Annotated in this window: 215 protein-coding genes and 3 tRNA genes (1 of these 218 cut by a window edge); 123 read left to right on the forward strand and 95 right to left on the reverse strand. The window is 61.8% G+C overall.

Annotated features, from left to right (window positions below):
- The first annotated feature begins 138 nt into the window (after positions 1-138).
- From C443_RS03665 to C443_RS03685, 5 genes are read left to right on the forward strand one after another with little or no spacing between them, the layout of a single operon-like run.
- Positions 139-381 carry a 4Fe-4S ferredoxin N-terminal domain-containing protein gene (locus C443_RS03665; protein WP_005533977.1) on the forward strand — a complete coding sequence of 81 codons (243 nt, stop codon included), beginning with the start codon at positions 139-141 and terminating at the stop codon, positions 379-381.
- A complete protein-coding gene (locus C443_RS03670; protein ID WP_005533980.1) occupies positions 374-2,869 on the forward strand; it encodes a molybdopterin-dependent oxidoreductase in 2,496 nt (831 codons plus the stop codon). The genes C443_RS03665 and C443_RS03670 overlap by 8 nt, the downstream gene beginning before the upstream one ends.
- Before the next feature lie 2 nt (positions 2,870-2,871).
- Positions 2,872-3,702, forward strand: a complete 831-nt coding sequence (locus C443_RS03675) for a 4Fe-4S dicluster domain-containing protein (RefSeq protein ID WP_005533983.1) — start codon at positions 2,872-2,874, stop codon at positions 3,700-3,702.
- Positions 3,702-4,997 (forward strand): NrfD/PsrC family molybdoenzyme membrane anchor subunit, encoded by a 1,296-nt coding sequence (gene nrfD / locus C443_RS03680; protein ID WP_005533985.1) that lies wholly within the window; start codon positions 3,702-3,704, stop codon positions 4,995-4,997. The genes C443_RS03675 and nrfD overlap by 1 nt, the downstream gene beginning before the upstream one ends.
- Entirely contained in the window at positions 4,994-5,581 is a 588-nt protein-coding gene (locus tag C443_RS03685; protein WP_005533986.1) for a TorD/DmsD family molecular chaperone, read from the forward strand. The genes nrfD and C443_RS03685 overlap by 4 nt, the downstream gene beginning before the upstream one ends.
- A gap of 209 nt (positions 5,582-5,790) precedes the next feature.
- On the opposite strand, the gene C443_RS03690 is transcribed toward C443_RS03685, so the two are convergent.
- The 12 genes from C443_RS03690 to C443_RS03745 form a co-directional block, all read right to left on the reverse strand.
- The gene (locus C443_RS03690) at positions 5,791-6,423 is read right to left on the reverse strand and encodes a trimeric intracellular cation channel family protein (protein ID WP_311241297.1); all 633 of its coding nucleotides are present in this window, start codon (positions 6,421-6,423) and stop codon (positions 5,791-5,793) included.
- A gap of 172 nt (positions 6,424-6,595) precedes the next feature.
- Positions 6,596-7,834, reverse strand: a complete 1,239-nt coding sequence (locus C443_RS03695) for a P-loop NTPase (protein ID WP_005533988.1) — start codon at positions 7,832-7,834, stop codon at positions 6,596-6,598.
- A 2-nt stretch (positions 7,835-7,836) separates the two neighbouring features.
- Entirely contained in the window at positions 7,837-8,688 is an 852-nt protein-coding gene (locus C443_RS03700) for a HEAT repeat domain-containing protein (protein WP_005533989.1), read from the reverse strand.
- A complete protein-coding gene (locus tag C443_RS03705) occupies positions 8,685-9,539 on the reverse strand; it encodes a hypothetical protein (protein ID WP_005533990.1) in 855 nt (284 codons plus the stop codon). The genes C443_RS03700 and C443_RS03705 overlap by 4 nt, the downstream gene beginning before the upstream one ends.
- Positions 9,536-10,216 (reverse strand): molecular chaperone TorD family protein, encoded by a 681-nt coding sequence (locus tag C443_RS03710; RefSeq protein ID WP_005533991.1) that lies wholly within the window; start codon positions 10,214-10,216, stop codon positions 9,536-9,538. The genes C443_RS03705 and C443_RS03710 overlap by 4 nt, the downstream gene beginning before the upstream one ends.
- Positions 10,216-11,049 (reverse strand): ethylbenzene dehydrogenase-related protein, encoded by an 834-nt coding sequence (locus C443_RS03715; protein WP_005533993.1) that lies wholly within the window; start codon positions 11,047-11,049, stop codon positions 10,216-10,218. The genes C443_RS03710 and C443_RS03715 overlap by 1 nt, the downstream gene beginning before the upstream one ends.
- The gene (narH, locus tag C443_RS03720) at positions 11,042-12,118 is read right to left on the reverse strand and encodes a nitrate reductase subunit beta (protein ID WP_005533995.1); all 1,077 of its coding nucleotides are present in this window, start codon (positions 12,116-12,118) and stop codon (positions 11,042-11,044) included. Before narH ends, C443_RS03715 begins: the two co-directional genes overlap by 8 nt.
- Positions 12,115-14,973 carry a nitrate reductase subunit alpha gene (locus C443_RS03725; RefSeq protein ID WP_005533997.1) on the reverse strand — a complete coding sequence of 953 codons (2,859 nt, stop codon included), beginning with the start codon at positions 14,971-14,973 and terminating at the stop codon, positions 12,115-12,117. The genes narH and C443_RS03725 overlap by 4 nt, the downstream gene beginning before the upstream one ends.
- A complete protein-coding gene (locus C443_RS03730; protein ID WP_005533998.1) occupies positions 14,966-15,148 on the reverse strand; it encodes a hypothetical protein in 183 nt (60 codons plus the stop codon). The genes C443_RS03725 and C443_RS03730 overlap by 8 nt, the downstream gene beginning before the upstream one ends.
- Positions 15,145-16,539 carry a cytochrome b gene (locus C443_RS03735; RefSeq protein WP_005533999.1) on the reverse strand — a complete coding sequence of 465 codons (1,395 nt, stop codon included), beginning with the start codon at positions 16,537-16,539 and terminating at the stop codon, positions 15,145-15,147. Before C443_RS03735 ends, C443_RS03730 begins: the two co-directional genes overlap by 4 nt.
- Positions 16,539-17,192, reverse strand: a complete 654-nt coding sequence (locus C443_RS03740; protein WP_005534000.1) for a QcrA and Rieske domain-containing protein — start codon at positions 17,190-17,192, stop codon at positions 16,539-16,541. Before C443_RS03740 ends, C443_RS03735 begins: the two co-directional genes overlap by 1 nt.
- Entirely contained in the window at positions 17,189-17,764 is a 576-nt protein-coding gene (locus tag C443_RS03745) for a hypothetical protein (protein WP_005534001.1), read from the reverse strand. The genes C443_RS03740 and C443_RS03745 overlap by 4 nt, the downstream gene beginning before the upstream one ends.
- 179 nt (positions 17,765-17,943) lie before the next feature.
- On the opposite strand from C443_RS03745, the gene C443_RS03750 reads away from it, so the two are divergent.
- The 7 genes from C443_RS03750 to C443_RS03780 all read left to right on the forward strand — a co-directional run bounded on the left by C443_RS03750 (position 17,944) and on the right by C443_RS03780 (position 22,553).
- Positions 17,944-18,603, forward strand: coding sequence for a helix-turn-helix domain-containing protein (locus tag C443_RS03750; RefSeq protein ID WP_049943932.1), 660 nt, complete (start codon positions 17,944-17,946; stop codon positions 18,601-18,603).
- 95 nt (positions 18,604-18,698) lie between these two features.
- Positions 18,699-19,364 (forward strand): HD domain-containing protein, encoded by a 666-nt coding sequence (locus C443_RS03755; RefSeq protein ID WP_005534003.1) that lies wholly within the window; start codon positions 18,699-18,701, stop codon positions 19,362-19,364.
- A gap of 55 nt (positions 19,365-19,419) precedes the next feature.
- Positions 19,420-19,737: a DUF5783 family protein gene (locus tag C443_RS03760; RefSeq protein WP_005534004.1), complete on the forward strand. Its 318-nt coding sequence runs from the start codon at positions 19,420-19,422 to the stop codon at positions 19,735-19,737.
- Between the two features lie 138 nt (positions 19,738-19,875).
- Positions 19,876-20,388 (forward strand): TRAM domain-containing protein, encoded by a 513-nt coding sequence (locus C443_RS03765; RefSeq protein ID WP_005534005.1) that lies wholly within the window; start codon positions 19,876-19,878, stop codon positions 20,386-20,388.
- A gap of 107 nt (positions 20,389-20,495) precedes the next feature.
- Entirely contained in the window at positions 20,496-21,134 is a 639-nt protein-coding gene (locus C443_RS03770; protein ID WP_005534007.1) for a MogA/MoaB family molybdenum cofactor biosynthesis protein, read from the forward strand.
- 44 nt (positions 21,135-21,178) lie between these two features.
- Complete coding sequence (gene moaC, locus C443_RS03775) at positions 21,179-21,652, forward strand: cyclic pyranopterin monophosphate synthase MoaC (protein WP_005534008.1); 474 nt, start codon at positions 21,179-21,181, stop codon at positions 21,650-21,652.
- Positions 21,653-21,725: 73 nt separating this feature from the next.
- A complete protein-coding gene (locus C443_RS03780; RefSeq protein ID WP_005534009.1) occupies positions 21,726-22,553 on the forward strand; it encodes a molybdopterin synthase in 828 nt (275 codons plus the stop codon).
- Positions 22,554-22,581: 28 nt separating this feature from the next.
- Here the strand turns inward: C443_RS03780 and C443_RS03785 are convergent, their stop codons facing one another.
- Both C443_RS03785 and C443_RS03790 read right to left on the reverse strand, forming a co-directional pair.
- Positions 22,582-23,382, reverse strand: coding sequence for an ABC transporter permease (locus C443_RS03785; RefSeq protein ID WP_005534011.1), 801 nt, complete (start codon positions 23,380-23,382; stop codon positions 22,582-22,584).
- On the reverse strand, positions 23,357-24,238 hold the full coding sequence (locus C443_RS03790; protein ID WP_005534016.1) for an extracellular solute-binding protein: 882 nt from the start codon (positions 24,236-24,238) through the stop codon (positions 23,357-23,359). Before C443_RS03790 ends, C443_RS03785 begins: the two co-directional genes overlap by 26 nt.
- Before the next feature lie 118 nt (positions 24,239-24,356).
- Here C443_RS03790 and thiC point away from each other — a divergent pair, with 118 nt between their 5' ends.
- Together thiC and C443_RS03800 are read left to right on the forward strand one after the other, a co-directional pair.
- Positions 24,357-25,799: a phosphomethylpyrimidine synthase ThiC gene (gene thiC / locus C443_RS03795; protein WP_005534019.1), complete on the forward strand. Its 1,443-nt coding sequence runs from the start codon at positions 24,357-24,359 to the stop codon at positions 25,797-25,799.
- A gap of 297 nt (positions 25,800-26,096) precedes the next feature.
- Positions 26,097-26,921: a hypothetical protein gene (locus C443_RS03800; RefSeq protein ID WP_005534020.1), complete on the forward strand. Its 825-nt coding sequence runs from the start codon at positions 26,097-26,099 to the stop codon at positions 26,919-26,921.
- 19 nt (positions 26,922-26,940) lie between these two features.
- On the opposite strand, the gene C443_RS03805 is transcribed toward C443_RS03800, so the two are convergent.
- Positions 26,941-27,507, reverse strand: coding sequence for an NUDIX hydrolase (locus tag C443_RS03805; protein WP_005534022.1), 567 nt, complete (start codon positions 27,505-27,507; stop codon positions 26,941-26,943).
- 630 nt (positions 27,508-28,137) lie between these two features.
- Between C443_RS03805 and C443_RS03810 the strand changes: the two genes are divergently transcribed.
- From C443_RS03810 to C443_RS03840, 7 genes are all read left to right on the forward strand, one after another.
- Complete coding sequence (locus tag C443_RS03810; protein WP_004515500.1) at positions 28,138-28,323, forward strand: hypothetical protein; 186 nt, start codon at positions 28,138-28,140, stop codon at positions 28,321-28,323.
- A gap of 7 nt (positions 28,324-28,330) precedes the next feature.
- Positions 28,331-28,756, forward strand: coding sequence for an RNA-binding protein (locus C443_RS03815; RefSeq protein WP_005534034.1), 426 nt, complete (start codon positions 28,331-28,333; stop codon positions 28,754-28,756).
- The gene (locus C443_RS03820) at positions 28,756-29,463 is read left to right on the forward strand and encodes an RNase P subunit p30 family protein (RefSeq protein WP_005534035.1); all 708 of its coding nucleotides are present in this window, start codon (positions 28,756-28,758) and stop codon (positions 29,461-29,463) included. Before C443_RS03815 ends, C443_RS03820 begins: the two co-directional genes overlap by 1 nt.
- A gap of 144 nt (positions 29,464-29,607) precedes the next feature.
- Positions 29,608-30,030: a hypothetical protein gene (locus C443_RS03825; RefSeq protein WP_005534036.1), complete on the forward strand. Its 423-nt coding sequence runs from the start codon at positions 29,608-29,610 to the stop codon at positions 30,028-30,030.
- 136 nt (positions 30,031-30,166) lie between these two features.
- Positions 30,167-30,652: an Rpp14/Pop5 family protein gene (locus tag C443_RS03830; RefSeq protein ID WP_005534037.1), complete on the forward strand. Its 486-nt coding sequence runs from the start codon at positions 30,167-30,169 to the stop codon at positions 30,650-30,652.
- A 2-nt stretch (positions 30,653-30,654) separates the two neighbouring features.
- Positions 30,655-31,431, forward strand: a complete 777-nt coding sequence (gene psmA / locus C443_RS03835; RefSeq protein WP_005534038.1) for an archaeal proteasome endopeptidase complex subunit alpha — start codon at positions 30,655-30,657, stop codon at positions 31,429-31,431.
- Between the two features lie 88 nt (positions 31,432-31,519).
- Positions 31,520-32,248 carry a ribosome assembly factor SBDS gene (locus C443_RS03840; RefSeq protein WP_005534040.1) on the forward strand — a complete coding sequence of 243 codons (729 nt, stop codon included), beginning with the start codon at positions 31,520-31,522 and terminating at the stop codon, positions 32,246-32,248.
- 15 nt (positions 32,249-32,263) lie between these two features.
- Here the strand turns inward: C443_RS03840 and C443_RS03845 are convergent, their stop codons facing one another.
- On the reverse strand, positions 32,264-32,611 hold the full coding sequence (locus C443_RS03845; protein WP_005534042.1) for an FUN14 domain-containing protein: 348 nt from the start codon (positions 32,609-32,611) through the stop codon (positions 32,264-32,266).
- 206 nt (positions 32,612-32,817) lie between these two features.
- Here C443_RS03845 and katG point away from each other — a divergent pair, with 206 nt between their 5' ends.
- Together katG and hflX are read left to right on the forward strand one after the other, a co-directional pair.
- Entirely contained in the window at positions 32,818-35,013 is a 2,196-nt protein-coding gene (gene katG, locus C443_RS03850) for a catalase/peroxidase HPI (RefSeq protein ID WP_005534043.1), read from the forward strand.
- Between the two features lie 176 nt (positions 35,014-35,189).
- Positions 35,190-36,500 (forward strand): GTPase HflX, encoded by a 1,311-nt coding sequence (hflX, locus tag C443_RS03855; RefSeq protein WP_005534045.1) that lies wholly within the window; start codon positions 35,190-35,192, stop codon positions 36,498-36,500.
- A gap of 9 nt (positions 36,501-36,509) precedes the next feature.
- Here the strand turns inward: hflX and C443_RS03860 are convergent, their stop codons facing one another.
- The 3 genes from C443_RS03860 to C443_RS03870 are packed head-to-tail and all read right to left on the reverse strand — an operon-like array spanning position 36,510 to position 39,236.
- Positions 36,510-37,952 (reverse strand): bifunctional ADP-dependent NAD(P)H-hydrate dehydratase/NAD(P)H-hydrate epimerase, encoded by a 1,443-nt coding sequence (locus tag C443_RS03860; RefSeq protein ID WP_005534047.1) that lies wholly within the window; start codon positions 37,950-37,952, stop codon positions 36,510-36,512.
- 46 nt (positions 37,953-37,998) lie between these two features.
- Positions 37,999-38,322 carry an acylphosphatase gene (locus C443_RS03865; protein WP_005534048.1) on the reverse strand — a complete coding sequence of 108 codons (324 nt, stop codon included), beginning with the start codon at positions 38,320-38,322 and terminating at the stop codon, positions 37,999-38,001.
- A 5-nt stretch (positions 38,323-38,327) separates the two neighbouring features.
- Positions 38,328-39,236, reverse strand: a complete 909-nt coding sequence (locus tag C443_RS03870; protein ID WP_005534050.1) for a DNA-3-methyladenine glycosylase family protein — start codon at positions 39,234-39,236, stop codon at positions 38,328-38,330.
- Positions 39,237-39,475: 239 nt separating this feature from the next.
- On the opposite strand from C443_RS03870, the gene C443_RS03875 reads away from it, so the two are divergent.
- Positions 39,476-39,949, forward strand: a complete 474-nt coding sequence (locus C443_RS03875; RefSeq protein ID WP_005534052.1) for a DUF555 domain-containing protein — start codon at positions 39,476-39,478, stop codon at positions 39,947-39,949.
- Between the two features lie 138 nt (positions 39,950-40,087).
- Here the strand turns inward: C443_RS03875 and C443_RS03880 are convergent, their stop codons facing one another.
- Positions 40,088-40,324 (reverse strand): UPF0058 family protein, encoded by a 237-nt coding sequence (locus C443_RS03880; protein ID WP_004592453.1) that lies wholly within the window; start codon positions 40,322-40,324, stop codon positions 40,088-40,090.
- Positions 40,325-40,609: 285 nt separating this feature from the next.
- Here C443_RS03880 and C443_RS03885 point away from each other — a divergent pair, with 285 nt between their 5' ends.
- The 9 genes from C443_RS03885 to C443_RS03925 all read left to right on the forward strand — a co-directional run bounded on the left by C443_RS03885 (position 40,610) and on the right by C443_RS03925 (position 50,388).
- Positions 40,610-41,443 (forward strand): VOC family protein, encoded by an 834-nt coding sequence (locus C443_RS03885; protein ID WP_005534056.1) that lies wholly within the window; start codon positions 40,610-40,612, stop codon positions 41,441-41,443.
- A gap of 166 nt (positions 41,444-41,609) precedes the next feature.
- Positions 41,610-42,248 carry an alpha/beta hydrolase gene (locus tag C443_RS03890; RefSeq protein ID WP_005534058.1) on the forward strand — a complete coding sequence of 213 codons (639 nt, stop codon included), beginning with the start codon at positions 41,610-41,612 and terminating at the stop codon, positions 42,246-42,248.
- A gap of 107 nt (positions 42,249-42,355) precedes the next feature.
- On the forward strand, positions 42,356-43,471 hold the full coding sequence (locus C443_RS03895) for a DUF3179 domain-containing protein (protein ID WP_049943890.1): 1,116 nt from the start codon (positions 42,356-42,358) through the stop codon (positions 43,469-43,471).
- Positions 43,461-44,075 (forward strand): hypothetical protein, encoded by a 615-nt coding sequence (locus C443_RS03900; protein ID WP_005534062.1) that lies wholly within the window; start codon positions 43,461-43,463, stop codon positions 44,073-44,075. The genes C443_RS03895 and C443_RS03900 overlap by 11 nt, the downstream gene beginning before the upstream one ends.
- A gap of 122 nt (positions 44,076-44,197) precedes the next feature.
- Positions 44,198-45,382, forward strand: coding sequence for a vWA domain-containing protein (locus C443_RS03905; protein WP_005534064.1), 1,185 nt, complete (start codon positions 44,198-44,200; stop codon positions 45,380-45,382).
- A 56-nt stretch (positions 45,383-45,438) separates the two neighbouring features.
- Positions 45,439-46,677 carry a serine/threonine protein kinase gene (locus C443_RS03910; protein WP_005534066.1) on the forward strand — a complete coding sequence of 413 codons (1,239 nt, stop codon included), beginning with the start codon at positions 45,439-45,441 and terminating at the stop codon, positions 46,675-46,677.
- The gene (locus tag C443_RS03915) at positions 46,674-47,882 is read left to right on the forward strand and encodes a PP2C family protein-serine/threonine phosphatase (RefSeq protein WP_005534068.1); all 1,209 of its coding nucleotides are present in this window, start codon (positions 46,674-46,676) and stop codon (positions 47,880-47,882) included. Before C443_RS03910 ends, C443_RS03915 begins: the two co-directional genes overlap by 4 nt.
- A 60-nt stretch (positions 47,883-47,942) precedes the next feature.
- Positions 47,943-49,076 carry a double zinc ribbon domain-containing protein gene (locus C443_RS03920; protein WP_005534070.1) on the forward strand — a complete coding sequence of 378 codons (1,134 nt, stop codon included), beginning with the start codon at positions 47,943-47,945 and terminating at the stop codon, positions 49,074-49,076.
- A gap of 40 nt (positions 49,077-49,116) precedes the next feature.
- On the forward strand, positions 49,117-50,388 hold the full coding sequence (locus C443_RS03925) for a zinc ribbon domain-containing protein (RefSeq protein WP_005534071.1): 1,272 nt from the start codon (positions 49,117-49,119) through the stop codon (positions 50,386-50,388).
- A gap of 5 nt (positions 50,389-50,393) precedes the next feature.
- Here the strand turns inward: C443_RS03925 and C443_RS03930 are convergent, their stop codons facing one another.
- From C443_RS03930 to C443_RS03945, 4 genes are read right to left on the reverse strand one after another with little or no spacing between them, the layout of a single operon-like run.
- A complete protein-coding gene (locus C443_RS03930) occupies positions 50,394-50,942 on the reverse strand; it encodes a hypothetical protein (protein ID WP_005534073.1) in 549 nt (182 codons plus the stop codon).
- Between the two features lie 23 nt (positions 50,943-50,965).
- Entirely contained in the window at positions 50,966-52,654 is a 1,689-nt protein-coding gene (locus C443_RS03935; protein ID WP_005534075.1) for a b(o/a)3-type cytochrome-c oxidase subunit 1, read from the reverse strand.
- Complete coding sequence (locus tag C443_RS03940; RefSeq protein WP_005534077.1) at positions 52,654-53,226, reverse strand: cytochrome c oxidase subunit II; 573 nt, start codon at positions 53,224-53,226, stop codon at positions 52,654-52,656. The genes C443_RS03935 and C443_RS03940 overlap by 1 nt, the downstream gene beginning before the upstream one ends.
- 4 nt (positions 53,227-53,230) lie before the next feature.
- Positions 53,231-54,466: a halocyanin domain-containing protein gene (locus C443_RS03945; RefSeq protein ID WP_005534079.1), complete on the reverse strand. Its 1,236-nt coding sequence runs from the start codon at positions 54,464-54,466 to the stop codon at positions 53,231-53,233.
- A gap of 167 nt (positions 54,467-54,633) precedes the next feature.
- On the opposite strand from C443_RS03945, the gene C443_RS21425 reads away from it, so the two are divergent.
- The 6 genes from C443_RS21425 (at position 54,634) to C443_RS03965 (ending at position 59,678) form a co-directional block, all read left to right on the forward strand.
- Positions 54,634-54,810: a hypothetical protein gene (locus C443_RS21425; protein ID WP_005534081.1), complete on the forward strand. Its 177-nt coding sequence runs from the start codon at positions 54,634-54,636 to the stop codon at positions 54,808-54,810.
- Position 54,811: 1 nt separating this feature from the next.
- A complete protein-coding gene (locus tag C443_RS03950; protein ID WP_005534082.1) occupies positions 54,812-55,585 on the forward strand; it encodes a sulfite exporter TauE/SafE family protein in 774 nt (257 codons plus the stop codon).
- Positions 55,582-57,963, forward strand: coding sequence for a heavy metal translocating P-type ATPase (locus tag C443_RS03955; protein ID WP_005534084.1), 2,382 nt, complete (start codon positions 55,582-55,584; stop codon positions 57,961-57,963). Before C443_RS03950 ends, C443_RS03955 begins: the two co-directional genes overlap by 4 nt.
- Positions 57,964-58,092: 129 nt before the next feature.
- A complete protein-coding gene (locus C443_RS21590; protein WP_005534086.1) occupies positions 58,093-58,263 on the forward strand; it encodes a hypothetical protein in 171 nt (56 codons plus the stop codon).
- Between the two features lie 354 nt (positions 58,264-58,617).
- Positions 58,618-58,929: a hypothetical protein gene (locus C443_RS03960; RefSeq protein ID WP_005534087.1), complete on the forward strand. Its 312-nt coding sequence runs from the start codon at positions 58,618-58,620 to the stop codon at positions 58,927-58,929.
- A 284-nt stretch (positions 58,930-59,213) separates the two neighbouring features.
- The gene (locus tag C443_RS03965) at positions 59,214-59,678 is read left to right on the forward strand and encodes an SRPBCC family protein (protein ID WP_005534089.1); all 465 of its coding nucleotides are present in this window, start codon (positions 59,214-59,216) and stop codon (positions 59,676-59,678) included.
- A 10-nt stretch (positions 59,679-59,688) separates the two neighbouring features.
- Here the strand turns inward: C443_RS03965 and C443_RS03970 are convergent, their stop codons facing one another.
- Together C443_RS03970 and C443_RS03975 are read right to left on the reverse strand one after the other, a co-directional pair.
- Positions 59,689-61,446, reverse strand: coding sequence for a MutS-related protein (locus tag C443_RS03970; RefSeq protein WP_005534090.1), 1,758 nt, complete (start codon positions 61,444-61,446; stop codon positions 59,689-59,691).
- A 35-nt stretch (positions 61,447-61,481) separates the two neighbouring features.
- Entirely contained in the window at positions 61,482-62,090 is a 609-nt protein-coding gene (locus C443_RS03975) for a zinc ribbon domain-containing protein (RefSeq protein WP_049943891.1), read from the reverse strand.
- 200 nt (positions 62,091-62,290) lie between these two features.
- On the opposite strand from C443_RS03975, the gene C443_RS03980 reads away from it, so the two are divergent.
- Both C443_RS03980 and C443_RS03985 read left to right on the forward strand, forming a co-directional pair.
- A complete protein-coding gene (locus C443_RS03980) occupies positions 62,291-63,427 on the forward strand; it encodes a PAS domain-containing response regulator (protein WP_005534094.1) in 1,137 nt (378 codons plus the stop codon).
- Positions 63,428-63,595: 168 nt separating this feature from the next.
- The gene (locus C443_RS03985) at positions 63,596-64,333 is read left to right on the forward strand and encodes a sporulation protein (RefSeq protein WP_005534095.1); all 738 of its coding nucleotides are present in this window, start codon (positions 63,596-63,598) and stop codon (positions 64,331-64,333) included.
- A 23-nt stretch (positions 64,334-64,356) separates the two neighbouring features.
- Here the strand turns inward: C443_RS03985 and C443_RS03990 are convergent, their stop codons facing one another.
- Complete coding sequence (locus tag C443_RS03990) at positions 64,357-67,191, reverse strand: DEAD/DEAH box helicase (RefSeq protein ID WP_005534096.1); 2,835 nt, start codon at positions 67,189-67,191, stop codon at positions 64,357-64,359.
- A 175-nt stretch (positions 67,192-67,366) separates the two neighbouring features.
- Between C443_RS03990 and C443_RS03995 the strand changes: the two genes are divergently transcribed.
- Positions 67,367-68,215, forward strand: a complete 849-nt coding sequence (locus C443_RS03995) for a class 1 fructose-bisphosphatase (protein ID WP_005534097.1) — start codon at positions 67,367-67,369, stop codon at positions 68,213-68,215.
- 19 nt (positions 68,216-68,234) lie between these two features.
- Here the strand turns inward: C443_RS03995 and C443_RS04000 are convergent, their stop codons facing one another.
- From C443_RS04000 to C443_RS04010, 3 genes are all read right to left on the reverse strand, one after another.
- Positions 68,235-68,984, reverse strand: a complete 750-nt coding sequence (locus tag C443_RS04000) for a metallophosphoesterase (protein WP_005534098.1) — start codon at positions 68,982-68,984, stop codon at positions 68,235-68,237.
- Between the two features lie 85 nt (positions 68,985-69,069).
- Complete coding sequence (locus C443_RS04005; protein ID WP_005534099.1) at positions 69,070-70,809, reverse strand: hypothetical protein; 1,740 nt, start codon at positions 70,807-70,809, stop codon at positions 69,070-69,072.
- On the reverse strand, positions 70,806-72,086 hold the full coding sequence (locus tag C443_RS04010; RefSeq protein WP_005534101.1) for a Single-stranded DNA binding protein: 1,281 nt from the start codon (positions 72,084-72,086) through the stop codon (positions 70,806-70,808). Before C443_RS04010 ends, C443_RS04005 begins: the two co-directional genes overlap by 4 nt.
- 243 nt (positions 72,087-72,329) lie before the next feature.
- On the opposite strand from C443_RS04010, the gene C443_RS04015 reads away from it, so the two are divergent.
- Both C443_RS04015 and C443_RS04020 read left to right on the forward strand, forming a co-directional pair.
- A complete protein-coding gene (locus C443_RS04015; protein WP_005534103.1) occupies positions 72,330-72,788 on the forward strand; it encodes a hypothetical protein in 459 nt (152 codons plus the stop codon).
- 44 nt (positions 72,789-72,832) lie between these two features.
- Positions 72,833-73,492 (forward strand): 2,5-diamino-6-(ribosylamino)-4(3H)-pyrimidinone 5'-phosphate reductase, encoded by a 660-nt coding sequence (locus C443_RS04020; RefSeq protein WP_005534104.1) that lies wholly within the window; start codon positions 72,833-72,835, stop codon positions 73,490-73,492.
- 16 nt (positions 73,493-73,508) lie between these two features.
- Here C443_RS04020 and C443_RS04025 read toward each other — a convergent pair whose 3' ends face one another.
- The gene (locus C443_RS04025; RefSeq protein ID WP_004592488.1) at positions 73,509-73,796 is read right to left on the reverse strand and encodes a DUF7545 family protein; all 288 of its coding nucleotides are present in this window, start codon (positions 73,794-73,796) and stop codon (positions 73,509-73,511) included.
- 62 nt (positions 73,797-73,858) lie between these two features.
- Positions 73,859-74,908 carry an NAD(P)/FAD-dependent oxidoreductase gene (locus C443_RS04030; RefSeq protein WP_005534107.1) on the reverse strand — a complete coding sequence of 350 codons (1,050 nt, stop codon included), beginning with the start codon at positions 74,906-74,908 and terminating at the stop codon, positions 73,859-73,861.
- A gap of 101 nt (positions 74,909-75,009) precedes the next feature.
- Between C443_RS04030 and C443_RS04035 the strand changes: the two genes are divergently transcribed.
- From C443_RS04035 to C443_RS04060, 6 genes are all read left to right on the forward strand, one after another.
- Entirely contained in the window at positions 75,010-75,294 is a 285-nt protein-coding gene (locus C443_RS04035; RefSeq protein WP_004592490.1) for a DUF357 domain-containing protein, read from the forward strand.
- A 74-nt stretch (positions 75,295-75,368) separates the two neighbouring features.
- Positions 75,369-75,884, forward strand: coding sequence for a fasciclin domain-containing protein (locus C443_RS04040; RefSeq protein WP_005534109.1), 516 nt, complete (start codon positions 75,369-75,371; stop codon positions 75,882-75,884).
- A gap of 200 nt (positions 75,885-76,084) precedes the next feature.
- Positions 76,085-76,360, forward strand: a complete 276-nt coding sequence (locus C443_RS04045; protein ID WP_005534111.1) for a winged helix-turn-helix domain-containing protein — start codon at positions 76,085-76,087, stop codon at positions 76,358-76,360.
- A 55-nt stretch (positions 76,361-76,415) separates the two neighbouring features.
- Entirely contained in the window at positions 76,416-76,718 is a 303-nt protein-coding gene (locus C443_RS04050) for a hypothetical protein (protein WP_005534112.1), read from the forward strand.
- A gap of 471 nt (positions 76,719-77,189) precedes the next feature.
- Complete coding sequence (locus tag C443_RS04055) at positions 77,190-78,158, forward strand: transcription initiation factor IIB (protein ID WP_004592494.1); 969 nt, start codon at positions 77,190-77,192, stop codon at positions 78,156-78,158.
- 73 nt (positions 78,159-78,231) lie between these two features.
- Positions 78,232-78,411, forward strand: a complete 180-nt coding sequence (locus C443_RS04060) for a DUF7836 family putative zinc-binding protein (RefSeq protein ID WP_004515550.1) — start codon at positions 78,232-78,234, stop codon at positions 78,409-78,411.
- On the opposite strand, the gene C443_RS04065 is transcribed toward C443_RS04060, so the two are convergent.
- The 5 genes from C443_RS04065 to C443_RS04080 all read right to left on the reverse strand — a co-directional run bounded on the left by C443_RS04065 (position 78,412) and on the right by C443_RS04080 (position 81,403).
- Positions 78,412-78,816, reverse strand: a complete 405-nt coding sequence (locus tag C443_RS04065) for a translation initiation factor IF-2 subunit beta (protein ID WP_005534118.1) — start codon at positions 78,814-78,816, stop codon at positions 78,412-78,414.
- A 134-nt stretch (positions 78,817-78,950) separates the two neighbouring features.
- Positions 78,951-79,124 carry a DUF7556 family protein gene (locus C443_RS21430; protein ID WP_154021034.1) on the reverse strand — a complete coding sequence of 58 codons (174 nt, stop codon included), beginning with the start codon at positions 79,122-79,124 and terminating at the stop codon, positions 78,951-78,953.
- Between the two features lie 198 nt (positions 79,125-79,322).
- Complete coding sequence (thyX, locus tag C443_RS04070) at positions 79,323-80,066, reverse strand: FAD-dependent thymidylate synthase (RefSeq protein WP_005534120.1); 744 nt, start codon at positions 80,064-80,066, stop codon at positions 79,323-79,325.
- 82 nt (positions 80,067-80,148) lie between these two features.
- On the reverse strand, positions 80,149-80,808 hold the full coding sequence (locus C443_RS04075) for an RAD55 family ATPase (RefSeq protein ID WP_005534121.1): 660 nt from the start codon (positions 80,806-80,808) through the stop codon (positions 80,149-80,151).
- A 10-nt stretch (positions 80,809-80,818) separates the two neighbouring features.
- Positions 80,819-81,403 carry a response regulator transcription factor gene (locus tag C443_RS04080; RefSeq protein WP_005534123.1) on the reverse strand — a complete coding sequence of 195 codons (585 nt, stop codon included), beginning with the start codon at positions 81,401-81,403 and terminating at the stop codon, positions 80,819-80,821.
- A gap of 122 nt (positions 81,404-81,525) precedes the next feature.
- Between C443_RS04080 and C443_RS04085 the strand changes: the two genes are divergently transcribed.
- Positions 81,526-82,101, forward strand: a complete 576-nt coding sequence (locus tag C443_RS04085) for an MBL fold metallo-hydrolase (protein ID WP_005534125.1) — start codon at positions 81,526-81,528, stop codon at positions 82,099-82,101.
- A gap of 23 nt (positions 82,102-82,124) precedes the next feature.
- On the opposite strand, the gene C443_RS04090 is transcribed toward C443_RS04085, so the two are convergent.
- Both C443_RS04090 and C443_RS04095 read right to left on the reverse strand, forming a co-directional pair.
- A complete protein-coding gene (locus C443_RS04090; RefSeq protein WP_005534127.1) occupies positions 82,125-82,949 on the reverse strand; it encodes a hypothetical protein in 825 nt (274 codons plus the stop codon).
- Complete coding sequence (locus tag C443_RS04095; RefSeq protein ID WP_005534128.1) at positions 82,946-83,269, reverse strand: DUF5827 family protein; 324 nt, start codon at positions 83,267-83,269, stop codon at positions 82,946-82,948. The genes C443_RS04090 and C443_RS04095 overlap by 4 nt, the downstream gene beginning before the upstream one ends.
- 27 nt (positions 83,270-83,296) lie before the next feature.
- On the opposite strand from C443_RS04095, the gene C443_RS04100 reads away from it, so the two are divergent.
- The 3 genes from C443_RS04100 to C443_RS04110 all read left to right on the forward strand — a co-directional run bounded on the left by C443_RS04100 (position 83,297) and on the right by C443_RS04110 (position 87,741).
- Positions 83,297-85,042 (forward strand): histidine kinase N-terminal 7TM domain-containing protein, encoded by a 1,746-nt coding sequence (locus tag C443_RS04100; protein WP_005534130.1) that lies wholly within the window; start codon positions 83,297-83,299, stop codon positions 85,040-85,042.
- Positions 85,043-85,083: 41 nt separating this feature from the next.
- Entirely contained in the window at positions 85,084-87,243 is a 2,160-nt protein-coding gene (locus tag C443_RS04105; RefSeq protein WP_005534131.1) for a beta-glucosidase, read from the forward strand.
- Positions 87,244-87,351: 108 nt separating this feature from the next.
- Positions 87,352-87,741 carry a thioredoxin family protein gene (locus tag C443_RS04110; protein WP_005534132.1) on the forward strand — a complete coding sequence of 130 codons (390 nt, stop codon included), beginning with the start codon at positions 87,352-87,354 and terminating at the stop codon, positions 87,739-87,741.
- Positions 87,742-87,743: 2 nt separating this feature from the next.
- Here C443_RS04110 and C443_RS04115 read toward each other — a convergent pair whose 3' ends face one another.
- Together C443_RS04115 and C443_RS04120 are read right to left on the reverse strand one after the other, a co-directional pair.
- Positions 87,744-89,897: a thioredoxin domain-containing protein gene (locus C443_RS04115; RefSeq protein WP_005534133.1), complete on the reverse strand. Its 2,154-nt coding sequence runs from the start codon at positions 89,895-89,897 to the stop codon at positions 87,744-87,746.
- A 54-nt stretch (positions 89,898-89,951) separates the two neighbouring features.
- A complete protein-coding gene (locus tag C443_RS04120) occupies positions 89,952-90,215 on the reverse strand; it encodes a hypothetical protein (protein ID WP_005534134.1) in 264 nt (87 codons plus the stop codon).
- Between the two features lie 145 nt (positions 90,216-90,360).
- On the opposite strand from C443_RS04120, the gene purD reads away from it, so the two are divergent.
- The gene (gene purD / locus C443_RS04125) at positions 90,361-91,713 is read left to right on the forward strand and encodes a phosphoribosylamine--glycine ligase (RefSeq protein WP_005534135.1); all 1,353 of its coding nucleotides are present in this window, start codon (positions 90,361-90,363) and stop codon (positions 91,711-91,713) included.
- Positions 91,714-91,738: 25 nt separating this feature from the next.
- On the forward strand, positions 91,739-92,287 hold the full coding sequence (locus tag C443_RS04130) for an acyltransferase (protein WP_005534136.1): 549 nt from the start codon (positions 91,739-91,741) through the stop codon (positions 92,285-92,287).
- A gap of 6 nt (positions 92,288-92,293) precedes the next feature.
- On the opposite strand, the gene C443_RS04135 is transcribed toward C443_RS04130, so the two are convergent.
- The 4 genes from C443_RS04135 to C443_RS04150 all read right to left on the reverse strand — a co-directional run bounded on the left by C443_RS04135 (position 92,294) and on the right by C443_RS04150 (position 96,335).
- On the reverse strand, positions 92,294-93,088 hold the full coding sequence (locus C443_RS04135; protein ID WP_005534137.1) for a mechanosensitive ion channel domain-containing protein: 795 nt from the start codon (positions 93,086-93,088) through the stop codon (positions 92,294-92,296).
- 2 nt (positions 93,089-93,090) lie between these two features.
- Entirely contained in the window at positions 93,091-93,900 is an 810-nt protein-coding gene (dacZ, locus tag C443_RS04140) for a diadenylate cyclase DacZ (RefSeq protein WP_005534138.1), read from the reverse strand.
- 72 nt (positions 93,901-93,972) lie between these two features.
- Positions 93,973-95,292 (reverse strand): cobyrinic acid a,c-diamide synthase, encoded by a 1,320-nt coding sequence (locus C443_RS04145; RefSeq protein WP_005534139.1) that lies wholly within the window; start codon positions 95,290-95,292, stop codon positions 93,973-93,975.
- 2 nt (positions 95,293-95,294) lie between these two features.
- Positions 95,295-96,335 (reverse strand): nicotinate-nucleotide--dimethylbenzimidazole phosphoribosyltransferase, encoded by a 1,041-nt coding sequence (locus C443_RS04150; protein ID WP_005534140.1) that lies wholly within the window; start codon positions 96,333-96,335, stop codon positions 95,295-95,297.
- A gap of 86 nt (positions 96,336-96,421) precedes the next feature.
- Between C443_RS04150 and C443_RS04155 the strand changes: the two genes are divergently transcribed.
- Positions 96,422-96,646: a DUF7385 family protein gene (locus C443_RS04155; RefSeq protein WP_005534142.1), complete on the forward strand. Its 225-nt coding sequence runs from the start codon at positions 96,422-96,424 to the stop codon at positions 96,644-96,646.
- A gap of 366 nt (positions 96,647-97,012) precedes the next feature.
- Here the strand turns inward: C443_RS04155 and C443_RS04160 are convergent.
- Positions 97,013-97,114 (reverse strand) — tRNA-OTHER (locus C443_RS04160).
- A gap of 213 nt (positions 97,115-97,327) precedes the next feature.
- Between C443_RS04160 and C443_RS04165 the strand changes: the two genes are divergently transcribed.
- A complete protein-coding gene (locus tag C443_RS04165; protein WP_049943935.1) occupies positions 97,328-97,648 on the forward strand; it encodes a cupin domain-containing protein in 321 nt (106 codons plus the stop codon).
- Positions 97,649-97,686: 38 nt separating this feature from the next.
- Here C443_RS04165 and C443_RS04170 read toward each other — a convergent pair whose 3' ends face one another.
- Positions 97,687-99,513 carry an FAD-binding protein gene (locus tag C443_RS04170; RefSeq protein WP_005534147.1) on the reverse strand — a complete coding sequence of 609 codons (1,827 nt, stop codon included), beginning with the start codon at positions 99,511-99,513 and terminating at the stop codon, positions 97,687-97,689.
- Positions 99,514-99,760: 247 nt separating this feature from the next.
- On the opposite strand from C443_RS04170, the gene C443_RS04175 reads away from it, so the two are divergent.
- Together C443_RS04175 and C443_RS20725 are read left to right on the forward strand one after the other, a co-directional pair.
- A complete protein-coding gene (locus tag C443_RS04175) occupies positions 99,761-101,110 on the forward strand; it encodes a sensor histidine kinase (RefSeq protein ID WP_049943893.1) in 1,350 nt (449 codons plus the stop codon).
- A gap of 79 nt (positions 101,111-101,189) precedes the next feature.
- Positions 101,190-101,390: a ketopantoate reductase family protein gene (locus C443_RS20725; RefSeq protein WP_005534151.1), complete on the forward strand. Its 201-nt coding sequence runs from the start codon at positions 101,190-101,192 to the stop codon at positions 101,388-101,390.
- Between the two features lie 137 nt (positions 101,391-101,527).
- On the opposite strand, the gene C443_RS04185 is transcribed toward C443_RS20725, so the two are convergent.
- The 5 genes from C443_RS04185 to C443_RS04205 all read right to left on the reverse strand — a co-directional run bounded on the left by C443_RS04185 (position 101,528) and on the right by C443_RS04205 (position 105,410).
- Positions 101,528-102,367 (reverse strand): ABC transporter permease, encoded by an 840-nt coding sequence (locus C443_RS04185; protein WP_005534152.1) that lies wholly within the window; start codon positions 102,365-102,367, stop codon positions 101,528-101,530.
- 245 nt (positions 102,368-102,612) lie between these two features.
- Entirely contained in the window at positions 102,613-103,500 is an 888-nt protein-coding gene (locus C443_RS04190; protein ID WP_004961005.1) for a succinate dehydrogenase/fumarate reductase iron-sulfur subunit, read from the reverse strand.
- Between the two features lie 3 nt (positions 103,501-103,503).
- Positions 103,504-103,869: a succinate dehydrogenase hydrophobic membrane anchor subunit gene (locus C443_RS04195; protein ID WP_004592521.1), complete on the reverse strand. Its 366-nt coding sequence runs from the start codon at positions 103,867-103,869 to the stop codon at positions 103,504-103,506.
- Entirely contained in the window at positions 103,869-104,288 is a 420-nt protein-coding gene (gene sdhC / locus C443_RS04200) for a succinate dehydrogenase, cytochrome b556 subunit (RefSeq protein ID WP_005534156.1), read from the reverse strand. The genes C443_RS04195 and sdhC overlap by 1 nt, the downstream gene beginning before the upstream one ends.
- A 99-nt stretch (positions 104,289-104,387) precedes the next feature.
- The gene (locus C443_RS04205; RefSeq protein ID WP_005534157.1) at positions 104,388-105,410 is read right to left on the reverse strand and encodes a succinylglutamate desuccinylase/aspartoacylase family protein; all 1,023 of its coding nucleotides are present in this window, start codon (positions 105,408-105,410) and stop codon (positions 104,388-104,390) included.
- 113 nt (positions 105,411-105,523) lie between these two features.
- Here C443_RS04205 and C443_RS04210 point away from each other — a divergent pair, with 113 nt between their 5' ends.
- Positions 105,524-106,876 (forward strand): RimK family alpha-L-glutamate ligase, encoded by a 1,353-nt coding sequence (locus C443_RS04210; protein ID WP_005534159.1) that lies wholly within the window; start codon positions 105,524-105,526, stop codon positions 106,874-106,876.
- 30 nt (positions 106,877-106,906) lie between these two features.
- On the opposite strand, the gene C443_RS04215 is transcribed toward C443_RS04210, so the two are convergent.
- The 3 genes from C443_RS04215 to C443_RS04225 all read right to left on the reverse strand — a co-directional run bounded on the left by C443_RS04215 (position 106,907) and on the right by C443_RS04225 (position 109,544).
- Positions 106,907-107,518, reverse strand: coding sequence for a DNA-3-methyladenine glycosylase family protein (locus tag C443_RS04215; RefSeq protein ID WP_005534161.1), 612 nt, complete (start codon positions 107,516-107,518; stop codon positions 106,907-106,909).
- 45 nt (positions 107,519-107,563) lie between these two features.
- Positions 107,564-108,121 (reverse strand): serine O-acetyltransferase, encoded by a 558-nt coding sequence (gene cysE / locus C443_RS04220; RefSeq protein ID WP_005534162.1) that lies wholly within the window; start codon positions 108,119-108,121, stop codon positions 107,564-107,566.
- 265 nt (positions 108,122-108,386) lie between these two features.
- Entirely contained in the window at positions 108,387-109,544 is a 1,158-nt protein-coding gene (locus tag C443_RS04225; RefSeq protein ID WP_005534164.1) for an acyl-CoA dehydrogenase family protein, read from the reverse strand.
- A 113-nt stretch (positions 109,545-109,657) separates the two neighbouring features.
- Here C443_RS04225 and C443_RS04230 point away from each other — a divergent pair, with 113 nt between their 5' ends.
- Positions 109,658-111,622, forward strand: coding sequence for a 3-hydroxyacyl-CoA dehydrogenase/enoyl-CoA hydratase family protein (locus C443_RS04230; RefSeq protein WP_005534165.1), 1,965 nt, complete (start codon positions 109,658-109,660; stop codon positions 111,620-111,622).
- A gap of 155 nt (positions 111,623-111,777) precedes the next feature.
- Positions 111,778-111,852 (forward strand) — tRNA-Glu (locus tag C443_RS04235).
- 88 nt (positions 111,853-111,940) lie between these two features.
- Here C443_RS04235 and C443_RS04240 read toward each other — a convergent pair.
- A complete protein-coding gene (locus C443_RS04240) occupies positions 111,941-113,329 on the reverse strand; it encodes an outer membrane protein assembly factor BamB family protein (RefSeq protein ID WP_005534167.1) in 1,389 nt (462 codons plus the stop codon).
- 314 nt (positions 113,330-113,643) lie between these two features.
- Between C443_RS04240 and C443_RS04245 the strand changes: the two genes are divergently transcribed.
- The 3 genes from C443_RS04245 to C443_RS04255 all read left to right on the forward strand — a co-directional run bounded on the left by C443_RS04245 (position 113,644) and on the right by C443_RS04255 (position 116,482).
- Complete coding sequence (locus C443_RS04245) at positions 113,644-114,882, forward strand: DUF4352 domain-containing protein (protein WP_005534168.1); 1,239 nt, start codon at positions 113,644-113,646, stop codon at positions 114,880-114,882.
- A 100-nt stretch (positions 114,883-114,982) separates the two neighbouring features.
- Positions 114,983-116,164, forward strand: coding sequence for a bifunctional sugar-1-phosphate nucleotidylyltransferase/acetyltransferase (glmU, locus tag C443_RS04250; protein WP_005534171.1), 1,182 nt, complete (start codon positions 114,983-114,985; stop codon positions 116,162-116,164).
- A gap of 138 nt (positions 116,165-116,302) precedes the next feature.
- Positions 116,303-116,482, forward strand: coding sequence for a DUF7576 family protein (locus tag C443_RS04255; protein WP_005534173.1), 180 nt, complete (start codon positions 116,303-116,305; stop codon positions 116,480-116,482).
- A 104-nt stretch (positions 116,483-116,586) separates the two neighbouring features.
- Here the strand turns inward: C443_RS04255 and C443_RS04260 are convergent, their stop codons facing one another.
- Positions 116,587-116,796, reverse strand: a complete 210-nt coding sequence (locus C443_RS04260) for a hypothetical protein (RefSeq protein WP_005534174.1) — start codon at positions 116,794-116,796, stop codon at positions 116,587-116,589.
- A 163-nt stretch (positions 116,797-116,959) separates the two neighbouring features.
- Between C443_RS04260 and C443_RS04265 the strand changes: the two genes are divergently transcribed.
- Positions 116,960-118,942, forward strand: coding sequence for an AMP-dependent synthetase/ligase (locus tag C443_RS04265; RefSeq protein WP_005534176.1), 1,983 nt, complete (start codon positions 116,960-116,962; stop codon positions 118,940-118,942).
- A gap of 23 nt (positions 118,943-118,965) precedes the next feature.
- Here C443_RS04265 and C443_RS04270 read toward each other — a convergent pair whose 3' ends face one another.
- From C443_RS04270 to C443_RS04290, 5 genes are all read right to left on the reverse strand, one after another.
- The gene (locus C443_RS04270) at positions 118,966-119,358 is read right to left on the reverse strand and encodes a secondary thiamine-phosphate synthase enzyme YjbQ (protein WP_005534178.1); all 393 of its coding nucleotides are present in this window, start codon (positions 119,356-119,358) and stop codon (positions 118,966-118,968) included.
- A gap of 131 nt (positions 119,359-119,489) precedes the next feature.
- Complete coding sequence (locus C443_RS04275) at positions 119,490-121,529, reverse strand: SpoVR family protein (RefSeq protein ID WP_005534180.1); 2,040 nt, start codon at positions 121,527-121,529, stop codon at positions 119,490-119,492.
- Positions 121,526-122,842 carry a YeaH/YhbH family protein gene (locus C443_RS04280; protein WP_005534181.1) on the reverse strand — a complete coding sequence of 439 codons (1,317 nt, stop codon included), beginning with the start codon at positions 122,840-122,842 and terminating at the stop codon, positions 121,526-121,528. The genes C443_RS04275 and C443_RS04280 overlap by 4 nt, the downstream gene beginning before the upstream one ends.
- A complete protein-coding gene (locus C443_RS04285) occupies positions 122,833-125,115 on the reverse strand; it encodes a PrkA family serine protein kinase (RefSeq protein ID WP_005534183.1) in 2,283 nt (760 codons plus the stop codon). The genes C443_RS04280 and C443_RS04285 overlap by 10 nt, the downstream gene beginning before the upstream one ends.
- Complete coding sequence (locus C443_RS04290) at positions 125,115-127,187, reverse strand: PrkA family serine protein kinase (RefSeq protein ID WP_005534184.1); 2,073 nt, start codon at positions 127,185-127,187, stop codon at positions 125,115-125,117. The genes C443_RS04285 and C443_RS04290 overlap by 1 nt, the downstream gene beginning before the upstream one ends.
- 610 nt (positions 127,188-127,797) lie before the next feature.
- Between C443_RS04290 and C443_RS04295 the strand changes: the two genes are divergently transcribed.
- Positions 127,798-128,175, forward strand: a complete 378-nt coding sequence (locus C443_RS04295; protein ID WP_049943895.1) for a DUF5820 family protein — start codon at positions 127,798-127,800, stop codon at positions 128,173-128,175.
- A 32-nt stretch (positions 128,176-128,207) separates the two neighbouring features.
- Positions 128,208-128,660 carry a UPF0179 family protein gene (locus C443_RS04300; RefSeq protein WP_005534186.1) on the forward strand — a complete coding sequence of 151 codons (453 nt, stop codon included), beginning with the start codon at positions 128,208-128,210 and terminating at the stop codon, positions 128,658-128,660.
- A 191-nt stretch (positions 128,661-128,851) separates the two neighbouring features.
- On the opposite strand, the gene C443_RS20730 is transcribed toward C443_RS04300, so the two are convergent.
- Positions 128,852-130,015, reverse strand: coding sequence for a glycosyltransferase family 4 protein (locus tag C443_RS20730; RefSeq protein ID WP_080505450.1), 1,164 nt, complete (start codon positions 130,013-130,015; stop codon positions 128,852-128,854).
- A 522-nt stretch (positions 130,016-130,537) separates the two neighbouring features.
- Here C443_RS20730 and C443_RS21145 point away from each other — a divergent pair.
- A complete protein-coding gene (locus tag C443_RS21145) occupies positions 130,538-132,193 on the forward strand; it encodes a hypothetical protein (protein ID WP_152423018.1) in 1,656 nt (551 codons plus the stop codon).
- 123 nt (positions 132,194-132,316) lie between these two features.
- Here the strand turns inward: C443_RS21145 and C443_RS20735 are convergent, their stop codons facing one another.
- Complete coding sequence (locus tag C443_RS20735; RefSeq protein WP_080505451.1) at positions 132,317-133,393, reverse strand: sulfatase-like hydrolase/transferase; 1,077 nt, start codon at positions 133,391-133,393, stop codon at positions 132,317-132,319.
- Positions 133,390-133,719, reverse strand: coding sequence for a sulfatase-like hydrolase/transferase (locus C443_RS22380; RefSeq protein ID WP_080505452.1), 330 nt, complete (start codon positions 133,717-133,719; stop codon positions 133,390-133,392). The genes C443_RS20735 and C443_RS22380 overlap by 4 nt, the downstream gene beginning before the upstream one ends.
- A 533-nt stretch (positions 133,720-134,252) precedes the next feature.
- Here C443_RS22380 and C443_RS20745 point away from each other — a divergent pair.
- Positions 134,253-135,710, forward strand: a complete 1,458-nt coding sequence (locus C443_RS20745) for a sulfatase-like hydrolase/transferase (RefSeq protein WP_005534188.1) — start codon at positions 134,253-134,255, stop codon at positions 135,708-135,710.
- Positions 135,711-135,832: 122 nt separating this feature from the next.
- Complete coding sequence (locus C443_RS04320) at positions 135,833-137,362, forward strand: flippase (RefSeq protein WP_152423019.1); 1,530 nt, start codon at positions 135,833-135,835, stop codon at positions 137,360-137,362.
- A 10-nt stretch (positions 137,363-137,372) separates the two neighbouring features.
- Here C443_RS04320 and C443_RS20750 read toward each other — a convergent pair whose 3' ends face one another.
- Entirely contained in the window at positions 137,373-138,809 is a 1,437-nt protein-coding gene (locus tag C443_RS20750; protein WP_080505455.1) for a sulfatase-like hydrolase/transferase, read from the reverse strand.
- Positions 138,810-138,927: 118 nt separating this feature from the next.
- The gene (locus C443_RS04330) at positions 138,928-140,103 is read right to left on the reverse strand and encodes a glycosyltransferase family 4 protein (RefSeq protein ID WP_005534191.1); all 1,176 of its coding nucleotides are present in this window, start codon (positions 140,101-140,103) and stop codon (positions 138,928-138,930) included.
- A gap of 498 nt (positions 140,104-140,601) precedes the next feature.
- Here C443_RS04330 and C443_RS04335 point away from each other — a divergent pair, with 498 nt between their 5' ends.
- Complete coding sequence (locus tag C443_RS04335; RefSeq protein ID WP_005534192.1) at positions 140,602-141,741, forward strand: glycosyltransferase family 4 protein; 1,140 nt, start codon at positions 140,602-140,604, stop codon at positions 141,739-141,741.
- A gap of 669 nt (positions 141,742-142,410) precedes the next feature.
- On the opposite strand, the gene C443_RS04340 is transcribed toward C443_RS04335, so the two are convergent.
- Positions 142,411-143,628, reverse strand: a complete 1,218-nt coding sequence (locus tag C443_RS04340; protein ID WP_005534193.1) for a Cdc6/Cdc18 family protein — start codon at positions 143,626-143,628, stop codon at positions 142,411-142,413.
- Positions 143,629-144,600: 972 nt separating this feature from the next.
- Here C443_RS04340 and C443_RS04345 point away from each other — a divergent pair.
- A complete protein-coding gene (locus tag C443_RS04345; RefSeq protein WP_005534194.1) occupies positions 144,601-145,116 on the forward strand; it encodes a metal-dependent hydrolase in 516 nt (171 codons plus the stop codon).
- A gap of 364 nt (positions 145,117-145,480) precedes the next feature.
- Complete coding sequence (locus tag C443_RS04350) at positions 145,481-146,188, forward strand: hypothetical protein (protein ID WP_005534195.1); 708 nt, start codon at positions 145,481-145,483, stop codon at positions 146,186-146,188.
- Between the two features lie 53 nt (positions 146,189-146,241).
- On the opposite strand, the gene C443_RS04355 is transcribed toward C443_RS04350, so the two are convergent.
- Complete coding sequence (locus C443_RS04355; protein ID WP_005534197.1) at positions 146,242-146,808, reverse strand: hypothetical protein; 567 nt, start codon at positions 146,806-146,808, stop codon at positions 146,242-146,244.
- A gap of 235 nt (positions 146,809-147,043) precedes the next feature.
- Here C443_RS04355 and C443_RS04360 point away from each other — a divergent pair, with 235 nt between their 5' ends.
- On the forward strand, positions 147,044-147,304 hold the full coding sequence (locus C443_RS04360) for a ubiquitin-like small modifier protein 1 (RefSeq protein WP_005534199.1): 261 nt from the start codon (positions 147,044-147,046) through the stop codon (positions 147,302-147,304).
- Positions 147,305-147,325: 21 nt separating this feature from the next.
- Here the strand turns inward: C443_RS04360 and C443_RS04365 are convergent, their stop codons facing one another.
- Entirely contained in the window at positions 147,326-148,630 is a 1,305-nt protein-coding gene (locus C443_RS04365) for an acetamidase/formamidase family protein (RefSeq protein WP_005534201.1), read from the reverse strand.
- Between the two features lie 231 nt (positions 148,631-148,861).
- Between C443_RS04365 and C443_RS04370 the strand changes: the two genes are divergently transcribed.
- Complete coding sequence (locus C443_RS04370; protein WP_005534203.1) at positions 148,862-149,221, forward strand: hypothetical protein; 360 nt, start codon at positions 148,862-148,864, stop codon at positions 149,219-149,221.
- 47 nt (positions 149,222-149,268) lie between these two features.
- Here C443_RS04370 and C443_RS04375 read toward each other — a convergent pair whose 3' ends face one another.
- Both C443_RS04375 and C443_RS04380 read right to left on the reverse strand, forming a co-directional pair.
- Positions 149,269-150,057 carry a succinylglutamate desuccinylase/aspartoacylase domain-containing protein gene (locus C443_RS04375; protein WP_005534204.1) on the reverse strand — a complete coding sequence of 263 codons (789 nt, stop codon included), beginning with the start codon at positions 150,055-150,057 and terminating at the stop codon, positions 149,269-149,271.
- Positions 150,058-150,102: 45 nt separating this feature from the next.
- Complete coding sequence (locus C443_RS04380; RefSeq protein ID WP_005534207.1) at positions 150,103-150,585, reverse strand: DUF309 domain-containing protein; 483 nt, start codon at positions 150,583-150,585, stop codon at positions 150,103-150,105.
- Between the two features lie 198 nt (positions 150,586-150,783).
- Here C443_RS04380 and C443_RS04385 point away from each other — a divergent pair.
- The 4 genes from C443_RS04385 to C443_RS21150 all read left to right on the forward strand — a co-directional run bounded on the left by C443_RS04385 (position 150,784) and on the right by C443_RS21150 (position 155,129).
- Positions 150,784-150,867: transfer RNA gene (locus C443_RS04385), tRNA-Leu, on the forward strand.
- A gap of 769 nt (positions 150,868-151,636) precedes the next feature.
- Positions 151,637-152,911 (forward strand): hypothetical protein, encoded by a 1,275-nt coding sequence (locus tag C443_RS04390; RefSeq protein WP_005534208.1) that lies wholly within the window; start codon positions 151,637-151,639, stop codon positions 152,909-152,911.
- A gap of 328 nt (positions 152,912-153,239) precedes the next feature.
- Positions 153,240-154,796 carry a PGF-CTERM sorting domain-containing protein gene (locus C443_RS04395; protein WP_229727236.1) on the forward strand — a complete coding sequence of 519 codons (1,557 nt, stop codon included), beginning with the start codon at positions 153,240-153,242 and terminating at the stop codon, positions 154,794-154,796.
- Positions 154,797-154,988: 192 nt separating this feature from the next.
- On the forward strand, positions 154,989-155,129 hold the full coding sequence (locus C443_RS21150) for a hypothetical protein (protein ID WP_005534211.1): 141 nt from the start codon (positions 154,989-154,991) through the stop codon (positions 155,127-155,129).
- Positions 155,130-155,285: 156 nt separating this feature from the next.
- Here C443_RS21150 and C443_RS04400 read toward each other — a convergent pair whose 3' ends face one another.
- A complete protein-coding gene (locus C443_RS04400; RefSeq protein ID WP_152423020.1) occupies positions 155,286-155,792 on the reverse strand; it encodes a metal-dependent hydrolase in 507 nt (168 codons plus the stop codon).
- A gap of 117 nt (positions 155,793-155,909) precedes the next feature.
- A complete protein-coding gene (locus tag C443_RS04405) occupies positions 155,910-156,923 on the reverse strand; it encodes a DUF1616 domain-containing protein (RefSeq protein WP_005534214.1) in 1,014 nt (337 codons plus the stop codon).
- A 209-nt stretch (positions 156,924-157,132) separates the two neighbouring features.
- On the opposite strand from C443_RS04405, the gene C443_RS04410 reads away from it, so the two are divergent.
- The 7 genes from C443_RS04410 to C443_RS04440 all read left to right on the forward strand — a co-directional run bounded on the left by C443_RS04410 (position 157,133) and on the right by C443_RS04440 (position 167,433).
- Positions 157,133-159,211 (forward strand): hypothetical protein, encoded by a 2,079-nt coding sequence (locus C443_RS04410; RefSeq protein ID WP_005534216.1) that lies wholly within the window; start codon positions 157,133-157,135, stop codon positions 159,209-159,211.
- 193 nt (positions 159,212-159,404) lie between these two features.
- Positions 159,405-161,099: a hypothetical protein gene (locus C443_RS04415; protein ID WP_005534218.1), complete on the forward strand. Its 1,695-nt coding sequence runs from the start codon at positions 159,405-159,407 to the stop codon at positions 161,097-161,099.
- A 97-nt stretch (positions 161,100-161,196) separates the two neighbouring features.
- Positions 161,197-161,898, forward strand: a complete 702-nt coding sequence (locus tag C443_RS04420) for an ABC transporter ATP-binding protein (RefSeq protein ID WP_005534220.1) — start codon at positions 161,197-161,199, stop codon at positions 161,896-161,898.
- A gap of 7 nt (positions 161,899-161,905) precedes the next feature.
- Positions 161,906-164,971, forward strand: coding sequence for an FtsX-like permease family protein (locus C443_RS04425; protein ID WP_005534222.1), 3,066 nt, complete (start codon positions 161,906-161,908; stop codon positions 164,969-164,971).
- Positions 164,972-165,060: 89 nt separating this feature from the next.
- A complete protein-coding gene (locus C443_RS04430) occupies positions 165,061-165,336 on the forward strand; it encodes a hypothetical protein (RefSeq protein WP_005534224.1) in 276 nt (91 codons plus the stop codon).
- Positions 165,336-166,430 carry a DUF4350 domain-containing protein gene (locus C443_RS04435; protein ID WP_005534225.1) on the forward strand — a complete coding sequence of 365 codons (1,095 nt, stop codon included), beginning with the start codon at positions 165,336-165,338 and terminating at the stop codon, positions 166,428-166,430. Before C443_RS04430 ends, C443_RS04435 begins: the two co-directional genes overlap by 1 nt.
- Positions 166,423-167,433 (forward strand): AAA family ATPase, encoded by a 1,011-nt coding sequence (locus C443_RS04440; protein ID WP_005534226.1) that lies wholly within the window; start codon positions 166,423-166,425, stop codon positions 167,431-167,433. The genes C443_RS04435 and C443_RS04440 overlap by 8 nt, the downstream gene beginning before the upstream one ends.
- A gap of 14 nt (positions 167,434-167,447) precedes the next feature.
- Here C443_RS04440 and C443_RS04445 read toward each other — a convergent pair whose 3' ends face one another.
- The 3 genes from C443_RS04445 to C443_RS04455 are packed head-to-tail and all read right to left on the reverse strand — an operon-like array spanning position 167,448 to position 170,346.
- A complete protein-coding gene (locus tag C443_RS04445) occupies positions 167,448-168,404 on the reverse strand; it encodes a hypothetical protein (protein ID WP_005534227.1) in 957 nt (318 codons plus the stop codon).
- Entirely contained in the window at positions 168,401-168,904 is a 504-nt protein-coding gene (locus tag C443_RS04450; RefSeq protein WP_005534228.1) for a hypothetical protein, read from the reverse strand. The genes C443_RS04445 and C443_RS04450 overlap by 4 nt, the downstream gene beginning before the upstream one ends.
- On the reverse strand, positions 168,901-170,346 hold the full coding sequence (locus tag C443_RS04455) for a DUF58 domain-containing protein (RefSeq protein ID WP_005534229.1): 1,446 nt from the start codon (positions 170,344-170,346) through the stop codon (positions 168,901-168,903). The genes C443_RS04450 and C443_RS04455 overlap by 4 nt, the downstream gene beginning before the upstream one ends.
- A gap of 290 nt (positions 170,347-170,636) precedes the next feature.
- On the opposite strand from C443_RS04455, the gene C443_RS04460 reads away from it, so the two are divergent.
- Positions 170,637-171,560, forward strand: coding sequence for a thrombospondin type 3 repeat-containing protein (locus C443_RS04460; protein ID WP_005534231.1), 924 nt, complete (start codon positions 170,637-170,639; stop codon positions 171,558-171,560).
- A gap of 28 nt (positions 171,561-171,588) precedes the next feature.
- Here C443_RS04460 and C443_RS04465 read toward each other — a convergent pair whose 3' ends face one another.
- Positions 171,589-172,803: a glycosyltransferase family 2 protein gene (locus tag C443_RS04465; RefSeq protein WP_005534232.1), complete on the reverse strand. Its 1,215-nt coding sequence runs from the start codon at positions 172,801-172,803 to the stop codon at positions 171,589-171,591.
- Positions 172,804-173,700: 897 nt separating this feature from the next.
- Between C443_RS04465 and C443_RS04470 the strand changes: the two genes are divergently transcribed.
- The 3 genes from C443_RS04470 to C443_RS04480 all read left to right on the forward strand — a co-directional run bounded on the left by C443_RS04470 (position 173,701) and on the right by C443_RS04480 (position 176,064).
- Entirely contained in the window at positions 173,701-173,901 is a 201-nt protein-coding gene (locus tag C443_RS04470; RefSeq protein WP_004518094.1) for a hypothetical protein, read from the forward strand.
- 72 nt (positions 173,902-173,973) lie between these two features.
- Positions 173,974-174,813 carry an inositol monophosphatase family protein gene (locus tag C443_RS04475; protein ID WP_005534234.1) on the forward strand — a complete coding sequence of 280 codons (840 nt, stop codon included), beginning with the start codon at positions 173,974-173,976 and terminating at the stop codon, positions 174,811-174,813.
- A gap of 102 nt (positions 174,814-174,915) precedes the next feature.
- Positions 174,916-176,064: a DUF63 family protein gene (locus C443_RS04480; protein WP_005534235.1), complete on the forward strand. Its 1,149-nt coding sequence runs from the start codon at positions 174,916-174,918 to the stop codon at positions 176,062-176,064.
- Positions 176,065-176,112: 48 nt separating this feature from the next.
- Here the strand turns inward: C443_RS04480 and C443_RS04485 are convergent, their stop codons facing one another.
- The 3 genes from C443_RS04485 to C443_RS04495 all read right to left on the reverse strand — a co-directional run bounded on the left by C443_RS04485 (position 176,113) and on the right by C443_RS04495 (position 181,136).
- Positions 176,113-177,822, reverse strand: a complete 1,710-nt coding sequence (locus C443_RS04485) for a YcaO-like family protein (RefSeq protein ID WP_005534236.1) — start codon at positions 177,820-177,822, stop codon at positions 176,113-176,115.
- A gap of 31 nt (positions 177,823-177,853) precedes the next feature.
- Positions 177,854-178,672, reverse strand: a complete 819-nt coding sequence (gene tbsP, locus C443_RS04490) for a transcriptional regulator TbsP (RefSeq protein WP_005534237.1) — start codon at positions 178,670-178,672, stop codon at positions 177,854-177,856.
- A gap of 376 nt (positions 178,673-179,048) precedes the next feature.
- Entirely contained in the window at positions 179,049-181,136 is a 2,088-nt protein-coding gene (locus C443_RS04495) for a hypothetical protein (protein ID WP_005534238.1), read from the reverse strand.
- A 154-nt stretch (positions 181,137-181,290) separates the two neighbouring features.
- Between C443_RS04495 and glyA the strand changes: the two genes are divergently transcribed.
- The 4 genes from glyA (at position 181,291) to C443_RS04515 (ending at position 184,656) form a co-directional block, all read left to right on the forward strand.
- Positions 181,291-182,538 (forward strand): serine hydroxymethyltransferase, encoded by a 1,248-nt coding sequence (gene glyA / locus C443_RS04500; RefSeq protein ID WP_005534239.1) that lies wholly within the window; start codon positions 181,291-181,293, stop codon positions 182,536-182,538.
- Between the two features lie 75 nt (positions 182,539-182,613).
- Positions 182,614-183,204 (forward strand): hypothetical protein, encoded by a 591-nt coding sequence (locus C443_RS04505; RefSeq protein WP_049943899.1) that lies wholly within the window; start codon positions 182,614-182,616, stop codon positions 183,202-183,204.
- A gap of 75 nt (positions 183,205-183,279) precedes the next feature.
- Positions 183,280-184,173, forward strand: a complete 894-nt coding sequence (locus C443_RS04510) for a bifunctional methylenetetrahydrofolate dehydrogenase/methenyltetrahydrofolate cyclohydrolase (protein ID WP_005534241.1) — start codon at positions 183,280-183,282, stop codon at positions 184,171-184,173.
- Positions 184,174-184,656 carry an NUDIX hydrolase gene (locus tag C443_RS04515; RefSeq protein WP_005534242.1) on the forward strand — a complete coding sequence of 161 codons (483 nt, stop codon included), beginning with the start codon at positions 184,174-184,176 and terminating at the stop codon, positions 184,654-184,656.
- Between the two features lie 4 nt (positions 184,657-184,660).
- Here C443_RS04515 and C443_RS04520 read toward each other — a convergent pair whose 3' ends face one another.
- A complete protein-coding gene (locus C443_RS04520) occupies positions 184,661-185,380 on the reverse strand; it encodes a DUF7117 family protein (RefSeq protein WP_005534244.1) in 720 nt (239 codons plus the stop codon).
- Positions 185,381-185,439: 59 nt separating this feature from the next.
- Between C443_RS04520 and C443_RS21595 the strand changes: the two genes are divergently transcribed.
- Positions 185,440-185,586: a hypothetical protein gene (locus C443_RS21595; protein WP_004961170.1), complete on the forward strand. Its 147-nt coding sequence runs from the start codon at positions 185,440-185,442 to the stop codon at positions 185,584-185,586.
- A 248-nt stretch (positions 185,587-185,834) separates the two neighbouring features.
- On the opposite strand, the gene C443_RS04525 is transcribed toward C443_RS21595, so the two are convergent.
- Positions 185,835-186,086, reverse strand: coding sequence for an amphi-Trp domain-containing protein (locus C443_RS04525; protein ID WP_085944909.1), 252 nt, complete (start codon positions 186,084-186,086; stop codon positions 185,835-185,837).
- A gap of 219 nt (positions 186,087-186,305) precedes the next feature.
- On the opposite strand from C443_RS04525, the gene C443_RS04530 reads away from it, so the two are divergent.
- Both C443_RS04530 and C443_RS04535 read left to right on the forward strand, forming a co-directional pair.
- A complete protein-coding gene (locus C443_RS04530) occupies positions 186,306-186,581 on the forward strand; it encodes a PadR family transcriptional regulator (protein ID WP_004518082.1) in 276 nt (91 codons plus the stop codon).
- A gap of 123 nt (positions 186,582-186,704) precedes the next feature.
- Positions 186,705-187,979: an MgtC/SapB family protein gene (locus tag C443_RS04535; protein ID WP_005534253.1), complete on the forward strand. Its 1,275-nt coding sequence runs from the start codon at positions 186,705-186,707 to the stop codon at positions 187,977-187,979.
- On the opposite strand, the gene C443_RS04540 is transcribed toward C443_RS04535, so the two are convergent.
- Positions 187,976-188,302, reverse strand: coding sequence for a hypothetical protein (locus C443_RS04540; protein ID WP_005534254.1), 327 nt, complete (start codon positions 188,300-188,302; stop codon positions 187,976-187,978). The genes C443_RS04535 and C443_RS04540 overlap by 4 nt on opposite strands.
- 158 nt (positions 188,303-188,460) lie before the next feature.
- Between C443_RS04540 and C443_RS04545 the strand changes: the two genes are divergently transcribed.
- The 3 genes from C443_RS04545 to C443_RS04555 all read left to right on the forward strand — a co-directional run bounded on the left by C443_RS04545 (position 188,461) and on the right by C443_RS04555 (position 192,436).
- Positions 188,461-190,326 carry a sensor histidine kinase gene (locus C443_RS04545; RefSeq protein ID WP_005534256.1) on the forward strand — a complete coding sequence of 622 codons (1,866 nt, stop codon included), beginning with the start codon at positions 188,461-188,463 and terminating at the stop codon, positions 190,324-190,326.
- 119 nt (positions 190,327-190,445) lie between these two features.
- On the forward strand, positions 190,446-191,381 hold the full coding sequence (locus C443_RS04550; protein WP_005534258.1) for an A/G-specific adenine glycosylase: 936 nt from the start codon (positions 190,446-190,448) through the stop codon (positions 191,379-191,381).
- 47 nt (positions 191,382-191,428) lie between these two features.
- Positions 191,429-192,436 (forward strand): sodium:calcium antiporter, encoded by a 1,008-nt coding sequence (locus C443_RS04555; protein ID WP_005534260.1) that lies wholly within the window; start codon positions 191,429-191,431, stop codon positions 192,434-192,436.
- A gap of 68 nt (positions 192,437-192,504) precedes the next feature.
- Here C443_RS04555 and C443_RS04560 read toward each other — a convergent pair whose 3' ends face one another.
- Positions 192,505-193,044, reverse strand: coding sequence for a GNAT family N-acetyltransferase (locus C443_RS04560; RefSeq protein WP_005534262.1), 540 nt, complete (start codon positions 193,042-193,044; stop codon positions 192,505-192,507).
- Between the two features lie 248 nt (positions 193,045-193,292).
- Between C443_RS04560 and glmS the strand changes: the two genes are divergently transcribed.
- From glmS to C443_RS04590, 7 genes are all read left to right on the forward strand, one after another.
- Positions 193,293-193,739 (forward strand): methylaspartate mutase subunit S, encoded by a 447-nt coding sequence (glmS, locus tag C443_RS04565; RefSeq protein WP_005534263.1) that lies wholly within the window; start codon positions 193,293-193,295, stop codon positions 193,737-193,739.
- Positions 193,740-193,866: 127 nt separating this feature from the next.
- On the forward strand, positions 193,867-194,037 hold the full coding sequence (locus C443_RS21600; protein ID WP_011223357.1) for a hypothetical protein: 171 nt from the start codon (positions 193,867-193,869) through the stop codon (positions 194,035-194,037).
- A gap of 109 nt (positions 194,038-194,146) precedes the next feature.
- A complete protein-coding gene (locus tag C443_RS04570) occupies positions 194,147-194,725 on the forward strand; it encodes an NADPH-dependent FMN reductase (protein WP_005534265.1) in 579 nt (192 codons plus the stop codon).
- Positions 194,726-194,877: 152 nt separating this feature from the next.
- A complete protein-coding gene (locus C443_RS04575; RefSeq protein WP_049943937.1) occupies positions 194,878-195,510 on the forward strand; it encodes a YIP1 family protein in 633 nt (210 codons plus the stop codon).
- Positions 195,511-195,536: 26 nt separating this feature from the next.
- Positions 195,537-195,800 carry a hypothetical protein gene (locus tag C443_RS04580; RefSeq protein WP_004592637.1) on the forward strand — a complete coding sequence of 88 codons (264 nt, stop codon included), beginning with the start codon at positions 195,537-195,539 and terminating at the stop codon, positions 195,798-195,800.
- Between the two features lie 64 nt (positions 195,801-195,864).
- Positions 195,865-198,045: a DHH family phosphoesterase gene (locus tag C443_RS04585; RefSeq protein ID WP_005534269.1), complete on the forward strand. Its 2,181-nt coding sequence runs from the start codon at positions 195,865-195,867 to the stop codon at positions 198,043-198,045.
- 40 nt (positions 198,046-198,085) lie between these two features.
- Positions 198,086-198,574 carry a cupin domain-containing protein gene (locus C443_RS04590; RefSeq protein ID WP_005534270.1) on the forward strand — a complete coding sequence of 163 codons (489 nt, stop codon included), beginning with the start codon at positions 198,086-198,088 and terminating at the stop codon, positions 198,572-198,574.
- A gap of 3 nt (positions 198,575-198,577) precedes the next feature.
- Here C443_RS04590 and C443_RS04595 read toward each other — a convergent pair whose 3' ends face one another.
- Together C443_RS04595 and C443_RS22085 are read right to left on the reverse strand one after the other, a co-directional pair.
- Entirely contained in the window at positions 198,578-200,470 is a 1,893-nt protein-coding gene (locus tag C443_RS04595; RefSeq protein ID WP_005534271.1) for a methyl-accepting chemotaxis protein, read from the reverse strand.
- Between the two features lie 148 nt (positions 200,471-200,618).
- The gene (locus C443_RS22085) at positions 200,619-200,753 is read right to left on the reverse strand and encodes a hypothetical protein (protein ID WP_005534272.1); all 135 of its coding nucleotides are present in this window, start codon (positions 200,751-200,753) and stop codon (positions 200,619-200,621) included.
- Positions 200,754-200,860: 107 nt separating this feature from the next.
- Between C443_RS22085 and C443_RS04600 the strand changes: the two genes are divergently transcribed.
- From C443_RS04600 to C443_RS04640, 9 genes are all read left to right on the forward strand, one after another.
- Entirely contained in the window at positions 200,861-202,516 is a 1,656-nt protein-coding gene (locus tag C443_RS04600) for a tRNA uridine(34) 5-carboxymethylaminomethyl modification radical SAM/GNAT enzyme Elp3 (RefSeq protein WP_005534273.1), read from the forward strand.
- 390 nt (positions 202,517-202,906) lie between these two features.
- Positions 202,907-205,921 (forward strand): CARDB domain-containing protein, encoded by a 3,015-nt coding sequence (locus C443_RS04605; protein ID WP_005534274.1) that lies wholly within the window; start codon positions 202,907-202,909, stop codon positions 205,919-205,921.
- 109 nt (positions 205,922-206,030) lie between these two features.
- Positions 206,031-207,185 (forward strand): hypothetical protein, encoded by a 1,155-nt coding sequence (locus C443_RS04610; protein WP_005534275.1) that lies wholly within the window; start codon positions 206,031-206,033, stop codon positions 207,183-207,185.
- Between the two features lie 71 nt (positions 207,186-207,256).
- On the forward strand, positions 207,257-208,291 hold the full coding sequence (locus C443_RS04615; RefSeq protein ID WP_005534276.1) for an NAD(P)/FAD-dependent oxidoreductase: 1,035 nt from the start codon (positions 207,257-207,259) through the stop codon (positions 208,289-208,291).
- A gap of 36 nt (positions 208,292-208,327) precedes the next feature.
- A complete protein-coding gene (gene rqcH / locus C443_RS04620) occupies positions 208,328-210,481 on the forward strand; it encodes a ribosome rescue protein RqcH (RefSeq protein ID WP_005534277.1) in 2,154 nt (717 codons plus the stop codon).
- Between the two features lie 45 nt (positions 210,482-210,526).
- Entirely contained in the window at positions 210,527-211,555 is a 1,029-nt protein-coding gene (locus C443_RS04625) for an AIR synthase family protein (RefSeq protein WP_005534278.1), read from the forward strand.
- A 150-nt stretch (positions 211,556-211,705) separates the two neighbouring features.
- The gene (locus C443_RS04630) at positions 211,706-212,407 is read left to right on the forward strand and encodes a DUF4013 domain-containing protein (RefSeq protein ID WP_005534279.1); all 702 of its coding nucleotides are present in this window, start codon (positions 211,706-211,708) and stop codon (positions 212,405-212,407) included.
- An 85-nt stretch (positions 212,408-212,492) separates the two neighbouring features.
- Positions 212,493-213,560 (forward strand): mRNA surveillance protein pelota, encoded by a 1,068-nt coding sequence (locus tag C443_RS04635; RefSeq protein WP_005534280.1) that lies wholly within the window; start codon positions 212,493-212,495, stop codon positions 213,558-213,560.
- Between the two features lie 119 nt (positions 213,561-213,679).
- A complete protein-coding gene (locus C443_RS04640) occupies positions 213,680-214,837 on the forward strand; it encodes a sensor histidine kinase (protein ID WP_005534281.1) in 1,158 nt (385 codons plus the stop codon).
- Here the strand turns inward: C443_RS04640 and C443_RS04645 are convergent.
- Positions 214,834-215,586, reverse strand: coding sequence for an MBL fold metallo-hydrolase (locus C443_RS04645; protein ID WP_005534283.1), 753 nt, complete (start codon positions 215,584-215,586; stop codon positions 214,834-214,836). The genes C443_RS04640 and C443_RS04645 overlap by 4 nt on opposite strands.
- 283 nt (positions 215,587-215,869) lie before the next feature.
- On the opposite strand from C443_RS04645, the gene C443_RS04650 reads away from it, so the two are divergent.
- Positions 215,870-216,484 (forward strand): class I SAM-dependent methyltransferase, encoded by a 615-nt coding sequence (locus C443_RS04650; protein WP_005534285.1) that lies wholly within the window; start codon positions 215,870-215,872, stop codon positions 216,482-216,484.
- A gap of 23 nt (positions 216,485-216,507) precedes the next feature.
- On the opposite strand, the gene C443_RS04655 is transcribed toward C443_RS04650, so the two are convergent.
- Both C443_RS04655 and C443_RS04660 read right to left on the reverse strand, forming a co-directional pair.
- The gene (locus tag C443_RS04655) at positions 216,508-217,323 is read right to left on the reverse strand and encodes an ArsR/SmtB family transcription factor (protein ID WP_005534287.1); all 816 of its coding nucleotides are present in this window, start codon (positions 217,321-217,323) and stop codon (positions 216,508-216,510) included.
- Between the two features lie 70 nt (positions 217,324-217,393).
- Complete coding sequence (locus C443_RS04660) at positions 217,394-218,269, reverse strand: dihydrodipicolinate synthase family protein (RefSeq protein WP_005534288.1); 876 nt, start codon at positions 218,267-218,269, stop codon at positions 217,394-217,396.
- Positions 218,270-218,366: 97 nt separating this feature from the next.
- Between C443_RS04660 and C443_RS04665 the strand changes: the two genes are divergently transcribed.
- Together C443_RS04665 and C443_RS04670 are read left to right on the forward strand one after the other, a co-directional pair.
- Positions 218,367-221,117: an ATP-dependent helicase gene (locus C443_RS04665; protein ID WP_049943902.1), complete on the forward strand. Its 2,751-nt coding sequence runs from the start codon at positions 218,367-218,369 to the stop codon at positions 221,115-221,117.
- A 92-nt stretch (positions 221,118-221,209) separates the two neighbouring features.
- Positions 221,210-221,848, forward strand: coding sequence for a beta-class carbonic anhydrase (locus tag C443_RS04670; RefSeq protein ID WP_005534291.1), 639 nt, complete (start codon positions 221,210-221,212; stop codon positions 221,846-221,848).
- 73 nt (positions 221,849-221,921) lie between these two features.
- Here C443_RS04670 and C443_RS04675 read toward each other — a convergent pair whose 3' ends face one another.
- Positions 221,922-222,989, reverse strand: coding sequence for a hypothetical protein (locus C443_RS04675; RefSeq protein ID WP_005534293.1), 1,068 nt, complete (start codon positions 222,987-222,989; stop codon positions 221,922-221,924).
- A gap of 141 nt (positions 222,990-223,130) precedes the next feature.
- Between C443_RS04675 and C443_RS04680 the strand changes: the two genes are divergently transcribed.
- Together C443_RS04680 and C443_RS04685 are read left to right on the forward strand one after the other, a co-directional pair.
- On the forward strand, positions 223,131-223,592 hold the full coding sequence (locus C443_RS04680; protein ID WP_005534295.1) for a PH domain-containing protein: 462 nt from the start codon (positions 223,131-223,133) through the stop codon (positions 223,590-223,592).
- Entirely contained in the window at positions 223,589-225,274 is a 1,686-nt protein-coding gene (locus tag C443_RS04685; protein WP_005534297.1) for a PH domain-containing protein, read from the forward strand. The genes C443_RS04680 and C443_RS04685 overlap by 4 nt, the downstream gene beginning before the upstream one ends.
- Here the strand turns inward: C443_RS04685 and C443_RS04690 are convergent, their stop codons facing one another.
- The 4 genes from C443_RS04690 to C443_RS04705 all read right to left on the reverse strand — a co-directional run.
- Positions 225,275-228,010: an AAA domain-containing protein gene (locus tag C443_RS04690; protein WP_005534299.1), complete on the reverse strand. Its 2,736-nt coding sequence runs from the start codon at positions 228,008-228,010 to the stop codon at positions 225,275-225,277.
- A gap of 69 nt (positions 228,011-228,079) precedes the next feature.
- A complete protein-coding gene (locus tag C443_RS04695; RefSeq protein ID WP_005534301.1) occupies positions 228,080-228,475 on the reverse strand; it encodes a DUF2237 family protein in 396 nt (131 codons plus the stop codon).
- Positions 228,476-228,526: 51 nt separating this feature from the next.
- Positions 228,527-229,738: an AAA family ATPase gene (locus C443_RS04700; protein ID WP_005534303.1), complete on the reverse strand. Its 1,212-nt coding sequence runs from the start codon at positions 229,736-229,738 to the stop codon at positions 228,527-228,529.
- Between the two features lie 107 nt (positions 229,739-229,845).
- Positions 229,846-230,026: the final stretch of a DUF7519 family protein gene (locus tag C443_RS04705; RefSeq protein WP_005534305.1), read on the reverse strand. 1,247 nt of this gene lie beyond the right edge of the window; the window shows 181 of its 1,428 coding nt (coding positions 1,248-1,428); its start codon lies beyond the right edge, outside the window; its stop codon occupies positions 229,846-229,848.

Raw genomic sequence — 230,026 nt, forward strand, 5'->3', positions numbered from 1 at the left:
GCTCAGAGATGTGTATAAGAGACAGGTCGGCGACACCGTGAGTGCGAACGGACTGGCGCGGCCCGCAGCCGTACTTAAACCGCTTCATAATACAGCGCGTTTCCTACCAAGTTCCGAGAGGAATCGACAACTAGAGCCATGAATAACCCACAGGAGCCGAGATTGACGCCGATTGATGAGTGGGAAGATGAAGCAACAGCGATGCTTGACGGCGTCGACTACGACACTGACTTGGGACTACGGATGGCTCGTGACGCGATTCGTGTCTCGAACGGGGAACTGAGCGACGCCGAATTCCACGAAAAGTACCACGAGGCGGTACTGGCGGAGTTCGGTGAAGACGAGCGGCCGACCAAACCCGAGGGATTCGACGATGACTGACAACGATGGCCTGTATCGGCGCGACGTACTGAAAGCCGGAGGCGCGGCTGCTGCACTCGGTCTCGGCGGCGGCGAGTTCCTCCAAGGACTGGCCGAACGCGGAGACGAAACGGCAGCGGCAAAGCGCGACCCGGGTATCGAGAGCTACGTCGGGCAGAACGACGTCATCCAGACCGTCTGCTCGCCGAACTGCCGCGGGAAGTGTCCCATCGACGTCCACGTCCGCGACGGACAGGTGAAGAAGGTCGAGCCACATCCGCCGGAAGACGAGCAGTACAAGCGGGCCTGCGTACTCGGGCTCTCGCACACCCAGCGTGTGTACGATCCGACGAGGCTGAAATACCCGATGAGGCGGACAGACTGGTCGCCCGACGAGCCAAACCCCGATGGACGCGGTCCAGACGCCGAATTCGAGCGCGTCTCCTGGGACGAGGCGCTCGATCTGGTCGCCGACAAAATGCAGTCGTTGAAAGCAGATTTCGGCCCGGAAAGTGTTCTCTTCCATGTGGGATTCGGGAATTACGGACAGTCCGGACAGGCGTTCAGTCGCCTGGCCTCCCTGTTCGGCTCAACCCAGCCTGCGTCCACAATTGATACCAACGTTGGCCGCGGATTCAACCGGGTCACTGGGACCGGCTTCTACTTACCCTCGACGAACGAATCCGAGGACTGGGAGAACGCAAACACCATCATCGTCTGGGGGTCGGATATCTTCTCCAGCCAGTTCCAGATGGACGCCTCGAAGGTGCTCGATGCTGTTGAGAACGGAGCGAAGCTCGTCGTGGTCGACCCGGTGTACACGACGACAGCGTCGAAAGCCGACCTGTGGCTCCCGGTCAAGCCCGGGAAAGACGTGCATCTCGCGCTTGCGATGATGCACACCGTCTTCGAGGACGGGACGTACGACGAACAGTTCCTCCGGAAGCGTACAACGGGCCCGGCACTGGTTCGGAAAGACACCGGCACCCTGCTCAAGTCGAGCACCGTCTTTGAGGACGGCAGCGACGACAAGGTGGTCGCTGTCGAACAGGGCAGCAACACGCCGGTCGAACTCGAACCTGAGACCGACGGCCCGTATGCGCTGTTCGGTGAGTTCACCGTCGACGGCATCGAATGTGAGACAGCACTGACCCGACTCCGAGACCACGTCGCTGACTACGCCCCATCGAAAGTCGCGGAGCAGACCGGTGTCGATGCGGAGAACATCCGCACTGCAGTTCGGTGGCTGGCGACTCGTGGTCCCGGTGGCATCGCTCCAAGTTACGCTCTCGGGCGATACAAACACGGGCACATCTTCGGACAGACCTACGCGATGCTGATGGGGCTGACCGGAGACTACGGTCAGCATGGAAACATCCACGCGCACCATTCCGGCGGTGCGACGCTCAGTACCGGCGGCTGGAGTACTCCCGAAGACGCCGACCCTGGACCATCGGTGCGCTTCTCCGACTACCCGGACGCGATGATCGACGGTGACCCGCACAAGATCAGGGCCGCCTACTCGATCGAGTCGAACATGATGGGCAACCAGTTCCCGGACCGGCAACGGTTCAGAGAGGCTATCAACAGCCTCGAGATGTATGTCGTCGCAGATATGCACCACACGGATACGGTCCAGCATGCGGATATCATCTTCCCGGTCCCACACTGGTTTGAACAGGAGGACATCGTTTCCAGCTGGGGGTCACACCCACACATCAGCTATCGACACAAGGTTCAGGAGCCAATGTGGGAGGCCAGAGACGACTACTACGCGATTCGCGGGCTCGCAAAGCGACTCGGATTCGGAGATTATTTTCCGGAGACAAAACGCGAACTGCTCCGGGAACTCGCCAGCCGGGACGACGCCATCGACTTCGAAACGCTGTCCGAGCAGGGGACACAGAAGAAGCAGAACATTCCCATCGTCAAGTTCACCGATGCGTTCCCCACTGACACGGGGCGAATCAAGATGTACGATGATGACGCCCCGAGCGAGGAAGGCGTGACGTTCGACCTCCCGCGGCCACTCGAAGACCGGACGGCCGACGACTACGAGAAGGCCGACGAGTACCCGCTGATGTTCATGCAGAAGCACAGTCGGTTCCGCATCCACTCACAGTACGAGATGCTGAACTGGGTGCGTGAGGTCAACCCCGAACCGCAGCTGGACATCCATCCGTCGGATGCGAAGGCTCGCGGTATCGAGGACGGCGAGTACGTCCGCGTGTACAACGACCGCGGCGAGATGATTGTGAAGGCGAAGTACAACGAGGCGTTCCAGCCGGGGCTGGTAAACACTGACCAGGGATGGTGGTCACGTGACTACCTCAAGGGTCACCACAACGACCTCACGCACAACGAGGTCAGTGAAATCGGCCAGACGATGTCGTTCTACGATGTCCGCGTCGCCGTCGAGCCGGCTCCCGACGACCTGGACACGGAGAAGTACGAAACGGACAACCCGCGTGGGACTGGCGCTGAAACATCACGTGCAGGAGGTGACTAACGATGACGAACTATGGCCTCGTAATCGACCAGGAGCGGTGTATCGGCTGTCAGGCATGCGCAGTGTCGTGTAAACAGGAGAACAACGTCCCGATGGGGCAGTTCTGGAACCGCGTCCTGACGGAGGGCGGCGACAAGATCGACACTCCGTCCGGTGGCTACCCAGATGACGGCGGCAGTGGCTCGCTGGACATGCAGTACCAGCCGACGGCGTGCCAGCACTGCGAAAACGCGCCCTGCGTGAAGGTCTGTCCGGTCAACGCGACGTACACACGGGACGACGGAATCGTCGAAATAGACTACGACAAGTGCATCGGCTGTCGCTACTGCATGGCCGCCTGTCCGTACAACGCGCGGGTGTTCAACTGGGACGAACCCGAACATATGCCCGAGGCGGGAACGGGCGACGTTGCCGCCCGGCCACAGGGCGTCGTCGAGAAGTGTACGTTCTGTAGCCATCGCGTCGACGAGGGACTCGATCCGGCTTGCGTCGTCAACTGCCCCGCCGACGCACGCATCTTCGGCGACCTCGACGACGAGGGGAGTACTGTCTCGAAATACATCAACGAGTACGAGACGGACCAGCTCCTCGAAGACCGCGGGACGAACCCGAAGACGCACTACATCAGCGGCGAGATGAGTCCCGGTCGGCCACAGACGTCGGATAAAATGGAGAGCGAACTTGACGATGTCTCTCCGTGGTCCGACGGGGCCGAGGACGTACCAGCTGAGGCCAGTGAAAGCGACAGCAGTGGCTCGGGTGGAAGCCACCACTCCATCGAGGGTGATGCAGCTCCACACGTCCCAGCAGTGGGGTCCGGAGGTGATGACTGATGGCCGCTGACACATCCCGAATCGCGATTCCGGCCTTCGGGACGAAAGGAAAGCTGTGGCTCGGGCTCCTCGCGACCGTCATAGTCGCTGGACTGGCAGCCTGGGGCTACCAGCTCACGACGGGCCTTGTGGCCACGGGGATGCGCAACGTCTTCTCGTGGGGGCTGTACATCATGATGTTCGTCCTGTTCGTCGGGTTATCTGCTGGGGGACTCATTATCTCCAGCGCACCGAAGTTCTTCCACTCACACCGCTACGAAGGATTCGCACGACTCGGGGTGCTGGTCAGTCTCGCGTGCATCACCGTCGCAGGGCTGCTCATCCTCCCAGACATCGGGCGGCCCGAGCGGCTCTACCAGTTCTTCACCTCGCCGGACTTCCGCTCGCCGATGGTGTGGGACTTCGGCATCGTCATTCTCTACGGCGTGCTAAACCTCTGGTATCTGTGGCTCCTGACGCGCCGTGACCTTGCTGCACGGGGGTCGCCACTCGCACTGGGTGTCGATGACACCGACGCCGGACGTGAGCGTGACCGCACGCTCATGTTCTGGACCGCGGCACTCGCACTCCCGACTGCGGTCGCCCTCCACTCCGTGACCGGGTGGATCTTCGCGACGCAGATCGGGCGTGGCGACTGGTTCAGCCCCCTCGTCGCACCGGTGTTCATCGCCAAGGCGCTCGTCTCCGGCCTCGGATTGTTGCTGGTCGTGTCGGTCCTCGCAGACCGGCTCACGAACTACGAGGTCGACCGCGAGGAACTCACAAGTCTCGGCAAGATACTCGGTGTCTTCCTCGCGCTGCACGTGGTGTATCTGCTCGCGGCGGAACGACTGCCCCACGCCTGGGCGAACCACTTCGAGTTCTGGGCCATCACCAGTGGCTTCCTCATCGGTGAGTCCGTCTACTTCTGGCTCTGGACCGTTGTCGGCGGCGCAGTCCCGCTTGTCATGCTGATGATTCCATCGCTCCGGAAGCGCGTGTCGGTCATCTTTACCGCGAGCCTTCTCGCGGTCTTCGGCACGATGTTCGAAGGGGTCCGGCTGGTGTTTACAGGATACGAGGTCGCTAACATCGACCTCCCACCGGGCATCTCGCTCGGTGGCGAGTACGCCGGCATCACGACAGACATCTGGGCGACTGCGGGGGCCTACACCCCGACGCTAGTCGAGGTTGTTGTCACCCTCGGTATCGTCGCCTTCGGTGCGCTCATCGTCACGCTCGGCCTGAAGTACGTCCCGATCCAGCGAGTCGACGGACAGTACGCGACTGATGGCGGCACAAAGGAACGACAATGACTGGACAGACTGATACCCCCACCACACGCGAGCAGTCACCCGAGCGCGACACTGGAAGCGATGGGTTTCGGTCGGACGCCGCGGCAACGTACGCTGTCCTCGCCGAATGTTGGCGAGAACCGACCGAACAACTGACCGAAGCCATTGAGGCCGGTGAGTTGGCCCCGGTGGTCGGTGACATCGGCTCGGCCGATCGCCATCGTCTCAGGACCGAGTACACCCGACTGTTCATCGGTCCAGCGGGACCGCCGTGTCCGCCCTACGAGAGTGTCTATCGTGACGGTGAGGACCCGGATGCACTCGGCCCGGTCAAGGGTCCAGCCACGACGGCCGTCGTGCGCTGGTACAGGGAGTTCGGCGTCCAGCCCGCGGCTGCCCATTCGGACCTCCCGGACCACATCGCCACGGAACTGGAGTTCGCCGCCTACCTCGCAGAAGCGGGCTTCGACGAACAGCTCAACCAGTTCTTCGAGGAACACCTCGCTGTCTGGGCTGACGAGTTCCTCAGGCAAGTCGAGACAGAGACACGGGAACCGTTCTACGCGTCGCTGGCAACGACGACCCGAGAGATACTCTGTCAGTAGCGGCTCACCGGGGCGTTCCCGGGTTTGTCGCGGCGGTCGACTGTCTCTTCACCCCCAATACGCGCTCAAAAGTGCCTACGCACCGATCACCATCGCGACGAGCACGGGATACAGCTCCCGCAGGCGGTCGCACAGTGGTCACAGCGATGGAGCCCAGCGGATGCAGGAATGGGGCATGACAGACGAGAAGCCGGAACTGCGGTGCCGCCCTACTGTGCGTCGCGTCGCTCCCACGCCTGTACCGTCGGGAGCGACCACCCGCGGCCGATGCCCAGCCCCCGGGCCAACAGCACCGCGAGTGCGCACCCGGCCGATGCCACGCTGACGCTGACGCCAATCTGTGCCAGCGCCCAGAAGGCGAAGCCGCCGATAACAGCACAGGACGCGTAGAAGTCCTCGCGGAGAATAAAGGGCGTCCGGCCCAACAGCAGGTCCGAGATTGCGCCGCCGCCCGCCGCGTTGACTGTCGCCAGCGCGACGACGGCGAACACCGGGAGGCCAGCCTGCTGGCCCAGCAGCGCCCCAGTGGTCGAGAACGCGGCCAGCCCGATGGCGTCGGCTGTCAGGACCACCGGGTGCTGGTGGCCGTCGTCGAGGAAATGCACGAATAGCACAGCGGCGGTGACACCAAGCAGCGACAGGGCGACTTCGCCGGGGGACTGCAGGGAGTTCGGAACGCTGTTCAACAGCAGGTCCCGCGTCGTCCCGCCACCCAGCGCCGTCATCACGCCGACGACCGTGACACCGAACACATCGTAGCGCTCTTCGATGGCTTTCGCCGCGCCGACGAATGCGAACCCGACCAGCCCGATAGCGTTCATCACCGCAAACGGATCGGTCACGCTATCCTCCTGGTCCGCCCGGACCTGTCACGTACCCGACCGTGCGCGAGTCGGATCGCCGCCACGAGTATAGCGGTCATTACCGTACTACTACGGGTGCGGACAATTATGCCTTTAGACCTGCTCTGCCGGCGCGTTATTCGTTAGCACGCCTTGGTACCAGCGATCACACCTACGGCTTGACTGTCTCCAGCACCCAGGCCTCGGGTGTTTCCCGGCGGACCTCGAACGGGTCGAAGGCCTCGCGTGGGGCTTCCGCGAGCTGGCCTAGGAATTGTCCGACCGGCGTCGGATCGCGGTCGCTGACGAGGACGAACGGTTCACCGCTGTCCAGCGCGGTGAACTGGTCTCGAACCAGATCCTTGCGTTCCTGTGGCGGCAGGCCCCGGATATCGGCGGTCGGGCCGACGCCCACCTCGCCTGCGGTGTCGAGGGCGGACTCGACGGCGTCCCCGAGGTCGCTAACAGTATCTGGCACGTCGCCGGGTGCTGGCGTCCCCTGCAGGTCGTGCGAGAACGGGAGTTCGGCCAGCACCGCCGCATCGAGATCTCCTAGCGCGTCGCCGGTAAACAGGTCGTTCGGTTCGCCACAGCAGTCACAGACGTATTCGGCCATATTGACGATGGTCCCGAGCACCGGCACGTCGTTGTCGCGGAACAGTTCGACGGTTCGGCTGGTGTCGCTGACGCTCGCGTGAAACGGCGTCGTGACGACGACGACGCCATCGACGGGGACTTCCTGCAGCGTCGTCAGTACCACGTCGCCCGTCCCTGGCGGCAGGTCGAGCACCAGTACTTCGTCGTTACGCCAGGCGGTGTTCTCGAATAAGTCATCGAGCGCGTCGTGGGCCATCGCGCCGCGCCAGGCCAGCGGCGCGCCGCTTTCCATCAGGCCGACGCTCATCACGTCCATATCACCTGCGCGAACCGGCAGCGGGTCGCCCTCCTCGCTGGAGTGGACCGGCCCGCTCACCTCCAGCAGTTCGGGCACGTTCGGCCCGTGGATGTCGGCGTCGAACAGGGCCACGTCGTTGTCAGCGGCCAGCGCACAGGCCAGATGCGTGGCGACCGTCGACTTGCCGACGCCGCCTTTCGCGCTGGCGACGGCCACGACGTGGTCGAAAGACTCGACGCCGCTTTGCCCCTCACTCGTCGGTGTCGTCCGCTCGACGTGGACGCTCCCGACGCCGTCCACGTCGTCGACCGCGTGGAGCATCGCCTGAACGACCTGCGTGCTCGTCTGGCCGTCCAGTGCGGTCAGGTCAGCTTCGATTGTTACCTCGCCGTCGGCTGCGTCGATGTTCTCGACGAAGCCTGCGTCGAACACGGAGAGGTCGGCGTTCGGGTCGCGCACGTCTCGCAGTGCGGTTTCGATGCGGTCGGTCAGTGTGGTGGGCGTTCCGTCAGTCATCGTCAGAGGTCGGGCATCCGATTGAGTCTGTCTTCGCCGGGCAGCAGTCGGGCGTCGTTCTCCAGCGCGCCGCCGAACTGCCGTCGGAACCGTCCGGGATCCACGTCGAGCGACCGTTCGGCGGTCTGTCGGACCACGGTGGCCGGATCGTCGGTGAGTTCGCGCAGTCGCTCGCGGGCGCGGTCCTCGTCGACGCCACCGAGCATGTGAGCGGCCCACTCGCGGACCCGCTCGCTGTCGTCGCGGCTCTGTTCTAACAGCAGGTTGGCCATCGCCTCTCCGCGGAGTTTGAACAGCGAGATGGCCGCGTTGCGCCGAACCGCGTGGTGGTCGTCGTCGATGGCGGCCGCGATATCGTCCTCGTGGGCCTCGCGGTCGACGTTGTCGAGCGTGACGACGGCTTCCGCTCGGACCCACGGATCGGGGTCGTTGAGCAGTTCCACTGCTACCGCTGCGGCCCGCTCGCCGCCGTGGGCGGTCAACGCCTCGACGGCGAACTGGCGCACGTCGCTGTCGTCGTCGGTCGTCGCAGCACGGGCCAGCGCCGCTACGATTTCGTCCGTCGTCGCCCGGTCTTTGAGTTCGAGGGCGGCACGCCGGCGGTCGGTCTTCTCGCCGTGTTCGATATCGGACAGCAGCGACGCCACCGCGTCGTCATCGACGGGTTCGGTGTCGCTAGCGGCCAGTTCTTCGGGCGTGGCCTCGCCAATAGTCACGTCTTCGCGGGACACTTCGATGTCTTCCAGTGCTTCGATATCGGTGTGTAGGCCCGGGCTGCGTTCGGGGTCCAGTTGCGGGTCCGGGTCCTCTTCGAGGTGCTTCTCAAACTCATCGTCGTCGTGACAGCCCGTCATTGCGTTCCCTCCTGTGCAGTGAGCACGGCGATGCCGAGCGCGAACGGGAGTGCCCGCGGGAGCGACGCCGGGACACCCGCAAACGCGACCAGCGCGACGCCGGCGAGCAGCGGCCACCGCCGCGTTCGGCTGGCCGCGCTGGCCGTCGTCACCGCACCGGCAGCGGCCAGTGCGATGACCGGCAGACTCGTCCCGACGACGCCGGTGCCCGTGAGCGTGACCGCGCCCGTGACAAACGGGACGGCTCGACCGACGGCAAGGACGACGGCGAAGGCGGCGAGGCCGCCGAGTACTGCGCCCCAGTCCGCTGTCGACAGCGAGCGCCAGTCCGTCGCGGCGAACGCCGGCGTCGACGCGATGCCAAGCAGCGCCACGGTGGAGGCCACCGATCGGAGATCAGTCCAGCCGCCGACACCGCTCGCCAGCCCGATGCTCAGCGCCGCGACGAGCAGGGCGGCCGCGCCGGCCGAAACGAAGTCCAGCTGCCGTCCCGCGACGGCGGCGACGGTCGCCGTCCCGAGGACGATTGCGGCGGCCGCCGGCAGCGCCGCGGCGCTACTGAGGAGCGACAACAGGCCGAACACGCCGACGAACAGCAGTCCGATGCCGGTGAGCGGGTCGGCGTCGGTGACGGCCACAGCGATCGCCGCGGCGGCGACGACGACCGTTGGCACCCCTGTCGCCAGGCCGGGCGAAATCGGGACGCCGCCGTACCCCGGTGCGTTGACGAACAGAACGGCGAGGTAACGGGCGGCGACCGCGACGGCCGCAGCGCCGACCGCCAGGTCCGCGACCGAATGGCTTCCGCCGTGTAGCAGCGGTCTGACCCGTCGCTGTAGCGCCGCCGTCATCGCTGATCCTCCAACCGTGTTGCGAGGTCGTTGCGGTCGGCCCGGACGAACGCCTCCAGCAGTTCGCCGAAGCCGCCGTAGATGTCGGTTCCCGGTTCGTCGGCCAGTCGGTCGGCCACGCCCGCGGCTGCGTGGCCGAGGTGGCGGTCATGGAAGTCAAGCCGAGCGAGTGCGGCGTCCTCGCCGACGGCGGCTTCCCGCCGGGCCAGGTAGCCCGCGAACTCCAGTTCGTAGGTCAGCGCGTCGTGGTTATCCCGCTGGTCTTGGTCGATTTCCAGGCCGTAGTGGCTGTAGGCTCGCGAGAGGTCGAGGTTCACGTCGTTCCAGGAGTGGTCCGGCCGGTATTTCGACTCGTACAGCGGGACCGGCGGCCCCTCCGCCTCCAGCGAACCGTCTGTCCGGTCCGTGTACTCGCTGTAGCCGAGTTCGAAGATATCGTTGTAGCGGGCCGCGAGCGTCTCGTAATCGTCGTCGGTGGTTAGCGACGGAACGGATACGTCGAGACCCGAGCGGTCGATACAGGCTCTCAAACCGGCTTCAAGACTTCCGTCGGTCGCCGCGCGATGGAACGATTCCTCGGGGTACTCGAACGCTTTGGCGAGTGTCGCGTACACCGCGCCGCGAGCGGCGGCGTCCTCATCGATATCGTCCATCTGGTCAGTTGGCGTGGTCGCCATTACTCGGCCCCCTGCGTGCGGTAGATGCCGAAGCTGGTGACGCCGACGACAGCGACGATGGCGATGCCGGCGAGGGTCCACAGTAGCGTCTCGTAGGGCGGACCTTGCGGGCCGCCGCTGAACGGATAGTAGTGCCACTCGCTGACTGCCTTCTGCCCGGACCGCTCGCCGTTGGAGCCGTTCCAGACGGCGAAGGCCACGTCGAGGTCGCCGTCGGTCCGCAGGTCGGTCCGGTTCTCGCTCGGCGCGTCAAGCTGGCGCGAGTACACCACCGTCCAGGTGGCGTTGCTGCCGGTGCCGCTGTGACTCGCGTTCGCCTGCACGGTCGGGTTCTCGAACGGCGTGGTCGAGCCAGCGCCGCCGGCCAGCAGTTCCTGCGTCCCGGTCGACCCGCTCCAGTACCAGACGTTGACGCGGTTGTCGGGGCCGCCCATCGCTATCGGCGGCCGGGAACTCGTGTTGACCGGGAACTGGACCGCGACCGCATCGGCGAACTCCCGCGTGGCGCTGGCGTTCATGTCCCGGGTCGCGTCCTGCCACTCCAGGCGGACGTACAGCCGCTGGTCAGTGCGAGCCGCCTGTACGTCGACCGTCTCGATGGACGTGTCGTCGGCGTTCGGAACGCTACTCGGGGCGCTCGAAAGCGGCACGTCCGAGGCCGGGACCGCCTCCCAGCCGTCGGCGTTCGGTTCGGCGAGGTCGGCCGTCGATACCTCCGAAACCGGGATCTCGTGTGCTGGCCGGGCGCTCACCATCGGCGCAGCCACCGTCGAAACGACGATGAGCGCCGAAAGCACCGCCGTGAGTGTGAGTGTGCGTCGGTGGTCAGTCATCGTCGAAGACCTCCAGGCGGTACTGTTTCGCCGGGTTCTTGTCCTGAAGCAGTTCCATCAGTTCGCTGTCACCACCCTGTCGGACGCGCTGCCGGTGGGCGTCGATAGTGTCGAGCGCTTCGTCGACGCCGTCGCCGAACAGTTCCCGGAGGTATTGCCGCGGGATACGGTCGATGTCAACAGTCTCACCGTCCTCCGTGTGCTGGCCGGGGGCGAAGGGCGGGATGTAGTAGACGTTGGGCTGCGTGCGGAATTCCGGATGGAGCGGCAGGGCCACTTCGTACTCATTCACGAGCTTGTGGATCGGTCCCTCCTCGTCGTCGAGGAAGCCGACCAGTCGGAGCTGTGGCGGGCACTCCTCGGCACAGGCCGGGGCGAACGTCTCTCCGTCGGGGCCCTCCCCTTCGATGCGGGGGTAACAGAAGATGCACTTCTCGGATTTCTTCGAGACGGTGTTGTAGTACACCTTCTTATAGGGGCACCCTTCCACGCAGTAGCGGTAGCCCCGGCAGCGGTCCTGATCGACGAGGACGATTCCGTCCTCCTGACGCTTGTACAGCGCCGAGCGCGGGCAGGCCTCGACACAGGAGGGGTGGGTGCAGTGGTTACAGATGCGCGGCAGATAGAAGTAGTAGCTGTTGGGGTACTCGCCGGCTCCCTGGTCCTCGTCCCAGTTGGGCCCCCACTCTGCGCCGTCGCGAGGCCGGAGCGGTTCGTCGCTGCCCTCGTACATGATCTCCTCGTGGTTGAACTCCCAGGCGCGGCCGTAGTCCTCATCGTCGGGGATCTCCCCGGGCGAGCGGTCCGAGTGCTCGCTTGACTCCCAGCCGCCGCCGGAGTCCTCCCAGCCGCGAGGGTAGCCCTCGCCGGGCTTTGTCTCGACGTTGTTCCAGTACATGTACTCGCTGCCGCCGTCCTCCGTCCAGAGGTTCTTGCAGGCGATCGTACACGTCTGGCAGCCGATGCACTTGTTCAGGTCCATCACCATCGCGACCTGGTGGTCGACGCCGTCGGCGACGTTGACCAGCGTGTCCTCTTCTCCTTGGTCGTCCTGTTGATCGGTACTCATTCGGTGTCACCTCCGCTCGGTCGGATATCGACACGCACGTCGCTGTTGACCCCGGTCGGCCCCCAGTAGTTCGGGAAGAAGTGCAGGTGTTCCCCGGTGTCTTCCGGGTACTGGACCAACTGGGTCGGCTTCATGTACATCGGGACGAGCGTGTTGAAGTTGTCTCGGTCGGGGTACTGGAACTTCTCCCAGGAGAAGAAGTGCCGGACAGTCCCCGGTTCGCTGGAGGGGTAAATCTTCGCCTGCACCTCGACGCTTCCGAGGTCGTTGTACACCTCCACGGTGTCGCCGTCCTCGATGCCCCGCTCCTCGGCGTCCTCGGGGTTCAGATACACTACGGGTTCGCCGCGCTGGAGCCTGAGCATCTTCGTGCTGTCACGCCACGTCGAGTGGATGGACCAGCGACCGTGGGGCGTGTTGTACGACAGCGGGTAGTCACCGCCGGTGTTCTCGGGCCCTTCCTTGTGGGTCGGGAGTTCCTCGCCGAGTTCGAGGTACCAGTCGTGGTCGATGTAGTACTGCTGCCGGCCGGTGAAGGTCGGCCAGGGGTTCTTGTCGTGGACGTAGTCTTGCCACGGGACGTACGCCTCGCCGTCTTTGATGTCGGAACTCCAGTGGTCGCCAGCTTCGAGGAACCGCTGTGGTTGCTCGTCGATGTCGTCGAAGGTTATCTGCTCGTCGCTGCCCTCGGGGTTGGTCTCCTCCGAGTGTTCGAGGATGAACTCCGCCGCGGCTTTGTCCTCAACGAGCCCTTCTTCCTCACCGGTTTCCCAGTCCCGGACGTAGTCGTCGTGTATCGTCGTCAGGTCGATGGTCCGGTCGAACTTGCGGTCCTCGACCGGCTCGACGCCGCGTTCCCGGGCGCGCTCCTGAATCTTTTCGGCGAGCAGGCGGAAGATCTCCCAGTCGGTCTTGGCCTCGCCGAGTGGCTCGACGGCCGGCGTGAACGGGTGCACGTACGTGTGCATGTCCGTCTCCGAGAGATCGTATTTCTCGTAGTGGCTGGCCGCCGGCAGAACGATGTCGGAGTACATCGCCGTCGAGTCCATCCGGAAGTTGATGTTGACGACGAGGTCGAGCTTGGGCCAGAGCTGCTCTTCGACGGCGACGTTGCCCTTGGCCTGGTTGAAGTAGTTCCCGCGCCAGACGAACATCGTTGACGGGTCCGGTCGTCTCCCGTCGCCCCGCTCCTCGGGATAGACCGGCATCCATCCCTTGTCGATGGACTCGCGTATCTTCTCTGCGGTGTCCGGGTCCGTGTTGTCGAGGATACCCGCGTGGAAGTACGTCCACAGCGTCGTCGGTACGCCGCGGACATTCCCCGTCGGGAACGAGAGCACCTTCCAGCCGTGGAACGACCAGATTTTCTCCTGTCCCACGTAGTGGTCCAGCCCGGTGCCGGGATCGCCGAGGTTCCCCGTCAGCGTCACGAGCAACTGGATCGCGCGGTTGCCTAGGTCGTTGTGGTACCAGTCGTTGACGCCCTTGCCGTGGATGATTTTGGCGGCGTCGGCCTCGGCGAACTCACGTGCGACTCGCTGGTAGGTGTTCTCGCCGACGCCGGTTTCCTCGTGGACGACCTCGGGCGTGTACTGGCTGAGTTCGTCGGTGAGGTTCTCCCAGACCGAGCGGACTGCGACGCTACCCTCGTCGGTGTCGACGCTCCGCTCGACCGCTAGCTGCGGGTCGAAGTCGAGTTCGATGCTCTTCGAGTGGTCGTGCTGGCCGTCCCGCTCACCTAGCGACCCGGGCGCCCGGTGGAGGGTCCCGTCTGCGTCGACCATGACGAACACCTTGTCGGGGTCGTCGGCGTCCTCGGCGAGACCGACCTCACTCGCCCGGAGGAACTTGCCGGTATCCTCCCGGACGAGCAGCGGCATGTCGGTCTGTTCTTTGAGGTGGGCCTCGTCGTGCAGTCCCTCGTCGACGATTGTCTGGGCCATGCCCAGCGCGAGTGCGGTGTCGCTGCCGCCGTGGGGCGAGAGCCACTCGTCGGTGTGGATGGCCGTCTGGGAGTAGTCGGTGAAGATACCGACGCGCTTTGCACCCTCGTAGCCGGCATCGAGGAAGTACTTCGCGTCAGGGATGCGCGTGACGTTGATGTTCGACCCCCAGGCGATGATGTAATCGGCGTTGTGCCAGTCGGCGGACTCGGCGTTGTCCGTCTGGGTGCCCCACGTAATCGGCTGGCCCGGCGGTAGGTCCGAGTACCAGTCGTAGAAGCTGTGTGAAACGCCGCCGAGCAGATTCACGAGCCGGCTCCCGCTGGCGAAGGATACCGGGGACATCGCCGGAATGGGTGTAAAGCCAGAAATCGCGTCGTACCGGCCCGCCTGCACCTCGTCGATGACGTGGTCGGCGATCTCGGTTAACGCTTCGTCCCAGCTAATCCGCTCCCACTGTCCTTCGCCACGCTCGCCCGTGCGGCGGAGCGGGTGGAGCACGCGCTGGTCTGCGTTGACGTAGTCCGTGTAACAGGCCCCCTTCTGGCAGCCCCGCGGGTTCGGATCCGGGAGGCTCTCGTCGAACGTCGGGTAGTCGCCGGCTTGCTCCTCGCGCCAGACCTGGCCGTCCTTGACGTAGACATTCCACGAACAGGAGCCAGTGCAGTTGACGCTGTGGGTCGAGCGGGCGACGGAGTCCCAGTCCCACTCGTCGCGGTAGAGGTCCTCCCAGTCCCGATACGGGTACGACCCGATGGGGTCGTCGACCGCTTCGAGGCCGTCCATACCGTCGTTGGCGAAGGACAGCCCCGTCGCGCCCAGTAGTGACGCGGCACCGAGGCCACGCACGAAGTCGCGGCGACTGATTCCCGCACTGTTCGTTTCGTCGTCGGTCAGGTCGTTTCTACTCATTGGTGATGAACACTGTCGCAGTCGCGCAGGCAGTGCCGGCCACGGCCAGCGCGATGCCGGTGAGCGTGCTACCCCCGACTTCGAGGCCGGCAGCGACCAGCACGAGGCCGACCAGCTTACTCGTCGTATCCAGCAGGCGATACTGCCGCTCAGTCAGTTGGACGCTTGCAGTCATCCGTCTCCCTCCGGTTCGGTGCTGTCCGGTTCGTCCCCGACGGAGCCGCCGTCCGCGGCCACGTCGCCCTCCTGTGACGGCGTGGGCTCGCCGTCGCGCAACAGTAGGTACGTGATACCGCCGAAGATGGGTGGGACGATGAGCAACGCGGCCGTCAGGATGGGGTTGACCACGTTCGTCGTCGTTCCCAGCACTTGGTCCGCGAGGATGTTGTTCATCCCCGCAATCGAGGCGATCATGATGAACGCAACGGCGGCCACGCCCACACCGGTCTGCCAGGCCCGGTCCAGCGGGTCCGCGGTGAAGTGGGTCGGCTCGGTCCGGTCGATGAACGGCCAGACGGCGACCGCGGCAAACACCAGCCCCGGAAGGACGATGCCGCCGACGAACTCCCCGTTGATGTGAGCCGGTCCGATGCTGAAGCTGATCTGTGGCAGGAGCTTCAGGAAGCCGTACACCCACATCAGGAACCAGTCCGGCATGATGAGCTCCGGCGTAGCCGCGGGGTTGTTCGGCCCGTACTCGGCGACGTTGTGGACCGGAAGCAGGCCAGCAAGCGCCGACAGCGTCGCCGCGGTGACAAAGAACACCACTGCGGAGACGGCGGCTTGGTTCGGGAACGCAGGCAGGCCGATAATGATGTCATCGTTCTCCTCGTCGACAGACTGACGGCCGGCTGTCACATCGCCGTCCCGCGGCGCTTCGGTGTGTTTCTGCCGGATGAGAATCGCCATGTGGACGGCCAGTCCCACGGCGATGGCCGCTGGTATCACGAGGATATGCAGGAAGTACAGCCGCGGGATGGTGGCACTGGAGGGGAACTCACCCCCGAACACCACCTGGCCGAGGAAATCACCCAACAGGGGGATGGATATCGTGAGGTTGTAGCCGATGCCCGTCGCTGTGGCAGCGAACTCGTCGAACGGTAACGCGTAGCCGGTGTAGGCCGCACCCATCGAGAGGGCCGCTAGGCCAGTACCGACGATCCAGTTGGGCTCCCGCGGATTGCGGTATGCGCCGGTGAAAAATACCCGTAACATATGCAACCCTATTGAGGCGACAAAGAGGTGGGCCGCCCAGTGGTGGAGCCGGCGGATGAACATCCCGAAGGGCACGTCGTAGGTGATGTGCAACACTGAGACGAACGCTTCGGGCATCTCCTGGCCCTGGAACTTCTGGACGCTGCCGTCGTACTCCACGTCGGAGGTCGAGGGTTCGAAGAAGAACCCGAGGAAGACCCCCGACAGAATCAGGAGGAGGAAACAGAACAGCGCCACCTCGCCCAGCAGGAACGAGTCTTCGGCCGGGAACGCCTTGCCGAGGAACTTCTGGCCGTTCTCAAGATCGAGGCGCGTGTCGAACCAGTCGTAGACGGCTTTGGCGCGGGACATCACTCACCCCCCGGGCCGACTGGCCCCTCGAAGTCACCGGTGGCGACGAGGAATCCGTCGCTGGTCATCGTAATCGGAAGCTGTGGGAGCGGTCGCCCCGGCGGGCCGCCGCTGACCGCCGCTCCTTCCAGAACGTTGAATTTCCCGAAGTGGCAGGGACAGACGACCAGATCCTCCTCCCGATCCGAGACCATACAGCCGGCGTGAGTACACACCTTCGAGAAGGCGGCGTAGCCGTTGACTGTGAACCCCTCCGAGACGTCGCCGCCGTAGTCAGACTCGGCGTAGCGCACCAGTAACGTCGGTGCGTCCTCAATGCCGGGCCGAGGCTCGGGGAAGACGGTTATGTGCTCGCCTTCGGAGAGCCGGCTTTCGGTGATGCGCTCGCCTTCGCCGTCGACGAGGTGGATGCCGTCGGAGTACACCGGCCCCTTGTACCCTCGCTCGAACACCTGTGTAGTGCTGGCAAGCGGTGCGGTGAGGCTGGCGACGGCGGTCAGACCGCCGACGGTCGCGAGGAACTTCGCGAAGTCACGGCGGCGGAGTTCTGCGCGGGCGTCCCCATACAGCGTGGGAGACGTCCCGCTGGCCCCGTCACACGAGCAGTCGTCGCCCTGTTCCTCGCCGTCATCGGGTTTCGGATACTCTATCATTCGTGCCCCCTGAGTTCGGCGACTTCGACGTGTGGCATGAACCAGGCGTAGTACGCGACCGTCGAGAGCGCGAGCGAGAGGAACATCCCGGTCGCGTATAGCCCGAAGTACTGGGTGCGAGCGAGCGTGAGGTACTCGCCGGTGAACAACGCCGCGAAGACGATAGACAGGACTGTCAGCCCGCTCATGGCGACGAGTCCCTCTATGGCGTCCGAGGCGTCGTGGTACTCGACAACCCAGCGATGGTCCGTGTTGAGCCACGGCAGCGAAACGGTCCCGCCGTCGGTGACCGGCTCGGCCTCGTCAGGCGGCCGGACAGCTCTGTTCATGAACTGATGGGCGGCCGTCAGCACGCCCACGAGAACGAACAGGGCGACCCAGACGACGACACCGACCTGGCTCGGTGACAGTTTGTTCGGCGTCTCTACTGGGCTATCGAGCGGCCGGATGTCGCTGACGCTCTCGTCGATAGCTATCTCCTCCGACGGTGGTTCGCCGTGCAAGGCGACGTACCACATCGGCAGCAACACCGCTGTTATCAACAGACCGATGAGTATCGTGTTGCGTCTCATAATCTTGTAGTATCTCGGTTCGCCAGCGATTCGAACGGCTATCTGTGTCGCTGTATTCGGGGTTTGTCCCAGCACCCCGATGAACTGCCAGCCCGACATCTTAGGCCCATTATATGGCGGTTTTTTATACGAACATGTTCGCACAGACCTTCTTATGTCAGCCGGGGCAACTCTCAGACATGTCGGGCCGAATGCTCGCCGAGGTCGAAGTGTTCGGCCCCCGGTCCTGCCACGTACAGCCACACGCCGACGAGGAGTGGTCAGTGTCGTCGGTCTCCCGGAGCGTAACGAGTGTTGATGCTGACCCCGTCATCGAAGAGTTCACCCTCAAAGGCGGCGACGAGCCGCCATCAGTGCTACAGACCGATGAGTTGAACGTCGATCACGTGTTTGCCTACGAGCAGCGACACGTTTTCCAACTGTCCAGAGCGGCCGGGCAGGGCTGTGTGTGTGAACGCATCGAAGCAGCCGGCTGCGTCGTTCAGGAGTTCTCGGCAGACACCGAATCCATCGTCGTCACGTTTCTCGTCGACGACGTTCCAACCCTGCGAGAAATTGTCGACGACCTCCAGTCGGAAGGCGAGACTGTCAAACTCCGGCGGCTACTGGAAGACACGTCCGCGGAGACGGACCGGCCGGTCGTGCTCGACCGCGCGAAACTGACCAGCCGCCAGCGCGAGGTGCTGACCCGGGCCCACGAGATGGGGTACTTCGAGCATCCGCGCGATGCGACTGCCGGTGACGTGGCTGACGCGCTGGATATCTCCACTTCGACGTTTACCGAGCACCTCGCTGCGGCCCAGCGGAAACTGCTCGATGACCTGCTTGACTCCCGCTGATACGGACATTGCCGCGACCCACTGGCATGTGTCAGCGAGATTGATACATTCCACAGCAGTTATTCCAGCCGGAACGCGAGGTGCCACCGCCGTCAATGACACAGGAACTAGGTCCCCTTGCTCGAACACTGTCGCTGCCGTACTACGAAGATGCCCTCCCGGCGCACGACCAGTTTCATGCCAAGCGAGTCCGAGACATCGCGCTTCGGCTCGCGAGCGACTGCGACGACTCGGTCAACCGAGATATTATTGCCGCGTCAGCGTGGCTCCACGACATTGGCCGGCCTCGGGAGCGGGCCGGTGACGTTGATGACCACGACGAATGGGCCACGGCTGAAGCCGCGCAGCTACTCGCGGCCGAGGGTGTGGAACCCGACCGAATTAGCCGTATCAAACACTGTATCCGAACGCACAGCATCCGCGCAAGTTCTCCGGAGCCGAGAACGCTGGAGGCGAAATTCCTCTTCGATGCGGACAAACTAGACGCCGCTGGGGCGCGCGGCCTCGTCCGACTGGCCTGTATCGTCGGCGAACGGTCCGGACGGACCGGCGAGAAGTATGCCGTCATCGATGACACGTCAGCTACCGACCTTGGAACGTCGGATTCTCCGGATATCGAACTGCTTCGAAACTGGGCGGAGGAACGCCTAGATACGCTGTACACTCAACCGGGCCGGCGTCTCGGTCGGACGCGCCGGGAATTCATGGACGAGTTTTTCACTCAGTTCGCCGGTGAAATCGGAGTTACGGGGGAGTTGTAAACGGCGTCCACGGAGTCTCAGAACCCTTTACTCTCGCCCCGACGACACTGCATCCATGACCGAGTTCGACGCCGAGAAGTTCGACGAGAAATACGTCCACTACTTCGAGGAGCTCGAAACGGCGTACTCGAACGCGTATCAGGAGCTTCACGGACAGTACGACTCCGAGGTCCTTCGCGGGATCGATCGGCAGATTCTCAGCGAGAGCGAGCCGGTGTACGAGGGCGACGGGACGTTCAGCGTCCGGCTGCCTGACGACACTGCGGCGCGAGCGCAGTCTTTGCCGGGCGACGAAGAGACGTTCGACACAGTGCTGTCGGCGTTTACCGACGCTATCGAACGCGAACTCCGTCGGCTGTTCGAATTCGAGTAATCGCCGCACGCTGCTCGACGGCTCGCCCGATAGCAGGCGTGTACAGCCTGTTTGCTACCCCTTCAGCAGCGTTCGGCCCGGCGGATCGAAAACACCAGAATCAATGCAGTTCCGGTACTAGCCCAACCAATTATACTAATGGCGACCGATTCAGATCTTCACTGTCTCTTTACTGCACCCGTCGAGGAGCAACAGGACTCGTACGTGATCGAGATTCCGAAACAGGAAGTCGAACTGGGAACGCTGGCCCCCGAGACGCTGTACCGGATCGCACTGTTCCAGTCCGCGGCTGAGGCTCCTACGCCCCAGTCACAGTCCGGTTCCCAATCCGATCCGCAGTCCAGTTCCCACTCAAAGGCAGAGTCCCAGTCCAGTTCCCAATCCGGGCCACAGTCCGATTCGCGGTCCGGCGAGCCAAGCAGGGAACCGGAGTTCGGACCGTCGTCCCCGCCCGTTGCCGAGGGTGAGACGCGCGTGGTCGAAATCGAAAACATCGGCGACAAAGGCGACGGCGTCGCGCGTATCGACGGCGGGTACGTCGTCATCGTCTCTGACGCAGATGTCGGGGAGCGCCTCCGCGTCGAGATGGATCAGGTCCGTGAGAACGTGGCCTTCGCGGAGATCGTCGAGCGCCTGCCGTACTACGAGTAAGCCACCGACTCTCTCGGCTGGTTCCTACTTTCGCACCCCGTCCGAGTTGGCCCGACCACCGGCCAGACAGGCGAGGGTATATTTTGCCACCGACTGTCATCTCCGGTATGGGGCACGACCACGACGAAACGACCAGCCACGACGAGGCGGGTCATAGCCACGGCGAGCATGAACACGGAGAGCACGACCACGACCATGGCGAGCATGAGCACGACAGTGGCCACGATGACCACAGTCACGGAGAACACACAAACGATGACCATCACGCCCACGACGCCGAAGGGGTTAAAATAGGGGTCCTCACCGTCTCGACCTCGCGAACGCTGGACGACGACCCGGCGGGCGACATCATCGCAACAGCCTGTGAAGACGCGGGCCACGAAATCGCCGAGCGTCGCCTCGTCGCGGACGAGGTGGACGCTATCGAGGACGCCGTCGCCGCCCTGCTGGACGATGGCGTCGATGTGGTTCTGACGACAGGTGGGACCGGCCTCACGCCTGACGACGTGACTGTCGACGCTATCCAACCGCTGTTCGACCGGCCGGTTCCCGGCTTCGGCGAGCTGTTCCGCTGGCTCTCCTACGAGGAAGTCGGGCCGATGGCGATGGCCTCGCGCGCGACCGCTGGTGTCGTCGACGACCGCCTGGTGTTCTGTCTCCCCGGCAGCGAGAACGCCGCCCGGACGGGCGCGGAGAAACTCGTCGCGCCAGCTGTGGGCCACCTGCTGGGGCTCGTCCGCCGGTAGCACGGACCCGCACGGTTTTGGGCTGGCATCGGTTACAGAGAAGCATGTCCGAAGATTTCACACACGTCGACGAGGACGGCGACGCACAGATGGTCGATGTCGGCGACAAGGCCGAGAGCCAGCGTCGCGCGGTCGCGCGCGGACAGATTCGGCTCACCGAGTCCACGCTGGCGGCCATCGACGCCGACGAGGTGGAGAAAGGCGACGTGCTGGCAACAGCCCGCATCGGCGCGATTCAGGCGGTGAAACACACCTGGGAGACAGTGCCGATGTGCCACCAGATCCCAATCACCAACGTCGAAGTCGAGTTCAATGTCGACGACGATGCCGTCGAAATCACGGTCGCCGTCGAGACGGTCGGCAAGACCGGTTGCGAGATGGAAGCGCTGGAGGGTGTGACGACCGGCCTCAACGTCGTCTGGGACATGGTGAAGGCCAACGAGAAAGACGATAACGGCGAGTACGCCACGACGGCAATCCAGAACGTCCGCGTCGTGGAGAAAACTGTCGACCGCTGAGACGGGACGACTGACTATAGCCGGGCCGCTGCTATGAAAAAGGTCTATCTACGTCGCCCTGCTACTGGCGTACATGCAAGTCCTCGGTATCGTCGGCCACTCCGAGTCGGGGAAGACTACGCTGGTCGAGCGGTTGACACAGCGGCTCTCCGGGACCGGACGTGTCGCGACAGTGAAACACTGCACGCATCCGCCGGACGTCGACACGGACGGGAAAGACACGGCTCGACACCGTGACGCCGGCGCGGGCGAGACGGTCGCGCTTACCGACGACGGCGAGTGGTACGCGACGGGACAGTCGCGGACGCTCGATGAGACGCTGGACGCGCTTGCGCCCGACTACGATTACGCGCTCGTCGAGGGGTATTCGGACGCGAGCATCCCGAAAGTCGTCCTCGGCGACCTCGAGGTCGCCGACCCGGTCGTGCATCGCGCGCCCCACGGCGCAGGCGCTGACCTTGATGACATCGTCACTGCGATGGAGGAGCGAGACCCGTACATCACGCTGGAAACACTCGTCGCCGACGTAAAGCGGGACCCGGACGAAGTCTACTCCGGCGCAATAGCGACGTTCACCGGGCGAGTCCGCGCACAGGAGGGTCCCGACGACCCACCGACGGAACTGCTGGAGTTCGAGCGCTACGACGAAGTCGCCGCCGAGAAGATGGCCACGCTCCGGCGGGACCTCGAAGCACGGGACGGCGTCCACGCGGTCCGACTGCACCACAAGACTGGCGTGGTCGACGCTGGCGAGGACATCGTTTTCGTCGTCATCCTGGCCGGCCACCGGGGTGAGGCGTTCCGTGCTGTCGAAGACGGTATCAACCGTCTAAAGGAGGAGGTGCCGCTGTTCAAGAAGGAAGTCACCGTCGACGAGGAGTTCTGGGCACACGAGCGGTGAGTTGGTGGCGCTGTTTTCACGACACCGGCTATCGCCACGGCGTCGCCCGGAGTGCATGGACTATCAGCAGCGTCCCGAGCGCGACGCCGAGCAGGACCACCGCCACGGGCAGCGCTGCGTCCAGCCCGTCCGAGATGAACGAGGCCCAGATCTGGACCGGCAGCGTCCGCGGGTAGTACGCCAGCATCATCGTCGCGCCGAACTCGCCCATCGCGCGGGCGAAGGTCAGCACGAGGCCGGCGAGCAGGCCGGGCTTTGCGAGCGGAACCGTCACCGAGCACATCGTCCCGACCCAGTCACGGCCCAGCGACCGCGAAGCCTCTTCGAGGTGGTCGTCGATGCCGTCGAAGGCGGCCTTGGCGGTGACGACGAAGAACGGCGACGCGACGAAGGTCTGGGCGGCGACGACCCCCAGCAGCGACCGCGTCAGCGCCAGGTCGGTGAGGCCGCCCAGCCCGTTCGGGCCGACGACGGTCAACAGCAACATCCCGCTGACGACCGGTGGGAGGACGAGCGGCAGGACGACGGCCCCCATCGCAGCGGTCGCCAGCGCGCCGTTGTTCTTGGACAGCCAGTAGGCCAGCGGCAGGCCGAACACGATGGCGATTGTGGTACTGCCGAGCGCGGCGACGAGGGACGTGATCGCGGCGTTGATGACGTACGTCTCGGTCAGACTCGTCAGTAGCGCTGTCGGGGAGTACGTGAGTACGAGTACCATCACCGGGACGACGAAATACAGGAGCAGCACCGCTCCCAGGACGGGAACGAGTTCGCGCACGCCGACCGTGTGGCCGGTCTGAGTCTCACTGCGTGACAGTACTCGGGACATCTCCCACTAGTCGAGGATACGCCTGGCGGACGGTAAATCCGTGTGGTGCGAGCCAGTCGCCGGACAGGACTGCCTCGAAGGCTGTACGCGTCGCTTCTTGTTCGTCACGGCGGACGGCCCCGTACTCGATTGGGTTGCCGGCAATTGCCGTGCCGTTTGGCAGTTCGTAGCTGGTGGTCTGATACTGCTCCGCGTATGTGGGGTCACCGAGGTGTATCTCCGGCTGGAACTCCCGGAACGGGTAGTCTCGTTCGACCGCCATACTCCGGTAGACGAACGCAGCGTTGACGGCTCCCGTCTCGAACTGCGCGAGCAGTTGCGTCTCCGGATAGGTCTGATCCGGCGAGAGAACCGCAGCAGCCAGGCCGGGTTCGTCGTAGTAGTCGGCTGCGAGGGCCAGCACGAACAGCGTCCGGTAGCCAAGCGGGTCGAGCGTCGGATCGGTGCGGCCCAGTGAGACGCTGTCCCCTCGGAGCGGGGCGTACCACGGGTCCGCGTCCGCGACGCGCGCCCCACCGCCCGTCTCTGGGTTGTACGCCAGCACCATCTCGTTACTGGCGACCACAGCGTGCCAGGGGGTGTTCATCACCCGGTCGAACAGGGTCGGGTCCGCCAGCGCGACGATAGCCGGGTCGCGCTTCCCGTCGGCGACCAATCGCGCGGCCTGAACAGAGCCGCGGGCTTCGACAGCGATCTCAGCGTCTGTTTGCGCTTGCAGCGTCTCACTGGCCGCTTTCTGCAAACTCCCCGCGACCAGTACGTCCACCCGCTCCCGACCGAATGCCCCACAGCCTGCAGTTGCGGCGATACCACTCCCCAGCGCCGTGAGTACTGCGCGGCGGGTCCGGCGGGCCATTGTTCGTCTATTTCACGTTCGCGTACATCGGTGTTGGGGTCAATCCCAGTATTGACAGGGTCTCTTTACCGCGACCGATCACCACAAATTTATAACCGAGTAGTATTACCTAGTGATTATGACGCAGCTAGCAGCGGCCCGGAACGGGACCGTCACCGAGGAGATGGAGCGAATCGCAGAGCGCGAAGGTGTCGAACCGGGGTTCGTCCGGCAGCAAGTCGCCGACGGACAGGCGGTGATTCCTGCAAACGTCGGTCACGACTCACTGGACCCGATGATCATCGGCCGGGAGTTTGCGACGAAGGTCAACGCAAACATCGGCAACAGCGAGGAGACGAGCGATATCGAGGGCGAACTGGAGAAGCTCCACACTGCCGTCCACTACGGCGCGGACACGGTGATGGACCTCTCGACTGGGAGTAACCTCGACGAGATACGGTCGGCCAACGTCGAGCATTCGCCGGTTCCAATCGGGACGGTCCCCATCTACGAGGCGGTCAAGCGCGCTGGTGACGCGAGCGAGATTACCCACGAGCTGCTGCTCGACGTCATCGAGAAGCAGGCGAAGCAGGGCGTCGACTACATGACCATTCACGCCGGCGTCCGGATGGAACACCTACCGCTGACCGACGGCCGAAAAACGGGTATCGTCTCCCGTGGCGGATCTATCCTCGCCCAATGGATCGAGGAGAACGGGATGGAGAACCCGCTGTACACGAAATTCGAGGACATCTGCGAGATATTCCGTGAGTACGACGTGACCTTCAGCCTCGGCGACGGCCTTCGACCGGGCTGTCTCGCCGACGCCGGCGACGACGCCCAGTTCGCAGAACTGGATACGCTCGGCGAACTCACGCGGACCGCCTGGGACCACGACGTACAGGTGATGGTCGAGGGGCCGGGTCACGTTCCAATGGACCAAGTCGCCGAGCAGGTCGAGCGCCAACAGGAGGTCTGTGGCGGCGCGCCGTTCTACGTGCTCGGGCCGCTCGTGACCGACGTTGCGCCGGGTTACGACCACATTACGAGCGCTATCGGTGCGACGGAGGCAGGCCGTGCTGGTGCGGCGATGCTCTGCTACGTGACTCCCAAAGAGCACCTCGGTCTCCCGGAGAAATCCGACGTGCGGGACGGACTTGCGGCCTATCGCATCGCTGCCCACGCCGCTGACGTGGCAAACGGCCGGGAGGGAGCGCGGGACTGGGACGACGCCCTCTCGGAAGCCCGGTACGCCTTCGACTGGCGCGAGCAGTTCGACCTGGCGCTGGACCCCGACCGCGCCCGCGAGTACCACGACCAGACGCTCCCCGGTGACAACTACAAAGAGGCGCGCTTTTGCTCGATGTGCGGCGTGGAGTTCTGTTCGATGCGTATCGACCAGGACGCGCGGGAAGCCGGTGAGATGGAGACGATCGAGGCTGACGTTGACGACCGGACTGCCCTCGAAGACTCGTCAGCAGCGGAGGTAAACCGGCCGCCCGTCGGTACCCACGACGAGGCCGATATTCCTGGCCCTGACGCCGATACCGCCTCTGATACAGGCGGGCGTGCTGACGATTAGCACAGCGGTAGTTCTTTATAATCGGTGTTCGTTTATTGAAACGATGTCAAAGAAAGTCATCGCCCTCGTCGCGGTCATGGCGCTCGCCCTCGTGTACGTCGTCAAGCGGTAAGGCCGCGCGAATCGACTGTATCGCCCTCTGAATCTACTGTCGGCCGCCCTGCCCACTGGTCCTCTTCGGCGTCGTATGGGGTGGGGTACCCCGATGGCCGGCAGTATTCTCTTGGCTTCTGCGCTGTCAGCGACAGTGCCGTCGCTTTCCGAACCCTTACCCGGCGAACGGCCGTACCAGCGTGCATGTACGGCGTCGTCACCCGTAACGAGGAGGAGACGGAGTGGTCCGAGTTCGACCGGGCGTTCTACGAGGTCAAGGACGTGACCGGCCGCGCTGTCGAACCGATTGCCGGCGCGGTGAACATGGTGTCTTGTTTCGGCGACAACGCAGTCGAGAGCGAGGAAGACCTGCTCGCGTTCGACGACGAGGGAACGCCGGCGACCCGGAACCAGCCGTACTTCGACTGGACGTACGTCTGCCCGACCCATGACCGCTACCGCGAGGGCCTGCTCGACATCATCGAGGAGGCGGCAGCTGTCAACGAGGACGTCCGCCTCGACGATGTGGGCTTCCCCCGGGACGAGTACTGCCACTGTGACCGCTGCGAGCAGCGCTTCGCCGACAGCGAGTTCGAGGACTGGTCAGCCTGGCGCAGCAAGGTCATCACGGAGTTCGTCGCCGAGGCCCGCGAGCGCGTACCCGGTGACATGTACCTCACGCTGTATCCGGACCCTTACCCCGGCCACCTCGAAGCCCGCTCGGGCGTCGCGGTTGACGACATCGCCGAGTACGTCGACGAGTTCGTCGTCCCGATCTACGACATGGCGTACTCAACGACCTACTGGCTTGAGATTCTCGCGAAAGGCTGGCAGGACCGACTCTCGACACCCTTCAGCATCGAACTGTATGCCGTCGACGTGGACGTCGATGATCTTTCGAAGGCTGTCGAGGTGGCTGGTGAGTACGCCGAGACTGTGCTGTTCGGCTACGACGCTAGCAATGCCCGTGCAACCATCCGGCGGATGAACGCCGACGCTCGCCAGGGCCAGTCGTTCGGGCCGGAGTAACGCACTCAATGTCGGTGGATTACGCGCCGCCGAACCGCTGTCCGCGCCACTCTAAAATCTCCTCGCGGTCGCGCGTGTCGGCCGGCAGTTCGTCGAACCACCGGGCCTCACTGATTTCATGATCCGGGTCGTCGACGGCGATATCGATCGTCTCCGCCCGGGCCTCGTACACCGGCAGCACGCCCCAGGCCATATTGCCGTCGCAGTAGAACTCGATCCGTCCGAGCATTCCCAGCCCTTCGATAGTCGCCTCGATGCCGCTCTCCTCTCCTAATTCCCGTAGCGCGGCTTCCTGAAGGGATTCACCTTCGTCGATCTCACCGCCGGGTAGAACCCACATATCGACCCCCTCATGACGGACGAGCAGGAGTTCACCGGTAGATCGGTAGGCAAGCGTGTGCGCTCCGTACGGTGCCCCGTGATTCTGGGCCACGGTGGCTACGTCCCGGAATCGATTTCGCGGGACGTTGCGGTGACGCGTGAACTCGACAAAATCCGTGTAGCGACTCCGGAGGTCGTGATACGTCTGCTCGGCGGTTTGACAGGCACCGTCGGAGAGGTACCACAGGTCGTCGACGCTCGTCATCTGTGTCCTAGCTGTGTCTGACACCTCGACGAAACAACCGTCTCGATGGGGGAAAGCGGTGGGCTGATCATGTCGATTGTTAGTTTAGAGAGTCCCATAACAGTTGCTGTGACAGATCGGCTGTCGTGACGGATCTCGTGGGTTTCGCCACCGAATCCGTTGTGCTGCTGACGCTGGCGGGGCAGTTGCAGACGCGGATACACGTCTGGCCTGGACCATTTGTAGCGAAACACGGGAAGGGCCCGAACAAGGACAGCCACGCTCCCGTGTAGCAGGAACTCTTTAGCTGTTGCGACGACCTGACGGTACGTCCTATTCACTCGATCTGTACGACTTCGCGTTCCGTGGGTGACGGAACGCACGTGGATGTGGAAGCCCCCGACACTTAATTCTACTTGTCTAACTAAATACTTAGACTAATCTAATACACGTCGTACCTTCCGTAACGGAAGCGATAGAGACCAATCGGAGCGGTCGGCACACTGCCCGGTCTACTCTGATCGAGGTTTATATCCGTCCCGAATGCTCCAGACAGGACGTGTCACAGGTGCACGTTCTGACCGCTCCCGCGGTTGGGCTGAGCAAACCTGAATCAGTCCCTTTTTGACGAGCCACCGAGTACCGCACGGTATGGCATTCGAAGAGGACGACAGCGTTATTCTCCACGACGAGCACAGCGACTACGACGGCGAGGAAGGCACCATCACGCAGGTCGTCGAAACGATGTTCGGCGACGCCAACTACACGGTTTCCTTCGAGGACGGACAGGAGCAGGGCGTCCCCGAGGATAACCTCGAAGCCGCCGAGGACGAGTAGGGCCTCGATGTCGTCGGTTCCGTTCCACTACGTCGACCTCCGGACCTTCTGCTACGCGACAGAGGACGACAAGCGCGTCGAGGGAGCGCTCCGGACGTTTCTCCCGGAGGACTACCCTATCGAGCGCGCACAGAGCGAAGGGCACTACGGCGACCGCATCGTCGTCCTCTCGGCTCGCGTCGAGAACGCCGACGACATCCGGCACGTTCTCACACAGGTCGCATCAGCGCCGGATATCGACGCGGTGCGTGCAGAACTGGACGACCGGGTCGACGACAACTGCTCGTTTTTCCTCACCTTCGACAAACAGGCCGCGTTCGGCGGCGATGTCGAACGCGGCGACGGCATCACGCTCCGGGCGAAAGTCGAGGCCTACCCCGCAAAGCGGGAGAAGGCCGTCGAAAACGCCCGCGAACTCCTAGAGGAGTTGTGATGTACGAGGCCGTCTACGCTCACCCTGACGGCAACAGCACCGTCGCCCGGCACGCGCTGACGGCCGCCGACTCGGACTACAACGGCATCGTCGTCAGGAACCACGGCAACGAGCCCGCCGAATACGACGCCGACGCCATCAGCGACGCGTACGACATCGACGTTGCCGCCGGCGTCGAGGTCCGGGCCGACGACCCGTCGCGGGCGAGCGGCTTTGTCGGGAACTACCGAAGTGATCGGACGGTCGTCGTCGTCCATGGCGGCGACCGCCGCATCAATCGGTTCGCGGTCGAGCAACCGACCGTCGACGTGCTCGCCCACCCGATGCGCGAGGACGGCGATTTCAACCACGTGCTAGCGAACGCGGCGGCCGACAACGGCGTCCGCGTCGAGTTCGACTTCGGCCCGGTGCTCCGGTCCTCCGGCGGCAGTCGCGTCCGGGCCATCAAGGAACTCCGGAAGCTCCGGGAACTGGTCGCGGACGCCGGCGCACCGTTCGTCGTCTCGGCGTCGCCGAGCACCCATCTCCAGATTCGGGCACCGCGAGATATCATCGCGGTCGGTGAGACCATCGGTTTCGACGCCGACACCGTCCGCGAGGGCCTGACAGAGTGGGGCCGCGTCGTGGAGCGCAACCGCGAGCGCCAGAGCGATGCCGTCATCGAACCCGGCGTCCGACTCGAACGCGATGCGGATGACATCGAGTAACCGGCGCTGATACCACTCTCACTGGAGGTATCGGTTCTGTGCAGGGATGTAGCGAGTACAGCTCGCTTCCGCTTTTTGCCACGGCACGTCAGCGCACTGACCTGACCCGAATGCGTTTGCATCCGACCGGAGTACACGAGACGTATGAAAGAACGGCAAAAGCACAAACTCGCGGACACGGCCCAACAGATCGTCGGCGGATTTCTGTTGTCCGGCCCGTTCGTCGTGACTCAAGAGGTGTGGGCGCTCGCGCTGAACATGACCGTCTTCCACAACGTATTCCTCGTCTGTATTGTCGCCGCCATCGGATACGGCGGGCTGTACGGCGCTGACAACGACCGTGACCCCAGCCGCGAAGCCGCGGTCGCCGGCGTCCCGGTCCGATTCATCTCTGTCCTGCTTGTCGCGTTCGGCTCCGTCGGAACGCTTGCAATTGCGGTCACCGCTCCCGACCAGTTCCTTGGTGAGCTTCCTCTGGCCGACCAGATGGTCGTTACGTTCCGCGCCATCAGCGTCGGGGCTGTATTCAGCGTCGTCGGCGCGGTAACGACTGACAGCCTGTTCTGACGCGACGCTGGACCGACTCGCTTTTGGGGTACTGTGCTGTGTGTCGCTTCTCGGGGCACTGTACCGTGTGACCGATGCCGACTACGGCCGACTCTCACACCGCACCGCTCATTGTCCTCCGCGCCAACGCTGGCGTATGAAACACCTCCCGAAACACCTCCGGCCGCGGTGGCGTTATCTTGCCGTCGGCATCGAGACGTGGCCGAACGCCTCCTTTGGCCGCCGGGCGTTCCAGCGCGAGGTGTGGTACGCCGCCCAGAACCTGCTTGGCGACACCGGCAGCGCCGAGACGGACATGACTGTCCTCCAGTTCCACGACTACGACGGTACGGCCGAGGCTATCGTCCGGACCAGACGCGGCCAGATGGGCCCGGCGCGGGCCGCATTGACCTGTCTGGACAGCGTCGACGACGCCGAGGTTCGGGTCCGTGTCCGGGGGATTAGCGGCACCGTGCGTGCCTGTGAAGAAAAGTATATACGCGGGCCGCCGGAATCCACTGAACAGAGACACGTCGTGTTCGAGAACGCAGATCGGAGCGCTACTGTTCGGCCTCCGCGCTACGATGTCGAAACGGCCTCCGGCGGTGCGTTCGTCGGCGCGACAGCACTCGATTTCCGATAACTATGCAGGGACAAAACCAACAGCAGGCTTACGACCGCGGGATCACTATCTTCTCGCCGGACGGACGCCTCTACCAGGTCGAGTACGCCCGCGAAGCGGTCAAACGCGGCACAGCAAGCATCGGCGTCAGAACGAGCGACGGCGTCGTTCTCGCCGTGGACAAGCGCATCCGGTCGCCACTGATGGAGCGCTCCTCGGTCGAGAAGATCCACAAGGCCGACGACCACATCGGTATCGCCTCGGCCGGCCACGTCGCTGACGCTCGACAGCTCATCGACTTCGCCCGCCGACAGGCGCAGGTGAACCAGCTCCGCTACGGCGAGCCGGTCGGCGTCGAGACCCTCACCAAGGAAATCACCGACTACATCCAGCAGTACACGCAGGTCGGCGGCGCGCGCCCGTTCGGTGTCGCGCTCATCATCGGCGGTATCGTCAACGGCGAGCCGCGCCTGTTCGAGACCGACCCCTCCGGGACGCCCTACGAGTGGAAGGCCCTCGCTGTCGGGGCTGACCGCGGCGATATCCGGGATTACCTCGAAGAACACTACGACGAGGGGATGGACCTCGACGAGGGCGTCGACCTCGCGCTGGCCGCCCTCGCGTCGGTCAACGACGACGAACTCTCTCCAGAAGGCATCGGCGTCGCCACGGTCGACGTGGAGACGGAGACGTTCGGTCAGCTGACCGACGAGGAGAAGGAAACCCACCTCGCGGAGGCCGACCTCCTCGACACCGGCGACGACGAGGACGACGAAGCCGAAGACGCCACCGAAGAGTAACCCTTCCGACGGCCCTCGCGGGCGACTGGACTTTTTACTGTCCGACCACGCAGTAAGGCCTTTAACTGGCCCACTGCTACCGACGGGTATGATATCGCTTGACGAGGCGGTGACGGCGCGCCTCGAATCCCACGGCCAGCGGTTCGAGGTACTGGTGGATCCAGACGCTGCACTAGCGATAAAACGTGATGACTTCGACGGCGAGCTCGAGGACGTTATCGCCGCGGAGGACGTGTTCGAGGACGCCTCGCGAGGGGATCGACCACCCGAGAACATGCTCGAAGAGGTGTTTGATACCACCGATCCGATGGCCATCATTCCCGAGGTCATCAAGCGGGGGGAGATTCAGATCACGGCCGACCAGCGCCGCGAGATGCAGGAACAAAAACACAAACAGCTCATCCAGCGGATCACGCGCAACGCGGTCAATCCGCAGATGGACGACGCGCCACACCCGCCAGAGCGCATCGAATCCGCCCTCGAAGAAACGGACTTCAGAGTCGACCCGATGGAGCCCGTCGAAGCGCAGGTCGATGACGCCCTCGATGCGCTCCGGCCGGTCATCCCGATACGGTTCGACGAGGTCACCGTCGCTGTGCAGGTCCCTGCGGACTACGCCGGAAGCGCACAGGCGCAGATCAGACAGTTCGGCGACCTCGAACGCGAAGAGTGGCAGTCCGATGGCTCGTGGGTTGGCGTCATGACGTTCCCGGCCGGCCTGCAGAACGACTTCTACGACGTGGTGAACGAACACACGAGCGGCGAGGCGGAAACCCAAATCATCAAAGACGAAGACGACATCAGTACGCGCGGCTGACGACGCGGCGTCGCGTTACCCTTTCTTGAATCCGACGAGAAAGCCGGCGGTGAAACCGGCACTGACCGGCAGGGCCGAGAGCAGCGACGTGATCCAGGACGGCGGTTGCGTTGCCGCCGTATCCCCGGCGGTGCCGGTCGCGTTCTGTGCGGCTCCGCCAATTGCGTCCCAGTTTACTTCCAGAATACCGCGCGTCTCGAGGAACTTGAACAGTGCCAGCTCGATGCCGATGATGACGGCGATGAGCTTTGCGATCTTCTTTGCGGCGAACCCGATGATTCCGCCAATAAGGCCACCGCCGCCGAATTCGAGGCCCATCTGCTGGAGGCCCAACCCATCTAGTTGGAGTACAAAATCACCCATATCGCGTACCTGACCGCCTACTTTTAAATCCTTTGTGCTCCCTCTGTCGATTTCCGTTTTGTACACTGTTTCTGCCACGGGAAGTGGGTGTCGTTGCTACCCGGGTAGCCCAAAGAATTCAGGGGGAATTATTTTCGACACTCTGCTATTTCTTTACTCATATCCAAAGATTTGTATCCGAGGAACGAATCCTTCTTACTGTTAAGATGGCAGAAACACCGAATTCCGATATGAGCGGTGCCTCAAGCGGACAGTCGCGGCGACCAAAATCTAACCAGGACTGGTGGCCAAACAAGCTGAACCTGGAAATTCTCGACCAGAACGCCCGGGATGTCGGTCCGATGGAGGACGATTTCGATTACGCGGAGGAGTTTCAGAAACTTGATCTCGAAGCGGTGAAGTCGGATCTCGAAGAGCTGATGACATCGTCCCAGGACTGGTGGCCGGCCGACTACGGCCACTATGGTCCGCTGTTCATCCGGATGGCCTGGCACAGCGCCGGGACGTACCGGACCGCCGACGGGCGCGGCGGTGCGGCTGGCGGTCGGCAGCGCTTTGCACCGATCAACAGCTGGCCGGACAACGCAAACCTCGACAAGGCGCGGCGACTGCTCCTGCCGATCAAGCAGAAGTACGGCCGTAAGATCTCCTGGGCCGACCTGATGATCCTCGCAGGGAACGTCGCCATCGAGTCGATGGGATTCAAGACGTTCGGCTACGCCGGCGGCCGCGAGGACGCCTTCGAGGAGGACAAGGCTGTCAACTGGGGCCCGGAAGACGAGATGGAAACGCAGGAGCGTTTCGACGAGCCCGGCGAACTCCAGGAAGGGCTCGGCGCCTCCGTGATGGGTCTCATCTACGTGAATCCGGAAGGGCCAAACGGCAACCCGGACCCCGAGGCGTCGGCGAAGAACATCCGACAGACGTTCGACCGGATGGCGATGAACGACAAAGAGACGGCTGCACTCATCGCCGGCGGACACACGTTCGGGAAGGTCCACGGCGCTGACGACCCCGAAGAGAACCTCGGTCCCGAGCCGGAAGCGGCCCCAATCGAGCAACAGGGCCTCGGGTGGCAGAACAAGAACGGGAACAGCAAGGGCGGCGAGATGATCACGAGCGGTATCGAAGGGCCGTGGACCCAGTCGCCGACCGAGTGGGACATGGGCTATATCAACAACCTGCTCGACTACGAGTGGGAGCCGGAGAAGGGTCCCGGCGGCGCGTGGCAGTGGGCCCCCAAGAGCGAGGAGCTGAAAAACAGCGTGCCGGACGCCCACGACCCGTCGGAGAAGCAGACGCCGATGATGCTCACGACGGACATCGCGCTGAAGCGAGACCCGGACTACCGAGAGGTCATGGAGACCTTCCAGGAGAACCCGATGGAGTTCGGGATGAACTTCGCGAAGGCCTGGTACAAGCTGACCCACCGCGACATGGGGCCGCCAGAGCGGTTCCTCGGCCCGGAGGTTCCTGACGAGGAGATGATCTGGCAGGACCCGCTCCCGGACGCTGACTACGACCTCATCGGAGACGCGGAGATTGCCGAACTCAAAGAGGAGATCCTCGACTCGGACCTCTCTATCTCCCAACTCGTCAAGACCGCGTGGGCGTCGGCATCGACCTACCGCGACAGCGACAAGCGCGGCGGCGCCAACGGCGCTCGCCTCCGGCTCGAACCCCAGAAGAACTGGGAGGTCAACGAGCCGGAGCAGCTAGAGACGGTTCTGGGGACGCTCGAAAACATCCAGGCGGAGTTCAACGACTCGCGCTCCGACGGGACGCAGGTCTCGCTTGCGGACCTGATCGTGCTTGGCGGCAACGCCGCCGTCGAGCAGGCGGCAGCGAACGCCGGCTACGACGTCGAGATCCCGTTCGAACCCGGCCGAGTGGATGCCGAGCCGGAACACACCGACGCTGCCTCCTTCGACGCGCTCAAGCCGAAGGTCGACGGGGCCCGGAACTACATTCAGGACGACATCGTGCGACCGGCGGAGGAAGTGCTGGTCGACAACGCGGACCTGCTGAACCTGACGGCCTCGGAACTGACGGCGCTGATCGGCGGCATGCGCTCGATCGGTGCGAACTACCAAGACACCGACCTCGGCGTCTTGACCGACGAGCCGGAGACGCTGACCAACGACTTCTTCGTGAACCTGCTCGACATGGGCACGGAGTGGGAGCCGGCAGCGGACTCGGAACACCGATATAAGGGTCTCGACCGCGACACCGGCGAGGTCAAGTGGGAAGCCACACGCATCGACCTAATCTTCGGTTCGAACGACCGACTCCGAGCGATCTCGGAAGTCTACGGCTCTGCTGACGCGGAGGAGAAGCTCGTCCACGACTTCGTGGACACGTGGAGCAAGGTCATGAAGCTCGACCGCTTCGACCTCGAATAGAGCAGAGTAAACGTCACCGCAGTGGTGGCTATCGCGAAACAGGGCGGTCCCACGTCAGCAACCGACCGCCGCTATCCCGCCGAATCTGTCGTTTTATTACCGAACCACCGGCTCACTGGCCGTTACTGTGAACCGCCCGGGGGGTTAAATAATCGGACACCGTATCTTCACAACGAGTGACGGCGACACACACCACCGAACGAGCGGTCATCGCGAAGCGCGTCGACAGTGGCACCGCCGACACCGAAGAGATCCGGGACCTTGCCCGGGCGGCCGGGTACGATGTCGTCGGCGAGGTGACACAGACCAGAACGGAGGACCCGGCGTACCACCTCGGCGAGGGGAAGGTAACGCGACTGAGCAACGCGGTCGCCCGCGAAGGGGCCGTTGTCGTGATCTTCGACAACCAGCTCGGCCCGTATCAGACGTACAACATCGGGAACGAACTCCCCGAGCGGGTGCGTGTCATCGACCGCTTCCGGCTCATCCTTGAAATCTTCGGCCAGCGGGCCCAGACACGGAAAGCCCAGCTGCAGGTCGAACTCGCGGAGCTCCGCTACGAACTCCCGCGAGCTGAGGCCAAGGCGAGCCTAGCCAAACGCGACGAACGCCCGGGGTTCATGGGCCTCGGCGAGTACGACGAGTCCCGCGAAGAGGACATCAAAAAGCAGATCGCCAACATCCGGGACGAACTGGAATCCATCGAGGAGACCGAGCGCCATCGCCGGGAACAGCGCCGCGAGTCCGGTTTCGACCTCGTCGCGCTGGCCGGTTACACTAACGCCGGGAAGTCGACGCTGCTGCGCCGCCTCGCAGATGACCTCGACGTGGACGAGAACGACGACCTCCACCCCGACCTCGACACCACGGCCGAGAGCGAGGACCGCCTGTTCACGACACTCGGCACGACCACACGGCGTGCCGAAGTCGGCAAACGCGAGGTGCTGGTCACCGACACGGTGGGGTTCATTCAGGACCTCCCGCACTGGCTCGTCGAGTCGTTCAAGTCCACGCTGGGGTCGGTGTACCACGCCGACCTCGTCTTGCTCGTCGTCGATATTTCGGAGTCAGTCGAGGAGATCCGCGAGAAGTTGGTGACGAGCCACGACACGCTGTACGAGCGCAACGAGGCCCCGATCGTCACGGTCCTCAACAAGACCGATATGGTCGACGACGAAGAGGTCCGTCGCAAGAAAGACGCGCTGTCGTCGCTGGCACCGAATCCTGTCGCTGTCAGCGCCAAACAGGGGCTCAACATCGACGACTTGGCGGACCGCATCGACCACGAACTGCCAGACTACGAACGGGAGCGGCTCGTGCTTCCGATGACCGACGACACGATGAGCCTCGTCTCGTGGATCCACGACCACGCCAGCGTCGACACGGTCGATTACGGCGACCAGGTAGTCATCGAGTTCGAGGCCAGGCCGGCCATCATCGAGCAGTCCCGGGCGAAAGCCGGGGACCTGGTCGGTGCGTCGGCCTGACTACGGACGCTACGGTTCTGCTTCTCGCTGCCACAGAACGCTCGGTATCTCGTCTAGCAGGTCCGTCGCGACCAATCCGTAGCCGCGGTCGTCGACGACACGGTCACCGACGCTGCCAACAGTGTAGGCGGCGATGGCGGCCGCATCGAGTGGGGCCTGCACAGAGGCGAGTGCGCCCGTCACGCCCGCAAGCACGTCGCCGGTTCCGCCGACCGTCATTCCCGGATTGCCCGTCCGGCCGACGCGGGTCTGCTCGCCATCAGAGACGATGTCGTACGGGCCCTTGACCAGCAGCGTCTGTCCGATCTCCGAGGCGAAGGACTCCACGAGGTCCGCCCGTTCCCGCCAGTCTTCGGCGGTCTCACCGCCCATACCGAGAAGTTCGCCCTGGTGGGGCGTACAGACGAGTTCCGCGTCCGTTTCGATGTCCGGAACCACAGATAGAGCGTCGGCGTCGACGACGGCCGTTCCCTCAAATCCGGACAGCAGGTCCGCGACCGCTTCCAGCGTCGCGTCGGCGTTCCCGAGCCCGGGCCCGACGATCAGCGTATCGTGGTCCGCCGCCAGCTCGGCGAGGCGGTCGACGTGCGGCGGCGCGAGGTTTTCCCCGTCGAAGGGTCTGAGGATGAGGTTCTCGCTGTAGGACTGGATCTCACGAGCGACGACAGCGGGGCAGGCGACTCGAACGAGGTCGGCCCCGCCTCTGAGTGCAGCCTGTGCGGAAAGCGCCGGCGCACCGGTGTACGGACCGCCGCCGACGACCAGCACTTCGCCGTTGTCGCCCTTGTGGCTCGCGGGGTCACGTTCGAGCCGGGTGAGGTCGCCCCGATCGATGAACAACTCCGCTGCGCCGGGGATGCCGATGTCCGCGACTGTGACTGGTACGTCGAGGTCCGGCAGGCCGGGCTTGGTATCGTGAAACGTGACGACGTGGTCGGCGTCGACAGCGTTGTCGGCCAGCCGTCCCGTTTCGGCGTCGAGGCCGGACGGGACATCCACAGAGAGGACGGTCGCGCCGCTCTCGTTCATCGCTTGAGCGGCTGTTGCCGCTGGTTCCCGGAGGTCGCCGGCGATACCCGTGCCAAGCATCGCGTCGATGACGACATCAGGGGTCCCGAGGTCCAGTACCGAGGAGTCCCTGACTGTCTCTGTCGGATACTCGGCGTGCTGGAGAGCATCCCAATTCTCCCTGGCGATTGTCGTCGAAATAGCACCCGGACGGCCCAACAGGAGGACGCGGAGGTCGTAGTCGTCGAGGAAGCGGGCGGCGACGAGCGCGTCCCCGCCGTTGTTTCCCCGTCCGGCGACGATAGTGACCTGGTCGCCGGGGTCAGCGATGGTACGGACCGCCTGTGCGACGGCGTGTCCGGACGACTCCATCAACTGCTTGCGCGCGACGCCGAGCGCGGCGGCGTTCTCATCGACAACACCCATTTCGGAGCCGGTGAGCATAGCCGCGGGTTCGCTCGCCAGTGAAGTAACTCTACGGGACGGCGGCCTACCAGCGGACCTCGAACCCGTCGACGCCCTCCGGGTCCTCGTACTCGACTTCGACATCGGTCACGTTCGCACGTTCGCTCCCCTCGTGGCAGAACTCGATCATCGCTTCCACGTCGGCTTCGGGGCCTTCGAACACCGCCTCGACGCGCCCGTCGTCGAGATTGCGGACCCACCCGTTGACACCCTGGTCCTGTGCGCGTTCCCGCGTAGTCGCTCTGTAATAGACACCCTGAACGCGACCGGAGACGAACACATGTGCTCGCGTGCGAGCCATAGCCGAGGGTTTGCCGGCGGACTCCGTTATATTGTCGCCTTCCGCCACACGTGTCAGTCCTCGTTGCTGCCCGTTCTGAGGTAGTGGAACAGATACGTCTGCGTGTAGCCGGCGTACTCACCACCCAGTGCGCCCCGGATGGCCCGCGATGTGTCGGCGTAGTTCCCCCGCTCACATTCCGGATAATACTCCTCGATAGTCGTTCGAATCCAGGTGTCTAGCGGGACCGCTTCGAGGTAGTCAAGCGAGAACAGCAACACGCAGTCCGCGACCTTGTCGCCGACGCCGACAAAGCGGGTGAGCGATTCTCTGGCGTCCTCGTAGTCGAGGCCGACGGCTTCCTCTGGGTCAGCCTCGCCGTTTGCGACCATCTCCGCAGTGCGCTGGACGTACGGTGCGCGATAGCCCAGTCCGAGGTCCCGGAGCCGTTCTTCTGTTGTCTCTGCCAGCGCGGACGGCGTCGGATAGGCGTTGTACGTCCGCTCGTCGAACTCGACCGTTTCGCCGAACGCGTCACGGAGCGCCTGTTGCATACTGTGAATCCGAGCTACGCGCATCTGGGCCGAGCAGATGAACGAGATGAGAGAGCCAAACGGTGGGTCCTGAACCAGTCGCATCCCCCAGAACGTATCGTAGGCCGACTGGACCACGTCGTCGTCCGGTGCCGTCGCCCGAATCGCGGCGAGGTCGTCGTCAAGTCGAAGGAGCCGTCTGAGTATCGCCTCGGCGTCGACTGTCGATTCCCATTCGAGTAGCCCATCTCGCTGCCGGACACGGACGACCGCTGGTGACCCGTCGCGGCGAACTGTCGTCCAGTACCACGCGTCGCCGCCGGTTGCCCCCTCGCGCTGGTACATTTCGCCGTCGTCCCGGTTCCACAGGTATGACTGCCCGCTCTCGACAGTTGCCTGCAAATCGATACCGCCGGCCAGCGACTCCACATCAATGACACCCTGTTCCATTGTTCGAGTATACGGGCTCGGAGGTAATGGCGTTACGAGTTCCGCTTGCGCTGGTCTGATACCAACTAGCAACCTAGCAGCCGCAGCTGTCTCACCTATCACTGTGTTTCGTCGTCGTGATGTTTTGCGGTCTACCACTCGGTCGGGTTCTCCGTCTCTCTGCACCCCGATATACGGGAAGTACGAGAAGTACTGTTTCAGGGCTAACCTTCATTATATTGGGAAACAAACATACTACCATGAATTGCCGAGTTGTTGTCGAGGCCGCAGTCCCAGTGTACGACGTGGCATCTGCGGATGAGGCAGTTCGCATCGCCATCTCGAAGACGGGCGAGATGCTGAATCCCGACCTCAACTACGTCGAAATCAACATGGGAGACCGGCACTGTCCGCACTGCGGTGAGACACTGGAACCTGCGTTTCTCGCAGCCGACGAAAGCCTCGTCGCACTCGAACTGGAGATGACCGTCTTCAACGTCGAACGGGACGAACACGCCGCCCGGATCGCCCGCAAGGAGATCGGGCAACGGCTCGAGAACATCCCGCTCGACGTGCTCGAAATCGAAGAGATTCCGGAGGAGTCAGACGAGACGGCAGAAGACGAGTCCTCGTCCGCAGAGTCGGCAACCGAGGCCGACGACCTGCCACCGGACCAGTCAGAGGACGAATCGGACGACGTGTTACCCGAGTTCGAGGAATTAATCGACGAGTAAGCACGGCCACCGAGTGGCAGGGAAATCTCTGTGCTGCACTCTCGACGTATTGCAGCTCTGACATACGTCTGACAGCGGTTATACGGTCACTAATCGCAGTGCTGGTCGGGAGAACTGCGTAGAAACTACGGAGAACCGTTAGTCCGCGGCGGCAGAAACAGGCTCTTTGGTTTCGTCAGCCATTTCGGAGGCAATACCGTCAGCAATCGCAAAGACAGCGGCCTTGTGGTCTGTTTTCGACTTGTGAATCGATGTCGGCTTGACGCCCAGTTCCTCGTATTCGTCGTGGTCCACTTCTGTCCCGGATTCGGCTTCGTAGTGGTTCTGTACCTGTGCAAGCAGGCCGTGAAGGTGGATGAGCTCCTGCTTTTTCATAGTCAACCCAAGGTAACAACTCGAAGGTTATAGTACTACTCTGATGAAGGTTAACACACGTCTCTGCTAATAATACGTAATAGTTTATGCATAATTCTTGTCGTGGAGTATATTCTGGAGATTTTACACTAAATTTTACCATTTCTCAAAAGACAGTGCTGTATGCTAGCAAAGCAAGCGTACTCACCGGCGGAGCGCGCTATGGCGAACACTGTCACCTCAAACGTATTGCGGGTATCTACTGCTGGCACCCAGAATTATGGGCTGTCTACGTCTCCTATCAGTATGGACAAAGCGACTCTTCCCCCGGAAACCGAGATCGGTCGGGTGGCCCTGACTGTTGCTGATCTATCATCGACTGTCGATTTCTACCGTGATGTTGTCGGTCTCCATGTCTTGGACGCAGACGACGATCGGACGATACTCGGTGCGGGTGGACAGGAACTGTTAGTTCTGAATCATCGTCCAGACGCACCAGCGAGAGAGGCTTCATCGACCGGGCTGTATCACATTGCGTTTCGCGTTCCATCACGAGCGGCGCTGGGTGACGCACTCCGGCGTATCGACTCGGAGTGGACACTCGACGGCGCATCGGACCACGGTGTCAGCGAGGCGCTGTATCTGTCGGACCCGGCCGGGAACGGCGTCGAGATCTATCGGGACTTTCCGCGGGCATCGTGGAGTGAGACACCGTCGGGGCACGTCAAAATGGTAACTGAACCCCTCGACACGCAGTCAGTCGCGGCTGCTGCGACCGGCGAACAGTCGATGCCCGCCGACTCCGACATCGGACACGTACACCTAGAAGTCTCGTCAGTGGAGACAGCCCGGTCGTTCTACGCCAACGCACTCGGACTGCGCGTCAGGGCCACGTACGACGGCGCGGTGTTCCTGGCGGCCGGTGACTACCACCACCACATCGGTGCCAACGTCTGGCAGCGGCGGTCCGGGCCCCAAACCGGGCAGGGACTGGCGTGGTTTGAGATTCGACTCCCCGACGAAGCGACTCTTGAGTCGGCAGAGAAGCGCCTCCGTCAGTCCGACTATGCTGTCGCGGAAACCGATGCCGGTCTCACAGTGCACGACGGCGACGACATCGAACTCCGCCTGCGAACCTGAATACGGGATATTTCGACCGATTGACCGAAGTGCCAACTCAAGTGTCTTCGCACCTTATCTGGAGTATGCACACGACACGGTGGCTGACTACGGTGGCCGGGCGAACTGTAGGAGAAACCGACTGCACGGGCGTGACAGGACGAAGCCAACGACCGGAAGGAGAGCGATGAGCGGCCCCCATCAGGGCCAGCAGCTCGTGACCGCGGGAACTGCGCTGTCGGAGGCGAGCGCAGCGGCAGTGCTGGTTCACGGCCGGGGTGCGACGGCTCGAAGCATCGTCCAGATGGGGGCGGAGTTCCAGCAGGACGGACTGGCCCTCCTTGCGCCGCAGGCCGCGCGGAACACCTGGTATCCCAACTCGTTCCTCTCGCCAGTCGAGCAGAACGAGCCCGGGCGGACATCGGGACTGCAGGCTATCGAGGATGCTGTCACAGAGGCTGAGGAAGCCGGGATACCGACTGATCACGTGCTCGTGCTGGGTTTCTCGCAGGGGGCCTGTCTCGCAAGCGAATTCGTTGCTCGCAACCCACAGCGGTACGGTGGCCTCGTCGCCCTCAGTGGCGGTCTCATCGGCGAGACCATCGATGAAAGTGAGTACGAGGGCGACATCGAGGAGACACCGGTGTTTCTGGGCTGTAGCAATGTTGACCCACACATCCCCGAAGAACGCATGCACGTCACAGCCTCGGTCTTCGAGCAGCTGAACGGGGATGTCGAGGAGCGCATCTACGAGGGGATGGGCCACGGCGTCAACGAGGACGAACTGGCGTACGTCTCGTCGCTGGTCGCTACCCTCGCCGATTAGGCGGTCCGACCGCTGTCCCGTTCACCGAAACCCCTCGCTGAGCGGCCGAACAGGGAGTTACCGGCACCTCACCGCGAGGTTTAGTGGTTGGGAAACTCACACATAGCATGAGGATTTCCCGCCGACGGTTTCTCGCTACAGTTGGGGCCGGTGTGACGCTCGGCGGCGCAGGCTGTGTTGGGGATGACGGTGCTACTGCTGGAGCTGGCTCGGAACCCGACTCCAGTACTGGAACCAGCGCGGCGTCGACGGCAACCGACCAGAACGACAGACCAGAACCGCCCACAGCTGCTAGCCGCCTGCATCTGGATTACGGGACTGGGACACTCGAAGAGAATATCGTCAGCGGCGGCGTTCCAAAAGATGGGATTCCGGCCATCGACGACCCAACGTTTGCGGATACGCCCCCGGACGGATTAGCTCCGGACGACCCGGTGTTCGGCGTAGTCCGGGACGGGGAGGTGAAAGCCTATCCCCAGTACATACTCGTCCATCACGAGATCGTGAACGACACCATCGCCGGCGACGCCGTCGCTGTGACGTACTGTCCGCTGACGGGCACCGCCCAGGGGTTCGAGCGTGGCCCGGTGGAGTTTGGCGTCTCCGGGCGGCTGGTAAACTCGAATCTGACGATGTACGACCGGGGCACCGATAGCTGGTGGCCACAGATGCTCGCGACGGGAATTAAAGGCCCACTAACTGGCGAGTCGCTGCGTGAGTTCCGGGTCATCTGGACAACGTGGAGCCACTGGTCCGGCGTCTATCCGGAGACGCGCATCCTCACCGAAGACACGGGGTTCTCGCGGCGCTATGGCGTTGACCCGTACGGCCAGTACAACGAGAAACGCGGCTACTATTCGAGTACGCGAACGCTGTTTGAGCCCTTGCAGAGCGACAGTCGTGCTCACCCAAAAGCCGTAGTCATCGGAACGCGGACGGAAACAGGGGCGCTCGCATTCGATAAGGAAACACTGCTGAGTCAGGGTGTGTTGACCGGCCGTATCGACGACACGCCGTACGTCGCTATCGCTGATACTGACCTCGCAAGCGGGTACGTGTACGCGAACCCAGAATCGATGTCAGTTGCAGCGTCGGACGACGGCTACATGATCGACGGGACGGCATATGATGCCGACTCGCTCCCGCTGGACCGCACGCTGTCCTTCGACGCGATGTGGTTCGCCTGGGCCGGCTTCTATCCGGGGAGCGGGTATGTCAACTGACGGCTCGACCGACAAGACAGGTGCGGCTGCCAGCATCCAACGCTTGTTTCGGAACACCGGGGTTGCGGTCAGCGGAGCGCTCAGCCGCCGTGACGGACGGGTGGTTCTGGGTGTGTTCGGACTGGCGTACTTCCTCCTGTATGTCGCTGGGCTCAGACACCTCGGCTTCGGCCCATCCGGCTACGAGGTTTCTGTCGTCAGTAACCCGCTCACCCGTGCGTTCCGACAGGTCGGTCCGTTCCAGTGGGAACCAGTTGCATTAGTGGTCGTCGGCCCGGTCGAACTGCTCGTCGCGCCGCTGAATATGCTTCTCGGGGCCATTCTGGCAGCGCTGGTCGGAGTTAACCTCGCTGTCTCCGTCGTCGCGTGGCGCGGCCCAGCGGCCTGCCGTCTTGGCCCGGGTGTAGGGGCCGTGTCGGGACTACCGGGACTGCTCTCCGGGTTCGCCTGCTGTGGGCCGACTATCCTGCTCGTTGTCGGCGTGCAGGCAAGCGCTGGGCTTCTCTCGCTGTTCCAGTGGCTCCTTCCCCTCACTGTCGTGGCACTGCTCGGAACCCTTCTCTGGGTCGGGAGCCGAGTCGAAACAGTGCGACAGGGTCCGTAGATAGCACCTACTACTGTGGGGACAGATAGTAGCGACAGGATCCTGGGCCGGCCCGTGGTTAGAACTTTTTTCCCTCGATTTGAGGGAAACATATAATTACTCCGTACGACCCATCTACCAGTATGACCGCTACTGTCGTGAGCGAGGTCAACCGACCCTACGTGCCGACGGGCGGGGCGAAACTGACCGCTGAAATCGAAGTCGAGCCCGGACGGTTGGAGGAACCACCCACGCGACAGATTGCCATCTGTATCGACGCCAGTGGATCGATGGCCGGCGACGACATTGAGCAGGCACGCGCCGGCGCTGAGTGGGTGTTCGGGCTTCTCGACGAGGAGGATTACATCTCGATCATCGCCTTCGACAACGAGGTCACGACGGTGCTTTCGCCGACGCGGTGGGGAACGATTTCGCGCGAAACGGCAGTGGACGCGGTCGCTGACATCTCTGCAGGCGGGGGCACTGATATGTACAGCGGCCTGCTGGAAGCGAAGGCGTCTCTGCAGGATCTACCGACCGACGATAACACGGCCCGGCGAGTCTTGCTTCTCTCCGACGGGAAGGACAACTCCCACGATCCGGAAGCGTTCGGGACGTTAGCACGCGAAATCGACACTGAGGGTATCAGAATCAAGGCGGCCGGCATCGGGAGCGACTACCGCGAGGAGACGATTCGGACGCTCGGGACCGTTGCCCGCGGCGAATGGACACATCTGGACGCCGCCGGTGATATCGAGTCGTTCTTCGGTGACGCAGTCGAGGAGGCCGGGACCGTTGTCGCTCCTGACGCCCGTCTCGAACTTGACATGGCTGACGGTGTCGAGGTGAGCGAGGTGTACCGCTCGCTTCCACAGACCCAGTCCGTGAACCCCGACTGGGAGAACAACACGGCCGTCGTGCCGCTGCCCGACCTGCTTGAGCGGGAGACTCAGCGAGTGGTGCTGAAGATCCACGCCCCGGGCAATGACCCGCAAGACGCCGTGTCATTGGCGGATGTCACGCTACACGCCGGCGGCGAAACGACCCAGGAGTCGATCACCGTCGACTACACCGACGACGAGGCGAAACTGGCCGAACACAACGAACAGGTCGACGTGGACCACCGACAGACCGTTATCAAGACGGAACTCGGCAAGGGCAACGTCGCCGAAGCCCAGACGCAACTGGAGCGGATGACGCGCATCCACGGCGAGGAGACCGAGGCCGTCCAGACAGCCGAACGGGAGACGCGCATCGTGATGGAAGGCGGACGCAAGGAGCAGAACAAGGCGACGAAAATCGTCACCGACGAGGGTATCCAGAAGTGATCGTCCCGATCTGTGGTGTCAGCAGGGCCGCTACTGGCCGGAGAAACGGGTGATTCATGACCTGGGAACCTGAGAGCGGTGATGTCATCGCCGGCCAGTACAAACTCGAGGAGTTCCTTGGCAAAGGAGGGTTCGCAAAGGCGTTCCGCGCGACAGACATCGAGAGCGGCGAGTCGGTCGCCGTCAAATACCCCAACTACACCGAATCCCAGAACGACCCCGACATCATCGAGGAGTACTTCAAAAAGGAGGTCGGCTCCCTAGAACGAATCCGCCGGGCCGGCGGTCACCAGAACGTGATGGACTACTACGACCAGGTCACAGAGCGTGACGTTCCGTTTCTGGTCGTCCAGCTGATCGTCGATGGGATCGAACTCGACGAGGTCATCGACCAGCACGGCCCGATCGACGACAGCGAACAGGTCCGCCAGATCGGCATCGATCTCTGTGACGCGATGGGCTTTCTCCACGAAAACGAGATCGTCTATCGGGACCTGAAACCGGAGAACGTGATGCTTACGCCCGACATCACACCTACGCTGATCGACTTCAACACGGCGACGGGGTTCGATGCTACCGAAGATCCCTCCTCCGGGAACACCGGGACGACGATTCTGGGGCCGTTCAAGCCCCGCGAAGTCGCCGAGGCCAGCCGAACCGACGTTCGGCAGGGTCCCTGGTCGGACGTCTATTCCATCGGAAAGATACTCCTGTTCCTTCTCAAGGGGAGCGTCCCGAAGAAAGACGGGGTGAACCCGCAGGCGTTCGGGGCCGACTGCGACGATTATCTGGCTGAAATCGTCGAACGGGCCACACAGTCACACTACCGCGACCGATACCGGAACGCGACGGTCCTCAAGGAGGTCCTCGAACGGCGAGATCCGACGCCGCCCGCGACGGCGTCGGTGACGTACATCCAGGCGGACAGACAGTTCACCGTCGAACCGGGCGACACTATCGGGCGACAGGGCGCGAGCGGTCCCCCGGCATCGATAACAATCGAGGACCCGCAGGGAGAGTACATCTCCTCAGTGCAGGTCCAGTTCGACATCGAGGACGGCGAGTGGGCCCTCCACGACCGGAGCCTCAACGGGACGTTCGTCCAGAAAGGGGCCGGCTGGCAGCGAGTCCTCTCGGAACCCGGACGCAACCGTCTGCGCTCCGAAGGCGAGGACCCGACCGACAGACACGGCGACGTGCCCCCCGAGTCGGTGACACTCACCGACGGTGATCTGGTGTCGCTGGTCCATCCGACCTACGGGGTCACGTTCGAGTTCCATCCGGAGGAGTCATGAGATACAGCACGAACTACGACATCGGCGACAGGAAGCGAGGACAGGGCATCAACGAGGACAGCGTCTCGCTGACGGTGTTCGAGGAGGGCCACCGAGACGGCTACCGCGGACAAGACAGAACACAGCCGCAGAATTCGGATACAGCAGACGACGGCGAACCAGCGGAGGTGACAGACGATACAGCCGGTACTGAGACGGCGGCGTATACGGCTGCCGACACGGACGGCACTGACATTGACGACGGAGATGCGTCCGAAACCGATGCCAACGAACAACCGATGAACCGTTCAGCCGGCGTGTTCGTGGTCGCTGACGGTGCTGGCGGGCACGACGCCGGCGACATCGCGTCGTACATCACGACGACTATCGTGGCCGAACAGCTCGCTCCCGTGGCGATCCGGACGGCCCGGAGCTATCCCGGGGGCTTCGATGTCGATGTCGCCCGTGATGTCCTGCCGGACCCGCCCGGCGAGCGCGAACTCGAAACCGCCGTGGCAGAGGCGATTACAGCGGCTCACCGCGAAATTATTCGGTACGCAAACGAGACCGGGACCCAATCCTACACGACGGTCGTCGCGGGGATCTACGCCGACGGCAAGCTCCATTACGGCTGGGTCGGTGACAGCCGGGCCTACGTCGTCAACAGTGCCCGTGAGACGATCTCGCCGCTAACCAGAGACCATGCCGTCGTTCAGGAGTGGGTCGACAGCGACGAAATCGACCCCGTGGAAGCACACGTCCACCCCAACGGGAACGAAATCACACGCGCGCTGGGCGGGTCTGGCTACGAGGACCCAGATGAGGCGACTGTTGGGGTGGACACACGAACGGTCAGGCTGTACGCAGAAGACACGGTGTTGGCGACCAGCGACGGACTCATTGACGCACAGACCGATGCGCCGGAGCTATACGAGGAGTACGTCGATTCGGATCACGCTGATTCGGTGGCCGAGCGTATCCACGACGAAGTCGTCACCGACGACGAGATCCGCGACGTTGTCCTCGATGCAGCATCCCTTGACGAAGCGAGTCAGGAGTTCGTGTCACTTGCAAACGACCGCGGTGGGAAAGACAACATCTCCGTGCTCCTGTTTGCTGACAGTGCGCTCCCAAAAACACCAGAAAGCGGTGGGATGCCAGTTCGAGATATCGATCCTGACCTCGATATTTCCGAACGTGACACAGTGATTATGACAGACGAGTAGAGAGAAAGTTTCGTGGGACAAGTATTTTATTTCTCGACTCTGTAGGATCTAACGAAACCCATGCCTGAATCCGACCGTACGGTAAAATGCCCCATATGCGACGAGGACTTTGATCCGACAGTCGCGGGCGGATGGTGCACAAACCCGGACTGTGGTGAGTGGCAACACACTGACGAAAGCGCCGCTGATTTTGACACCGACGATGGGGTGCCAGACGATGCCGACTTGATACCGGAAGGCACGGACGAGGCAGACCCGACGGGTGGCCAGTCGATGGGAACCAGTGATGAACCCGACACGCCGGATGGCAACACTGGTGACGATGCTAGCGCCGACGATGTCTCGGCGGATGCGGCCTCGGACACTGGGGCAGCCGAGGCAGAGGATGAGACGGCGGAGACGGCGACGGAAAACGAACCTGAAGCCGACGCCGAGGCCGAAAACGGAACCGAGCCGAACACTGCGGAAGAACCCGACGAGGCCGACGACACCCCGGACAAGTCCAGCGGTGACTCCAAAGCGGACGCCGAGGAGTCAGGCGAAACCCCGGAGACAGATGACGACCCGGCGACCATTACCTGTCCGGACTGTGACCGCGAACTCGACGCTGACGCGAATTTCTGTGTCGCCTGCGGTGCAGACGTACAGGACATCACACCGGGAGACGACCGCTCGCTCGACACGTGCCCGTCCTGTGATACCGCTGTCGACGACGATGCCAGTTTCTGTGTCAACTGTGGGGAGGACTTAGACGCGCATCGCGGCGAGAGCGACACGTCGACGGCTGACTCGGCAGGGCCGTCGACCGCCGACGAGACGGAGAGTGAGTCAGCAACCGCGGGCGACGCCGTCGACACACTCGCCTCACAATCCACCGACGATGCGGCGGTACCGGACAAACTCGTCCTCTCGATCGAGGGCCGAGATATCACCGTCGAAGACGGGGATCGAATCGGCCGGGAGATCCGGGCAGCACTATTGGATGCCGGCCGACCGGAAGACGAAGCGGTTCGGATCCACCGCGAACACGTCCGGTTCGACCGCCAGCCGGACGGGTACTATCTGGTCGACCTCGGGGACAACCCGACGCGGCTGAACGAGACCCAGCTGCAGAAAGGCGACCGGGAACCGATCCAACCGGGCGACGAACTCGAACTCTCGGGCGTCGCCACGATGACACTTCGGGCGGCGTGACCACCCACAGTTAAGCGGTCGGTCGGGAAACATCAGGCTGATGGAGCGTGGTCGACTGGGGTTGGAACTCCGCGAGTCCGCCGCACTACTACGAGCTGAAACCTGGCTATTTGTGGGTGTGGGTCTGGCATGGCTCGTCTACGGTGGCTGGGTACTCGCGATGGGGCTGCTGCTGGCGCAGTTCCCGGGGCTCGAACGGACTGTTCTTGCGACATTCGCTGGCCGAACTGTCACGCTACGAACTGTACTCGCCGCTGGTCTCTGGCTTGTCGGTCCGTCACTGGCGACCGTCGTCCTCATCAACCGGCGGCTTCGGAACAGGCACGGCAACCTTGCCGACGCGTATCGGCTGGACCATCCAAGCCTGTTACTCGCTATCCCCGGCAGTGTACTCCTCGGCTGCCTACTGCTCAGTATCATACTCGGGCAGCCATGGCCGCTCACGGTGGTCGTACTGCTCGGGACAGTGCATCTCGTCGTCCGGACTGTCGCCTACGGACACCGCGTCTACACACTCTCGGTCCCGCCACTCCTGTCGCTGCTGGTGTTCGTGAGCGCAGTCTCGCTTAGTACTGGGTGGTTGGTCCAGATGGACACTGCATCCGGCGTATCGTCGGAGCTGTCTCCGTGGCTGACTCAGGCCGGTATTAGTCCCGTTGTTGAGATAGCCCTCAAACTGACGGGCGTTCAGCCATCGCAAGCCACACCTCTGTTCATCGCCATCCCCGGCGTGCTGGCGAGCGTATATCTCCTCTTCCAACTGCTCGCTGGGACCCCGGTCAGAATCCGTGCGCCGCTTTCGAACCCGCAGTACCGTCCGGGCCAGCGGCTCCCGATCATGCCACCGGTCGGCGGCTCTCAAAACGACGACGAGAGTCCGACCGCCGAACGAGACGTGGACGCTGCACCGGATTCTCGGGAACAGACTGGAACCGGAACCGACACCGAAGATGACGACAGCGACGCGGAGTCACCGGGACACACCGGGACCCGAGTGTTTTCGCCCGACGAGGCTCAGGCTGCGCAACCGCCTGCTCACGAATCGGGACAGGGCAACGCGCCGCCGTCAGGGGCTACCACAGAACCGGAAACGGCGGGTGACGACACTGGGACAGGCACGGACTCTGAGACAGCCGGGACGGACGATACGAACGAGACCACCTCGGCAACCGAGGAAGCGTGGATGGATGACACGTCCGTCTTCACGCCGGGCGGCCGCGACGCCGGCCAGGCGTACTGTGGCGAGTGCGGCGAGTCGCTGCCGCCCGACGCTGACACCTGTCCGTCCTGTGGCGACCCCGTCGACGGGTGAGGTGGTCAGCGGTTCGAAACGGGGATGTCGCCGAGCGCGACGGTGTACTGTGTCGACTGTACTGATTCCCCGTCCGGGTACACGAACACCGTTACAGCGACGGTGTCCGGGCGCTCACCGGGCGGGAGGAGCCACGACTGGGTCACGTCGTCAGTGTCTCCCACTGGTAGCTGTCCAGTGCTTGCGGTGTCCGCAACTGTCTCTCCGCTGCGGGTGGTAACGCTGTCGAGACGAACTGCTGTGGGGTCTGACCCGGTGTTCGTCACGTTCACTGTGAGCGTGAACCGCCACCCATCGTCAGCCGTGACGACAGACGCCGCGTCGATGCGGGCTGAGACGTTGGCGGATTTCAGAATCGGGTCGCCGACGTCGGCACCGGCCGGCTCTGCAGTCGGCGTTCCGGGGACCGCCTCTCCCCCGGTGTCTCCGGTTAAATGATGCCCCATCATACTCCCGAAGGTAACGACCTCGATGAGGATCGGCAAGCCGATTCCGACGATGATGAGGAGTCGTAGCAGCGTTTTCTGCTCCGGACCGTCGACGTCGTCGAACATGATGAGAGAGTAGTGAAGTGGTGTTAGACCGGGATCGGCGGGCTACCGGGCGCGAACAGTCCATCAGCGACCATGCTGGCGAGTGGTGGCCCGTAGGCGATGACGATGAGCAGCAGGGCAATTGCCGTCCAGAGCTTGTAGTTGTCCAGAATACGCGGGCTGTGGTCCGCGCCGGACAGCGGTTCTGGGATGTTGCTGTTGACAGACAGCGTCCCGCCGCGGCGAGCGAGCAGGGTGTCAGCCATGACGATGAGGAACATCGCGGCGCCAACGAACAGCAGGAAGCCGCCGATGGCGATCTGGATTCGCATTTCGCCGACCGTTCCGGCGACCCCCTCGAACGCGAACTCGTCGTACGTCGGTTCGGCAGTCCGTCGCGGGATGCCGGCGAGGCCGGCCCGGTGCATGGCGTTCGACATCACTGCCATGCCCACGAACCAGACGTACGGCTGGAGCGTAGCGATGCTGCGCTGTCGGAGTTTCTTCCCGGTGATCTGCGGGACCAGCCAGTAGCTGATAGCCATCGCCGTCAGCGCGAACGCAGTCCCGACGGTGAGGTGGAAGTGGCCGGGCACCCAGATGGTGTTGTGGATGAGGTAGTTGATGTTCATCCCGGCGTTGATCATGCCGGAGAACCCTCCCGCCGCGAACATCAGGCCGGCGAGCATACAGCCGGCGAAGGCCGGCTTGCCCCACGGCAGATTCCGAAGCCAGGAGAGGTAGCCCTTTGCACCCCGCTGGCGAGCGCCATGTTCAACCGAGGCGACCACGGTGAACGCGGTCAGCAGCGAGGGCAACAGCAAGAACATCGTGTTCGTCATTGCGATGAACTTGTAGCCCGATGGAATACCGGGGTCGGTGTACTGGTGGTGGAAGCCGACCGGGGTCGAGAGCAGCAGGAAGGCGACGAAGACCACGCGGGCCAGCGGGTCACTGAACAGTCGGCCGCCAGCCAGTTTCGGCAGGATAGTGTACCAGACGAGGTACGCCGGCATGAGCCAGAAGTACACGACCGGGTGGCCGAAGTACCAGAACAGTGTCCGCGTCAGCAGCGGGTCGACGTTCTGGATGAGTCCGAGCGACCACGGGATGAGGAAGGCGACGACCTCGACGGCGACGCCGATGGTGGAGACATACCACATCAGCATCGTCGTCAGGACCATGAACGTCTGCAGCGGAATGCGTTCATCCGGGTTCTCAGAGCGCCACTCCCACAGGGACTTGAAGTACGCGAGGCCAGCGACCCACGAGCCGACGATGATGAGCGCGGCGCCGATGTAGAACGCCGGGTGCGCTTTCATCGGGGCGTAGAAGGTAAACAGCACATCCGCTTTGAGGTCGTGACCCAGAATCGACGGCGCACCGACGAGACCGCCGATGATGGACACGGCCGCAAGCACTGTTCCCGTGAGCATTATCCAGAAGGCCGACCAGGCGATGCGCTGTGGCAGCTCCCGTTCGAGACTGTTGGCGACAGCCCACGTGAACAGTCCCGCGATGAAGAACGTAGTAAACACGAGCGCCAGCAGAACGCCGTGGCCCGTCAGAATCGTGTAGTAGTCAGCCGAACTGACGAAGCCGCGGAACACGCCAGTGCGGTGAAGCGCCTGAACGACGCCGAACAACGCACCGATTCCGAGGGCGACGAACGCCACGAGGAACTCGCTACGGACGAGCTTCGACGTTTTCGGATAGGAATCGACGAACACCATTACTGATCCGCCTCCTCCTGAGCCTGTGCATCATCTGCTGACTGGTCGATGTTCTCTTGCTGCATATCGTACTCCTCCGGCGGGACGACTTCGACGGAGCCACCCATCGTGTGATGGGCCGCCCCGCAGTATTCGTGACAGATAAGCCCGTACGTGCCGGGCTCGTTGAACCGGGCAGAGACTTCGGAGACCTGGCCCGGGATGACCATCGTGTTTATGTTGGTTTCAACCACGGAGAAGCCGTGTACCACGTCTGCACTGGTCACCCTGAACGTTACGTTGGCACCTGCGGGTACCTGGATCGGATTGTCTCCACTACCAGGAACGAACTGGAACTGCCGGGCAACGACGTACACGGTGTACTTATCGTCGCCAGTCTTGACCACACCGGGGTCGTCGAACGGGGTATCAGTGTTGCCGTTCTGTACTTCTTCTGCACTTATTTGTCCGCCCGAATCATCGACCATCCCGACGCCGACGCCGACTGATCCGTAGGCGATGGTCGCGATGAACCCGACGATGAGCAGTATCGCTGCACCGAGCCAAACCTTTTCGAATCTATGAACCTGCATGATATCACCCGATTATCGAGACGCGGCCGAGGAACTCGACGAAGTACATGAACACCCACAGCAGGCCGATCAACACGAAGTAGAAGGCGACCAGTGCCGCCGTTCCCTTCGGGTCGTACTCGTCGTGGCCTAGCTCGACGGCCGGTTCAGTCTCTTTGGCCTCTTCGACCGGCTCCGGGCCGGTCGCCCGCTGCAGCTCGCCACCTTCACCCATCTGTGGTGGCCGTCCGTTCTGACGGCGTCGCATCGCAACTGCGAACAACAGCGGCGAGAAGAACGCAAGCAGAACCGAGCCCGAGAGAAGCCACTGCGGGCCGGAGAGTTCGATACCGCTCCCTTCCTGTTCGCTTCCGCCCCCACTACCGCCACCGCTGCCACCAAGCGGGCCACCGACAACGACGGCACCCTTCATTCCGAGTGATTCGTGGGGGACGCAGGCGTACTTGTACACGCCCATCTCTTCGAAGGTATGGCTGTAGGTGGTCCCCGACTCGCTGACCGCACCACCTGAGTCAAGCGGCCCGTCGCCGTCAGAGACGACGTTGTGGCCGCCGCCTTCACCGGTCCAAGTCCACGTCACTTCGGTGCCGGGTGTCACCCGAACCGCTGGCGGGTCGAAGGCGAACGCGCCGTTGTTGCCCTGCGCACCGACCGATATCTCGACGCTGTCGGCGTCGGTCCTGTCGACGGTTGTTCCGTCGTAGTTCGAGACGTTGTCGAACCAGCCGCCGTAATCCGGATTCTCGGGTGGGCCTTGCTGCTGTTGCCCGCCGGAGCCGCCGTCACCGGAGCTACCGCTTCCGGGCCGAACGACGACGGCGCCTTTCATCCCAAGGGCTTTGTGGGGGATGCAGACGTACTTGAACATCCCCTCCGATTCGAAGGTGTGGCTGTAGGTCGTGCCGGCCTCGCTAACTGCGCTTCCAGAATCAAGCGGGCCGTCGCCGTCCGAGACGACGTTGTGACCGCCGCCTTCACCGGTCCACTCCCAGACAACCTCTGTGCCCGGGCTGACCATCACCGCGGCCGGATCGAAGGCGAACGCGCCGTTGTTGCCCTGCGCGCCGACGGTGATCGTCACGGTGTCTTGGCCCCGCTTGTCGACGGTCCCGTCGTAGTTCGAGACGTCGTCGAACCAGCCACCGTAGTCCGGTTCCTCCTGTGCTGTCGCCGTGCCAGTCGCGGCCAGCGCCGCTGTCCCGGCTGCGGCACCGACGAACTGTCGCCGACTCAGCGCCATCGTCGCACCCCCACCGCATCGTGCGAATCTGGCAGCTGACTGCTTCTAGCTTCGTGCCGTACCATATCTGGGAGAATAGCAGATTACCTAAAAAAACCCCTGTTGGCGTTTTCAGCCGGCAGGAACGACCCGTTTCTTTTTATAATCCCTCCAACGTACGGCCAGATATGTCTGCGTCAAGCCCTCGGCTCGTGACGTTGCTGGCGCTGCTCGGGCTCGCGCCGGTCGCGTACTACATGCAGGGAACCGGCCGCACCATCGTCGCGCTCTCGCTGATCAGCGTCGTCATCATCGCCGGCAGTCTGTTCTGGATGACAAAACCGACAGAGTCGAGTCCCATCTGATATGCAGTTCGGGACGGCGGGGCTAAGCTCCGGTGAAACGGTCGGTGTCGCGGCGTTCGTCGGGCTTGGGCTCGTCGGGAGCGTCCACTGTCTCGGGATGTGCGGGCCGTTAGTCACCACCTACGCCGATAGACTCGACGACGGCGGACCGGTGTCAGGCCACGAGATACGCCAACACGCGCTGTTCAACGCCGGACGGACGCTGAGCTACGCGCTCGTCGGGACCGTACTTGGCGCTGCTGGCAGTGTTCTGTACGATGTGGCCGGCCTGGCACGTCTCGGGACCGCCGTCCGGGGAACCGTCGGGGTTTTCGTCGGCCTCGCTATCATCACCGTCGGACTGGGGTATCTCTCTCGTGGTCGCGCCGTCGATGTGGCCCGGTCGCTACCGCTAGTGGGGAACCTGTTCCAGCGACTTTCCGCATCGCTCGTCGCTAAGGTCGACCGGTGGGTCGACGGCCCGGGGATGGTCGCGCTGGGCGCGATGCACGGCTTGCTCCCCTGTCCGCTGCTCTACCCGGCGTTCTTGTACGCGTTCGCGACCGGCTCCGCACTCACTGGTGGCCTTTCACTGGCCGCGCTCGGCCTCGGGACGTTTCCGCTGGTGTTCGCCTACGGGACCGCCTTCGGCACGCTGTCGCCGAGCCATCGCGCAACGTTGCACCGGGTACTCGGTGTCGTTTTCATCGCGCTCGCGCTCGTCCCGCTGTCGAACGGCCTGGCGGCGTTCGGTATCGCCATCCCGAAACCACCACTGCCGATGCCCTGGACATGACTCACTGTACGCTCTGTGATCTACCGGTCGATGCACCGGTCACCGACAACGCGGTCGAGGGGACGTTCTGCTGTCGCGGCTGTCTGGAAGTTGCACGGACGCTCGACGACCCAGCGACGGAGAGCCGCGACGCCGCCGACACTGGCCCCGACCCGGACGACGCCGACGGGGAGACGGCCTTCCTTTCTGTTGACGGGATGCACTGTGCGACCTGCGAGACCTTCCTTGAAGCGCGGGCCACAGACCACGACGGCGTCATCGCCGCGGCCGCCAGCTATCCGACGGGGACGATGAAGCTCACTTACGACGCCGACGCGCTCTCGGAGTCGGACCTCACAGAGGCAGTGGCCGGCACCGGTTACGATGCCAGCCTGCAGGCCACGGAAACCGACGACGAGTACGAACTCGAGGGGCGTCTCATCGTCGGCGGCTTCTTCGGGATGATGACGATGCTGTGGTACATCCTCTTTCTCTACCCGGCCTACCTCGGCGTCGATTCGTCCCTGTTACTGTTCGACCCCTCGGGGCAGGCGGGGGATTACCTGCTGTGGAACATGGCCGTGATGACCGGCGTCGTGGTCGGGTACACCGGGTGGCCACTGCTTCGCGGGGCCTACGTCAGCCTCCGCGCTGGTCGGCCGAACATGGACTTACTCGTCGCGATGGCTGCTGTGACAGCCTTCCTCTACAGCGTCGTCGCCGTCATTCTGGGACATACAGAGGTGTACTTCGACGTGGCGACGGTCATCGTCATGGCCGTCTCGGTCGGCGACTACTATCAGGACCGGGTCCGGCGGCGCGCGCTGGACCGGCTCACGGAGTTCACCACACAGCGGGCCGATAGCGCTCGACGACGGACCGACGGTGGTCACGAGGAAGTCGATGTGGGGGCGCTGTCGGCCGGCGACGAAGTCGTCGTCCGCTCCGGCGAGCGAATTCCCGTTGACGGGAGCGTCGTCGAGGGGACCGCCGCCGTCGACGAGTCGCTCGTGACAGGGGAGTCGCTGGCAGTCCGGAAGGCGGACGGCGACGAGGTCATCGGGGGGTCGCTGGTCACGCAGGGCGGCGTCGTCGTGCGTGTCGGACCGGACGCCGAGAGTACCGTCGACCGGCTAACGAACCTGCTGTGGGAGGTCCAGAGCACGCGCGGCGGCGTCCAGCGGCTGGTCGACCGCATCGCCGCCGTCTTCGTCCCGCTGGTGGTCGTTCTGGCTGTGTTCGCCACCATCGGGCACCTCGTCGCCGGAGCGACACCCACGGACGCGATGCTGACTGGACTGGCGGTGCTCGTGGTCTCCTGTCCCTGCGCGCTGGGGCTGGCGACGCCGCTGGCGACCGCAGCCGGCATCCGTCGAGCGTTGGACGGCGGAACCGTCGTCACCGGCGATGCGGTGTTCGAGACGGCCACCGACGCGGACGTGGTCGCCTTCGACAAGACTGGCACACTGACGACCGGCGAGATGGAACTGCTGGAGCGGGCCGACGAGGGAGCGATGGCCCGGGCGGCCGCAGTCGAGCAGTTCGCGGAGCATCCCGTCGCCGGAGCCGTGACGGACGCCGTCCCGGTCCCGGACGCGGATGTCTCCGGGTTCGAGCAACATCCGGGGCAGGGCGTCAGCGCGACGGTTGACGGAGAACATGTCGCCGTCGGGACGCAAGCCCTGTTCGACGACCTCGGGTTCGACGTGCCTGCCAACCTCCGGAGCCGGTGTGAACGTGCGACCGAGAACGGGCGCGTCCCGGCACTCGTCGGCTGGAACGGCGAGGCCCGGGATGTCCTCGTTGCGGGCGACAGGCTTCGCTCGCACTGGGAAGCAGTCGTTTCGACGCTCGCTCGTGACCGCGATGTCGTCGTCATCACCGGTGACCGCCCGGAAGCAGCCACCCCGTTCGAGCGCCACGACGGCGTCGACGAGGTGTTCGCCGGCGTCCCGCCGGAGGCCAAAGCCGAAGTCGTCGAGCGACTCCAGTCCCGCGGGACCGTCGCGATGGTCGGCGACGGGAGCAACGACGCGCCGGCGCTGGCCGCCGCCGACGTGGGCATCGCCATGGCCTCGGGCACGTCGCTGGCCGCCGATGCGGCTGATGCGGTCGTAACGACGGACGACCTGCGCGCCGTCCCTGACGTGTTCTCAGTGACGGCCGCAACCCGTACGCGGGTCCGCCAGAACCTCGCGTGGGCGTTCTGTTACAACGCCGTGGCGCTCCCGCTCGCACTGTTCGGCGTCCTGAACCCGCTGTTTGCAGCCCTGGCGATGACGGCCAGTAGCCTGCTCGTCGTGGGGAACTCCACGCGGACGCTGGCAGGCACGGCCTCACACGGCGAGGCGAGTGCTGATGGGCCGGCTCCGCCACAGCAGCCAGCAGCGGCCGACTGACACCGTGCCATCGATTGCTGTCTTGCCAGCGACCGCTGCCAGTTTGTTATTTGGTATCATGTCTGAAACAGATTTAATATATCACCGATTCTGGTCGTATATACGTCGCTTTCACCGACGTGGTGACCCATGACCTACGCAATTCCCGTTCCCGCGCCAACGTCGTTCGCTCGCTGGCTGTACAGCGGGCGGTCGGCCATCGAACGTAGCCTCGATGCTACGGTCGAGTATGCACCCCTTATCGGGGAACGGGCCGCCGCGGACACCTGTTCGGTGAAGATTCCGTCCGTGGCACCATAGACTGGTTCGCCGCCGTGGGACCGGCGTCCCACTCACGGACGCCGCACTGCGGCGGCGATTCGATCTGGCTCACTGTCGAGCGGCGGGGCTCTGCCTACCGCTTGGCTGCTCCGCCTGATAGGCTACACCGCCTAGTGTAGTCTGTCGACGTGTCGCCGCTCGCCCCTGAGCCTGTACCGTATCGTGTCGCTCTCTCGCTGTCCAGCCCTCGGGTTCTCCATCGTCCCGGTGTGGGAATCCCTGACCGGCCGCTCCCGGCCGGACGTACGTGCCCGCCATCCGCGCAGTCCCCGACCGACGTGACTCGATTGGTGAGTGCCCTCGCGGCCCGGTTCGACTCCGGCCGTCGACGTTATGTCGCTGCAGGCGACCCCCCCGACCGAGGTATCGGCCGACGTATCACTGCGCGTTCCGCGTGGCGGGTCCGAGACCCTCGAAGCCGGTGTCGCCGGCGTCCTCGCGGCCGTCGACGGCGTCGAAGACGTGGCGGTCGACCGCGTGACAAGCGTGCGTCCCACCTGGACCGACATCCGGGTCGACGCCGACGTGTCGCTCACGCTCCAGGCCGACGACGACCGGAACACCGCGGATGGCCGAAGCGAACTCCTCCAAGAGGGGTTCGGCGTGATGGCGGTCAACCGCGTCGATGTGACCGGTGACGCGTAAGCGACGCCCCTCAAGCATCCACATATCTTCCCGAACATTCCAGACGGATCCGGGCCTTCGCCCGGTGCAGGTTCGAGTCCTGCCGGGAAGTCCACACGTATGCACAGGATCTACCTCGCCGCTGTCATCAGTAGGCGGCGACGCGATTCGAAGAACAAAGCACAGTCACGCCGCACTCGGCGGCTGTAGCCGCCGAGACCGGTCGCAGTCGTTCCTGATCCCGGATTGGTCTGCCGTCACCGTGTGGCCGAGCCTGTAAGATACTGGAGCGCGAAGCACGAGGCATGACCGTCCATACGTCCGACGACCGGTGGCTCGATGCGCCAGTCGAGACGGTGTTCGCGTTCATGGACGAGCCGTCGAACCAGGCGGCCGTCACGCCGAGCCTGACCCGTGCCGAGCGCATCGAACGCCTGCCGAACAGCGGCAACCGCGCCGCCTACGAGTACAGGATGTTCGGACTCACTTTTACTGGCGAGGTCCGAGCATCGACGTACGAGCCGCCCGAGCGAATCGTCTACAACATGGACGGCGACCTGACGGGGCGGATCGCCTGGCGGTTCGAACCCGAGGACGGCGGCACACGGCTCACGTACGCGGCCGACTATGAAGTTCCGGGGCCGCTCCCGGAGTTCCTCTTCGCGCCGGGCATCAGATGGTACAATCGCCGAGAAGTGCGGCGGCTTCTGGCCAACGTCGCAGAGGCGGTCGAAGGGGAAGAGCGGGCCGTCGCCAGTTCGTTGTCGTAACTCCGGGACGCTACTCGTCGGTCCAGAGCGCGTCCGAGAGCGTCCGCTGGACCGCTTCCTCGCCGACGGCTGTAGCGAGCGTCTCGAACCCGCTGCGCTCGACGGGGTCGGCGGCGTTTGCGACCAGTCGGGAGACGATGAACTCCGGCGTGGACTTCCCGACGGTGCCAAAGCGGGGCTGATAGTCGACCTGCAAGTCGAGGTCCTGATTCAGCCCTTCAGCGAAGATGCCGTCGACGCGAGCCTCCGTGGGCAGCGGTTCAAGGTCGTCTGCGAGGTGGGTGACGAACACGCCAAGCGCGTCGCGGTCGACAGTCAGCGTCACGAGCCCGTGGAGGAGGTCGGCGGCGGAGCCGGGTTCAGTGATGGCCTCGAACTCATCGACGAGCATCAGCGTCCGGTCGCTCTCGGTCAGCGGCGGCACGACCGACCGCAGCGTCGATTCGAGGACGCCGGCGTTGAACGACGCGTGCCGCCGGTGGAACACGACAGTGTCGACGATGCCCACCTCTGCGGCTTCGGCGGGGACCGGCAGCCCCATCTGGGCCAGCAGTTGCACCTGACACAGTGTCTCCAGCAGGGTCGTCTTCCCACCGGAGTTCGCGCCGGTCAGGACAGCCACTCGGTCGCCGCTGGGTGGCTGGTTCGCCCGGTCCAGGTCCAGCGTGTGGTCGCCGATAGCGTAGGTGATCGGCTGGACGCTCTCTACGTCGGCGATGGTGAGGTTCCGCGCGCGTTTGACTGCGATTGTCTTGCGATCCTCGACGAAGGTGGGGCGCGTCAAATCGAATGCGATAGCAAATCGGGCGAGTGAGACGGAGAAGGCGATGTCGTCAACCGCTTCGACTGCAGCGTCGATGTCCGCACGCGCATCGGCGAGGTCGTCTTCCAGTCGGTCGGCGACCGCCCGCTCGCGCTCTTGCACGTCGCTTCGGAGTGTGGTCCGGAGTTCCCGGAGCGCCACGTCGACGAAGTCCCGTGCGTCGGTCGCCTCCCGAGGCATCGCGTCGCGGATTCGTGCGGCGTCGATGCCGGTCTCGCTCGTGACGTGCCGGACGAGCGCGTCCTGAAACTCGTCGGGTCGCCGTGCGCCCTCCTGCACAGCTTCGACAACCTCCATCGATGCCGCCGCGAGGTCCTCGATTTGCCCGAGTTGATCGCGCAGACGGTCGAGCTCGTCGTCAGCCCCTTCGCCGACAGCGTCGCCGTCGCCCGCGAGGCCAGCGAGTGCTGCCCGGCCAGCCGACAGTGACTCCCCGTCGATGGCCGCTAGCGGCTCGAACACGCCGCTTTCAATGCCGGTGTCGCGGAGAGCGAGCGCCACGTCAACTGCGGCCAGTTCGCCGCCGTCCGCATCGTACTCGTCGAACGCACCGAGGACGGCCCGCTGGTCCGCGTCGGAGAGGTCGGCCCACGTGTCCCGCGCTTCGAGCACGTCGTCCAGCCGCTCGTCCATCGCCTCGCGGGTCGGCAGTGGCGTCAGCACCCGGATGCTATCGGCTGCGTCCGCCGTGACCGCGTACTCATCAGCGAGGTCGAGCAGTTCTTTGTACACGTCGCGGGTATCTCTGGTGGCGAGCAGGTCCATCGACTCGGCGCCGGTCGCCCGCCGGAGGATGCGCGTCGCTCGCCCCCGGGAGAGGCCGGCCGTGGTTAGCGCTCGTGTATCCGCCGACTCGATGGCCGCGATGGCCCGCTCGACGCCCAGCTCCTCGGTGAGCAGTTCGGACGTCTTCGGGCCGATGCCCCAGTACTCCTCCAGTCGCATGGACGGGTGGAGAACGGCGGCCCGCTTAGGCGTTTTCAGTTGTCGGGCTCGTCGTCGTCGATACCGAAACGCTCGTGGAGCGGCCCCGGCTCCCCGCGGGCCTGCCGGTCAGCCCGCCGGGCCGCACGGCGTGCGATGAGCGCTCCAAGCGCTGCCGGAATCGCCAGACCAAGTGACACGAGCGCGGTCTGCTCGGAGACGACTGATGGACCATCTGACAGGAGAACTTCGTAGCCGACGACAAGTACGACGACTGCCACGCCGGCGACGACGAGGTACAGCCCGCGGGCCAGCACCTCGCTGGGGTTCCGGAGCTGTGAGAGATACGCGGCTGGGCCGAGCCAGCCGGCCAGCAGGACGCCGACGGCCACGGAAAGCGAGAGATCACCGACGAGGATGACGACGGCGTACAGCATGAGCGGCGCAATCGCGATACCGAGCGAGAGGCCAGTGAGTGAGACTGCCCACGTCGGCGCACCGGAATCCATCGATTCCAGTGTCTCGGTCAGGCGTTCGTCGAGCATTTCTGCCTGTTCGTCGGTGAGAAGCGACGCGTCACAGTGTGGACAGGCCATCGCTGTGGACTCCAGCGACTCGCCGCACTCCGGGCAAGTGGAGTCCGACGCGCCGCGCCACTCGGTCATATCTCCCCTTGTACGCCGAGCGGTTTGAGTGGCCCGGGTAGTGTCAAACTAGTTGAATAATGTTGTAGGGAGCACTAATACTGCACCACAGCGTAGAACTACCTGCCCGGCCGAATAACTGTCCCGTCGGTGGGTTTCTAGCTGAATATTGTGGTTTGAGTGATAGAAAGAAATAATCCATCACGGGCCTACTACGGAGTATGGGGGGCGTTGATATTCTACATGTCGATGACGACAAGGGGCTTGCTAGCCTGACTGCCGACCTCCTCGAACGCAAAGACAGCCGGTTCAACGTGGAGACTGCCGCAAGCGCGACAGAAGGGCTACACCTGCTCGATGAGTTCTCACCAGATTGCATTATCTCTGACTTCGAGATGCCCGGGAGAGACGGCCTTGAGTTCTTAAAGGCCGTCCGGGCGGAACACTCCAAACTCCCGTTCATCCTGTTTACTGGCCGAGGAAGCGAAGAGATCGCAAGCGATGCTATCTCTGCCGGCGCAACAGACTACTTACAGAAACAATCCGGGACCCAGCAATACGAACTACTGGCCAACCGTATCAACAACGCCGTCACTCGCTACCACTCAGAAAAACAGCTACGCGAGACCAAAGAGGAGTATGCCGCTGTTTTCGAGAACGCACAAAACGGACTCCTGCTCGTCGATGTCGAGCAAGACGGGTTTCGTTTCCGGCGGTGTAACTCACGGGTACTGGAGTTTACGGGACTTGCAGAGTCGGAACTCATCGGTAAGACGCCACAGGAGGCGCTCGGATACGAGAACGCCAGAGCGGTCGCCGGCGCGTATCGGAAATGCGTCGCCATGCGCGAGACGATTTCGTACACGGTGACACTGACGCATCCAGTCGGCGACGTCGTCCACGAAGTCAATACCACGCCGATAATCAGAGACGGTGAGGTCGAGCAACTCGTCGTCGCGTTTGCCGACATCACCGAACGGTACGCCCGTGAGCAGGAGTTACGCGAAGAACGGGCTGTCATTCAACAGGCGCTCGATACGCTCGATGACCCACTGTTCGTTATCGATATCGATGGCCACCTCAAGCACTGTAACCGCCGCGCACTCGAGCTTACCGGGCGCACCGAAGACACAGCCGTCGGAACGCCGATCACCGACCTGTTTCCTGACGACGAACGGGAGACGATTACTGACGCGGTTGACGACGCACTTCGCACTGGCCGAACGACTGTCACGGCTAGCCTTCGCCTCGACAGTGGTCAACGACAGTCCTACGAGTTCCGCGCTCACTCTCTGACTAACCTGGATAACAACACTGCAGGGCTGGTCATCGTTGGTCAGGATGCCCCTGATTCTTGATAGCGTGTACATTTGTTGTCGTCGCCGGTGACTATGACAGATCTCGTGTGCTGGGCTGTGCTGATCGGTCGCCAACCGCAGAACGGTCTGTGTCCTCCTGCAGATGATTTGTTCGCCCTGTAGCTCCCTGGACTTTATACTATATGACGGTTGAATTGCACAATACCAATGAAAGACGTGCTCTCCAGAATCGGAATCGGGTCTGCCACAGTAGACACGATTCTGCCGACAGATACCGTCAGAGCCGGCGAATCCGTCCAGGCCGAGATCCAGGTTGAGGGCGGGTCGACGGATCAGGATGTCGACGCAGTCTACTTCGCGCTGGAAACCGAGTACAAGTCCGACGAAGGCTACAAGGATGCTATTATCGACCAATGGCAACTCACCGAGCCGTTCACTATCGAAGCGGGTGAAAACCGACGTTTCGAGACTACCATCGATATTCCCCGGGAGACGCCGGTAACCACACGCTCGACGGCCGTCGAAATCGAGACCGGCCTCGATATCTCGATGGCGGTCGACCCCGGCGACGAGGATTACATCGAGGTCGAACCGACACACCGAATGCAGGCGGTGTTCGACGCGCTGGACTCGCTCGGCTTCTCGCTCCACGCCTCGGCCTGTGAGGCAACGGCCGGGAGTCTGTTCACTACGTCGGCAAGTTTCGTTCAGGAGTTCGAGTTCCGACCACAGCGCGGTGAGTTCGCGGATCAGGTCGACGAGGTCGAAATCGTCCCAGTGTTCGACGACGACGGGCTCACGGTGTACATGGAGGTCGACCGCAGCGCCGGACTGCTCTCGGAGATGACCGACGCCGACGAGCGACACACTGAACTCACGATAGACGCCCCTGATCCTGACCCCATCGAGCCACGGCTCGCGGAAGCAATTCGGGAATTGAGCTAGGCCGCTGGCGTACGTTGCCGCCCTCAGCCCCAGAACGACTGCGTCCGTGCGTACTCCCGTTCCTGCCGGAGGATGTCCCGGTAGAACTCGTCCTCGTCCTCCCGCAGACGGTTGATGATGCGGGCGGCGTTGTGCGGCCCGACACCGCGGGCTGCCAGCGCGACTACTGCTCGCTTCCCGTGGCTCTGGACCAGCGAGGCCGAGCGGTAGGCGCGTTCGGTCATCTTCTCCTGTTCGTCGTCCTTATCGTCGGTCCGGACAGCCGAGACGACTTCCTCGGCCCAGGGATTCAGCGCGGCGATGCGGGTCGACCCACACTGTGGACACGACGGCTGGTCGCGCACGCGCTTGACCTGCTGCTTTCGGTCCCACTCCTTGCAGTGTAAACACATGAGGATGACGCGGTCGCTCTGGATGCGCTCCTTGACGGTCTTGATGACGCTCGCGTCGGCGTTTTCCGGCGAGAGGAGTTCCCGCCAGGAGGAGCTACCGCCGGTCCCGATGGGTGTGTGCTCGCCCACTGTTTCGAGCGCCACGTCCCCGCTCTGAATGTCTCGGAGGAGGTCGGCCGTTGCCGCAATGGCGAGATCCTCGTGGCGCACCTCGCGCAGGGCTTCGTCGTACATTGGCGTGTCTTCGAGGGCGGCAAGCAGGCGGTCACGGCCGAAGTCCGTCGACCCGCGACCGCGCCAGCGCTTGAGCGATCCGAACTTCGTCGCCACCTGCGCCAGTTTGAATTTCAGCGCGTCAGCGTTTTTCAGGCTGAGTTCGATCAGGGCCGGGAGGTGGTCGGGATCGGTGTCCTCAATGACATCTATGACGTCGCCGGCGGTGATTCGCCGCGGGACCTCCAGTGTAATCCGGTAGGGGTCGACTTCCATCGCGACTGATTCACCCGCTCGCTGGCCCAGCAGCGCTGAGAGGACCCGTCCCAGCGTCTCGTTGATCTTGTGGCCGTAGCAGGCGTTGACGATGACCTCCCGGCCGTGAAACTCCACCAGAATGGTCGTATCATCCGGAATCGGTCCTTCGTGTTTCTCGACCTGTGCGAGGCCGTCGGCGACGGTCTCCGGGCCGGCGGCGTAGCGAGTCGCCACGTCCCTGGCGACGGCGTCGGTGTCCGCGCCACCTTGGAGTTGCCGACCAGCCACGCGACGGAGTTCGCCGACTTCCGCGGCGACGGCTCTCGGGACCGGAATCTCCTGCCCGACCCACGACGGCACCTCCCCGGCGGGGTCTTCGATGGGTGAGACGGTGACGACTTCTTCTTCCTCGTCGATATTCGTGATGCGCCACATCTCCCCGCGCTGGACGAACACCTCGCCGGGCGTGGCGAAGTTGACGACGAACTTCTCGTCTAAGGTCCCGACCTGCTGGCCCGAGGCCACGTCCTCCACGTCGTAGGTGGCCTCGTCGGGGATCATCGAGAGGTTCTGATAGAAGTACTGCCAGGTCCCACGGCGCTTCTCTAGGGTGTCCCGGTCCTCGTCCAGCCAGATGACGTTGTTCGCCGCGAGTTCCTCGATGACCTGCTTGAACTGGGCCTCGTCAAGGTCCCGGAACGGGTACGCGCGGGTCAGTATCTCGAAGGCCCGCATCGCCCGGATTTCGCCGGTGTCCATCACCAGCCCGGCGATCTGGTTTGCGACTGTATCGAGGCTCCCATCGTGAATTTCCGCCGGTTCGACATCGCCGCCTTCAGCCTGTCTCGCAATTGCCAGCGCCTCCAGCGTGTCGTCGGTGTCGGTCGTGACGACCGTGCCTGAGGAAACGAGGTCCCGGCGGTGGCCGGCACGGCCGACCCGCTGGACGAGGCGGGACACCTGCCGGGGGCTGCCGTACTGGACGACGTGGTCGACGTGGCCCACGTCGATACCCAACTCCATCGAGGAGGTACACAGCAGGGCATCGAGGTCGCCGGCTTTGAAGCGGTCCTCCACGTCGATCCGGGCCTCTTTCGACAGCGAGCCGTGGTGAACGCCGAGGTCGGTTCCCAGTTCTTTGAACCGTGATCCCAGTGCCTCCGCTGTCTGTCGGGTGTTGACGAACAGCAGCACAGACTCGTGTTCGTCGATGAGGTCGGCAATGTACCGGACGTGACTGGCCGTTCTGGCGTCGGTGACGAGGGTGCTTGATAGCTGCTCGTCGCGGTCAGTAATCTGGGGCCGAACCACTTCGATATCTAGCCGGCTGCCGATGTCCACTTCCACGATGGCGCAGGTTCGGCCGCCAGTGAGAAACCGGCCGACTTCGTGTGGGTCGCCGACGGTCGCCGAGAGGCCGATTCGCTGGAACTGCCCGGACAGTTCCCGGAGTCGCTCCAGACCGACCGTCAACTGCGCGCCGCGCTTGGCCGCAGCGAGTTCGTGGACCTCGTCGATAACGATATGCTCGACATCCTCTAGCGCTGTCCGGAGCTTCGACCCGGTGAGCATCGCCTGTAGCGTTTCGGGCGTGGTCACGAGTACGTCTGGCGGATCGTTGGCCTGCTTCTGGCGCTGGTAGTCCGTCGTATCGCCGTGGCGAACGTCCACCTCGAGGCCGAGCGTCTCGCCCCACCAGTCCAGCCGCTGGCGCATGTCCCGGTTCAGCGCCCGGAGTGGCGTGATGTACAGCGCGCCGATGCCAAAGCGGTCCTCGGACTCGGCCAGCGCATCGAAGACCGGCAACATCGCCGTCTCCGTTTTGCCGGTTCCGGTCGGGGCAACCACTAGCGCGTCCCGTCCGGCGGCCAGCGTCGGAATCGCCTTTCGCTGTGGATCGGTCGGCGTCGTGAAGCCGCGCTCTGAGAGCGCACTGCGGACGGCCGGCCCGAGCGCAGTGAAAGCGTCATCGCCGCGAGCGACCCCGTCAGTCATCGCCCTCTCTAGCGACTACACCGGGTTAAACACGTTGTGTCACATTCTCTCGTCCCCCACCGGTAACCAGAGCACTGCGGGCGTTGCGGGGGAGAACGGGTACAGCCTTATGTCGTTGCCCTGGGATATGTGGAACCATGACTGACGCCTGTGCAACTGCGGCCGGTGATGGCCTGTGAACACGCTCGATGAGATCGAACGGGCGGTAAAGGACACGGCCCACTACGTTAGCGGGAACCTGGCGAACTACGCCAACAGAGCCGCTGGCGAGAACCCGAGTGGGGAGCAACAGGTCGGTGGCGACGTGTGGGCCGATGACCTGTTTTTCGACGCACTCGCGTACATCGACGGTATCGGCGCGTACGCGAGCGAGGAACGTAGCGACGTGGTCGACTGTGGCGAGGGCTACAGCATCGCCATCGACCCGCTCGATGGCTCCTCGAACCTCGCCTCGAACAACTCCGTGGGGACGATAATCGGGGTCTACGACGCTGAACTGCCCGCGGCGGGCCGGAAAATGGTCGCATCGCTGATGGTGCTGTACGGCCCATACACGACGCTGACAATCGCCCGGTCCGACCGCGATGTCGTCCAAGAGCACCTCCTCCGGGACGGACACAGCGAGCGCTGGGGCCAGTTCGAACTGCCGGCGGAGGCCACAGTCGTCGGTCTCGCAGGTAAGACCGGCGAACGTACTGACGAGTTCAACGACATCGCGCAGTCCTTCGAGCGGGACCTGAAGCTCCGCTACGGCGGTGCGACCGTCGCCGACCTGGCGCAGGTGCTCGAGTACGGCGGACTGTTCGGGTATCCGGCGACGACGGGGTATCCGAACGGAAAACTCCGGGTCCACTTCGAATCAGCGCCGCTTGCGTACCTTGTCGAGGCAGCCGGTGGGGCTTCCAGTGACGGCTCGCAGTCCTTACTTGATGTCGAGCCGGACGGCATCCACGACCGGACGCCGACGTTTCTCGGTAATGCTGAACTGGTCGATGAACTCGAAGCGGCGCTCTCAGAAGGATAAGCGGGTAGAGGCAGCCGGCTCAGACCTGCTGATAGGCTCCTAACCGTGTGCCATCGAGGAGGAACGCCTCGGCGTCCGCCATTCCCTCGGGCAGGAACGGGGCAAGGAACTCCTGGCCGTCGACGTTGACCCACGTCCCGCCGGAGCGGTCGTTAAACGCCGGAAAGACGACGATGTCCGGCGCGTTCTCGACTGGTTGGTCGAACTGTTCGGAAAAGGGCTCAGTCACCAGCGAGCCGCGGAGCCAGGCCCGCTCCTTCTGGGCCCCGCCGACGTTGTCCTCCAGCCGGATAACCGGGTGTTCGTGGCCGACACAGACGACATCCGCTTCGAGTACGTCCGGCGCAGGCCAGGTGTGGCCGTGGGCGAACCCGACCGAACCGATTCGGGTTCCGTGTCCGGGCGTTATCTCGATCCCGGTGTCGAGGTCGGACAGGACCGGCTCCAGCCCGCCGTCGTGGTTCCCTTTCACCAGCGTCACGGGCACGTCGACAGCCTCAAACAGCGCATCGAGTTCCGTGCGCTCGTCCGCGAACGGGTCGCCGATAGCGTGGCCCAGATCACCGATAATGACCAACTGGTCGGCACGGGCTCGGTCGAGACACGTCAGCAACCGTTCCCGGCGGGCCTCGGCGGCCGACTGAAGTTCGACCCCTTCGTATCTGAGTCCCGCTTCGATGCCGGCGTGGTAGTCTGCGACCGCCAGCAACCGCTCCCCGTCGGTGTCGACTGTGGCCGCCGGAAAGCCGGGAAGCGGTTCGACACGCATTGCCCCTGTCTTGGCTGTCGGGCGAGAAAAGCACCGCGGCTCAGTTCCGGATCGCTCCCGGAACCGGCTGTGAGTCTTCGTTCGCTTATATCGGTTTGAGCTTGCCGTCGTCGGGTTCGTAACACCGACCGCCCATCAGGGCGTCCTGAATGGCGCCGTCCACCGCGTCGGCGTCGGCCCCGTAGCGGTCGACGACCGCCGCCAGCAGTTCTTCGCGGTCGGCCCCGTTGCCGTCGTCGAGTTCGTCCATGACCTCCATCGCGGCGTCTTCGAGATCAACGTCCTCGGCAGGCTCTGTGTCGCCGTCATCTACTGGGTCGCTTTCGGAGGTGGGTTCTGAGGCTGTTTCCGTCTCGGACCCGATCGTTTCGGGTTCGGACGTGGGCGCTGTCTCCGCCTCTTCTTCCGGTTCGGGTTCTGGCTCCGGAATCGACTCTGTCGTGGAGGCGGGCTCCGTCTCCGGCTCGCTGTCTACCGACGTGCCCGCGTCCGCCTCGGCGGATATCTCCTCGTCGGGGTCCGGCGTCTCGATACCGGCCTCGCCGGGCTCGTTGACCTCCGTACCCGTCTGGAAATCGGTGCCGTACTCCTGCTCGATCTCCTCGCGCTCGTCCTCGTCCAGTTCGAACTCCGGATCGAACTCGCCGAGGTCCTCGTCTGCGTCTGTCGTCGTTGCATCGCTGTCCGTGGCTGTCGACGTGGCCGCTTCTGGCTCGGCGGCGGTGGCGTCAGCGTCGGCTTCGGTCGTTTCGGCGCCCGCCACGCCGTCGGTCTCAGACGACGACTCCGGATCGCTCACGGACGTAGCTGTGGTCGAAGTTTCGGCCTCGGTGTCCGCCGCTTCGGTTTCCGTGGCCGACGGCGATGGCTCCGAAACATCCGTCGTCTCGTCGGTGCCAGCACCCTCGGTTGCCGGCTCTGTTGCCGGTTCGTCTGTAGGGATGTCGCTCCCTGTCGTCTCAGCCACTGGTTCGTCAGCTGTTGTCTCCGTTGCCGTCTCACTGGCTCCGGATTCTGTCGCCGGTTTGTCGGCCGTCTCGTCCGCGCCTGCCTCGTCTGCCGTTGTCTCTGGCGTGGAAACGTCGGTGTCGAGGTCGAGAGAGGCCAGCAGCGGAATCGGGTCGTCGGTCCCGTCGTCGGGTGACAGCGACAGCCCTTCCGCTTCGTCCGTGTCCCCGGCGACGACCCGAGCGGCGTCGAGCGCCGTTGTTCGGAGCGCGTCGAGGTAGTCGCCGGTCGTGCCGTAGTGGTCCAGCGCGAGCGTGATGCCCGCCGCGGCGCTCTCGTCGATGCCCTGGTCAAGCAACGCAAGGCGGAGTTCGTCGCCGGTCAGGCCGACCTGTTTCGCGCTGGCCATCTGCCCGATGCGCGAGACGGTCTGCTCGGCGGCCTGAATGACCCATCGGTCCCGCGTGTCTGCGTCCACTTCGCTGATGCTTTCGGGCCGTACCGAGGTGAACACCCGGTCGCTGTCGTCGGGCTGGAAGGTGCGGGCCTTGCCCGTAACGGCGACGAACATCGGCGGGTCGGCGGCTTCGAGGAAGGCCAGTTCGTCGGGCTGGTACTGGCCGGCGTAGATGACGAACGGGCCGGTCGGGTCCACGACGCGAGCGCGCAACACGTCGTCGTTGACCTGTTCGAGTTCGGTGAGGACGCCGACGAGGAACAGGCGGTTGACCCGCGCGCCGGTCGGCGTGACGACGTAGTTCGGCGCGCGTTCCTCATCGGACTCGGAGTACGAGAAGTCGGCGTCGTCGAACTCCGCGGCGAACAGCCGATGGGCGACCTCTCGGCGGCCGGGGCCGCTGTCTCCGGATTCGCTCATGTGTCTGCCTCCTGTAGGAGGGTCCGCGCACGCGTTGCGGGGTCGTCGTCGGCCTCGGCGAAGGTCGAGGCGGTAAGATTCGCGCCGTATTCATCGACCGACAGCGACCCGCGGACAACGTACTCGCGGCCCACGATACGGTCGCTGATACGGTCGGCGACCACTTCTTTATCCATCGCGTCGCGGGCGTGCTCGCGGGCGTCGTCGAGGTCGCCACCGTACACGCGGGCGGTGAGTTTATCATCAAGCACTGCGGTGACGGTGTCGGTTCCGTCGTCGAGGATGGCCTTCGTCCGCAGGTCGTCCTCGCCGTCGACCGCGCCGTGGGAGCGACACTGGCCGTTCTGAATGACGCGGCCACACTCCGGACAGCGCTCGATGAGGCCCGAGCCGTCCCGCACTTCGATGACGTTACCGGCCAGTTCCACGTCGAACAGGCCGCCGCTCTCGACGGCCTCGCGGATCGACAACCGGGGTGCGTCTTCGGCGACATCGACCGTGCGGTCCAGCGCGGTCACCGCCGAGAACTCGGAGACGTTCACCGATGGCGCGCCACGGAACTCACGGACGAACGTCTCGTCGAGGCGCACGGACGCCCCTTCCTCGATTTCGTCATGGGGCTCCCAGTCGGTGAACGGGAGCCGGCCGCTCTCGTCGCCGACGACGCCGCTGAGAATCGTTGTTTCGCCGTCGCGGCCGTCGATGACCTTCTGTTCGCATTCCAGCACCTGCACCTCGACAGTGATGCCGCGGTCGCCCGGTGCGAGGTCCTGCAACGCGGCGCGGCCGCCGACCTCGTAGTCGATGTCGAGTGTTTCGTCGACGACCTCGGGATTGGTGCTATCGCCCAGATTAAGTTCCGGCTGGCCGTCCCATTCGCGGACGCCGGCGTTGCCGAGCCGGACGGTCTGGCCGGGCTGGAGGTCGCCCGAGAAGCCGTCCCAGGCCGTGTAGGATATCTTGCCCGTTTCGTCGGCGAGTTCGCCCTCGCGGATGACGTGCTGTTCCCCGTTGTACTGGATGGACCGGCGACCCGACGTGAGCACCACGGCGGTGACCGTCACGTTCGAGTCGTCGGTCGAAACCTCGCTGATGGCCTTGCTCGACGGCGTGCTGTCGCCGCTTGAACTGCCATCGCCGTACTTCCGTCTGAGGCTCTGCTTGGCCTCGTCCATCGGGACGGAGTAGTTCACGAGGTTCTCCAGGTCGCGTGTGACCTCCTCTTTGTCAACACCGAGGTCGGAGGCGAGCTCCTCGGCATGGTCTTCGAGAGACATCGACTGACGGTTCGACGGGAGCACTCAAAAGCGTTTTCGGCCGGCCGTGCGCGTCACGACCGTTCACACCTGTTCAAAATCGCCCACAATTCTTATTTGTGATACTGTAATCTCTCAGAATATGAGCGTTGACCGTGTTGGGACGTTTCAATCGGCCAAATGGTCCGTTATTGGAGATATTCGACTAGTCGGAATTCGTGATATCAGATCAAATAATAACGGCAGTCGCACGGGAGCCTGACTATGGGTAGTATGTTCGGGTCGAAGCCGTCTGAGGCCCACGTCATCTGGCGCAGCGGTCGGAACAACGACGGCAAGAAGAAGTTCGATTTCGAGTATCTGGAGCTGTGGGCCGCCCACTTCGGCGTCGACTTCGAGCAGTGGACCCGTGTCGACCACGACCGTGCAGACGAACCCCGCGAGCAGTTCGCCTGCGTGTTCCGCTGGGCGAAAAGCGGCGGACAGGCACTCTCCGTCGGCGATCAGGAGTGGACGATGGGCTCACAGCGCAAACCCCGGACGTTCCTCGAAATCGACGAGGAAGGGATGGTCAGACTCCGGGGCTGGAGCACGGAGACGACGCTTGACGTCGAGGAACTCGTACTCAAAAAGACGGTGCTGAAGCTGCAAACCGCCGACGGCACGGTAAAGAAACTCGATGTCCGGAAGCTCTCGAAACGCCCCGAAACGACCTCCTCCTGAGCGTAACCCAAAAGCCGTTTGACGTGTCGCCGGCACGAACGAGTATGCACGTCGTCGTCAACGCCGCCATGAGTGTCGACGGGAAACTCTCTTCTCGCCGCCGCGAACAGATCGCTATCTCCGGCCCGGACGACTTCGACCGCGTCGACCAGCTTCGAGCCGACAGCGACGCAGTGATGGTCGGCGTCGGGACGATTCTCGCCGACGATCCCTCACTGACTGTCGACGATGCCGATCGCCGCGCCGCCCGGGCTGACCGCGGCAAACCGGAAAACCCCGCACGCGTCGTCGCCGATTCCCGCATCCGAACGCCGCCGGACGCCACGGTGCTTGACGGCCGCGCCCAGACCTACCTCCTCGTCAGCGAGGCCGCGCCGCCGGACTTCATCGAGGAAATGGAAGACGCTGGCGCGTACGTCATCGCTGCCGGGCAAGACCAAGTCGATCTGACGACGACGCTCGCGAAGCTAGAAGGCGACGGGATCGACCAGCTCATGGTCGAAGGCGGCGGCGAACTCATCTTCGGCCTGTTAGAGGAGGCGCTGGTCGACGAACTGTTCGTCTACATCGGCTCAAAGGTCATCGGCGGCCGGGACGCGCCGACGCTGGCTGACGGCGACGGCTTCATCGAGGACTTCCCGGAGCCAGAGCTGGCCGGCGTCGAACGAGTCGACGACGGCGTAGTGCTTCACTGGCAGTTCTGAGAACTGGCCGGCAGAATTAGTGGTCGTGGCCGGTCAGCTCGGCGAAGGACTGGCCGAAGCGCTCCTCGAACAGTTCGCTGGTCTCCTCTTCGAGCGCGACGATCTGCTCGTCTGGCTCGCCCTGTGCGTGGTGGACGGCGCTGTGAATCCGCTGGGTCATGCCGAACATCGCGATGTCGCCGACGACCTGCGGGTCCGTCTCGTCCGGTGACTCGCGGAGGATATCCACGAGTTCGCTCGGGACTGTGAGTTCGTCGGTCTCTTCGCCGTCGTCGATAGTCAGCGTGACAGTGTCGGTTGCCATGCCATTGACTCCGGGGGCTATCCTAAAGGGTCTGTGGATGTGAGAACGGAGAAGCAGGCGCGCTAGTCGTCGGCTTCTACAGTAGCTTCGGACTCCGCCTCGGCTGCGGCCTCGGCCTGTGATTCGAGGTACTCGTCGGCGTCGATGGCGGCTTTACAGCCCATCCCGGCGGCGGTAACGGCCTGCTGGTAGTGGTAGTCGACCACGTCGCCGGCACCGAAGATACCGTCCACGTCGGTGGCGGTCTGGTCGCCGCCGGTGCCGCCGTGGGTCTGGATGTAGCCGGTATCGTCCAGTTCGACGCCGGTGGCTTCGAGGTAGTCAGTGTTCGGCGTGTGGCCGATGGCGATAAAGACAGCACCAACGTCGAAGTCGAAGGTTTCGGTCCCGTCGTCGTCGAGCTTCTCGCTCGGATGGCCCTCGTCGTTCCGTGCGAGGGTGACGTGGTCGACTCCGTCCTCGGGGGAGCCGTGCATTTCCAGCAGTTCGGTGTTGCGCATGATCTCGATTTCGCCCTCGTCGACCTTCTGCTGGACGCGGTCGATCCAATAGTCCTCGGCGCGGAACTCCTCGCGGCGGTGGGCGATGTAGACGGTGTCGGCGAACTTCGTGAGGAAGTGGGCCTCCTCCATGGCCGCGTCGCCGCCGCCGACGACGAGCATGTCCTCGCCGCGGAAAAACGCGCCGTCGCAGGTCGCACACGTCGAGACGCCGTAGCCCATTAGTTCGTCCTCACCGGGGACGCCCAGCGTGCGGGCGCTGGCTCCGGAGGCGGCGATGAAGGCATCGCAGGTGTAGACATCGCCGTTCGACAGCTCTACGCGGAACGGCCGCTCGCTGTCGTCGATGTCGGCGACGATGCCGTGTTCCAGCTCAGCGCCGAAGCGCTCAGCCTGCTCTTTCATGTTGTTGATGAGGTCCGGACCGGAGAGTCCCTCGGGGAAGCCGGGGAAGTTCTCGACTTCGCTGGTCAGCGTGAGCTGCCCGCCGGGTTCGTCGCCTTCGAGAACGAGTGGGTCGTTGTTGCTCCTGGCGGCGTAGATGGCCGCTGTCAGTCCCGCTGCGCCCGTGCCAGCGACGATGAGTCGTCGGTGTTCGACCGATTCTGTCATTAGCCAAGTTAGACTACCGGGCCGTATTTAGCTTGTGTTGTCGTGCGCCAAACTCGCATCGGGACGACACGCTTAGGCCGCTGCCACCGTTCGCTGGGCGTATGGCCGCAGATCTCGAAGAGAAGACTGACCGCTACGAAGGACTACTCGCGGAGGCACTCGACGCAGCATCAGTCGCGCCTCCTGAAGGGACGCCAATGCACGACGCAGCCCTGGACTGTGAGGAGATGGCGGCGTCATATCTGAAAGATGGGCGTCACTTTAGAGACGACGACGACCTCGTGAACGCACTGGCGTCGTTCTCGTACGGGCACGCGTGGCTGGACGCGGGCGCACGCATTGGCCTGTTCGACGTGCCGACCGAAGGGCATCTGTTTACGGTCTGAAACTATGGTCTAATTTGGGTCCCAGCTCGGAAACTGATTAAGTGTCAACAATCCTCTGAATCCCATGGGTTTCCATGAAACGGACCAGACGCGGTGTCCTACGGAGTATCGGTGCTGGAACAGCAGTCGGTGGCGTCGGTACCGTGAGTGCCGCGCCGCCGAGAGACGGCGAGACGATTGCCGACATTGCCTCAAATGACGGCCGATTCACGATTTTGGTTGCGGCACTCGATGAAGCAGACCTTGTGGAGACGCTCGACGGAAACAGACAACTGACAGTGTTTGCGCCAACCGATGCGGCGTTCGACAACTTGCTGAGTGATTTAGGTATTAGCAAGGAGGAGCTGTTGAACCGAGACGATCTCGATGAAATCCTTACGTACCACGTTGCTCCGGGTCGTCGCGACGCCGAGTCGATCACCACCTCCGATGAGGTGCCGACACTGAATGGGGCGAAAGTATATGTCGATGGGACTGTTCTCAACGGCGACCAGGCCAAAATCTTCGAGACAAACATCGAGGCCTCGAATGGATACATCCACGCGATCAACGGCGACAACGTCGATGGCGCCGGTGTCTTGCTCCCATAGGCCGGGGTACACTACAGTCTGCGTGGCCATGACAGCTGACCGGAACGGCTCTCTCCCGATGTCTACCTACCCCTTGCTCGGCCGGGTCGACCCGGTCTCCGTCACTTCCGCTGATGCCTGACTGCCCCGGTTTCGGTCGTAGGCAGCTATCATGGATTCGGCCAGAGGATATACGTGTGACCGGAGAGATAGGTTCGCTGATGGAGGGTGTCCTCTGGTACGTTCTCTCCGGGACCCGTGGGGGGCCAAACAGAGCCCGTATCCTCACGGCGCTTAAGCGGCGGCCCCGGAATGCCAACCAATTGGCCGAGGACCTCAACCTTGACTACAAAACTGTCCGGCACCACCTCGACGTGCTGTTGGACAACGGCGTCGTTGACAACACCGGCGGCGACTACGGTTCAGTCTACATGCTGACAGACAGGACCGAACAGTACTGGGACACTATCGAGGAAATCATCGCGGAGATCGAGTGACAATGGCTGAAAGCAAGCACGGAGTTTTACCACGAGCCGGCATAGGGGGGCACAGATGGCAGTCTGGATGACCGCGGCGAGTGTCGCCTCCGCCCTTAATATGATTGTGCTGCTACTGCTGCTATCAGTCTGGGCCCGGAACTACCTAACGGTGCGCTCGAAGCACGCGCTGGGACTGACCGTCTTCGGGCTCCTGTTGCTCGCCGAGAACTGCCTGTCCGTCTACTATTATGTCCTTGATCCAGAGGTCGCCGTCTTGTTGCGAAGCGCCGCACCTGTCGCCGGCCGCGCAATGACGTTTGTCGCGATACTGGAACTCGGTGGGCTACTGTTTCTGGCGTGGATCTCGTTCGACTGAGCGGTCGCTATGATATCCCTCAGATGGAGGCTGTCGCTGCATGAATGTATGTATCTGGTACGTAATTATAACCAAGCTGTATTGACTGGTAACATCGCTTTTTATATCTCATCACTCCCCCACGATGTGCGGAACCACACTGTGACTCCCACTGACCCGGTAATTCCGGGACCCACTCGCCGTTCTCACCAGAGTGACTGTCGCAGTGTGAGGGCTGGTCGTTCAGCAGGGTACCGATGGCGTCACGCGGCGTTGCAGTCCCCCGATTACGCGTCAAGTCTAGGAGTTAACGGTCACCGCCAAGGTTATATATCTCTACAGGGGCCATGCTATACCCTATCACGCCGTCATACTGCGGTTTATGCCGAAAATCGGCGAAAGATTTATATACTTTACGGACTAACTATAGGGTAAGACAAACCCCCAATCAGTCTTAAAATTTCTGCACCCGGCAGAACAGGACTCCCAATCATGAGTGAATCAACAACGCGGACAAGCACACGAGAACGAGACGAGCAAATCACCGAATCGACAGAACAGGAGGCCGTAGAGACCTGCCCCGAATGTAGTGGAAACGTCGTTACGGACACTGAACACGGCGAAACAGTCTGTGAAGACTGTGGGCTAGTTGTCGAGGAGGACGAGATCGACCACGGGCCGGAGTGGCGGGCGTTCAACTCCGCAGAGAAGGATCGCAAGTCCCGCGTCGGCGCGCCGACGACGAACATGATGCACGACAAGGGCCTCTCGACGAACATCGGCTGGCAGAACAAGGACGCCTATGGGCGCTCCCTCTCCAGCGAACAGCGGCAGAAGATGCAGCGGCTCCGGACCTGGAACGAACGGTTCCGGACCCGTGACTCCAAGGAACGCAACCTCAAGCAGGCACTCGGCGAAATCGACCGGATGGCCTCTGCGCTGGGGCTTCCCCAGAACGTCCGCGAGACATCCAGCGTCATCTATCGCCGTGCGCTCGGTGACGACCTGCTCCCGGGTCGCTCCATCGAGGGCGTCGCCACGTCCGCGCTCTACGCGGCCGCCCGTATGGCCGGGAATCCCCGGTCGCTGGACGAGATGGCCCGCGTCTCCCGCGTCGAAAAGATGGAACTCACGCGGACCTACCGCTACATCGTCCGAGAACTCAGCCTCGAAGTCCAGCCGGCGGACCCGGAACACTACCTCCCGCGGTTCATCTCCGACCTCGGCCTCAGCGAGGAGACCCAGCGACAGGCCCGCGACCTCGTCGAAGGTGCTCGTCAGTCGGGGATGCTCTCCGGCAAATCGCCGGTCGGCATCGCCGCTGCGGCCGTCTACGCCGCCGCGTTGCTGACCAACGAGAAGGTCACACAGAGCCAGGTCAGCGACGTCGCTGACATCTCTGAAGTGACGATCCGAAACCGATACAAGGAACTCCTCGAAGCCGAAGATCTTCCGGCCTGACACCCGAGTGAAGGCAGACTAATGGGGAGACGACAAGGCTTTTAATCATTGGCTATGTGTGTGAGTAACATACATGGAGGAAGCGTACGTGCGATTGCTCTGTCCTGAGTGTAAGAAAGACTGGGAATCGACGCCGACGGATTTGCCGCGACACGACACGACGTTCCACTGCCCGAACTGTCACGCGAGCCATCGGCTCGCTGTTTTCACCCGCACAGAAAACGACTTGCAGACGCTGAAAGGACTGCAGTAACTACTCGCTCGTCGCCGAGCGTGCGCCACACGCCTCACAGCGGAGCAACAGCGCACCCTGTTCCCGCTCCAGTTGCGTGTCGGGCAGTCCACACTCCGAGCAGAGCACGAACTCGTCGACGTACTCGTCGATGGACGCCTCGATACGGTTGGCACCGAATTCACCGGTCAGTCGTGCCCGTCCGCTTTCGTCGATGTGGCCGCTCGTCCCGAGGTCGTTCTGCAGGAACTTCATCACGTGGTCGTCCTCGCGTCCGAGTCGGGAACACGTCGACTGGAAGTTCTCGTAGACGGTGACGTTCCCCTCCTGTCGGACATCTGGATCGGGAACCTCGAACCGCTCGCTTGTGCCGTCGATCTCGGGCGTCTCCTCCATCGCCCGGTCGAGCATATCGTCGTATTCCATACTCATACGTCACAGAGCGGTCAACAAAAACTTTTCATACGGATTGTTGGAGCGATTTACCGGTCTGTGTCGACCGCGAGACCGGCACTATCCGGACATAATCTATAACAATCCGTATCAGCCGGTAGCTGCCGTTATCGCCAGGCTGTAAGTGTACAGGTCTCGTCCGCTACCATCGAAATCCAGGTGTCATCGTGGGCAATATCGGCGATGACGAACCGCTGCTGGCCGTCGACATCGTCGACAGCACACATCACATCAGACGCAGTGCCCGACCGACGGGTGGGACGTTCAACCTCGTAAGACACAATTGTTCATCTAGGATGTGCGGTAATGAATGTGTCGTACTCGTTTCGTCTTTTGATACTCCGAAATCCGACCGCTTACGCAACAAAACGTCTTGAGTATTGCTATTGCCGTTGTGAGTATCAAGGTCGATTCGACAATCGACGGTACTCACGGTCGGAGACAGCCGTTCTGAATCCCAACAAGACGTGCCGGAACTGTCAGGGGGCGAGGCGGTTCTTGCGTCCCTTCATCTCCCGCTCGTAGTAATCAAAGGTCTTGGGACACCAGTCGGCCGCTAGGTCGAGCATCTCCTCTGTCATCTCCCGAATCTCCCACTGTGCGTCCGCCGCGGCTCGCATATCCGCGACGTGCATCAACATCCGGGCGTTCATCGACATCACGATGTTCACCTTGGTGCCGATGGGCAGTACGAACCGGGCGTCTTCCGGCGGCATTCCGAGTTCAAGGAGCTCCTGATACGATTCGACTGCCTGCTCGATGGTGTCTTTGAATATCTCCGTGCGTTCTTCGAACTCCTCGTCTGAGACGCTGGCCTTCTGCTGATTCCGGCCGATCCAGTCCGGGTCCGTCGCGGACGGCGGCGTCACGACCAGCTCGCCCTCACGGACGGCTTCGGGGTCTATGTCGTCGAAGGAGACGTACCGCATCGACTGCACGTCGAAGGAGACGTGCCGGTGACGGGTGATTTGGGCCATACAGGAGCGGGAGACGCCTTCCACGGCGAAGGTGGCCTGTGCATGTTCGAAGGGACCGAAGTGGCCGTGGTCGAGCAGATGCCCGATGAGCGTCTCCTTTTTGTCGTCGAGGGTGTCGCCGTCGACTTCAGCCATCGTCGCTTCGAACGACTGGCTGCCGACGGAGGTGTCGCTGTAGTCGTTGCGTGCTGCCTTGCAGATGAGATCCTCGGGGTCGTCTGTGGCTTCGAGCAGCTTTACGTCCATATCGGGTGGGTGAACCGGAGCGGCAAAATACTTCCTTCCCGGACCGACAGGGCGTTCGGACCACCTGTGGATGGCTCCGGACTCAAATGTCCTGCCAGTCGGTCGGCTCGCCGGCCAGGCCGAGTACGCGGGCCTCTCGGCCGCCGCCCTCCGCGTCGCGCACGTCGATCATCCCGTCGAACGCCTGCTTGATGACCTGCAGGGTCTGGTCGTCGTGGGCTCCCGAGTCGATAGTGAATACGCCGATGTAGCCCGCGGAGTCCAGCCGCGAGGACAGCACGTGACAGAACTTGAAGACGGTCTTCTTGTCCGTGTATGTCAGCATCGTCGACAGCGAGACGAGAGCCAGACGGCCCTGCTCGTTGCCGGCGTTGTGCAGCCCCTCCAGCGCCTTCGTGATGCCGATACCGATGCCGGTGAGATCACCGGGCGAAGAGACGTGGTGGGCGTGGGCGTTGCCAATGGCCTCCTCGTCCGTGCCACCCTCGCCGCGACAGTCGATGACACCGAGCTGGGAATCGTCGAGATCTGGCACGAGCGATCGGAACTCCTCGACGACGCTGCCCGCGCCGTCACCGGTCGTCACGACCACCGCGCCGTCACCCTTGTCCAACCCATCGGCGAGAATATCGTATGCGAGTCGTTCCTTCCCGCTCATTGCTGGGCCGGAGATCAGGATACTAGATCCTGGCCGGACCTCACTGAGCGCATCGAACTCTAGTACTGAGGTGAGATCATACATTGTTTGTCGCTCAGTTGTCTTCATCGTCGCTCAGTCCGCGAAGCGTTGCGATGAAATCGGAGTCGTCTTCGATGCCACCGAGTGTCTCCGAGAGGTCGTCTCGCATCTCCACGACTCTCTGGGTTAGTTCGTCGTACTGGTCGCTCTCCGCCAGTTCCGCGCTCGACTTCGTCGCTTCGAGCGTCGCCTGCTTCTCGACGAGTGCGTAGTACTCCTGCAGCAGGGAGTCGTACTCGGAGCGGTCGAGCAGATTGTCGACCGTCTCGTGGAGTTGTTCGCTCCGGATCGGCTTCGAGAGGTATGCATCAAAGCCCATCTCCAGAATATCGAAGTCCGGCTCGACGGCGGTGACCATCGCCACCCGGCAGCCAAGGTCACGCTCGCGAATGCGCTCAAGCACTTCATCCCCGGAGAGACCGGGCATCATCCGGTCGAGCAGCACGACATCGACATCCGCGTCCAGTTGCTCCAGGCCCTCGTCGCCGTTCTGTGCCATGCGGACCTCGTACTCCTGTTGCAGCCACAGTTTGTACGTCTCGGCAACATCTGGTTCGTCTTCGACGATAAGCACCACAGGTAGGTCCGAATCTGACATAATGTTCTACTATCCCCCGTTTGCATATCCACGTACATAGCCCTGTGGGTGCGGGCGTGCAGCGCGTCTCGGGCGGTGACAGAACGATACCCACATCCGGGACGACGGTCAATAGGCGGGTAATGATTCGAAATCTCGCCCGTGGGCAACAGGCCTTCACGAGCAACGTGTTCCTCGTCACCGGGGAGCGAACCGTGCTGGTGGACGTCGGTAACGAGTTCGATGTGGTGTCGGCTGTCGAAGAACACGTCGACGATATCGACGCTGTCGCCGTCACCCACACCCACTACGACCACGTCGAGAACCTCGACAGCGTCGTCGACGCCTTCGACGTCCCGGTGTACGGCTACGACACGGACCAGGACGGAATCGAGCACGCTATCGCCGACGACGAGACGATACAGCTTGGCGACCACGACTACCGGGCGCTGCACACGCCCGGCCACAAGAACGACCATCTCTGCTTCTACTCGGACGACGCCGGCATCCTGTTCGCTGGTGATCTCGTGTTTGCCAACGGGAGCTTCGGTCGGACCGACCTCGACGAAGGGAATCGGGACCTGCTCGTCGACAGCATCGATCGGGTACTGTCGGTTGTCGACGAGGACCTACAGGAGATGCACACCGGCCACGGACCGAGCGTCACCGACGCGCCGTATCAGGACATCGAACTGGCGCTGCAAGCCGCGAAGTTCTGAGGGGGCTGGCCGACAGAAAGTTCTCAGTCGAATGCACAGGCCAGTAGCGCGTCATAGGCGTGGTCGTACGCATCGGCGACGGCCGCCGGGTCACTGCGTTGTTCGCTGTCGAGCGCGGGGAGTCGTACTGCCGCGACCCGCTCGATGAGGTCGACGACGTTTGGCACCCGTTCTTCCAGTTGCCCATCACCGGGTCCGCCGGTGGCAATCTGACAGGCCTTGGCGTACCGGTCGCCGTCGTAGATGCGTGCTCGGCCCGGTTCGACGACGGCCACGGCGTCCGGTTCGATGCCAGACAGCGGCCGAGCCACGTCGCCGTAGGACTCGACGACCGCCCGGTCCGTCGCTTCGATATCTGCTGCGAGCGACTCCAGCGCTTCGACGTGCATCACCCGCATCAGGTCGTTGAAGTCGGCGATGGAGGTCACTCGTGGGGCGTTGGCAAGCGGGAGTCGTTCGGCAACGGACTCCGGCAAGTCGACGGTCCCGTTGACGACGTACTCGACGCCCGTCTCGGAACTCGGGCGTCCGACCCGGTCGACGACGAACTGCTGGTTTTCCTTCCCGAGCAGTCCTGTTTCGGCCCCCGGCGAGGGATGCCAGAGGCGGTGAATCGGATTGATCTCCTCTGGCACGACATCACTTGGCGATGCGGCCGCGAGGCGCTTGGCGTCCTTGCCGTACAGCCGCCCGTCGGTCGTCGCTCGCTGATAGTCGTCGTGGTCGAACCAGTAGTTGTTGCCCGCTCTGGGCTTGAACCCCTGGGCGCTGGTCCGTTCGAGCAGGCCGACGCTGAACGTGGTCTTGCCCGCGTCGACTCGGTCACTGCCGGCGACGAGGAGCTTCATGACTCGGCGAGACCGTACAGTCCGACGACGTCGTCGTCCTGCGGGTCGGCGATCACGAGGTCGTCCTGATTGAAGATCATCCACGGGATCGCCCAGTCGATGAACACCGACTCGTTGGCCTCGTTGAGTTCGGCATCCGCCGGGAGGCCCTGCAGGAGGCGGGCGATTTCTGGGATGGTGTACAGTTTGTCGGCATCGAGAATATCTGCGGGTTCGTGGAGCTCGAACGACAGTATCTCGTCGAACTCCTGCTTGTCGACAGGCATACCCGTTGGTATGCCGAGCGAGTGGGTAAATCCCTCGAACTGGCCGGAACCCATTTACTCGCTGGGCCGGATTGTTCAGTAATGGCCACGCTGCTCGTTGCGTACGCCTTTTTTCTGCTTGTCGTGGCCGTCGTCCTCGGGACGCTGTCGGTGTATGCGTGGGGCCGGCGTGACTCTCCCGGCGGGACCGCGCTCTCTGTTCTGCTTGCCGGGCTCTCGATATGGAACCTCTGTGCTGCGGTCGGTGTTTTGACGCGCGGGACTGAGTTGGCTCTGTTCTTCGCGTACGGCGTGTTCGTCGGCGTGATGCCCGCGATGGCCGGCCTGTTCGTGTTCGCGCTGGCCTACACCGACCGCAACCGCTATCTCGGCTGGCGGACCGTCGCGTTACTGTCTGTCGAACCCCTCGTGTTCTTTGCGGCACTGTTTGGCGGCCCCGAGGGGTTGATATACCGGATTTCTGGACCTACAGACGCCGCTATGTACGGCTGGGAGATTACCGTCGGGCCTGTCTTCTGGGGACATCTGGTGTACTCCTACGCACTCATTGCCGTGTCGAGTGCGCTCATCATCCACTACGCACTCGTCTCCGGCGATCTGTACCGGAAGCAGGTGTATGCCGTTCTGCTGGCCATCGGCCTCCCGTGGTTCGGGAGCGTGCTCAGCATCTTCGGCGACACCGGCGTCGAACTCACACCGCTGTTGCTGGCGGGAACCGGGATCACTCTCACGTGGGCGTTCTTCAGGGGACGACTGCTGGACATCTCGCCGGTCGCCCACCGGGAGGTCGTCGAGTCGCTCAACAGCGCTGTGTTCGTCGTCGACACGAACGATACAATCATCGAGGCCAACGACGCCGGCCGTCAGCTACTCGAAGATCAGGCTCTCGTCGGTCAATCCGTCGAGGCCGCGCTCGAACCGTCGCCCGACCTCCTCGAAAAGTACCGCGGTTTGAACGACAACGCCGAGGAAACGCAGGCCGTCATCGAGCAGCGCGACCGGTTTTTCGACGTCCAGCTCACACCGCTGTACGACTCCCGTGACGCGCTGGTCGGGCGTGTCTTTCTTGTTCACGAAATCACCGACCAGAAGCAGCGGGAGCGAGAACTCGAACGTCGGAACCAGCAGCTCGACCAGTTCGCCGCTGTCCTCTCCCACGACCTTCGGAACCCGCTGAACGTGGCTTCGGGCCGACTGGCGCTGGCTCGGGAACGCAACGACCCCGAGGAGTTCGACCGCGTCGAGGAAGCCCACGAACGGATGAGCAGCCTCATCGACGAGGTGCTGGCATTCGCCCGCGACGAGAAGTCGACCGACAGAGTCGAGCTACAGCTCTCGGCGCTGGCGAAGGCGGCCTGGGGCCACGTCGACACCGGCGATGCGACGCTGCAAATCGACGGCGACAGGGAGATCACTGGCGACCGCGACCAGCTCCTGCAGCTGTTCGAGAACGTGTTCCGGAACAGTGTCGAACACGGTAGCAAAAGCGGCCGACAAGGGGCCGACGACGGGCGTAGTCGAACGGAGTCCGACGACAATGTGGGTTGGGAGGACGCAGGCGTGACGATACGCGTCGATGCCACCCCCGAAGGGTTCACAATCGGTGACGACGGCCCCGGTGTGCCGCCCGGGGAACGGGAGGAGATATTCACGCACGGCGTCACCAGTTCCGAGTCGGGAACCGGCCTCGGACTGGCCATCGTCCAGCATGTCGTCGAGTCCCACGGGTGGGACGTCGAGATGACGGAGAGTCGGTCCGGCGGCGCGAAACTCGTCGTCTCGGGGCTCGAAACAAGGCCGACACGGCTGGCTGAGGCTTCGTCGTAAGCAGCCGACAGTATAAGGCCCGCTCGGCTGTGAACTGCGATATGGCTGACGACGATCACACTGGTGCCTTGCTCGCTCGGCTGTCCCGCACACAGAAACTCGCCCTCGTCCGCGGTGCAACTGACCCGGAGGGCACAGCGACGGGATACCTGCCGGGCGTGGAAGAGGCCGGGATTCCGCCATTTCGCCTCGTCGACGGGCCGCTTGGCATCCGAGCAGAGGGACAGCGTGCGACTGCTTTTCCGGCATCGATCGCGACCGCGGCGACGTTCGACACCGATCTGGCCTGGCGACAGGGCGCGGCGATGGGCCGCGAAGCGACGGCGCTCGGACAGGACGCGCTGCTCGCACCTGGCGTGAACATCATCCGGGTCCCGCACTGTGGTCGTAACTTCGAATATCTCTCTGAGGACCCGGTCCACGCCGGCGCTGTCGGGGCCGGCCTCGTCGACGGCATCCAGTCCGCTGATGTCGTCGCCACGGTGAAACACTTTGTCGCCAACAATCAGGAGACACATCGCACGACCGTCAGTGCCGAAGTGGACGAGCGGACGCTCCGTGAGCTGTATCTCCCGCCGTTCCGCGCGGCCGTCGACGCTGGCGTCGGGTCGGTGATGACGGCGTACAATCGGGTGAACGGTACGTACATGAGCGACCACGACCGCCTCGTCGGCGACGTGCTCAAAGATGAGTGGGAATTCGACGGCTACGTCGTTTCGGACTGGTATGGACTGGAGAGTACCGTCGGCGCGGCGAACGCAGGCATGGACGTAGAGATGCCCGGGGTGGCGGCCCCCGGCGCAGCGGAAGCCGCCGACAGCAGCACTACGGATGATACCGAGGAGTTCGAGTGGCCCGACGGCATCCCGGATGCGACCCACGCGGGCCTGTTCGGCGACCCGCTGGCCGAAGCCCTCGACAGCGGCGAGGTCCCGGCTGAACGCCTTGACGACATGGTCCGGCGGATTCTCGGCCAGATGGCCCGATTCGGACGGCTGGACAGCAGCCGGAGTACCGCCGAAGGCGGTGAAACCGACGACGATGCGGGTGAACTCGACAGCCAGCGACACAGAGATATCGCCGCGGACGTGGCGGCCCGCGGAACGGTGCTGCTCGACAACGACGGCGTCCTCCCGCTGGACGTCGGGGCTGACGTGGCTGTCATCGGACCGAACGTCGACGAGCCGAAACTGGGTGGCGGCGGCTCTTCCGAAACGACGCCGGTCCACTCGGTCACACCAGTCGAGGGAATCGAATCCCGTGCCGAGGGCGCAGTCACGACAGCGTTCGGCGTCCCGCAGATAGAGTCCGTTTCGCTGTTCGACCTCCTGCCGTTCGTCGACGAGGACGACGAGGCCGACGGTTCGGCTGAGGACACCACCCGACGGGAACCGTCGCTCGACGACGCTGTCGACGCGGCCGCGGCAGCCGATGTCGCCGTCGTGTTCGTGCGCGACGCGACGACTGAAGCGCGGGACCGGGACACGCTTGCACTGCCGGGCCGGCAAGACGAACTCGTCTCGGCCGTCGCCGCAGCCAACGAGAACACCGTGGTCGTCGTCCGCTCCGGCGGCCCCGTCGAACTGCCGTGGCGCGAGGACGTGGCCGCGGTCCTCGAACAGTGGTACCCCGGACAGGCGGACGGTGACGCGGCCGCAGCCGTTCTCTACGGCGACCGCGACCCGAGCGGCCGGCTCCCGGTCACCTTCGCCCACGAACGCGAGTACCCGACTGCAGGAGCCGAGCGCCGCTACCCAGGTGTCGAGGACGAAGCTCACTACGACGAGGGCGTGTTCGTCGGCTACCGACACTTCGACGACGAAGACACGGACCCGACCTATCCGTTCGGGCACGGTCACTCGTATGCGACGTTCGAATACGGCGAAGCCGAACACACAGGCGAGCGGACAGTCGCAGTTCCAGTCGAGAACGTCGCTGACAGGTCGGGTCGCGAGGTCGTCCAGGCCTACGTCCTGCCACCGTCTGTGGACGGCGTCGACCGACCACAGCGGGAACTCGCCGGGTTCGAGGCGGTACAGTTAGCCGCCGGCGAGCGGCAGACTGTGAAACTGACGCTGGACGATCTGGCGTTCTCACGGTACGACCCAGATTCCGGATGGACGGTCGATACTGGAACCTACACCGTCGAAATCGGCCGGTCGTCGCGAGACATTCGGACGACACTCCCAGTCGATCGCTAGCGCGTCAGCTCTCCTGCGACTGAAATCCCGACGTATCCGCTGAAAACCGTCTGAAGCGGGAAATTCGCGGCCGGGGATTTCAAGCCCCCCGAATACATATAGCCAGTCATGAGTCAGACGCTCGAAACCATGGAGCCGAATCCGGTGTGGGTCGAAGACGCCTATGCCGACACCGTTGACGTTCTCACACGCTACGCCGATGAGTTCGAGTACAAGATCTGGGGCGGTGACTGGTGCAAGGACTGCCGGGCGCAACTCCCAGACTTCGGGGCGGCTCTGAAAGCCGCGGGTGTGCCCGACGCCCAGATCCACCACTACCCCGTCGAGAAGGAAGACGACGGCTCGAAGACCGGACCGGAGGTCGAGGCGTACGACATCGAACTCATCCCGACAGTCGTCGTCGAACACGATGGTGAGGAGATTGCCCGCTTCGTCGAAGAAGAGCCAGTCCCTATCGCCGTGTATCTCGCAAATAAAATCGAAGCCGCAATGTCGTAGTCTTATTCCGTATCGTTGGTCGTCTCGCCCCAGTCTAACGCCGTCTTGAGGTCGTGTTTTGGCGGCGAGCAGGCGAAGTTCCGGCAGGCGTACACCGTCGGTCGGTCGTCGACCTGCGTGCGACCGGCCCAGATCGGCGGCGACTCGTTCAGTCCCAGCGTGTCGAGCCACTGTTCGAAGCGGTCCTCGTCGGCTGGGCGGTGAGCTAGCAGGCGGCGCGGGACGTACCGCTCGGCGAGGGTCTCAGTCCACTCGGTTGGGTAGTCCGACTGATCTCCGACCAGCGTGAGTTCCAGCGCACCCTGTTCGTAGGTGTCCGTCGCCAGCGTGAGCGAGGCGTGCTGGAGCGGGTTCGAGGAGACGCGGTCGGCGTGGGTCCGGATGACCCGCTCGGCCACGCTTTCGAAGCGGTCGTCGTCGCTGAAATGTGACAGCGACAGCAGGAGGTCGACAGCGACGCCTGTACTCGAAGGCGTCGACTGATCGGTCAGTTCCTGCGGCCGGGCGACCAACGATTCGCCGCCGGTCGGGGTGAAAAACAGCGTGCCCTGTTCGTCGTCCCAGAATGCCTCCGTGATGGCCTGCCCGAGGTCCATCGCGAACGCGAGGTGCTCCACGTCGCCGGTCGCCTCGAACAGCGTCAGCGCGCCGCGGCCGAGGAACGCGTAGTCCTCAAGATAGCCGTCGATGGCCACGTCACCGTCCTTGTACCGGCGGTTGAGTCGCCCCGCATCGTCGTCCCACAGGTACTCCCGGACGAACGAGAGGGCGTCGGCGGCCACGTCGGCATAGGCGTCGTCGAGCACAATCGCGCCCTCAGCGAGCGTCCGGATCATCAGACCGTTCCAGCCGGCCAGCACCTTCTCGTCACGGGCCGGTCGCGGTCGGTTCTCTCTGGCCTCGAAGGCCTCGTTTAGCGCCCGCTGGAGGCTCCCTGTGATTTCGTCCTCGCTCTGGTCGTACTCCTCGGCAAGCACAGATACCGGCTTCCGGACGGCGAGCACGGTCGCGCCCTCGAAGTTGCCCCGCTCCGTGACGCCGAAGTAGTCACAGAAAATCTCAGCGTCCGTCTCGTCGTCGACAGCCTCGTGGACTTGCTCGGGCGTCCAGACGTAGAACAGTCCCTCTTCCGTCTCGCCCTCAGGCTCATCGATTGGCGCACTTTCCGCGTCCAGTGTGCTGAAGAAACCTCCTTCTGGATGTTGCATCTCGCGCTGGACGAACTCGAAGGTCTCCCGGACGACCGAGGCGTAGCGCTCTGAGCCGATAGCCTGATAGCCGGCGAGGAAGGCACGGGGAATCTCGGCGTTGTCGTACAGCATTTTCTCGAAGTGTGGGACCGCCCACTGCTGGTCCGTCGCGTAGCGGTGGAAGCCGCCGCCGACATGGTCGTACAGCCCCCGGTCGGCCATCACGTCCAGCGTCTCCTCGACGACGTTCAGGTAGTCTTCTTGACCGCCACCCGCGTGCGCCCGAAGCAGCGCGTGCAGCCGCCCGTTCTGGGGGAACTTCGGGCCGCCGGAGCCCCAGCCGCCGTCCTGCCGGTCCGCACCGCGGTGGGCGATGGTGCCGGCAGTCTGGATGATGTCCTCTGCGGGGTCCTCGGGATCAGCCGGCGTCGCTTCGAGGTCGCTCTCGATAGCCTCGGTCCACTGCCGGGCACGGTTCTCCATCTCCTCGCGCTGCTCGGGGTCCGACCACGAGCCTGAAAGGCGCTGGAGCAGGTCGCCAAAGCCCGGCTGGCCGCGCTTCTCCTCTGGCGGGAAGTACGTCCCGACGTAGAACGGCTCCCCCTCCGGCGTGAGCCAGGCCGACAGCGGCCAGCCACCGCCGCCGGTCACCTGCTGGCAGATACTCATGTACACCGAATCGAGGTCCGGGCGCTCCTCGCGGTCGACCTTTATCGGGACGAAGTTCTCGTTGAGTTGCTCGGCGATGGCCTCGTTCTCGAAGCTCTCCTCCTCCATGACGTGACACCAGTGACACGCCGCGTAGCCGATCGAGAGGAAGATGGGCACGTCCCGTTCCTTGGCGGCCTCTAGGGCCGTCTCGTCCCAGGGCTGCCAGTTGACGGGATTGTCAGCGTGCTGGCGGAGATACGGGCTCTCCGCCTCGTCGAGTCGGTTTCGGGCCGTCGGATCCGTGGCGTCGCTCATACCCGTGGCTGGGAGCGCCGCGGTGAAAAGGAACGCGACGCCGGCAGCGACGCCTCACTCGCCAGCCAGCCGGATTCCACGGGCAATGACATACATAAGGACGACACCGGCTCCGATGGCGAGGATGAACTCACCAAGCAGGGCCAGTACTACACCCAGTGCGGAGTTCTCCGCGCCGAAGAACGCGATTGCATAGAGAGGGAGGCTCCCAGCGACGAACACGCCGATGAGCTTCGCGAGTGGCACGGCCTCCGAGAGTATCTGGGCCCTGTCTATCTCTCCTGTCGCGGGGTCGATGAATGGGCGGGGAGGGGACATGTGTCTGTGTGTCCGACAGTTGGGTAAAGTAGCTCCCGGTCTCCGTCTGGCGACTCGTTGGCGCTCGACACAGAAACGACCGCCACAGTCAGCGAAAACCGGCGAAAAGACAATACTTACGTGAGAGCCCATCCGGCCTTCGGGTATGTCAGAGACAGTGCTGCTCGTGGGTGGCGGCGGTCGGGAACACGCGATTGCGCGCTCACTCGCGGACTCGCCGGGGGAGCTGTACGCCTGTGCCAGCAACCGGAACCCGGGCATCGTCGCCCTCGCCGACGGCTTCGAGGCACTCGATACGACCAATCCGAAGGCAGTAACGACCTACGCCCGGGAGGTCGACGCCACACTGGCGGTTATCGGACCCGAGGCGGCCCTCGCCGCCGGGGTCGCCGACGCGCTGGACGACGCCGGCATCTACACCTTCGGGCCACAGGAACAGGAGGCCCGCATCGAGACGGACAAGGCGTTCCAGCGGCGGTTCATGCGGGAACACGACATCCCCGGCTGTCCGGACTTCGAGACGTTCGAGGACATGGAGGCCGCCTGCGAGTACATTGACGAGTACGACGGCGACCTCGCGGTCAAGCCCGCCGGGCTGACCGGCGGCAAGGGCGTCCGCGTCATCGGCGACCAGTGCACCGCTGAGGAGGCCAAAGAATACCTCCGAAGCTCCGACTACGACCGCGTCGTCCTCGAAGAACGCCTCGTCGGTGAGGAGTTCACCGTTCAGGCATTTGTCGCTAACGGCCAGCTGCGCGTCACACCGGCGGTGCAGGACCACAAACGTGCCTACGAAGGTGACGAGGGGCCAAACACCGGCGGCATGGGCAGTTACTCCGATGCCAGCCTCCACCTGCCGTTCATGGACGAGGACGACTACATGGACGCCGTCGACGTGCTCCGGGCCATTGTTGAGGCCCTCGACGGCTACAAGGGTGTCCTCTACGGGCAGTTCATGCTCACCGAAACCGGGCCGCGCGTCGTGGAATTCAACGCCCGCTTTGGCGACCCCGAAGCGATGAACACGCTGCCGATACTGAACACGGACTTCCTCGACGTGCTGACTGCTGCCCGCGACGGTGACCCCCTGCCACAGCTCTCTTTCCGCCCGATGGCGACCGTCTGCAAGTACGCCGTCCCGGACGGCTACCCGACCGACCCCGACGCCGGGGCGAAGGTAACAATTGACGACGACGTCATCGCGGAGGTCGTCAACGACCACCGCAAACAATCCGGTGACAACGCGGAGACGGCCCCGGAGGCGCTGCTGTGCTACGCCAGCGTCGATGACCGTGAGGACGGTATCTACACGACTACTTCTCGCTCGTACGCTGTCGTTGGCCTCGCAGAAACGATTGCCGACGCGGAGGCCATCGCCGAGGAAGCGCTTCAGCAAGCCGGTACTGAGGGGCTCCGGGTCCGCCACGACATCGGCAAAGCCGACCTCGTCCAGCAGCGTATCGACCATATGGACGACATCCGCGGCGGCGGGGACTGAGCGTGCGGCATCGAAGCCGACGGGTTTGATTACCGCGGCCCCGTACACGACGGACGTGAGTGGTCCACGACACGACCGGCTGCGCCAGCATCCGACACCCGGCCCGCACAACTCGCTGTTTCCGTGGCCGGACGCCAAACATCCGCTCCGGGTGATGGTCAACTACGTCGTTATCCTCGTCTGTCGCATCTCGCCGAGTCTCCGGCTCAAAAACTGGCTGCTCTCGCACCTCGGCGTCACCGTCGGTGACGGCGTCGCCTGGGGGCTGGAGTCGACACCGGACGTGTTCTGGCCCGAACTCATCACCGTTGAGGACCACGCCATCATCGGGTACGACGCGACGCTGCTGTGTCACGAGTTTCTGCAGGACGAGTACCGGACCGGCGAGGTCGTCGTCGGGGAACGGGCGATGATCGGTGCGGGTGCGATTGTGCTGCCCGGCGTCGAAATCGGCCCGGGCGCACAGGTCGCGGCGAACTCGCTCGTGACTGACGATGTGCCGCCAGAGACGACCGTCGCCGGCGTCCCGGCTGAGCCGCTGGGCACAGACGACGAGACGACCGAAGCATCGTAACCTCGCTTAGCCGCGAATACGGACGATACCCGTATTGAACACGCGCTTGTTCGGGATGATGTACTCCTCGCCGTCGCTTTCGATACGCGTGACGAGGATGTCGACTTCTTGAACGATCCCGCTCTGATCGCCGATGACGATCTCGTCGCCGATGCTGTATGGCTCTGTCAGCAGGAGGTAGATGCCGGCTGCACCGGCCTGCAGGATGTCTTTCAACGCCAGTCCACAGACGAGCACCAGCCCGAACGCGTAGGCCCCAAGGAGAATGAGCAGGGCGAGGGTCTCGACGCCAAGTTGTCCGAGGGCGATGAGTACTGCCAGATAGAAGATGCTGTACTTGACGAGTTCGGGCAGGACCGTCGCCTCAGGCATCTTGACGCTGCGCAGCCGCTCGGAGACGACGAGCTTGGCCTTGTCGCCCGCAATGAGACCGATGATGACGGCAAACAGGGCGATAAACAGGTCAGGCAGGAACGACGTGAAGCGGGCCCAGTACAGTTCCGGGTCTGTCAGTTGGGCGATGTTGAGGACGGCAGTGACCGTCGTGATGTAGATGAACAGCGCGGCCAGGTTCGAGACGATGCCGACGGTCGATGTACCGAGTCCTCTCGCCGTCCGCTCGAAGGGTGTCCCCTCAACCGCCTCCGGCACCCCGAGTTCGCGCATGAATCGCCGGGACGAGCGCCAGACGAGATAGCCGAGCACGATACCGACAGCCAGTACTACGAGCGAAAAGACGAACGTTCCCTGTGGTGAGAACACGCGCCGAATAATCGTCGCCCAGTCGAAGCCAAACTGCATCCTCAGTACTCCTCGGGATCGATCTCGAGGACCAGCTCCCCGCCTTTGAACGCCCGTACGAGCCCGTCGCTCTCGGAGAGAACGATAGCCGTCGCCATGGTATCACGGGTGACCGCGCCGGCCGCCATGTGCCGTGCACCGAGTCCTTTGGGAATGTCAACACCCTCTGCGGAGGGTTCGAGGTACCGATACGCGGAGACGATTTTGCCGGCGTCGGAAATGACGAACGCGCCGTCGAGCCGCGAGAACTCCTTCAGCATCACGTTGACGATGGGGTCGCCAACGTGGACGTGGGACTTCTCGAAAGGGTTGTACGACAGTGGTCGGGACTTGTTCATCACCTTCCCGGCGTCCCCGACGACGAACAGGGCACCGACAGGCTTGCCCTTCTGGCCTTTTTTCCCGAGTTCGATGGCGACCTCGAAGACGTCGCGGACGACGCTCGCGTCCGCCCTGGAGTTGACGAACATGTCGTACACGCCGGAGGGGGAGAAGTCGTTGGTCTGGACCCGAACGAGCGTGTTCTCAGACCCATCCAGCACTTCGGTCACGCAGAGTACCTCGTCGCCCTCGTCGACGATGCCCTGCTCCAGTGCGCCCTCGATGCCGAAGCGGAGGCGGCCTTCAAGGTCGGTGAAATCGATCGGTAGCTCGACAAACGGCTCCGCATCGAGGGTGTTCTCCGGCCCGACGACGACGATCTCCTCATCGACGTCGTCGAACTCCTCGAAAAACGACGCGTTCGGGGAAAACAGGAACACGGCGTCGACGTCTGCGACCAGGTCTCCGAGCAGGTCGCGCAACTCGTTCATTATCAGAACGATGCTGTCTGTCGAAAAAAAGGTTGCGGGCAGTCAGCCACGCGTCCGACGGCGGGCCGTACGTCAGATATCCTTCGAAGGCACTGCAAGCAGACGGTCGAACGCGCCACTTTCGCCGTGGCAATGACAGTACGTCCCGATGGTGCTGTATTCTGTGAGGCCGTCGTGTTCGCCGTCGATACCGTCGCCGCGGACCACGTCGAAGGCGAACGACGCGTCGTTGCCGAGTGTCGCAGCGGAGTAGTGGAACTCGTGTCCGCGCCGGTGCTCGCCGGACGCGGCCACGGCGGAATCTGACTGCGCCTCTAGCTCTACGTGGTCAAGCGCCTGATACCGGTCCTGCATCTCGATGTCCGCGGGGAGGACCCCGGCCATCTCGTAGGTGTCGCCGTCGGTCGTCGTCAGCGACTCCGACAGCGCCATCAGCCCGCCACACTCGCCGTAGACGGGGACGCCGTCAGCGGCACGGACGGCTATTTCATCGAGTGTGTCGCCGGTTTCGAGCGACTCTCCGTGGAGTTCCGGATAGCCGCCGGGTAGATATATCGCGTCGGCGTCGGGGACTGGGTCGCCGGCGACCGGCGAGAACGTCTCGACAGTCGACTCGGACCGGAGCCGTTCGAGCACTGTGGGGTAGGTGAAACAGAACGCGCTGTCCTGTGCAACAGCCACCCGGTGGTTGGCCACAGCGCCGTTATTATCCGCCGTCGCAGTCGCGGCTTCCGGCGGTGCTCGTGCCACGTCGACTAGCCGCTCGACATCGATGGTCTCCGCCGCCGTCGAGAGCGCGTCGCGATTGAGGCCGGCCTCCGAGCCCATGTGGAGCCCGAGATGGCGGTCGGGAATCTCTAGGTCCGACATCGGCGGAATCCGGCCGAAGTAGGTGAGGTCTTCGGGGAGTGCGTCCCTGATACCGTCGGCGTGTCGGCCGCCGTGGGCGCGCTGTGCGAGGATGCCGGCCACGTCGATATCGACGCCGATGCGGTCGGCGTACTGTGCGAACCCGAGCGCCGTCGCAGCAACGCTTTCCATGCCAGCCTTCGCATCCACGACCAGAACGACTGGGAGGTCCAGTCCCTCGGCGACGGCTGCCGTCGATGTCTTCGTCCCATCGTAGAGCCCCATCACGCCCTCCACGACGCAGATGTCGCCCGTGCCGCGCCAGTAGGTGCGACACATGCCGTCCTCGCCTGCGAGCCATGGGTCGAGCGTCCGCGACGGCGTGTCGGCGAGTGCTTCGTGGTGGCTCGGGTCGATGAAGTCCGGGCCTGCCTTGGCCGGCTGTGGCTGATACCCGGCGTCTTCGAGCGCTGTCAGGGTCGCCAGCGTCGCAACGGTCTTGCCGACGCCGGAGCTCGTGCCGGCGAGGACGACCCCCTCCATCGTCACGCCCCCTCCTCGGCTGTCGGTGTCGGTTCGTCGCCGATCAGATCGTCGTAGATGGCCGCGAAGCGGTCCCTGACCTCTGCCATCGGGATGCCGGCGCGGTCGGCGAGTGCCAGCGCACCGCCCATGCCGACCCCCTCCTTGGCCTCGCCGGCGACGAACCGCTTCATCGCGACGTGGTCGCTCCGGTCGAAGCCGGGGTCCGTCACTGTCAGGTCGAGATCGAGTCGGTCGGCCGACGCCCGCACGTCGGCGCTGTCGTCGTCGGCCACGTAGCTTGTCGTTGCCAGTCCGAGCGGCCCCTCGTAGCCGCCGTGCCTGACCAGCGCGGCGACGGCGACGCACTGACTGCCGCCGGCCAGCGTTACGGCGGTATCACTCTCGACAGCGCCCGCGGTCAGGCCTGCAAGCGTCGCCAGAACGGGGTCTCCCATCCGGCGGACCGCCCGCTTCGGTTCGTTCGCGGCGTCGCCCGGTGCGAGCGAACTGGCCTGCAGTCCCTCGTCGACCAGCGTTTCCTTCTGCACTGTCGGGTTCTCCGGAAGTGACGAAGAAACCATTCCCGTTTCGCCCAGCGCACGAAGAACGCCGAGCGCCGTCGTCGTCCCGCCGGGAATGGTTTCGCCCAGATACAGTTCGTCGGCCGGGAGCGACTGGCCGAACTGTCGGGCGGCCGCGAACGCCCCGTGGGCCGTCGGCACCGGGTCCTGCTCCGTGATGTCTTTGCCCGGGCGTGCGCCGACAGAGACCGTCGGTGCCCCGGTCTTTTCCGCCAGGCCGCCGTCGACAACTGTGACGTCAAATCCCATGACTTCTCGGACGGCTCGCGTCACCAGCGCCGGCGTCGGACAGCCGCTCGGACTGACCGGCGTCACGTCCGTCCGAACCGGTGTGCCGTAGGTCACCAACTCCGCGTCTGCCGCGGGCGTTACCGACATTAGTTCGGGATCGGCTCCGGCGGCACTGATCCCCGCCCGACCTGCGGTTTCCGTGGTTCCTGCGACGAGTGCGAAGCGCGTTCCGCCACCGGGTGAAGTCATTGTGATTGTATTACCACAAGTAAACTTTAATACCTTGGTGCCGGGGCGGCGTATGATTTATACCGTGCGCCCGCGGTTGCCCGAACATGGACGATTTCGACGAACTTCGGTCGTCGTTGACGCCGCGCGAGGACAACGAGGCGATCGCTTCCTACCAGAACACGACGGCTGTGGCCTGTCCGTCCTGTGAAGAGCCATTCGACGATATGGTCGTCTGCAAGCAGGAGTTCACCTCCCTCAATCTCGATTTCGAGATGGACCTCTGTACGACGATCAACGACGGGAAGGTCGTGCTGTTCACCCACAAGTAACTGGTCGAAACTGGGACATGTCGTTGTCGTTTTCTGGTTGTTTTCTGTGTCAATAGTGTGGTGGCTGGGGCTGGTGAGCTACCTAGAATCAAATATGATAACTCCAGCGACGGCTTTTTATACATCTCCCCTCGTTGTCTGAGACAGGCACCACACTGGTGCCGCACCACCCACCCCCCACCCCCACATTCCTTACCTTTCCACTTCCTGTGAGCCGCCGGTTCCCACACTGGCGGTTTTCGATCTCCGATAGCCCACAGTCAACTCTCCGGGGTTGCGGTAGTTTTGGGCAGTCAGATGTCTGGCTCGACTGGTGAGTGTGACACACCAGTACCGGCCGCTACGCTCACGGCGAATGTCCGAAAATGGAAGGGGCGGGAGTCGAACCACGCGGAGCCCTTTGCGGGGTAACCACCAACCGATTCTGGCATGTTGGTCGGTAGCGCTCTACCACTGAGCCACCCTTCCAAGCTATCCGCAATACGTTCCTGACAACCAAGTAAGTGATGATTGCGGGTGTTTCCGCACTCAACGCTCCCGACGTTCGAGTGCCGCTTGGCCAGTCGCTGATCTGTGTCTCACCAGCGGTAGCGCCCAGTGTCGGAGCGGTATCCGTCTCTGCGGCCTTTCCTATCGGATACACAACAACTTATTTTGCGCTGGCTGGCGACACCAGTGGACGTGAGCTACGCGAAAGTCAACTACACCGACGTGGAACCGGTCGCAGATGCAATGCACTTCCTTCGAGACCCGCTGGACTGTGAGCAGGTCGGCGTTACTGTCTTGGACTGTGATGCCGGCTGGACCGGCAAACCGCACGACCACGCCGATGAGGGTCACGAAGAGGTGTACATCCTTGTCGAGGGGACAGCCACTGTCGAGGTTGACGGCGAAGACGTGTCTCTCGAAGCGGGCGACGCAATCAAGCTTCCGCCGGAAGCGGAGCGAACGATCCACAACGGCGAGACAGAGAGCACGTTCGTCCTCGTCGGTGCACCCTGAAAATCGCAGAAACAGCGTCGCAGGCGGCAGTCAGACCGTCAGTACGACCGGACCTTCGGCTCGTAGGTCTCTTCGTCGCCTTCGAGGATGACAGGCTTGTAGTACAGCTCCGGCTGTCCCTCGTTCCAGGCCAGCATCGTGTGTTTGATCCACTCGTCGTCCTTGCGTTCCTGATGCTCCGCACGCCAGTGTGCGCCACGGAACTCCTCGCGTGCGAGTGCGCCCAGCGTGATTGCCTCGGCAACGTCGAGGATGTTGCGGGTCTCGATAGTGTGGATGAGGTCCGTGTTGTAGGTCCGAGATGGGTCCTCGACGGCGACGTTCTCGTACTCCTGGCGCGCCGCTCGGAGGTCCTGCAGGGCCTTCTCGAGACCCTCCTCAGTTCGGAACACGTTGACGTTCTCGGTCATCGTCTCCTGGACGTCAGCGCGGACTTCGGCGTGGTTGATGCCGTCGGACTCAATGAGGGTCTCGATGCGCTGGCGTTCCTGCTCGACGGTGCTCTCGAGCACTGCCTTCGGTTCGACAGCGGCCCCGTCGGCGGCGACATCGTCGCTGCTGGCGTCGATTGCGCCGGGGTCGACTGGCGGCTCTACGTCACCGGGCTCGCTCTTCGCGGAGGGGCCGGTCTGGATCTCGGCGGTCTTCATGTCCTTGCCGGCGGCGTGATGGCCGGCGCGGGCACCGAACACGAGCAGTTCCGGCAGGGCGTTCCCCCCGAGCCGGTTCGCACCGTGCAGGGAGACACAGGCGGTCTCGCCGGCGGCGTAGAGGCCGTCGATACACGTCTCGCCGTTCTCGTCGGTTTCGACGCCACCCATGGCGTAGTGCTGGCCGGGCTTGACCGGCATCGGCTCGTCGAGGCCGTCGACACCCTCGAAGTCCTCCGCGAGGTGGAGAATGTTCTCGAGGCGGTCGAGGATGCGCTCTTCCCCGAGGTGGCGCATGTCGAGGTCGACGTACTCATCTTCGACACCGCGGCCCTCGTTGACTTCCGTCAGTTCGGCACGGGCGACCACGTCACGGGAGGCCAGTTCCCCCTCGTTGTTGGCGTAGCCGTGCTCGAACATGAACCGCTCCTCGTTGTCGTTGTAGAGAATACCACCCTCGCCACGGACCCCTTCGGAGATGAGGACGCCTGTGGACGGCAGCGTCGTCGGGTGGAACTGGATCATCTCCATGTCCTCCATCGGCACGCCGGCGCGGTAGGCCATCGCACAGCCGTCGCCGGTGTTGGCGACGGCGTTCGTGGTGTGGTCGAAGGCCTGTCCGAGGCCGCCGGTCGCGAGAATCACGCCGTTGTTGGCGCGGAAGCCCTGAATCTCGCCGGACTTGATATCGTAGGCGACACAGCCGTGACAGACGCGGTCCTCGGGGTCGTCGTGGTCGGTGACCGCGAGCTGGGTCACGTACCACTCGTCGTACACTTCGATGCCGCGCTTGACCGCCTGCTCGTACATCGTGTGCAGCAGGTGGTGGCCGGTTTCGGCACCTGCGTACGTCGTCCGCGGATAGGAGAGACCGCCGAACGGGCGCTGGGAGACGCGGCCGTCGTCCTCGCGCGAGAACGGCATCCCCCAGTGCTCGAGCTGGATGACCTCTTCCGGGGCGTCCTTGGCGAAGGTGTCGATGGCAGGGGCGTCGCCGAGGTAGTCGGACCCTTTCATCGTGTCGTACGCGTGGAGGTCCCAGGAGTCCCCTTCCTGGAGGGCAGCGTTGATTCCCCCCTCCGCGGCACCTGTGTGGCTCCGAACCGGATGGAGCTTGGTCACGAGGGCAACGTCTGCACCCTCTTCGTCCGCTGCAATAGCCGCCCTGAGGCCAGCGCCACCCGCGCCGACCACGATAACATCGTGTTCGTACATTGTGAGAGTGTCTCTTGGCGTGGTTTCGGCTTAGGATTAGCCAAACTTAAGCCTCCCTGTTGCGTTACTGAGTGCGACGCCAGTAGCGGGATCTATCCGTTCCTGACATAGGGCCCTACTGTCACTCAAGGTGAATTTTTGACCTATCCGATGGAATTATATCACACGCTGTGAATACTTAGGAACCAACTACTGATACTAGACCCACCGGATAGTGTCACTACGGGCCCGACCCGTTCCCACCCTGATGCCAGACCAGTATCTCACGTCAACTGATGACTTCGAAGCGGTGTTAGCAGAGGCACCCTCAGTACTGACGGTCACTGATGGCGAATTGATAATACGGTTCGTGAGCCCAGCAATCGAACGGGTATTGGGGTATGATATGGAGTCGCTCGTCGGCACCAACTGGCTTGACCTCGTCCACCCAGAGGACGCGGAGCGGGTCCGGGCAACACTGGCGGGCGAACGGGAAGACGACGGGACGGAGTACCGGTTTCGGAACGCCGATGGTGACTGGGCCTGGCTCGAAACCATCGTCTCAGCGGATACCGAGACGGACCGCGATTGCCGGGTGTTCACCTCCCGTGATGTCAGCGACCGGCCGCGCTTCGAGGCCCGGTTCCACCAGTTCGTCACACACACCTCCGACGTACTCACCGTGTTCGACGAGCAGGGCAGCGTCGAGTATATCAGCCCATCCGTGGAACGCGTCCTCGGCTACCAGCAAGACGAGATGGAGGACTCGGACCTCTTCGAGTACGTGCATCCGGACGACCTCTCGACCGCACTCACCGAGTTCGGCCGGATGATAGACGATCCGGGGTACGTCGCTGTCATCGAGCACCGGTACCGCCACGCAGATGGCGACTGGATCTGGGCGGAGTCCCGCGGCCAGCAGGTCGCGAGCGGCCCACTGGAAGACCATGTCGTCGTGACGACCCGCGATATCTCCGAGCGGAAACAGCGCGAGCAAGAACTCAAGCGACAGAACCAGCGCCTCGAGCGGTTCTCGGACGCGATTAGTCACGACCTACGGAACCCGCTGGACGTTCTCGACGGCTCGCTCGAACTCGCACGCGAGACAGACGAGGACGCACACTTCGAGCGGGCCGAGCGGAGCATCGATCGGATGTACACACTCATCGACGACCTGCTCGTGCTCGCCAAACAGGGCGTTGATCCGGCGGAAACCGAGATAGTCGATCTTAATACCCTTTCACAGCGGGCCTGGTCGATGGTCGACACCCAGGACGCAACGCTTGAAATCCACGCCGACGATAGCATCAAGGCCGACGAAGGTGCGATGTTGGAATTACTGGAGAACCTCTTTCGGAACGCTATCGAACACGGCGGCGACGACGTGACCGTCACTGTCGGGACGGAATCGTGGGGGTTCTATGTCACGGACGACGGGGCGGGCTTTCACGACGGTACCGCGGACCTATTCAAACCCGGCTACTCGACGGCCGATGACGGAACCGGGTTCGGGCTCTGCATCGTCGAACAGATCGTCGACGCACACAACTGGGAAGTCATTGCGACCGACAGCGAAAGCGGCGGCGCCCGCTTCGAGTTCATTTGTCGGAACTCCTGACCGTTGCGGGGCGCTTGCGCTTTGCCGCGACAGACTGCCCGCAGTCCCTTTGCTCCGGTCCGCTGTAAGCCTACAGAGTATGAAACTCTGTACCTTCGGCCCCGGCGGTATTGGCGGCTATTTCGGCCCACGACTCGCTGACGCGGGCCACGAAGTCCACCTCATTGCGAGAGGCGACCACATAGCTGCACTCCAAACTGATGGGCTGCAGGTCGAGAGCATCCACGGCGATATGGCGGTTGATCTCCGGCGGCCGATGACCCGGGTGAGGCCGGGTTGATGCGCCGATGAACAAGGTCGTGACAGCGATTCTCGCGCTGGCGACGGCCAGACGGGAGTAACGGGCGAGCCCGACCACGACAGTACAGAGTGGGGAACGGACGCACCACGCCGTCATCGTTGTCGGACTGTGCAACTTTACATTATATCCGCCGACTGGAACCGAATGTAGCCGAACCCGAGTGATAGAACGAGCCAGCCTCCAAGAATGGCGAACCCGGCCCACTTCGGAGGATAGAATGAAGCCGATACTGGGTAGGACATTATTTCGTCGAACGTGGGGATTATGGCTCGTGCCGCGTAGCCGACTGCCGCAGTCGGGTTGAGAGCGTGGACGACAATCAGCCACGGAGGTGCACCGGAATCTGGGGGCGTGTAGCCGACAGTGATGACCTGCAGAATAGCCGTTACAACGTCCCATCCGAGCTGAAAGAGGATGTAAAGTCCCCCCGCACCAATAACCGCCATGTACTGAGACTTCAGTATCGACGAGAAGCCGATACCAATTGCGACATAGACCGCACCGTAGAAGACCGTCAAGATGGTGTAGAGCACGAATTTGACGGCCGCAAATGACTCGTAGGTGAACAGTGCGAAGACAGCGACGACAAAATAGCCGCTGAGGATAGCGATAGTCAAAACGGCACACCGGCCGATGAACTTCCCGAGAATAACGTCACGGCGCGAGTTCGGCAGGCCGAGCAGGAGCTTGATGCTCCCGCTGTCACGCTCACCGGCGATAGCGGCATAGGAGATGGCTAACCCCAGCAGTGGGACAAAGAAACTCATCGGCTGACCCATACTGTTGAGCAGCGCCAGCGTGCTGGTCGGGACATCGCTCGCTGAAGCTGTCAGCGGGACGTGCTGAATCGCCGCCCAGAATCCGGCGACGAGGACGAACAACAGAGTGGTAGCGAGGAACGTTCCTGAGCGGATTGCGTCGTTGAAATCTTTCCTGATGACCGCAGGGAGAGACATTTGTTGAGTAGTTGTCCAGAGATGCCAATAAATCTTGATAGCTCCTGAACGCACTCTGGGCCCATGTCCCTATAGTGACTGTCTCAGGCTACCCTGGGTCACAGCAGGAGCAGCGCGGAAGCCCACGACTTTCGTCGTGGGAGGAAGCGCGTACGCTTTTGAAACAACTGACCAATGACAGGTGGCGACAGACGCAGCGTACCTGACGACCAGCGGCGTTCTGCAGAAGGAATACTACCCCGAATTCACCAGAACTTGAGGTTGTTCTTGACCGCTTCCCGCTTCAGTTCTTGGATGTGCTCGGTCAGCGGGATGTCTTTCGGACACACTTCGGTACAGGAGAACTGGGTCTGGCAGCGCCAGACGCCGTGTTCCTGTTCGATGATGCGGAGGCGCTCCTGCTTGCGGTTCTCGCCCTCGCGTTCGTCCATCGCGAAGCGGTACGCCTTGTTGATGGCGGCAGGGCCGAGGTACTCGTTGTCGCCGGCGGCGATGTTACACGAGGACATACATGCGCCACACCAGATACACCGCGTGGACATCTTGACCTTCTCGCGGTTCTCCCGGGTCTGGCGCTGCTCTTCGAGCTTGTCGTCCGGCGTCTCGTCGGCGTCGAAGTACGGCTCGACGGCTTCCATCTGGTCGTAGAAGTGCTCCATGTCGACGACGAGGTCCTTCACCACTTCCTGGTGGGGCAGCGGCTCGATACGGACCGGGTCCTCAAGCTCGGAGATCTGCGTCTTGCAGCCGAGGCGCTGTCGTCCGTTGACAAACAGAGCGTCTGACCCACAGACAGCCTGTCGACAGGAGTGTCGGAAGGTCAGCGAGGAGTCGTAGTGATCGCGTGCGTAGATGAGGGCATCGAGGATGGTCATGCCCTTGTGGAACGGAACGCGGAAGTCGTCGAAGCGTGGTTCCTGCTTCCCCTCGACTTCGGGGTCGTAGCGGAACACCTTCAGCGTGATCGTGTCTTCGTCGTCGAGCGTCTCCTCTTCGACTTCCCGCTGGGCCTGCTCCTGTGCCTGTCGTTCGTCTCGCTGTGCGCGCCGACGGTCACCCGGGGATTCGACTTCGGGCTCTGTTTCCTCGTCGGCTTCCGTCTCGGTTTCCTGTTGTTCGATTTGCGTACTCATAGTTCAGACGAGGGTCGTCATGGCCAGCGACACGCGGGTCCCCTGCACGACGAGCAGGAGGCCGGCGATGCCAAGCATGTATTTGACTGCGTTTTTCTGGGAACCGGTGAGTCCCTGATTGACCAGCGCGTTGTACACACCGTTGACGCCGTGGAACGTCGCGGTGACGAGGAACAGCCACATCGTTGCGAAGTAGCTGACCTGACTCATCCGGGCCTGCGTGCCGAGGAACGTGATGTCAGAGGCGTGGTTCACGAAGTGCAACAGCATGAAGTGGAACGCGAGCACGCCGATGAGGAACACTGCTGTCAGCCGCTGGAACAGCCAGCGACGCCCGCCGCGGTCGAAAGAGGAGTAGTGCTGGGCCATTAGACTAGCTTCCCCCCGAGGAACGTCGGCACGCTGGCCACGACGATAGCGCCGGTCAGCAGCAGCGACGCATAGAAGCTCTTGTCCTGCGATTCCAGCCCCACACCGAGATCAACCATCAGCAGCCGAATCCCGTTGAGGATGTGGAAGACGGCGACGGCCAGCAGACCGACTTCAAGGAACCGGACGATCAGCAGCGATTCGAGGCCGCTGAGCGTGCTGGTGTAGAGGTCGCTGCCTGCCTGCGCGCTCGCCGGATCGACGCCGACCGAAGTGCTCAGCACCGCGATGTGGGTGAACAGGTAGCCCACGAGAACCCAGCCGGTGAACTTGTGGAAGATCCAGGCCCACATCCCGGCCGTGAACTCCCGCCACCGTCCGAAGTCCTCGACGGTGCCGCGATTGTAAGACTGACTCATACACTGGGGGGTTAGTCCGGGGACAGATAGTAGTTTCTACAACGGACGCGTATGGCCGGAATCCCGCCCGAAGACGTTCGTCAATTGACTACTCCGCAGTTACCAATCGTCGTCGTCCGCCCGGCGGTTCCACTCGATGGCCCGCTGTGTCCGGTCGTCGAGTCGGACCAGATGACAGAGGGGATTGCCGGGGTACACCAATGGGTTCTCAAGAATGCCAACCAGCAGTCCGGTAAACGGCGCACGCATCAGCGTGTTCTCCGTCTTGAACGGATTGGCGATCGTACAGATAACGTCGCCTTCGTACACTAGGTCACCGCGGTCGTAGTGCATATCCACCAGCCCACCCGAGTCCGCACGGATCCACGTCTTCTCGTCGCTGTCGTCGATGACTGTCCGCCAGCCCGGCCACCGGACGGTGTCGGAGTCCCGGAGCCCGAACTCCGTAAGCACCGACCGTACACTCTCTATAGCCGAGTCGATGAGTGGCCGCTGGAACCGATGGGCCTCGCCCATTTCTATTGTGATCGTCGGGACGCCAGAATCGCTCAGCTCCCGCCGGAGCGACCCCGACGGGCCGTCCGACGAGATGATGACGTTCGACGCGAAGGCGTTTGCGACCCGCGCAACCTCGGGGTCCCCCATGTCTGCTCGGACGTGGAGCATGTTTGTCCGCCCGCGCGTGGACGTGTGGAAATCGAGGCCCACGTCACACGGGGCCAGGAAGTTCCGGAAAATCTCGTGGGCCATCCGTTTCGCGCTCGTCGAGTCGGGATCGCCGGGGAACGAGCGGTTCAGGTCCCGGTCGTAGATCGGCAGGTACCGCTCCTGTGCCAGAAACGCCGGGACGTTCAGCACCGGGAGACAGACCAGCGTCCCCGCCAGCCCCTCGTGGTCCCACTCGTGGGCGACCTCCCGGACGACCTCGATGCCGTTGAGTTCGTCACCGTGTGCCGCTGCGGTGAGAAACACCGTCGGACCGGACTGCTCCCCGTTGACGATGGTGACCGGCATCCGGACGGCGTCCCCCAGATACGTCTCGCTGACCGTGTAGCGAACGTTACGGGTCTCGCCCGACGCAACGATTCCCCCATCGTAGGTGAACGGCTCGGCCTCGCTCATGCACTCACAACGAGAGGCGGCTGATAAAACCCCTCCGGCGAGACAGGCCCCGACGGGGCCGTGCCGGATGGCGCATCCGTACACCTATACTGGGGCCGACAGAAAGCGACAGCATGAGCGACCAAGACCTCACGGTGGGCGTCCTCAGTCTCCACTCAAGCAAGGAGTCGAAGGCGATCCTGAACGCGGTCGACGAGATGGGCTACGGGACGGAGTGGCTTCGTACCGAAAACACCGCGATCAGTGTTACCGACGGCGAGATGACGCTCGAACCCGATGTTGACGCGGTTGCGAATCGGCTGTTGCTCTCCAGCAGCGAACATCCCGCGGAGGGAATCGGGCTCGGGATGACTATCAGCCGGCTCGCACCGACGTTGAACGAGCCGATGGCGGCGACAACGGCCTTACACAAGTTTTCGAGCGCTGCCGCGCTGGCTGACGCTGGCGTCCCGGTCCCGGATGCGTTGCTCGCGCTGTCGAGCGATATGCTGAACGAGGAGCGGGACCGCTTCGGCGACCGTGCGGTGTACAAAACGGCCATCGGTACCCACGGCGGCGGGACGTGGATGGTCGACATGGAAAATCAGGTTAACGCACAGGTCGGCGGTCGCTACGCGTTCCTACAGGAGTACATGGAACACGACGAGAAACGCCACCACGACCTCCGCGTGTACGTCGTCGGCGACCAGATCGTCGGCGCGATGAACCGCTACGCGCCCGAAGGCGAGTGGCGGACGAACGTCGCGCTCGGCGGCGAGGTCGAAGACATGACGGGGAAACTCCCCGAACGAGTTCGGGAGATCGCGCTCGACTCAGTCGACGCCATCGGGCTAGACTACGCCGGCGTCGACATCGTCCAGAGCGAGGACGGCTATTACGTGCTTGAAGTGAACCCCACCGCTGGATTCCGTGGCCTGTTCAAGGCCAGCGGCGTCAGCCCCGCCCCTTATATTGCCCAGCTCGCCATCGAACGGGCCGGCGGGAGTGTCGACGATGAAACGGTCGAACGGCTCTCCGACCGACTCGACGACTCCAAGCCCGCGTGTACGCCGAAGAAGCCACAGCCGAAAGCGCAGAAAAACGTCGTCGTGGGCTACATCGAGGAGGTTGTCGTCACCGGAACGCAGGGGACCAAGTCCGTTCTCGCGAAGTCAGACACCGGTGCGACCAGAACCAGTATCGACGCCAAACTCGCCGCGGAAATCGGAACGGGGCCGATTCTCGACATCGTGAAGATCAAATCTGGGAGCCTCAAGTCCGGCCGCTCGCGCCCGGTCGTCGACCTCGTCGTCGGCGTCGGCGGGACCCAGCACACCGTCACCGCCAGCGTCGAAGACCGCGGGCACATGGACTACCCGCTGTTGCTGGGACGGGACATCCTCAAGCACTACCAGGTCGACGTGAACCGCCGCGCGGACGACGAGACGGAAGTGGACACCGAGGAAGAGGAGCAGAGCGAAGAGTAACGGCGCGCCAGTACCGGCTTCCGGCCCGGTTCAGTCTTCGTTCACTTCCGCGACGCTCTCGGCAATGTCCTCGCTAGCCCGCCACAGATACAGGCTCGCGTAGCTCCGATACGGCGACCACCGCTCGGCGTACTCGCACATCTCCGCGCGGCTGTACCCGTCGCCGACGACGGCCTCGAATCCCTTGCGGATGCCGAGGTCGCCGACCGGGAACACGTCCTCGCGGCCGAACGCGAACAGGAGTTGCATATTTGCAGTCCAGTCGCCGACGCCCGTGATGGCCGTTAGCTTTTCGTGGATTTCCTCGTCAGCGGCGTCCTCGAACGTCGCCAGCGAGTAGCCGTGTTCCAGAAACGCGTCGGCGACCTCGTTGACGTAGCGGGTCTTCTGCCGCGAGAGGCCGGCATCTCGGAGCACCTCGTTGTCAGCGTCTCTGATGCCTGCTGGCGTCACGGTGACGGCGTCGAACAGTCGGTCCCGCGTCGCGGCGGCCGACGCCATCGACACCTGCTGGCGGAGAATCGAGACGACGAGCCGCTCGAAGAGGTCCGACGCGGGGTCGAGCGTGAGTTCGCCGTGGGTTTCGACCAGCGGCCCGATGTCGGGGTTTGCGCGCAACACCTCGTGTGGCGAGTCACTCATCGCTCTGTGGTACTGACTCGACGAAAAAGAACGTGTCTGTCGCTGTTAGCCGTCGGCGATGATGGGGTCGGGATTCGGTGAGGCGATGCCGGCCGCGCCCACCGGTTCGGCTGGGTTGCCGACGACCGTCGTCTCTGGTGCCACGTCATCGACGACAACAGCGCCAGCGCCGACGGATGCGTTCTCTCCGACCGTTATCGGCCCCATTATCGAGGCGTCAGCACCGACGGTCGCGCCGTCTTCGACCGTCGGATGACGCTTTTCCCGGCGCATTGACGTGCCACCGAGGGTGACACCGTGGTACAGGAGCACGTCGTCGCCGATCTCGGCCGTCTCTCCGATGACGATGCCCATCCCGTGGTCGATGAACACGCGCTCGCCGATCTCCGCGGCGGGGTGGATCTCGACGCCTGTCAGGAACCGCGTGACGTGGGAGATGAGCCTGGCAAGTAACCTCCGGTCGTTCGTCCAGAGCCAGTGGGCGATGCGGTAGGCCCAGATCGCGTGCAGGCCGGGGTACGTGAGCGCGACCTCCACGGCACTGGTCGCCGCCGGGTCCTTTGTGAGTGCTGTACGGATATCCGCTTTCAGTCGGTCGAACATTGGTGTGTTGTAGTGATGGCGTATCGTCTGTGCACGAGACAGTCGGTCGCGGTCCGCATCACCGGACAGAAGTCACTGAGGACGACAACAGCGACGGGGAGAGCAGCAACTGATCACGGTCCGAAGCGGGCGAGTAGCGGGGCATGAGACTCGGTCGCCCATGGTTGCTCTATCTACGTCGCTCGGCGGGTTAAAAAGCAGTGGTTCAACGGGCCCTCGCAGGGTTGCCGGGAGTGCGCTGTGGGGCGAGACAGTGCCGGACCGCTCAGGTCATGCCCTTTCCGAGCAGTTCCCGGGCGATGATGTTCTTCTGGATCTCGGTCGTTCCCTCGTAGATCTGGGTGATCTTGGCGTCGCGGTAGAACCGCTCGACGTCGAAGTCGTTGACGTAGCCGGCGCCGCCGTGGATCTGGACGGCTTCGTCGGCAGTCTCAACGGCGACGCGGGAAGCCTTTTCTTTGGCCATCGACGCCAACTGCGTGAGCTGGTCGGCGTCGTTGTCGACGCTCCAGGCGGACTTGTGGGTGAGCTGCCGTGCGGCCTCGATTTCGGTGAACATCTCGGCGAGCTTGTGCTGGATGGCCTGAAACTCTGAGATGGACTGGCCGAACTGCTCGCGGTCCTGGGCGTATCCGAGAGCGCGCTCGGCGGCCCCACGGGCGATACCGACGCCCTGCGCGGCCACGCCTGTCCGGGTCTCGTCGAAGAACTGCATTATCTGGAGGAAGCCGGCCCCGCGCGTTCCCACGAGGTTGTCCTCGGGGACGCGCACGTCGTTGAGGATGAGTTCCGCCGTGTCCGATGCACGGATACCGAGCTTCCCCGTGATCTTCTCGGCTTCGAATCCGTCGCGGTCAGACTCGACGAGAATCTGTGAGAAACCGTTGTACCGTCCCTCCGCATCCGGGTCAGTTTCACAGAGGACGACGAAGTAGTCGCCGACCGAGCCGTTCGTGATCCACATCTTGTTGCCGTTGATGACCCACTCGTCGCCCTCTTTTCGCGCCTGCGTCGACACCGACGACACGTCAGAGCCGGTGTCGGGTTCAGAGATGGCCGCGCCCATGATGGCATCGCCCGTCGCGACGGGTTCGAGGTACTCCTCTTTCTGGGCCTCCGAGCCGAACCCGATGAGGGCGTCAGCACCGAAGGCGGCCGACTGGATGCTCAGACCGATACCGGGATCGGCCGCGAACAGCTCCTCGGCGATGATAGCGTTCGTCAGCGTATTGTAGCCTGCTCCGCCGTACTCCATCGGAATGTTCGCGCCTGTCAGCCCCATCTCGGCGGCCTTCTCGACAATCTCCCGGGGAAACTTTTCTTCCGTGTCGTACTCGGTCGCGACGGGCTTGATTTCGTTTTCGGCGAACCGGGCGATCTCGTCCTTTATCTGTCGCTGCTCTTTCGTCAGTTCGAAGTCCATATGTGGTGTGTTGACGTGATATGCATTAATGGTTTGTAATCCGAAATAAACTTGAGAGTGGTTTTCTAACGAGAGAAACGTTGAAGCCTCGGCCGGCAGTGGAACGATATGTCATGGATTTCGAGGATATTGACACTATCGCCGTGCTCGGTGCCGGGAACATGGGTCATGGAATCACCGAAGTGGCCGCGCTCGCAGGCTACGACGTGCGGATGCGGGACATCAAAGACGAGTTCGTCGAGGACGGCTACGACAACATCGAATGGTCGCTGAACAAGCTGGCCGAGAGAGACCAGCTCACGCAGGACGAGGCTGATGCGGCACTTGACCGTGTGACGCCGCTTGTCGATGTCGAAGAAGCGGTCAGCGATGTCGACGTAGTCATCGAGGCTGTGCCGGAGAAAATGGAGATCAAGAAGGACGTGTACACAGAGGTCGAAGCACACGCGCCCGAAGACGCCATCTTCGCCACGAACACGTCCAGCCTCTCTATCACGGAACTGTCGGAAGTGACCGAACGGCCCGAGCAGTTCTGTGGGATGCACTTCTTCAATCCGCCCGTGCGGATGCAACTGGTCGAAGTAATCTCCGGCGCACACTCGGGCGACGACACGCTGGACGCTATCGAGGCGCTTGCGGAGGACTTCGGCAAAACGCCGGTCCGCGTCCGCAAGGACTCGCCGGGGTTCATCGTCAACCGCATCCTCGTCCCGCTGATGAACGAGGCCGCGTGGCTCGTCCACAACGATGAGGCAACTATCGCTGAGGTCGACTCAACGACGAAGTTCGACATGGGCCTGCCGATGGGGTCGTTCGAACTCTCCGATCAGGTGGGGAACGACGTCGGCCTCCACGTCCTCGAATATATGCACGAAGTGCTGGGCGAGCCCTACGCCCCGTGTCCGCTGCTCGAACAGAAAGTCGAGAACGAGGAACTCGGGAAGAAGACTGGGAAGGGCTTCTACGACTACGAGAACGGCGGCGTCGACATTCCGACCGACGCCGGCCGCGAAGACGTCGAGCACCGCCTCGTCGCCGTGATGGCAAACGAGGTCGGGAAGCTCGTCGAGAACGATGTCGCTCCCGTTGCGGACATCGATCAGGCAGTCCAGCTCGGCGGCGGCTTCCCGGACGGTCCTGCGAAGATCGCCGACAAGACCGGCCTCGAGACACTCGTCGATACACTCGAAGAAACCCACGAGGCGACCGGCGCAGAGCGCTACGCCGTCTCCGACGGTCTCCGAGAGGCCGCGGCGGAAGGTGGCTTCTACGGCAGCGAAGACGACGCGCCGGCGGAGTTCGACAACGTCACGATCGAATATCCCGGTGACATGGTCGGTCACATCGAACTCGACCGCCCGCACCGGATGAACACCGTCAGCCCGGAACTGATGGACGACCTCGCCGACGCCGTCGACCTGCTCGAAGACGACGACGAGGTGCGTGCCATCCTGCTGACCGGGGCCGGTGAGAAGGCGTTCTCCGCTGGGGCCGACGTGCAGGCGATGGCCTCGAACGCGACGCCGCTGGACGCTATTGAACTCTCCCGCAAGGGCCAGCAAACCTTCGGGAAGCTCGAAGAATGTTCGATGCCGGTCGTCGCCGGCATCGACGGCTACGCGCTGGGCGGCGGGATGGAACTGGCGACCTGTGCCGACCTCCGCGTGGCCTCGGAGCGCTCCGAGCTGGGCCAGCCCGAACACAACCTCGGCCTGCTGCCGGGCTGGGGCGGCACGCAACGCCTCGCCCGCATCGTCGGCGAAGGCCGCGCCAAGGAGATTATCTTCACCGGTGACCGTTACGACGCCGACGAGATGGCTGAGTACGGCTTCATCAACGAGGTCGTCGACAACGACGCTCTGCACGAGCGGGCGTTCGAACTGGCCAAAGACATGGCCGCCGGCCCGCCGGTCGCACAGAAACTCACCAAGCGCGCGATGCTCGCCGGCCGCGACGACATCGACGCCGGCCTCGAAGTCGAATCGCAGGCTTTCGGCCACCTCATCGGGACCGACGACGTGATGGAGGGCATCAACGCGTTCATGGGCGACGGAGAGCCGGACTTCGAAGGGAAGTAATAGCGGACTCGGCCGCCAAGCAAATACGGAGCATCTTTTTCGTGGATACGTCACGGGGGCGGTCTGCTCTCCGTAGTCGCACGCCTGTGGTACGCATCCTCAGGTAGCGTCTATTTCGATGGGGTTAAATTGGTCCACCCGGAACGACTGAGTACGCTCGGTTGGTGTAGTCCGGCCAATCATCTTGGCCTTTCGAGCCGAGGACCAGGGTTCAAATCCCTGACCGAGCACATTACTGTCGCGAACTACTCCGCGAGCAACGGCGTTCGCCGCCGTTCTGTATAGCATGCTTCTGCACAGACACGGTACGTAGCGGGCTCACTCTCCAAGTTTCAGGATGTAGCCGCTCCGTGTTCCGATATACGCTCCGGACTCCGTGACCGTTGGGGCAGTCGTTGTTCCCTGAATGATGACGCGCCACATCGGGTCGCCATCGAAGGAAAGCGCGTGTACGCCAGCGGCATCGTCACCCTGCGTCCAGCACACAACCGCATCGGATGCCGTCTGCATCTCTCGTAGCGACCGCTTGAAGGAGTGACTCCAGACGCGCTCTCCGGCACTTCGGTCAACGGCATGGACTGTCGTCTTACCAACAGGGACGCACACCCTATCGTTGGCGATGACCGGCGGACCTCTCGTGTCATTCGCTGTCGGGTACCGCCACTGTTCGGTCCCGTCCGCTGACTGGAGCGCAACTAGGCGTCCACCGAACTCTGTCGCGTATACCGTCCCATCGCGTTCTACTGCGCCCGTCACATTGAAGCCGTCCTCAGTGGCTTCCCCTTCCTGATACTGCCAGCTGGAATCCCCTGTCGATTCGTCTATCGCAGCGAGTGCAGGCTCACCCGAATCCGTTTCCCCCCTGACGTACAGCGAATCTCCGTAGTGTCCTAGCGGGTCTCCCAGCAGGCGTCCCGCGGAGGACCAGCGACGCGTGCCGTCTGTTGTGTCAAACGCACTGGTGCGGTCTGGACCCTCAGAGGCGTACACTGTTCCGTTCTGTACCACCGCTTTGCGGATATCCCCAGTTTCGCGCTGGAATCGATTTCTGTTATCCGACGTGACAGCAAACAGTGACTCTCCGGCACGGTTGATCGCATCGTCGTGTGTGCTTACGATGGCTGTCTCGTCGGCGGTTCCGAGAATGGACAGATATCTATCCCGTGGTTCCGTCCCCCACTGTAACTCGCCGTTCTCTAGGCGAACCAGTTGCTGCCCAATTCCCAGCCTCCTCGTGTTCCAGCCGACGATAGCGTACACCCCGTTGGCTGCGGGAGCTACTACGGGCACGCTCTTGTTCGCCGCGTAGCGCCACTGCTGTGTTCCGTCGGTGCCGACTGCGTAGACGTTCTGACTCCTGGGCGGTTGCATGCGTTCTTGGGGCGGGGTTCCTCGGTCATTGGTCCCGCCGATGGCGTACACTGTCCCATCCCGCACGACCGGTCGGTCCGTCACGTAGCCAGGCCACTGTCCCGTCATGGGGCCGTTCGTCTGGTACGTCCACCGGACTGCGTCACCCTCCGGCGGGTCGGGACGCTTGTCGCTTGCCGTCCGCTGGTCCGTCGCTGTCTCAGCACGTTGGTCGGACCGCGTTGTCGTGCCCGTCGGGGTTGCTGACTCTGGCGTCGCGGTCTGGCTGCCATCGAGACCAGCGCAGCCAGCGAGCGCGGCCCCGAACGCGACCAGAACCGTCCGTCGGGATTTCATTACGACGGGCTGGCTCTCGCTCCGGCATAAGTTTCGTGTCGATTGTGTCACTACTTTATTTGGGTGCTGTACCGTGGATCAATGACTACCGACACCGGACTGAGTACCGTATTTCGAACAGATCTGCGAACGACCGTCCCACTGTCAGATTCCTGTCTGTGGGGCAACCAGTGCTATCCGCTATCCTGACAGTCGATTGGATCGAATGGCCCTACAAGAACCTGTGTTGAATAATAGGATGCTTTGCATTCATATTTGACAAGTATATAGGTAAAAGAAAACATATTTCCACTCGTATATAAAGCGAGTAGTACATGGACCGACGAACATACGTGAGTACGATCGGAAGCAGCATCGCTGCACTCAGCCTTGCAGGATGTAGTGGTAGCGACGGCGGTGACGGAAACAGTGAGTCCACGTCAACACCAGAACCAACGTACGAAGTAGATCAGGAGGCACCAGCGCGGCTGAAACTGCTCTCCGTGAGTGGGCCAAAAGAGGTCGCGTTCGGTGATACCATCGAGGGTGACGTGACCGCCGTCAACGTCGGTGGTGAGCCGATCTCCGGGGATGCAACCATAGAGTTCGTTCACTCAGAATCAGCTAACACTGAGCCACAGACAGTCACAGTCAACGCTGATGGACTGGCGTCCGGCGAAGAAGTTTCGCATAGCTATCGTGTTGACGCCGAGTATGCCGGAGCGTGGGCGTTTGAAGCGTCCTCCGACTTCTATGCTGTCGACGATACAGTCACATCAACTGTGTCTGTCCTCCCGAAGCAGGGGAGCACTGGGGAAAGCATTGAGCTTGCCAGTGGGGTCCAGGCCACAGTGTCTGATATGACCTACGAACAGATGATAACCTACGAGCTCCCCGCTGGCGAACGGACTTTGGGCGACAACACCGCACATGCCATTCGCGAAACGGTCTCAGATAACATCCTGCTGATTCTGAGCGTTACGTTCGAGAACGGAACAGGCGAGGCCCAGACGGTGTCGAAAGACGACTTTGTCGTCCCCGAATCGAGCTTCGTGAGCCAGTCGGCTGCAAGTCGTGACGGAACGAACGCAGTCGGGGAGAACATCAATCCGGGGCAGACCTACAGCGGCCATCTGATTTACGCTGTCCCGAAGGCCAAGGTCGACGACCTCACACTCGGAATAAACCTCGCAGAAGGGAGTGCGGTCGCTGATATCGAAATCCCGCTTCAGTCACCCGGTGGCTTCCCCGAGTTCGAAATGGCGAACATCGATGTTCCGCCGGAAGACGTTACAGGCGATGAAGCGATCGTTGAGATAGAGGTCGAAAACGTCGGTGACAGCGCGGGGGTGTTCAAATCCATCCTTGAGTTCAAGACGCCAGACGATCCGGGCATATTCGCTGGCTATTCCGCAGATACGTGGTACATTGACTCTGATGGACCCTACACACAGCGGATTCCCGCTGGCGAAACCAGAACCATCGAACTGGTGACGGAACCGGATTCAGACAGACGGTGGGATTACCGAACGACCCCATTCGGCGCGGAGTGGACGTTCAAGGCCGTGGAATAGGTGTAGGTACGACTTCCCCACCCAGGTAACTTCTGTGTATACCGTTCTCGAACGAGTCAACAGCGGTAGGTATTTTCCGGGGCCGAGCGACGGGTAGACCATGCAAGCAGTCGTACTCGCAGCGGGGCAGGGGACGCGTATGCGGCCGTTGACAGACCACACTCCGAAGCCGATGCTCCCAGTCGCTGACCGGCCGCTGGTGGCACACACCGCCGACACGGCAATTCAAGCGGGGGCCGACGAACTCATCTTCGTCGTCGGCTACGAGGCCGAGGCGGTCCGCTCGTACTTCGGGGACGAGTACAGCGGCGTCCCGGTCAGCTTTGCCGTCCAAGAGGAGCAACTGGGGACTGCCGACGCGGTGGCAGCCGCGAAGGACCACCTCGACGGCCCTTTCGCAGTCCTCAACGGCGACAACCTCTACGACGCTGAGAGCCTCAGCGGCCTCTTTGATGCCGCGCCGTCGGTCGCTGCCTACCGCGTCGACGACCCAACGAGCTACGGCGTGCTGTCGACAGACGGGGGTGCCGTCACCGACATCGTCGAGAAGCCAGACGATCCGCCAACGGAGCTGGCAAACGCCGGGGCGTACGTCTTCCCAGCCGAGGCACGGGACTGGCTGGACGTGCCCCTCAGCGACCGCGGGGAGCGCGAAATCACAGATGTCCTCGCCAGAGTCATCGAGGAGGCGACGGTCACTGCTGTCGAGGTCGACCGCTGGCTGGACGTGGGCCGGCCCTGGGAGCTACTGGAAGCTAACGAGTGGAAACTGGGGCAACTGGACCGGCGACTCGACGGGGAGGTCCGGGGCGATGCAGACCTGCGCGGCGAAGTCGTCGTCGAGGAAGGTGCCGTCATCGAACCCGGCGTCGTTATTGAGGGGCCGGCGCTGGTTCGCTCGGGCGCACACGTCGGACCGAACGCGTACGTCCGCAGCGCGACCCTGCTGGGGGAGGACACTCACGTCGGCCACGGAGTCGAACTCAAGAACACGGTCTTGATGGCCGGCTCGAACGTCCCGCACGTCTCCTACGTCGGTGACAGCGTCATCGGTCGTGAGGTCAACTTCGGCGCGGGAACGCAGGTAGCGAACCTCCGCCACGACGGCGACCCGGTCCGGATGACAGTGAAAGGCGACCGCGTCTCGACCGGTCGGCGAAAGTTCGGCGTCGTTGCAGGCGACGGCGCAAAGACGGCCATCAACACCAGCCTGAACGCCGGCGTCGTGCTCTCATCGGGCGCGACCTCCTCCCCCGGAGAGTCCGTTACCCGGGACCGATAGCAGGACTGCACAGCGGGCGTCCGTCCGGCTCACGTACACGCTACTGCCATTCTGTTACCGATTCGACATTCGTGTATGTTCGTGACGTTCAGTGCAAGTATGTGGGATTAAGTGCCGTGAAAGACACTCTCAACTAAGATGGTCGACCCGACATCAGATCACCACGAAGATATCGACGAGGACGAGGCACCGGAGTGTGCTACATGCGGTGATGCTATCGCCAACGAAGTGACTCACCGTGTTATCACATGGATAGAGGACGGCAGCGTCGAAACGGCTCACTTCTGCAACGAGGGCTGCCGGACAGAGTGGCAGTAACGCGTCTGTTCTACCCGTAGTCTGGACGGCGACCGCTTGCCGTGCGTCACTCACGGTTCGGATCGTTTGGGTGCATTTTCCGCTGTTAAAACCGAATCTTCGTTTCAGTTCATCTGCGTATCGATGTGGTGGACAGCGTCCGGTGAGAGAAGTCGCCCGGTGGGGAGTTCGACCCAGCCGTTTGCAAGGACGCGAACCGCTCCCTCGTGTAACACTGTCTCCTGATCGATATCCGCGTACACGATAGCGTTCTCGTAGGTCTTGACGAACTGATCTACGGCATCATCCCAGGCTGGTTCTGTCGAGAAGACCATAGTTCGACTATGCTGTGGCCGAGATATAGTCTTGGTGCGACACTTTCCCATCCCGTCGTCGTCCTTTCTTTCAAAACCGTTGACGGAATCAACTCCGACAAACCAATAGAGTGTTAACATCCTGCACATATTTGGGATGGCCTAGTGAACACTGCGGTATGACATGACTGCAGGCAATCACGCTGACTGGCGTCAGGCCGAGGAAGCGTACACTGACGAAGTCATTGGCGACGACACGCTGGGCGAGATGTTTGCTGCAAGCGCGGCCCGGAACGCCGAGACGACGGCCCAACTGTACAAGGGTGGCGTCTACGATCGGTCACTGACCGACGACGTGATACCGGCGGCTCCCGACGGCGACTACGCCGAACTCAGCTACGAGCGGATGCACCACTTGGTCAAATACCTGGCCGCAGGGTTCCGTGACCTCGGTGTCGGCTCGGACGTTCGCGTCGGTATCTTGTCCAACACGCGAATGGAGTGGGCGCTGAGTGACTTTGCCATTCTGTCTGCGGGTGGGGTGGTGACGACCGTGTACACGGATTCCTCGCCGAAGCAGGTCAAGTATCTGCTGTCGGACCCGGAGGCGAGCGCCGTCGTCGTGGAGAACGCTGCGATGCTGGACCGCGTCCTGGCTGTCGAGGAGGACCTGTCCCTCTCGTTCATCGTCGTCATGGACGACACTGACGTGGACCGCGATGACGTGTACACACTCAATACGGTGTATCGGCGCGGCGAGGAGACGTTCAGCGAGACGGCGTACCAGTCCTGGCTGGACGAGCGCGACCCCGACGACCTGGCGAGCCTCATCTACACCTCCGGGACGACGGGCCAGCCGAAAGGGGTCCAGCTCACCCACCGCAACTTCCGGGCGAACGTCAATCAGACGCGCAGGCGAATCGGGCCACGACCCGACAAGCCGTCGCACCTGCCGACCGTTACCGCCGAGACGCGTTCGATAGCGTTCCTCCCGCTGGCACACGTGTTCGAACGTCTCGCGGGCCATTTCTTCATGTACGCGTCCGGCGCAGCTGTGAGCTACGCCGAAAGCCCGGATACGCTGGCCGACGACCTCCAGACTGTCAAACCGATGACCGGGCTAAGCGTCCCCAGAGTCTACGAGCGGATTTTCGACAATATGCGAACGCAGGCCAGCGAGTCCCCGCTCAAAAAGCGCATTTTCGACTGGTCGATGGACGTGGCCCGCGAGTACGCCCGGACCAACAATCCGGGACCGATACTTACGGCGAAACACTCGCTTGCGGACCGCCTCGTCTACAGCACGGTCAAAGAACGGCTCGGCGGGAACATCGAGTTCATGGTCAGTGGCGGTGGCAGTCTCTCGAAAACGCTCTGTGAGACGTTCCTCGGGATGGGGCTGACGATACTCGAAGGATACGGCCTCACGGAAACGTCGCCAGTCCTGACTGTGAACCCGCCGGAAGACACCCGTCCCGGAACCCTTGGTGCCCCGTTGCCTAACGTCGACGTCCACATCGATACCGGTGTTGTCGACGCCAGCGAGTTTGACGATGTCACTGGCGACGTGGGAGAACTGCTCGTCGACGGTCCGAACGTCACGGCGGGGTACTGGAACGCGCCAGATGCGACGACACGGGCCTTCACGGAAATCGACGGCACTCAGTGGTTCCGCACCGGCGACATCGTCGAACGTACCGACGATGACTTCCTCATCTATCACGACCGGCTCAAGGAACTGCTCGTCCTCTCGACGGGCAAAAACGTCGCGCCACAGCCTATCGAAGACCAGTTCGCGACGAGCGACCGGGTCGATCAGGTCATGGTCGTCGGCGACGACCAGAAGTTCGTCGGCGCGATAATCGTCCCGAACTTCGAGGAACTCCGCCGGTGGGCCGACAGCGAGGGCGTCGACCTTCCCGACGATCCAGAAGCACTGGTCGACGACGAACGTGTCCACGAGTGGGTCCAGACTGCCGTCGACGCGGTCAACGAGGAACTCGAACGCGTCGAGCGGATCAAGTCGTTCGCGCTCGTCTCCCGAGAGTGGACCGCCGAAAACGACTTGCTCACCCCGTCGATGAAAAAGAAGCGCCGCAACATCCGCAGCGCGTACCGCGAGAAACTCGCCGAGATATACGGCGAGCAGCAGGTCGAAGCGGCCTGATTGGCGGTCACCAGACGCCCGGTTCAATCGGTGACGACCACGTCGACGGCTCGTTCGCGCGGTCCGTCGCAGTCGACGAACAGCACGGACTGCCACGTCCCCATGTCGAGGTCTCCGTCGCGGACGGGAATCGTCTCGCTCGCCCCGACGACCATCGCCCGGACGTGTGAATCCGCGTTGCCGTCCAGTTCGTCGTGGTCCCACCCGCTGTCCGAGACGAGGTCGCCGAGTGCGTCGCTGAGGTCGCCCAGCAGTCGCGGCTCGGCCTCGTTGACAGTGATACCCGCGGTGGTGTGGCGGACGAACACGGTGCAGGTCCCTTCGGCGTCTTCGGGAATCACGTCCCGAACCCGGTCGGTGATATCAATCACGTCTGTGTGCGTGTCGCTTTTGACGGTGAACCGAGTTGCGTTCATATCGAATGCCACTCTCCGGACCTTTGTGAAGATAGGCCATTTATTATATACGATTCGGGTGGCTCAACGAGAAACTGCCTGTCAGTGTCGTGGGACGGTTCTCCGCCCGCTCCGAGAGCGCCGCGCAGCGCTCAGGCCAGCCATTCGTCCGGCTTGGTGTTGTAGTCGATATCGGTCGCGGTGAGGTGTTCGACCTCGGCCCAGTCCACATCAGTGACGGTCACCTCGTCGCCGTCGTAGCGGATTCGCTTGCCGACCTCTTCGGGTTCGGGTTCGCGGTCGCGGCGCTTGGCGACCTCCACGTCGTGGTCGTCGAACTCCTTGGCGATGGTCAGGAGGTTCACCGGGCGGCCCCAGAGTTCGAAGGTGCGCTTGAGCACTTCCTTGGCCTGCCCGATGTCGAGCATCACGCCGTTGTACTGGTGGGCGAGCAGCAGTTCGTTGCGGTTCTGGTAGTTACCGTCCTCGACAACGACGGTTGGCTTCCCGAAGTTGGTGAACTGCAACATCAGTTTCTTTTTGACATCCTCGTGGTCCGTCGAGGTCACCCGATAGTCGCCGGAGGCGTGGGTGTACTCGTAGGTGAAGTAGTCGTTGTCGTCGACGAACTCCTGCGTGAGGAACTCATCGAGGAACGTCACGTCGTTGTGGCTCTCCCGGATCTCCCGCATCCGTTCCCAGCCGCGGGTGTAGTCCACGTCCGAAAGCGCTTCCGCGACGCTGTCGTAGCGCGAGTCGTCGAACATATAGCGGGCGGTCCGCTCCAGTTCTTCTTGACCGATCCGGGAGACGAAGCCGCGGTACTGAGGCTTGACCAGCGAGTAGTGCCGGTGGGCCAGTCCCTCGTAGGTCAAGACCTTCCAGGGGTACTGTTCCACGTCGAAGTCGCCGTCGCGGGCCGCTGCCAGCTCCTCGCTATCGACGCGTGGGTCCTCGGGATCGAGGTCGTCGAGGTGACCCGGAACGTCAGTGAGCCACTCGGGGGGTTCGAGGTGGTCTTGGACGGTTTCGTAGTCGACACTCTCGTCGAAGTTCCGCCAGGTGATGCCCTCGACCCGGAGCAGGCGTTCGATGACTTCACGGCGGTTCTCCGTATTCTCAACGTACTCCCAGATCTCCAGCCCGAGGCTGTAGGGGTTCAGCCCGCCCGACCCCAGTACCTTCGACATGTGGTCGGAGTAGAGGATGAACTCGTCGTCGCCGGCGAACTGCTCGCCGGTCATCATCAGGGATTCCCAGTAGGAGGCCCACCCTTCGTTCATTACTTTTGTCATTTTTTGGGGTGCAAAATAATAGGCCTCCCGGCGAAGGAGTTCCAGCAGTTCTTTCTGCCAGTCTTCCATCTCCATCGCCCGCTCGGCGTCCGCGTCGTACTGCATACCGTGCTTGCGCAGGAAGCCGAGCACGTCCTTCTCGGGTTCGGCGGGGAACGTGACGTTCTCGTCGTCGTCGCGCTGAGCGTCCAGCCACTCCTCGTCGAACACCTGCCGTTTGACCTCCTCGGAGAGGTCGAGGTCATCCAGCTGGTCGGTTACGTCAGCCCCCTCGATATCCTCGAACTCCTCGGGGACCGTCTCGACCGGGCTGTAGGGAACGTGCTGGTCGATGTTGTCCTCCAGACAGAGGACGTGGTCGATGAACCGCTCGACCTCGGCCCGCTCGATGTCTGGGTCCTGCATGTACTCCTGGATGGTGTCACCGTGGCGGGCGAGCATCCCCGCGGCGTCGGGGCCGCGACGGCGGTCCTCGCCGGACTCGTCAGTCGTCGTCCGGGAGGAGCCGTCGGTGAACATGCGGAACCACTCGTTGTTGGCGAAGAAGTCCGCGTGGGCCTCGACGTGGGTGATGACGGCCTTCTGGTCGGCCAGCGTGTTCGACTCCTGCAGGAAGGCGTGGGCCGGGTCGTCGTTGTTGACGATCTCGAAGGCTTTCCCACCGAGGAACTGGCCCTGTTTCTGCTGGCGGTCGTACTGCATGCCCCAGCGCCAGTGCGGGTACCGCTGCTGGAACCCGCCGTAGGCGATGAGTTCGTTCATCTCGTCGTAGTCGACGATCCAGTAGTTCACCGGGTACGGCTTCAGCCCGAGCTTTCTGGCGAGATTGCCAGCCTCCTTGACCGGTTCGTCGAGGTCATCGGCCACGCGCTGTTTCGCGAATCTATCGTTGTTCATCGGTCCTCCGTGCTGAGTATGTCGTAGATGGCATCCACCACGTCCTCCGGCGAGGAGACGTACGCGACCGCGACGTTGTCGGCGTCCCGGAAGTTGCGTTCGACCTCCTCGGCGTGGGTGGCATTGATAGCGTTCCCGCTCGGCTGGGTCTCCACGTAGGCGTGGAGGTTCGCCGGGATCTGTTCCATCAGCGGGATGACCTTCTCCTCGGTGTCGTTCGAGGAGTTCTCGCTGTCACCCGCCGCGAACACGTAGCGGTTCCACTCGCTCCATGGGTATTCCTCTTCGAGGATTTCCGCTGCGAGTTCGTACGCGCTGGAGATGCGGGTGCCCCCGCCCGAGCGGATGCCGAAGAACTCGTCGCGCTCGACCTCCCAGGCGTCGGCGTCGTGGGCGATGTAGACGAACTCGGCGTTGTCGTACTTGCCCGTGAGATACCAGTCAAGCGGCGTAAAGGTCCGCTCGACCAGTTCCCGCTTCTTCTGGCGCATCGATCCGGAGACGTCCCGGATGTTGACGACGACGACGTTCTTCTCGCGCTCCTCGACGATTTCGGGGTAACGGTACCGCTCGTCTTCGCGGCGGAACGGGATCTGGTCGACACCTTCCCGGCGGATGCGCTGGGAGGTCTCGACCTTCTCGACGTTGTCTTCCATCTCTTCGATGGAGTCCCAGACGGCCGTCTCCTCGCTTGGTAGTTCCTCATAGGCGTCGTCGATCCACGCTTTCGAGACAGGCATGTTCTGCTCGCGGGTCCACTCGTAGACGGTAGCCGGTCCCCAGCCGTCCACTTTGAGCGCCTCACGGACGTAGTCCTCGTCGAAGTCCATCGCGAGCTTCCGCTTGAGGCCTTTCTTGAACAGCCGCTCGAAGTCCAGCGTCGAGGACGGGCCGGTTCGGGTGATGTCCGTGAAATCACCCTCCTTCTCCTCGATGACTTTCTTGCCCTTCGGTTCGAGGTCGAGCCCGAGCTGTTCGTCCAGCTCCTCGGCGAACTCCTCGGGGTCCATCTCGTAGTATTCGTGTTCGCCGCCTTCCTCGCCGGGCTCGCCGTCTTCATCACCGTCGTCATCCCCGGGCTGGGGCTGTGGCTGGCCGACGGGGTCGCCCTCCTCGGCGCCCTCGCCCTGCCCGACGCCACCCTGATCGCGCTGGTCGTACTCGAACTCCGGCAGGTCGACGATCTTGATCGGGATTCGGACGGAGTCGCCCCGAGACTGGCCGAGGTCGCCGTACTGGATGAACTCGGCGAGGTCCTGGCGTCGCTCCTCGCCCACGTCACGGTACCGTTCGAGGTCGTCTTTTAGTCCCATCTGTAACTCACCTGACTCATGACGTGTCGGCTCGTCAACTCGGCCGACGCCTCAGTGTAGTCGAACATCTCGACCATGTTGTCCAGCGTCTTCGCCTTGAGCCGAGCCGTCTCAGTCCCGGACGGCGGGTTGTCCCACTGGCCGGGCTCGAAGTCCTCGTAGGTCCGCTGGATGTCGTCCCAGTCGTAGCTCCCGAGGACAGTGTTGATGACCGGAATCTCCTTGGGGTTCACGTCACCCACACGGAACTCCTCGTCGCGGCGCTGCCACGCGTGACGGTTCAGCGCGGTGATGATCTTCTCGGTGCGGAACTGCTCGACGGCGTGGTCGGGTTCGTTGCCGTCGTAGTTCTTCTCGTCGAACCGGCCCAGATGCTCGATCTCGAACACCTTCATCTTCAGCGGGTCCGGGTCGACGAGTTCGCCTCGCTCGTTTTCGATCTGGTCGTCCGATTCCCAGGCGTAGACGTGCTCGATGTACTCCTCGACGGTCGCCTCGTCGACGCGCTTGTCCCGCATCATCGCGTCGAGCACGTCCTGTTCCTGCTGGCCGAAGATGTAGTTCTTGACAGTCACGACGCGTTCCTCGTACTCCGTGGCCTCACCGGTCGAGAATACAGGCGCGTCCGAAAGCCCTTCAGCGACGGCGTTGAGCACGTCTCGGGGCATCAGCACGTGTTCGACCGGGAGGTCGGGGTGGTGCCGGTCCTGTGGCTCGTGCAGCAGGTCGGCGATGATGTCGCGGACGTAGGTGACTGGGATACCGTGGTCGCCGTCTTCGGCGGTGGTCTCCAGGTCGTAGTCTTCGATGTCGACGCGCTCGTCGCCTTCCATCAGGTAGCCTCGGTCGAACAGCAGCGCCTTGTCGACGAGGTCCAGCCCGGTCGGGATTTCGGCGCTGTCGAGCCGCGAGACGACGGCGTACAGGGCCGCGGACTCGACGGTGTGCGGGGCCAGTTCCTTCTCGGTGGCCGTCTCGACCTGATCCCGGACCGAGATGGTCAGTGGCTCCTGAATCCACGTCTCCAGTTCGTCCCATGTCTCGGGGTCCCAGACCGCGGTCTCGTTCGTTAGCTCTCGGCGCAGGAGTTGGGCCTCCAGCGAGAGATTCGTCAGGTACGTGAACTCGTGTTTGTCGAGCCGGCGCTTCAGCGCCTTCAGCGGGTCTTGGCCCTCTCGGTCGGCATGCTTGTTGAGCTGTGCTTCCAGATCCGGGTTCGAGATGATGACGAGCTGGGTGTCCACGTCCATCCCGATGCCCTTGTCGAGCTTGACGTGGGATTCGTCGGGGACGTTCAACAGCTTCTGGAGCAGGTCGGCGTGCTGGGCAGCGTCCTCAACGACGGTCAGCAGGCCGTTGCCCTGCGAGAGGACGCCGTCGTAGCTGAACGCCTGCGGGTTCTTGCGGCCCCGGGAATCGAGCTCGCGGAGCATCCCGTGCATCCACGAGCCGACGAGGCGCTCTTTGGGCGTTCCCTCGTCCTCGGAGTGGAGGATGCCGATGCCGCGGCCCACGTCCACGACGAAGTTCTTTACCCGGAGGTGGGCCGGCTGGGTGACTGCCGAGAACAGGTCCGTCTCGCCCTGCCGACGGTACTGTTCTTCGAGGAAGTCGTACGCTTCTCGCGAGAACGGGTCGAGCTGCCCATCGACACGGATCGGGATGTGGTCGTCGAGACGCTCATTGATCTCGGCGAGCAGGTCCGCGCGAACGTCCTCGGGGAACACCGTCAGCGGGTGTGCCTGAACGGGACTCTCGTACCAGTCGTCCTCGTCTTCGATGGCCGCGTTCCCGTAAGTCATGCTGGTGGCGTTGCCGCCGGCCCCGGCGACGTTCCACTCGACGGTGTAGCGCCGGCCTTCGGGCGTCTTCGAATACTCCCGCAGGCCGTTGATGAGACAGCGCTTCAGCTCTGACTTGCCCGTTGCTGTCGGCCCTTCGAGCCAGATGATCTTCTCGTCTTTCCCGCGGCCGGCCGCGATGGACCGCAGGTCGTCGACGAAGGCGTTCAGCACCTCGGTGTTGCCGAGAATCGCGTGCTCGCCGTCGTTGTACGGGTCGTCGAAGAAGCGGTAGCGCTCCTTCTCTTCGCCCTCCTCGATAACCATTCGCGTTCCCGCGTCCTCGATGGCATCGAGGAGGTACTTCGAGGCGTGTGCTGCGACCTGTGGTGTTTCGAGGACGGCGTCGACGTACTCCGCGAGACTCATCGGAGCCTCGTAGGCGGCGTCGAGCGACTCGTCCGCGCGGTCGATGTACTCCTGGCCTGTCATTACTCTTCCATCTCGCTTTTGGCGACCTCCGCACCGGCGAACTCGAGCACTTCCTTGGCGCCCTCCTCGGAGTAGCCCTGCTCGATGAGGGCGTCGATCCACTGGTTGCGCTCCTCGTCGTCCATCTCCGAACTGGAGACCAGCGCGGAGAAGTTGATGTTGTGTTTCTTGTCTTCCCAGAGCTTCCGTTCGAGGGCGCGGCGCAGACGGTCGTTGTCCTGTGGGTTGAACGTATCACCCTCGCGGGCGCGCCGGGACACCCAGTTCGACACTTCCTGCCGGAAGTCGTCCTTGCGGTCCTCGGGGAGGTTCAGCTTCTCCTCGACGGAGCGCAGGAACTGCTCGTCGGGCTCCTGCTCGCGGCCGGTGAGTTCGTCCTCAACGGTCGCGTCGTCGATGTAGGCCATGACGTGGTCCATGTACTTCTCGCCCTGACGCTGGATCTCGTCCATGTCGTAGGCCAGCGCGTGGCGCACGTCCTCGATGGCCCGCTCCTTGTACTCCTCGCGGACGAGTTCGAGGAAGCGGTAGTACTTGCTGAACGATTCCTCGTCGATGGAGCCGTGATTCTCGAGGTTGCCTTCGAGGTGGTTGAACGTCGTCAGCGGCGAGAGGAAGTCGCGGCTGCGGTGCATCGAGTCCATGATGGCCTCGGCGATCTCGTCGCCGATGAACCGCGGGGAGACGCCGTCCATCCCCTCGCCGATGTCGGCCATCTTCTCGGCCTCCTCGCGGAGCTTCTTCACGTCGACGTCGTCGGCCTCGTCGATCTCGCCGTTGTAGGCTTTCGCCTTCTGCACGAGGTCGATGGACTCGTTGTCCGGTTCCTCAATGCGGGTGAGGACGCCGAACAGGCCAGCCATCTCCAAGGTGTGGGGCTCGACCTGGATATCCGGCAGGTCGGCGTTGCGCAGCATCTTCTGGTAGATCTGAGCTTCGGCCTCGTACTGGAGGACGTACGGGAAGTCGATTCGCTTGGTCCGGTCGTTGAACGCCTCCATCTTCTCGTCGCCCTTCTTGTCCCGGTACTCGGGCATGTTCGTCCGGCCGACGATGACCTGGTCGATGTCGATGCGGGGGTTGTTCTTTGGCTTGATTGTCTGTTCTTGACTGGCATGGAGGAAGTCATAGAGGAACTCCCGCTGGAGCTTCAGCAGCTCCTCCCCCGAGAAGATGCCGCGGTTGGCGTTACAGAACGCTCCGGAGTAGTCGAAGGCTCGCGGGTCGCTCTCGCCGTAGATGGCGATCTTCGAGTAGTTGACGTCGCCCGTGAGCTCCGTCTCGTCCTGATTTTTCTTGTCCTTTGGTTCGAACGTCTCGATCCCGCGGCGCTGGTTCTCATCGGCGACGAAGCGGACGATCTCGACGTGGTTTTCGAGGACGGACTGTAGGTCATCGTCGTATTCGGCCAGCAGCCGGTCCATGTAGAACTCCGAGGCCGGGTCCAGGGACTGCTCGTTCCGGATGGTGTAGGGGGCCTCGAGCGCCGCGTTGATGTCCTCGATGACCTTGTCCCGCTGTGCCTGCGGGAGGAGCACGAGCGGGTCCTGGTTCATCGGCGACCGGACCACGTCGTCGGCGGGGTCCTGGTCGTGGATGACGTCACAGAGGTTCGTCCAGCGGAACGTATACATCCGGCCCTCGTCCCGGCTGGTGTAGTCCTCGAAGTAGCGCCGGACTTGGCGGTCGAAGTCGGACTTCCCGGAGCCGACCGGTCCCAGAAGGAGCTTGATCCGCTTCTCGGGACCGAGTCCGCGAGCGCCGGATTTGACCTTGTTGACAAACTCGTGGATGGCCTCGTGGATGACCCGTCCGTAGAAGGTGTTCTCACCGTCGTTCAGCGGGTCCTCGCTCGCTAGTTCGTACTCGACCACGCCGGCCTCCTCGTCGTAGGTCTTGCCGTAGTAGTCGAACATATCCGCCACGCGCTGGTGGGCGTTGCGGGCGATCTTTGGCTCGTTGTACAACTGTTGCAGATACCAGTCGAACGTGTTCGTCTTCCGGAGGTCCGCCGGTATCGTGTCACGGTACTCCTTGCTCAGCGCTTCGAGTGTCTCTTTGTTCTTGCTCATGCTATCTCAGTAGTTCGTCGTGGCTGCAGGCGACCACCGACTGTTGCAGGATGACCCCGGGGCTGTGTGTCTACTCGGTGTCGATGCTGTCCGCCGCAGATGTGGCCGCATACGGCCGCTGAAGTACCCTTCGCTGCAGGGTGGCGCGTGTACCCTTCCATGGCTGACCTGCCGGGCGGAACACGGGGACTGTTCCGTCTTGGTGTGGTAACGGGAGACAGTGTCGAACTGTTTCCGATACTATTTACAGTACGAGTTCTGTTCATATAAGAACTTTGCCCTACTGTGGCCATACCGCCGATAAATTCCGGTGTTCTGGTCAGCCGAATGCGGGGATAGCGGGCCACAACTATGTTAACACATCTCATTAGTTTTTGATTGGTTTATATACTGTGTCGGTTGTCAACTGTTCTCTTCGGTGTGTCGGCCAGTGTTTAGCGCTGGATTGATGTGAATCTGTTGCCGTATTGATTGGCGGTTGCGAACGGGACACACGGAATGGCGACCTAATGTACCGGCGTTGCCATCACGCAACCGAGTGTCGGTCTCTGGAGTTGGCGACGCTGGGACGGACCAGCGGATTCTTGCCGGTCCACGCCAATTCGGCGGTATGGACCTGTCGGGCCTCCCCGAAGACTGGACGGTGTGGAACGAGACCGACGAGAAGCTCATCCTCGCGTACCGCCCGGATGTGTTCGACTCGGAGCAGTTTCCAGCTCCGTGTCTCCCGACCATCTATCTCACGCGCGGGAAACGAACCCGCCGCCCCGGCGCTGACCGGACCGGGGAGCGCTGGTACGTCACCTTCTATCTGGAACCCGAAGTCGAGCGCGACGCCGATTCCTACGAGGGCCGCGACGCTGCCGTCGAGGGCGCTGTGGAACTCGCGACTCGCTTCGCCGACGGTGAACTGGACTACCGCTCGCTGTACCAGGTGCCCCGCGAGACGTATCTGGACAAACTGGACGACCTGACCGGTCGGACATGACGCTTTACCGTGGCGACGTTCTATAGTCCGGTATGACCACTGTTACGCTCGTCGGGACGCGCCTCGCCGAGGCCGGCGCGGAGTTCGTCTACCGCGGCGAAGCCAGCGGCTGTGCTGACTGTCCCTACCGCGACCAATGCCTCAACCTCACGACCGGAAACCGCTACCGGATCACCAACGTCCGACAGAGCGGGCAAACGCTAGACTGTGCTATGCACGACACCGGCGTTCGAGCTGTCGAGGTCGAGCCCGCACCGATTCAGGCCAACGTCCCCTCGAAGGGTGCGTACGCTGGAAGTAAGGCGTCACTGATGGGCCCCTGTCCACACACCGAGTGTCCCAGCCATCCCTACTGTGAGCCTGCTGGGGCTGAATTTGATGAGGAATATCGTATATCTGAGATTACTGGTGATCCGCCGCATGACTACTGTATGCTAGATCGGGACCTGACGTTGGTTGAGTTGGAAGCGCCGGAAGATGGCTGAAGGAATTCCCCGGTACGTCGTGTGTGTTTTTCCACATCTGGCAACGAAACGGATCTCTCGGGGCTATTCAGACATTCTTGATTTCTTCAATGATGAGATAGAGAGCACTATGGAGCGCCATCTCAAAAAGCGACAGCTGAATTCACAATAACGCTGGATATATGAAATATGGTAGATTGGTGGGGTTGTCCCTATGAAACAATCCGATTGTAGAGATCTGCATACTCTTTGCCAACCCTTTCGGGAGTGTACTTCTCTACTTCACGTTTTCCAGATTTAGCCATTGATTCTCTCATTTTTTCATCGCTTAACACTTCCTGAAGCGTTTCTGCTAATGCCTGTGTATCAAATGGATCGTAGAATTCGGCTACATCTTTGAGGATGTGTGATGAACTAGGATTTTCGGAGGCAACGATCGGCGTCCCAGACGCCATCGCTTCTAACCAAGTTCGTGAGAAGGGCTCTGTATATTTTGAGGCATGAATGAGTAACCCTGCATCATTGTAAACTTCGGGCAGCTTGTCATATGGGCTATAATTCAGGCTCACCTGTGCGAGACCCTCTTTCGAGATAAGATCTTTAATTTTCGGCTTCAGTTCTCCTTTGCCATAGATTTTGAGTCTCCAGTTGTTTTTTATTTCTTCTGGAAGAGAATCAAACGCTTGTATGACCTGGATAGGGCCTTTATTACCGTATAGTTGACCAATGAATAAGATATCGCGTTTGCCGTTTATTCCAGCAGACCTGAAACGATCATCCAAAATATTTGGAATCACGTCTATTTTTTCGGGATCATACCCGGAACGCGTCATTACCGTTTTCATCCCCTCTGTTTGAACAGTGTAATGATTAACCCGTTTGGAAAGTGTCTTCCCAATATACTCTATTACGCTACGGATTGGTGCTTGAATGCCAGTATATCCACGGGTTCGAGAATGTCGGTATGTCGTTGATAAACCATATTGAGGTAGTCCCTCCCGGAGGTGTTGCTCGGGATCAGGCGATATCCACGTATGATTGTTCATTGTAGAGACAGTTGGTGTTGAACTCCGTAGAACCACCCCGGGCAAGTGCCTTACATTATACACATGAAGTAAGTCATATTCTTCCAGAGAAGGTAAATGACGGAATACACTGATATTTTCGCCAATCGTTTTTGGACCCGGATAGTGAGATTGGTCTGGGAGCCTGTAAATACCGTTTTGTTTTACAAGTGATTTCTCATCCCCCACAGTGGCAAACATGTCAACATTGATACCTTGGTCGCGTAAACTATCCGCTATTAGTTTGCTGCTAATTCCTGCCCCCCCTGGATTATCTGGAGGGAATTCTGATGTTATAAACCCCACTTTCATGTCTAAAAATTAATACTGGTGTCCAATATTATCCTTTTGATTGAATCATGCCATTTAGACTGGGGTATGAATTATAGTAAATACGACATAACCTCTCGTACGAATTCACTGGTCTTCCCAGCCCTCATTTCGACATTGAGCATCTATATATGACACCATAGCACACAGTCTGGGTGAAAACTATGGATATAAAAGTGACAACAGTTCTCACTAAGCACCGGACATGGTTTCATTAAGTTAATTCAAAATAGACTGTTGTATCGTTCTCGGATCTGACTGAGAATATAATACTAGATGCAAAAATATAAAATCGATTGACATCAAAGATGTACCACTTTTGGGCATTGTAATATGTTTGTTTTTACACGTTCAGAAGAGACAGTCCCGGATTGGCTCAGGTTGTTCAGTTTCGCATGGAATAGCGTTATGTGAGTACGATGGCGGCACCAGAGCGAGAGATTTTTTATAATTGACACTGCTAGGGGATAAATAATCAGTCGAATCAGAGTGAGTCCTTGAACCGTGAAAACTCAAAGTCAACGAGCCAAAATTGCACTAATTCTGACGCTCCTTGGGACATCAGGCACAGCACTATTATTCTCTTTTGGATACTATCTCTCGATAATTAGCCTCTCTATCGTTCTGTTAGTTGCTGTGTATCTTGTTAGACGAAAACCAATACTTGCGCTAGCAATCTTCGTATCCGGTCTTGTTGTACTGCGTGTTCAAATCTACCTCTCAACCCCCTCAATGATTGGAATGGATCCAGATAAAGTTGCTGTTGGTGTTGAGCGCATCATTCTATCTGGGTCGACCGATTCCATTGGCAGACTAGCCTTTTATCAAGTTGCGGCAAACTTCCATGTTCTTGCCGCAACCACTGGAATTCTTCTAAATGTGGGCGGCCGAGATGCTCTAGTCATCTCTCCAATCCTTCTGACAATTGTCCCTCCAGTTGCAGCAATAGCAATTGCTCGGCGATTTCAATATGATGGACTTATTGCGGGAATTATCACTGCGAGCGCATCAACGCTTGCGGCGTGGAGTGTCCAACCCATTCCACAGGGGCTGGCCGTCCCACTTGTCGCCATTTACCTCTTATCTGCCATTATTTACTTTCAGCTTGAGAAATGCGAACGGTATTCTGGAGCCATTCCAAAAATAGCTCTATTACTGAGCCTTCTTATTGCACTTATGTTCACTCATAAACTCTCTCTTGGGTTCATTGCGCCCATTTTTGCCACAGCGACACTACTCTCAAGGGGGAATCGACTGCTAGGGAGTTTTACTATAATCATAGTCTGTCTGGCCACTTTACAGTGGTTTTTTGCGACAAATTTCGGGTGGGGATTGTTCAATGTGATACTTCTCCCATCTATCGCCGGTGCGTCATTCTCCACCGGTGCTGTTAACCTCTCAGCAGCATCGCCAGTCCTTGGTGGGCTTTGGGGATCAATCCTGACGAATTTACATTGGTTATCTCTCGGTGCCGCAGCTGGAGTCGGCTGGATGGTCTTTGGCTACCGACAGTACAGAGCCCACAATCCATCAATACAGCTATTAATTTCCGTGGGAATGATGAGCGCTATTCTCGTCGCGATATCGGTCTTTGGTCCTGGTGTTGCATACACTCGGATTATTCTACTGTCGGTTGTTCCGTTCGCTATATTTACCGAATTCGGAGTTGAACGCCTTCCTCATATGGGTACAATCCTTGTTGTAGGACTGCTTATTCTAGTCCAAGTGACTGCACCGATTGCGTCACCGGACCACCCTGGCCAATTCAGACAGTATCTCACCGAAGAAGAACAACACGCAAAGGGAACTATTGATGGAGTGACGAGCAGTGTCTCGACAGACCTCTACTATGCGCGGGAGCTACACGAGATTTCCGCCAATAGAACCTATCAGACAGGAGAAGGTCACTCTCTGCAAGACGGATGGAGACCGATTGGAGAACGATTATTCAACGGTAACATCTCCAGTGTGAAGGGTAACATAGTACTCAGAGACATCAATCGCTATCGGATGAGTGGAACACAAGTACTCAATTATACACCACGACATGAATTAAGACATCGCTCGGTTGTATATTCCTCCGGAAGTGTTCAGTTGATCGCGGAATCAAACTACACGTCCCCAGAACACAGAGATACATCGGCTGTCTCTCCAGTCTAAACCGTAATTTCACCGTATTGTACAGATATGTCTATATGTGAAAAGTAACTCAAATTTGATTAGAGTGTCTCTGTCGGTCCTGATATTGAGATCACTGTCTCCTGATTAAACACTGACTTGTCTTCACATCTTATATCCAAGATCCTCCAGTCGTTCTTCCATATCTTGTGAAAACTCTCCCTCAAGTTTAGAGAGATTCTCAGGCGAGGTTATGTAATCCTCTGCTACTGATACCAGTCCTGACACATTACGAACGTTTTCTGGATTCCGTTCCCCTTGGTCGGTGATGTAGTGATAGGCTTGTTCATCGTCACCGAACGGATACCAGAAATCCTGGGGCGGCGAGACATTATGCCGAATATATTTCCAAGATTTATCTCTGACTGTTACAGTGTGGCCGTTCTCATCTACCGTATCAGAGATTACGGGCTCCTTTATCGGTGTATTGGATAATAAATCGCCACTTCCGCTTTCTGAGGGGAAATCTCCGGGCCGCTCAGAGATAAGTTCGGCGAGAAGTTCATGAATCCATGCTAGTGAAAAAGGAGTTTGAATCCTCCGTGACGACATATCTGGAACTCGAACTAACATCGGAATGTGGAGTAATTCATCGTAATGATGATGTCTTGGGTGCCCATACATTTCTTTTCTATCAAATAATACTTCTCCATGGTCGGCTGTTATAAGAAGAATCGTTTCATCCCATATCCCGGCAGATTTAAGATGATCAACGAACTCCCGTACTTGCCGATCAACATACCTTAACCCGTCATCGTATAATCGACGATATCCATCTGAGTCAATGCCTGCTACTCGATCTGCATCTCTCAGTAAATTCTTATGTACTGGTGTATCACCGACACCAGGATGGATGGGCGCATGTAAATCCATGAGATGAGTCCACCCAAACATTGGCTTGGCTGTATCGTTAAGTTCTCCAATGAACTCCTGAAGGACGTACTCAGCACGGTGTGTCGGCCATTCACCACGCGTCTGTAGCAACCGGTGGGCTATGTATGGAACGGTATATGGAGTCCATAGTGAATCATATTTTCTCATCCGGGTTTTTATATCATGAGCGTAGTCGGCAACGGAGAAACCCGAGTCGTCACCTCCCGTCTCTGCCTTTGGGTCGCTTCCATCTGTCTGCAAATTTCGGAACAAATCGAATCCCAAGTTGAAATTCCGGTTCTCAGTCATATGGGGTTTGATAGCACAGCTAGCGTCTCAAATCCATGCTCACTCAGATACGAGGCGATTGTATCGCTGTTCTCTGGTATAGCTTTCCATGCATGGGAATTAAAATAATGGCTATTGAAAGAATGTCGTCCAGCAAAAATACCAGGGGCTGACTCTGTAGTATAAGGTCCCGTGGCAAACGCATTATCAAAGATAATTGACTCTCCGGCCAATTTATCTATAAATGGAGTTGTATTTTCATGATGTCCATTAAATCCACACCTATCATACCGGAAGCAATCTATGGTGAGTAGTATAATGTTCGTCATATCCTCAACCATACACATCGAATATATTAAGATTTTCACTGGGGCTTTATTTAGGAGAACTGTTGTTAGGTGCCGAGAAATTATACCTCAATATCTGTACGTTAATTATGACTCTCATACGTATGAGGTAGTCGATACCGGTGAGCGACCGCTATAGAGTCAAAGAAGGTAGGATACCAATAGGATGACCGACACGAACAATTCCGCCTGATACGCTTCTCTCGATATCGTCAGCGGGTCGACATCGACAAGATGTACGCCTCTGCCGAGAATAAAAGCAGCGATTGCGATAGGGAGTTGAGCCTGTTTGTTACGACTTCTTTGGCTTCCGTAACTGTAGGACCGGTGAGCGGTGTGATTGTAGTGCTGAAACATGGCTTTCAAATGAAAACGGGGCTGTTCGTTACGATTTATAGGAAAAGTCGTTACTGTACTAACGTTGGATTTTGTCGCAAACTACGAGGTTTCGGTGGGTAGTAAACCGGCCAAAGCGCTCGGCAAGGGTGGTCATGACCACATGGTATTTGTATGAATAGTTGAATGTGTCAAATGTGAAGCCATCAGTTCATGTTTTCACTCTTGATTGTCTGCGAGCATCAACCTGTACAGAGCGAATAACGCCGTTCTTACACACGCTCCCGCTTCAGTGGACTCGGTGCTATTCGTCTGGGACGTGGACGCTACCGTCCCATGCTTCCCTATTTAGCGGACAGTGTCCAATTAACCATGGCGTCACGCGATCGAGTGATACTCTTTCAAAAGGCGATGCAAACCTCCCCAAAACGGCCCAAGAAAACGGCTACACGACAGCAATCTTCAGCGAAAACCCAACGTTCAGTTCGTCAATGGGCTTCAACCACTACATTGACGTCCCCAATGATGACATCCATCGGAAACTGCTCCCGTCGGAATTCTCGCCGGTCAAATCTGTAGAGGAAATAAGTGTGAATGAAGCAGTGTCGCTCGCTACGGAGGTCATTACACGTCCTAACCGACTACGGAACACTGTCAACGCTGCATATGCAACATACCGTGAATTATTCAACCAAGATCCGTCATACCCGCATCACGGGGAGCGCATTTTCAACCATCTCAAGTCTTTTACCTCCCAGCGAACAGCACCGATGCTAACGGTAACAAATGTTCTGGACCCACATAATCCGTACCACGACACACCTCCAGAAATGAAAGAATCGCGCCCCCAGCCTGAGCTCGAAGCACTTCGGGCAGGAGATGACAACCGTATTTATCTACTCACCAGCGAAGATCCTCCAGAAGGTGTATCTTCGATCTATGACGGTTGGGAATCATTTTTCCACGCTCAAGAGAGTATCTATGAAGAATACGCACAAGAAGCTGATCGACTTCTGCAGGAGTGGCACAACGCACAGACAAATCGTTTCAAAGAGGACTTGGTTGTCATCTTAGGGGATCATGGACAGCTGTTCGGTGCCGAAGAAATGGTCGGTCATCACACTTCATTGCATCCACATGGGATTAATGTCCCGCTGGCGATTGACCCTCCTCATAACTGGAAAACGCCAACAAAAGCCATTGACACACCTGTTTCGACCGCTGGCGTTGGCTGTGCGTTGATGAATGTAATCGCTGGCGAGATTGAGACGACGAAAGAACTCGTTAATAATATTAGTTACTATAGTCAGGATTCGAATGGAGCGGTTATTGCGTGCGCTGATGGTCCAACTTGGTCAATTCCAGCACTCCACGAAGATGACCGATTCGATGACTCACTCATTGACAAGCTTGCCGTTCGGAAAGTTGCTTATATTCGCGATGAGAGAGTTGACATTTACAGGAGTCCATGGGATACAGAAACAATTGAGTCAACTTCTTTTACATACACTCAGGATGCACGTAACTCTGTTCCAGAACGCGATACACCACCTATTACAGACGATGCTGAAGAATGGCTCGTCCAAATGTACAATCCCGAGAATGAACAGCGAAACACGGTAGATGCGCGATTAGAAGCACTCGGCTACGTCTGACCATGTAAACTACGTAATAAGTAAATAAGAATGGGACGAGTAAGACTCATCGGGGCTCTGACTAGAAGATCGTATTTGCAAAAATTGAAGAGATGACAGATCAACCCTATCCTTAGATACCTGTGAGTACGCAAGGCTCAACGTTATCAAAATTGGCAAAAAGCGCGTCTATCGTGATGCTAGCGATGATCTTTGGAAACTCTATCGGGCTATTAGCTGAGGTGGTTATTGCTAGATCGCTGCCACCCTCACTGTATGGAGAGCTAACACTGGCATATACGATCGTTTTTTCTCTAGGGACCATTGCGCTACTTGGGATTCATCAGGGGATGACCCGGCAATTTTCAGCAGCCGAGACAGAGAGACGTCAAACCCAGATACTTTACGCTGGATTCAGTATGATCCTATTTTCAGCTCTTGCTACTGTTGGCGGTCTATACTTTTTTAGAGGTTGGTTTGCAGACTTTATGTCTGCAGACCATCTCTATGAACATCTATTACTATTGTCGCCTTTTTTACTATTTTATCCTCTATCACGAGCAGCACTTGCAACTCTTCGTGCCGAAAAAAGAACTCTGCCTGCAGTGATAGCACAGCACCTTGGTGGAAGAGGAATGGCCTTCCTATTCCTCGTTATATTCGTGTTAGCCGATGCACAATTCGTAGGTGCCGTAGTATACTGGGTCACTACGCCTCTATTTATCTCTCTTATCGCCTTGTATTATTTATTTGAAAGTGGATTACTAAGGAATCCGTTCGATACATCACCTGATAAAAAAACCGTTCGTAAGCTCTGGGACTTCTCATGGCCGCTTGCTATCGGATCTGGGATTTTTCTTCTTCTAAATAGAGTGGATATTCTGATGATTGGTTATTTTTTGCCGTCGAATCAAGTGGGCTACTATCGGGCGGTGCAACCATTAAAGAAGATCGCGACGTTTGCCCTTGGTTCTTTCACCTTTCTTTTTCTACCAGTGGCGACAGAATATTATACGGAAGGAGACACGGATGGTTTGGATCAAATATTCACAATCACTACGAAATGGATACTTCTGATAACACTCCCCCCAGTGTTATTGTTCGCCTTGTTTTCTCCGGATGTGATCAAAATACTGTTCGGGGACAATTATCTACCTGCAGCACCAGTCTTGACCATTCTGAGTGCTGGACTACTATTTCGCGCTGTTAGTGGACTTGACGGGGATATGGTCAAAGCAATCGACCGCCCTCGAATTGAGCTGTTTTCTGGTGCACTAGGCCTTCTGTCAAACATCATTCTAAATTTTCTGCTAATTCCAACGTTTGAGATATCTGGAGCGGCTATTGCTACTGTTTCTGGGTATATTATATACAATGGAGTTGAATTAATCTGGATATATCACTTAACAGGCGGATCTCCGTTTTCAGTCAATATTGCGAAACATATTGGTGTTATGTCTGTACTTGCTATACTGGTCTCTGGAATTCTTCCTTCTCCCGTTGGACTAGTCGGGTTGATTGCTGTCGGTATCAGTCTCACCCTCCTTCAGCCAGTAGTTCTCATTCTCACCTCAAGCGTAGATGAAGCTGATCTTGATTTGGTTAGACAGATCGAATCAAAAACAGGAAAGAACCTTGAAATAGTAAAAAAGATCGTCAAAAAAGGCGTTTAGTTTATATCACCTAAATATAGCCCAGGTCTTCCAGTCGGCTCTGAGTGGTCTCATTGACACTCGCCTCTTCGCTCGTGCCGTCATTCAGCTCGCCGAGTTCATTCGTTAACTTACTGCGAAGCCGATCAGCTTGGTCAGTATCGTCTACTGGAGCTGTTTCAGTCGGATCTTTTCTGAGATTGTACAACTCTGTGAAGCCATCAGATCCTTCAATAAACTTCCAAGGGCCTATTCGAATAGCGCGAAGGGACCGGTCATACTCTCGAACTTCGTCTTTTATCTTCCCAGCCCGTTGCTCCAAGGCATTCATTGAGGGTTGGGGTTCTGGGTATTCAGAGATTGCTAGATTATCTCTTTTTTCCTCATTCAGCAATGAGTTTGAGATGTTTCCATCACCCACATTTGCTATTTCACACAGAGTTCCGTAGATATCCTTTGTTTCTACTAAATCTGTTACACTTCTTGGAGTCACCGTATCTGGATATCGGATCGCAAGTGGAACATGAACCAGAGTTTGGTATAAGCAGTACTGATGATCCATTAGCCCGTGGTCGCCAATATTTTCACCGTGATCTCCAGCAACAATGATACATGTATCGTCTAAGATGTCCTTCTTGCTAAGTCCTTCCAATAGACGGCCAATTTGAGTGTCGAGATACCGGATCTCTGCACGGTAAAGACTACGAAGGATCTCAAAGTGCTCAGGGCTAACTGATTCCTGGCCGGCGATATACTTCCACGGATTCTGGTTCAGGTGGCGCGCTTCATGTAGTTCCACGTTGTCCGGTAGTTCGTCGTTTGCTAGATTGTCGGGTGGCTTGTAATCTAGATGTGGTTCCATATAGTTCAGAAAGAGAAACTGCGCATTGTCGTGATTATTATCCAATATAGATAATGCGTCAGAGGTTATTTTTTTAGCACCGCTGTCAGACCGCTTTGCCCAGAACTTTTCATACGCTATATTCCCGATAGTTTTAAAACTAGACGTTAGTGTGACACGCTCGGACAGGGCAAGAATTTGCTCTCGACGTGAGGAAAGATTCCGGATATCTCCAATTTCTGCACCGCCCCAAAATAGATCATATGCCGTTTTGAATTGATCAAACCCCTTATCAAAACCGAAACCGGGAGATACCCAGGGGTTAGCGGATATGCCGACAGTGTGATACCCCTCATCATGAAGTACCTGTGCAATCGCTGCGTTCGGTGGATCAAAATTTGGACTGTTCGCAGACGTTCCATGTTGCGAGGGATATAATCCCGTGAACATTGAACCGTGAGAGGGAACGGTCCATGGGGCAGCTGCGGTAGCATTCTCATATACAGCTGCGTCATCAAGTACCGACTCGAAATTCGGGAGCTTTCCTTCTTCAAGAAGATTATAAAACGTTGAGGCACGGCAAGTATCAACTACTATAAATATAATGTTTGGTTTTGATCTCATCATTACTACTTTGAATACTGACAGTATGAGTGAAATTATTTTCGGACTCCAAAGTCGACACCTGCTTCGGAGACTGCTACCGGTATGATTTCGAAACGCAGATTGACCAGATAGTCAAGTTTTATAAAGGATCTCTTGCGGACGGTCCAGTGACCTCCTCGTATATTGCCTCCAATTTACTCGCGCTTGCAGCCCACGAGTAATTATTCCGACAGACCGTTCTTGCCTGTTCAGCACTGAATGAACCGTCTGTAAGGCCTCCAGAGATAGCTTCAGCCAGTGCACCGGAATCATCCACAGCTACTATACTGCCAGCGTCATTGGCAATAATGTCATCAGAGACGCCAACCACGTCTGTTGTCACAACTGGTGTTTCACAGGCCATCGCTTCCAGCACCACTAGTCCAAACCCTTCTTGATCCGATGACTTAGAGGGTAGCACAAACAGGTCTGCGCCAGAATATAGTGCCACCAAATCCTCATCCGGTACACGACCGAGAAACTCAACGTGGTCGTCAACGCCGAGATCCGTCGCCTGCTGTTCGTACTGTGCGTGTGCGTCACCGCCACCACCGACGAGTAATTTTGGTACCAACTCTTCACTCTCCGATAGTTGTGCAAGTGACTTGAGTAATACATCCAGACCTTTGTATCCGTGATGTCCATCAAGCACACTCAGGAAGAATAGATTCGAACGGTCCGAGTCAAATCCAAGTCGTTCTCTTCTAGCCGTGTCAAGTTCTACTGGATGAAACCGTTCTACGTCGACTCCATTATGCACGACGCGGACCTTGTCGGTGTGTGGTTTGAGATGCGACGAATCTTCTATGTAATCTGGCTGTGTTACAATGATGCGATCAGCGATTCCGAGCGTCAACTGGAGCATCGTCCGGTTGTATGCGGTCGCAATGTAGTCGGCGAGGCCGTCGCCGATGATGTCGTTGTGGTATGTGACAATAACAGGGGTGTCGGTAATTGCACCTGCAAGGGCACTCAGATCCGCGCTCCAAGGCGTGGGGATATGTGTGTGGATAATGTCTGCGCTCCGCGCTTCCTCTAGTAGCACCTTCGGCAAAGCAGGCGTGATATTTGTATTGGCAATCTTACCAATGCTCGACAGTCGACGGACAGTAATCCCATCGATGATTTCTCGCTTGCCTGTCTCCGTCTTAGCTTTGGCGCAGACGACGGTGACACTGTGTCCGGATGCTACATGCTTCTTTGCAAGACTGTGGACGTAGGACTCTACCCCCCCAATGTAGGGGTGGAATCGGACCGGTGTCTGCAGGATTTGCATTACTCCATCCCAGTACTATCAGGATAATAAGCAGTTCGACAGAAAAATATCGTGCTACTGTAATTTAGACGCCTTAACAAAACGCACTGATGGGAACTCATTGCCCGTATAGATCGTTAGCGAACTTGCTTAGCCTCACTATACAATGTCTGATCCCTCTAGCAGTCGCAATATCCAAATGCATACTTGAACTACCTCTTATCCAAGTTCGAGTGATAGCGGAGATCGCTTGGGTAATAGTTGTTTTATCGACAAGAGACCGGTAATTGCTTTCTTCCGGTTTTTGACGACGGTTTGAGCCAGCGTATCAGACTACGAAATTACGATGCGTGATAGTTGCCTAATGCCTTCAGATGAGTGAATCAGATTTCACAGTATGATTACAAATTCACTGTTTCGGAACCGGACAACTGATTCACCTCGAACAACCTCGTTCCAAGACTTGTACCGAAACATAGTCTTCAAGACGATGGTCCAAGAGATACGACTCATCTGCTCATGGATATCTGTTTTATAAGCAATGTGATATACCCGTTTATTACCGGTGGCGCAGAGAAACGCATCCACGAAATCGGCACTCGCCTCGCCGACAAAGGACACGATGTCACCATCTACGGTCGTCACTACTGGGACGGCCCAGCGGAGACCACACACGAGGGGATGACCCTGCGTGCAGTCGCACCTGAAGCAGACCTCTACGAAGACGACCGGCGGTCCATCACCGAGGCTATCGATTTCGCAGTCCGCGCACTGCCCCCGCTTCGCCGACGGCTCAGCGACAATGAACACGACCTTGCGATCGCTAGTGTCTTCCCGTATTTTCCAGTGCTCGCAACGAAGCTTGCTAGCCTCGGGACTAGCACGCCAGTCGTCACAACCTGGCATGAGGTCTGGGGCGAGTACTGGGAGGAGTACCTCGGATTGCTCGCTCCGGGTGGCAAGATCACCGAGCAACTGACCGCCAGGACGCCGCAGCATCCGATCGCAGTGTCTGGTATCACTGCGGACAACCTCGCTGCAATCGGCCCGGCCCGCGAGCATATTGAGGTCGTGCCCAACGGACTCGACACCGAGCAAGTCCGGACTGCCACACAGCCCGACAGTGGGTACGATATCGTCTTCGCCGGTCGGCTGATCGAGCACAAGAACGTCGACATCCTGCTGGAGGCCTTTGACCGGGTCGCTGACAAGCATGCCGTCACGCTCGGGATCATCGGCGACGGGCCTGAGCGTGACCGCCTCGACAGGAAACGCGACTCACTGACCCACGCCGACCGCGTTTCGATGCTGGGATTTCTCGACGACTACGAGGATGTGCTCGGGCACATGCGTGCTGCGGACATTTTCGCGTCTCCGTCGACGCGAGAAGGATTTGGAATTACATTCGTCGAAGCAATGGCTGCTGACTGCACCGTAATTGCTGCGGACCATCCGGATTCGGCGGCAGACGAAGTTATCGGTGACGCGGGCTTTCTCGTTGACCCAACCGTTGACTCGCTTACAGAGAGACTCGACGCCACTCTTGGCGGTGAGCGTCCATCGGCTAACCCTGTCGAACGTGCGGAGCAATACGACTGGGATGCCGTAGCTGATCAGGCTGAAACCGTCTATCAGCGGGCGGTTGACGGGTCGTGGTAAATCACACCGCCGCGAGCCGGAACTCCGCCCTGTCTCCATCTACGGTTTTACTACCGAGTGCGTACCCACACACCTCTTTCCGAGTTAGCTACGCTAGAGCCCAGTCTAATCACTCAACCGGTACTCTCTGCTGGAATGTATTACTAATCTACCACTGAATCAAGAGACACACACCTGATTCCGAGTTAGTCAGGTATCAGGGACAGTCGCGCTGGGCTGAGGGAGGCATATACTCTCTGCTTGCGCTTCTAACTATCTGCTGTATTTCCAGCCCGCACTCGTGTGCGGTATCGTCACCCACCCACCCCAGTATGTCCAGTGTCTTTGTTGCTTGGTCTGTGTCCAAGTCATCCACCGCTGAGACAGATGTGCTCCGATCACGAGCGGCATGTCATCTGGGTGAGTATCTCTGATTCCCTCCCGTTCACGATTCCGTTCTCAAGAATACACCATCGAATTTATTGACCAAGCAGAGACCCGTCATCATATTCGATATGTTTCCTGCACTGACGATTGGCGGCGCGTCGAAGAGCTATGCACGGCTTTGGTTACGTCAGCCGCGAACGCATTGTGATCCCTAGTCCCGTCTAGTCGCCGGTACGGTTGACGACTAACCCAGCGTGCCGTGACCGAAACTGACCCACACACCTCGTAACGAGTGAAGTGCCGTCATGGGTCCCCGCCCTTCGTTGAGCTATCAATGGCCTGAATGACAACCCCTGGATCCCGAAGTAGCCGATGCTCAAGATAACTCCCTTCACCTTTTCCTCCCCCCGTATGATTCGATTCAGTTACCCCGAGAAACGACTGTTCTTTCAGCAGTCGGTACACGCGATCCTCGGAGAGCGGATCCGCTCCAGCCTGCTCCGCGACCTTCAGATAGAGCGTGTAGATCTGATGGGTTCGAAACGCCTCCTGAGCTGGATTGTCGACGGTAAGTAGCGCCAGCGCTCGGAGGATATATTTCACATGTGGCGTCGTCCCACGAACGAGTTTCTCGAAACGGTTCACTTCTGCTCGCTGGACGGCGTCATCGACATGCGAAACTGTGACTGTTCCTGTTCCCTCTTTCTCAGCGAGACGGCCAGCTTCGTACAGCGTATCGATCGCTTTCCGTGCATCCCCGTGTTCCTTGGCTGAAAGGGCCGCGACCTTCGGGATCACGTCGGACTCCAACACGTCTGGTTTGAAAGCGTCTGTCCGGTTTTCCAAAATCGCCCGTAACTGGCCGGCATCGTAGGGGTCAAAGACGAGTTCGTTCTCCTGAAGACTGGAGTCGATGCGTTCGCTCAACCGCTCGCGATATTCGATTTTGTTGCTGATACAGATGGCACCGACGTGCGCCTCCGCCTTCCCGCTTTCTCGAGCTCGGGAGAGGCTGCGTAACAGTTCGTCGTCGTCTAGCTTGTCGATTTCATCGAGAATCACGACAAGTGAGTTAATATCGTACTCCGCAAGCAGGTCCCAAGTGATGTCACGGTAGTCGGCGGCTCCGATCCCGACACGAGGGACATCGATATCTGCGTCGAGGTTCGCCGCCAGTTTACGCGCCATTTCCCGGCTTGCCTTGGCATCGGTCTGATAGTCGGAGCAGTCGACATACGCCTGCTGAAACGAAACGTCGTTAGCCTGTGCCTCAAAGTGCGCCTCACGAGACACACACCTCGCAACGAGTGACTTTCCGGTCCCGGTCTTCCCATATATGATCGTACTCTCCGGTGGGCCGCCGACCGTTGCCGGACCGAGTGCTTGCCCGATAGCGCTGACTTCGTCGTCTCTGCCGACGACCCGCTCTAGATCAGGGACGTGGCCGACTCGAACCAACTCCCTGTTAGCAAATATGCCGCCAGTTTTGAAGATATTATCGTCCTCATTTGAGCCAGACATTATCTACCCTATCAGAACCATTCCTGTATCATAAGTGTGGCGACCGGACAACGAGTGAAAACCTCCAGAACTCTTCAAAACCGAACAAAATGCTATTTCAAACCACTTTATATTCTCAGTAACCAGAAATCACACACCACCTACCGAGTGTAACGGCACAGTGCTCACACTCGGTTACGCATGGCTACACGCCATACGGTACACAGCCTACGATGCACGATATCTGGATACACGAACCAGTTCCCCTCTCACTAGTGGCATGCCGTCTACCAATAGTAAACTCTGAACGACTGCCCGAAGGTCCACGGCTGCCGCTCGGTTCATGATGTGTTTCTGCCGAGCATCTTCTGTCGACAACGATCAGTGGCCAGTACACTCGGTGCGTGGTGTGTGTCTGTTGGAGCCACTCGCGGACTACTGTAAGATACCAGTCTGGTCGGATACTCGATTCTGCTTGCGACTTCGCAGCTTTTGCCAGTTCAAACACCGTTATCTGACGTTCATCGGAGCCAGTGGAGAAATCAATCTTCACTCGGTGCGAGGTGTGTCTGAGATGGGCGGCTGTCGTTCAGACACTGACAGCCAGTACACTCGGTGCGAGGTGTGTCTGGGACCGGCTTCTCGTCAATCAGGCAGCGACCACCATACGCTCTATCACGTGTGTCCCCGCCTAACCCATCCAGAACACCACCCACGGCGGCAGCCGTGGAGCCGCTCTGGCAATTATCGTCGAAAGAGAGACACCGTTCCGGACACGAACCAACTGCTACCAAAGACACTGGACACGGTGGGGTGTGTCCCAGCAACAGCGGCACAGAAATCAGGTCTCCCTGCAACAACCCGAAAGAACACTCACAGCGCCTCTGTGAACCGAGCGGTGTGGACTGTGTATCTGGGCGCAATAGCACGCGCAAACCCCCATCCCACACAAGGCATTTCCTCGCACACGACCTCAGCACTACTAACCAGAAAATGGTCCTCCCGAGCGAGCATTTCATCATCGCCCTCCTCCCCGTCGCAGTGTACGCACTCCTCCGGGACAGACAGCTCCCGTCGCTCCAGCTGGTCGCGGTTACGTTCTTCGGTAGCCAGTTCCCAGATATCATCGACAAGCCGTTAGCGTACGAACTTCATCTCATCCCCTCCGGACGGGTGTTTATGCACTCGCTCCCGTTCGCGATTCCGCTCTCGATTGTCGTCATCGCTTACGCAGTCCGAACGGACCGGGCCAGACTTGGAACGGCGTTTGCGTTCGCCCACCTCTCACATCTGGTGGCCGATAATCAGCAACTCCTGCCTCCGAACCTGTACGTGTCGTCGGATTTACTCTGGCCGCTCCAGCCGCCCGTCGCACGCTCGCCAGTCCCACAGTGGGTCGGTGAGGGCGCAGTGAATCTGCATCTCTGGACCGGGTTTTCGGTGCTCGTCCTCACGCTGGTGGCGTACGTGCTAGTCGTGGACCTGCAAGCCCAACTCGACAGTAGATAGTGGTGTCTGCACCACGCTAAAGCCAGGTACTGCATATCAGGCGGAAATGACGATTCTCCGGAGAGGATTGCCAGATCTACAGCAGTCCCAACCGGAGCGGCCTGTTCGCTCGCATTCTGTGCTTGTTTCTCTACCTACTTGCGACCCAAGCGCGTAGACGAGAAACTGGAGTTACTGACGACGCAGTGACTCCATTCTGTCGGGAGCTTCCCCTATAGTGTAGCGAGGGCGCTGTTTTCAGCTGTTGGGCTGTCACGAGTCGGACCCATGAGATTTTAGACGGACGGGCGAGCGAGAACACTGTATGCGACGATTGGTCCTCGCCGTGTGCATGGTTTCCCTCCTTGCCGGGTGTGGTACATTCATGACTGATAGTCCGCCGCCGAGCGACGAACGAGCCGTCGCGGCTGTCGAGGAGGCGAACAGCACTGTCGCCGCCGTCAAAGCGTACCGATTCGAGATGGAGATGCACGTGACAGCGTCGGATGGTGAGCAGTCACGGACTGTGAGAGTCGACGGAGATGGTGCGGTAAACGTCTCGGCAAAACGGATGCAAGCGACGACGCGGATGCAAGACCAGACGATCGAGTCCTATGTCGACGGGTACAAAGCGTACCAGGGCTGTCAGGACCCTTGGGGCGGCTACGCCGTCGAGAACGTATCGCGCTCCGATCCGTGGGCGACCGCGACGCCGCTCCATCGGCAACTACTGCTCTTCGAACGCTCGAACGTCTACTGGCGGGGCAATGAGACGCTTGACGGCAACCGGACTGTTCTCGTCACGGCCTCCCCGAGCGCCGAGACTATCGAATCACTCATGGATCGCCGACAGGCTGGTGACATGGAGCTACGCCGCGGCTCACTTGAGAACGCGACAGCGCGACTCTGGCTTGATCCGGAAACGAACCGACCGGTACAGTCGGAACTCAGAATACAAATCTCACAGCGTGGAGCGACTGCAACTGCCACGATCACGGTCCAGTACAGTGAGTACGGTGAACCAACGGCCATCTCGATCCCTCCGGAGGTATACGACGATCCACACGAACTCGGCTGTCCCGGTGCCAGCTGAACCCACTCGTCGGCAACGGAGAGAAACCGCTGCACTAGTGATCGAAAAACCCCTCAGTCCGTCCATTCCTCGTACAGCCCACGTCCGACGACACCGAGGCCGACGAGCGTTATGAGGTTGAGGAGGAGGCCGCCGACGACTGGAATTGCGGAGGGGACGGCCAGTAACAGTCCGCCGGCGACGCCATCTATCGTGCTAACAGTTCCCTCATCGCCGATAACCGAGTTCCCGACCCAGACGGCAGTAATGCCGGTACCGACGATGCTGAGGACGCCGATGAGAAGCAACCCGGGGATCGAGATCAGCGCCCCAATAATTGTCAGTGCGAGTATCACCAGCCCGATGGGGACGAAAATGCCGACGATGACACCCCAGCCGATTGCGCCGCCGAGGTCGTCCTGAATCTCCCGCACGGCGTTAGTTGTGTATTTTGGCCCGATAGCGGCGGCTGCAGCACCTAATACTGCGAGAATGACGAACCCGACACCGAATCGGAGAACGACGTTGAACGCCGGGCCCACACTACCACCCGGGGCTGTAGGCTGTGCTGTTGCGACCCCGGCGAGCCCGAGTACGGCGAGCAGACTCCCGAGGCTACTGACGGCTTGCTTGGAGGGCATAGTAGCAGTTGTTCGATTTTAATTGTGCTTATAAACCTCTTTTGTATGTTTGCCATCTGTCATCGCAGCCGGTGACTCTACGTTCGGTTCCAGTTCGAATCGCGATAGCATTTGCACAAACCGGGACGGAGTATCCGATCTGGTCGGACTGTCTTGCCGGCGAATCCATTCACATCCAGCGCTGACATTGAGTGGGTGATGTATCTTTTTGCGGTCTGGGACCTGACTGTGCAGTGTGGACGTGACCGTATACGGGCCGCTCCGGGCGGCGACAGAAGCGAAAACAGTCGAGGTTACTGTCGATGGCGACACTGTTGGAGCCGTGATTACGGCCTTCGTCGACGCGTATCCGCGGGCCGAATCACAGCTGGTCGATGAGGGCGGTGACCTCCGACCGAGTGTGCGCGTGATGGTCGACGGCGACAGTGCTGACCGTGACGAGCGGGTGCCACCCGACGCGACGATCGAACTTTTCCCGGCGATGCGCGGCGGGTGAGCGCCAACGGCCGCCGTTCGACTACAGATCGTACTGTTCGCGGACGGTAGCAGCGAGGCCCCGCTCTTCGAGGAGGTCCATCGGGGCGAGCATCGAGAGCTGCACGACGCCGGGTAGTCGCGCGATTTCGACGCCGCCGGTGAACGTACAGCGTGCCCGGACCTCTCCCTCTGACATACCGAAGAGCGTCCCTGCCCGTGCGAACGCGTTCTCGGTGGCGTCGTTGATTGTCGCGCCGGACCCAATGATCTGGAGCGGCGCTGCATCGATGACGTCGTCGACGTGGTGTTCGGCGGCGAGGGCTTCACCCGCCTCTCGCTCCGCGTCCGTGTACGGCTTGGCGATATCCGGCAGGTCTGACTCGTTCGGGAGCAGGAGCGGGCCGTCGATGTCGAGGTCCTTGATGACGCTCACTTCGAGTTCGGTGCGGCCGCTCACGTCGGTCGTGTGAAGCGAGAGTTCGCCGTCGCCCTGGTTGGCGTGCAGGTCACCGACGTAGAGCCCTGCGCCGTCGATCTCGACGGGACAGATGAGCGTCGCGCCGGGACGGACGTCGTTCGAGTCCAGATGACCGTCCGTACGGGCGTCCAGAGCCGATTCATCGGAGAGTCCCCAGTCGTGGTCGGCCCCGATGAGGAACTGGCCGAAGTCACCGGCGTTGTGTGAATCAGGGAACTCCACCGACGGCGTCGTCCCGATGTTCCCGATGAACGGGCGGAGGTGCCCGAGCATGCCCGGGATTTCGTCGGGCTTGTACAACAGAATCGGGTGTTGCCGGGAGTTGTCGGGCAGTGCCATCGCCTCGTCGGCGCGTTCCGCGAGGTCCGCGGCACCATCGGGGCCGACGGTGAGCCCAACGGAGCGGTCCTCGTCGAACGCGACGGTGTAGCCGAACTCGAAGCCAAAGGACGAGGCGTTGGCCCTACACTCTGCACACCGAATCGCGTCCTCGCCGGTGCCCTCAACGACGCTGTCGGGCCACTCGGTGCCACACTCCGGGCATCGGTGGTCGACGAACGGGTCGCTCCCGAAGGCGTCCTCGCGTTCGGCCATGCTGCCCGTGCTTGTTGCGACACTCGTCACCTCGACGTCTTTGATGTGGACGACGAGCGCGTCACCGGGTTCGGCGTTCTCGACCCGGATCGGCCGTGTCACCTCGTGGCCGCCACGGAACTCGGGGGTAATCATCGGCCCCCAGCACGCTGGGGGCGTGTGCGTGCGAACGGTCCCGCCATCGGCCACTGTGCCGGCCCATTCCTGATCCGGTCCGACGAGTCCCAGTGTGAACCGATCGACATCGAGTTCCTGCTGGATTTGCTCTGACATACATTCTCAAGCACGGTCTGTGAGAGAATAAATCATGGTGTGGCTGCGTGGTGTACTGACCTGTGGCCTCTCTAATAAACGGGATTTGGCCACAACGGCGGCTGGCCGACTGCTTGAGTACAAATCCGTCTGTGCCATCGCAAAACGTAGCAGTTGGGTCACTGCAAGCGGCTAGGGATTCTGGGCCGGGAACACAGCAATGGTGGCAGAAAACGAAAACGACACTACGGGATGATCGTAAGCATCCACCAGTACGAATTAGCTGACTCGGCAAGCCCCGACGATTTTCGCGACGCAGTTACGGCGGCAGTCGACGAGAATCTCTTTGATGACATACCCGGGCTGGTCGACTACCGGATCGGGCGTGGCATCAAGGGAAGCTGTACGGACCAGTTCGCAGCAGTCTGGGTGTACGAGAGCCAAGCTAGCTGGGAGGCTGTCTGGGGTCCTGTCGACGATCCGCTCCCGAAGTCGGCGTATCCGGATGCGTGGCTCCGCTGGGAGGACGAACTACTTGCCCCGGTTCTTGCGGACGACCCGGATACGATCGAGTATACCTCGTACGACGTCTTCGCCCAGAACGATGACTGATCCGACAGTGAAATACCGACTGGACCGATTCCCGCTATAACCCCGCGTCAGTCTAGCATCCCGATCCGATCCGCGGTAAAGCCGAACACGTCCTCGTAGCCGTAGGCTGAGAGCAACACCGGGTGGAAGGGCTCCTCCGCGACGACGGTTTCGTCGTCGGCTGCTGCCACAGGGTCTCCCTCTGGCACTGGCTCGAAGTTTCGGACGAACACCTCGTACTGGTCGGCTGCCACCTTCGGAATCGGCTTGCCGAGCTGGAACACTGGCAGTGGCCTGTCCCGTTGTGGGGGTGATTCAGCGGAGACGCCAGTGGCAGCGAGGAACTCCCGGATGACCTGCTCCGCGTTCTCGGCGGCTTCCGCGGAGCCCTGGTAGCCACACTCGACTTCGACGACGGAGTCCACCGTCGCGAACAATCGCCCCTCGTTTGCACCTTTCGTCTGTACGACGGCGTCCACGGAGATGGCGCTACAGAGAGCCTCCATTTCCGACGTGAGATCGTCGACGAGAGCGAACATTCCGTCGTAGGACTGCGTGGAGTGCAGCGAAAGCACGGTACAGTCCTGAAGTTCTGCGGCGAGAGCCGCGGCCAACCGCTCCTCCTGGGATTCGCTGTCAGCATCGCCCGGGAACGATCGGTTGAGGTCCGTATCGAGATATCGTTTGTTTGCGTCGAGGGCGGCCTCGTTCGCGATGATGAACTTGACCGGTCGCTCGACCTCCGGCGGGTCGGCAAGGACGGCTTCGATGCCGTCCCGACCGCACGGTTCGTCGCCGTGGATGCTCCCCACGACGGCCACCTCTGGAACCCCGTCTCCCAGTTGCTCGATTCGCATCTGTCCGTGCTAACGCTTCCAGCCTTTAGAATTATCCGGATTCGGTCAATGTTCGAGCGACTCCGCGAACTCGATGTCTTCCGGGCGACACGTCGGGTACTCGCCGTCGAGACGGATCTGCCAGCCGTGCAGCGCCGACGGGTCCGACAGTGCGTTCGTTACCGTCGTTCGCACATCTAGCAGGTCGACGCCGTAGTAGTCGTTGGGGACGCCACGGAAGTACTGTAGCGACGTGCGAAACAGCGACCGCATCCCGTCGTCGTCCTCGAAGTCGAAGTGTTTGTACGCGCCAGCGGCGACCTGCACCATCCCGTGGAGGAACTTGCTCTCCGTATTCCCGCGGCCGTAGTTGTACCATTCGTCCTCGAAGCAGTCGTGTGACTCGTGGAACTCGCCGGAGTTGTACAGACGGACGCCGTGGACGACGGCTCGCCTGAGCGTCTCGTGTTCCCATTGACCGTCGGTTCGCCAGCCCGATGGGTTCCCCTCGGGGGCCTCGACGGTCGGGTCGCGCGTGTGGTCGTCCATGCCTATGCTATTGGTTCGCCGGTGGGTCAAACCACCGGTTCGATCGGCCCAGTGGGCATCAAAGGTTACCACTGACCACGCAACAGTGCGGCCAGTGCGCAAACGCTTTCAATTAATGATATAGTGTCCCACTGACTCTGAGTCGCTTCCGTACGACATTTATACCGTACCGCCATGTGTACCGAATGCAATACGCGTGCGAGGGTAGCCAAGCCAGGAAACGGCGGCGGACTCAAGATCCGCTCCCGTAGGGGTCCAAGGGTTCAAATCCCTTCCCTCGCATCGCATAGGGGCCGCACAGCGCGGCGCTGAAGGATGCACGCGGAAGGGTTTGAACGAGAGAAGGCGGGGCGGTTGCCCGCCTCCGCGTAGTTCAAATCCCTTCCCTCGCACTGTTGGACCGACACGGTCCCTCGCAAACAGTGAGCGGCCTTCGTCACGGTCGTGAGTACGCCATCGACCCCGATGGTGTCTCGCTGCGAAGACGACGGCCGACCGGTGCCGGAAGACTCGCACGGAGCGATCTTCCCTCGCAATTCTCCGAACCGATGTACCAGAGACGCGTCTCAGCGATACCGTTCACTATGCTCTGTCCAGACTGGATTCCGAGGAATGTCCGCCATGTCACAATCGGCCGAAAACAAGTCGATGCCATGTTTCCGAGTATTCGTTGGGACCGGGTGGAATCGCGGCGCACACATTTAGCCACCCCTCGGTAACTAGCCTGTGACGCCTGACCGATGAGCCGACTCTCTAATAAATTGTACCAGATCAGTTCAATAAGTACAACTCTAAACACAGGCTACAGTTACTGAGATACTATATAGACTCTTTTACCATCGGTTAATTACCATCTTATCTGTAGCTATTTGTCATAAACCAATAACTGCAGAAAAACAGTCAATTATACTCCAGTTCATAGTATATGTCGGTATAGAGGGCTTGAGAGGGTCCGAAAATAGTACCGCTGCACAAGAAATATATCACAGGCTTCAGTAATGTTTCTGTAATGGTAAAAACACCAATAATAAAACCGACTGTCATCTTCGTCATGGCAGTCGCGTTGGTACTCGCTGGTCCGTTATCAGTGACGACCACTGCTGGGGCAACCCCAGTTGCTGAGAGCCAGTCGATCTCAGTGACCGAAAACGTCGACGTGTGGGAGCGGTCCCCGCTCACGCTTCGAACGACGTCAGAAGGGCCGACCACGATAGTGGCACCGCGGACGTTCATCAACGTCGAATCAGCTGCGACTGGCGACTTACCGCTCAACAAGCGGACGGTGACGATCCATGAGCGCAACGAGTCGATAAACATGTCCTTCGAACCAAGGATCGGCGCTGGAACGAGAGCACTCGCCGGCGACGAGGCGCAACTGCTGGCTGTCAAGTTGGATGAAGCACCGACTACGGCAGGGGTAAACGCCAGCAACATTTCCGGCGCTTCCCTCGAAGATGTCTTCGCAAATAACTCGGACACTACGTCATCGGAGCTACTCGATGACGCGGAAGGCGCCGACACGATAGACGAGGATGGCGAACTGCAGGCGTCCTACACCCCCGAATCGGGCGGCGCATACGGCTTCGTTCTGGTGACTGTCGACGAGGGTGATGACGGGCTATCGGTGTCGGACGGCAACGTCTCCGTCAAGGGGAACGTGACCGTCGTCGGCGTCGAACAGGCCGTGGTGCAGGACAACGCCTCGAACGTCGAGCGGACCCAGAACCCGGTCAACCCTGGTGATAACGTCACGCTGGCTGTCGACACTGAGATGGAAGATGAAAACGCCACCCACGCGGTCCTGCTGGTCCGACAGGGCGAACTCCAGCGGCAGTCGAGCACGGTGACCGTATCGGGCGAACTGAACGAGAGTTTCTCCGCTGACCAGGTCTCCGTCGAGAATTCCTTCGATGCCGTCAGCGGTGTTGGAACGGTCGGGAGCAACACTAGACTGGGGAGTTTCAGCCTCTCCGAGAACCAGTTGATACCTGCGATCGGGTTACCGGGGCTGTTCGGCACGGTGGTTTCCGAAGCCGAATCGGACGCTGACGGAGACGTTATCCATGCCTCTACAACGATTATCAGCGGTGACGCTGACGCCAACGTGACGGTCCAGACCCTGGATTCCTGGCCAAACGGTGCGTATCAATACGTCCACGTCGCAGTCGGTAACGAAACCGGGACTATCAACTCGGACACCGGCACGGTGGCAGTGAGTCCGGGCGGCGGCCCTGATAACGGTGGTAGCCCGGGCAACGGTGGCGGTCCTCCGGCCAACGGTAACGGACAGAATGATACTGGAGACGACGAAGAGGACGCGGAATAACTGATCGGGGCGGCCTTCACTGGTTGAGGCCACCGAACACAACACCTCTTTGTGCGCCGACGTGTGCGGACTCTACTCAATGACACAGAAAATATTGGCTAATTGATGTTAAACCCGGGCCCGTTGTCGAGTCCTTACTATCAAAAACACGTCAACTCGGACCGTTTTCACAAATACGAATAGGGTAACTTATCGGGACAAGATCCATGATTCGCGCTGTAAAATTCCCAGACAGTGTCTACATGTTTTGTAACCTTGATATGATACTGTGTACCGTCGAATGTCACTGCATAAGAATTATACCATACCCCTCCGAAAAAATTCAGTAATGCATAAAACAACAAAAGGAAAACGAACTGTAATTTGTGCGATTACAGTGCTGCTGGTGTTAGCCGCGCCCTTGTCGGTAACGTCGGCAGCGGCAACGCCAGTCGATGAAGAGCAAACGAGAGCAGTGACGGAAAACGTGGATGTCTGGGAACGGTCGCTGCTCCCGCTTCGGACGTCCTCAACCGGCCCAACGACGATAGCAGCCCCGGAGACGTATATCAACATCGAGTCCGCCCAGACCGGTGACGTCCCCCTCAACAGAGAAGAGTACACGATTCACGAAACGGGCGAATCAGTGGATCTGACGTTCGAATCAACGACCGGTGCTGGAACGACGGGACTTGCCGGCGATGAGGCGCAACTGCTCGCTGTCAGACTTTCTGAAGACCCATCTGCGTCCGGGTTTAGCGAAGGAAGTATCAGAACCGATCTGGTTGATATCTTTACGAACGATTCCAACGCCAACTCGGTCGAACTGCTAGATGACGCGGAAGGGGTCGGTTCGATAGACAATAACGGGGTGCTCGAAACGTCGTACACACCTGACTCGGGTGGTGCCTACGGCTTTATCCTGGTCACTGTCGATGACGGACAGGGCCTGTCCGTTTCGGACAACAATGTTTCGACCGACGGGAATGTGACCGTCGTCGGCGTCGAACAAACCCTGGTTCAGGAAAGCGCGTCTACGGTCGATGCCCCCTCCGACAATATCACCGCTGGCGACAACGTCTCGCTCGATATCGAGACCGAACTGGACGACGATTCTGTCACACACGCCGTGCTGGTACTCGACGAGGACGAACTCCAACAGCGGACGAGCACCGTCCGTGTGACCGGCGAACTCGGTGAGAACTTCTCCGAAGACCAGGTCACGGTCGAGAACTCTTTCGACGGTGTCAACGGCGTCTCGTCAACCGATGACGACGCCACTTTCGATGTGGACACGACGACGGCAGGAGCGATGCCGTCGGCGGGATTGGTCGGTTTGTTCGGATTCGTTCTCTCCGAAGCATCACCGGATTCGACCGGTGATGACGTGATGCATGCCTCGGCGACGACGGTATCTGATGCCCCCGATACGACCGTCGATGTCGAAACGCTCGACTCCTGGCCAAACGGGACGTACACGTACGTGCACATCGCCATTGGCGAAGACTCAGACGAGATCAACTCCGCCACCGGAACGGTCACACTGTCACAGTCGAACGAGACGGATTCGGGCGACGATGGCGACGATGATGACAGTGACAGCGATGACGATGACGATAGCGACGACAACGACTCTGACGACGACAACGACTCCGATAACGAGAGTACTGAAGAAGACACGACGGACGAAGCGACGACTGACACTGAAACCGACGACGGCACCGAGACCGAAGACGGAACGGAACCGACGGAAACAGTTACGACCGCAGGAGGTGGGGCACAGCAACCCGATGAGACAGCCACAACTGGAACAGTCGAAACCACGGAATCGAGTGGTCCCGGTTTCACCGTCCTCGTCGCGGTGCTAGCACTGCTAGGTGCCGGGTTCCTGGCACGACGGGACTAACGAACTCGACAGGTTACGCAGCGGCTTCGGTTATTCTCTGACGCGATTTCTTTCCCCGCTGTATACCAATCCGAACTCTACGTTTTCCGGATAACTGAACTATCATGTCGCTAGCGGTTGCAGACACAATGTTGCTGAAAGGGATAATTTTATGAAATTTTACATATAACATGACTGTGTAAGGTACATACAATGGGGGACTACGCAAAGCCATCTCGTGCGGCGAAAATCAAGTGCATCAAGTGTAACTCACCGGTTGTGCTCACCGTTGACGAAGAGTACATCTGTGTCGACTGCGGCGAAACGCCGATCGAATCCGCGGCCCCAGTCTGAACAGTCGTTTTCGTTTTAGCCGTCTCTCTCCAGTGTTGGGAACAGCAGGCACGACCTCTGACGGATAGCCCGAAACCCGCCGCTTGAGACCCACTGCTTCAGTGGCAACGACTGCTGGCCGTGAACGTATTACCGTTGTGGTATTTCGGCTGGGACCTACTCGTATCTCTGGTACACCGTCACGAGACTGTAGCTGACGGCCAGTCCGAAGACGATCAGGGTGACGGCAAGCGAGAGTAGACTGTCGGGCGAATGCGCCGCAAACGACAGCGTTCTATCGGGGTTTGCTGACAACAGCGGCCAGAACAGGTTCGGAAAGAAGTAGTAGTCAGTTCCGAGTCGCATGATCGGATAGAAGTCGCCGGCGATGTGCGAGAGGTAGCCGGCAGAAAACACCACTGCGTACCGCCCGTAGCTACGGTGGGCAGCCAGCAGTACAACGACGGTGAGGACGGGGAGCGAGATGACCAGCGAGTGGGCTAGCATACGCCCACTTGGAAGAATAGCGAACGTCCACGCGAGCGGCTTGTCGATTACGTCCGGGAGTTGCGTCGCAACAAGCAGGAGCAGTACCATCGGCCCGGACGGGAGGTGACGCCACCGAACCACCGTATATACCGTCAGCGGAACGGCTGCGAGGAGGAAGTGGCCTGTGGGGTACACCGTGAATTGAATGATCCGAGAAAACAAAAGCTGTTCGCCGGATTCGGTGTTCCGAGGGCGGGCAGCGGGACAGCCCCGTTTTATTTGGGCTAGCTCTGCCCTCTACGGGAACGTGGATTAACCGGTTACGTTCACCCAGAGATGGACTTCCCGGTACGCGGTCGATTGGTCCACAGTCTCAGGTGGTGAACCGCGGTACAGCAGGTACTGGAGCCGAAGCCTGTCACCAGTCATTCTGGGTGTCACCTCGTGCTGACGGTGCCAAGTCTCGTTGTGTCCCAGCGTCGGCTGGAAACGCCGCAGTTCCGATCGTTCCCGAACCCGGGTCTCGTTGCCGACGCGTTCGACGCGCTGTAACTCGGCGATAACGGTGTACTCCGTCCGTTCGTGTTCTTGATTCCCGATACCGACGATCAACGAGCGACCGTCACCCTGTTGAAACTCCGTGGGATAGCCGTCAGCGACAAGTTCGCCGTCCTCGTCTTCGGTCAGCAGGTAGAACTCGCTGAACCGCTCGCCGTCCTTTGGTACTGTGACTGCGTAGCCAACGCTGGCGGCCGCAAGCAGGATGCTCAGGACCAATAGCACGTTCAGGACCGCGTCCGTCCGTGAGGCCGGCGAGAACAACTCCGCACGTCCGGCACTGAGCCACGCACGGTACGGGACGCGAAACCGTTCATCGGCGGGCAACGCCCAGCGTCGAACAGCCGCGACAGCGGTCAACACGAGCGTCAGCCCGCTGAGTGACACGAGAATCGGAAGTAGGCGGATGCCCCACGGCGTGAAGTTCAACACCAGTCCGACCAGCGGAACGAGGGCGATACTGAGTCCGAACGAGAGTGCAGTCCGTTCGATCCCGTCAATCCCGTCAGCCTCGCGATTCGAGACGGTTTCATCGTCAGCATTCGGGCCGCTCCCGGCCTCGGGAAACAGTGCCGCGATGAACGCATAGCCGGGGATGAAGAGGACAAACACGAGCCCGGCGACGATGCGGACCGGCGTGTCGGAGACGACCGGCAGCAGGGCAGCCAGGTTCGTCAGAATCACCACGCCGATGACTCCTGCCAGATCGGCCGGGAGGTGGCGGAGTTGGCGCGGCAAGAGGAGTTTCCACGCCCTGGTTTCAGCCATTAGCAGTGAGTCATGTCGGCGCGGTAAAAAAATAGCTGATTACGTCGCTTTCTGTCACAGTATATGACTGCGACTGGTTCCGGTGAGGCAACCGAACGGGTTTTATCAAACCAGCAGAATAACTCGGTGTGTTCCGGAGCCAGTCGTGGGTCGTGCTGGTCACCCTGACAGTAGTAGGGCTCACAGTGGGCGCTGGTGGGGTGGCAGCGATGGGAGCTGACGACGGGGGTCCGGCTCTGAACCGGCAGGTGGAGCCGCCGACGGACGATAACGAGACGCAACAGGAAAACCCGGATTCGGTATCGGACGGCGAGTACAGTGACGAAACGGCCGCTTGGTTAGCCCGGACGATGGGAAGGCAGCTGGAAAACAGTAGTATTGCGCTGTCGAACGACCAGTACGACCAGGCACGGTCGGTCCTCGGCGACGACTACGACAAGCGCCTAGAGCAGTACGTCGAGATTGCCGGAGACACATCCTCGGATACGGACGATACTGCTGCGAGGGAGTTTGAGGCCGCGCGCGAGAACCAGCGGAATCTCACGAACGAGGTCCAGCGGTATCGGCAACAGTACGCGGCGTATCAGACAGCACGCGAGCGGGGTAACGAACGCGAGGCTCGTGTCACCGCGCGTGCGATGGAGCGAACGGCATCGAACATCAGCGACAGGAGCAACGAACTGAACCAGAATCTCGACCGGATCGAGAACGCGACGTCTGTCGACCTCTCTTCTGGACAGACTGAGATCAACGAGACGACAGCGAACATCACGGCGACGCAGGCAGTTATCCGTGAAGAGACGCTCGTCGGGACGACACTCACGGTTCAGGCGATCGATTCGACTGCATCGTTTAGCGACCCCGGAACGGTCTCCGGGCAGATACAGACTGAGAACGGCTCGGTCGTCGCGGACGAGGCGGTCGAACTCAGGATCGAGAATCGGACGCGGACTGTACAGACTGATTCGAGCGGCGTGTTCGAAACGCAGTACCGGCCACGCTCGGCCAGGCTCGGGTCACAATCCGTGCGGGTCGAGTACGTCCCGGATGCCGACTCGGTGTACCTGTCCGACAACGCCACGTTCGCGATTGACGTACAACAGGTGACCCCGGACGTGACGAGCGAAATTGCGCCGGAGACGGTGGGGTACGGCGACCGACTCAACGCCACAGCGTCCGTGACAGTCGGGTTGAGTGGTGTCGACGAGATACCAGTTAAGTTCGCCATTGGTGATACCGTCGTCGCACGGACGACGACCGCACCGAACGGCACCGCCACAGAAACGATCCGACTCCCGGCGTCGATAAACGACGGTGATCGTCGGGTTATCGCCCGGATTCCGTATGAGAACCGAGCGATAGCGGGCGCACAGTCGGAAACCCCTGTTGTCGTCGCCGAAACCCGAACGACTCTCTCAGTGAGTGCATCACGCGCGGATGATGGGATCCTCGTCCGGGGGCAACTCCAGAGTGGTGCCGGGGACCCTGTCGCGGGTCGCCCGGTGCGGCTGCAGGTCGGTGCTGGCGGAACCCAACTCGTCGAGACGGACCGAGACGGGTCCTTCCAGACTGTCCTTGGGGATCTACAGAACAACGAGTCAGTTAGGGTTACCGCCACGTACGAGGAACCGAGTTCGAACCTCGGTAACGCGACCGCAACGACAACGCTGGCCGCAGGATCCGGCGGCGGCAACCCACCGGTCGGCTCCGATTCGGACGGCGATCTGCTTATTGATTCCCTGGTAGCGATACTGTTCGGCTCTGACGAAAACCCGGACGTAGCCTTTGGGAGCGGAATCATCGGATACAGCTGGCTGCCCGTTCTAGGCGGCGGGTTAGCGCTTGCAGTTGTCGCCGCTGCGTGGCTTGTCGTGTCACGGGTCCGCCAATCTGAGGAGGTGAACACGACTGCTCCAGTGGAGGCAACTGAGACATCGGTGAGCGGACCCGACCAGGAGACGACGCCACCGAACGCGACGAGTCCGACGTTCGAGGACCGTGTCGAGACGTCTCTGGCTAGCGAGAATTACGACGCCGCAGCGATGGTAGCGTACACCGCAGTCCACGACGAGCTAGCGGTGGAAAACGGTATTGACGAGGGGGCGACACACTGGGAACTCCTCCAGCAGAGTCAGGAGCACGGCGTTCCCGAGGAACGGATGACGGATATCGAAACGGTTGTCGAAGCCTTTGAGACGGCAGCGTTCGCACCGACATCGGTTGATCCGTCACGCGCGGAAGCGGCCGTCGAACGTGCCCGTAAGATCAAGTCGAACGGGGACTCGTGACCCGCTGGTCGCCTCTCTATAACACAATCTATCTGACATGTCGGACCAGTCCAGCCGCTTCTGTCCACCGGGTCGAACGAGTTTCTGGAGGTGGCTAGCGGTAGCCGTCTCCGGATGATTGGCTGTAACGGCGGCCGAGTCGCCCGTCGAAATGCGGTAACTATCTTACACCCACCCGCTGTAGGACCCGTCAATGAGTGACGGCCGGAAGGGGCGAGTGCTGCTCATCGTAGCTGTGCTGGCCGTGGCAGTCGCGGCCCGACTGACGACGCTCCACTGGACGCCGCTGCCCTCGACGCTAGACGGATTCGGATACGTCGCCCTGGCAAGGGACACGCTTCGGACCGGAACGTTTCCCCTCGCACGGTTCCGCGCGGACAACATCGTGTTTACCGCTGTTCTGACAGTCGTCGGCGCAATCACCGGTGAGCGGCCGCTGTACATCGCCCAGCCGGTCGTCGCGGTGACCGGTGCGGCGTCCTGTCTGACGGCGATGGCGCTGGTCAAGCGCCTCGCGCAGTCGAGTCGGTGGCGTCACTCGCGGACGACGCTGGCAATGGGCATGGTCGGAATGGTGCTCGCGGTGGAGGGAATCTATCTCCGGCGGACTGGACAGACGGACGAGGAGGCGCTGGCGTTTCTCTTGCTTCCGCTGTTTGCGATTGCCGTCCATCGGTTGCTCACGACGGAGCGATACCGGCGTCGATGGGGCGCAGTTGTGGTCGTCCTGTTCGCTGCCTTCCCGCTCCTGCATACGTTCAGCTCGCTCATCGCTGGACTGGTACTGACGGGGGTGCTAGCCGCCCATCTCGCCAGGATTCCGTCGCGTCGGGACGCCGTCACTGCCCTCGCTGTCGTCGCGGGCTTCTGGGTGTACATCTGGGGGTACTACCGGATTGCAGAACGCTCGCTTCTGGAGGTCCCGTACGTCGACCGCGTCAGCGCATATCCGGGGCTGTTTCTCGCCTGGGTCGTCGTGCTGGTGGCGACGCTGGTCTGGTTCCAGCGGACGAGCGCTCGCCTGCAACGGGTGACCATCGGCGGTGCGGTCGGCCTCTGGTTCCTGACGCTCGGCGCGAACGCGTTGCAGACCGTTTTCCCCGGGACACAGACCACGCCAGCGGGGCTCCTGGTGCTCGTCGCGGCCTTCGCCGTCCCGGTGGTGTTTGCGGTCGTCGGCCTCCCACGTGCGAGCCGCGACCGTCGACGGATCGGTCCAGTCGTGCTGGCGCTGCTGCTGGCACCGATTGTCATCGTGTACTTCTCGCTGACCGCCTCGCTGACGCCGGAGTACTACGGGACGGCGCTCCGCGGGCAGACGTTCGTCCATCTCCCCATGTTCGTACTCGCTGGCCTCGGCGTCGTGTCNGTGTCGGTCGCCTATCGGCGGTCGCCGACGCCGGACGGCGGGCTCGGAACGCCACGGACGCACAGCAACCGACTCGCAACTGTCCTAACGGTCGTCGTCGTGGTCGCCGCAGTCGTGACGATGCCCATTGCGTTCGTCAACCTCGACACCTTGGCATTCCCAACCGGCGCGACCGAATCGCAGTTCGCGGCCGCGACGTTCACCGCGGACCACGTTGACGAGCAGTGGGCGTCCGACCACCCGTTCAGCCGTATCGTCGATTTGTACTATCCGGGCGCGTCCAACGGCACGTACCAGCCGACCGCCCGATGGCTCGGTGGTGGTGCGGAACCCAACTGCCCGACACTATCGCGGGCGTCGTGGGGAACCACCGGAGCACACCTGTTCCCAGCAAGTAGCGAGAGGACCACGCCCGCGGCGCTGGAGGAGTGGCGCTACGCAAACGACGTGGTGTATGACACACGCGGCCTCGACTCCGTGTACCTCGTTCGGCCCGGTGGGAACCGAACGAGTTGCTGACGAGGTGCTGAGCGGACCCGGTTCGATAGTCCCCACCTTCATCGCTCCCGGGTATGTAACCGTGGCATACAATACGGGGCCGGCAGAAAGGCCGACAATGACTGACCCCGTCCTCGTCGGCTCGGAGCTGTGTGTCACACGACGGGGAACCAAGATTCTCGACGGCGTCTCACTTACGATCGGGTCCGACGCGGCGATGCTCGTTCAGGGCCCTAGCGGGGCCGGCAAATCGACGCTGTTCAACGTCCTCGGACTGCTAGAACCACCGTCTAGCGGTCGGCTGGAGGTCGACGGCCGGGACGCGAGTACCCTGTCCGAACGCCAGCGTGCGAGCCTGCGGCGGACGACGCTCGGGTTCGTCTTTCAGGACTTCCAGCTCATCGGTGACCTGACAGCCCGCGAGAACGCGTCGCTCCCGCAGGAACACGCGGGCAACCGCGATCCCGACTGGCTGGACACGCTGTTTGAACGGCTGGGCATCGCTGGGCTCGAACACCAGTACCCAGCGACGCTGAGTGGGGGCGAGAAACAGCGGGTCGCCATCGCACGGGCGCTCGCGAACCGCCCCGAGATCGTCCTCGCCGACGAACCGACCGGGCAGCTAGACCCGGACACTGCCGAGTCGGTGCTGAACCTCCTGTTCAGCATGAAGGAGTCGACGGAAACCGCCCTCGTCGTCATCAGCCACGACCCGCAACTGGCACAGCGGTTCGACGAACGGCTGTTCATCCGCGGCGGCACGCTCGTCTCCGATGCCGCCTCGACGCCAGACGCAAGCCCGTCCACGGAGACGAACTAACGAACCGATGGGATACAGAAACGCCCTCCTGTTTCGTTGGTCCAGACGGGACCGGCTCACCGTCGTCGTCGTCGCCGTGACGGCCGCGTTTCTCATCGGCACAGTCCTGCTGTTGTTCACTGCGGTCACGTACTCGGAAACGTTCGCCGAGCCGCTTGCGAACTCCGGGACGGTCACCTATCACGATGCGGAGAGCGGCCTACCAGAAACCGGTGAAGATGTCACCGTGCTCCCGACAGCGACGGCGACCACAGACGGGACCGACGTTCGTCTCGTCGGTATTCCACCCGATACTCCCAGGGTGCTCATCGAAGGGTCGGCTCAGTGGCAGGAGGGGCGATTACCGACGATTCCGGACGGCGTCGACGGTCGGGGACCGGTCTCCCAGCAGCGGACGCGAACGGTCAGCGGGTCGAACGGCACCGTCTCGCTCACCGTCGTGCCACAGGAGCGGGGAACGACGTTCCTCTCGAATCAGTGGTATGCGACGAACGCCTCGACCGCCCAGCGGGTCGGCGTCACCGGCTATTTCGTCATCGACCACAGCCCGAGCGGGACCGGGCTGGGAAGTCTGCCCAGCGAGGGAGCACCGCTGGTCAGCGCGCTCCTGTACGTCCTCGGCGGACTGGAGCAGGTGCTCTGGGCGCTTGGCATCGCCGCGGCCGCCGGCGGGCTGCTGGTCCTCATCGTCGTCTACAACGTCACGCGGATGAGCGTCCGCGACCGCCTCGACGCGATACGGGTCATCCGCTCGACCGGCGCGCCGGGGTGGCGTGTGGGACTCCTGTTTACGCTCCGCGCTGGCCTCCTCGTGACGACTGGCGTCGTTCTGGGCTACGCCATCGGACTCATTCTGATCAAGGCGCTGGTCAACGTCGCCATTTACGTCGGCCTCCCCATCGCGCTTGATGTCACCGTCACCGGCCAGAGCGCCACCGTCGTCGGTACCGTCGCCGGTGTCTTCGTCTTGATGGGGCTGGTCGCCGGCGCGCTCGCGGCCTATCCGGCGGCGACTCGCCCGCCGGCCTCGCTCGGCAGCCGTCATACGCTGTCTGGCCAGTCCGGACAGTCGACGCTCGCGAGAGTCCGAAACTGGGTCTCCCCGACGTTCCTGTCGTGGCGCTCGGTCGTCCCGACGGCGGCGACGCTGACCGTCTTCGGCATCACGTTCCTGCTCGTCGTCTCACTGGCTGGCCTCGCGTCTCCACTCGGCGGCGGGGCGGGTGGCTCCGGGACGATCACCGAAGCCGGCGCGCCCCACCCGCTGAACAGCCGCCTCGACGCTGAGTACGCCTCAGCCCTGCGGGCCGACGGGACACCGGCTAGTCCGGAGATAATCTACGCTCAGGTTTCGGACGGGCAGCCGTACATGGCTCACGGGGCGGAGTACGACGCGTTCGCGAACGTCACCGGGGCCACGCTGGTCGAAGGCAAGCGGCCACAGCGACACGACGAGGCCGTCATCGGGAGCGCCCTCGCGCGGACGCTCGATGTCGAGGTCGGTGACGAACTGACCGTCAGCGGGAGCGTCAAGCCCGGGTTCCGCCGGGTCACCGTCGTCGGGCGGTACGACGCCCCAAGAACGCTCGATGACCTGCTCATTCTCCCACTTGACTCCGCGGCCGATCTGGCGACCGGGCAAGGACAGGTCCACATGATCCGCGTGAAAGGGTCGGTATCAGGGATCAGCGACGCCGACGGTGTCGCGGCCAACCGGTCGGGCGCTGTCGTGACGGGGCTATCGGGTCCGAGACGCGTCACGAAAGGTGACACAGTCAACCTCACCGTCGCCGTCCGAAACGTCGGCAACGAGCGTGCAGACCGGGAAGTCACCGTCCGGTATCGCGGCGACCAGCGGACGACGACGGTGGCTGTCCCGCCGGGACAGGAACGGACCGGCGCTGTCTCATTTCCCGCGTCGGAGCTTGGAACCACAAACGCAACCGCCGGGGAGTACACTCATTCAGTGACTGTCGTCTCGCCGAACGCAATCGAGATTCCGAGCCAGTTGCCGTCACAGGCCCCGCCCGGGTCGGGACTCTCCGTCCCTGTCGTCACAAAAACTGGCGAGCGCGTTTCGAACGCCACCGTCACGGTGAACGGGCCGTCGCTCAGAACCGGATCGAGCGGTGTCGCCGTCGTTCCTCTGCCACGCGAGCCCGGGAACTACACGATAACAGCTCGTTCGGGTGACCAGACGGCGACACACGACATCCAGATCGTCCGTGGTACCGAGCGGGAACTGTACGGGGAGTTGTCGATCTCGCCGTCTTCGGGGTCAGTCCTGACGACGCCAACCCTCAGGATCGGACTCGCAAACCCCTGGCAGGAACCTATCACCCGCGACGTGCGCGTCGTCGGTCCCGGCGTCTCCCGGAACCGGACCGTCTATATGCCGCCGGGAAACGTCACGCAAACGCGGTTCTCTCCGGACGGCGGACGAGGCCAGCCCGGAACGTACACCTATCGAGTGACGGCCAACGGGACCACCCTCACCACGGCGGACTACGAGGTGACCGGTGATCGCCGGCTGGCATCCGCAGTGGCAAGCAGTGGGTCGTATGCGTCCGGAACGCCGATCGAGCGCTCCGTCGAGGGCGTGTTTGGGAACGTCCAGTTGATTCTCGGCGTCCTTGTCGTTCTCTCGGCGCTGAGTACCGTCGGCAGTACCACGGCGACGTTCGCACAGGGAGTCCACGCGCGTCGGCAGGCGATTGGCATCCACCGCTCGACCGGTGCGACGCAGTGGCGGGTCCTGCGGACGATCCTGGCCGACATCGCTCGTATCGCGATTCCGGCGACTGGGCTCGCGCTCGGCCTGTCGGTCGCCGCGTTACAGTTGCTGGAGCGGGCTGGCTGGCTGGTCTTCTTCGGCTTCCGCCTCTCCGCGCGGACGCCGCCGGCGATCCTCGCAGCGATATTCCTCGGCGGCGTCTCGCTCGCCCTATTCGGTGCCCTCGTCGCAACGGTTCCCTATCTGACGGCCTCGCCGGTTTCGTTGCTCCCGAGTGGTGACCGAACGCGGACGCCCGATGCCGAGTCGGTCGACGAGAGACAGCCTAGCGACGACTGAGCCGAACTGCTAGGATAGTCGTTACCCCGTGGCTCGGTCAGCAGCCGTCGGTCGGAACTTTGACTGTCTACCGACAAGAACGCCGTAGCATGGCGACCCGACAGCGCCAGCAGTTCATCTACGGGCATCTCGCGTGGGTGCTTGGTACCATCCTCGTGTTGACCCTCCTGGATGCGCTGACGCTGGAGCTGTTTTTCGTTGTCTCGCTGATCGGGTTTCTCGTTACGGTCGAACTGGTTGCACCGCAGGCCGTGTCGCCGCGCTGGCGACGGCGGCTCTGGTGGCTCATCGGGCTCGGACTGGTGGGCTTTGCCTACGTGGTCATCAAACGGATCCTCGAGATTCTACCGCCGGGGCTGATCTGATGGCGCTGACACCGCTCTCTGAGGACTCCCGGTTGCCGTCGCTCACTCTCCCGCAGCTCCTGCTGGCCGCCTACACCGCCCTCACGGTCATCGCACTCGTCTACGCCGCGAGTACGTCTTCAGCAGCGTTCGGTGCGTACAACTCCCAGTGGGACGGGGCAGGTGAACTCCGAGGCGTCGCAGCTGATGCCGGTGCAAACGTGACTGTCGGAACGAACGTGAGTCAGTATCCGACGAGTGGCGCGGACGGCACCGTTGCGGTCGTTCTCTCGCCGGCAGAGCCGTACTCGTCGAGCGAGCGCACACGGATTGCGGAGTTCGTCCGGGGCGGCGGGACACTCGTCGTCGCCGAGGATTACCGCCCACACGGAAATGAGCTGCTTGCTGCTGTCGGTGCAGACGCACGCTTCGACGGCCGCCCGGTGTACGACAACCGGAACTACTACCGGAACTCTTCGCTCCCGGAAGCGACGCCTGCCGGCGACTATCCGGAGACGACCGGCGTCGATACTGTCGTCCTCAACTACGCGACGACTGTCAGAGCCGGCAACGCGACGACACTCGTCAACACCTCCGAGTATGCCTACCTCGACAGCAACGGGAACGCCAACCTTGACGGTGAGGAGCAGTTAGCGTCTCGACCCGTCGTCACGAGCGAATCGGTCGGCGACGGTCGAGTTATCGCCGTCAGTGATCCGAGCATCTTCGTGAACGCGATGCTTGAACGTGGTGACAACCGACGGTTCGTCCAGAACATCGTCACCAATCACGACACGGCCCTACTGGATTATTCACACGCCAGTAGTGTTCCGCCAGTGGCCGCTGCCGTCCTCGCCGTGCAGCGGTCGGACGTGCTGTTGCTGTTCTGTGGCGTCGTGCTGGTCGGGGCGCTGCTCGCGTACGACCGCCGTCTCGACGAGTATCTACGGGATCGACTCCGGGAATACAGGGGCCACGAGGTTGACCCGCATCTCTCCCGAGACGGCGTTGAGAAGTATCTTAGGGCCCGTCATCCAGACTGGGGAACCGCACAAGTACAGCGAGTAACGGAAGCCATTATTAAACAGCGGTCCGAACGTCAACGCAATGACTGATCCGTCGGTGCTGTACGACCGTCTCAAGGAGGAGACGGAGACAGTTCTTATCGGTAACGAGCAGGTCCTTCGTCATATTACTGTCGCCATGCTTACACGCGGTCATGTGCTTCTGGAGGGAGTCCCCGGTGTCGCGAAAACGACGATTGCCACGCTCGTCGCCAACGGGACGGATCTCCAGCACTCTCGGGTCCAGATGACGCCCGACCTCCTCCCTGCGGATATCACCGGAACGACGGTGTACCACCAGCAAAACGGCGAGTTCGAACTGCAGAAAGGCCCAGTGTTTACGAATCTGGTCATCGCCGACGAGATCAACCGTGCCCCGCCGAAAACACAGAGTGCACTCCTCGAAGCGATGCAAGAGGAACAGGTTTCCATTGAAGGGACGACGCTCGAACTCCCGACGCCGTTTACCGTCGTTGCGACGATGAACCCCTTGGAGATGGAGGGGACATTCAAACTCCCGGAGGCCCAGCGCGACCGGTTCCAGATGAAACTCGTCACTGAGATTCCCAACTCCGAGGAGGAGCGTGCCATACTCGACCAGTTCGACACGAACCCGACGCTTGACGCGGACTCTATCTCGCAGGTTATCTCCCGGAAGGAACTTTTGGACGCCCGGTCGGTGGTCCCTGAGACACACATCGAAGACAGCATCAAGGAGTACATTCTCGCCATCGTGGGCGCGACGCGGGACCATCGAAACGTCGTTCACGGGGCCTCACCCCGAGCGACAATCGCCCTGCAGAATACGGCCAAAGCAGTTGCTCGTCTGAACGGCCGGGAGTACGTCATTCCGGACGACGTCAAAGAGATGGCGCTCCCGGTGTTGCGGCATCGTCTCATTATGAACAGCGATGCCGAACTAAGCCAGATCGGTCCCGTAGCGGTTATCGAAGAAATCCTCCAATCGATTTCGCCGCCCGGGTCCGACACCGACCACAGTACGGGTGTCGAGAAAGCGGTTGGCGACGGCGGGACGAAACGGGAATTCGAGTAGCGACCGGACTGACGTCAGCTGTTTTCCGGGGCTGGTCTCGTCTCTCGTTCTCGGGCCGCCACGCCATCGGACTGCGCCGATGGTTGTTCGAGTGTATCCCACGAAACGGTCACGACACCGCTGAACCGGTCGTCGTCGCGCGTATCGACAGTGACGGATCGGTCAAGGCCCGTGGCAAACCCTACCGCAAGCAGGGACACCACTGGGTGATCTAGTTGGTGAATGTCGCCGAACGCAGGATTGTCGATGGCAATAGAAGCGGTTCGGTTCTCGGCACCGATTTCGATTGTCGTGTCATCGACGAGTTCGAACTGCTCGGTCAGGGCTGCAGTCAGTTGTGCTGCTATTGCATCGGGGTCGCTACCGAATTCGCCCGACATCGTTTGCTCGAACTCGGTGTATAGACGATCTCCAGTCGGGGGAAGCGATATGCCCTGCTCCGCCTCGGCACCGCTCGTAACGAACAGTTCTCCCAACTGCTCTGGATCGGGAACCGCGTACTCGACGTGCTGGGGGACGAACAGACGCGCATTCGTCTCTGGACGGGATGCCATGGGGACATACACCGTCTCGGTCTGGAGTTCCAGTTCGCTGACGAGGTGCTGTTCGACATCGGCCAGCGTGTCGAACACCGTGTCACTGACCGACGCCGAGACGAACCGCTCGGGAGTGAGATAGAACGTGACGATACCGGCGAACACACCGGTTCCAGCGAACGCGACGAAGATCGTCTGCAAGGCTGGAAAGAGGAACGCCGCTATGAGTGATAGTCCACCGACCGCAAAGAAGCCCACTGCGGTCCGTCTGAACGTTGCCCGCTTCGCATGCGCGTAGGAGTTGCGCAACCGGCGGTTCTCCTCCCGTAACACTTCCATCTCCGCTTCGAGTGTCTGGCGGTCCCGTACAATATCCGTCTGTTGGGTGCTGTCATCACCTGATGCATCCGGTTGCGTAGACTCGGGTTGGCTCATAGGAAATCACGATCCGAAGCTGCGTTTTCAGTCACGATGTCGAGTTCTATCAGCAGATAGCGATGGAAGAGATAGCCGACGATGGCAATACCGACGACCAGGGCGGACCCGGCTCTGAGGGGGGCCACGTTCCAGCGCCAGAGCGACAGCCAGACGAGACTGCCGAGCAGTGGAACGACAAGTGCGACGAGGCTGCCGGCGACTCGGCTATCTGGCGTCTCGATAGTTACCGAAAGCAATGCAAGGAACAGGCCGCCTTCGACAAGGACGAGCGGTAGCAGTGATGATGTATCGACTGTGACGAGTGCTATCTGTCCAAGCACGACCGCGAGAACGGGTGTTCCGGACAGGTAGAGACCGCCGAGGACAACACCGACGAAACCAAGCCATACCGGCCCGCCCCAGACGAGTCCACCTGTGGCTACGACGATGCCTAGCAGGCCGAGCACGGTGGGCAGTGATCGGAGCAAGCGTGCCCTCGTTTCCAGTGCGACGCTCATGCGTACTTCCTTTGTTCTGTGTTCGCTGGGCTGCCGGACAGAATAGCCGAGATCTGGTCTGGGGACCCAACCTCGTAGGCTGTCACCGAGTCGATCTCGTTCAGTTCACGCCGGAACTGGTCGAAGGCTCGATATCGTTCGTATGCGGTATCGAGATCAGTGAGCAGATCCGTGTCGAAGGCTACTGATGGAGCGATAAACACGACAACCTCCGTTGCGTTGCGTCTCGCCAGTCCAACTGTGTTCCGTAGTTCACTCGGGTTGCTGTCGTCGGTACAGATGACCAGCAGATCCGCGTTGCGTATCTCGTGTGGTGCCGCCTGCAACCCGTTGTACAGCGGTTGGTTGGGAAGCTGTCGTTTTGATCCGGCGGCGTCCCGATACGCGAGCAGCGTCGCTTCCGTCGGTGATTGCGTGTCGGCCGTCGGGGACACCGTCCCTGCCATCCGTCCGGTAGAGGCCGCTGTTGCGGTGGCTGTTGCCGTCGTTTCAGCTTCGGTACCGATGTCGTTGATCCGATGCTGGCACGATCTGTAGGCCTCGGTTCTCGCTGCCGGGATTCCCGTTTCCGTTACGCCTGCGTCATCGATAGTCACGTACCCTAACGGGTCGCGGGTCGTTTCGGCGCGCTGCCGGAACGCCGCGGCGACCGCTTTGAGGTGTTCCAGCTTCGTTTCGCCAGGTACACCGTCGCCCAGCGTCTGACGGTGATCGAGGACAAGTACTACGCTACGGTTACCCTCGGCTTCGTAGTTGCGGACGTGCGCCTCGTCTAGTCTGGCAGTCGCCTTCCAGTCGACGTACTTCAGTGCGTCGCCCGGGACGTACTTCCGGATTTCCTCGGCTGACAGGCCGCCAGTTCGCCCGCGGGCATCGTGCTCGCCGACACCGCGTAGCAACTGTTTCCCGCTCTGGCCAACGTGAATCGGGCCGACCGACGGGGACTCGACTGCTATTTCCGGTCCGGGAGCCGTCGTGAACGACTGAGCAAACAACCCGGTGCCGTCACTGACCGTCACTGTGGCTCCGGGAACGGTGTAGGTGCCAACAGTTTCCCAGGTGAGCGGGAGTGTCACTGATGACGACTGCATCGACGCACCGAGAGTGATATCCGGAGAGGGGCCCGCTTCCATTTGCGCTGTGAGTGGAATCCGTGCTTCGATGGAAAGCGGCAGATGATCGCCGGCAGCGTCAACCGATGCATCAAGTGTGTACTTCGCTTCGGCACCGGTCCGTATTCGGGACCGGTCGAGCGACTGCCTAACCGTGAGTTCGTCTTCGAGCCGTGAAACGCCACGAACGAACGCAAACTGCATTGCGAGCAGCCAGCCTGCGAGCCCGACAGCTCCGACGACTAACAGGGGCGCATCGAGCAGCCCACCACCTACGACGAGGCTCCCGATAGCAGTGAGCGTGAGCCAGAACCGCCGGGTAACACGCATTAGCTCCTGTTACTGAATCGAGCCCATTGAAGATACCGACAGACACAGCCGGGTATTTCAGATATATACCCGTTTCAATATCGAAATCGATATTGATATCTGGAGAATTACTTACTTAACTCCCAACCGAAAATATTGGCACATAGATGGATCCAAAGTCTATTTTATCCCGACTCCCGCAAATTTTTCTGGATGGGATTTTTGGAACCAGTCTTGATATTGAGTCTAGAAAGCCAGATACTTCTGCCGGTGTCCATCGTCTCACGGGCAGTTGGTTCCGTACCGTGACGATGATTCATCTCGGTGCCGTCGTACTCGTCGCAGTAATTATTGCCGGTATCGTGTTCCCAGTCGCTGGAATGTCTCCACAGGTGAACACCGCTAGTGGTGGTGGGGCCGATACACCGAATGTACAGCAGGCACAGGCCGATGCGAACGCCACTGATACAGACGGGGACGGCCTGTCGGATTCGCTAGAGCGGTCCGTTTACGGCACTGACCCGACCGACGCGGACACGGATGGGGACGGCTATCCGGACGGCATGGAAGTCCGCTGTAAGCAGGCAATTCCGGATGCAGACCCGCTCCGAACGGACATTTACGTCGAAGTCGATTCCACACAGGCAACGACGCTCAGCGATCCGGTTCGGACATCTATTGTCGAGACTTTTGAGAATGCACCCGTTTCGAACCCCGACGGCTCCACCGGGATCGATATCCATCTCGTCACGGACGATACTAACCTCTCGGCCAACGGGACGGTGTACTCGAAATCCCGTGCTGGTGCCGGGAACGACATCTACGACTTCCGGGCCAACCATTCCGAGTACCGTTCTGAGGGCTACTATTACGTCCTGCTAACCGACGATGTCGCCTACAACGGAGATGACTACTTCGTCGGTGCAGGCCGACCTGAAATCGCGGCAATGGAGCGGTTCGATTCACCGAAGATCACCGCTTCATTGTTCATGCACGAATTCGGGCACGCGATGGGGCTCGACGCCCATCAGGACGGCATCGACGAGGAGCGCTACTCCCGGACAGAATATGATAGCGTGATGAACTACAACGGGCTGTACAGACAGCTCACCTATTCGAACGGCACCGACAGCGTGGGTCGAAACGAGTGGCAGTTCGTCGCCGAGAACCGAACACAGCCCGACATCGAATGCGTCGAGAACGGAACGTGCTCTAGCAGATGTACGCAGAACTGACTAATCCCGTTAAAACGACAGTCAACGGTTAGCTGCTGTCTGCTAGCATACTCATGAAGAACGACCCGAACACTGTCTGTAGCCCCAGCACCACGACTGTCGAGGCCAGAAGGGTCGCCGTGGCTGACGGTAACGCCGCTTCCCCGGCAAGCAGCCACTGTCCGAACACGCTCCCGAGGTACAGAATCCCGACTGCAGCCGCGAGAATGCCGATCGACGCGCCGTGTTCCAGTTGGAACTGCTCCCGTATTATGCCGACGAGTGCACCGTCGGGCTTGTTTATCGGGTTCGCGGCGATGGAACTGAACAGCGCGAGCGTCCAGACCTGATACCCGACGATTGCCAGCAACGACCCGCCGACCATGGTCTGTATGCCGAAGTTGACGCCACCGATCGACAGCCGAGCAATTGACAGCGACATCAACACTGCCCCGACCGAGACGAGCAACAGAGCCGGATACGAGAACAGGTAGTCCGGCGCGTTCACGAGCATGAATCGGACGTGTCGCCAGCCGTCACTGAAGCTATCGAGCGTTTCCTCGCCTTCCCGCTCGTGGTAGATAATCGGGACTTCCTCGATGGTGAGGTTGTTCGCACCGGCCTCCATGATCATTTCGCTGGCGAACTCCATCCCGGTCGTCTCTAGCTCTAGCGTTTCGAGCGCGTCCTTGGTGAACACACGGAAGCCGCTGTGTGCATCGCTTACACCAGCCCCGTAGAACGTGTTCAGGAACCGCGTCAACAGTGGATTGCCGACGTATTTGTGGAGTGGCGGCATCGACCCGTCTCGGATCTCACCCTCCAGTCGGCTTCCCATACAGATGTCCGCGTCGCCGTTCTGGACCGGTTCGAGGAGCTGGGGAATCATCTCGAAATCGTACGTCGTGTCGGCATCGCCCATCGCTATGTACTCTCCCCGTGCCTTGTTGAACGCGTAGCGATACGCATAGCCATAGCCCGGTTCATCAGGTGTCACGACTGTCGCACCCCGCTCGCGAGCTAACTCCGGAGTCGTGTCGGTCGAACTGTCGCTCACGATGATCTCGGTCGGCACACGTAACTCCGAGATAGCTGTCTTGATCCGATCAATACATTCTACGATTCCTTTCTCCTCGTTGAGGGTGGGCATCACGACGCTCAAAACCGGCGTGACTTCGCTCTCCGGCGTGACGAGAAACTCGTCTGCAGTCTTCGTGATCCCCTGTTGACTCGCTTGATTTGCCTGATTTGCTTGTATCGTCATTCCCGTACCTCGGCTATAGCTGGTGCGTCTGGTAGCATACACTCTCCACTCCCCTGGTCGGCTTTCGATGAATACGGCTAGTAGTCCCCATTTTATCTAATCTCAATGGTTAATTTCTGACAGGTACCGCACGGCTCCCACACAGGCTGTCATGTCAAAGCAGCGTATAATAAATCTGTCGGGTGGAATAACCCATCATTAATAACAAGGGTTGGCATGAGAAATCCTGTTTTCCGCTGATTGTACACAATTTCTTCGGTCCATGACCCTCGTGTAGCGTACCATCTATCAATAAAGCACATTATTCACGCACTAATGTACGTTGTGAAGCAGACATCTATCAGACTAGTAGACTATGTCTCCTGCGGGTTTCACCGTAGTATATTTCAAGCAAGGTGATAAGACGGGCGCTGACAACAGGAAGCCACGTCTGCGAATGTCGAACGACACTGGGAAACGCCTACGAGAGGCACTGGGTAGCGGCTCGGAACTTATCCGTAATCGGGAAACTGCGGTAGTTCGAGTAGACGAGTTCCGGGTACAGCCACTTGATTCCATGCGCCGGTCGGTGGCTTTGGCGTCATGGTTGCTGAGCGTCTTATACTGGGCGGCGAAGCCGGCTCCGTATCTCGCCACCAACAGCATGTATCCGCGGCAGTCGATCCTCGGATGCACTGATCAGCGTTGCCACGCTTAACCCAAGGACGTAGACAACTCCCAAAAGTGCAATAACTGAGATGTCCTTGCTGAACCGAAGTGCCCCACGTATCGATGCCATATACGTACATATCTGGGCTGAGTATAAGCCGTTGTGCCCCAATTATTAATATTTGTAACTGGGCACCCGTTGTTGTCCAGAGCCGTAGATTTAAGCCGCCCTATGTGCTAAACAATAACATGGCCACAGATCAGTCCGAGGGGGCTAGCCTGCACGTGCCACCGCTGGAGAATACAGCGTTTTTCTCCATTGAGGACGATGACGGCTACGTCCGTATTGAACAGTCACTGGGGAACCAGGTCCTGTACACGCCCAATGAGGCGCGGGACATCGCCGAAGCCATTCTCGACGCTGTTGATGAGGCTGTCGAAGAAGAGTAACCCCTCGCTGGCGGTCGGCCCTGTTTTGCTGGAAGGCGAGACGGTTTGAACGCGGGCGGTCCACCGTCAGGTATGACAGATGCAAGCCATCGGGCGGCGGTCGCCGAGCGAGCGGCCCGCGCTGGCGGTGTCGTGGCCCGGGAGCAGTTCCGGGGCGATCTCAGCGTCGAGTCGAAGGCCAACAAAAACGACCTCGTCACGGAGACGGACCGTGACGCCCAGCGGCAAGTCGTTGCTACTATTCTGGAGGAGTTCCCCGGCGACCGGTTCCTCTGTGAGGAAGACCTTTCCACGCGGGCCGGGCCGGAGGCCGATTACGACCCTGAAGCAGTCGATAGCATCCCAGACAGCGGCTCTGTGTGGGTAATCGACCCAATCGACGGAACGGCGAACTACGTCCGTGGGATGCGCCTGTGGGGGACGGTCGTCAGCGCAGTTGTCGACGGCGAGCCGGTCGCATCGGTGACCTATCTCCCCTCGTATGGCGACCTCTACGCGGCCGGCCCAGAAAGTGTGACGCGAGACGGGACTGAACTTTCGGTAAGTGGACGAACCGACCCGGAGACGTTCGCCGTGGCTCCCGTCGGCTGGTGGGACCGCGATGACAGGGACGAGTTCGGTCGGTTGTGCAGCGCCGTCGGCGATCGTTTCGGTGACATCCGGCGTCTGGGTTCTTTCCAGGCAACGCTGGCGCACGTTGCCGACGGGGCGCTCGAAGGACTCGTTTGCACGCGCCCGATGGCACCCTGGGATACGCTCGCTGGCGTCCATATGGTCCGGCAGGCCGGCGGCACGGTCACTGACCTCGATGGTGAGCCCTGGACCCACGATAGCGATTCCGTCGTCGCCTCCAACGGCGAGGCACACGAGGCCTTCGTGTCGGCCGGAAACGAGGCGCTCAGACAGGACTGAACACACTTTCGCCCAGCAGTTTGGTACCGACTGCGCCGTGGAATTCCGCTCCACGCACACGGGACCGGAACGCTAAAACCGCCTGCCACCGGTCACTCGGCCATGAACACGTTCGAGCGAGCCGTCGATGACTACGGGCCCGGCCAGCTCTGGGTGGGCTCTTTCGTTGCCGTCCTCCTCGTCGCTGTCGGAGCCGTTGTGGCCGCTCCACAGGCCGTCTGGGATCGGTTCCTCTGGCAATACTTCTGGGGGCCAGTGTACGCGGACGCCAAGTCGGCCAGCTGTGCCGAGATGACTGCGTCCGGGCCACAACCGGTGTACGAGGGCTGTAAAGCGGCTATACAGGAGGGACGGCTCATCGCAGAACCGGGGTACACTATCGTCTCAGAGATCGGCTACATGCTGATTCTGGTGTACATGCTCGTCGGTGTCTACTTCCTCCTCGAGCGGCTGGACATCGCCGAAGACCCGAAGCTCTACTTCGCGTTCGTCCCGTTCATGCTACTCGGCGGCGCGTTGCGGACTGTCGAGGATGCGACCGACCGCGCGGTCGACGCCGGAGTCACACCCATCGTCGAGTACCCGCTGAGTTCGCTTATCATCAGTCCCGTCATCTACGGGACGGTGTTCCTGCTGACGCTGCTCGTCCTCGTCGCCTGCGTGGATCTCGAACGCCGGGGAATCATCGACAGCTACTACCGGACGACCGGCGCTATCGGCGGGGCCTTTGTCGCTGTGACGCTCCTGTATCTCACGTTTGTCGCCCTCACTCGCGAGTACGCGACGCTGTACCCGTCAGTCCTCATCACGACTGTCGCACTGGCGTCGGCACTGTCGTACGGTCTGTACCGGCTATTTGAGTCTTACCGCCCGGCGATGAACGACGGAACTGGCTATATCGGTTTGCTGGTCATCTGGGGCCACGCCATCGACGGCGTCGCGAACGTCCTGCTGGCCGACTGGCTCGACGCGCTCAATGTCCCGCTGACGTACTACCCGAAACACCCGGCTAACAGGTTCATCATCGAGGCCACCGAGGCGCTCCAGCCAGCCGGGATAACGGCCGCTATCGGTACGTCATGGCCGTTCCTGGTCGTCAAGCTCGCCGTCGCTTCGCTGGTCGTCTCGCTGTTCAATCAGGAGTTCATCGACGACAGCCCGCGGTACGCGCTCCTGTTGCTCATCGCAGTCACCGCGGTCGGCCTCGGGCCGGGCACGCGGGATATGCTGCGGGCGACGTTCGGTATCTGAACACCGGCTAACCGGTCTTTGCCTCCCCCTTCGATGCATCGGCTGTTTCTACGGGAACGGATGATGCTCCCGCTCAAGCCGCGGTTCGAAGCCCAGGTCGGCCGGCACGGTTTCGGCCCGCTCGCCGAAGAACGAATCACCGAAGAACAGCGGCTGTGCCGACGGACAGACGACCCGGACCGCCTCGAAGCCCAACTGTTCGAGGTCGCGCGTCGTTAGCCGCGTCCCGTACGGCGCGAGCCCCGCGTCAGCAGCCCGGTCACACAACGTCTCTAGCTCTTCCTCGCCGGAGAGGGCTGCGTCGGGGCCGAGCGAGTCCAGCGGGACCGCCGTCTCTGCCTCCGTCAAGTCGGCCGCCTTGCCCGGAGACTTGGCATAGCGGCCGATAGCGCCCTGTGCGTCCATGGCCGCCTCGGGACCCATATTGTCAAGTTCCATCCAGTTCTGGAGCGCCTCCTCCAGCGCGCCGATGGCGGCGGCACCGGGGTCAAGGTCCGCGTCGGTCCCGAGCGCGAAGCGCGGCCACTCGTCCTGTTCCAGTGCGACAGTGATGACTGGCACGTCAACATCCTGTGTCAGCAACAGCGCTGTCACGTCGAGGCCCTCAGATGTTGCGCGCCGCCGAAGCGTGTCGTACTGCTCGTGGTCATCGACAGCCACCCGGAGCGGCTCGAACGTCGAGTACCACGACAGCATCGCGGCATCGCGCTCGATAACCTCGTACAGCCCGGTCAGCAACGCCTCCGTGACGGTGTTGCCCAGTCCGAGCCCGGTCGTCGTTGCCGGTCTGACGGCGTTCGATGGCGGCGGATAGTGGACGGTTTCAGCGGGAAGCGACCGACGTTCGTCGGTCAGCAGATTTTCCGCCGGGACCCAGGGGAGTGCTGTCGACTCGTCCCACTCGGCCTCGTCTCTGACGAATGCATCAGGTGTAACGGCATCCGGAATATCGGCGACTGTCCCGCGCTGTAGATTCCCGTCTCGGTAGATGCCGGCCGCGTACCGCTCGTAGTTCTCGCCCAGCGCCTTCATGAATGCCGTATCCCAGTCGGTGGCGACACCCGCGGCCTTGGCGGCGGCAGACACGTCACTAAAGCCGGCGGTGTCAGCCAGCGTCGACAGATAGTACGGGGCCGGGAACGATTCGACTTCGCCGACCTCCGTAGCGATGCCGACCCGGTCGTCGAGGCCCAGCTCCGCCCGTGACAGCGCCTCGCTGTCGGGGTCCGTCTGTCGACCGTCACCGAGGGTGTGGCTCTGTGTCCCGCCACAATCACAGCCCGGGACGGGGAGGAATCGCCGCTGGGTGTGTGGGAGTTCCGTGACAGTCCCGAAGAGGGCAGCGTCGCCGTCGAGAAACTGGGTGACCAGCCGACCGGCCAGCGACCCCGCGAACCGCTGTGTGGCTGCCGTCGGGGCCGCTGTGGCTTCCTCGGTGTCATCGACTGTCGCCTCCACCCGGGTCCGAAGGCAGTCGAAACAGCCCGTTTCAGGTCCGAATCCGCTGATCGCGGCGTCAGTCACCGGGACGCCGCCGACGCCCCCCAGTTCGACGGCGACCCACGGAATGTCATCGGCTTTTGCTCGGTCGTTCCACGCCGCAAACGTCTCCGAACCGACGGTATCGACGACAATGACGAGGCCACCACTGCTCTCCGCCGGTGTCGAGGGCTGTGCCACTGAAACGTCGATATCAGCGAGAAACGCGACAAGTGCATTGACGGCCGGTCCACGCCCGACGACTTCGACAGTTCGCATGCCGAAGCCCTCGTGGTGAAGGGGGAAAAACCTACGCGGCGAGGATGGACTGGGCGACGGAGGCCAGTTCGTCCGGGTCGGCGTCTTTGAGCCGGTCGTCGCCGAGCATCAGGCGGAGTCGTGGTCGACCCACGTCGATCGGGACCTTCTCGGTATCGATGAGATTCATGTCTTCGAGTTTCGTCTTGGTCCGCGAGAACGTCGCCTTGCTCGCCAGCCCGACGTCCTCGCCCCACTTGCTGATGTCGTACAGTAGTTCGCCGTTCCGTGCGGCCACGAGCAGGCTGATGGTGACCTCGTCGAGGCCGTCGCCGTCGCCGCGGGCCGTCGACAGTGAGTTCAGAACGTCGTTGAAGTCCGATGCGGTTTCCGGGCCGATGTCGGATTCCAGCGTGCTCTGGACGCGGTTGAGCGGCGGCGTCCGGAGCGAGTACTCGTCGGCGTCTTCCCAAGCCGAGTCGTAGTAGTCGTAGGCGTTGTCCACGAACTCTCCGTCGTCGGTCCCGAGACCGCCGACCGTATCGCTGATCGTGACGAGCGCATACACTGTATCGACGGTTACCGCGACCGAGTGGTTCGGCACGTCATCGAGCAGTCGCATCGTGAGTCGCCCCTCGTCGATGAGGTCAGCCGCGGTGCTCGCAACGAGGAAGTCGTCCATGACGTCTTTCAGTGCCCGCTCGTCGGCCAGCAGCCGAACTTCGGGAGCGCCCGAATCTGCGTCTAGTGTCGATACAAGCTCAGAGATGGTCTGCCGCGACGGGTTCACGACGTACACCGGCTCGTCGGTTGCCCCGAACACCGTGGTCAACATAGACCCGACGTTGTCTTGCAGGAGATTTTCGGTCATTGTCCCTTGCCAGTATATAGTGTACTGTTATATTTAATTTTACCGGCCATACTGTGTTGATTTCGCCAACAATCCGACAACACCCACCAGCGAACAGCGATAAAATATTGGTCAGTTGTCCTAAGCAGAAGCCATTAGACTCACGGACTGAACCACCTGCTCCACTCGGTAACACCGTGTAAATCTGATTGAACCAGTGGCTGGTGTCACTGTTTCCTTCCCGCCAGAATCCAGGACCTGGGTACCGGATCAAATCTTATCTCTAGTATCAAAGCTTCTTGTAGAACATCGTATTGCCGCGACCACTCGGTCGGCCAGTTCGAAAACAGACGGCTGCCGTTTGGCCTATGTCGATTGTCTGATAGTTCTACCGTCCTCAGAAGTCCGTCCGGAGGCGCGCAGCTAGGTCGTCGGACCAGTGGAATTCCCCGTCGTAGATGACAGGCAGCGAGGTCTGACTCAGTGCGTCGGCCAACTCCGTAGCGTCGAGCGAGTGGCTCGTCTGTTCGCCGTTCAGTGCGGCGCTGTCGTCGAACGGCAGGCGGTAGCTCTCACCGGGCCGTTCCGGAGACACGACCGTACACTGTACGTCGAACCCTGTCTCCCCCTCGGAGAGCCAGACGACGGCCGGATGTGCAGGAGTAGGAACGATTGAATAGGTCCCGTCGCCGACAACCGCATAGTCCTTGCACATCATTATTCGCCGGCGAGCGAGTTCCAGCGCTCGCTGAATGCTGAACCCGTTACTGAGCAGGCGTGCGAAGGCGGTCCCGACTAGAGCGGCATGTTTGTCCAGCACGTCGGTGAGTGTCACCGCGCCGGCGACCGCGCCCTGTTTGACCAGATCGAGCCCTTCATCGTAGGAGCCACAGGCGTTCAGGAAGAACGTCTGGGTTCGGGCTTCCGAGAGCGACGACAGCGCCAGATTACCGTCGGGACAACGCAGTCCCGCCTCGTCGCAGTGGCCGATGAAGTGAACGAACTCCGTCGGCTGCCGGAACACGTCGGCCAGTTCGTTGACCGACAGCAGTTCGCTGACCCGCACATCCATTGGGAGGTCCGCTGCCCGGTATATCTCTGTGACTTCTGTGTGTTCGTCGGCCATCTCCTCGTCGTTGAGGACCACCGCGACCCGCTGACTGCCGGTGTCCCGGTTCTGACTCCGGTAGCGATTTACGTACGCTTCCGTCGGCGTTTTGCAGGCGTCTATCGGGTTCCCCGGAGCGAGCCACGAGTGCAACTGCCCCTCGCGCAGGTTCGGATCGATGACCGGCGGGCGCTCGGCCGACCCGCGGCTCAGATACGAATCCGCCAGCGTCCTGTCGAGCAGCTCATCCTGGTCGAGTCGGGAGCTGTCCGGCAGGTAGATAAGGCTGAGCCGGTCGAGTAGGAACGGCAGGCAGCGGACCCGCTCCGGTTCCGGCGAGACGTACGTCGAGAGCGGCCACTCAGGCAGAATCGAGTTCACGGCCTCGTCGGAGACATCGATGTATCGTTCGAGCCGTCCAGCCGGCGACAGCGACCGAAGCGTATCCGGGTCGAGGGAGAGCGCCGACGTGATACGAGGGCCACTCTCGGCCGGGTCGACGCGTCTGACCTGGCAGTCGAGGTAGAACACCTTCCGGAGCAGCGCTGCGACGCCGGCCTGTAGCGACGGCCACGCGTCGAAGGAGCAGTGTACCGACGTGCCTTCGGCCGTCAACAGTGCGGAATCCCGTGACTCGACCACCACTTTGGCCCCGAGATAGTACGCCAGCGGCGCGCTGACGAGCAGTTCCGCCTCGCACTCCGGAACACGGAGCGTGATACCGGTCTCGGGACGGTTCTGTCGCACCGGCTCCGGAATCCGGGTCGTCTCGCCGGTCGTGACTATCGGCGGGTGCCCGCGGAGTTCCGGGTGCGAGCGGGACGGCTGCATCGTGTGATGAGCGCCGCTCAGATGTGTGATCGCCGTCGCGAGCCCCGTGGGCGTCGCGGGGACCTGCAGATGCAGCCGCTCCGCGTTCGTCTCCCAGACGAACCCGACGGTAATGTTCGTCGGCTCTTGGAAACCGAGCACAGTTGTAATACCGGCCGAGTGGAGTGATGCCGGACCGTCGAAACGAACGTGGATCCGAATGTCGTCTACGACACCCAACGGCGATTCCTGTTCACTATCCGCAGCACGGGCCTGCATCGTTAACAGGTATTGTCCGTCCTCAAGCGTTGTCGGTGAACCAACTGTCCCGGCATCGGCGTCAGTGTCAACTCGGGTTACCGTGGCACTCACCGCCGGCAGCGCCAGTTCGGTGACGGACCCGCGGTAACAATCGTCGACACGCCGTGGTAGCTGCTCCCCGTCCGTACTCTCTCTGTCGTGTAATTGGTGCACCAGTGCGGTCGGGTCGACCGTTTCCCCATCCCAGTCCAGCGTTTCACCGCCGTCCCGGCCCACCCGCTCGCCTGCCACCCCCCAGGTGACCATGTGTGGATATGTGGAACGTCATCCGATATATACGTACGGTTGTCAGCACGCCGTCACCGCCCACCATACCCGCGGTACCAAATGAGGAACGATAACGCCACACACGCGTGGGTCAAAGGGTAGATTATTGTCGTATCGGTCCTGACTCGGATACATGAGCTACGAAACCGTACGGGAAGCGGACCCGGCAGTCGCGGACGCCCTAGAGGGCGAACGAGGCCGGCAGAACGATACGCTGGCGATGATTGCCAGCGAGAACCACGTCAGCGAGGCTGTGATGGAGGCACAGAGCTCCGAACTGACGAACAAGTACGCCGAGGGCTACCCCGGTGAACGCTACTACGGCGGCTGCGAGTACGCCGACGACGTCGAGGAACTCGCTATCGACCGCGCGAAGGAGCTGTGGGGCGCAGACCACGTCAACGTCCAGCCCCATTCCGGTTCACAGGCCAACATGGGCGTCTATCTCGGCGTCCTCGAACCCGGCGACAAGATCCTCTCGCTCGACCTGACCCACGGCGGCCACCTCTCGCACGGCCACCCGGCGAACTTCGCCGGGCAGGTGTACGAAGTCGAACAGTACAAGGTCGACGAAGAGACCGGCTACATCGACTATGAAGGCCTCCACGACCACGCAGAGGAGTTCGAGCCGGACATCATCGTTTCGGGCTACTCTGCCTACCCCCGAGAGGTCGACTTCGAGCGGATTCAGGAAGCCGCCGATGCGGTCGACGCCTACCACCTCGCGGATATCGCCCATATCACCGGTCTCGTCGCCGCCGGCGTTCACGAGTCGCCGGTCGGCGTCGCTGACTTCGTCACTGGCTCGACGCACAAGACCATCCGCGCCGGCCGCGGCGGCATCATCATGTGCGACGAAAAATACGCTGACGACATCGACAGCGCGGTGTTCCCCGGCTCGCAGGGCGGCCCGCTGATGCACAACGTCGCCGGCAAGGCCGTCGGCTTCGGTGAGGCGCTGGCCCCCGAGTTCGATCAGTACGCCGAGCAGACCGTCGACAACGCCATCGCACTCGGCGAACGACTCAAAGAACACGGTCTCTCGCTGGTCTCCGGCGGAACGGACAACCACCTCGTGCTCATCGACCTCCGGCCGTCCCACCCCGACACCACCGGCAAAGAAGTCGAGGAAGCGCTGGAGGAAGCCGGTATCGTCCTCAACGCCAACACCGTTCCGGGCGAGACCCGCTCGGCGTTCAACCCCTCGGGCATCCGCGCCGGTACGCCTGCGCTCACCACCCGTGGCTTCGACGAGGACGCCTGCCGCGAGGTCGCGGATCTCATCTACAAGGTTGTTGACGCGCCCCATGACGACGATGTCGTGGCGGAAGTCAGCGACCGCGTGGACGAGATGACCGACGAGTACACGCTGTACGACTAACGCCGGAAGCCTGCGGTTCTGCTATCCACACACTTCGCAACTCACTTTTTATTATCCCCACCCGACACGTCCGGTATGCCCCGCACAACTCGACGCCGGATGCTCTATGCACTGGGTGCCTCCCTCCCGACACTCGCTGGCTGTACGCAGTTCGAGGTCGAGTCAGGCGAAGAAACCGGATACAGCGATGGCAGCGGTGGACAGCCAACGATAGCGGCGACGCCGTCAGAGACAGCCGCCGCCACTGCGACAGCCGAGCGGGCCAGTGCTGGCCAGACAGCCGATGCCGAGGCGCTTGATCTGCGGGAGGCCAACGTCGTCGGCGTCGAGGTCAGTGACGAGGGCGGCGGCGACTATCGCTTCGACGTAACCCTGTACCACGACGACGACGGAGAGGACGGCTACGCGAACTGGTGGCAAGTCGAGACGCTGGCGGGCGACCGACTCGGGCGCCGGGACCTCCTGCACGCTCACTCGACGGCCCCATTCACCCGGTCGGAGACGATTATAGTTCCCGACGACGTGCGCTGTGTCGTGGTCCGGGGGCACGACCAGGCCCACGAGTACGGCGGGCAGGCGATGACGGTGGCTGTCCCGAGCGGCGCGACGCGGGCTATCCAGCAGGGAGCCGAGCGGCAGTCGGTCGCCGAGTCAGACTGTCCCTGAGTGGGAGCGTGCCAGCCTGTCGCGGCTGACTGAAATCCGGGACGTTCATACCGCCCCGCGCCGCCGTTGTACCTAATGACAGAGATTATCGACGGCAACGCCGTCGCACAGTCGATTCGGGACGACCTTGTCGCGTCCATCGACCGCCTCGCCGACGCCGGCCACCGCCCGTCGCTGGCGACGGTGCTGATGTCCGAGGACCCGGCCAGCGAGACGTACGTCTCGATGAAACAGGACGACTGCGAGGAGGTTGGTATCGAGGCCATCGACATCGACATCGACCCCGACGCGGACGCCGCCGAACTGTACGACACCATCGAGGACCTCAACGCCGACGAGGATGTCAACGGTATTCTGGTCCAGATGCCGGTCCCCGACCACGTCGAGGACAGGTCTGTCCTGCGAGCCATCGACCCGATGAAAGACGTCGACGGCTTCCACCCGGAGAACGTCGGTCGACTCGTGGCTGGTGACGCTCGGTACAAGCCCTGCACACCCCACGGTATCCAGAAGCTCATCGAGAGCGCCGGCGTCGATACCGAGGGTAAAGACGCCGTCGTCGTCGGCCGCTCGGACATCGTCGGCAAGCCGATGGCGAACCTGCTCATTCAGAAGGCCCCCGGTGGCAATGCGACGACGACAGTGTGTCACTCCCGCACCGAGAACCTTGCCGAGCGGACGCGCAACGCCGACATCATCGTCGCCGCGGCCGGCGTCCCGGAGATGATCGACGGCGAGATGATCGGTGAGGGCGCGACGGTCATCGATGTGGGCATCAACCGCGTCGACGCAGACACGGAGAAGGGGTACGAACTCGTCGGCGATGTCGAGTACGAGAGCGCAAAGGAGGTCGCTGGCGCAATCACGCCGGTCCCCGGCGGCGTCGGGCCGATGACCCGCGCGATGTTGCTGTACAACACGGTCAAAGCGACGGGCCTGCAACACGACATCGACGTCGACCTCCCCTGAATGCCGTCGCTTGCGGATTTTGTGGACCGCGACGTGCTCACTCGCCAAGTGACCAGAGAGACTGATACGGCGGGCGTAGACGGCGTTTGCGCCCGTGCCGACCGCGGCCTTCGCTGGGCGGTCGGCGCGCTCGTCACCGACCCCGCGGACCGCCTGCTGTTCGTCTACGAGGACGACATCTGGAAGCTTCCGGGCGGCGGCGTCGAAACCGGCGAGACACGGCAGGAAGCGGTGCGTCGCGAAGTACGCGAGGAGACTGGTGTGCGCATCGCCGTCGACGAATTGGCTGCTGTCACCGAGGTCACAGTGACTGACGGCGACCGCGAGGCGACGTTCTTTTTCGGAACCTATCGCGGGACAGCTGACTCGACGACGCTCGCGTCGGACCCCGGCCTCGACGACGAGGGAATCGAGAATGCGGCGTGGAAGGCGTCAGTGCCGTCGGACTGCCTGGACGAGTCGCTTGTACGGCGGCTCCGGTAACCGCTTAAACCGTGTCGTCCTCGATTCCGGTGAGCCAGTTTTCAGCTCTGACGAAGGCGCTCTCGTTGCCGGTGATGTATGAACCCAGGTCTCGCGCCGCATGGACGAGGCGGTTCGCGTCCGCGGGGTCGACATCGCCGTCTAGTGCCTCGATGCGCTTCCGATGGTCGCGAATCCGTCCGGAGAGCTGTCGTGCGGTCGGTTCCGGATTGGCGTCCAGATACGTCCGCACGTCCCGCTGATAGCTGTCGACGGCGGCCGCCATCGCCAGCCCGTACGGCACTCGAAGGGCCGACGGGACCTCGTCGACGGCCGGACGGTCGCCGTCGTCAGCCCCGCCGAGCAGTTCGTAGAAGTACCGCTCCGCCGGGTCGCCGCTACGTAACTCTCGGGAGAGGTGTGTGCCGATGTGCTGGAGTTCGACCGCGGCGACGAACGTCGGGTCGAGTGAGCGAAGTTCGCCCGCGTCGATGAACCCCCGCTTGCGCGTGTACTCTCGGCAGCGCTCGGCGGTTGCGTCAGCGATCTCCCGCGTCGTATCCGTGTCGATTCGGCTCCGGACAGGCGTCAGATCGAGCGTAGCCGGTGTGTCGGTGTGTTCAGTGTGCTCGTCGATGCCGACACTGTGGATGCTCCCACAGTCCGGACAGGCGATGCTCCCCGTCTCGTAGTACCGCCATCGCGTGCCACAGTCCTGACACTCGCGCTCCCCGCGGACTTTCATACGTGATGCTGAGAGGCCAGCCCTCAAGATTGTTCCGTGAGGGTTGTCTACGCCAACGTATGCGCTCGGAAGACGAGATCCGTGAGCAGTACGAGTTCCTCGCTGAACAGCTAGACGACGAGGAGATGGACCACGAGCGGGTCCGTATGATGTTCACCCACTACAAGCGGGCACTTGGATGGGTGCTCGAGGAGGAACATATATAGGTTAGTTACAGCTTACATTCACTTTTAATTCGATAACTAACATCTGCTGGACGGGGCCGGTACTTTTAAGTTATTCTGCCCCATTCGACCAAGTGACGCTTCGCTTGGAGGGCCGAAGCGTCAGCGGGGACCAATTCAGGGCGGCAAGCGGTCGCGTTTTTCGCGACCGCTTTCCACTTACTTCGCTGCTAACGACCTAATACTAGTGCTTGCTGTATCTCGGAAAAGGAACTGCTGGACGATACGACTTATTCGATAGACCCCTCTGTCTCTGTCGCGCTCTCGGACCACTCCGGTTCGACTCCAATGCTGAGCTCTCCGTCGCCGCCCTCCGGGCACTCGTGCTCGGCTTTCACCTCGAACTCCACCTTCGATGGCGGCGCGACGTGACCCCCGTATACGCTTAGCGTAATCTCGGATCCGTCTCCCGGAGCGTCGACCATCGTTCTGAGATACGTCACGGTGACGTTGCGGCCGACTACTCCCTCGGCTTCAAACAGCTATGGTTCTGCTGACTGTTTTCTACAGTGACAATTAATACTGTTGCCATCAGTTTCCGGAGAATGATGATATACTGACTGTATTTACCATATGGACAAAACGCAGACTGAGCGTCTATATACAGAAAATTCGACACCTCGAACTAATGAAAATATATCAAATTCTCTGGGCCGATATATTTAACAGTATAGATACTAAATCATTACATAGGAAAATCGATGCACGACTTGACAGGATTCCAGCGTGACCTACTCTACGTGATCGCTGGCAGGGAGGAACCCCACGGCTTAGCTATCAAGGAGGAGCTTGAAGCGTACTACGAGAAGGAGATCCATCACGGTCGCCTGTATCCGAACCTCGACACGCTTGTCGACAAGGGGCTGGTCGAAAAGGGCCAGCGCGACCGCCGGACCAACTTCTACACGCTCACGCGTCGCGGGCGTCGTGAGATAGACGCCCGCCGCGAGTGGGAAGACCAGTACGTCGACCTATAACAACGTCGCAGCGCCGATTGTGCTGAGACCGTCGTCTCGCTGGTAGCACTGGGTCTGTGAGTCGACAGATACCGGCTGACGTGACCCCCTACCACTTTAGCCCACGCCTGCTGTATCACATCTGTGTCGCTCCTCTTGCAACTATCCCCGGAGCCGATTCAGACGACTGTGTTTCGAATCCTGCTTGCGGGGGCGCTCGGGATGTTTCTCGGGCTAGAGCGGGAGTGGTCACAGAAGTCGGCCGGCATTCGGACGTTCGCGCTGATTAGCCTGCTCGCCGCGGTGTTTACGCTGGTCGAGAACCAGGCACTGCTCGTCGTCGGTGGCGTGCTGGTCATCGTACAAGGGATTTTGCTCGCAGTGCAGGGGCTCCTCGGCGATGCGGAAGACGATGGGCTGTCACTGACCACGTCTGTGTCGATGCTCGTCGCCTACGGCGTCGGGGCGCTGGTCGCACAGGGGTTCATCCTCGAAGGCGTCTCGGTCGCCGTCTTCTCGTCGCTGCTGCTGGTGCTCAAGCGGGAGCTCCACTCCTTGGCGTGGGGGCTCTCCCGCGAGGAACTGCGTTCGGCGACGGAGTTCGCCATCATCGCCTTCGTCATCTATCCGTTGCTCCCATCAGAACCGGTCGAGCTACCCGGTGGACTGGTCGACGTGACCGTAGAACTGCGCGTTATCTGGCTGATGGTGGTGTTCGTCGCCGGCATCGGCATCGTCAACTACGCTATCGTCCAGACGTACGGCGGCCGTGGCATCGCCGTCACCGGTTTTTTCGGCGGCCTGGCGTCGTCGACGGCGGTCGTCGGCACGATGCTCGACCACGTCCGACAGCGGCCGGACGCAACCTCGTATGCCGTTGCCGCGATTCTGCTAGCCGACGCAGCGATGGCGCTCCGGAATCTCCTCATTACCGTGTTCTTCACGGTCGAGCGTGGTGTCTTGGTAGAGGCAATCATTCCACTGGGGGCCGTTATCGTCGGCAGCGTCGCCGTCGCTGCGTACACTGCGGACTGGGCTGAGACAGTCGATATGGGGCTCGAAAGCCCGTTCTCGCTACGGAACGCGCTTGCTTTTGGTGGAGTGTTCCTGCTGGTCGTGGTCGCTGGGGGGTTCGCGGAGACGCAGTTCGGAACGGCAGGCCTCTACATCACGTCGGCGCTCAGCGGACTGGTTTCCAGTGCCGGAGCGACGACCTCGGCCGTGTTACTGTACCGCGCCGAGGCCATCAGCGCGACGACGGCGATGCTCGCTATTCTCGCGGCGACGGCTGCCAGTATCATGGTCAAAGCAGCGTTGACTGCCCCGGGACCGAACCGAGCCTTCGCCACGCGCGTCGCGTTCTGGAGTTCGGTGGTTCTGGGTGTCGCAACGGTGCTGGCGCTGGGCCTCTTCGTTTAAAACTGGTAGCGCCGGTCGTCCTTGTCCTGTTGCTGGGGGAAGTCGTTCCCGGTCATCTGGTCGAAGGTCATTCCCGAGAGATACTCGTCGTACGTGCAGTCGTAACTCGACCGGAGGTGGAAATCCAGCGTTCCACGGTCGACCGTCGACTGAAACAGCATATGCACCGCGCGCCTGATGAGTTCGTCCGGGTCGTCCGGGTCGAGTGCGACTGACAGCATCGCGAGTTCGTTACGCGTCTCGCGGTCGATCGACAGCTCGAACTCGTCGTCGAAGTCACCGTACGCCGCTTCGATATCATCCTGTAGATCGTCGAGGCTCATACGAAAGGGGACGATGAGCGCGAGGAAACCCCTTACGACTCGTCTGGGGCCGCTCCCTCGAAACACGTGTCCCTGCGAGTATTACATATGATAAATTATATCATGGGTTGAACATAACGATGGGTAGCGGTCAACTACTGACAGATTCAGATCAGATAATGACAGGTGGTGGGGACAAGACAGCAGCGTCCAGCCAGCCCGACGGGCTGCGAGAGCGGATTCACGCAGTCCTCCCGGACGTGTACTCGCGTAACTACGCGGCGAAGTTCGCTGTCGCGCTTGCAGTAATCGTCGTCGTACTCGCAGCCGTCGGCTTCGGTAGTTACTCCCTGATACAGGAACGGGTCGTCAGCGACGCGGCGACGGACCTCGAAACGTCGGCTACGCATCGTGCCGACAGTATCGAGCAGTGGCGATCGACCACCGAGACGGAGGCAATCGCTATCGCAGCCCCAGGGGTGTACGGCACTGGGACGCCCGCAGATATCAGACAGTACCTTACCACAGCAGCCACGGCAGAGTCGTCACAGATTCGTTCGCTCCACTACGTCTCCACCGTTGACGACTCTCAGATAGTCGTCGCGAGCACTGGGACGAGTACAGAAGGCCGGTCAGCGTGGGCGGTCGAACCCGCGTGGGAGTCCCCCGTGATGGCGGCGATGAACGACACCACAGATACCGAGACAGTAGTACAATCGACGGCATATGCGGACGGTGACGGCCACTCGATGGCGTTCGTAACTCCCGTCTCCGATGGCGACGGAGTACTAGTGCTGGTTGCCCGGGTCCCAATTGAGCAGTTGGACGACGGGCGCAACGGGTTCGAGACGCAACTGTTCACCGGGGACGGGGACCCGCTTATTGACGGTCAAGGCGGTTCCGCGCCGATCAGTCAGGATGGCCTCCGGGCCGCAAAAGCGGGCCAAACGACGACTATCGAAACTGGGTCCCATGTCACAACGTACACGCCCGTCAACGGCACGTCGTGGGTGGTCGCGACGAGCGCTGAGCGCGAGTCGTTGTACGGGACAGGCCGACTCGTCCGTCTGGGATTTCTCGCTGTCATCGGGACGGCAGTCGTCTCACTGGGCGTCGCAGGGTATCTCTTCGGACGGCACACGGTGCGACCGTTGGTACAGCTCCGCGACCGAACGCAGGCGATGAAACAGGGTGACCTCGGCGTCGACATCTCGACAGTTCGGAAGGACGAGATTGGGCGGCTATACGACGCCTTCGAAAACATGCGGGACACGCTCCGGAGTCAGATCCGACAGGCCCAGGCGGCTCGTGAAGAGGCCGAGCGGTCGAGCCACGAACTCGAACGCCAGAACGAGCGGCTGGACGAGTTCGCGTCGACGCTGAGCCACGACCTCCGGAACCCGCTGACGGTCGCCCGCGGTCACGTCGAACTGCTGGCGACGCGGTTGTCGGACCCGGAGACGGACTCGGCCGACCTCCAGTCCCACATCGAGAAACTCGAAGACGCACACGACCGTATCGAGTCGATAATCGACGACGTGTTGACGTTGACGAGAAAGGGCGCAAGCGTCGAGGAGACGGCTCCGGTACCGCTAGAGGCCGTCGTCACCGATGCGTGGGACAACATCGACAACAAACGCGCCAGCATCGAAGTCGCGGGCAGCCGAACCATCGATGCTGACCGGGCACGGCTACTGCGAGCCCTTGAGAACCTGTTTCGCAACGCCATCGACCACGTCGGCCCGGACGTGGCTGTCACGGTCGGGCTGACGGAACACGGCTTCTACGTTGCCGACGACGGGCCGGGGATACCGACCGACGCGGTCGACAACATCTTCGAGTACGGCCACACGACGAGCGAGGACGGAACCGGGCTCGGCCTCTCTATCGTCAAGACCATCGCGGAGGCCCACGGCTGGCGGGTGTACATCGATACGACCTACCCCGACGGCGCGATGTTCGTGTTCGCGGACGTGTTCAGCGAGGACGAACCGGACTGGTACGGAACCGAGTTCGAGTGGGGACGATCCGACGCTGACGACTGACACTATTGGTTGTCTTGGGAGATGGATTCCACTTCGGGCGATAATTCTTTCCAGACGCACAGTCTTCGACGAGCAGCAACGACCGCCACGCACAAATCAGGACGGAGCCAAACGGGGGTATGACTGACCAGTCGACAGCGACGGACCGTCCGGGCGGCGTGCCCGCGGACCCGTCGGCTGTCCAGGACGCACTCGTGGAGTGGTACGAGGCGGACCACCGCTCGTACCCGTGGCGGGAGACGACAGACCCCTACGAGATCCTCGTTTCCGAGGTGATGAGCCAGCAGACACAGTTGGACAGGGTCGTCGACGCCTGGGAGGACTTTCTGGACCGCTGGCCGACCGCGGCGGCGCTGGCCGAGGCTGACCGTTCGGACGTGGTGGGTTTCTGGACCAGCCACTCGCTGGGATACAACAACCGGGCGAAGTACCTCCACGAGGCGGCCAACCAAGTGGTTGAGGACTACGACGGCGAGTGGCCCCGGGACCCGGACGGCCTCAGTGACCTGATGGGCGTCGGCCCCTACACCGCCAACGCTGTCGCTTCCTTCGCGTTCAACAACGGGAACGCCGTCGTCGATACGAACGTCAAACGCGTCCTGTATCGGGCCTTCGACGTGCCGGACGACGATTCGACGTTTGAAGCGGCTGCGAGCGCGCTCATGCCCGAGGGGCAGTCGCGGGTCTGGAACAACGCCATCATGGAACTGGGTGGCGTCGCCTGCGAAAAGACACCGGACTGTGACGGCGCACAGTGCCCCTGGCGCGAGTGGTGTTCAGCCTACGAGACGGGCGATTTCACCGCACCGGATGTCCCGACCCAGCCCGAGTTCGAGGGGAGCCGTCGACAGATGCGCGGCCGCGTCATTTCGGCGCTCAAGGAATACGACGAACTGCGACTGGACGAGCTCGGTCCGCGTGTGCGCGTCGACTACGCCCCCGACGGCGAGTACGGCCGGGAGTGGCTCCGCGGCCTGCTGGACGACCTTGCGGACGACGGCTTGGTCGATGTCGAGGGCAGCGATGGCGAGACGGTCGCGCGCCTCCAGCGCTGACCGCCAGTGGCATACACCCTTGAACCCATGCGGCCAATACGTCCACAATGGCTGGCTTGCTGGGTTCGGTCGCTCTCATCGTCGTCGCAACTGTTGTCATCTGGAAAGGGAGCACGTACTTCGAGCGGGCCGCGGAACGGCTGAGCAGGTACTACGGGTTGCCGGTGGCGGTCCACGGCGCAATCGTCGTCGCCGTCGGGTCGAGCTTTCCCGAGATCAGTTCGGTCGTCATCAGCACCGTTGTCCACGACGAGTTCTCGCTGGGCGTCGGTGCCATCGTCGGGAGCGCGATATTCAATCTCCTCGTGATCCCGGCCCTCGCGGCGCTTTCGAGCGAGGAGCTTCGGTCCACGCGCGACATCGTCCACAAAGACGCCCAGTTCTACGTCATCAGCATCCTCATCCTGTTCATCGTGTTCGCGCTCGGAGCGACGTACGTCCCGGGCGGGACCAATCGGGCGGCTATCCTGACTCCGACGCTCGCCGCCATCCCGCTCGTGACCTACGGCATCTACGTCTTCTTACACCAGCAGGACGCTAGCGAGCACGTCGCAAACGAAACCAACAGCGTCCGGCCGGGCCGGGAGTGGGGGATGCTAGGGGTTGGTCTCGTCGTCATCACGGTCGGCGTCGAGGGAATGGTCCAGGGCGCACTCTCTCTCGGTGTCATCTTCGACACGCCGACGTTTCTCTGGGGGCTGACAGTCATCGCCGCCGGTACGAGCCTTCCCGATGCCTTCGTCAGCATCCGGGCGGCGAAAGACGACGACAGCGTCACGAGCCTGACGAACGTCTTGGGGAGCAATACGTTCAATCTGCTGGTAGCGATTCCCGTCGGCGTCTTCCTGGCAGGGCGGGCGACAATCGACTTCCTCGTGGCGATTCCGACGATGGGGTTCCTAGGGTTCGCCACGCTGGTGTTCATCGTATTCATCCGAACAGACCTCGAACTCTCTGACCGCGAGGCGTACACGCTGCTCGGTCTGTACGTGGTGTTCGTCTGCTGGATGGCCCTCGAATCAATCGCGCTCATCGAGACGGTCAGTGGCATCTGAGGCGGGGCCACAGTGCTGTCACTGGTGGTTCAGTGTCCCTTAGATGCTCTCGGGACCGTCCTGCAGACCTACTCGTCGCCGTCCTCGGGCGATAGCTCGCAGGAATACACGGCCTCGTCGTAGGGGTCGCCGCCGATGGTGAGTGTCCGAGTCTTGGTCCGCTCGAAGCCGAGGTTCTCGAAGAACTTTCGGCTCCGGTCGTTCGAGGCCAAGTCGAGCGCCCGGAACTGCTCGACGCCGTGTTCCAGAAAGATGTCTTCGAGTCGGTCGTACAGCGCCGTCCCGACACCCTCCCCGTGGTGGTCCGGGTGGACGTACAGCCGCAGCATCGTCCCCATCGTGTGCATGGTGATGCCCTGTGTGAAGCCGATGATTTCGCCGTCCTGCTCGGCGACCAGGAGCGTCGCCTCGATGTCGTCGAGGTCGTTGGCGGGGACGCCGCCGGCCCACCCGTGGAGCGCGCTGCCCAGCGGGTCGGCGTACCAGTCGGATATCGTCTCGTCGATGACGTCGGAATCCAGCGAGTCGTAGGCGTTGTGCCATGCCGCCCGCGCGACCCGACGGATGCCGTCGGCGTCGGCGTCGAAGGCTCGACGGATAGTCGTCATGCGTGTCCCGACGGCGGGCAGATGGGTGGTTCCGAGCGGGTGCCACAGTGGGTGGACTGGCGCGATAGGCGGCGCAGTACCCGAGGCTCGGCCGGACGCTGAGGCGTGTCGCGTACCATAGATGCTGTGTCTATCGGTCCGTTTGTGCTATCATGGCTAATATCCTCTCCCCAGTGTGTGAACTGTTCCCACAATCTATCATGGTTTATCATTAGGTTTATGTAGTTGACACCCATTGGTGGTCTTGTATGAGGACAGTCATCCTCGGTGTCATCGGCTCCGACGCGCACGTCGTTGGGATTACCATTCTGGAGCGAGCCTTCGAAGCAGCCGGGTTCGACGTAATCAACCTCGGTGTCCAGTCGTCCCAGTCGGAGTTCATCGACGCTGCGGATGAACACGACGCCGAAGCGATACTCGTCTCGTCACTGTACGGTCACGCCGAGCAGGACTGCCAGGGGTTCCAGCAGCAGATCAACGAGGCCGGGCTGGACGTGACGACCTACATCGGCGGCAACCTCGCTGTCGGGCAGGACTCCTTCGAGGAGACGCGCGAGACCTTCAAAGCGCTCGGTTTCGACCGGGTCTTTGATTCGGAAACCGACCCGGAGGAGGCTATCGAGGCGCTGAAAGCCGACCTCGGCCACCGCTCCCGCGAGGAGGCGTCGTCCGAGAAGATTCAACTCGGCTCCTGAGCTGTGGACTCCTTTTCCAGCCGCTAGCGCCAGCGAGCCACGCGTAATCCGGGATACTCTCAGACACTGGTGTCGTCGACCACGCACAGCCCAGGGTGCTTTACGACCAGGGCGCGTATGATATTTAATGTCACACATGACAGCTGAGTTGAGTGACGGCACCGAAATCAAGAACATTCACGACGTGGTCGAAGGATCGAACGGCGTTCATCTGAAAAAGGAGGTCGGCGGTGGCGGACTGGAACGCGTCGCATACATCCCGTATCCGAACCTCCTCTACGTGTACCACGACAACTGAGCGGTGGCCAGATACCCACCGTAGTCGTGACAGACTGGCAGGGGAACCGAGCCCAGCGGTGCGCCTCGTCACCCCCATCGATATACCGGCCCCACTCCATAGAGCCGCCATGTCCAAACCACACGTCGTCGGTGTCGTTGGCAGTCTCAGAGACCAGAGCTACACCAGAGTCGGTATCGAGCGCGCGCTCGCCGCTGCTGAAGAGATGGGAGCGACGACGGAACTGCTCGATCTCCGTGAGTTCGATCTGCCGGTGTTCGATGCCGACCACCGCGAGGCAGGCGACGCCGTCGAGTTCGTCGATAGAGTTCACACGGCTGATTCGATTTTGCTGGGGACGCCGGTGTATCACGGGTCTTATTCCGGCGTGCTGAAGAACGCACTCGACTACTGTGGCTTCGACGAGTTCGAACACAAGACGGTTGGGTTGCTAGCGGTCGCCGGCGGGGGCTTTCCCATCACTGCGCTCGAACACCTCCGCTCGGTCTGTCGGGCGCTGAACTGCTGGGTCATCCCGCATCAGGCAGCGATCCCGAACGCGCGCAACTACGTCGCAGACGGCCGGATAACTGACGCCGACATCGAAGACCGCGTGACGACGCTCGGTGAGGAAGCGGTCCAGTACGCGAACATCGAGCCGGACCCGGCGTGTTTCGAGAGTACGGAGAATATCGGAGCGGACGATTAGCCGTGAGGACCGCTATGCGTGTCCGAGCTGTGAGCGTTCGGTTCGAAGGAGCGGACGATTAGCCGTGAGGACCGCTATGCGTGTCCGAGCCGGAAGGGGCCACTGACCGAGAGAAGGAAACGGTCAAACCGTCCCGCGCCCAAGTTCCCGGCGTGACTCAGTGGGTCGAGAATCCGACCGGTGGCCGGGACCGCGGGCCAGTCGCGCTGGTGCGCGCGTGGGTAGAAATACTCAGCCGTCCGCGGCGCTTTTTCCGCACCGGCGTCGCGCCGGGCGACCAGGCACCGGGGCTGGTGTTCGCGGCGACGGTCGTCCTCTTCGAGGAAGTGAGTCGCTACGCCGTCGTCAAGCTGGCTCAACGGGGACTCCTCTCTACGGGGCCGTTTGACTACCCTGCTATCGGCGGCTTCTCGCCCGGCGTCGCGGTGCTGGCGCTGTTTGCCATCCTGGTGTTCGTCACGCCGGCGACGGTGCATCTGACGGCCGCACTGCAGACCCTGCTGTTGCTTCCGGTCGCGTCGGACCGCGGCGGCGTCAGTGAAACTGTGCAGGTGATGTGCTACGCGATGGCCCCCTGTCTGCTGGCGGGCCTGCCCAACGCCGAGGTCCGGGTACTCGTCACTGCCTGGGGCGCGGGGCTGTACCTGCTTGGCACCGCCGTGATCCACAATATTCGGCTTCCGGTCGCCGCAATCGTCGGGGCCGTCCCCGCCGCGATCATCTTCGGCTACGGCTTCCGCGGCTTCCAGGCCCTCTCGGTGCTGGTCGCCGACTACGGGTTTTAGGGTCCGCCGGCGTGCGTTTCCACACGATGCTCAGTATCGACATCGACCAGTTCATGCTGGAACTCAAGGACGGCGCGTTCAAGAGCGTCGGGCCGTCGAACAAGGAAGCGACGATCAAGATGTACGACGTGGAGGGCGTCGACGTTCGGGAGTACGGCGACAAGCGCGTGAAAATTGCCTTCGAGGACGAACAGGGGAGCGAAATCGAGGTTGCCCTGTTCCCGGAACAGGCGAAAGCGGTCGCTTCAGGGCTCGAACTGCTCGAAGAGGAGAGCGAGATGTTCGAATAGCGGACCTGTTTCGTTCGTCCGGAATTCGACAACCGTTTTAGGCCCGACATGCTTGCACCGTGTAATGGGTTCGTGTATCATCTGCGGCAAATCTGTCGAAGGACGCATCTGTGACCTCCACGAGGAGGACGCCCTGTTCGAGTTCCGCGGGTCTCGTGCCGACCAGCTATCGGTCGACCGCTACTACCGCGGCAGTGTCGACGGCTTCGCCGAGTTCGGCGTGTTCGTCGACATCGGCGACAGCGTAACGGGGCTGCTCCACCGGAGCGAACTGGACCAACGGCTCGACTCTCTCGACTGGGACTCGGGCGATACCGTCTACGTCCAGGTCAAGAACGTACGGGACAACGGCAACGTCGACCTCGGCTGGTCGATCCGCCAGTCCGAGCGCGAGTTCCGCGGCGTCCTCGTCGACGACCCGGACATCGGCCACTCCGTCCTGCTTGAGAACGAAGACGACGAAGACGAGGTGCAGTCCGACGACGGCTCCGGCGAGGTCGAGTCCGAATCGACAGCCGACGAGTCAACAAGCCAGGACGACGACTCCGGCACAAGCCAGTCTGAATCCGAGAGTTCCACAAGCGCCGGTGCTGTCAGCCGGGCCAGCGACGACGACCGCGTCGAGGGCACTGCGGCCGTCGGCGGCAACGACAGCGGGTCGAACACCGCCGTCATGACCGAATCCGACGAGAAAGCCGACGCAGAGAGCGACGAGCAGACGGACGAAGCGACCGCAGCCGAACCGGTCGCTGCGGCTATCGGCGACCTCGACGACCACGTCGGTGCGGACGTTCGACTGGAGGGCGAAGTCGTCGGCATCCGGCAGACCTCCGGACCGACGGTGTTCGAACTACAGGACGAAACCGGGACCGTCGACTGCGCGGCCTTCGTCGAGGCAGGCGTTCGCGCCTATCCCGAAGTCGAGGAGGACGACTACGTCCGACTGTCGGGCGAAGTCCGCGAGCGTCGCGGCGAACTGCAGGTCGAAACCGAGGAACTCGACGTGCTCGAAGCAGAGGAACGCGAGGAAGTCGAACAGCGACTCGCCGACGCCCTCGACGACGAGGCCCGACCCGACACGGTCGAACCGCTCGCCGACGATACGGCGGTCGGGGCGCTCTCCGAGGACCTGGTCGAAGCGGCGACCCAGATCCGGAAGGCAGTGCTGACCGACCGACCGGTCATCGTCCGCCACGCCAACACCGCGGACGGCTACCTCGCCGGCAGCGCGCTCGAACGGGCCGCGCTCCCGCTTGTCACCGAGCAGCACCGCCGCGCCGACGCGAAGTACCACTACTTCGACCGGCGACCTATCGAGGGCGGCGTCTACGACATGGACGACGCGACGAAGGACACGACGACGATGCTGGACAACCGGGAGCGCCACGAGGAGAAGCTCCCGCTGTTCGTCTTCGTCGCCGCTGGCGGCACGCGCGAGAGCCTCGACGGCTTCGACCTGCTGAACGTCTACGGCGCGCCCAGCGTCGTCATCGACGACATCGACGTCGACGGCGCGGTCGTCGACACCGTCGACGCCGTCGTCTCGGCCTCGGCCGACACCGTTTCCGAGACCACGTCGACGGCGCTCGCGGCCAACGTGGCCGCACACGTCAACGAAGACGTTCGCGGCGACCTGGGGCACCTCCCGGCCGTGAGCTTCTGGGAGGACATCCCGGAGCCCTACGTTGAGGCTGCCAGCGAGGCCGGCTACGACGAGACCGCGGTGTCGGAGCTCCGCGAAGCTGTCGCGCTCGAAGCCCACTACCAGTCCTATGAGGACAAGCGCGAACTCATCACCGACCTCGTGTTCGGTGACGACGAGGAGGACGTGGGCGGCCTCGCCGGCCACATCGCCGAGCAGTTCCGCGAGAAGGTCGACGAGGAGGTGTCCACCGCCCGGGCTAACCTCGATCACCGGACCGTCGGGGACGTGGACATCGCCGTGCTCGACACGGATGCGTTCACCCACCAGTACGAGTTCCCGCCGGAGTCGCTCCTGCTCGATGAACTCCACCGCGACGTTCGCGACGAGAGCGACGCCGTGCTCGGCATCTCGACGGACACGATGTACGTCCGCGCCAACGGGGACCTGGACCTGCACGAGCTAGTCAGCGAAGTCAGCGAGCGAGTTCCCGAAGGCGGCGTCGCGACGCGGAGCGTCCGCGAGGGGACCATCCGCTACCTGGCCGGCGAACGCCCGGCCGTCCTCGACGCCACGCTCGACGTGCTGGCTGACGAACTGTAACGTAGCAGACTTTTTCTCTCCGCCGGCAGTCTGACCGGGCATGAGCGACGGGCCCGTCAACGAAGCCGATCTCGACTGGACCGACCACAAACACGGCGACCGGACGTTCAGACGCAAGCAGATCGGTGACGCCGCCGGCGGCGAAAAACTCGGCGCAAGCCTCTATGCCGTCCCGCCGGGCAAGCGACTCTGGGTGCGCCATTATCACGAGGGGAACGAGGAAGCGATATTCGTTCGGGACGGCACGGGAACGCTCTGGCTCGGCCCCGAGGCCGAGGAGCATGCACTCAAGCCGGGCGATTACGTCGCGCTCCCGGCTGGCGAGGAGAGTGCTCACGAAATCGAAGCCGGTGAGTCTGAACTCCGACTGCTGATGGTTTCGACGATGGAAGAGCCGGATATCACCGTCTACCCCGACCGGGGGATGGTCGGGCTGTACGCCGGGTCACCCCCTGGCGGCGAGAAAGCGGACCGTACGCTGTCGACGTATCTCGATATGAACGCGGAAAAAGAGTACTGGGAGGAGTGAGCCTTAGCGGCTGCCGACCTCGAACTCTGCGAGCATCGTCTGGAGTCGCTCGGACTGCTCGGCGAGCGATTCGATGCTGGCACTGACCTGTGACATGGACGCAGCCTGTTCCTGTGCCGTCGCGGACGCGGTTTCGGTCTCCGCGGCGGTCGCCTCGCTGATGTCCACGGCCTCCTCGACCATCGACACGGTTTCCTCTGTCGTGGCGGCCTGGTCATCGGTCGTATCGCTGATCTCCTGAATACCGTTGTCGGTCGCCTCGGCGTTCTCGGCCACTTGCGTGAACGTGTCGACGACCTCTTTGACGGCCTCTGTGCTCTCCTGCATGTCCGCTTTGGCTCCGCGTGCCTCCGTGACCGTCGTTTCGGTCTGCGCCTGCGTCTCCGCAATGAGCTGTTCGATCTCGGTCGCAGAGTCCTGCGTCTCCTCGGCTAGCTGTTTGACCTCGTCCGCGACGACGGCGAACCCGTCACCGCCCGACCCGTTGCCGGCCCGTGCGGCCTCGATGTTCGCGTTCAGGGCCAGCATGTTCGTCTGCTCGGCGATATCGCCGATGAGGTCGACGATCTCGCCGATCTCGGCCATCTTCTCGTCCAGTTGCTCCACGTTTTCGACGGTCGAATCGATCGCTGTCTGGACCTCCCGGGAGCCCGCTATCGCTTCCTGTGCCGTCTCTTCGCCGTCGTCTGCGATCTCGGCTGTCTCGCGGGACCGCTCCGCGACGGTTTCGGCGGATGCGGCAACCTCTTCGACGGTTGCCGACAGGTCGGTCATCTCGCTGGAGACGGTTTCGAGCATCTCCCGCTGGTCGGCCGCCCCGCTGGCGATGCCCTGAATCGATTCGCTCATGTCTTCGCTGGCCCCCGTTGCCTCGTTGGCACCGGCCGTGGCCTGGTCGCTCGTCGACGCGACTTCCTCTGAGAACGCCTGTATGTCCTCCATCGCCGACTCCGTTTCCGTCATCATCTTGTTGAACGACTCTGCGATCTGTGCCATCGCGTCGCTCTCGCTGTCGGGGTCGATCCTGACTGTGAGATCGCCGTCGGCCGCCCGGGACATCGCCGCACTGTACGCGTCGGCCGTGGTTTCGAGGTGGTCGTTGAACTCCTCGACCTCTCGCTGTCGGGCCTCAGCCTCGGCTTTCGCCTCCTCGGCCTCGCTGATGGTCCGTTCCATCTTAGCTTTCTTTTCTTCCAGATTCTCGACTTCTTGGGTCTTCGCTTTCGCCTGTTCGAGTTGCTTTTCAGCCGCTTCACGAGATCGCTCGGTCGACGACCAGTGAGCCATCAGCGCCGCAGCCAACATGAGGACGAACCCTGCGTGGATGAACGCCCACACCCACGGATTGTTGATCGCCGCCGAGTGATTGTACACCCGGCTCGGGTCTATCATGCCGAAAATCCCGTGCTGGACGGAGACGTACCCGATGCCGAGGAAGAACGGCAGCCAGTCTTCGTAGACGGCAACCACAGCCATCACGACGAAAAAGTGGAAGTGAGCCTCGATGTATCCGCCGGAGAAGTGGACCAGGAAGCCGGACGTCGTGACCAGTCCCATCGTCGCTAGCGCGGTTCGCGTCCGCCGACCGAACCAGGGCAACCTCGCTAACACGGCGAGGCCGACGACGACCCCGACCTCTGCGAGAACGTGGAGCGTGTCGATTTCGGGAAGCGTCGCGCCCGTGACGAGCGATTCGGTTCCCGAATACAGCCCGAGCGCCAGCAGGAACGGCACATGCGCAAGCAGCAGAATGAGGATATTACGGTGTCGGCCGCGCCACGTCTCGTCGGGGATCGTATCGCCACTCGGAATGTATGCAATGAACTCTTGGAATCGTTCCGTCGGCGTCAATTCCCGGGAGCGAGTTTGTGCAGACCCACTGGTCGTGTCTGGCATATACTCACAGTCGAGGGAAGCAATGACTAAAAGACTCCCCTGGCAGTATCATTCGAAATAACCGGGTACAGCGTCTGAGAGTGGGTTTCAACGTCCCGAGAGTTGTTTCCAGACGGTTTACTCACTGCCAACTGCTCCTCAGGTCCCGCTATGTATCAGTCGCTGAGACAGATCTGGCTGCCTTCTTGGCACCGTAGTACGCCCATTCCGCGCTGTAACAGAACACACAGCCACGGAAGGTCGGCCGGTCGAGGCCCCCAGTGTCGTCAGTATCACCGCTCATATGTCTATTTGGTGTGACAGCACAATGAACCCCACGGCTCCCCCTGTCGCTGACGATACCCGAGCGACACGCTTATTCGGCCGAGACGCCGATTTCGCACAACGCCGATGAGCACGGAGACGCCGGACCCAGACGAGACAGAGACCTTCCAGCAGGTGTGTGCGGAGCTGGTCGACCGGATTCTCGCAGGCGAGGTCGAGCGCGACGACGTCGAATCAGCCAAAATCGACGTCTGTCGGGAGTACTCCGCGCCGAAAGTGCCGAAAAACTCCGAACTGCTCGATTACGCGCCACAGGAACACCGCGAGGTGCTGGAGGAGGTCCTCCAGCGCAAGCCGGTTCGGACCGCCTCAGGTGTGTCCCCTATCGCGATCATGACCTCGCCCGAGCGATGTCCTCACGGGAAGTGCCTGTACTGTCCTGGCGGCCCCGATTCGGAGTTCTCCTCCGCGCAGTCCTACACCGGCCACGAGCCCGCGGCCGCACGCGGTGAACAGAACGACTACGACCCGTACGGACAGGTGACCCTCCGGCTCAACCAACTGCGGGAGATCGGCCACCCCGTTGACAAGGCCGAACTCATCGTGATGGGCGGGACGATGACGGCCCGGAGCCACGACTACCAGGAGTGGTTCGTCAAGCGGGCACTTGAGGCGATGAACGACTTCGACGTGGACGGCGAGCCGACGCCTGCGGAGGACGTGAGCTTCGCCGAGGACGACTACGAGTTCCGCTACCTGGAGGATGTCATCGCGGAGAACGAGACCGCCGATGTCCGAAACGTCGCCACGACGTTTGAAACGAAGCCGGACTGGTGTGACCCCGAACAGATCGACCGGATGCTCGACCTCGGCGGGACGAAAGTCGAGGTGGGCGTCCAGACGACCTTCGAGCGCATCAACCGCGAGATGCACCGCGGCCACGGCGTGCAGGCCTCTATCGATGCGAACCGCCGGCTGCGCGATTCGGGGTTCAAGGTCGGCTTCCACATGATGCCGGGCCAGCCCGGGATGTCAAAGGAGATGTGTCTGGAGGACTTCCGACGCATCTTCGACGAGACGGACTGGCGGCCGGACTATCTGAAAATATACCCGACGCTGATCGTCGAGGGAACCGTCACCTACGACTGGTGGCGCAAAGACGAGTTCGACCCGCTGGACAACGACGAGGCCGCCGAGTTAGTCGCCGAAATCAAGGACATGATCCCCCGTTACACCCGCCTCCAGCGCGTCCAGCGGGACATCCCGGCGGACTTCATCGAGGGCGGCGTCTGGAAGTCGAACCTCCGCCAGCTCGCCTGGCAGCGCATGGAAGAACACGGCTGGACGTGTGACTGCATCCGGTGCCGGGAGGCCGGACACAGCGACGACGAGGCCGAGAACATCGAACTTGACGTGATGACCTACGAGGCCTGTGGCGGCACGGAACACTTCATCTCGTTTGAGGACTTCGAAAACGACGTGCTCGTCGGCTTCTGTCGGCTTCGGTTCCCCAACGACCCGGTCCGCCGGGAGCTACAGGACGCTGCTATCGTTCGCGAACTCCACGTCTACGGCAACGCCGTCGGCGTCGGCCAGGAGGGCGACGACGGGGACCACCAGCACAAGGGCTACGGGAAGAGACTGCTGGAGAAAGCGGAGACACTGGCCCGTGATGCCGGCTTCCCGAAACTGGCTGTCATTTCCGGTATCGGTGTCCGGCAGTACTACCGGGAGAAGTTGGGGTACAAGCAGGACGGCCCATACGTGAGCAAGCGTCTCTGATAGCCGCTCGACCTGATTTTCTCCTTCTGCCATCCTCGGACGTGTGGACTGACTGTCCTGTCGATAGAGCATCGCTGCAGAACTGCGCTGTTGTGTGTCTGGCTAGCCGAGAGTTGCCTTCATCGCGCGGCAGAACTCAGGCGACGACCGAAAGAACGGTCGCCGTTTAAGGTACTATATGTATACCGACACGCCAGCCCTGTGGTCCGGGCGCGCCGAACAGACCATTACCTGTAATGTCGAGGTTCGCCCCTTATTAGACTAGAACTGGCGGTAGCGGACGGTAAACGCGATAATAGGTCCTTACTTGGCGATTCGTTCCCGCTAACTAATTACCATACTGTCATCGGCCACCTCATGGGTAAGATTACGGGCCTGTGGCTATCAGCGATGACGCTACTGATGGTGGTTGCGGTGTCGACGACCCCGATGTTTGGGCCGGGTGTCGCGGCTGCGTCCAATCACGAGACAGGAACTATCGGTGAGTCAGACATTCGGGCAACGGATGCCGGCCTGATAGACGAGCGAGTCAATACGGCGGAGATGCAAACACCCCAACCCGAGGTTTGGGTCACCTTCGAGAACACGGGCGGCACTGCCGGGACTGTGCCGATTACCGTCGAAGTTGGCGGGCGGGAAGTGACGGTCATCGGCCCCGACGAAGCGACGGTTGCGCCGGATGAGTCGAGCAACGTGACCACGGCGTACGTGCTGGAGACCAGTGACGGTGGCTACATCGAAAACGGGGAACACGAGGTGACGGTCAACGGCGAACCCGCGGGCACGCTGGTCGTCGGCGAACCGAATATCACCGTCACGGACCACTCTTGGAATACGACGACAGTCAGTGAGGGTGGAGCCGTCGAACTGACTGTCTCCGCGGAGAATACGGGCACTGTCTCCGGACAGCGAGACATCTTCACCATCGTCGACGGTAAATCCGACGGCGGGGTATCGTTCAATCTTAAGCCGGACGAGTCGGGGACAAAAAAATACGTACACACGTTCGACGAAGCTGGTGCGTTCGAGTTTGGTACCGCTGGGGAGACGCAAACCATCACGGTCGGTGAGCCACCGAGTTTTGCGGTGACAGAGCGCAAACTCAATAGATCTACGGTCAACGTTGGCGAAGCTGTTGAAATAACTGCTACCGTAACGAACACCGGCGACCGGGAAGGGAGCTTTGAGGTGCCGTTCACCGTCGATGGCAAAACCGAGGTAACAAGAGAGGTGACGCTGGACGGTGGTGATTCGACGACGGTGTCGTACATCCGCTCATTCGACGAGAGCGGTAATCGAAGTATCTCGATAAACGGCGCGGCTGCCCGGTCACTCACTGTCGAAGCAGAGAACGGGGGTGGAGCCGGCCCACCAAACATCAAGGTACGTGATGCCGGCTTGATAGACGAGCGAGTCAATACGGCGGAGATGCAAACGCCCCAACCCGAGGTTTGGGTCACCTTCGAGAACACGGGCGGCACTACCGGGACTGTGCCGATTACCGTCGAAGTTGGTGGACGGGAGGTGACGGTCATCAGTTCAACAGAGGTCACCGTCGAACCAGGTGAACGAAACGTGACCACGACCTACGTGTTAGAGACCGATGACGGCGGCTACATCGATGATGGGGAACACGATGTGACAGTAAACGGTGACTCCGCCGGCACGCTGGTCGTTGGTAAGCCAAATATCACTGTCACGGACCACTCGTGGAACCGGACGACGGTCACCGAAGGCGGTGCCGTCGAACTGATCGTCACTGCAGAGAACACTGGGGCTGTGTCCGGTCAGCGAGATATTTTCACATACGTCGACGACAGGTCTGTCGATGCAGTGTCGTTCAGTCTTGGACCGGGTGAGTCCGGGACAGACACGTACGTCCACACCTTTGAGCAAACTGGCACCCGTCAGTTCTCCGTCGGAGATGCGAGCAAGACGATTACGGTTGAGGGAGAGAACGAAACCGAGGCCGCCACCGATGAAGATGGGACTGGAACTGAAACAGCTACGGACGAGCAGTCTGCGAGATTCGAGGTTCGCGACGCAAAGCTGAGTAATCAGTCCGTCGAAACCGGCGATTCAGTGGACGTGACGGCGACCGTAGAAAACGTCGGCACTGAGAGCGGGAACTACACTGCGGCGCTCACAGAGAGCAATCAGACGCTCAAGTCCAAGACCATCGGTCCGATTGCCGGGGGTGAAACAGTAACTGTCACCTTCAGTATCTCCTTCGACAACGAGGGCAACCGCTCGCTCGCTATTGGTAACGCCGCCACTGAAACACTCGCCGTCGAAGCCGAAAGCAGTAATGACGGCGGTGGCGGCGGTAGTGGAGGCGGAGGCGACGGAGGCGGTGGTGGAGGCGGTGGAGGCGGCGGATTCGACTTCGATGACGACTCAGACGAGACCGACAACGGCGGCGGCGCAGAGGCTCCCGCCATCTCGCAGTCCCAGATCGACAACGGGATCACTGTCCAAGTGACTGCCGACGCCGCAAACTCGATGGTCACCCAGTCGCTGAACCGTTCCGGTCCGTCCGAGACCGCGCCGGCGTTCACCCTCTCTGCACTCTCGCTCAACGTGACCAACGAAAGTGATGGGTTCAACGCGACGATGCTCGGCCCGCACGCCACGCCGAACGACATGACCGAAGTTCAGGAAGACGGCGTGCGTGGGTACGTGACCGTCACCTCCGGCGCAAATGCGTCCGACATCAGCCGAGCGACGTACACCCTGCGGCTCAACGAATCGGCGCTTCCGACCAACGGATCGATGGACAGCGTCCGGGTGTTCCAGTATCACAACGGGTCCTGGAGTCAGCTACCCAGTACCGCCAACGCGACCAATAAGTCTATCCAGGCATCATCGTCCAATCTCTCGACCATCGCTGTCGTTTCCCCGGTCGCTAATGCGTCCACTCCGACGACGACAGCTAGCCCCTCGAATACGAATGCATCGACACCGATGCCCGCAGAACTCACCGTTTCTAATGCGTCTCTGATGGCTGACTGGGTACGGACTGGCTTCAACACATCGGCGCGAGCGGCAGTGGAGAATCCGACCGACGAAACCGTCGAACAGACGCTGACGGTCACTGTCGACGGCGATCCGGTCGCTTCTCGGACCGTTCGACTCAACGCCGGCGAACAAACTACTGTGACGATGGAGTTCAAGGCTGTCGACGGCGCAGTCGCGGTCAACGGCGTCAGTGCCGGTGATCTGCGTGTCGGCTCAGACACCGCCCAGAGTACAGGCGGGTCCGGAACTGATGAGACTGGTGAGGGCGGCGGCGCGGAGCCAGCCGCGAAAACGGTCGCAGCGTCTGGCCCGGGGTTCACCGTCCAGCTAGTGGCAATCGTGGTGGCACTACTCGCCGGCATCGCCCGACTCCGACGACGGGTGTAAGGCTCCAGTGGACAGGGACTTTCCGTCTCTCCGGTTTCAGCGTTGGAAGGACGACCTTACCGACGGGTTGGCTGCTGCGTAACTAATCGTTTACTCACGTATCCCCTGTATGAGCGAGGCCAGAACACTCTGTACTGCCGTCGCTGTCGTTTTTGCCACCACTGTGTTCGCATCCGTCTTCGCCGTCGGTGGCGTGGTCGCTTCCGACGCCGGTCCACAGAGCGAGTCAGACACCACAGCAAGCACACCCGGACCCATCGTTCCATCTGTTCTCGAACGCCACACAGGGACACTACTCGGGCAGGTCAACAAGACCGACACACAAGATGACGGTGAGCAGACCGAAGAAGAAACCGAGGAGACGGAGGAACCCACAGAAACTGAGGAAACAAAGGAACCGACTGAGACAGAGGAGCCGACCGAAACCGAAGAACCCACCGAAGCTCAGGAGACAGAAGAACCGACCGAGACTGAAGAATCCACAGAAACTGCGGAAACCGAGGAGACAGAAGAACCGACCGAGACTGAAGAACCCACAGAAACTGCGGAAACCGAGGAGACAGAAGAACCGACTGAAACGGATGAACCGACCGAGAACGGAATCCAAGAGGAAACCGACGCAGATGACGGCGCTGACCGAAACGATTCAGACAATTCAGACGACCCAGACGACGACTCCGATAGCTCGAATGGGTCGGACGACGAGGAGAACACGACTACCCGGAACGAAACCGCGGGCGGCGGTGCGCTTGCTGACAACACGACAGGTAACGAGAACGAAACCGTCGGGTTCGGGACGGAAACTGAAACGGGCACCGACGGGGCACCCACCCCCGGCGGACAGGAGAGCGCCGACATCCGGATTTCGGACGCGTCCCTGTCAGCTGACTGGGTCCGAGCCGGGTTCAATACGACTGTGCGAACGACAGTAACAAACACCCGTTCGCGGCCAGTCAACGAGACGCTGACTGTGACGGTCGACGGCGAACCCGTGGCAACGGATCGGGTGGTGCTTGACCCAGGGGAAGAGACGGTCGTCGAGACCGAGTTTGAGGCAGTCAACGGAACGGTGCGGGTCAACGGTGAGGCGGCGGGGTCGCTCAGAGTCGAAAACCAATCTGTTTCCGGAACTAACGGTGACGAACAGGCGACGACCGCGGCACAGGGACCGGGGTTCTCACTCCGGCAAGTGGGTGTCGGTATCGCAATACTCGCCGTCATCGGCTGGACGGGTCGGGGCTTTCGACGCCAGCGGGATCGCTGAATCGGACCACGGGCGGGCGGTCCGAACTGGTTGTGTGGTGGATTTTTACTCGTACCGCCCGACTGGCAAGTATGTCTCGTAACCTCGCAGTCGTCGGTGCTGGTGGTGCCGGTGCGGCGGCAGCGTACGCGCTCCGCGACACGGACGTCGACGTAACAGTGTTCGAGAAGAGCCGTGGTGTCTGCGGGCGCGCCGCGACCCGGCGGCACGGCGACTGCACGTATGAGTACGGGGCGAACTATCTCAAGGCCGACGACGACCGCGTGACCGAACTGGTCACAGAGTCCCTCCCGACCGAGGGACTCGTCGATATCGAGGAACCGGTGTACGCGTTCGACAGGACGGGCAAGATCGACGCCGGCCGGGACGCCGACGAACACAAGTGGACCTACGAGGCGGGGATTACGCAGGTTGCAAAGCGGCTGTTCAACGAGACGGACGCCGAGGTAGAGAACGGCGTGCGGGTCGAGCGTCTGGAGCGACAGCAGGACGGGTGGCTGCTTCAGGACGACGATGGAGCGGACCTGGGACACTTCGACGCCGCGCTGTTGACACCGCCGGCCCCGCAGACGGCTGACCTGCTGGGGCAGTCGCGGTGGGACCACGACGACTGCCGGGAACTTCGGCAGGAGATTGCTTCGGTCCCCTACCGAACGGTCATCGCCGGGGTGTTGCACTACCCCTTCGAACTCGACGTGCCGTGGTACGCCGCGGTCAACAGCGACAAGGACCACGACATCGGCTGGATCGGCCGCGAAGAGTGTAAAGACGGCCACGTTCCCGACGGCGAGTCCCTGCTGCTGGTCCAGATGAACGAGCCGTGGTCGATTGCGAACTACGACGAACACCCCGACACGCTCATTGACGACATCGCAGCACGGACGGCGCGACTGCTGGACGACGACCGGCTGGCCGACCCCGACTGGACCGACCACCAGCACTGGCGCTACTCTCAGCCCGAGGGCGAGGTCGACCACGACCTGCTGTCGTGTGCGGCCGAGCACGACCTGCACTTCGCCGGCGACTGGGTGGCTGGCGAGGGGCGACTCCACGCGGCGCTACGGAACGGACTGGAGACGGGCGAGGCAATCGCCGACAGCGGGTAACGGAACGCCTTTGGGTGCCCGCCGACAGCCACCGACATGGACCACAAGCGGGAACTGACGAGCGTCGACCTCGCCGCTCTGGAGGGCGAACTCGCCGGCTACGAGGGCGCGAAGCTCGACAAGGCGTACCTCTACCCCGAGGACGACCTCGTCAGACTGAAGCTCCGGGACTTCGACCGCGGGCGCGTCGAGTTCCTCATCGAGGTCGGTGATGTCAAGCGCGCCCACGTTGCCGACCAGAGCCACGTCCCCGACGCGCCGGGCCGGCCGCCGGACTTCGCGATGATGCTCCGGAACCGGCTGTCGGGCGCTGACCTCGTCCGCGTCGAACAGTTCGAGTTCGACCGCATCATCGAACTGGAGTTCGACCGCGAGGACGCGTCGACGACTATCGTTGCAGAACTGTTCGGCGACGGAAACGTCGCCGTGTTGGACGAATACGGCGAGGTCATCGACTGTCTTGAAACGGTTCGGCTCAAATCACGGACCGTCGCGCCGGGGACGCCCTACGAGTTCCCGTCGGCGCGGTTCAATCCGATGACCGTCGATTACGACGGCTTCGTCGCTCGCATCAAGGAATCCGACGCCGACCTCGTCCGGACGCTGGCGACACAACTGAACTTCGGCGGTCTCTACGGCGAGGAGCTGTGTACCCGCGCCGGCATCGACTACAACGTCGCCGTCGACGACCTCGACGAATCCGATTTCGAGCGGCTGTACGAACTCATCGACGAGATGGGGACGCGCCTGCGTGAGGGGAACGTCGACCCGCGGGTGTACTACGAAACGCTCGACGACGGTGACGGTGCAGGCAACGGGGAATCCGGCGATGACCCGGACCGCCGGCGCGTCGACGTGACCCCGATTCCGCTGTCGGAGTACGAGGGACTCTACAGCGAATCCTTCACGGAGTTCAACTCCGCGCTGGACGACTACTTCTTCAATTTCCAGCGGGAGGAGGAAGTCGAGGGCGGCGAGACACAGCGCCCGGACTTCGAGGTAGAGATAGAGAAACAGAAACGCATCATCCAGCAGCAGGAGCAGGCTATCGAGGACTTCGAAGCCGACGCCGAGGTCGAACGGGAGAAGGCCGAGCTGCTGTACGCCAACTACGACCTCGTCGACGACGTGCTCTCGACGGTCCGGGCCGCCCGCGAGGACGACGTGTCCTGGGACGACATCGAGGCGAAGTTCGACGAGGGAGCCGACCGCGGCATCGCGGCCGCCGAGGCGGTCGTCTCGCTGGACGGGAGCGAGGGGACGGTGACCCTCGATATCGGCGGGACGCGCGTCACGGTGGACGCCTTCACCGGCGTCGAGAAGAACGCCGACGAACTGTACAAAGAGGCCAAACGTATCGAGGAAAAGAAGGAGGGAGCGCTTGCTGCCATCGAGAACACCCGTGAAGATCTCGAAGCGGTCAAAGAGCGGCGGGACGAGTGGGAAGCCGACGACGGCGAAGACGAGGTTGCGGAAGACGAGGGCGAGGACGAACCGACGGACTGGCTCTCGATGCAGTCCATCCCGACCCGGTCGACCGAGCGCTGGTACGAGCAGTTCCGCTGGTTCCACACCTCGGACGGCTTCCTCGTCATCGGCGGTCGTGACGCCGACGACAACGAAGAACTCGTCCAGAAGTATCTGGAGGGTGGTGACAAGTTCTTCCACGCGCAGGCTCATGGTGGTCCGGTCACGGTACTCAAAGCAACTGGCCCCAGTGAGCCGTCCAAGAAAGTGGACTTCCCGCAGTCCTCCCTAGACCAGGCCGCGCAGTTCGCGGTTTCGTATTCCTCGGTCTGGAAGGACGGGAAGTTCGCAGGCGATGTGTACATGGTCGACCCCGATCAGGTGTCGAAAACGCCGGAAAGCGGCGAGTATCTGGAGAAGGGCGGCTTCGCCATCCGCGGCGACCGAACGTACTTCGAGTCCACGCCGGTCGGCGTCGCGGTCGGTATCACCTGCGACGACGAGACGCGGGTCATCGGTGGTCCATCCGAAGCCATCGAGGGCCAGGCCGCGACCAGCATCACCGTCGAACCGGGACAGTTCGCCCAGAACGATATCGCCAAGCGTCTCTACCGCGAGTTCAAGGAGCGGTTCGCCGACGAGACGTTCGTTCGCAAGGTCGCCAGCCCGGACCAGATTCAGGAGTTCCTGCCGCCCGGCGGCAGCCGAATGTCCGAGGACTGACCATGTTGGAGCAGAGAGAACGCCGCGCCGGAGGTGGCCGACTGCATGAGTGACCTCGGGAAAATCGACCGCGAGGTGTTCGATAGCGTCATCTATCCCGAACTGGGCGCGGACCGAGCGGACGTGACGCTAGGGCCGACTCACGGCATTGACTTCGGCGTCATCGACGTTGGCGGCGACGCCCTCATCACAGCCACCGACCCGCTGTCAGTCCTCCCCGATTTGGGGTTCGAGCGGGCCGGTCGATTTGCACTCGACGTGGTACTGGCTGACGTTGCCGTCTCAGGCATCCCGCCGTCGCACCTCTCTGTGACGTTCACCCTCCCGCCCGAGATGACCGACGACGAACTGGCGGCGATGTGGCACGGCTTCGCTGGACGGGCCGAAGATGCCGGCGTGAGCGTCGTCACCGGTCACACCGCCCGGTATTCGGGCGTCGACTACTCCTGGGTCGGTGGCGCAACGGTCCTTGGCGTCGGGTCCCACGGCGACATCGTCCGGCCGGACGGCGCGCGCCCGGGCGACAAACTGGTCGTCGGGACCGGCCCCGGTGCCGAAGTCACTGGGCTGTTTGCAAACCTCTTCCCGGAGCAAATCGGCCTCTCTCCTGACCGAATCGCTACCGCCCAGGAGCGACTGGCCGACACCGCGCTCGTCGAGGATGCCATGGCCGCGACTACCGCCGGAAACGTGACCGCGATGCACGACGCCACCGAGGGCGGGATCACCGGCGCGCTCATCGAGATGGCCGACGGTGCGGGCGTCCGGTTCGACGTGGACAGCGCGGCGATGCCAGTCGCTGACGGCGTCACGGACCTCTGTGACGCGCTCGATATCGACCCCTGGCACGTCAGTAGTTGCGGAACGCTCCTGGCCGCCGTTGACCCTGCGAACGCTGATGACGTTGTCGACGCGCTCCGGGACCGCGGGACGCCAGCAGCCGTCGTCGGCGAGGTGACCGACGGTTCAGGACTGTACGTCGATGGCACTCGGCAGTCACATCCCGGCGCCGACCCCTCGTGGGAAGCGTTCGCGGAGTTACAGGCGGCTGCCGACGGCGAAACCGACACGTAGTGACACTGAGAGCTGTTCGGCTACACCTGACAGCACGGCACACGTACTGCTATATATGATTGTAAGCTGTATTATAGCTTGATGTGACACCTCGTCGCGACTGACGTGGCAGCGGCCACGCCGGCCAGGCTGATGTCACGGAGTACCATCATGTTCCAAGAAGCACTATCGTATCCGCGGGACAGCGACAGCGCAGTGAAAACTATCGCCATCGGGGGCATGTTGCTGCTCCTGAGTTTCCTCGTCGTGCCGGTGTTTTTGATCCTCGGCTACATCGTCCGGACGCTCCGGTCGGTGCTGGACGGCGAAGCCGAACCGCCGGTGTTCGACGACTGGGGCGATCTGGGTATGGACGGTCTGAAAGTGTTCGCTATTGGATTCGCCTACTCACTCATCCCGGCGGCCATCGCTCTCGTAGCGGTGTTCGCAAGCGGCGCGACGCTGGGTCTGGGCGGCAACGGCGCCGGAAGCGGACTGGCCGTCGGCCTCATCGCCCTCGTCGCCACCCTCGCGATGACCGTCCTTTCGCTTGCCATCGCGTATGTGCTTCCGGCTGCAATCGTTGCGTACGTCCGGACAGACAGCATTGCAGCGGCGTTCGCACCTGCTGAACTCCGCCGGCTTGCGTTCAGTCGGACCTACGCCACCGGCTGGCTGGTCGCGTTCGGTATCAGCTTGCTCGCCGGTGTCGTCATCGGCGTCCTGAACGCTGTTGTCATCGGTGCGGTGCTGGCCCCCTTCATGACGTTCTACGCGAACGTGGCAGGGACCTACGCTATCGGAACTGCTGTGAGAGATATGCCCGCGACTGACGCCGGCGATGAGACGCCCGCGACAGGCTCGGTTGCCTGATCGACACAGTACGCCGATGCAGTGTTTCACCGTCCCGGCGAATCGAATGGCAGAACACTTGTGTCCATGAAGCGGACGCTTCAGTATGCAAATACAGAGTCAGGAGACCACCGCGGAAGGGGCAGAACGCATCGAGGTGGTCCCCGAGACCCTTGATGACCTCTGGCATCTCTCGTATGTCATCGAGCCGGGGGACCTCGTCTCCGGCGACACGACGCGGCGCATCCAGCGTAACGACGACAACCTCCGGGACAAGGGCGGCGAGCGCGAGCCGATGTGGATTCAGATCGAAGTCACCGACGTGGAGTTCGCGAAGTTCGCAAATCGTCTTCGCGTCGGCGGCGAAATCGTCGACTGCTCCCGCGAGGACCAGCTGGGCTTTCACCACACGCTCAACGTTGAGGAACACACCGAACTCACCGTTGAGAAGCACCTCAAGCCCGATCAGACCGACCGGCTTGAGGAGGCCGTCGAAGCGACGGAGAACCCCGACGTGGCGATTGCGACCGTGGAGGAAGGCGAAGCACACGTTCACACCGTCGCCCAGTACGGCACCGAGGAACGGGCGACCATCACCTCAACGACCGGGAAAGGGGAGTATGCCCGTCCGCGCAAGGAACTGTTCGACGAACTGGCGTCAGTCCTCAAACGGCAGGACGTCGACGCCTATATCCTCGCCGGCCCCGGCTTCACCAAGCAGGACGCGCTGGACCACTTTCAGGATGAGATTCCCGATGTTGCCGAACAGATTACCGTCGTAGACACATCCGCTGTCGGCGACCGCGGGGTCCACGAAGTGCTCAAACGCGGCGCTGTCGAGGACGTTCAACAGCAGACCCGCATCGCTGAGGAGGCCGACTACATCGACGAACTGATGGAGCGCATCGGCTCAGGGTCGGAGGTGGCCTATGGCCCAGAGGAAGTCGCCAAGGCGGCCGACTACGGCGCTATCGAGACGCTGCTCGTGCTCGATGAGCGACTCCGACTGGAGCGGGCCGGAGAGGGCGACTGGGATATCGACGTCGACCAGATCATCGAAACGACAGAACAGAAAGGCGGGGACGTGACCGTCTTCTCCGCGGAGTTCGCGCCGGGACAGCAACTCTCGAATCTCGGCGGCATCGCCGCGCTGCTGCGCTACCGACTCGACTGAGGCCGCATACTCACGCTACATGTCTGTCATCTATTACGCCATCGGTGAGTCTCCCGAAACCGTTTTTTGCCGCGCTCTCCATTAGTACGTAGTTCCAATGTCTGCGAGGAGTCGGTGATATGTCGTTTGAAGAACAACAGGACTTCGCCAGACAGGTCGCCGACCTGAACAAGTACGGTCAGGCGCTCAATCGGTGCGAGTCCGTCGACGAAGTCGTCTCTCTCACGCTCGAAGCGATGTCACTGCTGTTCGAGTTCTCCTACTCTACGTTCGTCGAGGTGCGCGAGGATGACCTCCGAGTCGTCCACAGCACGAACCCGAACCTCGTTCAGGGCGAGCCACCGAGTGACTTGGCGCGGCGGGCCAGGGACGCCGGCGAGACGCTGGTCGAGCAGGGGTCTGATGCCGCTGTCACGGCCGACTCGGACGTGACGGGTGCCCTAGCTGTCCCAGCCCGGATGGGCGACGAGGTGACCGCGGTGTTGGTCACGCGGTCACGGAGCGTCGAGGAGTTCGGGGACGAGTACGTCAGGCCGATGGAGATCCTCGCGACGCACGCCGCGACAGCCATCTCAAATATCCGCTCCCGTGAACGGCTAGAACGGGCACACCGGGATCTGGAACGGCGAAAGGAGATGATCGAGATGTACGACCGACTGCTTCGCCACGACCTGGGCAACGACCTGCAGGTCATCGCCGGGTTCGCCGACGTCGTCGCTGGACAGGTCGACGGCCAGACCGAGGAGTACGCCGGCAAGATCCAGCGCGCGGCCGAGAGCGCCGCCGACCTCATCCAGCGCGTCGGCGACCTCGTCTCGACGCTGGAAACACAGGACAATCCGGAGCCACACGACCTCGAATCTGTCCTTGGGGATACGGTGCGTGACATTGAAGCCAACTACGAGTCGCTGACCGTCGACTTCGATGCGGCCGAGTTCGACTATCAGGTGTACGGCGGTGACCTGCTCGACTCGGTGTTCACGAACATCATGTCCAACGCGGCGGTCCACAACGAGGGCGAGATCAATATGCGAGTGTACCCGGCGGATGTCAGTCCCGACGAGGTTACGGTCTGTTTCGCCGACGACGGGGACGGTGTCTCGCCGGACCTGCGTGCTGATATCTTCGAGATGGGGGTCAAGGGCCAGGAGAGTTCAGGCACCGGCTTTGGCCTCGGATTCGTCCGGGCGCTGACTGAATCCTACGGCGGCAGCGTCAGCGTGGGCGAAAGCGACGCTGGCGGGGCCGAGTTCCGCGTCACGCTCGAACGCGTCTAGCTGACTGTTATCGTCAGGCTGTCCTCGGCGAACTGCACGTCGCCATCGTAGCCCTCTGCTATCGACTCTAGCATCTCCTCGTGTCGCCCCTCGGTGTGTGGATACAGGTGTGTGAGATACACGCGGCCGACCTCGGCGTCGGCATCGTGGAGCGTCTGACCGAGGGTCTTCGGCGTCGGGTGGTTCGACACGTCCACATCGTCCGGGAATGAGCAGTCGTGAACGAGTACGGCCGACCCGTCGGCGAACTCGATGAGATCCGTGAACGCCTCCGAGTCCGCGCCAAACGTTATCGCTGGACCGTCATCGACGGAGAGCCGGTACGCGAAACACTGCATCGAGTGGCGCGTCTCGCAGGTGTCGCCGCTGAACCCTGCCAGCTCGAACGATCCGCCGTCGAGGTCTTTGAGTGTCAAGTCCAGCCGGTCCTGCATGTAGTCATGTGTTTCGAGCAGATCCCGAACCAGATCGCTCGTCCCCGGCGGGCCAGCTATCGTGAGGTCCGTCTCACCGGCCAGCCAGCGGGCCTTCATCAGCACGTCGAGGTCGGAGACGTGGTCAAGATGGTGATGTGTCAGCAAGACGGTGTCGACGCTTTCGTACCCCGCGTCTGTTCGGGCCAGCGAGTGCAACACGCCGCTGCCACAGTCGATGAGCAAGCGGTTCCCGTCGGACTCCAGCAGATGGCCGGATTGCATTCGAGAGCCGGTGGGCATGGCGCTACCGGTGCCGAGAAACGTGAGACGCATACCGGACGACAGCGAGCGAACGGACAAAGGGTTGGTGTCTGGGGGCACACGTCGGCAGGGGAACCACCAGGGAGCGTCAGCGGAGTGAGGGCGGTGGCCGTCGGCGGGGACGGGGTCAGGGCGGTCGTGTGGGAAGGTCACCCGTCGACGGCGCAGTTCATGCTTGGGACGGGGATAGCAAAAGTTCATCCGTGGCTCAAAAACCGTTTTAACCGAACCGCGCCTGCGGCAAAACCGCGAAACGGAGCGGGAGACACTTGTGCGAGCACGACGAGAAGCGCATATGAAGAAATCACTCGACGAACACGCTGAGCGGTTCTCCGAACACGCTGACGCGTACGACGAGGATCAGGATTCGGCGGCGTATCGCGCCTGTGTTGATTTTGTTGTCGAGCACGCGGCTCCCGAAAGCGACGACGTGGTACTCGACCTCGGCACTGGCACCGGAGCCATCGCGTTCGCGCTCGCGCCCGATGCACGGGAGATTATCGGCCGCGACATCAGCGACGGGATGCTGGAGAAAGCTCGGGAGAAAGCCGACGAGCGCGGCGTCAAGAACGTCTCCTTCGCCGACGGTCGCTTCCGCGCTCCGAACGTCGACCGCCCAGTAGACATCGTCACATCGAACTTCGCGATGCACCACCTTGGCGACGACGAGAAACGCGAGGCTATCGATACCATCGCCGATCTGGGGCCGCGACGAATCGTCCTCGGGGACGTGATGCTGTTCGGCGACGACGACCCCGACGCACCGTTTTACAGCCCCGAAGTCGACGACCCGGCGACGGTCGGTGTCCTTGCCGACGCCTTCACTGATGCCGGCTACGCGCTGACAGCTGTCGAGATGGTTACCGAACAGGCCGGCGTGCTGGTCGCCGAACGGACCGACTCGGACTGAAGCGGGTGGGTCGCTGAACCGGCTCAGCGGTAGTTTCTGTACGCCCAGAACGAGACGTATAGCGTCAGGACCAGCAGCCCGCCGAGGAAGAAGGCCACGCCGGGCTCGATATGGAAGCCGCCACCGGCCGCGGCGTCGGTCGTCAGTTGCCGCGCTTCCTCGGTCATCGCTTCGACCGGCGTATCGGCTTCCGGAGCCGGAGTACTTCTCGGGGCTTGCGTGGCGTCTGGTGTCTCCGTCGCCTCGGCTATCTGGAATCCGCCGTCATCCGACGCTGTCGGGGTCGGTGTGGCTTCTGTCTGGTTCGCCGCGTCCAGACGCTCGGCGTCCCCGCCGCCCTGCGCACTGTCACCGGCGGTTCCCGTATCGCCGCCGGCCCCCGAGCTCCCGAACTGGATCGGGAACTGCCCGAGCAGGAGTTGCAGCATGACGCTGGCCGCGGTGAGAATCCCGATGACAGGCAGGACGCGGCGGACGAGCGACCGGAGCGACTGCTTGCGCTCCTGCGTCCCGACGAACAACACCAGCGGGTCCTCCGGGGGCTCGTACACCTTCATTTCCTGCCCTTTCTCGGAGTACTGGACCCCGGCGACGGTGATCAGCTCTTCGTCTTCCAGTTTCTCCAGATGATACGAGACCTTCTGTATCGACATATCGAGTCGGTCGGCCAGCTCGGAAGGCGTTCCCGGCTCGTCGTAGACGGTGTTGAGAATCTCTCTGGCCGTTTCCGAAGAGAGGGCATCGAGTACGGCTGAGACGTCTTCGTCGACCCCAACGACCTGTAGCTCCCCGTCCTGTGAGGTGCTCGTGTCGGGACCGCGGGAGGGCAGCAACGACATATATTGCGTTCACTGCCGCCCAGCGTAATGAATCTCGTGGAACCTCACAGGGCTATTTGAGTCTGGAGAGTCACTCCAGCCAGTCGGTCACGGACTCCACTGCGTCCGGCGAGATCGAGGCCCGGGGCGGCCGCACCGTCGCGTGGTCGATGATGCCGCGGCCGGCGAGCAACGCCTTCACCATGGGTGCGAAGCCGAACTCGGCACACGCTTCTGAAACCGGTGAGAGGATGTCTCGTTGGACCGCTCTGGCCTGTTCGACATCACCGCTGGCGACGGCGGTGCCCGCCCGCTCCAGATCGTCGAACAGCAGGTGTGAGAGCGCGCTGACGCCGCCGTCGCCGCCCAGCACGAGCGACGGGACGAACAGGCCGTCGTGGCCCTGATAGACGCTGAAGTCTTTGGGCGTCTGATTCATGACCCCGGTGACGTATGGGAGGTCGCCCGAGGAGTCCTTGAGTCCCGCGACAGCGTCGGACTGGGCGAGTTCGGCGACCGTCTCGACGGAGAGTTCCTGTCCGACAGCTCCTGGTATGTTGTAGAGGTAGACGGGTAGTGGCGCGTCGGCCAGCACCGCGTCGAAGAACGCCTCGTTGCCCGCTCCGCTCGCCTGGCCGCCGTAGTACGACGGCACGACCAGCGTGCTGTCCGCGCCCTGTTCGGCGGCAAACGCCATCCGTTCGTGAACAGTCGCAACGTCAGTGGCGGCCGTCCCAACGATGACGCGGCAGTCGTCAGGCGCTGTCTTCGCCGCGGTTCGGACGACGGTCCGGTACTCCTGCGGTGACAGCGTCTCGAACTCGCCGGTCGTTCCACAGGGAACGATGCCGTCGACGCCGGCCGCCACGACGTGTCGGATCAGTGATTCCAGGCCAGCAACATCGAGGTTGCCGTCGGCGTCGAATGGCGTCACCAGCGGCGTCAGTACGTCGAAGGATTCGGCCATGCACCAGGTCTGACGCGGCGGTCGCTTAGGCGTTTTCCCCGTCGATATGGCGGAACCCACTTGCCGTGGCAGTCCTACTGGTCGGTAAGAGCCGACAATGGGAGGACGCGAGCGTCTCGCAGCGATGGACCCGGGCTTCGACCCGGAGGCGGTCGACATCGACGATGGCGAGGTGCTGGACCGCCTCGCACCCGTCGTTCAGGAGTGGTGGGTCGAGCAGTTCGGCGAGTTCGTCCCCGGCAACGGCGGCTTCTTCACGCCGCCACAGAAGGAGGCCATCCCGCTCATCCACGAGCGCGAGAACGCCCTCATCTGCGCGCCCACAGGGAGCGGCAAGACCCTCGCATCCTTTACCGGCATCATCAACGAACTGTTCGGGAAGGCCCGCGAGGACGAACTCGAAAACTCCGTCTACTGCCTGTACGTCTCGCCGCTGAAGTCGCTGGCCAACGACATCCACCGGAACCTCGGACAGCCGCTGGACGGCATCACGGCCAAGCTTGCGGAGCGCGGCGAGGACGTGGAGATACGGCACGCCATCCGTCACGGTGACACCAGCGACAGCGAGCGACAGGCGATGCTCGAAACGACGCCCCACATCCTCAATACGACGCCGGAAACCCTCGCAATTCTGCTGAACTCCCCGAAATTCAAGCAGAAGCTCGAAACCATCGAGTACGTCATCGTCGATGAGATCCACAGCCTCGCCGAGAACAAGCGCGGGACCCACCTCTCGGTGTCACTGGAACGCCTCGAAGAGATGGTCGAGACGTCCCCAACGCGGATCGGCTGTTCGGCGACCGTCGAGCCGCTCGACACCGTCGCGGAGTTCCTGGTCGGCCGCGAGGAGCCCGGCGGCGACCCTCGCGACTACGAGATCGTCGACACGCGCTTCGCCCGTGATTTCGACATGGAGCTGTCCTGTCCAGCCGACGACCTCATCAACACGCCGCGGGATATCGTCACCGAGCGGTTCTACAAGCAACTTCACGAGCACATCCAGTCGCATACGAACACGCTCGTGTTCACGAACACGCGCTCGGGGGCCGAACGGGTCCTGCATAACCTCCGCGAGAAGTTCGACGGCTACGACGAATCGAACTCCGGCTGTCATCACGGCTCGCTCTCGAAGGAGCGACGCCGCGACATCGAGGAGTCGCTGAAGGAGGGGTCACTCGATGTGGTGACGACCTCGACCAGCCTGGAACTGGGTATCGACATGCCTCACATCGATCTCGTCGTGCAGGTCGGGTCGCCCAAGTCCGTCGCCGCGTTGCTCCAGCGGATCGGCCGCGCGGGCCACCAACTCGGCGAGACTGTCGAGGGCCGCGTCATCGCGCTCGACCGCGACGAACTGATCGAGTGTGCGGTGATGCTCGAAAAGGCCGAGCGGGGCTTTGTCGACCGCGTGTTCATCCCCGAGAACGCACAGGACGTGGCAACCCAGCACGTCTATGGCATGGCTATCAACGATGTCCGCCCGGAGGCGACGTTCAAGAGTGTCCTCCGTCGGGCCTACCCGTACCGGGATTACGACGACGAGGACTGGGAGCAGCTGATGCGGTATATGACTGCTGATTACCCGGGAATGGAGGACAAGAACGTCTACGCCAAGATCTGGCGGGACACCAACGACGCGCCCGACGGCGAGCACCACTACGAGGAGTACGACGTGGGTGAGCACCTCATCGGCAAACGCGGTCGGCTCGCGCGGGTCATCTACATGACCAACATCGGGACGATTCCGGACTCGTTTACTTGCGACGTGGTCACCCGGAGCGACGACAGCTGGGTCGGCCAACTGGACGAATCGTATCTGGACACCTTAGAGAAAGGCGACGTGTTCGTCCTCGGTGGGGACAACTTCGAGTACCGCTACCGTCGCGGGTCGAAGGTGTACGTCGACCGGACCGCCGCCCGCCCGACGGTGCCGTCGTGGTTCTCCGAACGCCTCCCGCTGTCGTACGACCTCGGCCGCGAGATACTCGACTTTCAGGGCCAACTGCTGGACCGACTGGCCGACGGCGGGATGTCCGAAGTCCGGAACTGGCTCCGGACGTTCCCCGTCGACGAGAACAGCGTCCGGGCCATCGCGCGGATGTTCCGCGAGCAGGTAGCCTATGCCGGCTCGGACAGTGTGGCTACGACCGACCGGCTCGTCATCGAGGAGACGCTTGACCACGACGAGTACGAACGGCACTACCACGTCCACTCGAACTACGGCCGGCGGTTCAACGACGGCTTTTCTCGGCTACTGGCGTATCACATCGCCCGGGAAGCAAGCGCGAACGTTCAGGTCGCCGTCGCCGACAACGGCTTCACGCTCTCGATGCCGCTGAACCGGAAGGTGGACATCGCGCGAATCGTCCGCGATTTGGACCCAGAGACGGCCCGCGAGGACCTCCGGGCCAGCCTCGACGGGACGGACCTTCTCCAGCGGTACTTCCGCATCAACGCCACGCGGTCGCTGATGATTCTCAAACGCTACAAGGGCTACGAGAAGTCCGCCAGCGAACAACAGGTGTCCTCGGAGATGCTGCTCGGGTTTGCCGAGGACCTCGGCGACTTCGCCGTCGTCGAGGAGACTTACCGCGAGATTCTGGAGGACAAACTGAACGTCGACGGCATCGAGACGGTCTTGCGTGCGATACGGGACGGCGATGTGGATGTGGTACGAACCCGAGTCGACTCGCCGTCACCGCGCGCCTTTGGCCTTGCGACGCTGATGGCCAGCGACGTGGTGCTCGCCGAGGACGAGTCGGCTGTCTTACAGGAGTTCCACCAGCGAGTCCTGAATGAAATAGAGGACGGAGATGCCGATGACAGCGCTGTCGCCACTGACGATTGAGAGCTGGCACTGTTCGACTTGTGTGTCTTCCGTTCACTGTACTGCCATCGAGCAAGCAGTAAAGGCCACGGGGCACAAAGGCGTGTTCTGCAATGCCACACCACACACATGGGAGCGACGACGGGCACGAGCACAGCGAGCCGGAGGCCGGCCACGTCCACGAATCGGTTGACGACGGCGTCGACGCGAGAGACGACTGGGCGCGTCGACGGCGCAAGGGCATCCCGACCGACAAGCAACTGCTGGTCGTCGCGTGTATGGACGAGCGAATTCCCGTCGAGGACGCGCTCGGGCTCTCGCTGGGCGATGCACAGATATACCGGAACGCCGGCGGCAAAGTAACAGACGACGTAATTCGCTCGGCAGCGCTGACAACACAGTATTTCGATACGACGGAAATTATCGTCGTCAACCACACCGACTGTGGGATGATGAGCGCGTCCGACGAGGACATCGTTGCGGGGTTCGAGGCCGCGGTCGATGGTGACCTCGATGATATCGATCTGGACCCGGCACTGCCGGAGCTAAACATCGGTGACGCGTCAATCGCGGAGTGGGTCCGGATGACCGACGACATCGACGCGGCCTGTGCGGCACAGGTTGAGTACCTCGAAAACCACGAGCTGATTCCCGACGACGTCACGGTGACAGGGTACGTCTATGAAGTCGAGAGCGGCCACCTCCGCCGACCCGGCGAGCGGGTCGCCGAACAGGTCAACGAGCGCGTGTAGTCCGCTACGGTCACCACCGGGTGACTGAGACAGGACGGAACAGTATCGGGACAAACGTGCTGTCCGCGGCTGCCTACTGCTCGGCGACGACCGGACAGTTGACCATCGCCGCGCCGGAGGCCAGGATGTCGGCGTCTTGGGCCGAGTCGAGATTCGAAACGCTGTCGAAGTCCGCGTTGTCGAAGATGTTGACCAGCCACAGCGGCGAGTAGCCGTCGTCACCCGGCACTGTTGCGGTGACGTTGTGCGTCTGGTCGCTCCCCTCTTCCGAGAGGAACCCGGACGGCGGGCCCCCGCCGTCCTCGTCGGGGTTCGCGTTGAAGCTCACGTAAATCGGGGAGAGCGGGACGGTACCGTCGGACGACGATAGCGACGCCTCGCCGAACAGGAAGTACGGGACTACTTCGCCATCGTACCAGCCCTCGACCAAGTCGGCCGAACTGCTATCGGCACTGTGTCGTAGCTCCGCGGTTGATCCGGCGGGAACCACAGGGCAGTTCTTGATCGTCTCCGTCGGCTCGATGTCGTAACCCGCCTCCCGAATATGAGAAACGCTGGCCGCCGTGTTCGCTTCATAGCCGTCGGGCACTGTCACTTTGTGGACTTGCCAGAAATCGTTGTACCCCTCGTCGCCGGGCACCACGTCGATGATGTTGAGTTGGTCCTCGACCGGGTCACCGTTTTCGTAAAACAGCGCGTAAATCGGGGCCGCCTCGGTCGGCTGGACGTCGAAATCGTAGTACTCGATAACAGTTCCGTCGGGCCCGTACCCCTGTGTCAGGAACTGCTCGTCGAAGTCGATTGGCTCGTCGGCGTCCGGAAGCGCGTCGTTTGCGCTGCGCTGGTGGAGCATCCCAGCGGCGTCGCTGAATCGGTCGACTGACGCCATCGGGGCGTCGCTGGGATCAGTGGGGCCCATATCGCCGTCCATCGATCCTTCGGTCATCTCTTCCCCCTCATCCATTGCATCGCCGTCCGTCATCTCACTCTCAGTCATCCCACCTTCGGTCATCTCGCCCTCAGTCATTTCACCGTCTGTTCCGCCACCGCCGTTACTGTCGCTACCGCTACACCCTGCGAGTGCGAGTACAGTCCCGGTGCTTGCAAGCGTCGTGAGGAAGCTGCGTCGAGTGTCTGTCATATTCCGTCTGGACACGCGATGGATTATCTAAAGAGACTTTTTCGAACTCCGGATGAACTGTCTCCCGTGTTCGGGTCGGAACTCTTCCAATTTCACCCCTGAGCCAAACCGTTAATCCGCGGCCAGCCCCTCAATTCTGACATGGAGTCGCTTCACCCGCGGGTGAGACTGCTGTGGGTTCTGTCGACAGGTATCCAGGCGTCGGTACTCGGCGTCATCGCGTATCTCGTCGACCGGTTCGCTATCTCGCTGCCACAGACGGTCATCGTCGGCGGCTGGGTTGTGCTCGTGCTTCTGGGCGTCGCCCACGCCGTCGCTGCTCACCGCATCTGGCGTTTTGACCTGCAGGACGACGCGCTCTTTCTCCTTCGTGGTGTCGTCACCCGGACCGACACGTCGGTGCCGTACGTCCGCGTCCAGCACGTCGACACCACGCGCGGCCCGGTCGAACGCGCAATCGGGCTAGCGAGCGTTGTCGTCTACACCGCCGGGACCCGCGGCGCGGACATCACCATTCCCGGGCTACGACCGGAACGGGCGACCGAACTACGCGAACAACTCCGTGACCTCGCGAACGAGAGTGAGGCCACGGACGCGGTATGAACCGGCTCCACCCCCGGAGTGCGGTCCTGCGCGTCGCCAGAGCAGCGCTGCAAGGCGGTTTCTTTGGCTTCTTCGGGGGCTCACTCGGAACCGGAATGCTCGGACTGCCGGGGTTCGCGGTTCCGCTGCTCGGCCTGCTCGGTGCGTTGACGTTTAGTGGGTACGCGCTGGCGCGCTATCTCCGCTTTCGCTACGAACTCGACGGGGACACGCTCACCGTGGAATCCGGCGTCTTCGCCAGACAGTCCCGCCAGATTCCGCTGGGTCGTGTCCAGAACCTCGATGTCGAACAGAACATCATCAACCGCCTGCTCGGACTCGCAATCGTTCGCTTCGAGACGGCCGGTGGCAGTGCGACGGAAGCCACCCTCGACGCAGTCGACGAGACCGAAGTCAAACGTCTCCGGAACTACGTGCGAACCCACGACCGGGACGAGGCCACCGGGACCGAGACGGGAGCCGCCGACGCGGTGTCCGAGGCTGCGACATCTAGCCGGGCAGCCCACGCTGATCTCCCCGGAGTGAACGGCTCCACGCCTGCACGGACCGGTGACGCCCAGACGGCGGATGATTTTGGGGACCCGGTTTCGGCCTCGGACACGGCGGAACGCGACCAGCCGGACGGGTCGCTGCTGTTCGCGTTCGACCAGCGCGAACTCCTGACGTACGCGCTCGTCTCCGTTCGACCGGCCGCGCCGGTCCTGACGCTAGCGTCGCTCCCGCTTGGGATGGACGTCGTCTGGGCCGTCCTGCGGTTCAACGCGACCCTTTCCGGCGCATCGCTCAATGGACCTGTCGTCCGCTGGCTGGCCAGCTCACCGGAAACCACGCGACTCGCCGTCTTCGCCGCCCTCTCCGCCATCCAGTTCCTTCTGCTCGCACTGGTCGTCAGCGTGGCGCTGACAGTCATCGAGTACTACGGCTTCCGGCTCACGCAGGCCGACGGTGACCTCCGGTACGAGCGGGGGCTGTTGCGTCGGTACAGCGGCAACATCCCGCTAGAGAAGGTCCAGACGGTCACCATCCGTGAGAACGTCCTGATGCGGCGGTTCGGCTACGCGACACTGGCCGTCGAGACGGCCGGCTACAGCGGTGGAAACCAGCAGTCGACGCAGGGTGTCGCTGTGCCCCTCGCGCCCCGCGAGGAAGTGTATGAACTGGCCCGTGATATCGAGTCGTTCGGCAACCTTGACTTCGACCGCCCGCCGAAGCGTGCCCGTCGGCGCTATCTCGCCCGCTTCTCGCTGGCCGCGGCCGGGCTCACCGCAGTCGCATACGCCGTCGACTCGCTGGTGCTTGAAACCGGGTACTGGTGGCTCGCCGCCCTCCTCTTTCTCCCGGTCGTGCCGGCGGCCCACCTCCGCTGGCGACACCGCGGCTTCGACCTCGATGACTCGGTACTGGCGACCCGGAGCGGGTTCTGGCGGCGGACGACGCGCATTGTCCCCTACTACCGGCTCCAGACGGTGTTCGTCACGCGGTCGCCGTTCCAGCGCCGCCGCGACCTAGCGACTGTGGGGGCCGACACAGCGAGTTCCTCCAGTCTCCTCGGCGGTATCGCCCGAGTGTACGACATCGACGAGGACACTGCAAAAGAACTCAGAGATACGCTGCGGGAACGTCTCACCGCACACGTTGCAGGGCTGCGGACGGGCGACAGGGCCGGCGACGCGAACGCGTAATCAGCCCCGCGCCCACTCGACCATCCGGCCGTACACCTCGTCGGTCGCCAGCGCGTCGCCGTCGCCGACGAGGACGAGCGCCTTCTTCGCCCGCGTGAGTGCGACGTTGATACGCCGGTAATCCTCGAAGATCGGGCTGTCAAGCGTCCCGGTGGCGACGAAGGAGATGACGATGACTTCCTTGCTCGACCCCTGGAACCGGTCGACCGTGTCGACGGTCACGTCCGGCAGGCGCTTCGATATCTCGGCGACCTGCGCGCGGTACGGTGCGATGACGCCGATGTCGTCGGCCGGCACCCTCGCCGACCGGTACGACGCGACGATGTCGGAGATCCGGTCAGCTTCGATGGGGTTGGTGTTCCCGACTTGGCTGCCATCCGGGTCGACGAACGCCACGCGGTCCCGGAGCCCTTCGGGCAAGTTCGACAATGAAACACCGTCGAGGTCGTCGAGCCGCTGGGCAGCCACCTCGCCGGTCGCCGGCCGCAACTGCCCGTCGTAGAACTCCCGTGAAGCGAAGGCCTGTATGTGCTGGGCCATCCGGTACTGCCGGTCCAGCATCACGCCCGCATCGGGATTGTCGTCGATAAGCCGCTCGAACAGCGAGGTCGACAGCGTCTCGTTCTCTGACTGGACCACAGGCGGGAGCTGCTGGTGGTCACCGACCAGCACGAACCGGTCGGCCAGCGTCGTCGCCGCGAGCGTCCCCGGCTCGGTCAGTTGGCCGGCCTCGTCGACGACGGCCACGTCAAACTCCTGGGTCTGGAGCGTACTCCCGCCGCAGGTGGCCGTCGTCGCCGCGACGACCTGCGCGCTCTGGAGCCGACTCGCACACTCGCCGGGGTCGCCGCTGGTTTCTAGCCGGTACTTCTGCATGTCCTCGCGGACGCCGCTCTCCGTGCCGACCCGGACGATGTCGGTGTACCCCTGGTCTTCCAGCGCTTCCAGCAGATTGTCGACGGCACGGTTGGTAAACGCCGAGAGTAGGACGCGGTCGCCCCGTGCTATCAGTGCCCGGACCATCCGCGCCAGCGTGTAGGTCTTGCCTGTCCCTGGTGGGCCGTGGACGAGCGCGAAGTCCTCGGCACCGACCGCCAACTGGACGGCCTCGTTCTGGGCGTCGTTGTTGTCGATGAACGTCTCATCGACTGAACTGAACTCCGGCTCGCGCCGCCCGAACAGCACGTCCTTCTGCTCGGGCGACTGGAGGAGTACGGCATCGTGGAGCGCGTTCTGGAGCCGGTCGGTGGTTAGCTCGGAGGGGTATACGTCCAGTCGGCGGAGGTCAAGCGGCTCGTCGGCCGTGACGACGATTTCCGCGTTCACGGCGTCGCCGTTCCCGCTGTCCGAGGCGCGTGGCGCCTCGTTGCCCAGTCGCTCGACCCGCGCCAACTCGGCGTTGCCGGTCACGGGGTCGCCATCGCTTGCGAGCACGAGATTGCCTTCACGGATCTTCGAGACGGCCCCCGTCCCGGTTGCCCGGAGTTCCCAGCGACCGCCGTCGAGTTCCGTGCGTCCGGTCGGTTCGAGGTCGATTAGCGCCCGGTCGTTGTCGGCGCGCTCTTCGGGCGTCTGCTCCCAGAGCTTCGTGTACTCCCGATGGACAGACCGGCGCTCGGCTTCGACTGCCGTGTAGAATCGCTCGAAGTAATCCAGTTCCTCGTCTGGCACCGCTCGACCGACTGTTCCTGCTTTGGATTCCTGGTCAAGGCGGCCGGAGACGGCCATGCAGGTGTCCTGCTCGAAGCAGTACTCGCATTTGGCGTTGGCCTCGTAGCCCGTCGGCACGCTACAGTCGTACTCCATTGCCGCAATCGCGTTGCGGGTCCGGACGACGTAGTTCAGCAGGCCGCTCCCGATGGAGAACTCCTTGGCCGGCGAGAGGTCGCCGCTCTCCTCGTTGCGGTCGACGGCGGCGTTTTTCGTATAGAGGAGCGTGCCGGTGTCCGGGGCCGCGTCGACGGCGCTGCCTGCGCCGGCCGCGCGCTCGCCCAGCATCAGCGCGTACGCTGTCGCCTGGATCTTGTCCTGAAAGCGGGGTTCCCGCTTGGTGTTCTTGCCGGTTTTGAGTTCGACGGGCATCCCGCGCCGGACGGCGTCGGCCCGCCCTTTCATGCCGAACCGCTCGGAGATGAGCGTCATCTCGGAGCGCCACTGGTCGGTTTCAGTCAACGTCCCCTGCTGGAGCCACCCCTGAATGGCCGAGGCGTGGTCGCGTACGTCGCCGGCCACCTCGTCGGCCTCTCTGCCCAATAATCCGATATCCAGTCCGGCAGCGTCGACCTGCTCTCCGATGGCGGCGTCGAGCTCTCGGCCCCGAAGCAGGTCGCCAAAGACCTCGTGAACGATGGTCCCTTTCACCAGCGGGTAGGCGTGCTCTGCGCCGTCGAGTTTCCGGAGGTAGTACATCCGCGGGCACTGCACCCATGCCCGGATGTCGGTCACGTCGACGAGGAAGTCCGGCTGCACGACCAGCGTGGCGTCGCCGCCGACGGAGTACTGCTGTTCGCCCTGATACTCCCGCTCGTCGGGGTTGTAGACGGCGATCTCCATGCCCGTCTCGATGACGGCGGCGTTCTCGGTCCACTTTCCCCAGAGGGTGACCGTCGTCGGCTCGCCGGCCCCTCGGTCGGGCCGGATCGTCACCTCACAGAGGTCGCTCTCGCCGTACTGGGTGTTCACCGTCTTCGGCTCTTCGATGTCGACGACGACACCGCGAACACGGTCTACGCTCATGCTTCGGCCCTCCCCTGTTGCACGTCCCAAGCGACGGGGCGGTCCCTCAAAAGTCGTTCGCGCCGGCGCTCATTCGCGGGTCGCATCGGCATCGGACTCGGTGTCGGCGGCGTACTCTTTGAGCGTCTCCAGCGACACGTCGTCGAGGACGTCCTCGCTCGTCGCGTCGAGATTCACCGGCGGGGCGTGCCCGGCCTCGTGGGCCTCTATCCAGCGCGGGACGCAGACACACCAGTGGTCGCCCGGGTCGAGGCCCGGAAAGTTCAGCTCCGGCCGCGGCGTCACGAGGTCGTTGCCCTGTGCCTTGCTGTACTCCAGAAACTCAGCCGTCATCACGGCACAGATCTCGTGCCGTCCCGGGTCGCGCGGGAGCGGGTAGCAGTAGCCGTCGCGCATGAACCCCGTCTCCGGGTCCATTGAGCAGGGGGCCAGCTCCCCGCCGAGGACGTTGTGTTCGCTTTCCATACCACGTCTGGCTGTTCCGGGGAGTAAAGCCGTTCGGCTACCTGCTCGCGCTCACTGTCCCTGTTCGATGTCGTCATCGTCACCCCGGCTCCGCGTGTCACCTGACGAGTCAGTGGGTTGGTCGCCATCCCCGTCCAGTTGCCCGGCCTGGCTCTCCTCTCCTTCAGCAACACTCTGCGACGGGCGCTGCCCGGGGGAATCACCGTCTGGTGAGGGTTCCGATGAAGAGTCAGCAGGTTCGGACCCGCTCGCTGCCGTCGATTTGGGACTGCCGTCCGTATCCGGTGCATTCGGTGAGACTGCGGGCACGTCGACAGCGTCCAGAGCAGCCTGAATCACGTCGGCCTTCCCGGTCCCTTCGATGGTCGCCTCCGTCGTCAGGACCAGTCGGTGACTCATCGTCGCGTTCGCCAGTCGCTTCACGTCGTCGGGTGTGGCATACCGCCGGCCGGCGATGACCGCACTGGCCCGAACAGCCTCGAAGACCCGCTGAACGCCCCGCGGCGAAACGCCGATCTCTGTCCGGTCGTCTTCGCGTGTCGCCCGTGCCAAATCGACGATGTAGCGACGGACCTTGGTGTCGACGCGGATGTCTTCTGCACACTCCTGAAGGGCACGCACCGTCTCTGGGTCAATTACCGGATCGACCGACGGCGAGATTGTTCGCCGGTTGGCCCGCCGGTCGAGCAGCCCCATTTCCCCCTCAACATCGGGATAGTCCATCGACGTCTTCACGCTGAAGCGGTCTCGCTGAGCCTCGGGAAGCTGGAAGGTCCCTTCCTGCTCGACGGGGTTCTGGGTCGCGATAACGACGAACGGTGTCGGGAGCGGATGCGTGGTCCCGTCGACACTGACCTGCCGCTCTTCCATTGACTCAAGCAGTGCAGATTGGGTCTTCGGCGGCGCACGGTTGATCTCGTCTGCGAGCACGACATTCGAGAACACCGGCCCCTCTGCGAACTCGAACTCCCGCTCGTGTTCGTTGTACACGTTCGACCCGGTCACGTCCGCCGGCAGCAGGTCAGGCGTAAACTGTACCCGAGTAAATTCAAGGCCCAGTGACTCCGCCAACACCCGCGCCAGAACCGTTTTCCCCGTTCCCGGCACGTCCTCGACCAGAACGTGCCCTCTGGCAATGACGCCAGCCAGCGTCTCGTACAGCACCCGACGTTCAACGACGACAGCCTCCTCAACTCGCTCTACAATGTTGAGACAGTGTTCTGACGCCGCCTCAACGCTCAAATCCGACGATAACCCGGCCATGTTCCATGCGTTGTACTCGGGTTGTATCAATGTGTACCATTAGCCGTTATCTGTCGAGCCTCGTGGCTACTGATCCATTCTGGACGGACCAGCAGTGAGTCAGTCCCTTAGCCACGAAGTGGGGCAAGCAGCAGTAACACACCGATCGCGGCGAGTGCCATTGTCTCCGGCGATCCGATAGCGGAACCGACAGCGTGGCGCGCTGCATCGACAATGCCGACGGCGGCGATGCCGAGAAGTCCGACACCGACGGCGAACACGCTGTGATACAGCTCCAGCTGTCGCGTT

Source organism: Haloarcula argentinensis DSM 12282, assembly GCA_000336895.1.
Taxonomy (GTDB): Archaea; Halobacteriota; Halobacteria; order Halobacteriales; family Haloarculaceae; genus Haloarcula; species Haloarcula argentinensis.

Coding starts and splice junctions, on each gene's coding strand:
- C443_RS03665 (WP_005533977.1), top strand. CDS start 139: ATGAATAACCCACAGGAGCCGAGATTGACGCCGATTGATGAGTGGGAA.
- C443_RS03670 (WP_005533980.1), top strand. CDS start 374: ATGACTGACAACGATGGCCTGTATCGGCGCGACGTACTGAAAGCCGGA.
- C443_RS03675 (WP_005533983.1), top strand. CDS start 2,872: ATGACGAACTATGGCCTCGTAATCGACCAGGAGCGGTGTATCGGCTGT.
- nrfD (WP_005533985.1), top strand. CDS start 3,702: ATGGCCGCTGACACATCCCGAATCGCGATTCCGGCCTTCGGGACGAAA.
- C443_RS03685 (WP_005533986.1), top strand. CDS start 4,994: ATGACTGGACAGACTGATACCCCCACCACACGCGAGCAGTCACCCGAG.
- C443_RS03695 (WP_005533988.1), bottom strand. CDS start 7,834: ATGACTGACGGAACGCCCACCACACTGACCGACCGCATCGAAACCGCA.
- C443_RS03700 (WP_005533989.1), bottom strand. CDS start 8,688: ATGACGGGCTGTCACGACGACGATGAGTTTGAGAAGCACCTCGAAGAG.
- C443_RS03705 (WP_005533990.1), bottom strand. CDS start 9,539: ATGACGGCGGCGCTACAGCGACGGGTCAGACCGCTGCTACACGGCGGA.
- C443_RS03710 (WP_005533991.1), bottom strand. CDS start 10,216: ATGGCGACCACGCCAACTGACCAGATGGACGATATCGATGAGGACGCC.
- C443_RS03715 (WP_005533993.1), bottom strand. CDS start 11,049: ATGACTGACCACCGACGCACACTCACACTCACGGCGGTGCTTTCGGCG.
- narH (WP_005533995.1), bottom strand. CDS start 12,118: ATGAGTACCGATCAACAGGACGACCAAGGAGAAGAGGACACGCTGGTC.
- C443_RS03725 (WP_005533997.1), bottom strand. CDS start 14,973: ATGAGTAGAAACGACCTGACCGACGACGAAACGAACAGTGCGGGAATC.
- C443_RS03730 (WP_005533998.1), bottom strand. CDS start 15,148: ATGACTGCAAGCGTCCAACTGACTGAGCGGCAGTATCGCCTGCTGGAT.
- C443_RS03735 (WP_005533999.1), bottom strand. CDS start 16,539: ATGTCCCGCGCCAAAGCCGTCTACGACTGGTTCGACACGCGCCTCGAT.
- C443_RS03740 (WP_005534000.1), bottom strand. CDS start 17,192: ATGATAGAGTATCCGAAACCCGATGACGGCGAGGAACAGGGCGACGAC.
- C443_RS03745 (WP_005534001.1), bottom strand. CDS start 17,764: ATGAGACGCAACACGATACTCATCGGTCTGTTGATAACAGCGGTGTTG.
- C443_RS03750 (WP_049943932.1), top strand. CDS start 17,944: ATGTCGGGCCGAATGCTCGCCGAGGTCGAAGTGTTCGGCCCCCGGTCC.
- C443_RS03755 (WP_005534003.1), top strand. CDS start 18,699: ATGACACAGGAACTAGGTCCCCTTGCTCGAACACTGTCGCTGCCGTAC.
- C443_RS03760 (WP_005534004.1), top strand. CDS start 19,420: ATGACCGAGTTCGACGCCGAGAAGTTCGACGAGAAATACGTCCACTAC.
- C443_RS03765 (WP_005534005.1), top strand. CDS start 19,876: ATGGCGACCGATTCAGATCTTCACTGTCTCTTTACTGCACCCGTCGAG.
- C443_RS03770 (WP_005534007.1), top strand. CDS start 20,496: ATGGGGCACGACCACGACGAAACGACCAGCCACGACGAGGCGGGTCAT.
- moaC (WP_005534008.1), top strand. CDS start 21,179: ATGTCCGAAGATTTCACACACGTCGACGAGGACGGCGACGCACAGATG.
- C443_RS03780 (WP_005534009.1), top strand. CDS start 21,726: ATGCAAGTCCTCGGTATCGTCGGCCACTCCGAGTCGGGGAAGACTACG.
- C443_RS03785 (WP_005534011.1), bottom strand. CDS start 23,382: ATGTCCCGAGTACTGTCACGCAGTGAGACTCAGACCGGCCACACGGTC.
- C443_RS03790 (WP_005534016.1), bottom strand. CDS start 24,238: ATGGCCCGCCGGACCCGCCGCGCAGTACTCACGGCGCTGGGGAGTGGT.
- thiC (WP_005534019.1), top strand. CDS start 24,357: ATGACGCAGCTAGCAGCGGCCCGGAACGGGACCGTCACCGAGGAGATG.
- C443_RS03800 (WP_005534020.1), top strand. CDS start 26,097: ATGTACGGCGTCGTCACCCGTAACGAGGAGGAGACGGAGTGGTCCGAG.
- C443_RS03805 (WP_005534022.1), bottom strand. CDS start 27,507: ATGACGAGCGTCGACGACCTGTGGTACCTCTCCGACGGTGCCTGTCAA.
- C443_RS03810 (WP_004515500.1), top strand. CDS start 28,138: ATGGCATTCGAAGAGGACGACAGCGTTATTCTCCACGACGAGCACAGC.
- C443_RS03815 (WP_005534034.1), top strand. CDS start 28,331: ATGTCGTCGGTTCCGTTCCACTACGTCGACCTCCGGACCTTCTGCTAC.
- C443_RS03820 (WP_005534035.1), top strand. CDS start 28,756: ATGTACGAGGCCGTCTACGCTCACCCTGACGGCAACAGCACCGTCGCC.
- C443_RS03825 (WP_005534036.1), top strand. CDS start 29,608: ATGAAAGAACGGCAAAAGCACAAACTCGCGGACACGGCCCAACAGATC.
- C443_RS03830 (WP_005534037.1), top strand. CDS start 30,167: ATGAAACACCTCCCGAAACACCTCCGGCCGCGGTGGCGTTATCTTGCC.
- psmA (WP_005534038.1), top strand. CDS start 30,655: ATGCAGGGACAAAACCAACAGCAGGCTTACGACCGCGGGATCACTATC.
- C443_RS03840 (WP_005534040.1), top strand. CDS start 31,520: ATGATATCGCTTGACGAGGCGGTGACGGCGCGCCTCGAATCCCACGGC.
- C443_RS03845 (WP_005534042.1), bottom strand. CDS start 32,611: ATGGGTGATTTTGTACTCCAACTAGATGGGTTGGGCCTCCAGCAGATG.
- katG (WP_005534043.1), top strand. CDS start 32,818: ATGGCAGAAACACCGAATTCCGATATGAGCGGTGCCTCAAGCGGACAG.
- C443_RS03860 (WP_005534047.1), bottom strand. CDS start 37,952: ATGCTCACCGGCTCCGAAATGGGTGTTGTCGATGAGAACGCCGCCGCG.
- C443_RS03870 (WP_005534050.1), bottom strand. CDS start 39,236: ATGGAACAGGGTGTCATTGATGTGGAGTCGCTGGCCGGCGGTATCGAT.
- C443_RS03875 (WP_005534052.1), top strand. CDS start 39,476: ATGAATTGCCGAGTTGTTGTCGAGGCCGCAGTCCCAGTGTACGACGTG.
- C443_RS03880 (WP_004592453.1), bottom strand. CDS start 40,324: ATGAAAAAGCAGGAGCTCATCCACCTTCACGGCCTGCTTGCACAGGTA.
- C443_RS03885 (WP_005534056.1), top strand. CDS start 40,610: ATGGACAAAGCGACTCTTCCCCCGGAAACCGAGATCGGTCGGGTGGCC.
- C443_RS03890 (WP_005534058.1), top strand. CDS start 41,610: ATGAGCGGCCCCCATCAGGGCCAGCAGCTCGTGACCGCGGGAACTGCG.
- C443_RS03895 (WP_049943890.1), top strand. CDS start 42,356: ATGAGGATTTCCCGCCGACGGTTTCTCGCTACAGTTGGGGCCGGTGTG.
- C443_RS03900 (WP_005534062.1), top strand. CDS start 43,461: ATGTCAACTGACGGCTCGACCGACAAGACAGGTGCGGCTGCCAGCATC.
- C443_RS03905 (WP_005534064.1), top strand. CDS start 44,198: ATGACCGCTACTGTCGTGAGCGAGGTCAACCGACCCTACGTGCCGACG.
- C443_RS03910 (WP_005534066.1), top strand. CDS start 45,439: ATGACCTGGGAACCTGAGAGCGGTGATGTCATCGCCGGCCAGTACAAA.
- C443_RS03915 (WP_005534068.1), top strand. CDS start 46,674: ATGAGATACAGCACGAACTACGACATCGGCGACAGGAAGCGAGGACAG.
- C443_RS03920 (WP_005534070.1), top strand. CDS start 47,943: ATGCCTGAATCCGACCGTACGGTAAAATGCCCCATATGCGACGAGGAC.
- C443_RS03925 (WP_005534071.1), top strand. CDS start 49,117: ATGGAGCGTGGTCGACTGGGGTTGGAACTCCGCGAGTCCGCCGCACTA.
- C443_RS03930 (WP_005534073.1), bottom strand. CDS start 50,942: ATGTTCGACGACGTCGACGGTCCGGAGCAGAAAACGCTGCTACGACTC.
- C443_RS03935 (WP_005534075.1), bottom strand. CDS start 52,654: ATGGTGTTCGTCGATTCCTATCCGAAAACGTCGAAGCTCGTCCGTAGC.
- C443_RS03940 (WP_005534077.1), bottom strand. CDS start 53,226: ATGCAGGTTCATAGATTCGAAAAGGTTTGGCTCGGTGCAGCGATACTG.
- C443_RS03945 (WP_005534079.1), bottom strand. CDS start 54,466: ATGGCGCTGAGTCGGCGACAGTTCGTCGGTGCCGCAGCCGGGACAGCG.
- C443_RS21425 (WP_005534081.1), top strand. CDS start 54,634: ATGTCTGCGTCAAGCCCTCGGCTCGTGACGTTGCTGGCGCTGCTCGGG.
- C443_RS03950 (WP_005534082.1), top strand. CDS start 54,812: ATGCAGTTCGGGACGGCGGGGCTAAGCTCCGGTGAAACGGTCGGTGTC.
- C443_RS03955 (WP_005534084.1), top strand. CDS start 55,582: ATGACTCACTGTACGCTCTGTGATCTACCGGTCGATGCACCGGTCACC.
- C443_RS21590 (WP_005534086.1), top strand. CDS start 58,093: ATGACCTACGCAATTCCCGTTCCCGCGCCAACGTCGTTCGCTCGCTGG.
- C443_RS03960 (WP_005534087.1), top strand. CDS start 58,618: ATGTCGCTGCAGGCGACCCCCCCGACCGAGGTATCGGCCGACGTATCA.
- C443_RS03965 (WP_005534089.1), top strand. CDS start 59,214: ATGACCGTCCATACGTCCGACGACCGGTGGCTCGATGCGCCAGTCGAG.
- C443_RS03970 (WP_005534090.1), bottom strand. CDS start 61,446: ATGCGACTGGAGGAGTACTGGGGCATCGGCCCGAAGACGTCCGAACTG.
- C443_RS03975 (WP_049943891.1), bottom strand. CDS start 62,090: ATGACCGAGTGGCGCGGCGCGTCGGACTCCACTTGCCCGGAGTGCGGC.
- C443_RS03980 (WP_005534094.1), top strand. CDS start 62,291: ATGGGGGGCGTTGATATTCTACATGTCGATGACGACAAGGGGCTTGCT.
- C443_RS03985 (WP_005534095.1), top strand. CDS start 63,596: ATGAAAGACGTGCTCTCCAGAATCGGAATCGGGTCTGCCACAGTAGAC.
- C443_RS03990 (WP_005534096.1), bottom strand. CDS start 67,191: ATGACTGACGGGGTCGCTCGCGGCGATGACGCTTTCACTGCGCTCGGG.
- C443_RS04000 (WP_005534098.1), bottom strand. CDS start 68,984: ATGCGTGTCGAACCGCTTCCCGGCTTTCCGGCGGCCACAGTCGACACC.
- C443_RS04005 (WP_005534099.1), bottom strand. CDS start 70,809: ATGAGCGAATCCGGAGACAGCGGCCCCGGCCGCCGAGAGGTCGCCCAT.
- C443_RS04010 (WP_005534101.1), bottom strand. CDS start 72,086: ATGTCTCTCGAAGACCATGCCGAGGAGCTCGCCTCCGACCTCGGTGTT.
- C443_RS04015 (WP_005534103.1), top strand. CDS start 72,330: ATGGGTAGTATGTTCGGGTCGAAGCCGTCTGAGGCCCACGTCATCTGG.
- C443_RS04020 (WP_005534104.1), top strand. CDS start 72,833: ATGCACGTCGTCGTCAACGCCGCCATGAGTGTCGACGGGAAACTCTCT.
- C443_RS04025 (WP_004592488.1), bottom strand. CDS start 73,796: ATGGCAACCGACACTGTCACGCTGACTATCGACGACGGCGAAGAGACC.
- C443_RS04030 (WP_005534107.1), bottom strand. CDS start 74,908: ATGACAGAATCGGTCGAACACCGACGACTCATCGTCGCTGGCACGGGC.
- C443_RS04035 (WP_004592490.1), top strand. CDS start 75,010: ATGGCCGCAGATCTCGAAGAGAAGACTGACCGCTACGAAGGACTACTC.
- C443_RS04040 (WP_005534109.1), top strand. CDS start 75,369: ATGAAACGGACCAGACGCGGTGTCCTACGGAGTATCGGTGCTGGAACA.
- C443_RS04045 (WP_005534111.1), top strand. CDS start 76,085: ATGGAGGGTGTCCTCTGGTACGTTCTCTCCGGGACCCGTGGGGGGCCA.
- C443_RS04050 (WP_005534112.1), top strand. CDS start 76,416: ATGGCAGTCTGGATGACCGCGGCGAGTGTCGCCTCCGCCCTTAATATG.
- C443_RS04055 (WP_004592494.1), top strand. CDS start 77,190: ATGAGTGAATCAACAACGCGGACAAGCACACGAGAACGAGACGAGCAA.
- C443_RS04060 (WP_004515550.1), top strand. CDS start 78,232: ATGGAGGAAGCGTACGTGCGATTGCTCTGTCCTGAGTGTAAGAAAGAC.
- C443_RS04065 (WP_005534118.1), bottom strand. CDS start 78,816: ATGGAATACGACGATATGCTCGACCGGGCGATGGAGGAGACGCCCGAG.
- thyX (WP_005534120.1), bottom strand. CDS start 80,066: ATGGACGTAAAGCTGCTCGAAGCCACAGACGACCCCGAGGATCTCATC.
- C443_RS04075 (WP_005534121.1), bottom strand. CDS start 80,808: ATGTATGATCTCACCTCAGTACTAGAGTTCGATGCGCTCAGTGAGGTC.
- C443_RS04080 (WP_005534123.1), bottom strand. CDS start 81,403: ATGTCAGATTCGGACCTACCTGTGGTGCTTATCGTCGAAGACGAACCA.
- C443_RS04085 (WP_005534125.1), top strand. CDS start 81,526: ATGATTCGAAATCTCGCCCGTGGGCAACAGGCCTTCACGAGCAACGTG.
- C443_RS04090 (WP_005534127.1), bottom strand. CDS start 82,949: ATGAAGCTCCTCGTCGCCGGCAGTGACCGAGTCGACGCGGGCAAGACC.
- C443_RS04095 (WP_005534128.1), bottom strand. CDS start 83,269: ATGGGTTCCGGCCAGTTCGAGGGATTTACCCACTCGCTCGGCATACCA.
- C443_RS04100 (WP_005534130.1), top strand. CDS start 83,297: ATGGCCACGCTGCTCGTTGCGTACGCCTTTTTTCTGCTTGTCGTGGCC.
- C443_RS04105 (WP_005534131.1), top strand. CDS start 85,084: ATGGCTGACGACGATCACACTGGTGCCTTGCTCGCTCGGCTGTCCCGC.
- C443_RS04110 (WP_005534132.1), top strand. CDS start 87,352: ATGAGTCAGACGCTCGAAACCATGGAGCCGAATCCGGTGTGGGTCGAA.
- C443_RS04115 (WP_005534133.1), bottom strand. CDS start 89,897: ATGAGCGACGCCACGGATCCGACGGCCCGAAACCGACTCGACGAGGCG.
- C443_RS04120 (WP_005534134.1), bottom strand. CDS start 90,215: ATGTCCCCTCCCCGCCCATTCATCGACCCCGCGACAGGAGAGATAGAC.
- purD (WP_005534135.1), top strand. CDS start 90,361: ATGTCAGAGACAGTGCTGCTCGTGGGTGGCGGCGGTCGGGAACACGCG.
- C443_RS04135 (WP_005534137.1), bottom strand. CDS start 93,088: ATGCAGTTTGGCTTCGACTGGGCGACGATTATTCGGCGCGTGTTCTCA.
- dacZ (WP_005534138.1), bottom strand. CDS start 93,900: ATGAACGAGTTGCGCGACCTGCTCGGAGACCTGGTCGCAGACGTCGAC.
- C443_RS04145 (WP_005534139.1), bottom strand. CDS start 95,292: ATGGAGGGGGTCGTCCTCGCCGGCACGAGCTCCGGCGTCGGCAAGACC.
- C443_RS04150 (WP_005534140.1), bottom strand. CDS start 96,335: ATGACTTCACCCGGTGGCGGAACGCGCTTCGCACTCGTCGCAGGAACC.
- C443_RS04155 (WP_005534142.1), top strand. CDS start 96,422: ATGGACGATTTCGACGAACTTCGGTCGTCGTTGACGCCGCGCGAGGAC.
- C443_RS04170 (WP_005534147.1), bottom strand. CDS start 99,513: ATGTACGAACACGATGTTATCGTGGTCGGCGCGGGTGGCGCTGGCCTC.
- C443_RS04175 (WP_049943893.1), top strand. CDS start 99,761: ATGCCAGACCAGTATCTCACGTCAACTGATGACTTCGAAGCGGTGTTA.
- C443_RS20725 (WP_005534151.1), top strand. CDS start 101,190: ATGAAACTCTGTACCTTCGGCCCCGGCGGTATTGGCGGCTATTTCGGC.
- C443_RS04185 (WP_005534152.1), bottom strand. CDS start 102,367: ATGTCTCTCCCTGCGGTCATCAGGAAAGATTTCAACGACGCAATCCGC.
- C443_RS04190 (WP_004961005.1), bottom strand. CDS start 103,500: ATGAGTACGCAAATCGAACAACAGGAAACCGAGACGGAAGCCGACGAG.
- C443_RS04195 (WP_004592521.1), bottom strand. CDS start 103,869: ATGGCCCAGCACTACTCCTCTTTCGACCGCGGCGGGCGTCGCTGGCTG.
- sdhC (WP_005534156.1), bottom strand. CDS start 104,288: ATGAGTCAGTCTTACAATCGCGGCACCGTCGAGGACTTCGGACGGTGG.
- C443_RS04205 (WP_005534157.1), bottom strand. CDS start 105,410: ATGAGCGAGGCCGAGCCGTTCACCTACGATGGGGGAATCGTTGCGTCG.
- C443_RS04210 (WP_005534159.1), top strand. CDS start 105,524: ATGAGCGACCAAGACCTCACGGTGGGCGTCCTCAGTCTCCACTCAAGC.
- C443_RS04215 (WP_005534161.1), bottom strand. CDS start 107,518: ATGAGTGACTCGCCACACGAGGTGTTGCGCGCAAACCCCGACATCGGG.
- cysE (WP_005534162.1), bottom strand. CDS start 108,121: ATGTTCGACCGACTGAAAGCGGATATCCGTACAGCACTCACAAAGGAC.
- C443_RS04225 (WP_005534164.1), bottom strand. CDS start 109,544: ATGGACTTCGAACTGACGAAAGAGCAGCGACAGATAAAGGACGAGATC.
- C443_RS04230 (WP_005534165.1), top strand. CDS start 109,658: ATGGATTTCGAGGATATTGACACTATCGCCGTGCTCGGTGCCGGGAAC.
- C443_RS04240 (WP_005534167.1), bottom strand. CDS start 113,329: ATGAAATCCCGACGGACGGTTCTGGTCGCGTTCGGGGCCGCGCTCGCT.
- C443_RS04245 (WP_005534168.1), top strand. CDS start 113,644: ATGGACCGACGAACATACGTGAGTACGATCGGAAGCAGCATCGCTGCA.
- glmU (WP_005534171.1), top strand. CDS start 114,983: ATGCAAGCAGTCGTACTCGCAGCGGGGCAGGGGACGCGTATGCGGCCG.
- C443_RS04255 (WP_005534173.1), top strand. CDS start 116,303: ATGGTCGACCCGACATCAGATCACCACGAAGATATCGACGAGGACGAG.
- C443_RS04260 (WP_005534174.1), bottom strand. CDS start 116,796: ATGGTCTTCTCGACAGAACCAGCCTGGGATGATGCCGTAGATCAGTTC.
- C443_RS04265 (WP_005534176.1), top strand. CDS start 116,960: ATGACTGCAGGCAATCACGCTGACTGGCGTCAGGCCGAGGAAGCGTAC.
- C443_RS04270 (WP_005534178.1), bottom strand. CDS start 119,358: ATGAACGCAACTCGGTTCACCGTCAAAAGCGACACGCACACAGACGTG.
- C443_RS04275 (WP_005534180.1), bottom strand. CDS start 121,529: ATGAACAACGATAGATTCGCGAAACAGCGCGTGGCCGATGACCTCGAC.
- C443_RS04280 (WP_005534181.1), bottom strand. CDS start 122,842: ATGGGACTAAAAGACGACCTCGAACGGTACCGTGACGTGGGCGAGGAG.
- C443_RS04285 (WP_005534183.1), bottom strand. CDS start 125,115: ATGACAGGCCAGGAGTACATCGACCGCGCGGACGAGTCGCTCGACGCC.
- C443_RS04290 (WP_005534184.1), bottom strand. CDS start 127,187: ATGAGCAAGAACAAAGAGACACTCGAAGCGCTGAGCAAGGAGTACCGT.
- C443_RS04295 (WP_049943895.1), top strand. CDS start 127,798: ATGGACCTGTCGGGCCTCCCCGAAGACTGGACGGTGTGGAACGAGACC.
- C443_RS04300 (WP_005534186.1), top strand. CDS start 128,208: ATGACCACTGTTACGCTCGTCGGGACGCGCCTCGCCGAGGCCGGCGCG.
- C443_RS20730 (WP_080505450.1), bottom strand. CDS start 130,015: ATGAAAGTGGGGTTTATAACATCAGAATTCCCTCCAGATAATCCAGGG.
- C443_RS20735 (WP_080505451.1), bottom strand. CDS start 133,393: ATGACTGAGAACCGGAATTTCAACTTGGGATTCGATTTGTTCCGAAAT.
- C443_RS22380 (WP_080505452.1), bottom strand. CDS start 133,719: ATGTGTATGGTTGAGGATATGACGAACATTATACTACTCACCATAGAT.
- C443_RS20750 (WP_080505455.1), bottom strand. CDS start 138,809: ATGATGAGATCAAAACCAAACATTATATTTATAGTAGTTGATACTTGC.
- C443_RS04330 (WP_005534191.1), bottom strand. CDS start 140,103: ATGCAAATCCTGCAGACACCGGTCCGATTCCACCCCTACATTGGGGGG.
- C443_RS04335 (WP_005534192.1), top strand. CDS start 140,602: ATGGATATCTGTTTTATAAGCAATGTGATATACCCGTTTATTACCGGT.
- C443_RS04340 (WP_005534193.1), bottom strand. CDS start 143,628: ATGTCTGGCTCAAATGAGGACGATAATATCTTCAAAACTGGCGGCATA.
- C443_RS04345 (WP_005534194.1), top strand. CDS start 144,601: ATGGTCCTCCCGAGCGAGCATTTCATCATCGCCCTCCTCCCCGTCGCA.
- C443_RS04350 (WP_005534195.1), top strand. CDS start 145,481: ATGACTGATAGTCCGCCGCCGAGCGACGAACGAGCCGTCGCGGCTGTC.
- C443_RS04355 (WP_005534197.1), bottom strand. CDS start 146,808: ATGCCCTCCAAGCAAGCCGTCAGTAGCCTCGGGAGTCTGCTCGCCGTA.
- C443_RS04365 (WP_005534201.1), bottom strand. CDS start 148,630: ATGTCAGAGCAAATCCAGCAGGAACTCGATGTCGATCGGTTCACACTG.
- C443_RS04370 (WP_005534203.1), top strand. CDS start 148,862: ATGATCGTAAGCATCCACCAGTACGAATTAGCTGACTCGGCAAGCCCC.
- C443_RS04375 (WP_005534204.1), bottom strand. CDS start 150,057: ATGCGAATCGAGCAACTGGGAGACGGGGTTCCAGAGGTGGCCGTCGTG.
- C443_RS04380 (WP_005534207.1), bottom strand. CDS start 150,585: ATGGACGACCACACGCGCGACCCGACCGTCGAGGCCCCCGAGGGGAAC.
- C443_RS04390 (WP_005534208.1), top strand. CDS start 151,637: ATGGCAGTCGCGTTGGTACTCGCTGGTCCGTTATCAGTGACGACCACT.
- C443_RS04395 (WP_229727236.1), top strand. CDS start 153,240: ATGCATAAAACAACAAAAGGAAAACGAACTGTAATTTGTGCGATTACA.
- C443_RS21150 (WP_005534211.1), top strand. CDS start 154,989: ATGGGGGACTACGCAAAGCCATCTCGTGCGGCGAAAATCAAGTGCATC.
- C443_RS04405 (WP_005534214.1), bottom strand. CDS start 156,923: ATGGCTGAAACCAGGGCGTGGAAACTCCTCTTGCCGCGCCAACTCCGC.
- C443_RS04410 (WP_005534216.1), top strand. CDS start 157,133: ATGGGAGCTGACGACGGGGGTCCGGCTCTGAACCGGCAGGTGGAGCCG.
- C443_RS04420 (WP_005534220.1), top strand. CDS start 161,197: ATGACTGACCCCGTCCTCGTCGGCTCGGAGCTGTGTGTCACACGACGG.
- C443_RS04425 (WP_005534222.1), top strand. CDS start 161,906: ATGGGATACAGAAACGCCCTCCTGTTTCGTTGGTCCAGACGGGACCGG.
- C443_RS04430 (WP_005534224.1), top strand. CDS start 165,061: ATGGCGACCCGACAGCGCCAGCAGTTCATCTACGGGCATCTCGCGTGG.
- C443_RS04435 (WP_005534225.1), top strand. CDS start 165,336: ATGGCGCTGACACCGCTCTCTGAGGACTCCCGGTTGCCGTCGCTCACT.
- C443_RS04440 (WP_005534226.1), top strand. CDS start 166,423: ATGACTGATCCGTCGGTGCTGTACGACCGTCTCAAGGAGGAGACGGAG.
- C443_RS04445 (WP_005534227.1), bottom strand. CDS start 168,404: ATGAGCCAACCCGAGTCTACGCAACCGGATGCATCAGGTGATGACAGC.
- C443_RS04450 (WP_005534228.1), bottom strand. CDS start 168,904: ATGAGCGTCGCACTGGAAACGAGGGCACGCTTGCTCCGATCACTGCCC.
- C443_RS04455 (WP_005534229.1), bottom strand. CDS start 170,346: ATGCGTGTTACCCGGCGGTTCTGGCTCACGCTCACTGCTATCGGGAGC.
- C443_RS04460 (WP_005534231.1), top strand. CDS start 170,637: ATGATTCATCTCGGTGCCGTCGTACTCGTCGCAGTAATTATTGCCGGT.
- C443_RS04465 (WP_005534232.1), bottom strand. CDS start 172,803: ATGACGATACAAGCAAATCAGGCAAATCAAGCGAGTCAACAGGGGATC.
- C443_RS04470 (WP_004518094.1), top strand. CDS start 173,701: ATGGCCACAGATCAGTCCGAGGGGGCTAGCCTGCACGTGCCACCGCTG.
- C443_RS04475 (WP_005534234.1), top strand. CDS start 173,974: ATGACAGATGCAAGCCATCGGGCGGCGGTCGCCGAGCGAGCGGCCCGC.
- C443_RS04480 (WP_005534235.1), top strand. CDS start 174,916: ATGAACACGTTCGAGCGAGCCGTCGATGACTACGGGCCCGGCCAGCTC.
- C443_RS04485 (WP_005534236.1), bottom strand. CDS start 177,822: ATGCGAACTGTCGAAGTCGTCGGGCGTGGACCGGCCGTCAATGCACTT.
- tbsP (WP_005534237.1), bottom strand. CDS start 178,672: ATGACCGAAAATCTCCTGCAAGACAACGTCGGGTCTATGTTGACCACG.
- C443_RS04495 (WP_005534238.1), bottom strand. CDS start 181,136: ATGGTCACCTGGGGGGTGGCAGGCGAGCGGGTGGGCCGGGACGGCGGT.
- glyA (WP_005534239.1), top strand. CDS start 181,291: ATGAGCTACGAAACCGTACGGGAAGCGGACCCGGCAGTCGCGGACGCC.
- C443_RS04505 (WP_049943899.1), top strand. CDS start 182,614: ATGCCCCGCACAACTCGACGCCGGATGCTCTATGCACTGGGTGCCTCC.
- C443_RS04510 (WP_005534241.1), top strand. CDS start 183,280: ATGACAGAGATTATCGACGGCAACGCCGTCGCACAGTCGATTCGGGAC.
- C443_RS04515 (WP_005534242.1), top strand. CDS start 184,174: ATGCCGTCGCTTGCGGATTTTGTGGACCGCGACGTGCTCACTCGCCAA.
- C443_RS04520 (WP_005534244.1), bottom strand. CDS start 185,380: ATGAAAGTCCGCGGGGAGCGCGAGTGTCAGGACTGTGGCACGCGATGG.
- C443_RS21595 (WP_004961170.1), top strand. CDS start 185,440: ATGCGCTCGGAAGACGAGATCCGTGAGCAGTACGAGTTCCTCGCTGAA.
- C443_RS04530 (WP_004518082.1), top strand. CDS start 186,306: ATGCACGACTTGACAGGATTCCAGCGTGACCTACTCTACGTGATCGCT.
- C443_RS04540 (WP_005534254.1), bottom strand. CDS start 188,302: ATGAGCCTCGACGATCTACAGGATGATATCGAAGCGGCGTACGGTGAC.
- C443_RS04545 (WP_005534256.1), top strand. CDS start 188,461: ATGACAGGTGGTGGGGACAAGACAGCAGCGTCCAGCCAGCCCGACGGG.
- C443_RS04550 (WP_005534258.1), top strand. CDS start 190,446: ATGACTGACCAGTCGACAGCGACGGACCGTCCGGGCGGCGTGCCCGCG.
- C443_RS04555 (WP_005534260.1), top strand. CDS start 191,429: ATGGCTGGCTTGCTGGGTTCGGTCGCTCTCATCGTCGTCGCAACTGTT.
- C443_RS04560 (WP_005534262.1), bottom strand. CDS start 193,044: ATGACGACTATCCGTCGAGCCTTCGACGCCGACGCCGACGGCATCCGT.
- glmS (WP_005534263.1), top strand. CDS start 193,293: ATGAGGACAGTCATCCTCGGTGTCATCGGCTCCGACGCGCACGTCGTT.
- C443_RS21600 (WP_011223357.1), top strand. CDS start 193,867: ATGTCACACATGACAGCTGAGTTGAGTGACGGCACCGAAATCAAGAAC.
- C443_RS04570 (WP_005534265.1), top strand. CDS start 194,147: ATGTCCAAACCACACGTCGTCGGTGTCGTTGGCAGTCTCAGAGACCAG.
- C443_RS04580 (WP_004592637.1), top strand. CDS start 195,537: ATGCTCAGTATCGACATCGACCAGTTCATGCTGGAACTCAAGGACGGC.
- C443_RS04585 (WP_005534269.1), top strand. CDS start 195,865: ATGGGTTCGTGTATCATCTGCGGCAAATCTGTCGAAGGACGCATCTGT.
- C443_RS04590 (WP_005534270.1), top strand. CDS start 198,086: ATGAGCGACGGGCCCGTCAACGAAGCCGATCTCGACTGGACCGACCAC.
- C443_RS04595 (WP_005534271.1), bottom strand. CDS start 200,470: ATGCCAGACACGACCAGTGGGTCTGCACAAACTCGCTCCCGGGAATTG.
- C443_RS22085 (WP_005534272.1), bottom strand. CDS start 200,753: ATGAGCGGTGATACTGACGACACTGGGGGCCTCGACCGGCCGACCTTC.
- C443_RS04600 (WP_005534273.1), top strand. CDS start 200,861: ATGAGCACGGAGACGCCGGACCCAGACGAGACAGAGACCTTCCAGCAG.
- C443_RS04605 (WP_005534274.1), top strand. CDS start 202,907: ATGACGCTACTGATGGTGGTTGCGGTGTCGACGACCCCGATGTTTGGG.
- C443_RS04610 (WP_005534275.1), top strand. CDS start 206,031: ATGAGCGAGGCCAGAACACTCTGTACTGCCGTCGCTGTCGTTTTTGCC.
- C443_RS04615 (WP_005534276.1), top strand. CDS start 207,257: ATGTCTCGTAACCTCGCAGTCGTCGGTGCTGGTGGTGCCGGTGCGGCG.
- rqcH (WP_005534277.1), top strand. CDS start 208,328: ATGGACCACAAGCGGGAACTGACGAGCGTCGACCTCGCCGCTCTGGAG.
- C443_RS04625 (WP_005534278.1), top strand. CDS start 210,527: ATGAGTGACCTCGGGAAAATCGACCGCGAGGTGTTCGATAGCGTCATC.
- C443_RS04630 (WP_005534279.1), top strand. CDS start 211,706: ATGTTCCAAGAAGCACTATCGTATCCGCGGGACAGCGACAGCGCAGTG.
- C443_RS04635 (WP_005534280.1), top strand. CDS start 212,493: ATGCAAATACAGAGTCAGGAGACCACCGCGGAAGGGGCAGAACGCATC.
- C443_RS04640 (WP_005534281.1), top strand. CDS start 213,680: ATGTCGTTTGAAGAACAACAGGACTTCGCCAGACAGGTCGCCGACCTG.
- C443_RS04645 (WP_005534283.1), bottom strand. CDS start 215,586: ATGCGTCTCACGTTTCTCGGCACCGGTAGCGCCATGCCCACCGGCTCT.
- C443_RS04650 (WP_005534285.1), top strand. CDS start 215,870: ATGAAGAAATCACTCGACGAACACGCTGAGCGGTTCTCCGAACACGCT.
- C443_RS04655 (WP_005534287.1), bottom strand. CDS start 217,323: ATGTCGTTGCTGCCCTCCCGCGGTCCCGACACGAGCACCTCACAGGAC.
- C443_RS04660 (WP_005534288.1), bottom strand. CDS start 218,269: ATGGCCGAATCCTTCGACGTACTGACGCCGCTGGTGACGCCATTCGAC.
- C443_RS04665 (WP_049943902.1), top strand. CDS start 218,367: ATGGGAGGACGCGAGCGTCTCGCAGCGATGGACCCGGGCTTCGACCCG.
- C443_RS04670 (WP_005534291.1), top strand. CDS start 221,210: ATGCCACACCACACACATGGGAGCGACGACGGGCACGAGCACAGCGAG.
- C443_RS04675 (WP_005534293.1), bottom strand. CDS start 222,989: ATGACAGACACTCGACGCAGCTTCCTCACGACGCTTGCAAGCACCGGG.
- C443_RS04680 (WP_005534295.1), top strand. CDS start 223,131: ATGGAGTCGCTTCACCCGCGGGTGAGACTGCTGTGGGTTCTGTCGACA.
- C443_RS04685 (WP_005534297.1), top strand. CDS start 223,589: ATGAACCGGCTCCACCCCCGGAGTGCGGTCCTGCGCGTCGCCAGAGCA.
- C443_RS04690 (WP_005534299.1), bottom strand. CDS start 228,010: ATGAGCGTAGACCGTGTTCGCGGTGTCGTCGTCGACATCGAAGAGCCG.
- C443_RS04695 (WP_005534301.1), bottom strand. CDS start 228,475: ATGGAAAGCGAACACAACGTCCTCGGCGGGGAGCTGGCCCCCTGCTCA.
- C443_RS04700 (WP_005534303.1), bottom strand. CDS start 229,738: ATGGCCGGGTTATCGTCGGATTTGAGCGTTGAGGCGGCGTCAGAACAC.